The organism is Streptomyces sp. NPDC005483, assembly GCF_040606035.1.
GTDB lineage: Bacteria > Actinomycetota > Actinomycetes > Streptomycetales > Streptomycetaceae > Streptomyces.
Genome location: NZ_JBEXEA010000010.1, coordinates 113664 through 331563, shown reverse-complemented (window position 1 = coordinate 331563; position 217900 = coordinate 113664). Strand labels below are relative to the sequence as shown.

183 protein-coding genes, 1 other RNA gene and 14 pseudogenes (1 of these 198 running past the window's edge) are annotated in these 217900 nt (G+C 69.1%); 83 read left to right on the top strand and 115 right to left on the bottom strand.

Features of this window, described 5'->3' with window-relative positions:
- Nucleotides 1–467: 467 nt before the first annotated feature.
- On the bottom strand, nt 468–1400 hold the full coding sequence (locus ABZT06_RS21730) for an AraC family transcriptional regulator (RefSeq protein ID WP_355743050.1): 933 nt from the start codon (nt 1398–1400) through the stop codon (nt 468–470).
- A 97-nt stretch (nt 1401–1497) separates the two neighbouring features.
- On the opposite strand from ABZT06_RS21730, the gene ABZT06_RS21725 reads away from it, so the two are divergent.
- The 6 genes from ABZT06_RS21725 (at nt 1498) to ABZT06_RS21700 (ending at nt 7050) form a co-directional block, all read left to right on the top strand.
- Nucleotides 1498–2277 carry an MBL fold metallo-hydrolase gene (locus ABZT06_RS21725; protein ID WP_355743047.1) on the top strand — a complete coding sequence of 260 codons (780 nt, stop codon included), beginning with the start codon at nt 1498–1500 and terminating at the stop codon, nt 2275–2277.
- A gap of 133 nt (nt 2278–2410) precedes the next feature.
- The gene (locus ABZT06_RS21720; RefSeq protein WP_355743044.1) at nt 2411–3418 is read left to right on the top strand and encodes a superoxide dismutase; all 1008 of its coding nucleotides are present in this window, start codon (nt 2411–2413) and stop codon (nt 3416–3418) included.
- 54 nt (nt 3419–3472) lie between these two features.
- Nucleotides 3473–4123: an NAD(P)-binding domain-containing protein gene (locus ABZT06_RS21715; protein ID WP_355743041.1), complete on the top strand. Its 651-nt coding sequence runs from the start codon at nt 3473–3475 to the stop codon at nt 4121–4123.
- A gap of 476 nt (nt 4124–4599) precedes the next feature.
- Nucleotides 4600–5163, top strand: coding sequence for a hypothetical protein (locus tag ABZT06_RS21710; protein WP_355743038.1), 564 nt, complete (start codon nt 4600–4602; stop codon nt 5161–5163).
- 102 nt (nt 5164–5265) lie between these two features.
- The gene (locus tag ABZT06_RS21705; RefSeq protein WP_355743035.1) at nt 5266–6540 is read left to right on the top strand and encodes a multidrug effflux MFS transporter; all 1275 of its coding nucleotides are present in this window, start codon (nt 5266–5268) and stop codon (nt 6538–6540) included.
- Between the two features lie 93 nt (nt 6541–6633).
- Entirely contained in the window at nt 6634–7050 is a 417-nt protein-coding gene (locus ABZT06_RS21700; RefSeq protein WP_355743032.1) for an LAETG motif-containing sortase-dependent surface protein, read from the top strand.
- A gap of 323 nt (nt 7051–7373) precedes the next feature.
- Here ABZT06_RS21700 and ABZT06_RS21695 read toward each other — a convergent pair whose 3' ends face one another.
- From ABZT06_RS21695 to ABZT06_RS21635, 13 genes and pseudogenes are all read right to left on the bottom strand, one after another.
- Nucleotides 7374–10205: a SpoIIE family protein phosphatase gene (locus ABZT06_RS21695; protein ID WP_355743029.1), complete on the bottom strand. Its 2832-nt coding sequence runs from the start codon at nt 10203–10205 to the stop codon at nt 7374–7376.
- Nucleotides 10206–10386: 181 nt separating this feature from the next.
- Nucleotides 10387–10509, bottom strand: coding sequence for a hypothetical protein (locus tag ABZT06_RS21690; protein ID WP_355743107.1), 123 nt, complete (start codon nt 10507–10509; stop codon nt 10387–10389).
- Nucleotides 10483–10726 (bottom strand): annotated as a pseudogene (locus tag ABZT06_RS21685) (IS256 family transposase); the annotation flags it as partial. The gene ABZT06_RS21690 and the pseudogene ABZT06_RS21685, both read right to left, overlap by 27 nt.
- Before the next feature lie 572 nt (nt 10727–11298).
- Nucleotides 11299–12024: an L-ribulose-5-phosphate 4-epimerase AraD gene (araD, locus tag ABZT06_RS21680; RefSeq protein WP_355743025.1), complete on the bottom strand. Its 726-nt coding sequence runs from the start codon at nt 12022–12024 to the stop codon at nt 11299–11301.
- 31 nt (nt 12025–12055) lie between these two features.
- The gene (gene araA / locus ABZT06_RS21675; protein ID WP_355743022.1) at nt 12056–13573 is read right to left on the bottom strand and encodes an L-arabinose isomerase; all 1518 of its coding nucleotides are present in this window, start codon (nt 13571–13573) and stop codon (nt 12056–12058) included.
- Nucleotides 13574–13601: 28 nt separating this feature from the next.
- Nucleotides 13602–15293 (bottom strand): ribulokinase, encoded by a 1692-nt coding sequence (gene araB / locus ABZT06_RS21670; RefSeq protein ID WP_355743019.1) that lies wholly within the window; start codon nt 15291–15293, stop codon nt 13602–13604.
- Between the two features lie 122 nt (nt 15294–15415).
- Nucleotides 15416–17152, bottom strand: a complete 1737-nt coding sequence (locus tag ABZT06_RS21665; protein WP_355743105.1) for an RICIN domain-containing protein — start codon at nt 17150–17152, stop codon at nt 15416–15418.
- 88 nt (nt 17153–17240) lie between these two features.
- Nucleotides 17241–19367, bottom strand: coding sequence for a beta-galactosidase (locus tag ABZT06_RS21660; RefSeq protein ID WP_355743016.1), 2127 nt, complete (start codon nt 19365–19367; stop codon nt 17241–17243).
- A gap of 66 nt (nt 19368–19433) precedes the next feature.
- Complete coding sequence (locus ABZT06_RS21655) at nt 19434–20381, bottom strand: carbohydrate ABC transporter permease (protein ID WP_355743013.1); 948 nt, start codon at nt 20379–20381, stop codon at nt 19434–19436.
- Nucleotides 20378–21316, bottom strand: a complete 939-nt coding sequence (locus ABZT06_RS21650; RefSeq protein WP_355743102.1) for a sugar ABC transporter permease — start codon at nt 21314–21316, stop codon at nt 20378–20380. Before ABZT06_RS21650 ends, ABZT06_RS21655 begins: the two co-directional genes overlap by 4 nt.
- Nucleotides 21317–21398: 82 nt before the next feature.
- Complete coding sequence (locus ABZT06_RS21645) at nt 21399–22793, bottom strand: extracellular solute-binding protein (RefSeq protein WP_355743010.1); 1395 nt, start codon at nt 22791–22793, stop codon at nt 21399–21401.
- A gap of 379 nt (nt 22794–23172) precedes the next feature.
- A complete protein-coding gene (locus ABZT06_RS21640) occupies nt 23173–24309 on the bottom strand; it encodes a LacI family DNA-binding transcriptional regulator (RefSeq protein ID WP_355743007.1) in 1137 nt (378 codons plus the stop codon).
- Between the two features lie 393 nt (nt 24310–24702).
- A pseudogene (locus ABZT06_RS21635) lies at nt 24703–25000 on the bottom strand (IS21 family transposase); the annotation flags it as partial.
- A 615-nt stretch (nt 25001–25615) separates the two neighbouring features.
- Between ABZT06_RS21635 and ABZT06_RS21630 the strand changes: the two are divergent.
- Both ABZT06_RS21630 and ABZT06_RS21625 read left to right on the top strand, forming a co-directional pair.
- Nucleotides 25616–26524, top strand: coding sequence for a dihydrodipicolinate synthase family protein (locus ABZT06_RS21630; RefSeq protein WP_355743004.1), 909 nt, complete (start codon nt 25616–25618; stop codon nt 26522–26524).
- A 42-nt stretch (nt 26525–26566) separates the two neighbouring features.
- A complete protein-coding gene (locus ABZT06_RS21625; protein WP_355743001.1) occupies nt 26567–27643 on the top strand; it encodes a Glu/Leu/Phe/Val dehydrogenase dimerization domain-containing protein in 1077 nt (358 codons plus the stop codon).
- A gap of 677 nt (nt 27644–28320) precedes the next feature.
- Here the strand turns inward: ABZT06_RS21625 and ABZT06_RS21620 are convergent.
- Together ABZT06_RS21620 and ABZT06_RS21615 are read right to left on the bottom strand one after the other, a co-directional pair.
- On the bottom strand, nt 28321–28833 hold the full coding sequence (locus ABZT06_RS21620) for a helix-turn-helix domain-containing protein (protein ID WP_355742998.1): 513 nt from the start codon (nt 28831–28833) through the stop codon (nt 28321–28323).
- A 421-nt stretch (nt 28834–29254) separates the two neighbouring features.
- Nucleotides 29255–29355, bottom strand: a pseudogene (locus ABZT06_RS21615) (3-oxoadipate enol-lactone hydrolase); the annotation flags it as partial.
- A gap of 425 nt (nt 29356–29780) precedes the next feature.
- Here ABZT06_RS21615 and ABZT06_RS21610 point away from each other — a divergent pair.
- Nucleotides 29781–30371, top strand: a pseudogene (locus ABZT06_RS21610) (AraC family transcriptional regulator); the annotation flags it as partial.
- A 188-nt stretch (nt 30372–30559) separates the two neighbouring features.
- Here the strand turns inward: ABZT06_RS21610 and ABZT06_RS21605 are convergent.
- Genes ABZT06_RS21605 through ABZT06_RS21595 form a run of 3 tightly spaced genes read right to left on the bottom strand, consistent with a single transcriptional unit; the run spans nt 30560 to nt 33693 of the window.
- Complete coding sequence (locus ABZT06_RS21605) at nt 30560–31597, bottom strand: LacI family DNA-binding transcriptional regulator (RefSeq protein ID WP_355743099.1); 1038 nt, start codon at nt 31595–31597, stop codon at nt 30560–30562.
- 2 nt (nt 31598–31599) lie between these two features.
- Nucleotides 31600–32640, bottom strand: coding sequence for a LacI family DNA-binding transcriptional regulator (locus tag ABZT06_RS21600; protein ID WP_355742995.1), 1041 nt, complete (start codon nt 32638–32640; stop codon nt 31600–31602).
- 9 nt (nt 32641–32649) lie between these two features.
- Nucleotides 32650–33693 carry a glycoside hydrolase family 43 protein gene (locus ABZT06_RS21595; RefSeq protein ID WP_355742992.1) on the bottom strand — a complete coding sequence of 348 codons (1044 nt, stop codon included), beginning with the start codon at nt 33691–33693 and terminating at the stop codon, nt 32650–32652.
- A gap of 366 nt (nt 33694–34059) precedes the next feature.
- Between ABZT06_RS21595 and ABZT06_RS21590 the strand changes: the two genes are divergently transcribed.
- From ABZT06_RS21590 to ABZT06_RS21565, 6 genes are all read left to right on the top strand, one after another.
- A complete protein-coding gene (locus ABZT06_RS21590) occupies nt 34060–34998 on the top strand; it encodes a family 43 glycosylhydrolase (RefSeq protein WP_355742989.1) in 939 nt (312 codons plus the stop codon).
- A 92-nt stretch (nt 34999–35090) separates the two neighbouring features.
- Nucleotides 35091–36386, top strand: coding sequence for an extracellular solute-binding protein (locus tag ABZT06_RS21585; RefSeq protein ID WP_355742986.1), 1296 nt, complete (start codon nt 35091–35093; stop codon nt 36384–36386).
- Between the two features lie 19 nt (nt 36387–36405).
- The gene (locus tag ABZT06_RS21580) at nt 36406–37371 is read left to right on the top strand and encodes a sugar ABC transporter permease (RefSeq protein WP_355742983.1); all 966 of its coding nucleotides are present in this window, start codon (nt 36406–36408) and stop codon (nt 37369–37371) included.
- Entirely contained in the window at nt 37368–38204 is an 837-nt protein-coding gene (locus tag ABZT06_RS21575) for a carbohydrate ABC transporter permease (protein ID WP_355742980.1), read from the top strand. The genes ABZT06_RS21580 and ABZT06_RS21575 overlap by 4 nt, the downstream gene beginning before the upstream one ends.
- A 117-nt stretch (nt 38205–38321) precedes the next feature.
- A complete protein-coding gene (locus ABZT06_RS21570; protein ID WP_355742977.1) occupies nt 38322–41123 on the top strand; it encodes a LamG-like jellyroll fold domain-containing protein in 2802 nt (933 codons plus the stop codon).
- Between the two features lie 107 nt (nt 41124–41230).
- Nucleotides 41231–42040, top strand: a complete 810-nt coding sequence (locus tag ABZT06_RS21565; RefSeq protein ID WP_355742974.1) for a hypothetical protein — start codon at nt 41231–41233, stop codon at nt 42038–42040.
- Between the two features lie 163 nt (nt 42041–42203).
- Here ABZT06_RS21565 and ABZT06_RS21560 read toward each other — a convergent pair.
- The 13 genes and pseudogenes from ABZT06_RS21560 to ABZT06_RS21500 form a co-directional block, all read right to left on the bottom strand.
- Nucleotides 42204–42335, bottom strand: a pseudogene (locus ABZT06_RS21560) (NADPH:quinone reductase); the annotation flags it as partial.
- Nucleotides 42336–42703: 368 nt separating this feature from the next.
- Nucleotides 42704–42976 (bottom strand): hypothetical protein, encoded by a 273-nt coding sequence (locus tag ABZT06_RS21555; RefSeq protein WP_355742971.1) that lies wholly within the window; start codon nt 42974–42976, stop codon nt 42704–42706.
- Between the two features lie 142 nt (nt 42977–43118).
- Complete coding sequence (locus tag ABZT06_RS21550; protein WP_355742968.1) at nt 43119–46616, bottom strand: SpoIIE family protein phosphatase; 3498 nt, start codon at nt 46614–46616, stop codon at nt 43119–43121.
- 659 nt (nt 46617–47275) lie between these two features.
- A pseudogene (locus tag ABZT06_RS21545) lies at nt 47276–47581 on the bottom strand (IS110 family transposase); the annotation flags it as partial.
- A gap of 209 nt (nt 47582–47790) precedes the next feature.
- Nucleotides 47791–48474 carry a response regulator gene (locus ABZT06_RS21540; RefSeq protein WP_355742965.1) on the bottom strand — a complete coding sequence of 228 codons (684 nt, stop codon included), beginning with the start codon at nt 48472–48474 and terminating at the stop codon, nt 47791–47793.
- Nucleotides 48475–48586: 112 nt separating this feature from the next.
- Nucleotides 48587–49219 carry a potassium-transporting ATPase subunit C gene (locus ABZT06_RS21535; protein WP_355742962.1) on the bottom strand — a complete coding sequence of 211 codons (633 nt, stop codon included), beginning with the start codon at nt 49217–49219 and terminating at the stop codon, nt 48587–48589.
- Between the two features lie 5 nt (nt 49220–49224).
- Nucleotides 49225–51327 carry a potassium-transporting ATPase subunit KdpB gene (gene kdpB, locus ABZT06_RS21530; protein WP_355742959.1) on the bottom strand — a complete coding sequence of 701 codons (2103 nt, stop codon included), beginning with the start codon at nt 51325–51327 and terminating at the stop codon, nt 49225–49227.
- A 38-nt stretch (nt 51328–51365) separates the two neighbouring features.
- Nucleotides 51366–53030 (bottom strand): potassium-transporting ATPase subunit KdpA, encoded by a 1665-nt coding sequence (gene kdpA, locus ABZT06_RS21525; RefSeq protein ID WP_355742956.1) that lies wholly within the window; start codon nt 53028–53030, stop codon nt 51366–51368.
- Nucleotides 53031–53037: 7 nt separating this feature from the next.
- Entirely contained in the window at nt 53038–53127 is a 90-nt protein-coding gene (gene kdpF, locus ABZT06_RS21520) for a K(+)-transporting ATPase subunit F (protein ID WP_016434100.1), read from the bottom strand.
- A gap of 370 nt (nt 53128–53497) precedes the next feature.
- Nucleotides 53498–54159: pseudogene (locus ABZT06_RS21515) on the bottom strand (response regulator transcription factor).
- Complete coding sequence (locus ABZT06_RS21510) at nt 54156–55097, bottom strand: sensor histidine kinase (RefSeq protein ID WP_355742953.1); 942 nt, start codon at nt 55095–55097, stop codon at nt 54156–54158. Before ABZT06_RS21510 ends, ABZT06_RS21515 begins: the two are co-directional and overlap by 4 nt.
- 195 nt (nt 55098–55292) lie before the next feature.
- Nucleotides 55293–55715 carry a nuclear transport factor 2 family protein gene (locus tag ABZT06_RS21505; RefSeq protein ID WP_059212227.1) on the bottom strand — a complete coding sequence of 141 codons (423 nt, stop codon included), beginning with the start codon at nt 55713–55715 and terminating at the stop codon, nt 55293–55295.
- Between the two features lie 218 nt (nt 55716–55933).
- Nucleotides 55934–56671: a Ku protein gene (locus ABZT06_RS21500; RefSeq protein ID WP_355742949.1), complete on the bottom strand. Its 738-nt coding sequence runs from the start codon at nt 56669–56671 to the stop codon at nt 55934–55936.
- 96 nt (nt 56672–56767) lie between these two features.
- Between ABZT06_RS21500 and ABZT06_RS21495 the strand changes: the two genes are divergently transcribed.
- A complete protein-coding gene (locus tag ABZT06_RS21495; protein WP_355742946.1) occupies nt 56768–57337 on the top strand; it encodes a TIGR03086 family metal-binding protein in 570 nt (189 codons plus the stop codon).
- 97 nt (nt 57338–57434) lie between these two features.
- On the opposite strand, the gene ABZT06_RS21490 is transcribed toward ABZT06_RS21495, so the two are convergent.
- Nucleotides 57435–58565: a hypothetical protein gene (locus ABZT06_RS21490; RefSeq protein WP_355742943.1), complete on the bottom strand. Its 1131-nt coding sequence runs from the start codon at nt 58563–58565 to the stop codon at nt 57435–57437.
- A gap of 935 nt (nt 58566–59500) precedes the next feature.
- Here ABZT06_RS21490 and ABZT06_RS21485 point away from each other — a divergent pair.
- Together ABZT06_RS21485 and ABZT06_RS21480 are read left to right on the top strand one after the other, a co-directional pair.
- Nucleotides 59501–60154: a hypothetical protein gene (locus tag ABZT06_RS21485; RefSeq protein WP_355742940.1), complete on the top strand. Its 654-nt coding sequence runs from the start codon at nt 59501–59503 to the stop codon at nt 60152–60154.
- Between the two features lie 22 nt (nt 60155–60176).
- On the top strand, nt 60177–60320 hold the full coding sequence (locus ABZT06_RS21480) for a hypothetical protein (protein ID WP_355742937.1): 144 nt from the start codon (nt 60177–60179) through the stop codon (nt 60318–60320).
- Between the two features lie 395 nt (nt 60321–60715).
- Here ABZT06_RS21480 and ABZT06_RS21475 read toward each other — a convergent pair whose 3' ends face one another.
- From ABZT06_RS21475 to ABZT06_RS21450, 6 genes are all read right to left on the bottom strand, one after another.
- On the bottom strand, nt 60716–61060 hold the full coding sequence (locus ABZT06_RS21475; RefSeq protein ID WP_355742934.1) for a metalloregulator ArsR/SmtB family transcription factor: 345 nt from the start codon (nt 61058–61060) through the stop codon (nt 60716–60718).
- Complete coding sequence (locus tag ABZT06_RS21470; RefSeq protein WP_355742931.1) at nt 61057–61515, bottom strand: SRPBCC domain-containing protein; 459 nt, start codon at nt 61513–61515, stop codon at nt 61057–61059. The genes ABZT06_RS21475 and ABZT06_RS21470 overlap by 4 nt, the downstream gene beginning before the upstream one ends.
- Before the next feature lie 151 nt (nt 61516–61666).
- Nucleotides 61667–62392 (bottom strand): TIGR03943 family protein, encoded by a 726-nt coding sequence (locus ABZT06_RS21465; RefSeq protein ID WP_355742927.1) that lies wholly within the window; start codon nt 62390–62392, stop codon nt 61667–61669.
- On the bottom strand, nt 62389–63405 hold the full coding sequence (locus ABZT06_RS21460; RefSeq protein ID WP_355742924.1) for a permease: 1017 nt from the start codon (nt 63403–63405) through the stop codon (nt 62389–62391). The genes ABZT06_RS21465 and ABZT06_RS21460 overlap by 4 nt, the downstream gene beginning before the upstream one ends.
- Nucleotides 63406–64149: 744 nt before the next feature.
- Nucleotides 64150–65157: a M56 family metallopeptidase gene (locus ABZT06_RS21455; RefSeq protein WP_355742921.1), complete on the bottom strand. Its 1008-nt coding sequence runs from the start codon at nt 65155–65157 to the stop codon at nt 64150–64152.
- Nucleotides 65158–65161: 4 nt separating this feature from the next.
- Entirely contained in the window at nt 65162–65587 is a 426-nt protein-coding gene (locus tag ABZT06_RS21450; RefSeq protein WP_355742918.1) for a BlaI/MecI/CopY family transcriptional regulator, read from the bottom strand.
- 141 nt (nt 65588–65728) lie between these two features.
- Between ABZT06_RS21450 and ABZT06_RS21445 the strand changes: the two genes are divergently transcribed.
- Together ABZT06_RS21445 and ABZT06_RS21440 are read left to right on the top strand one after the other, a co-directional pair.
- Nucleotides 65729–67117 carry a glycosyltransferase gene (locus ABZT06_RS21445; RefSeq protein ID WP_355742915.1) on the top strand — a complete coding sequence of 463 codons (1389 nt, stop codon included), beginning with the start codon at nt 65729–65731 and terminating at the stop codon, nt 67115–67117.
- A complete protein-coding gene (locus tag ABZT06_RS21440; protein WP_355742913.1) occupies nt 67114–67836 on the top strand; it encodes a polysaccharide deacetylase family protein in 723 nt (240 codons plus the stop codon). The genes ABZT06_RS21445 and ABZT06_RS21440 overlap by 4 nt, the downstream gene beginning before the upstream one ends.
- A gap of 110 nt (nt 67837–67946) precedes the next feature.
- Here ABZT06_RS21440 and ABZT06_RS21435 read toward each other — a convergent pair whose 3' ends face one another.
- Complete coding sequence (locus ABZT06_RS21435; protein WP_355743096.1) at nt 67947–69587, bottom strand: hypothetical protein; 1641 nt, start codon at nt 69585–69587, stop codon at nt 67947–67949.
- Between the two features lie 314 nt (nt 69588–69901).
- Between ABZT06_RS21435 and ABZT06_RS21430 the strand changes: the two are divergent.
- The 5 genes and pseudogenes from ABZT06_RS21430 (at nt 69902) to ABZT06_RS21410 (ending at nt 73871) form a co-directional block, all read left to right on the top strand.
- Nucleotides 69902–70558, top strand: a pseudogene (locus ABZT06_RS21430) (DedA family protein).
- Complete coding sequence (locus ABZT06_RS21425; protein WP_355742910.1) at nt 70555–71157, top strand: phosphatase PAP2 family protein; 603 nt, start codon at nt 70555–70557, stop codon at nt 71155–71157. Before ABZT06_RS21430 ends, ABZT06_RS21425 begins: the two are co-directional and overlap by 4 nt.
- Complete coding sequence (locus ABZT06_RS21420) at nt 71154–71885, top strand: phosphatase PAP2 family protein (RefSeq protein WP_355742907.1); 732 nt, start codon at nt 71154–71156, stop codon at nt 71883–71885. Before ABZT06_RS21425 ends, ABZT06_RS21420 begins: the two co-directional genes overlap by 4 nt.
- The gene (locus ABZT06_RS21415; RefSeq protein WP_355742904.1) at nt 71839–72501 is read left to right on the top strand and encodes a response regulator transcription factor; all 663 of its coding nucleotides are present in this window, start codon (nt 71839–71841) and stop codon (nt 72499–72501) included. The genes ABZT06_RS21420 and ABZT06_RS21415 overlap by 47 nt, the downstream gene beginning before the upstream one ends.
- Nucleotides 72498–73871, top strand: a complete 1374-nt coding sequence (locus ABZT06_RS21410) for a HAMP domain-containing sensor histidine kinase (protein ID WP_355742901.1) — start codon at nt 72498–72500, stop codon at nt 73869–73871. Before ABZT06_RS21415 ends, ABZT06_RS21410 begins: the two co-directional genes overlap by 4 nt.
- A 21-nt stretch (nt 73872–73892) precedes the next feature.
- On the opposite strand, the gene ABZT06_RS21405 is transcribed toward ABZT06_RS21410, so the two are convergent.
- Together ABZT06_RS21405 and ABZT06_RS21400 are read right to left on the bottom strand one after the other, a co-directional pair.
- Nucleotides 73893–74783 carry a hypothetical protein gene (locus ABZT06_RS21405; protein ID WP_355742898.1) on the bottom strand — a complete coding sequence of 297 codons (891 nt, stop codon included), beginning with the start codon at nt 74781–74783 and terminating at the stop codon, nt 73893–73895.
- 156 nt (nt 74784–74939) lie between these two features.
- A complete protein-coding gene (locus tag ABZT06_RS21400) occupies nt 74940–75779 on the bottom strand; it encodes a hypothetical protein (RefSeq protein ID WP_355742895.1) in 840 nt (279 codons plus the stop codon).
- A gap of 169 nt (nt 75780–75948) precedes the next feature.
- On the opposite strand from ABZT06_RS21400, the gene ABZT06_RS21395 reads away from it, so the two are divergent.
- Nucleotides 75949–77025 carry a sodium-dependent transporter gene (locus tag ABZT06_RS21395; protein WP_355742892.1) on the top strand — a complete coding sequence of 359 codons (1077 nt, stop codon included), beginning with the start codon at nt 75949–75951 and terminating at the stop codon, nt 77023–77025.
- Between the two features lie 7 nt (nt 77026–77032).
- On the opposite strand, the gene ABZT06_RS21390 is transcribed toward ABZT06_RS21395, so the two are convergent.
- Both ABZT06_RS21390 and ABZT06_RS21385 read right to left on the bottom strand, forming a co-directional pair.
- Nucleotides 77033–77722: a response regulator gene (locus ABZT06_RS21390; RefSeq protein ID WP_355742889.1), complete on the bottom strand. Its 690-nt coding sequence runs from the start codon at nt 77720–77722 to the stop codon at nt 77033–77035.
- Nucleotides 77719–79401, bottom strand: coding sequence for a sensor histidine kinase (locus ABZT06_RS21385; protein ID WP_355742886.1), 1683 nt, complete (start codon nt 79399–79401; stop codon nt 77719–77721). The genes ABZT06_RS21390 and ABZT06_RS21385 overlap by 4 nt, the downstream gene beginning before the upstream one ends.
- A gap of 234 nt (nt 79402–79635) precedes the next feature.
- Here ABZT06_RS21385 and ABZT06_RS21380 point away from each other — a divergent pair, with 234 nt between their 5' ends.
- The 3 genes from ABZT06_RS21380 to ABZT06_RS21370 are packed head-to-tail and all read left to right on the top strand — an operon-like array spanning nt 79636 to nt 82521.
- Entirely contained in the window at nt 79636–80496 is an 861-nt protein-coding gene (locus ABZT06_RS21380; RefSeq protein ID WP_355742883.1) for an ABC transporter ATP-binding protein, read from the top strand.
- Nucleotides 80493–81374 (top strand): ABC transporter permease, encoded by an 882-nt coding sequence (locus ABZT06_RS21375; RefSeq protein WP_355742879.1) that lies wholly within the window; start codon nt 80493–80495, stop codon nt 81372–81374. Before ABZT06_RS21380 ends, ABZT06_RS21375 begins: the two co-directional genes overlap by 4 nt.
- Before the next feature lie 58 nt (nt 81375–81432).
- Nucleotides 81433–82521: an ABC transporter substrate-binding protein gene (locus tag ABZT06_RS21370; protein WP_355742876.1), complete on the top strand. Its 1089-nt coding sequence runs from the start codon at nt 81433–81435 to the stop codon at nt 82519–82521.
- Nucleotides 82522–82727: 206 nt separating this feature from the next.
- Here ABZT06_RS21370 and ABZT06_RS21365 read toward each other — a convergent pair whose 3' ends face one another.
- The gene (locus ABZT06_RS21365) at nt 82728–84248 is read right to left on the bottom strand and encodes an ATP-binding protein (protein ID WP_355742868.1); all 1521 of its coding nucleotides are present in this window, start codon (nt 84246–84248) and stop codon (nt 82728–82730) included.
- Complete coding sequence (locus tag ABZT06_RS21360) at nt 84229–84936, bottom strand: response regulator transcription factor (protein WP_355742865.1); 708 nt, start codon at nt 84934–84936, stop codon at nt 84229–84231. The genes ABZT06_RS21365 and ABZT06_RS21360 overlap by 20 nt, the downstream gene beginning before the upstream one ends.
- A 165-nt stretch (nt 84937–85101) precedes the next feature.
- On the opposite strand from ABZT06_RS21360, the gene ABZT06_RS21355 reads away from it, so the two are divergent.
- On the top strand, nt 85102–85857 hold the full coding sequence (locus tag ABZT06_RS21355; protein ID WP_355742862.1) for a hypothetical protein: 756 nt from the start codon (nt 85102–85104) through the stop codon (nt 85855–85857).
- Between the two features lie 355 nt (nt 85858–86212).
- Here the strand turns inward: ABZT06_RS21355 and ABZT06_RS21350 are convergent, their stop codons facing one another.
- On the bottom strand, nt 86213–87004 hold the full coding sequence (locus ABZT06_RS21350) for a HAMP domain-containing sensor histidine kinase (protein ID WP_355743093.1): 792 nt from the start codon (nt 87002–87004) through the stop codon (nt 86213–86215).
- A 195-nt stretch (nt 87005–87199) separates the two neighbouring features.
- On the opposite strand from ABZT06_RS21350, the gene ABZT06_RS21345 reads away from it, so the two are divergent.
- Nucleotides 87200–88666 (top strand): amidase, encoded by a 1467-nt coding sequence (locus ABZT06_RS21345; RefSeq protein WP_355742859.1) that lies wholly within the window; start codon nt 87200–87202, stop codon nt 88664–88666.
- Between the two features lie 146 nt (nt 88667–88812).
- Here the strand turns inward: ABZT06_RS21345 and lpdA are convergent, their stop codons facing one another.
- On the bottom strand, nt 88813–90225 hold the full coding sequence (gene lpdA, locus ABZT06_RS21340) for a dihydrolipoyl dehydrogenase (protein ID WP_355742856.1): 1413 nt from the start codon (nt 90223–90225) through the stop codon (nt 88813–88815).
- Nucleotides 90226–90353: 128 nt separating this feature from the next.
- Entirely contained in the window at nt 90354–91532 is a 1179-nt protein-coding gene (locus tag ABZT06_RS21335) for a saccharopine dehydrogenase NADP-binding domain-containing protein (protein ID WP_355742853.1), read from the bottom strand.
- A 91-nt stretch (nt 91533–91623) separates the two neighbouring features.
- On the opposite strand from ABZT06_RS21335, the gene ABZT06_RS21330 reads away from it, so the two are divergent.
- Nucleotides 91624–92256, top strand: coding sequence for a helix-turn-helix domain-containing protein (locus ABZT06_RS21330; RefSeq protein WP_355742850.1), 633 nt, complete (start codon nt 91624–91626; stop codon nt 92254–92256).
- A 66-nt stretch (nt 92257–92322) separates the two neighbouring features.
- Here the strand turns inward: ABZT06_RS21330 and ABZT06_RS21325 are convergent, their stop codons facing one another.
- From ABZT06_RS21325 to ABZT06_RS21315, 3 genes are all read right to left on the bottom strand, one after another.
- Complete coding sequence (locus ABZT06_RS21325) at nt 92323–93384, bottom strand: LLM class flavin-dependent oxidoreductase (RefSeq protein ID WP_355742847.1); 1062 nt, start codon at nt 93382–93384, stop codon at nt 92323–92325.
- Nucleotides 93384–93917 carry an SRPBCC family protein gene (locus ABZT06_RS21320; RefSeq protein ID WP_355742844.1) on the bottom strand — a complete coding sequence of 178 codons (534 nt, stop codon included), beginning with the start codon at nt 93915–93917 and terminating at the stop codon, nt 93384–93386. The genes ABZT06_RS21325 and ABZT06_RS21320 overlap by 1 nt, the downstream gene beginning before the upstream one ends.
- Before the next feature lie 112 nt (nt 93918–94029).
- On the bottom strand, nt 94030–94527 hold the full coding sequence (locus ABZT06_RS21315) for a helix-turn-helix domain-containing protein (protein WP_355742841.1): 498 nt from the start codon (nt 94525–94527) through the stop codon (nt 94030–94032).
- A gap of 106 nt (nt 94528–94633) precedes the next feature.
- On the opposite strand from ABZT06_RS21315, the gene ABZT06_RS21310 reads away from it, so the two are divergent.
- Entirely contained in the window at nt 94634–95533 is a 900-nt protein-coding gene (locus ABZT06_RS21310; RefSeq protein WP_355742838.1) for a short-chain dehydrogenase/reductase, read from the top strand.
- Between the two features lie 34 nt (nt 95534–95567).
- On the opposite strand, the gene ABZT06_RS21305 is transcribed toward ABZT06_RS21310, so the two are convergent.
- Nucleotides 95568–96251, bottom strand: a complete 684-nt coding sequence (locus tag ABZT06_RS21305; RefSeq protein WP_355743090.1) for a TetR/AcrR family transcriptional regulator — start codon at nt 96249–96251, stop codon at nt 95568–95570.
- Nucleotides 96252–96527: 276 nt separating this feature from the next.
- On the opposite strand from ABZT06_RS21305, the gene ABZT06_RS21300 reads away from it, so the two are divergent.
- From ABZT06_RS21300 to ABZT06_RS21290, 3 genes are read left to right on the top strand one after another with little or no spacing between them, the layout of a single operon-like run.
- Nucleotides 96528–97496 (top strand): enoyl-CoA hydratase/isomerase family protein, encoded by a 969-nt coding sequence (locus tag ABZT06_RS21300; protein ID WP_355742835.1) that lies wholly within the window; start codon nt 96528–96530, stop codon nt 97494–97496.
- 7 nt (nt 97497–97503) lie between these two features.
- Nucleotides 97504–98427: an alpha/beta fold hydrolase gene (locus tag ABZT06_RS21295; RefSeq protein WP_355742832.1), complete on the top strand. Its 924-nt coding sequence runs from the start codon at nt 97504–97506 to the stop codon at nt 98425–98427.
- A gap of 37 nt (nt 98428–98464) precedes the next feature.
- Nucleotides 98465–99949 carry an AMP-binding protein gene (locus tag ABZT06_RS21290; RefSeq protein ID WP_355742829.1) on the top strand — a complete coding sequence of 495 codons (1485 nt, stop codon included), beginning with the start codon at nt 98465–98467 and terminating at the stop codon, nt 99947–99949.
- A 534-nt stretch (nt 99950–100483) separates the two neighbouring features.
- Here the strand turns inward: ABZT06_RS21290 and ABZT06_RS21285 are convergent.
- Complete coding sequence (locus tag ABZT06_RS21285; RefSeq protein ID WP_355742826.1) at nt 100484–101356, bottom strand: alpha/beta hydrolase; 873 nt, start codon at nt 101354–101356, stop codon at nt 100484–100486.
- A 62-nt stretch (nt 101357–101418) separates the two neighbouring features.
- Between ABZT06_RS21285 and ABZT06_RS21280 the strand changes: the two genes are divergently transcribed.
- On the top strand, nt 101419–102024 hold the full coding sequence (locus ABZT06_RS21280; RefSeq protein ID WP_355742823.1) for an ABATE domain-containing protein: 606 nt from the start codon (nt 101419–101421) through the stop codon (nt 102022–102024).
- 29 nt (nt 102025–102053) lie between these two features.
- Here the strand turns inward: ABZT06_RS21280 and ABZT06_RS21275 are convergent, their stop codons facing one another.
- Nucleotides 102054–102527 (bottom strand): helix-turn-helix domain-containing protein, encoded by a 474-nt coding sequence (locus ABZT06_RS21275; RefSeq protein WP_355743087.1) that lies wholly within the window; start codon nt 102525–102527, stop codon nt 102054–102056.
- A gap of 197 nt (nt 102528–102724) precedes the next feature.
- Here ABZT06_RS21275 and ABZT06_RS21270 point away from each other — a divergent pair, with 197 nt between their 5' ends.
- Nucleotides 102725–103738, top strand: a complete 1014-nt coding sequence (locus ABZT06_RS21270; RefSeq protein ID WP_355742820.1) for an NADP-dependent oxidoreductase — start codon at nt 102725–102727, stop codon at nt 103736–103738.
- Here ABZT06_RS21270 and ABZT06_RS21265 read toward each other — a convergent pair.
- Nucleotides 103626–104163: pseudogene (locus tag ABZT06_RS21265) on the bottom strand (enoyl-CoA hydratase/isomerase family protein). The gene ABZT06_RS21270 and the pseudogene ABZT06_RS21265 sit on opposite strands and share 113 nt — an antisense overlap.
- A 35-nt stretch (nt 104164–104198) precedes the next feature.
- Between ABZT06_RS21265 and ABZT06_RS21260 the strand changes: the two are divergent.
- The 3 genes from ABZT06_RS21260 (at nt 104199) to ABZT06_RS21250 (ending at nt 108147) form a co-directional block, all read left to right on the top strand.
- Nucleotides 104199–104969 carry a hypothetical protein gene (locus ABZT06_RS21260; protein ID WP_355743084.1) on the top strand — a complete coding sequence of 257 codons (771 nt, stop codon included), beginning with the start codon at nt 104199–104201 and terminating at the stop codon, nt 104967–104969.
- Nucleotides 104970–105170: 201 nt separating this feature from the next.
- A complete protein-coding gene (locus tag ABZT06_RS21255) occupies nt 105171–106082 on the top strand; it encodes an alpha/beta hydrolase (RefSeq protein ID WP_355742817.1) in 912 nt (303 codons plus the stop codon).
- Nucleotides 106083–106257: 175 nt separating this feature from the next.
- The gene (locus tag ABZT06_RS21250; RefSeq protein WP_355742814.1) at nt 106258–108147 is read left to right on the top strand and encodes a propionyl-CoA synthetase; all 1890 of its coding nucleotides are present in this window, start codon (nt 106258–106260) and stop codon (nt 108145–108147) included.
- A gap of 55 nt (nt 108148–108202) precedes the next feature.
- Here the strand turns inward: ABZT06_RS21250 and ABZT06_RS21245 are convergent.
- Both ABZT06_RS21245 and ABZT06_RS21240 read right to left on the bottom strand, forming a co-directional pair.
- A pseudogene (locus ABZT06_RS21245) lies at nt 108203–108510 on the bottom strand (transposase family protein); the annotation flags it as partial.
- Nucleotides 108511–108690: 180 nt separating this feature from the next.
- Nucleotides 108691–109191, bottom strand: coding sequence for a PaaI family thioesterase (locus ABZT06_RS21240; protein WP_355742811.1), 501 nt, complete (start codon nt 109189–109191; stop codon nt 108691–108693).
- 93 nt (nt 109192–109284) lie between these two features.
- Here ABZT06_RS21240 and ABZT06_RS21235 point away from each other — a divergent pair, with 93 nt between their 5' ends.
- The 3 genes from ABZT06_RS21235 (at nt 109285) to ABZT06_RS21225 (ending at nt 112784) form a co-directional block, all read left to right on the top strand.
- Nucleotides 109285–109752, top strand: a complete 468-nt coding sequence (locus tag ABZT06_RS21235) for a helix-turn-helix domain-containing protein (RefSeq protein ID WP_355742808.1) — start codon at nt 109285–109287, stop codon at nt 109750–109752.
- A gap of 708 nt (nt 109753–110460) precedes the next feature.
- Nucleotides 110461–110805, top strand: coding sequence for a hypothetical protein (locus tag ABZT06_RS21230; protein WP_355742805.1), 345 nt, complete (start codon nt 110461–110463; stop codon nt 110803–110805).
- A 1109-nt stretch (nt 110806–111914) separates the two neighbouring features.
- Nucleotides 111915–112784 (top strand): alpha/beta hydrolase, encoded by an 870-nt coding sequence (locus ABZT06_RS21225; RefSeq protein ID WP_355742802.1) that lies wholly within the window; start codon nt 111915–111917, stop codon nt 112782–112784.
- Between the two features lie 452 nt (nt 112785–113236).
- Here ABZT06_RS21225 and ABZT06_RS21220 read toward each other — a convergent pair whose 3' ends face one another.
- A complete protein-coding gene (locus ABZT06_RS21220; RefSeq protein WP_355742799.1) occupies nt 113237–113611 on the bottom strand; it encodes a hypothetical protein in 375 nt (124 codons plus the stop codon).
- A 694-nt stretch (nt 113612–114305) separates the two neighbouring features.
- On the opposite strand from ABZT06_RS21220, the gene ABZT06_RS21215 reads away from it, so the two are divergent.
- On the top strand, nt 114306–115136 hold the full coding sequence (locus ABZT06_RS21215; protein ID WP_355742796.1) for an enoyl-CoA hydratase/isomerase family protein: 831 nt from the start codon (nt 114306–114308) through the stop codon (nt 115134–115136).
- Nucleotides 115137–115481: 345 nt separating this feature from the next.
- On the opposite strand, the gene ABZT06_RS21210 is transcribed toward ABZT06_RS21215, so the two are convergent.
- A complete protein-coding gene (locus ABZT06_RS21210) occupies nt 115482–117032 on the bottom strand; it encodes a hypothetical protein (protein ID WP_355742793.1) in 1551 nt (516 codons plus the stop codon).
- A gap of 303 nt (nt 117033–117335) precedes the next feature.
- Nucleotides 117336–118901, bottom strand: a complete 1566-nt coding sequence (locus tag ABZT06_RS21205) for a long-chain fatty acid--CoA ligase (protein ID WP_355742790.1) — start codon at nt 118899–118901, stop codon at nt 117336–117338.
- A gap of 321 nt (nt 118902–119222) precedes the next feature.
- Between ABZT06_RS21205 and ABZT06_RS21200 the strand changes: the two genes are divergently transcribed.
- On the top strand, nt 119223–119807 hold the full coding sequence (locus ABZT06_RS21200; protein WP_355742787.1) for a TetR/AcrR family transcriptional regulator: 585 nt from the start codon (nt 119223–119225) through the stop codon (nt 119805–119807).
- A 51-nt stretch (nt 119808–119858) separates the two neighbouring features.
- Here ABZT06_RS21200 and ABZT06_RS21195 read toward each other — a convergent pair whose 3' ends face one another.
- Nucleotides 119859–120002 (bottom strand): hypothetical protein, encoded by a 144-nt coding sequence (locus ABZT06_RS21195; protein WP_355742784.1) that lies wholly within the window; start codon nt 120000–120002, stop codon nt 119859–119861.
- A 213-nt stretch (nt 120003–120215) separates the two neighbouring features.
- Between ABZT06_RS21195 and ABZT06_RS21190 the strand changes: the two genes are divergently transcribed.
- Nucleotides 120216–120338 (top strand): hypothetical protein, encoded by a 123-nt coding sequence (locus ABZT06_RS21190; RefSeq protein WP_355742781.1) that lies wholly within the window; start codon nt 120216–120218, stop codon nt 120336–120338.
- Nucleotides 120339–120443: 105 nt separating this feature from the next.
- Nucleotides 120444–120944 carry a GNAT family N-acetyltransferase gene (locus ABZT06_RS21185; RefSeq protein WP_355742778.1) on the top strand — a complete coding sequence of 167 codons (501 nt, stop codon included), beginning with the start codon at nt 120444–120446 and terminating at the stop codon, nt 120942–120944.
- 3 nt (nt 120945–120947) lie between these two features.
- Here ABZT06_RS21185 and ABZT06_RS21180 read toward each other — a convergent pair whose 3' ends face one another.
- Nucleotides 120948–121274: a hypothetical protein gene (locus ABZT06_RS21180; protein WP_355742775.1), complete on the bottom strand. Its 327-nt coding sequence runs from the start codon at nt 121272–121274 to the stop codon at nt 120948–120950.
- A 250-nt stretch (nt 121275–121524) separates the two neighbouring features.
- The gene (locus ABZT06_RS21175; RefSeq protein WP_355742772.1) at nt 121525–122376 is read right to left on the bottom strand and encodes an alpha/beta hydrolase; all 852 of its coding nucleotides are present in this window, start codon (nt 122374–122376) and stop codon (nt 121525–121527) included.
- Nucleotides 122377–122918: 542 nt separating this feature from the next.
- Here ABZT06_RS21175 and ABZT06_RS21170 point away from each other — a divergent pair.
- Complete coding sequence (locus tag ABZT06_RS21170) at nt 122919–123521, top strand: TetR/AcrR family transcriptional regulator (protein WP_355742769.1); 603 nt, start codon at nt 122919–122921, stop codon at nt 123519–123521.
- Nucleotides 123522–123968: 447 nt separating this feature from the next.
- Nucleotides 123969–124225 (top strand): annotated as a pseudogene (locus tag ABZT06_RS21165) (Rrf2 family transcriptional regulator); the annotation flags it as partial.
- Nucleotides 124226–124239: 14 nt separating this feature from the next.
- Here ABZT06_RS21165 and ABZT06_RS21160 read toward each other — a convergent pair.
- The gene (locus tag ABZT06_RS21160) at nt 124240–124647 is read right to left on the bottom strand and encodes a RidA family protein (RefSeq protein ID WP_355742766.1); all 408 of its coding nucleotides are present in this window, start codon (nt 124645–124647) and stop codon (nt 124240–124242) included.
- A 137-nt stretch (nt 124648–124784) separates the two neighbouring features.
- On the opposite strand from ABZT06_RS21160, the gene ABZT06_RS21155 reads away from it, so the two are divergent.
- On the top strand, nt 124785–125165 hold the full coding sequence (locus tag ABZT06_RS21155) for a helix-turn-helix domain-containing protein (RefSeq protein ID WP_355742763.1): 381 nt from the start codon (nt 124785–124787) through the stop codon (nt 125163–125165).
- A gap of 19 nt (nt 125166–125184) precedes the next feature.
- On the opposite strand, the gene ABZT06_RS21150 is transcribed toward ABZT06_RS21155, so the two are convergent.
- The 4 genes from ABZT06_RS21150 to ABZT06_RS21135 are packed head-to-tail and all read right to left on the bottom strand — an operon-like array spanning nt 125185 to nt 130102.
- A complete protein-coding gene (locus ABZT06_RS21150; protein ID WP_355742760.1) occupies nt 125185–126339 on the bottom strand; it encodes an XdhC/CoxI family protein in 1155 nt (384 codons plus the stop codon).
- A gap of 42 nt (nt 126340–126381) precedes the next feature.
- The gene (locus tag ABZT06_RS21145) at nt 126382–128625 is read right to left on the bottom strand and encodes a xanthine dehydrogenase family protein molybdopterin-binding subunit (protein WP_355742757.1); all 2244 of its coding nucleotides are present in this window, start codon (nt 128623–128625) and stop codon (nt 126382–126384) included.
- A complete protein-coding gene (locus tag ABZT06_RS21140) occupies nt 128622–129620 on the bottom strand; it encodes a xanthine dehydrogenase family protein subunit M (protein WP_355742755.1) in 999 nt (332 codons plus the stop codon). The genes ABZT06_RS21145 and ABZT06_RS21140 overlap by 4 nt, the downstream gene beginning before the upstream one ends.
- On the bottom strand, nt 129617–130102 hold the full coding sequence (locus tag ABZT06_RS21135; RefSeq protein ID WP_355742752.1) for a 2Fe-2S iron-sulfur cluster-binding protein: 486 nt from the start codon (nt 130100–130102) through the stop codon (nt 129617–129619). The genes ABZT06_RS21140 and ABZT06_RS21135 overlap by 4 nt, the downstream gene beginning before the upstream one ends.
- Nucleotides 130103–130287: 185 nt before the next feature.
- Here ABZT06_RS21135 and ABZT06_RS21130 point away from each other — a divergent pair, with 185 nt between their 5' ends.
- The 3 genes from ABZT06_RS21130 (at nt 130288) to ABZT06_RS21120 (ending at nt 133569) form a co-directional block, all read left to right on the top strand.
- Nucleotides 130288–130872: a TetR/AcrR family transcriptional regulator gene (locus ABZT06_RS21130; protein ID WP_355742749.1), complete on the top strand. Its 585-nt coding sequence runs from the start codon at nt 130288–130290 to the stop codon at nt 130870–130872.
- Between the two features lie 166 nt (nt 130873–131038).
- The gene (locus ABZT06_RS21125) at nt 131039–133051 is read left to right on the top strand and encodes a SpoIIE family protein phosphatase (protein WP_355742746.1); all 2013 of its coding nucleotides are present in this window, start codon (nt 131039–131041) and stop codon (nt 133049–133051) included.
- Nucleotides 132976–133569, top strand: coding sequence for a CGNR zinc finger domain-containing protein (locus tag ABZT06_RS21120; protein WP_355742743.1), 594 nt, complete (start codon nt 132976–132978; stop codon nt 133567–133569). The genes ABZT06_RS21125 and ABZT06_RS21120 overlap by 76 nt, the downstream gene beginning before the upstream one ends.
- Before the next feature lie 35 nt (nt 133570–133604).
- On the opposite strand, the gene ABZT06_RS21115 is transcribed toward ABZT06_RS21120, so the two are convergent.
- A complete protein-coding gene (locus ABZT06_RS21115) occupies nt 133605–134453 on the bottom strand; it encodes an MBL fold metallo-hydrolase (RefSeq protein ID WP_355742740.1) in 849 nt (282 codons plus the stop codon).
- A 222-nt stretch (nt 134454–134675) separates the two neighbouring features.
- Between ABZT06_RS21115 and ABZT06_RS21110 the strand changes: the two genes are divergently transcribed.
- Both ABZT06_RS21110 and ABZT06_RS21105 read left to right on the top strand, forming a co-directional pair.
- Nucleotides 134676–135845, top strand: a complete 1170-nt coding sequence (locus tag ABZT06_RS21110; protein ID WP_355742737.1) for an alpha/beta hydrolase — start codon at nt 134676–134678, stop codon at nt 135843–135845.
- Between the two features lie 2 nt (nt 135846–135847).
- Complete coding sequence (locus tag ABZT06_RS21105; RefSeq protein ID WP_355742734.1) at nt 135848–136765, top strand: alpha/beta fold hydrolase; 918 nt, start codon at nt 135848–135850, stop codon at nt 136763–136765.
- A gap of 227 nt (nt 136766–136992) precedes the next feature.
- On the opposite strand, the gene ABZT06_RS21100 is transcribed toward ABZT06_RS21105, so the two are convergent.
- The 8 genes from ABZT06_RS21100 to ABZT06_RS21065 form a co-directional block, all read right to left on the bottom strand.
- Complete coding sequence (locus ABZT06_RS21100; RefSeq protein ID WP_355742731.1) at nt 136993–138264, bottom strand: aldehyde dehydrogenase family protein; 1272 nt, start codon at nt 138262–138264, stop codon at nt 136993–136995.
- A gap of 1116 nt (nt 138265–139380) precedes the next feature.
- Nucleotides 139381–140112 (bottom strand): alpha/beta hydrolase, encoded by a 732-nt coding sequence (locus ABZT06_RS21095; protein ID WP_355743081.1) that lies wholly within the window; start codon nt 140110–140112, stop codon nt 139381–139383.
- A 59-nt stretch (nt 140113–140171) separates the two neighbouring features.
- Nucleotides 140172–141770, bottom strand: a complete 1599-nt coding sequence (locus tag ABZT06_RS21090) for a glycoside hydrolase family 43 protein (protein WP_355743078.1) — start codon at nt 141768–141770, stop codon at nt 140172–140174.
- 22 nt (nt 141771–141792) lie between these two features.
- Nucleotides 141793–142941: an alginate lyase family protein gene (locus ABZT06_RS21085; RefSeq protein ID WP_355742728.1), complete on the bottom strand. Its 1149-nt coding sequence runs from the start codon at nt 142939–142941 to the stop codon at nt 141793–141795.
- Between the two features lie 104 nt (nt 142942–143045).
- On the bottom strand, nt 143046–145973 hold the full coding sequence (locus ABZT06_RS21080) for a Tat pathway signal sequence domain protein (protein ID WP_355742725.1): 2928 nt from the start codon (nt 145971–145973) through the stop codon (nt 143046–143048).
- 12 nt (nt 145974–145985) lie between these two features.
- Nucleotides 145986–146885: a carbohydrate ABC transporter permease gene (locus tag ABZT06_RS21075; RefSeq protein WP_355742722.1), complete on the bottom strand. Its 900-nt coding sequence runs from the start codon at nt 146883–146885 to the stop codon at nt 145986–145988.
- The gene (locus tag ABZT06_RS21070) at nt 146882–147835 is read right to left on the bottom strand and encodes a sugar ABC transporter permease (protein WP_355742720.1); all 954 of its coding nucleotides are present in this window, start codon (nt 147833–147835) and stop codon (nt 146882–146884) included. Before ABZT06_RS21070 ends, ABZT06_RS21075 begins: the two co-directional genes overlap by 4 nt.
- A gap of 91 nt (nt 147836–147926) precedes the next feature.
- Complete coding sequence (locus tag ABZT06_RS21065; RefSeq protein WP_355742718.1) at nt 147927–149252, bottom strand: extracellular solute-binding protein; 1326 nt, start codon at nt 149250–149252, stop codon at nt 147927–147929.
- 343 nt (nt 149253–149595) lie between these two features.
- Here ABZT06_RS21065 and ABZT06_RS21060 point away from each other — a divergent pair, with 343 nt between their 5' ends.
- Complete coding sequence (locus tag ABZT06_RS21060) at nt 149596–150609, top strand: hydroxyacid dehydrogenase (protein WP_355742715.1); 1014 nt, start codon at nt 149596–149598, stop codon at nt 150607–150609.
- A 303-nt stretch (nt 150610–150912) separates the two neighbouring features.
- Nucleotides 150913–153759 carry a Tat pathway signal protein gene (locus ABZT06_RS21055; RefSeq protein ID WP_355742712.1) on the top strand — a complete coding sequence of 949 codons (2847 nt, stop codon included), beginning with the start codon at nt 150913–150915 and terminating at the stop codon, nt 153757–153759.
- 138 nt (nt 153760–153897) lie between these two features.
- On the opposite strand, the gene ABZT06_RS21050 is transcribed toward ABZT06_RS21055, so the two are convergent.
- Nucleotides 153898–156102, bottom strand: coding sequence for an alpha-galactosidase (locus ABZT06_RS21050; RefSeq protein ID WP_355742709.1), 2205 nt, complete (start codon nt 156100–156102; stop codon nt 153898–153900).
- Between the two features lie 125 nt (nt 156103–156227).
- Between ABZT06_RS21050 and ABZT06_RS21045 the strand changes: the two genes are divergently transcribed.
- Together ABZT06_RS21045 and ABZT06_RS21040 are read left to right on the top strand one after the other, a co-directional pair.
- Complete coding sequence (locus ABZT06_RS21045) at nt 156228–157328, top strand: LacI family DNA-binding transcriptional regulator (RefSeq protein WP_355742706.1); 1101 nt, start codon at nt 156228–156230, stop codon at nt 157326–157328.
- Between the two features lie 116 nt (nt 157329–157444).
- Nucleotides 157445–157987, top strand: a complete 543-nt coding sequence (locus tag ABZT06_RS21040; RefSeq protein WP_355742703.1) for a sigma-70 family RNA polymerase sigma factor — start codon at nt 157445–157447, stop codon at nt 157985–157987.
- A gap of 89 nt (nt 157988–158076) precedes the next feature.
- Here ABZT06_RS21040 and ABZT06_RS21035 read toward each other — a convergent pair whose 3' ends face one another.
- Complete coding sequence (locus ABZT06_RS21035) at nt 158077–159123, bottom strand: nuclear transport factor 2 family protein (RefSeq protein ID WP_355742700.1); 1047 nt, start codon at nt 159121–159123, stop codon at nt 158077–158079.
- 745 nt (nt 159124–159868) lie between these two features.
- On the opposite strand from ABZT06_RS21035, the gene ABZT06_RS21030 reads away from it, so the two are divergent.
- Nucleotides 159869–161236: an RICIN domain-containing protein gene (locus ABZT06_RS21030; protein WP_355742697.1), complete on the top strand. Its 1368-nt coding sequence runs from the start codon at nt 159869–159871 to the stop codon at nt 161234–161236.
- A 177-nt stretch (nt 161237–161413) separates the two neighbouring features.
- On the opposite strand, the pseudogene ABZT06_RS21025 reads toward ABZT06_RS21030, so the two are convergent.
- From ABZT06_RS21025 to ABZT06_RS21015, 3 genes and pseudogenes are all read right to left on the bottom strand, one after another.
- Nucleotides 161414–161694 (bottom strand): annotated as a pseudogene (locus ABZT06_RS21025) (transposase); the annotation flags it as partial.
- A gap of 296 nt (nt 161695–161990) precedes the next feature.
- Nucleotides 161991–163913 (bottom strand): pectinesterase family protein, encoded by a 1923-nt coding sequence (locus ABZT06_RS21020; RefSeq protein WP_355742694.1) that lies wholly within the window; start codon nt 163911–163913, stop codon nt 161991–161993.
- 395 nt (nt 163914–164308) lie between these two features.
- Nucleotides 164309–166552 (bottom strand): LuxR C-terminal-related transcriptional regulator, encoded by a 2244-nt coding sequence (locus tag ABZT06_RS21015; RefSeq protein WP_355742691.1) that lies wholly within the window; start codon nt 166550–166552, stop codon nt 164309–164311.
- A 314-nt stretch (nt 166553–166866) separates the two neighbouring features.
- On the opposite strand from ABZT06_RS21015, the gene ABZT06_RS21010 reads away from it, so the two are divergent.
- Nucleotides 166867–166989 carry a hypothetical protein gene (locus ABZT06_RS21010; RefSeq protein ID WP_355742689.1) on the top strand — a complete coding sequence of 41 codons (123 nt, stop codon included), beginning with the start codon at nt 166867–166869 and terminating at the stop codon, nt 166987–166989.
- A gap of 238 nt (nt 166990–167227) precedes the next feature.
- Here ABZT06_RS21010 and rnpB read toward each other — a convergent pair.
- From rnpB to ABZT06_RS20985, 5 genes are all read right to left on the bottom strand, one after another.
- Nucleotides 167228–167630: RNase P RNA component class A (gene rnpB, locus ABZT06_RS21005), an RNA gene on the bottom strand.
- Between the two features lie 61 nt (nt 167631–167691).
- The gene (locus ABZT06_RS21000) at nt 167692–167913 is read right to left on the bottom strand and encodes a hypothetical protein (protein WP_355742686.1); all 222 of its coding nucleotides are present in this window, start codon (nt 167911–167913) and stop codon (nt 167692–167694) included.
- Nucleotides 167906–168799: an NAD-dependent protein deacetylase of SIR2 family gene (locus ABZT06_RS20995; RefSeq protein WP_355742683.1), complete on the bottom strand. Its 894-nt coding sequence runs from the start codon at nt 168797–168799 to the stop codon at nt 167906–167908. The genes ABZT06_RS21000 and ABZT06_RS20995 overlap by 8 nt, the downstream gene beginning before the upstream one ends.
- Before the next feature lie 7 nt (nt 168800–168806).
- On the bottom strand, nt 168807–169733 hold the full coding sequence (locus ABZT06_RS20990) for a protein-ADP-ribose hydrolase (RefSeq protein ID WP_355742680.1): 927 nt from the start codon (nt 169731–169733) through the stop codon (nt 168807–168809).
- A gap of 83 nt (nt 169734–169816) precedes the next feature.
- A complete protein-coding gene (locus tag ABZT06_RS20985) occupies nt 169817–170581 on the bottom strand; it encodes a nuclear transport factor 2 family protein (RefSeq protein ID WP_355742677.1) in 765 nt (254 codons plus the stop codon).
- A gap of 133 nt (nt 170582–170714) precedes the next feature.
- Here ABZT06_RS20985 and ABZT06_RS20980 point away from each other — a divergent pair, with 133 nt between their 5' ends.
- The 5 genes from ABZT06_RS20980 to folD all read left to right on the top strand — a co-directional run bounded on the left by ABZT06_RS20980 (nt 170715) and on the right by folD (nt 176031).
- Nucleotides 170715–171611: a helix-turn-helix transcriptional regulator gene (locus tag ABZT06_RS20980; protein WP_355742674.1), complete on the top strand. Its 897-nt coding sequence runs from the start codon at nt 170715–170717 to the stop codon at nt 171609–171611.
- 264 nt (nt 171612–171875) lie between these two features.
- Nucleotides 171876–172739, top strand: coding sequence for a methylenetetrahydrofolate reductase (locus ABZT06_RS20975; RefSeq protein ID WP_355742671.1), 864 nt, complete (start codon nt 171876–171878; stop codon nt 172737–172739).
- A gap of 12 nt (nt 172740–172751) precedes the next feature.
- Nucleotides 172752–173627 (top strand): formyltetrahydrofolate deformylase, encoded by an 876-nt coding sequence (purU, locus tag ABZT06_RS20970; RefSeq protein ID WP_355742668.1) that lies wholly within the window; start codon nt 172752–172754, stop codon nt 173625–173627.
- Nucleotides 173628–173713: 86 nt separating this feature from the next.
- The gene (locus ABZT06_RS20965) at nt 173714–175138 is read left to right on the top strand and encodes an aminomethyl transferase family protein (protein ID WP_355742665.1); all 1425 of its coding nucleotides are present in this window, start codon (nt 173714–173716) and stop codon (nt 175136–175138) included.
- A 23-nt stretch (nt 175139–175161) separates the two neighbouring features.
- Nucleotides 175162–176031, top strand: coding sequence for a bifunctional methylenetetrahydrofolate dehydrogenase/methenyltetrahydrofolate cyclohydrolase FolD (gene folD / locus ABZT06_RS20960; RefSeq protein ID WP_355742662.1), 870 nt, complete (start codon nt 175162–175164; stop codon nt 176029–176031).
- 118 nt (nt 176032–176149) lie between these two features.
- Here the strand turns inward: folD and ABZT06_RS20955 are convergent, their stop codons facing one another.
- From ABZT06_RS20955 to ABZT06_RS20945, 3 genes are all read right to left on the bottom strand, one after another.
- On the bottom strand, nt 176150–176677 hold the full coding sequence (locus ABZT06_RS20955) for a DoxX family protein (RefSeq protein ID WP_355743075.1): 528 nt from the start codon (nt 176675–176677) through the stop codon (nt 176150–176152).
- A 173-nt stretch (nt 176678–176850) separates the two neighbouring features.
- Nucleotides 176851–177834: an NADPH:quinone reductase gene (locus ABZT06_RS20950; protein WP_355742659.1), complete on the bottom strand. Its 984-nt coding sequence runs from the start codon at nt 177832–177834 to the stop codon at nt 176851–176853.
- A gap of 32 nt (nt 177835–177866) precedes the next feature.
- On the bottom strand, nt 177867–178898 hold the full coding sequence (locus tag ABZT06_RS20945; protein ID WP_355742656.1) for a zinc-binding dehydrogenase: 1032 nt from the start codon (nt 178896–178898) through the stop codon (nt 177867–177869).
- A 215-nt stretch (nt 178899–179113) separates the two neighbouring features.
- Between ABZT06_RS20945 and ABZT06_RS20940 the strand changes: the two genes are divergently transcribed.
- Nucleotides 179114–180139, top strand: a complete 1026-nt coding sequence (locus tag ABZT06_RS20940; protein WP_355742653.1) for an AraC family transcriptional regulator — start codon at nt 179114–179116, stop codon at nt 180137–180139.
- Between the two features lie 216 nt (nt 180140–180355).
- Here the strand turns inward: ABZT06_RS20940 and ABZT06_RS20935 are convergent, their stop codons facing one another.
- Together ABZT06_RS20935 and ABZT06_RS20930 are read right to left on the bottom strand one after the other, a co-directional pair.
- Entirely contained in the window at nt 180356–180727 is a 372-nt protein-coding gene (locus ABZT06_RS20935; RefSeq protein ID WP_355742650.1) for a DoxX family protein, read from the bottom strand.
- Between the two features lie 136 nt (nt 180728–180863).
- Entirely contained in the window at nt 180864–181454 is a 591-nt protein-coding gene (locus ABZT06_RS20930) for a malonic semialdehyde reductase (RefSeq protein WP_355742647.1), read from the bottom strand.
- Nucleotides 181455–181626: 172 nt separating this feature from the next.
- Between ABZT06_RS20930 and ABZT06_RS20925 the strand changes: the two genes are divergently transcribed.
- Nucleotides 181627–182130 (top strand): MarR family transcriptional regulator, encoded by a 504-nt coding sequence (locus tag ABZT06_RS20925; RefSeq protein ID WP_355742644.1) that lies wholly within the window; start codon nt 181627–181629, stop codon nt 182128–182130.
- A 128-nt stretch (nt 182131–182258) separates the two neighbouring features.
- On the opposite strand, the gene ABZT06_RS20920 is transcribed toward ABZT06_RS20925, so the two are convergent.
- The 6 genes from ABZT06_RS20920 to ABZT06_RS20895 are packed head-to-tail and all read right to left on the bottom strand — an operon-like array spanning nt 182259 to nt 187284.
- Entirely contained in the window at nt 182259–183206 is a 948-nt protein-coding gene (locus tag ABZT06_RS20920) for an amidohydrolase family protein (protein WP_355742641.1), read from the bottom strand.
- Nucleotides 183203–184267, bottom strand: a complete 1065-nt coding sequence (locus ABZT06_RS20915) for a maleylacetate reductase (RefSeq protein WP_355742638.1) — start codon at nt 184265–184267, stop codon at nt 183203–183205. The genes ABZT06_RS20920 and ABZT06_RS20915 overlap by 4 nt, the downstream gene beginning before the upstream one ends.
- A complete protein-coding gene (locus tag ABZT06_RS20910) occupies nt 184257–185201 on the bottom strand; it encodes a dioxygenase (protein WP_355742635.1) in 945 nt (314 codons plus the stop codon). The genes ABZT06_RS20915 and ABZT06_RS20910 overlap by 11 nt, the downstream gene beginning before the upstream one ends.
- Before the next feature lie 3 nt (nt 185202–185204).
- Nucleotides 185205–185498 carry an antibiotic biosynthesis monooxygenase family protein gene (locus tag ABZT06_RS20905; RefSeq protein ID WP_355742632.1) on the bottom strand — a complete coding sequence of 98 codons (294 nt, stop codon included), beginning with the start codon at nt 185496–185498 and terminating at the stop codon, nt 185205–185207.
- A complete protein-coding gene (locus ABZT06_RS20900; protein ID WP_355742629.1) occupies nt 185495–186055 on the bottom strand; it encodes a flavin reductase family protein in 561 nt (186 codons plus the stop codon). The genes ABZT06_RS20905 and ABZT06_RS20900 overlap by 4 nt, the downstream gene beginning before the upstream one ends.
- Nucleotides 186056–186057: 2 nt before the next feature.
- Entirely contained in the window at nt 186058–187284 is a 1227-nt protein-coding gene (locus tag ABZT06_RS20895; protein ID WP_355742626.1) for an acyl-CoA dehydrogenase family protein, read from the bottom strand.
- Nucleotides 187285–187363: 79 nt separating this feature from the next.
- On the opposite strand from ABZT06_RS20895, the gene ABZT06_RS20890 reads away from it, so the two are divergent.
- Entirely contained in the window at nt 187364–188560 is a 1197-nt protein-coding gene (locus ABZT06_RS20890) for an AraC family transcriptional regulator (RefSeq protein WP_355742623.1), read from the top strand.
- On the opposite strand, the gene ABZT06_RS20885 is transcribed toward ABZT06_RS20890, so the two are convergent.
- Entirely contained in the window at nt 188542–188985 is a 444-nt protein-coding gene (locus ABZT06_RS20885) for a universal stress protein (RefSeq protein WP_355742620.1), read from the bottom strand. The two genes, ABZT06_RS20890 and ABZT06_RS20885, sit on opposite strands and share 19 nt — an antisense overlap.
- A 62-nt stretch (nt 188986–189047) precedes the next feature.
- Nucleotides 189048–190166 carry an MFS transporter gene (locus tag ABZT06_RS20880; protein ID WP_355742618.1) on the bottom strand — a complete coding sequence of 373 codons (1119 nt, stop codon included), beginning with the start codon at nt 190164–190166 and terminating at the stop codon, nt 189048–189050.
- 320 nt (nt 190167–190486) lie between these two features.
- On the opposite strand from ABZT06_RS20880, the gene ABZT06_RS20875 reads away from it, so the two are divergent.
- Together ABZT06_RS20875 and ABZT06_RS20870 are read left to right on the top strand one after the other, a co-directional pair.
- Nucleotides 190487–191128, top strand: a complete 642-nt coding sequence (locus ABZT06_RS20875; protein ID WP_355742616.1) for a TetR/AcrR family transcriptional regulator — start codon at nt 190487–190489, stop codon at nt 191126–191128.
- Nucleotides 191129–191265: 137 nt separating this feature from the next.
- Entirely contained in the window at nt 191266–192621 is a 1356-nt protein-coding gene (locus ABZT06_RS20870; protein WP_355742613.1) for an MFS transporter, read from the top strand.
- A 73-nt stretch (nt 192622–192694) separates the two neighbouring features.
- Here ABZT06_RS20870 and ABZT06_RS20865 read toward each other — a convergent pair whose 3' ends face one another.
- From ABZT06_RS20865 to ABZT06_RS20850, 4 genes are read right to left on the bottom strand one after another with little or no spacing between them, the layout of a single operon-like run.
- Complete coding sequence (locus ABZT06_RS20865; RefSeq protein ID WP_355742611.1) at nt 192695–193801, bottom strand: NAD(P)-dependent alcohol dehydrogenase; 1107 nt, start codon at nt 193799–193801, stop codon at nt 192695–192697.
- A 29-nt stretch (nt 193802–193830) separates the two neighbouring features.
- Nucleotides 193831–194541: a maleylpyruvate isomerase family mycothiol-dependent enzyme gene (locus ABZT06_RS20860; protein ID WP_355742608.1), complete on the bottom strand. Its 711-nt coding sequence runs from the start codon at nt 194539–194541 to the stop codon at nt 193831–193833.
- Nucleotides 194538–195368 carry a fumarylacetoacetate hydrolase family protein gene (locus ABZT06_RS20855; RefSeq protein WP_355742605.1) on the bottom strand — a complete coding sequence of 277 codons (831 nt, stop codon included), beginning with the start codon at nt 195366–195368 and terminating at the stop codon, nt 194538–194540. The genes ABZT06_RS20860 and ABZT06_RS20855 overlap by 4 nt, the downstream gene beginning before the upstream one ends.
- The gene (locus ABZT06_RS20850) at nt 195365–196489 is read right to left on the bottom strand and encodes a cupin domain-containing protein (RefSeq protein WP_355742602.1); all 1125 of its coding nucleotides are present in this window, start codon (nt 196487–196489) and stop codon (nt 195365–195367) included. The genes ABZT06_RS20855 and ABZT06_RS20850 overlap by 4 nt, the downstream gene beginning before the upstream one ends.
- A 97-nt stretch (nt 196490–196586) precedes the next feature.
- On the opposite strand from ABZT06_RS20850, the gene ABZT06_RS20845 reads away from it, so the two are divergent.
- Nucleotides 196587–197330, top strand: coding sequence for an IclR family transcriptional regulator (locus ABZT06_RS20845; RefSeq protein WP_355742599.1), 744 nt, complete (start codon nt 196587–196589; stop codon nt 197328–197330).
- 20 nt (nt 197331–197350) lie between these two features.
- Here the strand turns inward: ABZT06_RS20845 and ABZT06_RS20840 are convergent, their stop codons facing one another.
- The 8 genes from ABZT06_RS20840 to ABZT06_RS20805 form a co-directional block, all read right to left on the bottom strand.
- On the bottom strand, nt 197351–198793 hold the full coding sequence (locus tag ABZT06_RS20840) for a glucose/sorbosone family PQQ-dependent dehydrogenase (RefSeq protein WP_355742596.1): 1443 nt from the start codon (nt 198791–198793) through the stop codon (nt 197351–197353).
- Between the two features lie 11 nt (nt 198794–198804).
- Nucleotides 198805–199434: an antibiotic biosynthesis monooxygenase gene (locus ABZT06_RS20835; RefSeq protein WP_355742593.1), complete on the bottom strand. Its 630-nt coding sequence runs from the start codon at nt 199432–199434 to the stop codon at nt 198805–198807.
- An 80-nt stretch (nt 199435–199514) separates the two neighbouring features.
- Nucleotides 199515–200960: an aldehyde dehydrogenase family protein gene (locus ABZT06_RS20830; RefSeq protein ID WP_355742590.1), complete on the bottom strand. Its 1446-nt coding sequence runs from the start codon at nt 200958–200960 to the stop codon at nt 199515–199517.
- A 139-nt stretch (nt 200961–201099) separates the two neighbouring features.
- Entirely contained in the window at nt 201100–201939 is an 840-nt protein-coding gene (locus ABZT06_RS20825; protein WP_355742587.1) for an alpha/beta hydrolase, read from the bottom strand.
- Nucleotides 201940–202009: 70 nt separating this feature from the next.
- On the bottom strand, nt 202010–202846 hold the full coding sequence (locus ABZT06_RS20820) for an alpha/beta hydrolase (RefSeq protein WP_355742585.1): 837 nt from the start codon (nt 202844–202846) through the stop codon (nt 202010–202012).
- A 51-nt stretch (nt 202847–202897) separates the two neighbouring features.
- Nucleotides 202898–203737, bottom strand: coding sequence for an alpha/beta hydrolase (locus tag ABZT06_RS20815; protein ID WP_355742582.1), 840 nt, complete (start codon nt 203735–203737; stop codon nt 202898–202900).
- Between the two features lie 113 nt (nt 203738–203850).
- Nucleotides 203851–205359 carry a GMC family oxidoreductase N-terminal domain-containing protein gene (locus ABZT06_RS20810; protein WP_355742579.1) on the bottom strand — a complete coding sequence of 503 codons (1509 nt, stop codon included), beginning with the start codon at nt 205357–205359 and terminating at the stop codon, nt 203851–203853.
- A gap of 182 nt (nt 205360–205541) precedes the next feature.
- The gene (locus tag ABZT06_RS20805; protein WP_355742576.1) at nt 205542–208313 is read right to left on the bottom strand and encodes an AAA family ATPase; all 2772 of its coding nucleotides are present in this window, start codon (nt 208311–208313) and stop codon (nt 205542–205544) included.
- Nucleotides 208314–208480: 167 nt separating this feature from the next.
- Between ABZT06_RS20805 and ABZT06_RS20800 the strand changes: the two genes are divergently transcribed.
- The 7 genes from ABZT06_RS20800 to ABZT06_RS20770 all read left to right on the top strand — a co-directional run bounded on the left by ABZT06_RS20800 (nt 208481) and on the right by ABZT06_RS20770 (nt 213972).
- Complete coding sequence (locus ABZT06_RS20800) at nt 208481–209125, top strand: NAD(P)-binding domain-containing protein (RefSeq protein ID WP_355742573.1); 645 nt, start codon at nt 208481–208483, stop codon at nt 209123–209125.
- An 86-nt stretch (nt 209126–209211) separates the two neighbouring features.
- Complete coding sequence (locus tag ABZT06_RS20795; protein WP_355742570.1) at nt 209212–210177, top strand: helix-turn-helix transcriptional regulator; 966 nt, start codon at nt 209212–209214, stop codon at nt 210175–210177.
- Nucleotides 210178–210617: 440 nt separating this feature from the next.
- Nucleotides 210618–211130, top strand: a complete 513-nt coding sequence (locus ABZT06_RS20790; protein ID WP_355742567.1) for an ester cyclase — start codon at nt 210618–210620, stop codon at nt 211128–211130.
- A 301-nt stretch (nt 211131–211431) separates the two neighbouring features.
- Entirely contained in the window at nt 211432–212022 is a 591-nt protein-coding gene (locus ABZT06_RS20785) for a hypothetical protein (protein WP_355742564.1), read from the top strand.
- Between the two features lie 4 nt (nt 212023–212026).
- Nucleotides 212027–212416 (top strand): SgcJ/EcaC family oxidoreductase, encoded by a 390-nt coding sequence (locus ABZT06_RS20780; RefSeq protein WP_355742561.1) that lies wholly within the window; start codon nt 212027–212029, stop codon nt 212414–212416.
- Nucleotides 212417–212469: 53 nt separating this feature from the next.
- Nucleotides 212470–212868 carry a VOC family protein gene (locus tag ABZT06_RS20775; protein WP_355742558.1) on the top strand — a complete coding sequence of 133 codons (399 nt, stop codon included), beginning with the start codon at nt 212470–212472 and terminating at the stop codon, nt 212866–212868.
- Between the two features lie 183 nt (nt 212869–213051).
- On the top strand, nt 213052–213972 hold the full coding sequence (locus ABZT06_RS20770; protein WP_355742555.1) for a ketopantoate reductase family protein: 921 nt from the start codon (nt 213052–213054) through the stop codon (nt 213970–213972).
- Between the two features lie 131 nt (nt 213973–214103).
- Here ABZT06_RS20770 and ABZT06_RS20765 read toward each other — a convergent pair.
- Nucleotides 214104–214286 (bottom strand): annotated as a pseudogene (locus ABZT06_RS20765) (alcohol dehydrogenase catalytic domain-containing protein); the annotation flags it as partial.
- A 755-nt stretch (nt 214287–215041) separates the two neighbouring features.
- Nucleotides 215042–215653, bottom strand: a complete 612-nt coding sequence (locus ABZT06_RS20760; RefSeq protein ID WP_355742552.1) for a CGNR zinc finger domain-containing protein — start codon at nt 215651–215653, stop codon at nt 215042–215044.
- A 523-nt stretch (nt 215654–216176) separates the two neighbouring features.
- On the opposite strand from ABZT06_RS20760, the gene ABZT06_RS20755 reads away from it, so the two are divergent.
- The 3 genes and pseudogenes from ABZT06_RS20755 to ABZT06_RS20745 all read left to right on the top strand — a co-directional run.
- Nucleotides 216177–216965, top strand: coding sequence for an enoyl-CoA hydratase/isomerase family protein (locus ABZT06_RS20755; RefSeq protein ID WP_355742549.1), 789 nt, complete (start codon nt 216177–216179; stop codon nt 216963–216965).
- Nucleotides 216966–217010: 45 nt separating this feature from the next.
- On the top strand, nt 217011–217727 hold the full coding sequence (locus tag ABZT06_RS20750; RefSeq protein WP_355742547.1) for a flavin reductase family protein: 717 nt from the start codon (nt 217011–217013) through the stop codon (nt 217725–217727).
- 94 nt (nt 217728–217821) lie between these two features.
- Nucleotides 217822–217900 (top strand): annotated as a pseudogene (locus tag ABZT06_RS20745) (cholesterol oxidase) (its annotated part continues 119 nt past the right edge of the window); the annotation flags it as partial.

The window sequence follows — 217900 nt, the reverse complement described above, 5'->3', positions numbered from 1 at the left end:
AGCCTGTAATGGTGCAAGTCGGGCGCGATTTCAAGATCTTCAGTGTGCTCCTAGGCCTCCAGTCCCCTCCACGAACTTGCGCGGGGCAGCACTAGTGCGTTTCGTACACCACCAGCATCCCTCGATCATTGGCCGCGCTGAAACGCTCAGTGATCCCTCATGCGATCGGGGACGGGATGGAACCGATACCGCACCAACTCGAGACGAACCTCGCCGCCGTCCCGGCGGCGGCGGACGCCGACCTCGACCTCGACCGAACGGAACCGGTGGACTCCACGGTCGTCCGGCCCACCAGCACGCTGCCGGAGCGCTCAAAAAGGGCGGCCCACTCCGGCGAACTCACTGATCACGCGCTCGGACGCTCCCGCGGCGTGCGTCTCCTCAGGCGCCGTCCGCACCCGGGGCCCCCTCCGCAGTCATGCCACCCCTCGATGGCGCGCCTTCACCCCCGGGCGCCGCACTTACCGTTACCCCTGATGCGTCTGCCTGAAGGCACCTGGAGTCTCGCCGACGTGCCGGGCGAAGAACTTGCCGAAGTTGGTGGGTTCGGGAAAGCCCAGGCGGCGGGCGATGGTCGCCACCGGTTCGTCGGTGTGGGCGAGCAGCCGCTGCCCCTCGAGGGCGACGCGGCCGTCGATGACGTGTTTGACGGGCTGCCCAGTGGCTGCCATGCACGCGCGGGTGAGGGTCTTGACGGTGTAGCCGAGGCGGTGGGCGTAGTCGGCGGCGCGGCGGGTGGTGGCGTAGGAGCGTTCCAGCTCGGCGCGGAAGCGCGCGTAGACCTCGCCGCCGGCGCGCGGGTCGCTCCCGCCGTCGGGGTGGGGCAGCCGGTCGACCTGCAACAGCACGGTGGCCAGCAGGAGTTGGAGGATCTCCGCCGAGACGGTCGGCTCCGGGCGGTCGTACTCGGCCCGCAGCTGGCCCAGCAGAGTCGACAGCACCGCGTACGCAGGGCTCGCGCCGAGCTGCCAGCACGCTGACCCGTACCACTCGTTCACCAGTCGGTCGGCGCTGCTGGAGTGCGGGGGAAAAGCCGGCGTGAACAGTAGATGCGTGCCGTTCGCGGTACCGGGCCGGACGAAGCGCTGGACCTGGCCCGGCCGCACCCACAACAGGGTGCCGGGACGAACGGGGTAGGTCACGAAGTCGATCGCGTGCTCCCCGCTGCCCTCCGTGATCAGTGTGAGCGTGTGGAAGTCCACCCGGTGCACCAGGTCCGGGCGCCGCCCCCCGCGCCGACGGCGCTCGTGCAGGGTGGCCAGATCGATGATCTCGAAACCCGGGACCCGTTCCTCGGGCGGGTTGAAATCGAGCCGAAGAATGGCCCCGTTCGGAGCAGGGTCGGCGCCGCCAGGATCCCCGTAAAGCACCACGATCTCCAGATGTCCTCGATTTACCATGCCACGTCTTCAGCGTATCTCGCCTGCCTGCGCTTTCGCGACGAAAGTAGAGGTCGTCAAGGCGGCGCAGGGCCGCCTCCACCCCCAGGAGCCCCTCATGAACGGCACGGTCACGGTCCTCGACAAGGGCGCGGTCCGCATCCACAGCTACATGTCCCCGGCGGACACCTTCCACACCACCACCCAGCTGATCGAGACCACGGCCCGCGTCATCGCGATCGACGCCCAGCTACTGCCCGCCTACGCCGACGAGGCCGTCGCCTACGCGAAGGGGCTCGGCAAGCCCATCGACCGTCTCATCGTCACGCATGCCCACCCGGACCACTACAACGGTGCCGCCCGCTTCGGTGTCCCCGTCCACGCGCTGGCCCAGGTGCGAGAGCAGATCATCGCTCGCGGCGACAGCCACCTGCCCACCGGCCAGGTCATCCCCCTCGGCGACTTCACCCCGTCCGTCGCCCTCATCCCCGGCACCGAGATCATCGACGGCATCCCCTTCGTCTTCGAGGCCGTCTCCGGCGGCGAGGCCGCCGACGAACTGCTCATCAAGCTGCCCGAGCAGGGCGTCCTCATCGCCCAGGACCTCGTCTACAACGACGTCCACCTCTACCTGGGCAACAACGACATCACCGGCTGGCAGCAGGCCGTCGACGCCCTGGCCGCCGAGTCCGGCTACGACACGATCCTCGCCGGCCACGGCCTGCCCACCGGCCCGGAGGTCTACGCGGACGTCCGCCGCTACCTCACCGACGCCGGCGAGCTGCTCGGCGACGACGGCGACGCGTACAAGAAGGCGATCGTCGACAAGTACCCGGCCCACGTCGGCCCGTTCATCATCGACATCGCCAACCGGTCCCTCTTCCCTGCCGGCAACTGAGCGCCTTCGACGTGTGCCGTCCGCACCGCGCGGATCAGGGGCAGTCCGCGCGGCCCGCGTCCTCTCCGCTCACCGCCCCACATCGTTGATCACCCCCTTGCTCTGCTCACTTACTCACGCCCGGAGATCCGTCATGCCTCACAACCGCCTCCCCCGTCCCCGCGCCGCCGCCGTAGCCGTGGCCTCCCTCCTCGTCCTCGGTGGTGCCGCCCCGGCTCTGGCCGCCTCCGGCGGCGATGCGCCTCACACCGCCGCCTGGCATCACCGGGAACCGCTGCCCGCCAGCTACTCCATCCCCGGCGACAAGACGTACCCCGAGGGCATCGCCCGCCAGAGCGGCACGCCTTTCTTCTACGTCGGCAGCACCAGCGACGGCACCATCTACCGCGGCAACGTCCACCGCACTGCGACCGAGGTGTTCCTGCCGGGCGGCCAGGACGGACGGACCTCTGTCGCGGGCATGAAGACCGACCGCGCGGGACGGCTCATCGTCGCCGGCGGCGCCTCCGGCAAGGTCTTCGTCTACGACACTCGCACCCGCGCCCTGCTGCACGTGTTCGACACCGGCCGCACGGACACCTTCCTCAACGACGTGGCCCTCGCTCCCAACGGCGACGCCTACATCTCCGATTCGATCCATCCGGCGCTGTGGCACATCACCGCCGCCGAGCTGAAGAGCGAGAACGTCCAGCAGCCGCTGCACGTGGGCGTGGACCTGAGCCACTCCCCGATGGTCTACGACGACGGTTTCAACGGCAACGGACTGGTGGTCAGCCACGACGGCCGCTACGTCCTGCTCGCCGACTACAACGACTACGCCTTCTACCGCGTCGACGTCCGCACCCACCAGGTCGTCCCGATCGGCCTCGGCGACGCCAAGGGCGTCTCCGGCGACGGTCTGCTGCTGCGGGGCAACACCCTGACCGCCGTCACCGAACTCGACCACCCCGAGGGCCAGATCAGCGTCCTGAAGCTGAGCCACGACTACACCAAGGCCGAGCTCGTGCGGACGATCCACGGTCACGGCATGCACAGCCCCTCCACGGCCGCCGTCGACGGCCACGACCTGTTGGTCGTCAACTTCCAGTTCCAGATCGCCGACCCGAAGCTCCCGTTCAACGTGGTGCGGGTCCACGTCTGACAGGCCCTCAGGCACGGCGCAGTACAGCGCCGGACAAGAAAGGACACCACTCTCATGAAGATCACCATCGTCGGTGCCGGCAACATGGCCCGGGGCATCGCCACCCGCGCCCTGGCGGGCGGGCACACGGTCACCGTCACCGCCAAGGACCCCGACAAGGCCGTACGACTCGTCGACGAACTGCGCGGGCAGGCAACGGGCGAAGGCCGGATCGCCGCCGCCGACGCATCGGCCGTGGACACCGCGGACATCGTGGTCCTCGCGGTCCCCTTCGACGCCGCGAAGCAGCTCGCCGCCGCCTACGGAGAGCGGCTGAGCGGCAAGGTGCTGATCGACATCAGCAACCCCGTCGACGCCTCCCTGGACACCCTCGTCGTCGCCCCAGGCACCTCCGCCGCCGAAGAGGTCGCCATGGCCGCCGCGCCGGGCACACGTGTCGTGAAGGCGTTCAACACCACGTTCGCCACGACCCTGGTCGCCGGAGAGGTGAACGGCACTCCGCTCGACGTCTTCATCGCCGGTGACGACGAGGCCGCGCGTAAACAGGTCGCCGACCTGGTCACGTCCGGCGGGCTGAACCCGGTCGACGTCGGCGCGCTCAAGCACGCCCGCGAGCTGGAGGGCTTCCAACTGCTGCACATGGCCCTGGAGATACGAGAGGCGGGCCACGGCTGGGCCAGCACGATCAAGATCGTCGCCCCCTGAGTCGCCCGAGCACGACTGCCCTGAACCCCGCTGCCGGCCCGATACCCCCACGGGCCGGCAGCGGACCGTCAGCAGACCCCACCAGGAGAACCACCTCATGCGCGTCCGTACCTCCCTGACCACCTTCGCGGTCGCCGCGGCCCTGCTGGCCTCCGCTGCCACCGCCACCGCCGCGACCGAGCCCCTCTCGTCGCCGCAGATCACCCACCACTTCCAGCTGGCGGCCTCGCAGCAGCCCGAGAACCATCACCGTCGACCGCACCGGGGCGGCGTATCTGACCTTCTCCTTCGCCCGGCAGATCGTCCGCGTCGCTCCGGGCGGCCGGCCGCACGTCCTGGCCACCCTGCCCGCCCCGGCCAAGGCGAGCACCCCCAACCTGGGCCAGGCGTTCGTCGGGGGCATCGCCCGCGCCGACGACGGCACCCTGTACGTCACCTACGCCACCGGTACCGCCGACCTCACCGGCGTCTGGGCCGTGCGCCCCGGTGGTCGCCCGCACCGCATCGCTGCCCTGCCCGCCGACGGACTGCCCAACGGCCTCGCCCTCGATCAGCAGGCCAAGATGCTCTACGTCACGGACTCCGTGCACGGCGTCATCTACCGCCTCCCCGCACACGGCGGCAAGGCCACCGTCTGGGCCAACGGCACGCAACTCGAACCCACCACGTTCGCCGGCGCCAACGGCCTGAAGCTGCACAACCGTTCCGTCTGGGCCACCAACCTCGACCGCGGCACCGTCCTGCGCATCCCGGTCACCGCCACGGGCACCGCCGGAAGGATCCAGGTACGGGCCACCGGCATGCCGTCCATCGACGACTTCGCCTTCACCGGCCACGGCGACACCCTCCTCGCAGCCCGCGACGACAACCAGGTCGACCTCGTCCGCCCCGACGGCACCCACACCACCGTCCTCACCCCGGCCGACGGCCTCCAGACCCCCACGTCCGTCGCGGTCCGCGGCAGCAAGGTGTACGTCCCCAGCGCCGCCTACCTGACCGGCAAGGACCCCAACCTGCTCATCGCCCACCTCGACCGCTGACACGGTCGGGAGGACCACCCCCATCGGTGCCGGTGCCGGGCCGACCGCGCAGCACCGGCCCCTCCACGTGCTCCGTTCTCCCCAACCGCCTTGGAACCCGACATGTCCGAACCCCTCCCGCCCAGCTCCGTCGGGACAGCAGGCGCCATCCACGATCCGTCTGCTGCCCCCCGCCCTCGCCGGCTGCCCCTCGTCCTGGTCCTGGGCTCCCTGACCGCGCTCGGCCCGCTCACCATCGACCTCTACCTGCCGGCCCTCCCCCAGGTCAGCCGAGATCTGCACGTCTCACAGGCCGTCACCCAGCTCACCCTGACCGCCTTCATGATCGGAATCGCCCTCGGCCAGCTGGTCATCGGCCCCCTCAGCGACACCCTCGGCAGGCGCCGCCCCCTCCTGACCGGCCTGACCGTGTACGTCGCGGCAAGCCTCCTGTGCGCCGTCGCCCCCAATCCCACGGTCCTCATCGGCATGCGCCTGGTCCAGGGCCTGGCGGGGGCCGCCGGGATCGTCATCGCCCGAGCCGTCGTCCGTGACCTGTACGACGGACTCGGCGCTGCCCGTCTGCTGTCCTCGCTGATGCTCGTCTCCGGCACCGCGCCGATCCTCGCCCCCGTGCTCGGCGCGCAACTGCTGCGCCTGACCTCCTGGCGGGGCGTGTTCGTCACCCTCGTGCTGCTGGGCCTGGCCATCCTCGCCGCCACCGCGGCCCTGCTGACCGAGACCCTGCCCACCGACCAGCGGCGTCACGGCGGGCTCCCCGACACTCTGCGCACCATGCGCGACCTCGTCAAAGACGGCCGCTTTTCGGGATATCTGCTCACCGGCAGCCTCGGCTTCGCCGCCCTGTTCGCCTACATCGCCGGCTCGTCCTTCACGCTGCAAGAGGTCTACGGCGCCTCCCCGCAGACCTACAGCCTGCTCTTCGCCCTCAACTCCGTCGGCATGGTCGCCACCGGACAGCTCAACGGCAAACTGCTCCTGGGCCGCTTCCCCTCACACCGCATCCTGGGGACCGGCCTAACCGTACTCGGCACGGCAGGCACCGCGTTGGTCGTCCTGGCCACTACCCCACACGCGGGCCTGCCCTGGATCGCCACCGCGCTCTTCCTCACCGCCTGCCCGGTCGGCATGATCCTGCCCACCACCACGGCCCTGTCCCTCCAACGTGCCCCACACGCGGCGGGCAGCGCCTCAGCGCTGCTGGGCACCACCCAGTTCCTCATGGGAGCCATCGCGCCGGCCCTCGCCGGTCTCGGCGACCAGAGCACCGCCCTGCCCATGGCCCTGTCGGTACTCGGTCTCGCACTCGCGGCGGCGGTCTGCTACCTCGTCCTCTGCCGCCCATGGCGACCCGCTCCGGACCCGCTGGCCCAGTGAGCCCGCGATCCAGGCCACGCCGTCGCAGCCTCTCACGCACACAATGCGGGAATCGTCCAGGTCTACAAGGCTGTCGGCTTCAAGGTCGCGGATGTGGCTGGGGCTTACCACTCGGACGACTTCGGCCACCCGGTCACCCTGCCCGGTGCGGGCAAGGTGCCCGCGAATGTTACCGAAATCTGCAAACTCACGTGGGCGTGCACCCCGAAGCGGGACCCGCACCCCAACGCCGTGGGCCACAAGGTGATCGCTGCCGCGTTCGCAGCACAGTTCTCGAAGGTCTCGGAGCCCGAGCAGCAGCCCGCACCCGGCCCCAGCACTTCCTCCACCACCGGAGCAGCCAAGGACGCGGCAGCGAACCAGAACGAGCCGACGGCCGATGGGGAACTCGCCGAGACGGGCACTCCGAGCAGCGCTCCCATCGCCGCTGGTTCCGGTCTCGCCGCCGTGCTGGTCGGCACCGGCGCGGTCTACTTCGCCCGCAGGCGCCGTACCTCTACTCAGAACTGACGGTCAGGCAGCGCGGTCCCTGCTCATGGCGCGGACCCGCTCGGGGTAGGTCGCGGGCGGCTCGTTCGGCAGGGGACTCATGCGGTCGGTCCCGCCGCCGCAAGGCGCCCCCCAAGCGTGGCACAGTCGGCATCTGCGCCAAGACAGTGCCCACAGAAGCTGGGCCCATGCAATCGCCGACGTGCTCGCCCCGAGCTTCCTTCACGCCCTGCGCCTGTCTCGGCCGTGATCCGGACAGACCCCTCACGGAATGGCGCGTCGAACTTTCGCCCCTTGCCGAACTTCCCCTGCAGTCACGATCTCTACGCTACGGGGGGGGAACCTCACTGAGCCGTGCTGTGGCCTGGCAGGGAGTTCGGCAGCGGCTGTTCGGTCCATATGATCTTTCCGTCGGGCGTGTAGCGCACGCCCCAGCGTTGGCTGAGCATCGCGACCAGCTGCAGTCCGCGCCCGCCTTCGTCGGTGTCTCGTGCGCGGCGGATGCGAGGGGTGGTGAGGCTTCCGTCGGAGACTTCACAGATGAGACTGCGGCTGCGGACCAGGCGCAGTTGCAGGGGGCCGCTGGCGTGGCGCACGACGTTGCCCACCAGCTCGCTGGCGAGCAGTTCCGTCGTCATCTCCAGCTCGTCGAGCTGCCATTTGGCGAGTTGGCGACGGACGTGGGAGCGGGCCTGACCGGCCGCGATCGGATCTTCCGGGAGCGTCCAGACCGCCACGTCTTCGGGGCGCAGAGCGTGGGCCCGGGCAACGAGCACGGCCGCGTCGTCGCCGGTCTGCTCGCCCTCTGGCAGCAGGGCCGCGGTGAGCGAGGCGCACAGCCGGTCCAGGCGGCGGGCCTCCTCCGTCTGCTCCTGCCCGCCCGGCCGCGCCCCCGGTCCGGTCGCTTGGGCCGGGGGCGGCGTGGCGTCCGCGGTGCTGGCGAGAACGGTGGTCAGTTGCATGATGCCGGTGTCGATGTCGCGGCGGGCGGACTCGACGAACCCGTCGGTGTAGAGCACCAGGAGGCTTCCCTCGGGCAGCCTCAGCTCGGTGGTCTCGAAGGGGGGCGTGGCCGCGCCGAGGGGCGGGTCGGCCGCAAGAGCGAGGAGGCGGACCGTGCCGTCGGGGCTGACCACGGCCGGCGGCGGATGTCCCGCGCTGGAGACGGCACAACTACCGGTGGCCGGGTCGTACAAGGCGTACAGACAGGTGGCGTAGAAGTCGTCGCCGAGGTCGCTGACCAGGTCGTTTAGGTGCGAAAGCAGCTCGTCGGGAGGCAACTCGAGGCCGGCAAGGGTGTGCACCGCCGTACGCAGCCGCCCCATGGTGGCGGCCTCGGACAGGCCGTGCCCCATGACGTCTCCGATCACCAGCGCTACGCGGTCGCCGGACAGCGGGATGACGTCGTACCAGTCACCGCCGAGCATGCCCTCGCTGGCCGGGAGGTAACGGGCAGCGACCGTGACGGCGGGCAGCAGCGGCAGTACTCGCGGCAGCAGACCGCGCTGCAGTTCCTGGGCGCGGTGATGTTCGGCGTCGTACAGCCGGGCGCGCTCCAGGGTCTGCGCGATCAGTCCGCTCAGCGCGATGAGCAGTCCACGCTCGGTGTCCGCGAGGCGGCGCGGCTGTTCGAAGGAGATGACGCAGCCGCCCACGACACGCCCGGAGACCGTCAGCGGGAGAAAGGCCCAGGCGTGCTTTCCGCCGAGGGCAGCGAAGGAGGCGAGCCCGGGATAGCGGGCCTCCAGTTCCTGCGGTGAGTCGATGAACCGCGGCCCGCCGTCGCGAAGCGCCTGGTCGAGAGGGTTGTTCTCGGGCCGGTCGTGTAGCCGGTCGATGTACGAGCGGGGGTATCCGACCGATTGGAGGGTCCGGCCGCCGCCGGGGCCAGAAGCGTGCACGATCAGCCCCGTGGCCCCGACGAGCGGCAGCAACCGCTCAGCCACGGCGTCGATCACGTCCTGCACGGTGAGCGCCTCGGCCAGTGCCCTCGTCAGGTCTCCGATACGGGCGGTGCGCTCGACCGCCGCCCGCTCGTCGGCGGCTCGTCTGGCCTGCATCTCGCGGTTCTCGGTGACATCGGCCAAGTAGACCGTCAGCCCGTCGGGCACCGGGATGATCCGCAGGTGGTACACGCGCCGGTCGGTCGGCGACCGCACGTCGAGACCGGTGGCGACGCGGTCGGTCATCGCGCTGCGGCACCGTGATTCGAGGGCCGGCACGGCGACCGCCGGCAGCGCCCACAGCGTGCGGCCGACGAGGTCGTCCGAGGGACCGAGGAGCTTCTGGGCCCGCTCGTTGACGTACATGATCCGCCCGCCGGAGTCGACGGCGAGGAAGCCGTCGCTCATGTGCTGCAGAGCCCGGCCGACCGACTCCATGGCGGCCCGCGTCTCGGTGGTCTCCCACAGCCGGCCGACCATACGGGCCGGACGGCCGTCGTCCCCGTCGATGACCCGGCCCCTGGCCTCCACCCATCCGACCGTGCCGTCGGGCCGGAGCACTCGGTGCCTCACGCTGTACTCCCCGCCCTTACGGAGGGACTGCTCCGCATTGGCCACCACAGCCGGCAGATCCTCGGGGTGGATCAGCCCGCGCCAGGTCTCGATCCGTCCGTCGAAGTAGTCCGGGGGAATGCCTAGCACGAGCGGCATCTCCTCGTCCCAGACGATGTCGCCGGTGCGGATGTTCCAGTCCCACGCACCGATACGCACGGCCTGCCGTGCCGCCTGGAGAGGTGCCGCCAGGTGCCGGTCCGCGGCGCTGGAACCCAGCAGGTCGGCAATCCACCGCGCGGCCACTTCGAGAAGGCCGCGCTGCTCGGCGGTGGGTGGCCCTGGCCAACCGGTCGCGAAGGATAGGGCCCCGAGGGCGCCGCCGTTGTGGCACAGCGGAACAGCCGCCACGCCGGTGTGCGAAGCGGACGTCCGGCCGAGGGGTGTCGGCAGCCACACCACCCTGCGCTCGAGGATCGCCGTCGCCGCCGCCGTGTCGGCTTCGACCTCCTCGTCGCCGAGGCGGAGGCCCTCTGGCGTTCCACTGGTCAGCGCGGTTTGCAGGCGCAGGCTGCCGCCAGGCCCGTCGACGAGATACACCATGCCGACCAGGGCGTCGAGGGAGGTCACCGTCTGCTGCAGCGCCAACCGCAGCGCAACGTTGTCCGGTGTTTCGTGCACTTTTATATCTTCGCACCGACCGGTGAACGCGGCGGCGTGGCTCACCCCTCGCCGAACATCACAAGGTCGGCTCCACCTGGTACGGCTTCGGTGCGGGCAAGACCGGCGAGACGTTGGCGGACACGTCGTTCCAGGACACCCCCTGTTACACCGACCGGCAGGCCTGTTCCAGGAGCATGTCTCACAACAGGGGCTCGGCGCGTTTGATCAGCTGGCCGTTCTCGAACCTGGCGCCCGTGCGGCCCAGCGCCACCATGTGGGCCCCGGTGATCGCCCGCCAGCGGGCCTGGGCCGACTCGACCATCTGGAACACCATGGCGAGGGCGGCGGGGCTGCCGGCGCCGCGGGTGACCCTGATGCCTTGGAGAACGTCGATTCGATTGGGTTCGTACCAGGTATGAAAGTCGTGGGTGCCGCAGGTGAACCCAGTGCTCGGCCGGAAAGTCGTAGAACGCCAACAGTTCCTCGGCGTCGTCAGTGATCTTCGCGAATGCCTTGGGTCACCTGGTGCCGTAGGTCTTCGCGAGCGCGGAGTTGGCGCAGGTGTCCCGGTTCCCCGCCCCGGAACCCGTCGCCCTGGGCAAGCCCGGAGCCGCGGCCGACGGCGAGCTGTGAACACGGTGGCGGCCGAAGTCGGGGCCGGGGCGGCGCCGGGCGCGAGTCGTGCCTGGTCCGGGGCGTTGGCGGTGACGTCATGGGGTGCGAGGTCCGGTGCGGCCGCCCGCCCTGCCAAGGGGGTCAGGTCGTGCCACGGACCTTCAAGCTCGGCCCGACAACTCCCGCGCTTCGATCCCCAGTTCACCGGCGATCCGCGGCCCGGGCAGGCGGGCAGGCGGTCAGGCGGTCAGGCGGTCAGGCGGTCAGGCGGTCAGGCGGTCAACAGATTGTCGCGGCGGTGGAAGGAGGCGGCGTCGAAACGAGCGTGGCCGGAGCCCGAGCCGGAAGCCGTGTCCTGAAGCACCACATCCTCGCAACCCGGCGAAGCCAAGGAGCCCGCGGCCGCGCTGACGACATTTCGGCTCCCTCTGCCCCCTCTGATGCGAAGGTGCTCCGGTCAACCGGAGCACCTTCCGTGCGATGGCGGACGGGGGTGTCACCCGGCGGGTGCCGACATCGGGTTGCCGTAGTAGGCGTCGGGGCCGTGTTTGCGGGTGTAGTGGCGGGCGAGGAGGTGCGGGGGCGGCGGAGCCGTCGGGCCGAGGCTGAGCGTGTGCAGGGCGATGTCGGCGACGGCCTCGCAGATGATCGCGTGCTCCAGGGACTTGCGGGCGGTGGCCCCCCAGGTGAACGGGCCGTGGTTCGCGACCAGGGCGGCCGGCACCTCCACCGCCCTCTGGTCGTCCTCCTCCAGCAGGTCCACGATGATGCGCCCGGTGTTGTACTCGTAGTTCTTCGCGCACTGCTCCGCGGTCAGGTCCGGGGTGACGGGGATCGGCCCGTTGAAGGTGTCGGCGTGGGTGGTGCCGAGCACCGGTATCTCCCGGCGGGCCTGCGCGAACGCGACGGCGTGGGTCGAGTGGGTGTGGGTCACCCCGCCGATCGAGGGGAACGCCAGATATAGGCAGCGGTGTGTCTCGGTGTCGGTCGAGGGACGCAGATCGCCGTCGACGACCTCGCCGTCGGACAGCCGCACCGTCACCAGGTGCTCCAGCGCCAGGTCGTCGTACGGCACCCCCGAGGGCTTGATGACGAAGACCCCCGCCTCGCGGTCGACCCCGCTCACATTGCCCCAGGTCAAGGTGGCCAGGCCGACCTTCGGGATGGTCAGGTTGGCGTCCAGGACCTCCTGCCGGAGGCCGTCGCGGACTTGTACGGTCATCGGTTCTCTCCTGGAGTCCGGTTCGCGGCCGTCACAGGGCCTGGGCGAGACGGTGGTACGCGGCGTTCCACCTGATCTCCTTGGCGAACTGCTCGGTGGTGGTGTTCTGGTCGATGGTGAGCAGTTCGACGCCGGTCATGGCCGCGTAGTCGGTGAGCGTCTCCAGGTCGACGGCGGAGCTGAGGACGGTGTGGTGCGGGGCGCCGGCCAGCAGCCAGCTCTCCGCCGACTCGGCCAGCGAGGGCTGCGGCTTCCACACGGCCCGGGCCACGGGCAGGCGGCGCAGCGGTTCGCTGGGCGAGATGACATCGACGGCATTGGCGGTGAGCCGGAAGCGGTCCCCGAGGTCGGAGAGGCCTACCACCACGGCGGGGCCCTCGGCCGCGTTGAAGACCAGCCGGACCGGGTCCTCGCGGCCGCCGATGGACAGCGGGTGGATCTCGCAGCTGGGGCGGTCCGCGGCGATCGAGGGGCAGACCTCCAGCATGTGCGCGCCCAGGATGCGCGGTTCGCCGGGGCCCAGGTGGTAGGTGTAGTCCTCCATGAAGGAGGTGCCGCCGGGCTGTCCCTGGCCCATGACCTTCATCGTGCGCAGCAGCGCCGAGGTCTTCCAGTCGCCCTCGCCGCCGAAGCCGAAGCCGTCGGCCATCAGGCGCTGCACGGCCAGGCCGGGCAGCTGGCGCAGGCCGCCCAGGTCCTCGAAGTTGGTGGTGAAGGCGGTGAAGCCGCCCTCGGTGAGGAAGGTGCGCAGGCCGATCTCCTGGCGGGCCGCGTAGAGCAGGGAGTCGTGGCGGATGCCGCCGGGGCGCAGGGACGGCACGACGTCGTACAACTCGACGTACTCGGCGGCGAGTTGGGCCGCCGCCTTGTCCTCGACCTCGTCGACCACCGCCACCAGGTCATTGACGCCGTAGGTGTTGACGGAGAAGCCGAAGCGTATCTGGGCCTCGACCTTGTCGCCCTCGGTGACCGCGACGTCGCGCATGTTGTCGCCGAAGCGGGCCAGGCGCAGGCCGCGCGAGGCGTGGCGGCCCGCTGCAGCCCGGGCCCAGGCAGCGATCCGCCGGATCACCCGCGGATCGGTGGCGTGGCCGGCGACGATCTTGCGGTCGACGCCGACCCGGGACTCGATGTGCCCGAACTCCCGGTCGCCGTGGGCGGCCTGGTTGAGGTTCATGAAGTCCATGTCGATGCTCGGCCAGGGCAGCGACAGGTTGTACTGGGTGTGCAGGTGCAGCAGCGGCACGTCCAGCACGGAAAGGCCCGCGATCCACATCTTCGCCGGGGAGAAGGTGTGCATCCACGCGATCACGCCCACGCAGGTGTCGGAGGCGGAGGCCTCCTGGCAGATCCGGCGGATCGCCTCGGCGTCGGTCAGGACCGGCTTCCACACGATCTTGACGGGGACCTTGCCGGGGCCGCCGAGGATCTCGGCGATGTTCCTGGACTGCTTGGCGACCTGGTGCAGGACGTCGTCGCCGTACAGGCCCTGGCTGCCGGTGAGAAACCAGATCTCGTGATCGGGGTAGGCGGGGGCGTTGGTGTCCATGAGGGGTGGTTCCTTTCAGGCTTTCAGGTCAGGAGGACGCGGAGACTTCGGCGCGGATGCGGCGCAGGCGGTGCATGACCTCGTTGGTGCCACGGCCGAAGTAGTCGTGCAGCAGCTGGTATTCGGCGTACAGGCGGTCGTACGCCGCCGCGCGCTCCGGGTCGGGGAGGTAGACGGCCGGGCGGGCCTTGCCCATGGCCTGGGCGGCGGCCCGGATGTCCGGGTAGGCGCCCGCGGCGACCGCGGCGTGCATCGCCGAGCCCAGGGCGGGCCCCTGCGTCGAGTCGATGACGCCCAGGGGCAGCCGCGTGACGTCGGCGTAGATCTGCATCAGCAGGGCGTTCTTCATCAGACCGCCCGCGATGATCAGCTCCTGGACGGGGACCCCGGACGCCGTGAACGCCTCGATGATGGTGCGGGTGCCGAAGGCGGTGGCCTCCAACAGGGCCCGGTACACATCCTCGGGGCGGGTCGAGAGGGTCAGGCCCACCAGGACGCCGCTGAGGTCGTGGTCCACCAGGACACTGCGGTTGCCGCTCTGCCAGTCCAGCGCGATCAGCCCGTGCTCGCCGACCGCCTGTTCGGCCGCCAGCGCGGTGAGGTGCTCGTGCGGATCGCGGCCCAGGGCGGCGGCCTGTTCGGCGTACGCGGCGGGGAAACCGTTGCGCACGAACCAGCCGAAGATGTCACCGACGCCGCTCTGTCCGGCCTCGTAGCCCCACAGACCCGGCAGGATGCCGCCGTCGACGACCCCGCACATGCCGGGTACCTCGGCCCATTGGTCGGAGCTCATCACATGGCAGGTCGAGGTGCCCATGATGGCGACCATTCGGCCCGGCTCCACCGCAGTCGCCGCGGGCGCCGTGACATGGGCGTCGACGTTGCCGACGCAGACCGCGATGCCCTCGGGCAGCCCGGTCCAGGCCGCCGCCTCGGCCGTCAGCCCACCGGCGCGATCGCCGAGCTGACCGATCGGATGCTCCAGCTTCTCGGCCACGAAGTCGGCGAAGTCGGGGTTGAGCGCGGCAAGGTACTCGCGCGAGGGGTAACTGCCGTCCTGGTACTGGCCCTTGTAGCCCGCCGTGCAGGCATTGCGGACGTACGTCCCGGACAGGCGCCACACGATCCAGTCGGCGGCCTCCACCCACCGCTCCACGCGGGCGTAGACCTCCGGGTCCTCCTCCAGCAGCTGCAGCGCCTTGGCGAACTCCCACTCCGAGGAGATCTTCCCGCCGTACCGCTTCAGCCACGGCTCCTTGCGCTGCTCCGCCAGCTCCGTGATCCGGTCGGCCTGGGCCTGCGCCGCGTGGTGACGCCACAGCTTGACGTAGGCGTGCGGACGCGAGACGTACTCCGGCAGGTCGCACAACGGAGTCCCGTCCGCCAGCACCGGCACCATCGTGCACGCCGTGAAGTCCGTGCCGATACCGATGACCTGCTCCGGGCGCACCCCGGCACTCGCCAGCGCCTCGGGCACAGCGATCCGCAGCACGTCGATGTAGTCGGACGTCACCTGCAGCGCCCAGTCAGGCGGCAGCGCGGTCCCGTCGGGCAGCTGCCGGTCCAGGACGGCGTGCGTGTAGGGGTGCTCGGCGGCGGCCACCTCGGCGCCGTCGGACACCCGGACCACCACGGCCCGCCCCGAGAGAGTTCCGTAATCGACCCCGACGACGTACGTATCGGGATGGGGCTGTTGTTCCTGGTTCTCGGCGTGCACCATCACACCACCCTTTGTTCGATATTTCGAATGACGTTCGATATCCCGCGTGGGAGTATGACACGGTCCTCCCACGCCAGGTAGATGGTGGTGGCCCGGAATGTGCACCAAACCACCACCACCGCCTAGCGGACGAGCTTCCAGTCCTGCGAACCGTCGTCGGCCGCGTTCTGGAGGGTCAGGGGCGCCGAGGTGGAGGCGCCGGTCAGGTAGAGGTTGGTGTTCTTGACGGCCTGGAGCCGGTACGAGCCGTCGGGGTTGTTGATGAGGTTCCAGCTGCCGGTCGAGCTGTTGTCGACCCACTGGGCGATGCGCTGGCCGACCGTGGCGTTGCCCGTCCAGATGGCCGCCGCGCGGCCGCCCGACTTGTTCAGCAGGGTCGTACCGCCGCCCGGCTCGGTCACCACGTGCCAGTACTGGGTGTCCCGGTTCGCCGCCGCTCCGGAGTCCTCCAGGACCACGTCCGGTGTGTCCGCGTTGCCGAGGTTGGCGTCGTTGGTCTTGTTGCCGGTGCCGATCACCTGGCCCGTTTTCCGGTTGACCAGCCGGTAGTAGGTGCCGGCCGAGTCACCGAGGTCCACCTCGGCGTACGCGATCGTGGACGTGCCCTGGTTGTTGAGGATCGCGATGCGGCCGGTGCCGTCGACGTACTGGAGGTTGCGGCTGTAGCCCGCCGGCGAGGTGGTCTGGTACTCCGTCCACACACCGTCGCTGCGTCCGCTGTCGTTGATCCACACATCACCGCTGTTCGCCGCGTTGTAGACGAGACGCCCGTCGGGGAGCCGGATCAGCACCGGGCTGCCCCCGCCGCTGAGCGGACGGGAACCGGCGAGGACCGGCAGCGAGCCCACCGACATGCCCGTCTGGCTGCCCTTGAAGAACTTCAGCGGGTCGTCGGCGATCACGTACCTGGTGTTGGCGCCGCCGCCCCAGTACTCGAAGGTGAGCATCCACCTGCCGTCGGTCGTGGGCACGACGTTGGTCATGCCGGGCCGGCCGCCGCCGATCTCGGTCTTGCCGCCGCCCATGTCCTGGACGGATCCGGAGACGTCGACGACGGGGTCGCTCCAGCCGGCGCTCTTCCCGTCCCAGGTCCGGTGCACGAGGATCTGGCCGTGCGAGTCGGCGGCCGTGTCGTTGGCGGGGTCCTTCTTCGGGACGCCGGTGACGGGGTCGAAGCCGGTGTAGTCGTTCTCGTCGGAGTAGAAGCAGACCAGCTGGCTCTTGTAGACCATCAGGTACGGCTCCCAGAGCGGGTCCACCTGCCGGTACTTGTTGGCGGCCGCGACGTTCTGCCCGACCGCGCCCGCGCTGCCGCCCTGCCAGCCGCCCGTCGCCACGACGTTGACGACCTTCCAGCTCCTGCCCTGGTCGGTGCTGGAGTACAGGGCGATGGCCAGATCGCTGCGGTCCCCGTCGTTGTTCGGGGTCCAGTTCGGGTCGGCCGCCTTGTGCTCCGTGTAGTAGGAGTCGTCACCGGAGACGACACTCGCCAGGAGCAGGGTGCCGGCCTTCATCCCGCCGACGCTCTGCGGGAGGACGTACAGGTACGGGTTGGTCCAGTTGCTCGTGTACTTGGCGTACTTGGGGTCCTTGGAAAGATACGCCGGCGCCTTGACCTCCGACAGGGGCTGCCAGCTCGTTCCGTCGTCGTCACTCTTGTAGACCGGGAGCGTCTGGCCGGCCGCGCTGCCCGAGGACGTCACGACCGTCGACTTCTCGAAGGACGCGACCAGCCGTCCGCCGGGGAGCTGGGCCGACTTCGGGTAGACCGCGCAGTTGCCCCGCCCCTTCAGGCACGGCTCACTGCCCAGCTGGTACATGGTCCCGCCGGTCGGGTTGTACGCCTGTGCACCGGCCATCGAGCCGGCCAGCAGTGCCGCCGCCGCAATAGAACTGCCCAGCGCCTTTGCTGTGGTTCTTCTCTTCACTGCCCCTCCTTCGGGGATGTCACGGTGTTGCGGTGATGAGCACACGGACGTCCCAGGGACCCAGAGCCAGCGTGGTGCCGGCGGGAACGGACGTGCCGTCCAGAACGTCGGAGAGATCGGCCGGCACGCTCACGCCTGCGGCCTCCCAGCTCCAGTTGTGAACGATGTGGACCCGACGGCCGTCGGGAGCGGTGCCGGTCGTCGCGGTGACCGACTCGGGAAGGTCCTGCCACCCGCCGGTCGCGGTGGGCGCCAGCCATTCGGCGAGCGCGCGGGCGAGGTCGCGGCCCGGCGCCATGCCGACGGTCGTGACCCGGCCCGTGCCGTGGACCCGGGTGGTGATCGCCGGCCACCGGCCGAAGTGCGGGTGGTCGTAGCCCGCGAGCACCTCGGCGTCGGTGGCGTTCAGGCACTCGATCCAGTGGGTCGCGGTGGCGGACTCGGTGAGCCGCAGCGGGCTGTCGGGCGTCCCGTGCACAGGAACGTCCCGGTGAAGGTTGCTGAATTCGTCGTACGTCGCCCCCGCGGCCTCGGCGAGACGGCCGGGGGCCGGGGTGAGCCGGGCCCTCGCCTCGTGGTCGGCGTAGCCGGTGCGGGGCCCGAGGACCAGGTGGCCGCCCGCGTGGGCGTAGGCCGCCAGCCAGTCGAGGGTGACGTCGTCGACGACGTACAGGGCCGGGGCGACAAGGACGGGGTGGCGCCGTACGGCTTCTTCCGGGGTCAGCTCCCCCAGCTGCCGGGCGTGCACGATCCGCACCTGGCGGCGGGCGTCGAAGGCACCGCGGTAGAAGGGGTCGAAGAGGCGGTGGTAGGCGGCGGCGTCCGGTTCGCCGTCGGGGGTCGCGAGCGGCGGGTACTTCTGCATGAGCCACTTGCTCGGCGTCGAGTAGACCATCGTGATGTCGGCGTCCGGTTCGAGTCCGGCGACCAGCGGGCCCGCGGCCTCGAACTCCGCGCCCAGCCGGGCTATTTCGGCGTAGGTGCGGCCGGGCCGGCCGGTGTGCGGGAGAACTCCGCCCCAGTAGGTCTCGGCGCCGAAGCGCAGGGTCTGCCACTGCCAGTACTCGATCATCCGGGCGCCGCGCGCCACGTGCGCCCAGGCGGCCTGGCGCCACTGGCCGTCGTAGCCGGGCCGGTTGTCCCACGCGAAGCCGATGGAGTTCGCGTTGGTCTCGGTGACGAGGAAGGGTTCCTGGCGGGAGGAGAACATCCAGTCGGCGGTCTGGTACATCGACCAGACGCCGGTGGTCTTCCACGCCTGCTCGTGCGTGTCGGGGGTGGGGTCGGGCAGCAGGAGACCGTCCTGCATGTCGTAGTACGGGTTGCCGGAGGCGATGTCGAGCCGGGCCGACAGCTCGTCGTCCGCGACGCCCTGGCGGGTGTAGGAGATGCAGGTGGTGACGAACTGCCCGTCCCGCGCGTACTCGCGGACGATGTCCGCCTGCCAGCCGATGAACTCGGTGACCTGGCGGGCCTGGAACTCCCGCCAGGCGACGTCGTACTGGGGCTGTTCGTTGCCGTCGGGCGTCCACAGATCGGACCAGTCGGACAGGCGGTGCGACCAGTACACCAGCCCCCACTCGCGGTTGAGGGTCTCGACGTCGCCGTACTTGTCGCGCAGGTGGTCCACGAACCGCTGGAAGACCCCGCCGTTGTGGAAGAGGTGCAGGCCGGGTTCGTTGTCGACCTGCCAGCCGATGACCGCCGGGTGGTCAGCGTAGCGTGCCGCGATCCTGCGGATCACCCGCTCGGCGTGAAACCGGAACGCGGGGTGGGTGAAGTCGATCTCCTGCCGGGCGCCCCAGCCCATCCGCTGCCCGGTGGCGCGCTCGGCGGTGATCTCCGGGTACTGCCGGGCCAGCCACTGCGGAGCGGCGTAGGTCGGGGTTCCGAGGATGACGGAGATGCCGCGCTCGTGGGCGCCGTCGAGGACGGGCTGGAGCCAGTCGAGGTCGAAGCGGCCGTTCTCGGGCTCCCAGGTCGACCAGACCGACTCACCCACGCGGATGACGTTGAAGTGCGCCTCGACCATCAGGTCCAGGTCGGTCTTGAGCCGTTCGTCGGGCCGCAGTTCGGGGTCGTAGGCGGGCGTGTACTCGTGGTAGTACGCGGCACCGAACAGGACGCGGGCGGGCAGAACCGCCATGGGGGAACCTCCGAGGTGTCAATGGGGGGATGCGCCGGGGCGTCGGCGCTGACGTCGACGCGGGTGTCACTGCTTGACGCCGCCGGCGGCCAGACCGCTCTGCCAGTACCGCTGCAGGAGCAGGAAGGCGACGACGAGCGGGATGACGGAGATGAGGGAACCGGTCACCACGAGCGCGAGCATGTTGCTGTTCGCGCCGCTGCCGCCGCCGAAGGCCTGGGACGCCCAGGACGAGAGGCCGACCGTGACGGGGTACAGGTTCGGGTCGTTCAACATGATCAGCGGCAGGAAGTAGTTGTTCCAGGTCGCCACGAGCGTGAAGAGCACGACGGTCACCAGGCCCGGGGCCAGCAGCCGCAGCGCGATCGTGCAGAAGATGCGCAACTCCCCCGCCCCGTCGATGCGCGCGGCCTCCAGCAGGCTGTCCGGGACGGCGTCCGCGGCGTAGATACGCATGAGGTACAGGCCGAACGGGCTGACCAGGGAGGGCAGGACGATGGCCCAGGGGGTGTTGACCAGGTCCACCTTCGCGAAGAGCAGGTAGGTGGGAATGGCCAGGGCGGTGGTCGGGATCATGATGGCGCCGAGTACCAGGGCGAAGGCCGCGTTGTTGCCCCGGAACCGGTACTTGGCGAAGCCGTAGCCGGCGGCGGCGGCCAAAAAGGCGGCGCCGAGTGCGCTGCCGACGGAGTACAGGACCGTGTTGAGCAGCCAGTGCAGGAACACCCCGTCGTCGTGGGTGAGCGTCTCCCGGACGTTCGTGAGCAGTTGCGGTGTGTGCGAGAACCACAGACCGAAGGTGGTGAACAGGTCCTGGGTGCTCTTGGTCGAGGAGACGGCGAGCCAGAACAGCGGCAGCAGGAAGTACGCCAGAACCGCCAGCATGACGATGGTCAGCGGTGTGCTGCGGCGGCCGACCTGCCCTCGGCGCCGTCCACGAGCACTCCGCGGTGTGCCGGGTGTGGTGGTGTGCGGGGCCGGCCGGGACGTGGAAGGGGAAGTCGTGGTCGTCACGAGGTCCTCCTGCGGTTCGCGATGAACAGGACGGCGTAGGAGAAGATCACGATGACCAGGCCGAGGAAGAAGGACACCGCGGCCGAGTAGTTGACCTGCTGACCGGTGAACGCCAGGGAGTAGGCGTAGAGGTTGGCGGTGAACGCGTTGTCGATGACGTCGGGAGCGATGGGCTGCAGCAGCTTCGGCTCGTTGAACAGCTGGAAGCTGCCGATCACGGAGAACAGCAGGGTGAGGAGCAACGCGGGGCGCAGGGCCGGGAGTTTGATGGACCAGGCGGTCCGCCAGGCACCGGCACCGTCCATGGCCGCCGCCTCGTAGAGCTCCTGGGGGATGGTCCGCAGAGCCGCGTACAGGATGATCATGTTGTAGCCGACGAACTCCCAGGTGACAATGTTCGCCAGGCTGCCCAGCATCCAACCGTCGCTGAGAAAGCGCGGGATGGGGAGACCGAGCTTCTCGCTCAGCTGGGCGAAAGGCCCGAAGTCCGGCCCGTAGAGGTAGCCCCACATGAGGGTGGCGACCACGCTCGGGACGGCGTACGGGACGAAGATGCCCAGGCGGATCACACGGGCGAGGCGCAGCAGACCGCTGTCGAGCGCGAGCGCGAAGACCAGGGCCAGCAGGAGCATCAGCGGGACCTGGATCACGAAGAACGTCGCGACCCGCAGGACTCCCCTGTGCAGGAGCGGGTCCTTCAGGGCTGTCACGTAGTTGTCCAGCCCGACGAACGTGTTCCCGCCGATTAGCTTTTCCTGGAACAGGCTGAGGTAGGCGGCGTAGCCCAGCGGGGCGAGGAACATCAGCAGGAACAGCACCATGAACGGTGCGACGAACAGGGGACCTGCCGCACCTTGGCGCAGGCCACCGAGTGGGCGGCGCTTGGGCCCAGCTCGGCGCGGCTCCTCGGTGGAGGCCACGGTCGTGGCAGTCATCATCGGGCCTTTCTTGGGGGAAGGGCTGGCCGGGGGCGGGTTCCGTGCCGGCGCGTCAGGTCACCGCCACGGAACCCGCGGCTCACGGGGCCTTGACCGTGAAGCCCTGGGCCTTGGCGTAGGTGGTGAGCCGCGACTGCCATGCGTCGAGCGCGGCGACGGCGTCCTTCTTCCTGGTGAGAGCCGTGCCCACGGTCTCGGTCCAGTCGGTGACGGCCTGGTCGAGGAACGGCGGCCACTGGAAGTCGGGGCTCACCGTCCTGCCGATCTCAGCGAACTCCTGGTTGACCTTCTGCCCGCCGTAGAAGGAGGCCGCGGCGCCCGTGAAGGACGGGTCCTCCAGCAGCGGCTTCGTCGCCGGGAAGAACGACTGCTTGGTGTTGAACAGCTTCGCGCTGTCCGGGTCGCTGTTGAGGAACTGCGCGAACACCGCGGCCGCGATCGGGTTCTTGGTCTGCTTGATGACCGCGCTGGTCGAACCGCCCCAGTTGCCCGAACTCGGCTTCGACGCGTCCCACTGCGGCAGCGGGGCGGCGCGCCACTTGCCCGCGGTGGACTTGGCCGAGCCGGCGAGGAAGACCGGCCCCCAGGCGGCGGTGATCCAGGTGGCGTACTTGCCCTTGTTGAGCGCGGAGAACCAGGCGTCGGTGAAGTCCGGCTCGACGCCGATGACACCCTCTTGAGCCAGGCCGCCCCAGTAGGCGGCGAGCTTCTTGGAGATCGCGTCGTCGACATCGATGGTGACATTGCCCTTGCCGGAGGAGGCGTAGGGCTTGGCGCCCGCCTGCCAGAGCAGGCCGTGCCAGGCGGCCGCCTCGTTCCCGGCCAGGTTGGTCAGATAGACCTCCGGGTCGGCCTTGTGCAGCTTGCGGGCCGCAGCGGCGAAGTCGTCCCAGGTCTTCGGCGGCTCGATGCCGTGCTTCTCGAAGATGTCCGCCCGGTACAGCATGCCCATCGGACCGGTGTCCTGCGGGATCGCCCAGATCTCGCCCTTGGGGCCGCTGACCTGCCCCCAGGTCCAGTCGACGAAGGTGTCCTTCAGCTTGGCCGCGCCGAACGGGTTCAGGTCCAGGAGGCTGTCCGTGATCGTGAACGTGGGAATGGCCTGGTACTCCATCTGCGCCACGTCCGGGGCGCCGCTGCCGGCCTTGATCGCTGTGCGCAGCTTCGTGTAATGCTGCACGCCCTGCCCCGCGTTGACGACCTTGACCTTGATCGCCGGGTACTTCTTCTCGAAGAGCGCCACCTCCTGGTCGATGTCCGGAACCCACGTCCAGAACGTCAACTGGGTCGGCTTCTTCATCGCCTTGTCGATGTCGGCCTGGCTGACCGCCTTCGAGGACGAGGAGGCGGACCCACCGCCGTCACCGCCGCCACAGGCGGACAGGGCGGCACCCAACGACACCGCTCCCGCGGTGGTGAGCAGGAGCCGGCGGCTCAACTGGGACTGGCTGGGGGTGGAGTGGGATCTGCGCATGACGAACTCCCGCCGATGGCTGAGGAATGGCACGCCGAGCACGGGCGTGCGAGTTGAGGGTGGTGAGGAAGACAGGAAGCTCGGACGCGACGGCCAGGACACAGAGGTCGGCATGGCACGGGTGCACGTCTTCGCGGACGCCGCCCGGCGGGAGCCCCCGGATGCAGCGGGGAGCCCCGTGGACGGGGAGGTTGCGGGTGGCGCGGAGAGTCGGGGCAGCCGGGATGCTCGGTGACTACCCGACCAAAGGCAAGGGCGCAGCGTTGATACGACGAGCTGTCCGAGGGTGTGAGGCCACTGCCGGGGAAACGGCCGGTACGGCGGCTCGCCTCACGATTGCCTGACCGGCGAGGAAGACTGCTCCTCGTATCGGTGCTGATCAGTTGTACGTGGCCGCACCTCCGTCCCCGGGTGGGCCGGATCGGCCCCCGCTGGGAGAAGAGGCCAGGGCCCGATCTCGGCCCGGGGTCATCCAGGTCGACGGCGGGGGCCCGGTCGAGGCGCGGACCACGAGCTCGACCGGTGGTTCCCCGGCCGACAGGGGTGGCGCGTCCGGGTTCTCGATGGAGTGCACGAGGCGTTCGAGCCCCTCCCGCGCCACGGTGTCGAAGGGCTGACGCATCGTGGTGAGAGGGGGAGTCACATAGGCGGCGACGGGAATGTCGTCGAAACCCACGACGCTCACGTCCTCCGGCACCCGTCGGCCGGCCTCCGCCAAGGCGCGGATGAGACCGATCGCCATGTCGTCGTTGGCCGCGAACACAGCGGTCATGTCGTCGTCGCGGGCCAGCTCGCGACCCGCCCTGTAGCCGCTCGCGGCCGACCAGTCGCCCTCGACGACACGCGGTGTAGTCCTGCCGTGCGCGACGAGCGTGGACCGCCAGCCCTCCAGCCGGTCACGGGCGGCGTACCAACGCTGCGGACCGGCGAGGTGGTGGACCGTGTCGTGCCCCAGCTCCAGCAGATGCTCGGTCGCCGTACGCGCCATCAGATCGGCGCCCACGCCCGCGGCCAGCGTCCTGGGCGTGGACAGAGGCGGCGCCCCGAGGACGAGGACCGGTACGTCGACACGTGCGGAGAGGTCGTCGCCGTGCCCGTCGTCGATCGGCTCGGAGATGATGATGCCGTCGACACCCTGCTCCAGGAGCGAGTCGACCGCACCGGCGACGCCCGTCGGGTCGCCTTCCAGTGTGTTGACCACACGCAGGGCGTATCCCGTGTCCCGTACCGCCCGTTCGACCCCCATGATCAGGGAGGCGGGTCCGTACAGGGCAGTACCCAGCGTCACCACGCCGATGGAACGCGTACGCCCTGAGGCCAGTGCCCGGGCGGCGTTGTTCAACCGGTAACCGAGTTCCTCACCGGCTTCCAGGACGCGTCGGCGCACTTCGACGGAGACATAGGGCTCGTCGTTGTAGACCCTGGACACGGTCTTCTGGGACACACCCGCCAGCCGGGCCACATCCACACTGCGCGGCGCACCGGAACTGCCGCCCCGCCCTGCGCCTCGCCTCATGGAGTCTCCAGATGATCGTGACCGGTGACGGCCGGTGTTCGTCATGACTGCGGTGTCTGACTGCGCTGACATGTCTACGCAGTCACAGAGCGCCCGTCAAGCGTCCGAAACAGATTCGTAACGTCGCAAGGTGTCGGCCCGACCCTTGACCGAGCGAGATCCCCGAGCCCGCTACAAGCCTTGACGGGGCAGCTCTGACTGCGCAGACATAGGGTAGGTGCCGAACGTCTGTTCCGTTCGGGTACCGCGGCACGCCGACGTGACCTGCAACTGCTACCTGTCGGGCCTCGGGTCGGGACACCAGTCGTCCGACCTCCCTGGCAGCCTCGCCGGGCTCCCCCACGACCGACCAAGAACCTGGCCTCCTGCAGATAAAACTTTGACCCGCTGCTAATTGATCGTCGAGCCGTACTCCTGCACCAGGCGCTCATGCACCACCGCACCCTTGATGAGGATCTCCGCCCGCAGCATCGCGTCGATCAAAGGAGAGACCTCGTCCACCACCCGCCTGCGCGGCCGGCCATTCGAGATCCGCTTGCGGCGCGGACGGCGCCGTGCCGGACAGGTACGTACGGACCGTCTTGCGGTCCAGCCCCGTCTCCTTGGCCACCTCCGCCAGGCTCACCGCCCCGGACTTCAACAGGGCACGGAACCGCCGCAGTTCCAACCATCGTTGCGGATCCAAGACCACCGCACGACCGCTCTTCGCCACCCTCACCGGACGAACGGCAGACTGCCGGGCACCATCCCTCACCACATCAACAAGCGTCCCTTTTCACTCGTACGCGACCAGGGACGTTCGTGTGTACGCCGACACCCCTCGCGTCCAGACCGGCCGCGCCGGCGAGGACGACCAAGCCGACTGACCCAAGGCAGAGGTGCGCGGTCCCGGCCCGGCTCGCTCGGGCCTTTGCGTATGGCTGTTGGTTCGGGCGGCACCCTGACGGGCCGTGGTGCCTGTGTCGCGTCCAGTCCGCACCGCTGGCCAGCCGGCACTGCCGATGAAGACGACCGGCGCAATGCAGGCCCCCGCCTTGCCGAACCGGAACGTGAGCGACGGCACCCCCAGTTCGGGCCCCGCCCATGTACCTGCATCCGACGGACTGTTACTACCTGGTCTGATGTCCGGCGGAGCGTAACCGCGCGCACATAGGCAAGCACAAGTGAGATGGCAGAAAAGCCTCACCTCTTTGGAAAATCCCGACGTCAAACAGCACCCCTCTGCCTTGTGTCTCCTTACGTCAGCCTCTAAGCTGCGCTACGTCGACCCCTCACCGACCGGGTTGATCATCCGAATGGAGCAGGAATGGCTAAGACGCGAGCCGGCCGCCCCGGTGGCCTGGTGTGCCCAGTGATCACGCCGGTGACGCCGCACAACGGGTTGAACGCCGACGCCCTGTCCCGCCACATCGACGCACTGGTTCCGCACGTCGACGGCGTCTTCGTGTTGGGCTCCTCCGGTGAGCACCCGTGGCTTCTCGCGGATGTCGAGCGAGAAGTGGTCGCGGTCGCTGGGAAGCAGCTGGCCGGGCGAGCCGCGCTCTACGTCGGCGCCGGGCAGTCAAGCGTCGATGCGACCTTGCGTACCTTCGACGAGTACGCCGACTCGGCGGCCGACTACCTCGTGGTCACTCCGCCGACCTTCTTCCCGCTCTCCGACGCCGAGACCATCGATGCGTTCGTGACCCTCGCCGATCATGCACCCCGGCCCGTCGTCCTCTACAACATTCCCCAGTTCGCCGGGAACGGCATCTCCACCGAAGTCCTGCGTGAGGTCGCACAGCACCCGAGGTTTGTGGGCGTGAAGGACAGCAGCGGGGACCTGTCCTTGGTCGCCGCCTTCCTCAAGGCCCGCCCGTCCGACTTCGCCGTACTGCAGGGCCGCGACCATCTGATCGCGGCCACCCTCCGGCTCGGCGGGGACGGCGCCGTTGCCGCACTGTCCAACATCGCCGCACCGCTCCTGGCCGAGCTGGTCCACGCCGGGCAGGACACCGCCGGACACCACCGCCTCGACGCTCTGCAGGACGAGGTGGACCACCTCGGCAAGCTGCTCGCTTACGGCCTCGTGGGTGCGCTGAAGGCGAGTCTCGAACTGCTCGGGTTGCCGGTCGGCGCACCCCAGCGCCCCGCGCGCACGGTGTCTGCCGCCGAGCGGGACCAGATCGCGAAGATCCTCCACACCTTCGACGGACGCCTGCTCGCAGCGTTCTGACACACCCACCCCACCAGCGGACCCAGCCGAGAGGAACCCCAGATGAGCGCCCACACCGAACTCGACGCCACCATCGATCACGAGGAGGTGGTCATCCGCCGCGGCGAGCGCACCGGCCAGCCCGTCATCGTCGCTATCCACAACACCAAGCTCGGACCGGCTCTGGGCGGCGTCCGGCTGACGAGGTACGACTCCCCCGTCTCCGCAGTCGTCGACGTCCTGCGGCTGAGCCGCGCCATGACGTTCAAGGCCGCAGCCTCGAACAACGGCACCGGCGGCGGGAAGTCGGTCGTCCCGCTGCTGCCTGGCGGCCCGCCGCGCGTCGACGGCCAGTTCCGCACCAGCTTGCTGCTTGACGTCGCCGACGTCGTCCACTCGCTGGGTGGCCGCTACATCGTCGCCCCCGACGTGGGCACGGGACCGACCGAGATGCGCACCATGCGCATGCGTACGCCCTACGTCGGCGGCTACACGATCACCGCCGAGGGCATCCCGGCCACCACCCACGGCACCGCCGGTGGTGTGGAGCGGGCCCTGCTGGCCACCGCCCAGCACCTGTGGGGCACCACCAACCTCGACGGACGCACCATCGCCGTGATCGGGTTCGGTGCCGTCGGCCGCTCCCTCACCGAGAAGCTCATCAAGCGGGGCGCCACGGTCTCGACCACTGACATCGACGAATCCCTGCGTGAGCAGGCCGAGGCAGTCGGCGCCACCTGGATCCCCCTCGACACCGCCCATGAAGCCGAGGTCGACATCCTCGCCCCCTGTGCGCTCGGCGGCACCCTCACCCCCACGCTCGTCCCGCGGCTGCGCTGCAAGGCCTTCGTGGGCTCGGCCAACAACCAGCTCAGCACCGACTCCGTCGCCGGCTCACTGCGCGAGCGCAACATCATCTGGACCCCGGACTTCATCGCCAACGCCGGCGGCATCCTCTACGCCAGCGGCATCGAGCTCCAGCACCTCACCCCCGAGCAGGCCGACCACCGCCTCGACGAGATCGCGGAGACGACCACTCGGGCCCTGGAGCGCAGCGACCGAGACGGCGTCACCACGCTCGCCGCCGCCTACGACCTCGCACGCGAGCGGCTCGCCGCCGCCGAGACCATCAGGCCGTAACAAGCAGGCCCCGCTCACAGGGCTCCTGCCTGCCCATGCCGGCGGGCTGGCTGGCTGGCGTACCCATGCAGGACCATGGACGCCACGCCGGTCCCCCGGCGTAGTGACTATTGATGCGGTTGCTGCCCTTTGGGCCATCAGAGAGCACCGCGATTGCGACCGGCGCCCTTGCGCCCGCTGCTGAGCAGGCGTTGGCTCTCGGGATCGCCAGGTCCTGCGGCACGTCTGGCCGTTGGGGGCGCATTTCAGACGGCATCATGTCCGTCGAACGTCGACGCACACGCGTTGGACCAGGGCACGACGATCCGAAGACGCTACAGCGCAGCCGACGCCAGACCTCAGTCAGATAGTGATCGCTGCTCACCGACCGAGCACTCTTCGCGTGAAAGCGGCTGATAGCCCGCTGTCGGCAGAAAGATTGATCGCCCTCGGTTCCTGCGCCGGCCAAAAAGAAGCTCAAGCACCTACACCAGGAGCTGTCCTGCAAAGCCACGGGATCGAAGAAAAGCGCTCAGTGCGGGCCAGGAATCCGTCCATCAGAACCTGCCCCTCGCCTGCGGCTGCTTTCATCGGTCCAGCTCCGTCAAGGGCACCTGTCTGCGCTGACCCGAGCGATCGCCGACGCCGACTCAAAGCACTCCAGGCAGTCTCCAGTACATCCAGGAAGTCGCAGGCGCTCAGACGACTCCGGGCTCCTGGGGCGGTGTGGTGCTGACGACGGCTGGGCCAGGCACCAGTTCGAGGTCGTCCGGCGTGACGGTGTGTCCGACATTGCAGTGCAGTTCCGCTCGCACGCCCGCGCCGCAATCTGCGTGGCGCAGGCGTACGGCACCCCCGCCGGGGGCCAGGTGCCGGTCACCCCACTGCATCAGGGCGAAGAACACTGTCATGAGCTGGTTGCCGCGGTCGGTGAGCACATAGCGTTCACGGGTGCGCTGGCCGTGCTCTTGGTAGGAGACCTTGTTGAGAAGGCCCGCGTCGACCATTTCCGCCAGACGCGCGGATGCCGTGGGCTGACTTACCTTCGCCTGACGTGCCAGATCCGTGAAATGCGTCGTGCCGTAGTAGACCTCCCGCAGGAGAATCCACGTGGACTGGTTGGAGACGAGCTCCAGGGCGAGGCGTCCTGAGCAGGGAACGTCGTACCAGCTGTCGCGGTCGGTGAGGGAGTCGCGAAGTGGAGTCGGCATGGTGTCACTATACGCTTATGCGCCGCGATCGAGAATCCGGGTGGACCTCTGACTTAAGGCAGCGTACCGCAGGTGACTGCTCCGATCGCGCCGAGCGTATCGATGGCCAGAGTGAGAACGTCTGACGAACTCATGCTCGTGGAAGGCTGCTGACGGAGGGGCCGTCGTCCTGCCTGTCGTGAGAGGACGCGAGGGGTCAGCGACGCTGACGCACCATGTGGCCCCGACTTCCCAGAAGTACGTGATCCGCCACGACAATCGCATCATCAGCTGGCCGGAACGGGTTACCCATCCCGCATCAACGCCCCGTAACACCTGCCAGTGATCATCCGCTGCCGGGTACGTGGCGGTGTTCGCGGTGCGGCGCTTGGGCGAGGAAGTCCTCGCCCAGGCAGGACACACCGTCCTCACCTGCACACGACATGTGCCATGTGGTACCCAAGGAGGACCCAAGATCAGGACAGGTGCCTCTTCTGGCCCGTCAAAGCGGTATTGCAGGGTGTTCGGTGGTGTCTCGCTCACCCGTCTGAGCCTCTCATCTGTCACCTGCAGAGCTACCGCCAAGGCCAGAAAGTCACGCCGTCCCTGCTTCGGGTGCTCGACAGCGGCGAGCCCGAGTACAACGGAGCCCATGAAGGAGCCCTCCGACCATCCTGACCGGCCACACGACGAGGCCCCGCCGGAGCAAACGACGCTGTTGGTTAGTCCGGGCCTCGCGTGACGTCGGCCTTGAAGGCCCTCAACTCGGACCACCTGGACGTCAGAAGACGGTTCCGACTTCCTGTCGATCGTGGTCTTGACCGACCGGTGGGCCAGCCAGCACGAGACCTCGTAGATCGGGACACCGCTGGCAGGGCAGTCGAGGTGAAGTGATGCAGGCTGAAAGGCGTGCAGTTCGTCTCACCGTCCGCATCGACGATGCCGGCCACGGCCAACCGGCACGCCTTGACGTGCTGCGGCCCGACCTCGCCCGTCTCCTGGCCCCGCTCACCGCGCACGCGGCCCCTGCCGTGCTCACCCCGCACCCCGACGACGCCGCCTGGCTCCAACAGACGGCACTCCAATTCCTGGACGAACACCGCGCACTGGGGTGCCCCCTCGACATCCACCACGCCCTGCGCCGCAGCCTGCTCGAATCACTGCTGCTGCGCCTGGCGAACTCCCCGGGCATCGCCCCCATCAGCACGGCCCCGGCCGATACCGGCCGCGCCAACAGTTACGGGCGCTTCCTGGACGCCTTGGAGCTGCACTTTTGCGAACTGCACCAGGCCGCGGACTACGCCGAGTTGCTCGGCTGCTCGGTCCGCACCCTCAGCCGTGCCGCACGGGACGCCACCGGCAAGGGAGTACGCGAACCCATCGACGCGCTGCGCCTCCTGGAAGCCCGGCGCCTACTGGGAGCCGCCCGGTGCGACGCCCGGGCCGTGGCCGCCCACCTCAGCTTCACCGATCCCGCGGACTTCGGCCGTTTCTTCCGCGACCGCACCGGTCTCACCCCGGCCGCCTTCGCGGCCGACGCAGCCAGGACCGACGCGTGACGGTGCCCCGGCGGAGGCCCCCAACGGCGGCCGACACGTCGCCGTGCAGCCGGGCCGGCACCACCACAGGGTGGTGGCCACTCGCGGGCTCCGGGAGCTCACGCGAGTGCGGTGAGGAAGCGGGCGCCCGGGCCACGGGCCCGGCGGCGCTCGCCGGGAACCCGAGCGGTGGTGATGGTGACGCGGTGTCACATCGACGGTTCGACAGGCGTGCCCTGAGCGACCGAGGAGGATTTGCGCACCCTCAGGACGAAGCCGACGCTTTCGCAGCGGCCGGGGAGTTCCCGGAAGTCCTCCGCATCGATGCGGGAGCGCAGGAGTGACACGGCATTGCGGGCGATTGACTCACGCTGCGGGTCGACGGTGGTCAGGGGCGGTGAGGCGAAGCGGGCCGCCTCGATGTCGTCGAAGCCTGCCAGAGCCACGTCGTTGGGGACCGCGACGCCACTTCGGGCCAGCACCGACAGGGCACCGATGGCGACCATGTCGTTGTAGCCGAAGAGGGCGTCGAAGCGGACGCGGGTGCGCAGCAGACGGGTCACTGCACCGGCGCCGGAGGACCACAGGTCGGCGTTGTCCACGCCGATCACCAGCGAGTCGTCGTAGGCGACCCCAGCGTCTTCAAGAGCTCTGCGGTAGCCGTGCAGACGTCGACCGCCGGCTCGCGGCTGGGCCTGTTCGCAGATGACGGCAATACGGCGTCGGCCCTGGGCGAGCAGGTGGGTGACAGCCGCGTATGTTCCCTGCTCGTCCGCGATCTCGACGTAGTCCAGAGGCATCCCGGCCGCCTGGGCAGGGCGCTCGCCGAGGACGACCGTGGGCTGGGTGAGCGGCAGGGGCAGGTACTCCTCGGGAGTGAGGGCCTGCGGCACGTAGATGACCCCGTCCACGAGTTCCTTGTGTGACGTGGACAGGACGGCGCGTTCACGCTCGGCGTCTCCGCGGGTGGTCTCGACCACCACTTTGAGTCCCTGGGTCTCCGGAGCCCGGATGACCTGTTCGGCCAGTTCCGCGTTGAACGGCTGGTAGACGTTCGGGAGGACAAGCGCGATGGTGCCGGTGCGCTGCGAGCGCAGGCCGCGGGCGAAGGGGTTGAGCCGGTAGCCGAGCTCCTCGACAGCCGCGCGGACGCGGTGTTCCGTCTCCGGGCTGTAGGAACCGGTGCCGTTGACGACGTTGGAGACCGTCTTCGTGGACACGCCCGCCTTCTCGGCCACGGTACGCATGGTCACGCTCCGCCCCATGCGGGCATCCCTCCCAAAGTCGATTCACGGACGGTCAGTTGGTGGTCGGCGACGACCAGCCGGCCCGAATCCGGCTCGACCGTACCGTTCATGCGGTCGTTCAGCAGGGCCAAGGCCTCCCGTGCGATCTGGGCCCTGCCGGGGGCAATGGAGGTGAGCGCCGGGTGCGCGTACCGTGCGTCGTCCGTGTCGTCGAACCCGGCTACGGCCACTTCTGCCGGGACCCTCACCCCCGCTTCCTGCAGGGCGTGCAGGGCACCCAGCGCCAGCGCGTCCGCGAAGGCGACCACGGCGTCGAACGGGATGTCCGCTTCGAGCAGCCGGCGCATGCCCGTGGCTCCCTCCTGGCGGTTCCAGTGAGGGGTGCCCACTTCGAGAACCAGGTCGGGGACGTAGGGCAGACCGGCCTCGCGCAGCCCCTCCCGGTAGCCCTCCAGGCGCAGTTGGGCGGCGGCCCGCTCGGGCCGGTCGCTGTGGTCGGCACCGAGGGCCGCGATCCGGGTGTATCCCAGCGACACCATGTGCCCGACGAGGGCGCGGACGCCTTCCTGGTTGGCCATGGCGACCCGGTCCACGGGCGCGTCGTAGGCACGTTCGGAGATGAACACCGTCGGCACCGTCCGTGCCACGGTCTGGGCCTGTGCGTCCGACAGGCCCACCGGGTACATCAGCAGCCCGCCGAGGTGCGGACCGTGCTCGCGGACCAGTGCGAGTTCGGCCTCGGCGTCCCCCTCGGTGAGTTCGATCAGCACCGTGAGCCCATGGCGTTCCGCCTCCCGCATGATCTCCTCAGCGAGCGAGGAGAAAAAGGGCTGGGAGAGGTGGGGCAGGGCGAGTCCGACGAGGTCGATCCGGCCGGTGCGCAGGTTGCGAGCGACCGAGTTGGGCCGGAAGTCCAGCTCGGCTATGGCGGCGTCCACCTTTCGCCGGGTCTGTTCGCTGACGTTGGGCTCGCCGTTGACCACACGGGAGACCGTCTTCAGTGACACCCCGGCCCGCTGGGCCACGTCATGCATCGTGGACATGACCGAACCTTAGGCTCTGGCCGAGGCGGAGCCGCGCAGCCCCGCGCACTCCGCGTCGGTGAGCGCCAGCACCGACCCGTGGCGGAGCCCCGGCGGCAGCGCGCAGAACTCCGGCTCGACCGCGGGAAGCCATACGGGACTGTCCAGGCGGTCGGCCCGGAAAGGTACGTAGCCGCGGCCGAGGAACTCGTCCAGCAGGAGCAGCCAGCCCCGCCCGTCGGGTGCCGGAAGCACGATCGGCCCTTCGGCGTGCGCCAGGCCCGGCCGTTTTTCGGAGCCGCGGCCTACGCCCTGCGCGACGGGCTCGTAGTCCGTGGCGTGCAGGTCTCGGGAGCGCTCGACGAAGACGAACTTGGCGTCGGGAGCCTCCGGCGTCCCGGGCAGTCGCTCGTCCTTGGTGAACCGGTAGAACCATCCGTCGTGCTCCACGACGGTGGAGTCGATGACGGGGTACCCGTTGTCCACCCACACCCGGGGCTCGCCGAAGGTGCGGAAGTCCTTGGTGGTCGCGCAGTACATGCGCTGGTACGACGGGCTCTCGTGCCGTGGGTCGTCGTCCGGGTAAACGGTGGAGGCCCAGAACACCAGGTACTCCTCCCGGCCCGGGTCGTAGACGGCCTCGGGCGCCCAGACGCACCCGGCCCACTCCGGCATGACCTCGACCCGGTGCGGCCCGTCCCACTCGCGCAGGTCGGCCGAGTGCCACACCAGCAGGTCGCGACTGCCGTGAGCGATCGCCTGTTCCCAGCCCTCACTGCCATGGATACGCAGGTCGGTGGCGAGCAGATGGAACCCGCTGCCGTCCGCCGTCCGCACCAGGAACGGATCACGCGCACCACCGCCCTCGGGGGCGAGCGGGGGAATGCCGGTCAGTTCCGTCCAGCGGTCCATGCGGGGGCTGTCGCAGAGCACGAAGCGGATCCGCTCGCCGTCGGCGCGGTGCTCGCCGGCGAAGTAGGCGAAGAGGTGGCCGGCGGGCCGGTCGGGCCCCGAACCGCCGGTCGGCTGTGCCGTACCTGCGGCTTGGTGGTCGCGGTGGGGGCTCTGGGGCACGGGGACCTGTCTCCTCGTCGGCGGGGTGGGGTGAGGTGAGCTTCGCACTGCAGATTCATCGTTGTCAAAGGGTGAGAACTCCGATGACACACAACGCTTCCCTTGCCGGCATGCCTCAGGACTGGAGGATCCGACGAAGGAGATGGCTGTGACCTGCGCAGGTCGCGAACGTGACGGGGAGGCACATGGGCGCCGTTCGATGTCGGTCTGGAAAAAGAACAGCCAAGGAGGGTTGACGACGATGTACCTGACGGACATCCTGATCCCGCTTCACCCAGCCGTAACACCCGGTTCACCCGGTTCGTTCGGTTCGCTCGGCCTATTTCTCCCGACAAAGCCGGCTCTCGCCGGCAGAAGAAGGTCGTCATGGCCTCCCTTGCCCCCGCCCCGGCGCCCCTGTACGAGGACCCCGTCCACGCGGGCCCGACCGATCCCGTCGTCCAGTACGACGGCCGGCAGTGGTGGATGTTCTACACACAGCGCCGCTCCGACGTGGCCGCGCCAGGCGTCGCCTGGGTACACGGCACCGCGATCGGCGTCGCGACCAGCACGGACGGTCGCGACTGGCTCTACCGCGGCGTGCTGGACAGCCTCCCGTTCGAGCCCGGCACCAACACCTTCTGGGCCCCGGAGACGTTGCGGGCCCCCGACGGGGTGTTCCACATGTACGTCAGCTACATCCGCGGTGTGCCGAACCGCTGGGAGGGCCACGACCGGCGGATCCTGCACTACACCAGCGTCGACCTGTGGCACTGGGTGCACGCCGGCCCGGTGCCGCTCAGCTCACGCCAGGTCATCGACGCCTGCGTCCACCCGCTGCCCGACGGCTCGGGCTGGCGCATGTGGTACAAGGACGAAGCCCACGGCTCGCACACCTGGGCCGCCGACTCGGCCGACCTGTACGACTGGCGGGTACGGGGCCCGGTGCTGGAACACCGACCGCACGAGGGACCCAACGTCTTCGCGCTGGACGGCCGGTACTGGATGGTCGTCGACTGCTGGGACGGCCAGGACGTGTTCCGCTCCGCCGACCTCGACGAGTGGACCCCGGCAGGCCGCATCCTCGACGGCTCCGGCACCCGGGAGGACGACCAGGGCGTCGGACACCACGCCGACGTCGTCGCGGGCCCCGACGCGGCCTGGATCTTCTACTTCACCCACCCCGACCGGGACACGGCATCGCCGGACAGCGACGGGCCGGCGCAGCGCCGCTCCGTCGTGCAGCTGGCCCGGCTCACCACCCAGGGCGAACAGCTGCTGCTCGACCGTCACACCGTTCCGTTCCACGCCCTGCCCCGACCCTGAAGCCCCGCGCCGGGGCCATGACACCCCGGGGCGCCGCCTCCGAGCACACCGAGACCTTCACCGCGCCCCGCGCGCTCCCGAGAGGAACCACCATGTCCATCGACAACGCCGGCAACGGCGCCCCTCAGCTCAGCAGACGACGCTTCGTGCAGGGCAGCCTCATGGCCGCCGTCCTCGGTGGCACCGCACTGGGTGCCAGTGCCTGCTCCACCAGCACCGCGGCGAGCGGTGGCGGCGGCAAGGGCTCAGTGTCCTTCTTCTCCTGGGACACCCAGACCGTCATGAAGCCGGTGCTGGACCTGTTCACCAAGCAGACCGGCACCTCCGTCTCCTTCTCCTACGCCCCGCCGGTGCCGCAGTACGTCTCCACCCTGCAGACCCGCCTCCAGGCCCACACCGGCGCCGACGTCTTCATCCTCACGGCCGAGGACAAGCAACTGGTCGGCGGCGGCTTCCTGAAGGACCTGACCGGCCAGAAGTTCCTTGACCCCATGAACTCCGCCAACAAGGACTTCATGACGGTCGACGGCAAGGTGTACGGACTGTCGATCTCCTCCTGGGCCGGCGGGATCATGTACAACAAGGAGCTGCTCGCCAAGGTCGGCGCGGACGCGCTGCCGGACAGCTGGGACGGGTTCCTGAAGCTGTGCGGCAAGCTCAAGGACAAGGGGATAGCCCCGTACTACGACTCCGCGCACGACGGCAACTTCATGGCACTGTGGGGCCTGCTCGGCGGGTACTTCGACGGTCACGGCGGCTTCCCGGACGCCGACATCTTCGCGGGCAAGGCCACGTTCGCCGACACCTGGACCGAACCGCTGGTCGCCTACTGCAAGCTGTACACCGAGAAGCTGACGCCCAAGTCGGTGGTGGGCCTGACCAGCGACCAGGTGGTCAGCGAGTTCGCCAACGGACGGGTGGCCATGTTCGGCGCCGGCACCTGGAACGTTCCCACGGTCCAGAAGAGCGCCCCCCACCTCTCCTTCCAGACCGAGGCCATCCCCGGCATCGACAAGGGCACCAGCTACTGGACCGGTGCCGCCAGCCCGGGTTACGCCATCAACGCCAAGGCCAAGAACCCCGAGGCCGCCCTGAAGTTCCTCGAGTTCCTGGCAAGCCCCGCCGCCGTCGGGGCGTACGGCAAGTCCAGCGGGGCGATCACCACCACCAGCACCTACACGCCGAGCTTCGCCGCGGACATCACCAACCAGGCCCTCGGTGCCCGCTCCGGCAAGATCTACCTCCCCGTCGTCGCCTGGCCGCGCCACTCCAACGAGCTCATCCAGGAGTTCAACACCCAGATGCAGCAAATGGTCCAGGGATCGGTCAAGCCCAAGGACATCCCCGCCGCACTGGACAAGAAGCTCAAGCAGCTCGACGCGAAGTAGGCGGGAAGCGACAGCCCTCATGGCCATACAGACCCCCGACCTGTCCACCCGGGCCCGCGCCGTCACCACGCCCGGCGGCGCGTCCGGCGGAACCCGCGCCCGCCGCCGGCTGCGCGAGCAGCTGACCACGCAGGCGTTCCTGGTGCCGATCGCCCTCGTGCTGGTGGTGCTGTTCCTGGTGCCGCTCGCCGAGTCGGTGTACTACAGCTTCACCGACTACAGCGGCTCCTCACCGACCAGGCACCTGGTGGGGCTGCGGAACTACCGGCAGATCTTCACCGACCCCTCGGTGCTGACCGGCCTGGGCTTCACCCTGCTGTACGCGGTGGCGACCACGCTGATCGTGACCGTCCTGGCCATCCCGCTCGCGGTGATCCTCAACCGCCGCTTCCCCGGCCGGAGTCTGGTCCGCGCGGCGTTCTTCTTCCCCGCCGTGCCCAGCATGGCGATCCTCGGCCTGGTGTGGACGTTCGTCCTGTCGCCGCTGTCCTCCGGGGTGATCAACTCCGTCCTGGGCAGCCTCTTCGGAGTCGGTCCGGTGCCGTGGCTGTCGGACAACACCCTGGCGAAGGTCTCGGTGATCGTGGTCGGGGTCTGGGCGCAGACCGGCTGGCACGCCGTCCTCTACCTCGCCTACCTGCAGTCCGTCCCCCGGGACTACTACGAGGCCGCCACCATCGACGGGGCCACGCCGCGACAGCAGTTCTTCCGCATCACCCTGCCGCTGCTCGCGCCGGCCATGACGGTCAGCCAGTTCCTGTTGCTCATCAACGGCCTCAGGGTGTACGACCTGCCGTTCACCCTCACCGCCGGCGGCCCCGGCTACGACACCTACACCATCACCCAAATCCTCGTACAACGCGGTATCGCCGAGGGCGACTACGGGCTCGGCGCCGCACTGGGCGTGATCTTCCTGATCGCGGTCGCCGCCGTGCTGTCGCTCCAGCTCTCGGTGACCCGCAGGCTGGAAAGGAGGTTCCGGTGACGGCGATCCTCTCCCGGCTGCGTACCCGGGGCTGGCTCACCAGCGCCTACATGCTGCCCGTCTCGGCGGTGATGGCGCTGCCCTTCTACTACGTCCTCGTCAACACCCTCAAGTCGCAGGCGCAGACCACCGGTTCACCGCTGGCACTGCCCACCTCGCCGGACTTCTCCACCTACCGCCGGGTCCTCGACCAGGTCCCCATCGCGGCGGCGTTCGCGAACACCCTCTACGTCACGGTGGTCTCGGTCGCCGTCATGGTGCTGATCGGCGCCATGGCGGCCTACGCCCTGACGATCCGCCCCACCAGGTTCAACAAGCGCTTCGGCAAGCTTCTGCTGCTCGCGTTCATCGTGCCCACCCAGTCGACCCTGATCCCCGTCTACCAGATCTTCGTCAAACTGGGCCTGGTCAACAGCCTGAACGGCCTGGTCCTGGTCTACAGCGCCGGCTCGATCTTCTGCTGGTTCGTCATCCAGGGCTACATGGCCACCCTGCCGTTCGAGGTCATCGAGGCCGCCCGGCTGGACGGCTGCGGTCCCTGGCAGGTCTTCTGGCGGATCGTGCTGCCGTTGATCAGGCCCATCCTGGCCACCGTCGCGGTGTTCCAGACGATGTGGATCTGGAACGACTTCTTCACCCCCAACGTGTACCTCAGCGACCCGGGCAAGAGCACGATCGTGCTGGAGGTCTACACCTCGGTCGGGCAGTTCCAGGTCGACTGGCCGGCCTTCCTGACCCTGAGTGTCATGGCCCTGGTCCCCATGGTGGTCTTCTTCGTCGCGGTCCAGCGGCACATCGTGTCCGGTCTGCTCAGCGGCGCCGTCAAGGGCTGAACCACACCTCCCTGATCGACCGGTGCGTTCGGCGCGCCCTCCTCCCCGTATCACCCGGCACGCGCGCGCACCGGTCTGCTCCACCCCACTCATCCGCTCCGTTCGAAGAGGAACGCAATGCGAAGATGGCCACGCCGCCTCCTGGCGGCCCTGGGCAGCGCGGCAGCCACGCTGGGACTCGTGCTCGTCCCCAGCACGGCCGCCCACGCGGCGACCTGCACCACGTACTACATCTCGTCGTCGTCCGGCAGCGACAGCAACGACGGATGCAGCACCAGCACCCCGTGGAAGACGCTCACGAACGTCAACTCGACGACGTTCACGGCCGGGAATCAGATCCTGTTCCAGGCCGGCGGTTCCTGGACCGGCGAACTCCAGCCCCAGGGATCCGGCGCCTCCGGCAACCCGATCGTGATCGGCGGCTACGGATCCGGCGCCGCTCCCATCCTCAACGGAGGCGGTGCCGCGGCCACCATCTACCTGCACAACCAGCAGTACTGGACGGTCCAGAACCTGGAGATCACCAACCCGGCCTCCAGCGCGGCGGTGCGCAGCGGCATCCAGCTGGAGAACGACACCACCGGGATCCTCGCCGGAATCCACATCCTGAACAACAACATCCATGACGTGAAGGGTTACTGGGCGAACGTCCAGAACCCAGTCCAGCCGAGCCAGTCCTCCGGCATCGCCTTCGACGTCACCGACAACAACACCACCAGCGGCTGGGACGACGTCCAGATCAGCAACAACACGCTGACACGCGACGACGCCGGCGGCATCTACATCGGCTCCCTCGTGGGCCTGAACCACAACATCAACACCACCAACGTCGTCATCGACGGCAACACACTCACCGACATGGGCGGCAACGACATCGTCTGCGTCTTCTGCGCCTCACCGGTCATCCAGAACAACGTCGCCACGGACAACGGCTACCGCTACTCCGGCGCCGGCCTGTGGAACGGCTGGACCACCAACGCGGTCTTCCAGAACAACGAGGTCTCCCGCCAGTACCGCAACTTCGTCGACGGCCAGGCCTTCGACATCGACAACAACAACACCGGCACCGTCATCCAGTACAACTGGAGCCACGACAACCCGTTCGGCTTCACGGAGTGGTGCTGCCGCAGCGGCTTCGGCGCCAAGTCCTCGGTGATCCGCTACAACATCAGCCAGAACGACGGCGCTTCCAACGCGGTCTTCCCCGGCATGGGCGGCGTCGACAGCAACACCACCGCCCAGGTGTACAACAACACCATCTACATGGGCGAGGGCGACAACGGCGGCGTGACCGGGGGCACCCCGAACAGCACGGTCGCCTTCTCGAACAACATCGTCTACAAGCTGGGCACCGGCGGCTACGCCACCAACAAGACGACGTGGACCCACAACCTGTTCTACGGCCAGCATCCCGCGAGCGAACCGGCCGACTCCGCGAAGATCACCGCGGACCCGCTGTTCGTGAACCCGGGTGCGGGCGGAACGGGGCGGGCCTCGGCCGCCGTATACAAACTGCGCAGCGGCTCCCCCGCCCTCGGCGCGGGCGCGGTCATCTCGTCCAACGGCGGCCAGGACTACTTCGGCAACACCGTCTCCGCCACCGCCGCGCCCAACATCGGCGCCTACAACGGCCCGGCCGTCTCCGGACCCACCGCCCACACGGGCGCGTACTGGCCGCTGGAGGAAGGTTCCGGCACCGCCACCGCCGACCTGACCGGCGGCGCCAACAACGGCACCCTGCAAGCAGGGGCCTCCTGGACGACCGGCAAGGTCGGCGCGGGCGCCGTCAACCTGACCGGCGCGAGCAACTCCTGGGTGGACGTCCCCACCACCGCCCTCGACACCAGCGGCAGTTACACGGTCTCCGCGTGGGTGAAGCCGAACAGCGTCACCGGCAACCAGACCTACGCGAGCATCGACGGCTCGGCCATCAGCCCCTTCTACCTCCAGCTGACGGGCGGCACCTTCGCCTTCACCGTCCGCAGCGCCGACTCGACCAGCGCCACGTTCAAGCAGGTCACCGGCGGCAGCCCCGCCACCGGCACCTGGTACCACCTGACCGGCGTGTACGACAACAGCGCGCACACCATCGCGCTGTACGTGAACGGCCAGCTCCAGGGCACCACCGCGTTCTCGTCACCGTGGAAGGCCACCGGCCACACCACGATCGGCCGGGCCAAGTGGAACGGCGGGAACGTCGACTTCGCCAACGGCGCCATCGACGACGTACACATGATCCCCCGGGCCCTCACCGCCCGCGAGGCGTACGCCCTCGGAACCGGCGCCGTCGGCTACTACCAGCTCGACGAGGGCAGCGGCCACACCGTCACCAACCTGCTCGGCAACACCGACGACGGCTACACCGAGGGCAACGCCACCTGGGCGGGCAGCGGGAAGGTCGGCAACGACTCGCTCAGCCTTGACGGCACGGCCGTGACCATGGCGGTCGTCCCGTCCTCGGTGATCGACACGAGCCAGAGCTACACGGTCGGTGCCTGGGTGAAGCTGAACTCCGTCAGCGGCAACAACCAGACCTTCGCCAGCCTCGTCGGCGGCAAGGTCAGCCCCTTCTATCTGCAACTGTCAGGAGGCAAGTTCACCTTCGTCACCCGGGCCTCCGACGCGAACGCGTCCGCGGCCACGACGGTGACGGCCGGATCTGCGGCGACGACGGGCACCTGGTACCACGTCCTCGGCGTGTACGACAGCGGCGCCCAGACGATCTCCCTGTACGTCAACGGCACCCTCCAGGGCAGCACGTCGTTCGCCTCCCCCTGGAAGGCGATCGGCGCCACGCTCATCGGCGCCGGCACCTACAACCAGGGACCGGTGGACTTCACCAACGGCCAGATCGACGACGTCCACTTCTACAACCGGGTTCTCAGCACCGCTGAGATCCAGACGCTCGCCGCCGGCTGACCCAGCGGCGGGACGGGACGGGTGCCCACCCGGGGCATGAGGGTGCTCCGGGCCGGGCGCCCGTCCCCCTTCGGACGGCCCCACAAGAGACAAGAGAGGAGTCGACGATGAGCACGTCGACGCGGCACCGGCCCCGGACACCGGCGAAGAACCGGGCGCGCGGCCACGTGCCGCTCTGGGCGATAGCCATCACCGCGCTGGTGGCCGCGGCCGCCATCGCCGTGGCGGCCCTGCTGCCCGGCCCGCGGCACAGCCGGCCACCGGCCGCCGCACCGGCTCCCCCGGTCACAGCCGTGGCGGCGACGATCGACGGCCAGGACGTCCCGGTACGCGAACTCGCGCTCTACCTCACCCAGGAGCGATCGGCGGCCTTCACCCACTTCCGCCAGAAGTTCGGCGCCGAGGACGGCCCCGACTTCTGGACCACCGAGCACGACGGCCAGACACCCGCCGCTTATCTCCGCGAGCGGGCCCTCGCCGACGTCACCCGGGTCACCGTCGAGCTCAACCTGGCCCACCGCCAGGGTCTCCTGGCGGACTCCGGATACGACGCCTTCCTGCACAACTGGCAGGCGGAGAACGCCCGTCGCCGCACCGCCGTCGCCACCCACCAGGTCATCTACGGCCCGGTGCAGTACACCGAGTCGAACTACTTCACCTACGTCCTGAACAACCTCGCCGCCGCCCTGCGCGACAGGCTCACGGACACGCGGGCCATCACCACGCCGGACAGCGCCCTTGGCTCTTACTTCTCCGCCCACCGCGGCGACTTCCCGCACCGGTCGTTCGCCGCGGCGCACGAAGAGGTCCGCCAGGCGTACGTGTTGGACCGTTACCAGGCGGCGATCGACCGCCTCACAGGAGCGGCCCACGTCCGCGTACACCACACGGTGTTCGACGCCGTCCCGGTCAACTGACACATTGCCGGCCGGCGCCCGAGCGGATGCCATGGCCGTCCGTTGTCGGCCGACGCGCATCAAGCGTAGTTCGTTGTCGTTTCTCAGTAGCCCGGGGCTCAGTCTGAGCAGCCCACCAGTTCCAGTACGGCGTCGACGCCGTCCGGCATCCGCTCGCGCACCCGGTCGGCGATCCGTAGGCGGTCTGGAACATCTCCGGCAGCGCACCGACGAGCTCCCACGGCAGGCCGGAGTCGAACGGGATGACCTATGCCGCGGAGACGGTCAAGTACTGGGCGTACGCGCCGTCGGAGGCCGCCGGGCCGGGTGACGACGTCGGCCCACCTCGTCGCCGGTGCGGCGTCGCGGGCCACCATCGGTCGGCCCACGTCGAGTTCCTTACTCTGTTCGCCCCCTGGTGCGCTGTTCCGGGTCGCCCGGTGACCGTCAGGGGCGAGCGCTGTTCCGAGATCCGCCAACTCGCAGTACGACCAGTCGGTCACAAGACCATCGCCGCTCGCTCAGGCGGTCTGTCCGGGAGACCGTCCACCAACGCCTGCGCACGATCGAGCGGATACTCGGCTGCGACCTCGAATCCAGGCGTGCCCCAGCCGGACAGCCCGACAACGGTCGGCCGCTCAACACGACCACAACCGGGCCCCGTCAACCGCGCGGGTCCCCTCCTCACGGCCTGGGACGGTTGCGGGGCAGGCAGGAACCGAGCAGCCCGTCAGAGCCAGCCCACCGGCATCCCGAGGAAGGCTCGACTTGGCTGACCCCGCGCAGCGCGGCGAAGGACGCCTGACTGTCCAACCACTCCGGGTTCCCCCACCGCACCGTGATCAGCAAAGTGACGGCCATGTCCGGACCGATCCCCACCTCGTCGAGCAGTTGCGAGGCATTACCTTCCACAAGCCGGGCCATGTGAGCGTCCACCTCCCGGATCTGCTCGTTCACACCGCGCGGGGCTGGCTTCCAGGTGGCGCGGTCTGCCCAGTCGAAGCGCACGTTGCCGGAACGGGACGCCGCGCGCGCCGGACCCCCCATAACCGTCTTCGTAGCCCCGCAACGGGGTTACCGGCCTTCGGAGTTGGTATGACTACGATGGTTCGGCGGTGGCGGCGAGCAGGGCGGTGTCATCGTCGACCCGGTCGGGGGTGTTCAGCAGCTCCAGGGCCCGTTCGGTGATCTGCTGGGGGTCGGTGCGGGCGGCGGCGGGCAGCGCGCCGCAGGTCTGGCACAGGGCCGCCAGGCAGTCGTCCAGGGACAGTGCCCGGTTTTCCACCAGGCCGTCGGTGTACAGCAGCAGGCTGGTGCCGGGCGGGAACGCCACCTCGCGGTCGACCGGGGTGCTGCCCAGTCCCAGCGGCAGCGCTGGGGGTAGCTCCAGGTAGGCGGTCTCGGCGGCTACCAGCAGGGGCGGCAGGTGCCCGCTGGCGGCGTAGCGCAGGCGGTGGCGGTGCGGGTTGTAGACCGCGTACAGGCAGGTGGCGAAACGTTCGGTGGCGAGCGACTGCAGGTAGGCGTCCAGTCTGGCCAGCACCTGGGCCGGGCCGGCGCCCTCCATCGCGAGGCTGTGCAGGGCGGAGCGGAGTTGGCCCATCACGGTGGCGGCTGCCACGTCGTGGCCCATGACGTCCCCGATGGCCAGCCCCACGGCACCGTCGGGCAGCGCGAACACGTCGTACCAGTCGCCTCCGACCTCGGCACCACGGTTGCTGGCCCGGTAGTGGGTGGCCAGGCGCACCCCGGGCACCTGAGGCAGGCGGTGGGGCAGCAGGGCGCGCTGCAGGGTCAGGGCGAGGCGGCGCTCGTTGTGGTACCGGGTGGCGTTGTCGTAGGCCGTGGCCAGGCGGTGTGCGAGGTTCTCCAGATACTTGCGTTCGACCGCCGAGTAGTCGGTGTGCCGGACCAGTACCAAGGCGCCCAGTGTCTGATCGTGGGCGTGCAGCGGCAGGGCCAGCACGGCGGCGGGTGCCGGGTACGTGCCGTCCAGGGCTGGGGTGGTGCCGTTGATCGCATGCGTGGCGGCCGTGGCCAGGGCCTCGCGAGCAAGAAGGCGGCCGCCGGCGATGTATGCCGGGGGCGCCTGCGCCGGGGCGGGTGCCGTCGCGGTGAGGTGGATGCTGATCTGGTCGGCGAAGTCGGGCAGCAGGATCTGGCCGACAGTCCGCAGAATCTGATCCGGGTCGAGGGTGGCGGACAGCCGCAGGCCCGCGTCGGCCAGGGAGGCCAGCATGGCCAGCTGGTTGCGGGTCTCGGTCAGGACCTGTTCGCGCAGCCGGGACAGTTCCAACCCGGTGCGGACGCGCGCCAGCAGCTGGCGCGCGGAGAAGGGTTTGGCGAGGTAGTCGTCGGCGCCGGCACGCCGACCCTGCACGGATTCCTCCTCGCCGGCGCGGGCGGTGAGCAAGACGATGTGCAGGCGGGCGGTGCGCGGGTCGGCGCGCAGCGCCCGAACCAGCTCGAAGCCGTCCATGCCGGGCATCATCACGTCGCTGAGCACCATCTCCACCGGCTGCGCCAGGGCCATCTCCAGGGCGGCCCGGCCGTCGGCGGCGAGCAGCACGTCGTGGTCGGGCTGCAGGAGCTGGGTGAGGTAGGCGCGCATGTCGGCGTTGTCGTCGACGACCAGCAGGCGGGCTCGTTGGGGGCGGTGGGTTTCCTGCTGGCCGGGGCCGTCGGGGGCACCGTGGGTCGTGGGGGCGTGCGGGGTGCCTGCCGCAGGGGTAGCCGCAGCGGGGACGGGGTCGGCCGCCAGCCAGCCCAGCGCCTCGTCCACATAGGCCGTGGCGCGGCCGGGCCGGCCGCCTCCGCCTTCCCTGGGGGTTTCCCCGGGGGATCCGGCGCCGGCCGCGGGCGGGTCCGGGCGGGGCCGGTGGGCGGCGAAGGGGAGGTCCACGTCGACGGTGGTGCCCTGGCCGAGCAGGCTGTCCACGCCGACGGTGCCGCCGTGTGCTTCCACCAGGTCCTTGACCAGCACCAGGCCGAGGCCGCTGCCCTCGTGGGAGCGGGAGCGTGCGCCGCGGACCCGGTGGAAGCGTTCGAACAGGCGCGGCAGCTCGTCCGCGGGAATGCCGGTGCCGGTGTCGGTCACGGTCAGCCGGGCCCGGCTGCCGGCCGCGGCCACCTGTATCCGCGCGCCGCCGGTGAAGGTGAACTTCAGAGCGTTGCTGAGCAGGTTGAGGATGATCTTCTCCCACATCTCCCGGTCCAGGGCCACCGGCCGGGGCAGCGGCGGGCAGTCCACCTCCAGCGTCAGCCCGGCAGCCTCGAAGGCGGAGCGGAACACCCCGGCCAGCTCGGCCGTGGCACCGGCGAGGTCGACCGGCTCGAGGGCCGGGCGTATCTGCCCGGCATCGGCCCTGGCGACCTCCAGGAGGGTGTTGACCTGCTTCAGCAGGCGCAGGGCGCCGCGCTCGGCCAGCTCCAGCCGCTCGCGGCGCTCGGGCCGGTCCTCGTCGGCCAGGACCTGCTGGAGTGGACCCAGGAGCAGGGTGAGCGGGGTGCGCAGTTCATGGCTGACGTTGGCGAAGAAGGTGGTCTTGGCCCGGTCCAGCTCGGCCAGCGCCTCCGCCCGCCGACGCTGCTCGTCGTGGGCGAGCGCCGCCGTCAGCGCCCCGGCCACAGCGGCGGCGAGCACCTCCAAGAAGTCCCGGTAGGCCCCGGCCGGCGGGAAGCAGGGGTTGACCCCCACCACCAGGACACCTCCCACCTGCCCCGCACAGTCCAGCGGCAGAGCCAACGCCTCCACGACCGGGAGCCGGGAGGCCGCGGCGTGCTGCCCGGCCGTGTTGCCGCCGGTGAGCGCGACGGCCGGCAGATTGGCCGGAGCATCGTCGGCGACCACCTGCGCCAGCCGGGCCGCGATCTCCTGCCCGTCGGCCGCACTCGGCAGGACGGCCTCGGGCGCCGGCCGCAGTCCGGCGGAGGCCGCCGGCCGCAGCATCCCCGACTCGGAGGCCAGGTACAGGCCCAGGAACGGGATCTCTTCGGGATAGGAACCCAGCACCTCCGCGACGACGCGGGCCACCTCGCCCGGGGTGGGCAGCCCGGCGGTGCGGGCGCCGGTCTCGCTCAGCAGGCGCAGCCGGCGCTCGCCCAGTACCCGGCCGGTGGTCTCGGTGATGATCTGCAACACGCCGCCGGCGGTGCCGTCGTCCAGCAGCACGGGCTGGAAGGAGGAGTCGAAGTAGCACTGTTCCAAAAAACCGTGGCGCTCCATGACGAGCGGCTCATCCGGGATCAGCAGAGACTTGCGGCTGCCGGTCACATAGTGGAAGTGGGAGCTCACGGGGGCCCAGACCTCGGGGAACACCTCCTTGTAGGGCTTGCCGAGTGCCCAGGGGTGTTTGGCGCCGGGAATGGGTGCGGCGCCCAGGTTGTACAGCGTGGCGAATTCGGCGCCCCAGTACAGAGCCATTCCGTGCCCAGAGGTGAGCATGAGGCGCAGGGTGTCCACCAGGGGCCCTGGCCAGGACTCGGGGGGCCCGAGCGGTGTCGCCGCCCACTCGATGCCGGCCAGAAGCTCGCCGAACGCACCGGCCTCGGCGAACATCCGGGCCGCCGCGGTGCGAGGGTCATCGGGCCGGGTCATCGAGAAATCTTCCTCCTGGCGCCTATGTGATCCGCCCGCGCCTTCCCAAGGCTGCCGACGGCCACTCGCTGCGGACCTTCGGTCAGAACGGACGCCGGATCCGACGCTTCTGGCCACACTCCTGCCAGGGGTGCAAGGTTAAATCAGACTAAACTCCGATTTGCTCAGAAGTATAAGCTTTCGAGCGTCCGCCGACGGTGTCGGCCAGGACGAGGGGAAGAAGGTGGCGGGCCGCAACGGTCAGCTCGTGGAGTGCCTGGGATTGGTGCCGGTGGTGCTGGCCACCGCCGCGAGCGTCCAGGACCGGGCCGCTGATGCAGCAACTGCGTGAACGCCACCGCAGGATCACTCTGGTGACCAGCATGGACGCCCTGACGTCGGCTGGCCGGACCCGCCTGGGTCGCCCTCCGGGACCGTGAACAGGTACGTCTCGAACCCGGCGGCGTCGCCGTGCTCAGCGGCAGCACCCGTCGGCTGTCGCCGATCACCCGTCCGCCGACCCGGACGTGATCATCCGCTCCGGCGGACGCTGCACCGCACCCGACGGCACCGAACACAGCGCCTACGCCTCTGGCCCTGCGAACCCCCGGCTTGACGCGCGCGAGCGGGGGTTCTGCATCGCCTGTTCCGTCACACAGCCCCTAGGAGCGGGGGTCTGGCTATGGCTGTTTGACCAGGTGGAAGACCTCCCGGGCCGCGTAGCGTTTGAGGCAACGGACGATTTCCCGCCGGGTCTTGCCCTCTTTGATCCGGCGCTGGTAGTAGTCCTGCGTGCGCGGGTCGACCCGCAGACGGGTGAAGACGATGCGGTGGAGCGCGGCGTTGGCCTGCCGGTCGCCGCCACGGTTGAGACGACGGAACTGCCGACGTCCAGAGGAGCGCTCGACGGGGCTGACCCCGCACAGCGCGGCGAAGGCCGCCTCGCTGACCAGCCGTTCCGGGTTGTCCCCCACCGTGATCAGCAAGGTGACGGCTGTGCACCGGGGCGACGGCGAGCCAGCCGTTGTGGCCGAACTAGGTGCCGAACCATACAGGCCCATTCCCAACGCGATCCGGGGGACCGCCAGGGATTGAGGACCACCAGGGCAACCTGCGCGGCTACGGCTCGCTCACCCCCGGTTCGCCCGCCGGCGCGCGCGGCGTACATGGATGCGGGGTTCACCGCGTGCCATGTTCACCCTTCGAAGCGGTAGCCCATGCCGGGCTCGGTGATGAGATAGCGGGGGTGGGCGGGATCCGCCTCCAGCTTGCGCCGCAGCTGGGCCATGTAGACCCGCAGGTAGTTGGACTTGTTGCTGTGGGAGACGCCCCAGACCTCCTGGAGCAGGTGCCTCTGTGTGATCAGCCGTCCCGGGCTGGTGACCAGGATCTCCAGCAGATGCCACTCGGTCGGGGTGAGGCGTACTTCGTGGCCACCCCGTACGGCCCTCTTGGCCAGCAGCTCGATGGTGAAGTCCGCCGTCTCGACGAGCGTCGTCCCGGTGGCGAGCGGCGTCTCCTCGGTGCGTCGTACGGCGGCCCGCAGCCGGGCGAGCAGTTCGTCCATGCTGAACGGCTTGGTGACGTAGTCGTCGGCACCGGCGTCCAGCGCGGCGACCTTCTCGTCGGAGCCCTGGCGGGCGGACAACACCAGGATCGGCACCCGGGTCCAGCCGCGCAGACCCTTGATGACCTCCACGCCGTCCATGTCGGGCAGACCCAGGTCGAGCATCACGACATCCGGTTGCCGGGCGGCAGCGAGCCGCAGCGCGGTGACGCCGTCGGCGGCCGCGTCGACCCCGTAGTGGCGTGCCTGGAGATTGATGATGAGGGCCCGTACGAGCTGCGGGTCGTCCTCCACCACCAGCACCCGTGTCATCGGCGTGCGCCTTCCTGTCGTACGTCGCGGAGACGTACCCGCTGGGTGACTGCGGGAGTCGGCGCACCCGGTCGTCCGGGCCGCCGACTCCGCTGTGGGTCGGGTAACGCCGTCAGCTCTTGGCCAGGAGTTCCTTGAGCGCGATGTTGAGCTCCAGGACGTTCACCCGGGGTTCCCCGATGAAGCCGAGGGTGCGGCCCGTGGTGTGCTCGTCGACCAACTTCTGCACCTGGGCGGCGGTCAGGCCGTTCTTCTCGGCGACCCGGTGGACCTGGAGGTCCGCGTAGGCCGGGGAGATGTCCGGGTCCAGGCCGGAGCCGGAGGAGGTGACCGCGTCGGCGGGGACCTGGGAGGGCGCGACCTTGTAGTCGGCGGTCGTGTTGTCCTTGACGACCTTGGCCTTGGCCTCCTTGACCCACTTGACGAGCTCGGGGTTGTCCGCGGAGCGGTTGGTCGCCCCGGAAAGGATCAGCTTGTACTGGGTGTTGACGGAGTTCTCACCGAGCCCGTTGGCCGGCCGGGGCTGGAAGTAGTCCAGGCTGTAGCCCTGTTGGCCGATCAGGGAAGACCCGACGCCCTTGCCGTCCGCCCTGACCTCCGAGCCGTTCGCCTTGTCGTGGAAGAGGGCCTGGGCGACACCGGTGACGGCCAGCGGGTAGATGACGCCGGTCACCAGGGTCAGCACCAGCAGGGCCCGCAGCCCCGCCCACAGCAACCGGCCCGTGTTCGATACGGAGTTGTTCATGGCTTTCAGCCGATCCCGGGGATGAGGGAGATGAGCAGGTCGATGAGTTTGATGCCGACGAAGGGAGCGATCAGGCCGCCGATGCCGTAGATGGTGAGGTTCCTGCGCAGCATCTTGTCGGCGCTGACCGGCCGGTACCGCACGCCCCGCAGCGAGAGCGGCACCAACGCGATGATGATCAGCGCGTTGAAGATGACCGCGGACAGGATCGCCGAGTCGGGCGAGGACAGGCCCATGATGTTGAGCTTGTCCAGACCCGGGTAGACGGCGGCGAACAGCGCCGGGATGATCGCGAAGTACTTCGCCACGTCGTTGGCTATGGAGAACGTGGTCAACGCGCCCCGGGTGATGAGGAGTTGCTTGCCGATCTCGACGATCTCGATCAGCTTGGTCGGGTTGGAGTCGAGGTCGACCATATTGCCGGCCTCCTTGGCGGCCGACGTGCCGGTGTTCATCGCCACGCCGACATCGGCCTGGGCCAGCGCGGGCGCGTCGTTGGTGCCGTCTCCGGTCATCGCGACGAGCTTGCCGCCTGCCTGCTCCCGCTTGATCAGGGCCATCTTGTCCTCGGGGGTGGCCTCCGCGAGGAAGTCGTCGACGCCCGCCTCCTCGGCGATCGCCCTGGCCGTCAGCGGGTTGTCGCCCGTGATCATGACGGTCTTGATGCCCATGCGCCGCAGCTCGTCGAACCGCTCCCGCATACCCTCCTTGACGACGTCCTTGAGGTGGATGACCCCCAGCACCCGGGCACCGTCGGCGTCCTCGACCGCGACCAGCAGCGGAGTGCCACCCGCCTCGGAGATCCGGCTCGTGGCCGCGCCCGCGTCCTCGGCGACCGTGCCCCCGCGCTCCTCGACCCACTTGATGACCGAACCGGCCGCGCCCTTGCGGATCCTGCGCCCGTCGACGTCCACACCCGACATCCGGGTCTGCGCGGTGAACTCGATCCACTCGGCCCCCATGAGCTCGCCCTGGTGACGCTCGCGCAGGCCGTACTTCTCCTTCGCCAGTACGACGATGGAGCGGCCCTCGGGCGTCTCGTCGGCCAGCGAGGAGAGCTGCGCGGCGTCGGCGAGTTCGGCGTCCGTCACACCGCTCACCGGCACGAACTCGGCGGCCTGGCGGTTGCCCAGGGTGATGGTGCCGGTCTTGTCGAGCAGCAGGGTCGACACATCACCGGCGGCTTCCACTGCCCTGCCGGACATGGCCAGTACGTTGCGCTGGACCAGCCGGTCCATGCCGGCGATGCCGATCGCGGAGAGCAGGGCGCCGATGGTGGTCGGGATCAGACAGACCAGCAGGGCGACGAGCACGACCATCGTCAGGTGCGTGCCGGCGTAGTCCGCGAAGGGCGGCAGGGTCGCGACCGCCAGCAGGAAGACGATGGTCAGCGAGGCCAGCAGGATGTTCAGGGCGATCTCGTTGGGAGTCTTCTGCCGGGCCGCGCCCTCGACCAGGCTGATCATCCGGTCGATGAAGGTCTCACCGGGCTTCGTCGTGATCCTGATGACGATCCGGTCGGAGAGCACCTTCGTGCCGCCGGTGACAGCGCTTCGGTCGCCGCCGGACTCCCGGATGACCGGGGCGGACTCGCCGGTGATGGCCGACTCGTCGACGGAAGCGACACCCTCGACGACGTCACCGTCGCCGGGAATGATGTCGCCTGCCTCGCAGACGACCAGGTCGCCGATCCTCAACTCGGTGCCCGGCACCTGCTCTTCGGAGCGGTCCTTGAGCAGGCGGCGCGCGACGGTGTCGGTCTTGGCCTTGCGCAACGTGTCGGCCTGGGCCTTGCCGCGGCCCTCGGCGACCGCCTCCGCCAGGTTGGCGAAGACGACGGTCAGCCACAGCCACGCGCTGATGGTCCAGCCGAACCAGTCGCCGGGGTCCTTGAAGGAGAAGACGGTGGTCAGGACGGAGCCGATCCACACCACGAACATCACGGGCGACTTGACCATCACCCGCGGGTCGAGCTTGCGAAAGGCGTCCGGCAGCGACTTCAGCAGCTGCCTGGGGTCGAAGAGGCCCGCGCCGACACGGCCCTCGGGAGACTGGTGCCCGGTGGGTGTGTCGCTGTGCGGCGCCCGGGTGGGAGTGGCTGTGGACATCTCATCGCTTTCGTCACGAGCGGCCCTCGTACGCGTGGTCATGACGCCAGCCCCTCGGCCAGCGGGCCCAGCGCGAGTGCCGGGAAGTACGTCAGACCGGTGATGATGAGGATCGCGCCCACCAACAACCCGGTGAACAGCGGCTTTTCGGTACGCAGGGTGCCCGCCGTCTCCGGCACCGGCCGCTGCTCGGCGAGCGAACCGGCCAGCGCCAGCACGAACACCATGGGCAGGAACCGGCCGAGGACCATGGCCAGGCCCAGGGTGGTGTTGAACCACTGGGTGTCCGCGTTCAGTCCGGCGAAGGCCGAGCCGTTGTTGTTGGCGGCGGACGTGTAGGCGTACAGGATCTCGGAGAACCCGTGCGCGCCGGAGTTGGTCATCGAGTGACCGGGCGTCGGCAGCGCCATCGCCGCGGCGGTGAAGACGAGCACCAGCGCCGGGGTGATCAGGATGTAGCAGGCTGCGAGCTTGATCTCGCGGGTGCCGATCTTCCTTCCCAGGTACTCGGGCGTACGGCCGACCATGAGACCGGCGACGAACACCGCGATGATCGCCATGACCAGCATGCCGTAGAGCCCTGATCCGGTGCCACCGGGCGCGATCTCGCCCAGCATCATGCCGAGCATGGTGATCCCGCCGCCGATTCCGGTGAAGGACGAGTGGAAGGAATCCACGGCACCGGTCGACGTGAGGGTCGTGGACACCGCGAAGATCGACGAGGATCCGACGCCGAACCGGACCTCCTTGCCCTCCATCGCCCCGCCCGCGATCTGCAACGCCGGCCCGTGGTGGGCGAACTCGGTCCACATCGTCAGGGCGACGAACCCGACCCAGATGGTCGCCATGGTCGCGAGGATCGCGTACCCCTGCTTGACCGAGCCGACCATCACACCGAAGGTGCGGGTCAGCGAGAACGGGATCACCAGGAGCAGAAAGATCTCGAACAGGTTGGTGAACGGCGTCGGGTTCTCAAACGGGTGCGCGGAGTTGGCGTTGAAGTAGCCGCCGCCGTTGGTGCCGAATTCCTTGATGGCCTCCTGCGAGGCGATCGCGCCGCCGTTCCACTGCTGAGAGCCGCCCATGAACTGGCCGACCTCGTGGATCCCGGAGAAGTTCTGGATGACACCGCAGGCCACCAGCACCACTGCTGCGACGAACGCGCCCGGCAGCAGGATGCGGGTCACCCCGCGCACCATGTCCGACCAGAAGTTGCCCAGTTCACCGGTGCGGGATCGGGCGAACCCGCGCACCAGGGCCACGGCGACAGCGATGCCGACGGCGGCCGACACGAAGTTCTGCACGGCGAGCCCGGCGGTCTGCACGACATGGCCCATGGCCTGTTCGCCGTAGTACGACTGCCAGTTGGTGTTGGTCGCGAAGGACACGGCGGTGTTGAACGCCTGGTCCGGGTCGATCGCCTTGAAGCCCAGCGAGCCCGGCAGTACGCCCTGGAGCCGCTGCAGCAGGTAGAGGAACAGGACCCCGACCGCGGAGAAGGCGAGGACCCCGCGCAGGTAGGCGGGCCAGCGCATCTCGGTGTCGGGGTCGGCACCGATGCCCTTGTAAATCCACCGCTCGACGCGCCAGTGCTTGTCGGTGGTGTAGACCCCGGCCATGTAGGTGCCGAGGGGGAGGTAGGCGAGCGCCAGCGCCCCTATGAGGGCGAGCAGCTGGAGAAAGCCGGCGAGTACGGGACCCATGCTGTTCTCAGAACCTCTCGGGGAAGATCAGCGCGAGGACGAGATAGCCCAGCAGGGCGACGGCCACGACGAGGCCGACGATGTTCTCGGCGGTCACAGCTTCGTCACCCCCTTGGCGACGAGGGCCACCAGCGCGAACACCGCGATCGTGGTGACGACGAAGGCCAGATCGGCCATCGCGAACTCCTAGAAGAGGTTCGGAAGAGATACGGACAGATAGAGGAAACCCCGCCCCTGACCGGAATCGACCGTCCGTTGACGAGTCCCTTACGGCGGCCCCCACACCTTTGACGGGCCCCTTACGGCCCCGCCTCAGACCGCCCTCACCACAGGCGGAACGGCGCGCGTGACGACCGCGCCCCGCTGGTTCTGCAGCAGCCGCTGCCGCAGCTACTCCGGCTCCGGGATCAGTACCGTCACCCGGGTGGCGGGCTCGGCCGTGTCGACATCGCGGCGCCCGCGAGCGGTCAGCCCGCGTCGAGTTCGAGCAGCCCCAGCCGGACGGCTTCGCTGACCGTGCCGGCCCGGTTCTCGGTGCCGAGCTTGCGGTAGATGCGGACCAGGTGGGTCTTGACCGTGGCCTCGGTGAGGAACAGGGCGGAGGCGATGGCCCGGTTGCTGTGCCCCCGGGCGAGCAGCCGTACGACCTCGGTCTCCCGTTCGCTGAGCACCGGTCCCGGGTCGGCTGACCGGTGGACGAGGCTGGCCGCCGCTTCGGGGGCCAGGCCCATGCCACCGGCTGCCGCCGCGCGCACCGCGCGGAACAGCTCCTCGGGCGGACCTGCCTTGAGGATGTAGCCCGGGCGCCCGCCTCCAAGGCGCGGACGACATCGCCGCGGCCGCCGGAGCTGGTCAGCACGACGACATTGACGCCCGATGCGGCGGCGGTGATGCGGCGAGTGGCCTCGATACCGCCGAAGCCGTCGGCCGGAGTGGCGGCGTCCGACAGACGCAGGTCCATGAGCACCACGTCGGGGCGCAGGCGTTGGGCAAGGCGTACGGCCTCCTCGCCGTCCCCGGTCTCGGCGATGACGTCGAGACCAGGCTCGCCCTGCAACAGGGCGCGCAGACAGGCCCGTACGACGGTGTGGTCGTCGACGATCAGGATCCGCAGGGCGTCCGCGGTCACGGTGTCCTGGCCAGTACGCGCTCGGCGGCGGGCAGTTGGGCCCGGACCCGGGTGCCGTGCCTGGGGGCGCTGTCGACGGTGAGTGTGCCGCCGAGGGCGCTCAAACGATCACGGGCGGCGACCAGTCCGAACCCGCGGTCGCGGCTGCGGGGTCGCGTGGTCAGCGGGTCGCAGCCCCGGCCGTCGTCGCGGACTTCGACGGCCGCCCAGTCGTCGCCGTAGGCGAGCGTGACGTGGACCTGGGTGGCCCGGGCGTGTTCACGGGCGTTGGCGAGGAGGCCCTGATCCACGCGCAGCAGGGACACGGCCCGTTCACCGGCCACCAGCCGCGGTTCTCCCTGCGTGCGGAACGTGACGCGCGGGGTACCGGCAGCGGGGTGCGGGCGGGTGCACAGGCTGCGCAGGGCGGTTTCCAGGTCGTCCTGCTCGAGGGCGGGCGGGGTGAGGTCGCTGATGATGGTGCGGGTCTCCTCCAGGTGTGCGCCGAGGGCCTGGGAGACGGCGCGGACCTGGCGCAGGGCGGCGTCCGGGTCGCGTTGCCAGTCCCGTTCCACGGCCTGCAGGAGCATACGGCTGCCCGCGAGTTCCTGGGCGAGGGTGTCGTGCAGGTCCCGGGCGATCCTGGTCCGCTCGGCGAGCCGTCCCGCCTCGCGCTGACGCTGCGCCAACTCACTTAGCGTGGCGGCCAGTTGGTCGATCAGCAGCTGCTGGGAGCGGTAGAGGACGACCGTGGCGCCGAGGGCGGCGAGCGGGGGCGCCAGCACGTCGAGGTCGACGCCGCCGCCGATCCGTACCAGCAAGGCCGGCAGCCCGGCCGTGATCGCGCCGATCGCCGACACCGTCACCCGGCGCCCGGGAATCCGCAGCGCCACGACCGCCAGTGGAATGGCGATCCACGTGTAGGCGAAGGCGAGCGGCACCGGGATCTTCCAGGACACCCAGCCCCCACAGCAGCAGCATGGTCCACAGCCAGACCGGCCGTCCCGCGGCGCCGAACCGGTCCCAGCGAGCCGGCCCGGCGACGTAGAGCCGGCCGAGGGCCGCGATGGGCGGTGCGACCATCCAGCACAGCGCGTTGTTCAGCTCGACGAGCCGCACGAGGGTGCCCCCGACCCACCTCGGAAAGCGCGAGGTTAGGAAACGCCCTTGCGCAACGACGCGAGGAGGCGGTCGAGGTCCCCGCGTGCCGTGTACGTACGGATCGGGTCGATGTAGTCGCGGGACTCGATGATCTGACCGTCCCGCACACGCATGACGAAGACGCAGGGCACCTTGGACCTGGAGTCGTCCGGCAACGTGAACTCGTAGGCGAACTCGGCGACGATCACTTCAGGATCGGCGGTCTCGTGGACGACGACATCGACGACACTCCTCTTCGGCAAGGACTCCCGCATTTCCGGCGGCACCGTGAAGTGCTCCCGGAGCGCACGCCGACTCGTCAACGGCTCGGACTCCGGCGTCGCCATCGGATGCCGGACATCGGTAACCTCGCCGTACAGGTCAGGCAACTCGCTTGAGTTCCCGTCAGCGACCCCATGAACAAGGCGGAGAAACACCTCACGCGGACTCAGACTCACAAGACCCCCCAAGTGATACGCACAGGCAGCTGATCATTATCGCCTGATGCGAGCCGATGTTGCGGACTGTCTCGACCAACAGCACCTCACCCGTCTGATCCCAAGGGCCGACGCGCTGGACGCGACATGCAGATACAGGTCAGCACTCTTCATCCGAGAAGTGCGCTTCCGCAGCAACGTCCAGGACCCTCCAGGTCTCATCTGTGCAGGTCAGGAGCGCTCCTCGCCTCTCTGATCAAGCGGTAGACGGCACTGCTCGTGAAAGCCCGAGAAGCGTCCTCGCCACGGGAGGCCCTAGCCTTCTCCACCGACTGGTTGAGCGCGGCCATGAGGTCCAGGACTTGGGCCGGCTGCTCAGGCTCCGGCGCCTCGGGGAGCTCGCGGTCCTCCCGCTTGGCCTCGATGATCTTCGCGAGAGCGTCGGTGTAGGTGTCCTCGAACTCAGGGCCCTCGAGGTCGTCGCGAGTCATCGACTCCATCAGGGCGAGCGCCCCCTCGATCTCCTCCTCCGAGACAGTCTCGTTCGGCGGGTCGACGGCGGCCGGGTCGCGGACCTCGTCAGGCCAGCGCATCGCATGCAGCACGATCACGTCATCGCGGATCCGCAGCAGCCCGAGCTGTTCGCGCCCGCTCCACTCATACTTCGCGACCGCCACCTTCGATGACCGTCCAAGCGCCTGCACCAACAGCTTGTACGGCTTCGCCGCCACCGCCCCGTCCGGGGCGAGGTAATAGCCCTCGCCGATCCGGATCGGGTCGATGGACTCCAGCGGCACGAACGCCTCGATCTCGATGGCCTTCGCCATGGGCAGCGGCAGCTCCCGGAGGTCCGCGTCCGAGATGGTCACAACCTGGTCTTTGGCGTACTCGTAGCCCTTGCCGATCTCCGACTGGGGGATCTCGCGAGGCAGGTACCTGCGACAGCTGCCACCCATCCTCAGCGATCGCGCAGTCGCCGGATTCGACAGGGCTTCTCCGCACCGACGCAAATCCCTTGGGCAGCCTGGCAGTTGACGCCGTAGTCTCCCCGGATGACTACCGTTTCCGTCGAAGATCTCGCACGTGCATGCAAATCTGTCGGCGACCTGCTCGCCGAGGTCCGCCCCGAGCAGTGGAAGGCGCCGACGCCATGCACGGAATGGAACGTGCGCGAGGTGGTGGCCCACCTGGTCGGCATGGACCTGGTGTTCGTAGCCATGATCGAGGGCGGCCCGATGCCCGAACGCGGAATAGACCGCCTCGGTGACGACCCGGCCGGAGCCTACCGGTCCTCCAGTGCTGCGCTGCTGGCAGCTTTCTCCGGCCCTGGGGTGCTGGAGCGGACTTATCGCGGACCTTTGGGGAGTGCCACGGGCGCCGAGCGCTTGCAGATCCGCCTGTACGATCTACTCGCTCACGGATGGGACCTCGCCCAGGCCACCCAAGTCCCTGCCCGGCTGCCCGAAGACGTTGCCGAGCGTGCCCTGGCGTTCGCTCAGGCCCAACTCTCCACCCAGTCCCGAACGGGACGATTCGCCGAGCCGCGCCCCGTAGAGGAGACCGCTCCGGCCATCGATCGCCTCGCTGGGTTTCTCGGCCGCCCGGTGCCGCCACAGCTGTGAGACCGATCGAGTGCAATGACCGCCCCGAAGCCACGCCCGCTGATGATCTCCGGGCGTTGGTGAAAGGCAGGCCGCGAGCGCCTGATCGGCGGGGGACTCATTCGTTCCCGGCGGTCTGCTCGATCTGGCCGTCGAGCAGTTTCTGGGCGATGGCCGCGTAGCGGCTCGCCGTGGTGTGGGACAGGCTGAAGACCAGGGCGAGACGCAGCGGGTCGGCCCCGGCGGTCAGTGCCTCGTAAAGTACCCGGTCGCCGCGGATGCGTTCGAGGTAGACGCCGTGGTGCAGCAGGTGCCGCTTGAGGTATTCGGGGCTGACGGGCCCGGTTCCCAGGGCTGTCTTCGCGTTGATCAGGACGTGCCGGTTGGGGGCCTTCGGCCAGGTGGCCCGGCGCTGGTCGAGCCAGGCCAGCAGGGTCTGGTGAGGCAGTTCGCCGAGCCGTTGGCCGTGTCCGGCGATGGTGATCCTACGGTTGGGCAGGTCGAGGTCGTCCAAGGTGAGGCGTCGGTTGGCTGTGGCGCGGGCGGCGTGGACGGCGGCCAGGGCGACGATCAGCCGTTGCGCCGGGGTGACGGCGATCCGTTGGACGGCGAGCACTTCGGCGTCGCTCATCGGCAGCAGGCTGCGTGGGATGTCTTCTGCCTTGAGTCGGACGGTGGGATTGGCGAAGATCAGGCCGCGCTTCTTGGCCAAGCGGAACAGTGAGCGCCGTGCCGCGATGGCGTTGCGACGCTGCCATCCACGCAGGGGTGACAGCCCGGTCGTGACGTCGGCGACGGTGATCTCGCGCAGGTGCCCGCGGGTCGTCGCCCAGTTCTCCAGCAGGGGCCGGACGCAGCCAAAGTAGACGTAGAGGCAGGTGCGGGACCGTGGCTTGGCACGGCTGTCGCCGTCGAGGAGGACCAGCCGCCAGGCGCGGACGTCACCGGCGAAACCGGCGGGCAGTTCGCCGGTGCGGTCGTCGATCCAGGAGCGGATCGACGACGCGCTGTCGTCCTCCAGGAGTTCCAGGGCAGCGAGGATTTCGGCGACCCGGAAACTGGAAGCGTGTCGCGGAATTCGCGTACGGACTTCGGTGAACTTCACGGGCTTGCCGGGCGGGCGATGCTCCAGCACCGCCGTCGGGCCGTCCAACGCGCACCGCACGAGCGACGGTGACCATCCGTTGGCCTCGCCGAGCTGTTTGGCGAGGGCCGCGGCCGCCCGGAGCGCGAGGTTGTCCGAGGTCAAGGCGGGGTGCTGCCAGCGTGACGGGGGTGAGACGCTCCATCGGCAGCCTCTCCCAGAAGTGCGCGTGCTGAGCTTGAGTTTTAACCTCGCGCGTCATGTGAGGGCGTTCTGCTTGTGCAGGTCTGCCGCGCTGTCCACCGCTTCGGGAACAACCCCGCGCCAGGTCGTCTCTCCGGTGTTCCCTAACCTCCTCCCATGAGCACCGGCGTACACATCCCTGAGTACCTGCAGGACTGCGAGCTGATTGCGAGTGAGGACCTCGCGCGAGAGCCCGCTTTCTGGCTTGCTCATGTCCTGTTGACGATGGGCGATCCCGGCGAACCAGCCGAGCCTTACGGAGTGGCCGCGTCGGCTTACGACGCAATGGTGGACCGCCTCGGTGACCCCGGGCAGCCCTGGCCCGTCTTGCGGGTCTGCTTCGACGGTGGGCATACGGCCTATGCCGTCTACGCCAACTGGGAGGACCAGAACAGCGTCGACTTCTTCATCCGCCATCCCAACTGGGGGCGCCTCGGCCATCTCGGCCAGTGCGGCACCGACGAGGCCGGCCCTGGCCTGTCCTGGACGGAGCTCCTCGCTCTCGCCACGAGCACGCACGAAGGCAGCGAGGGCTTGACCGATCCATCCGAGCGCCTCCTGCTCCTACTGCCCATGCTTGGCGACGCCGACATACCCGGCGAGGCGCGTGACACCGTGGCGGGCGCGCTGTCCCGCTGTGGGATACGCGCGGATGCTGCCAGCGATCTGGCCGCGACTCTGCTGGGGGAGCAGGACTCGGCCGGCGGATTCCGGTGGACCCCGACCGGCGACAACCCGATCGCCGTGTGCTCGTCCCCGTACAGCCCCCGCCAGGTACCGCTCGCCCTCGGTATCACACAGGACCAAGCTACAGCGAGAAGCCCGGGGCGACCACGCCGGAGACCATTGCGAGCGAAGTGTGCGACAAGGTCGCTGCGACGCACGGGATCGTGGTCTACCTCGCCCGATCCGGTGTGCTTCCCAGCCTCCTCAACGCGATGCAGAGCGCGGGCGGTCAATGCCAGCCCCCTCAAGGCACGACCATCCCGATGATCACCGAAAGCGCCCCCATCGACTTCCAGCTCCATCCAGAACAAACGGCGCGCGCCTACCCGTACATGACGCTCTTCTACGAGACGACGAACGCCCCCACCCCGGACTCCCGGGATCCCTACGCCCAGTTCGCCCAGGGCTTCGCCACGGTCTTCGGCGGACGCAGCGCGGATGCGGACGCCGCCGGCGGCTTCGACACCGTGGGTGTCGTCAGCAAGGTCATCGAGGACCTGCTGCCGGCTTCCGACGATGTTCGGCCCAATGACATTTACCTGTGGCTCACCGCCCACGGCGTGTCCCAGTACCCCGGCGCTTCCGGCGTGCTGCAACTGGACGGCCAGAACAAATTCCCGCCCGACAAGGCGGTGTTTATCCGCGAGATCGCCCCACCGAGCGGAACCACGACCACATTGCTCAGCTGCGGAGTCCTGCCCGACCGGCAGAATCCCGCGAAGTGGGGTACTCCTCCCGACATCTTCCCCTGTCCCAGGGACGACACCGGGGCGGCTTTCCCATGAGAAGCCCCGGCGGGCGTCGCCCTTGACCGACACGCCCCTCGCCCGCAATCGCCTCAAGCGGCTGCAGCGCCGCCCCGAAGTCCTCGACTGCTTCGCCACCGCATCCGGACTCTCTCTCGCCCTGCCACCCCGAAACGCCGAAGTCACCGAGACGGTCGCCGCCTGAGAACACGGGGACGCCAAGACGCCGGGCCGGACACGTCAGCTGTCGGGCACGTCCGTGCCGCCCGCGCGGGGAAAGCGCGGCCGGCCCCGGCGCCGCCCAGATGTGATGCTGGGTGACCGCGGCTATGACTACGACAAGTATGGCCGTCTGGTCCGGGACCTCGGCGTGAAGCCGCTGATCGCCCGCCGAGACACCGAGCACGGATCCGGCCTGGGCACCCAACGCTGGGGCGTGGACCGGGCGTTCGCCCACCTGCACTCGCTCCGCCGCCTGCGGATCCGCTGGGAGATACGCGACGGCACCCACCGAGTCTGCCTTCCTCCCTCGGATGCGCACTGGTCTGCTGGAGAAAGACTCCGCACTGCGACGAGCCTTTGAGGCGGCACCGCGGGGGTTCAGGGCCCAGTGGCCCCCTCTGCCAGATCCTTGATCGCGTTGAGGCGGTCTTCCCACTGGGTGGCGAGGGTGTCCATCCACCGTGTTGTCCGCCTCAAGGGTTGCAGGTCGGCTTCGTAGCGGACCTCGCGTCCGGCCCGGTGGGCGCGTACCAGTCCGGCGCGGTCAAGCACTGCCAGGTGCTTGGCCACCGCCTGGCGGGTGACTGGGAGGCCCCCTGCAAGGGACGTGGAGGTCGCGCCGCCTTCGCGGGCGAGGACGGCCAGGATCTCTCGGCGGATCGGGTCGGCCAGGGCCACCAGGACGTCTTCGGGGGCCTGTTCGCCCTCGGTGGTGCGGGTCATGCCGTGGTCAGTTCGCAGTCCGCACGCAACCGGTCGAGCTTGTCGGGCCAGTTCTGGCTGTTGGCGCGGTGCCGGCCAGCGGCCTGGCCGGTCGGCAGCCCGAGGTGCGCGAAGCCGCTCTCGACCATGGTGAGCCGGGTGCCTCCCGTGCAGTCGTCCTCGGTCAGGGTGAACGCGACGAGAGTGGCGTTGGAGTCGTCCGGCTCCTCGCCCGCAGCGCCTTGGGACCACCGCCAGGACAGGACATGCGGCGGCTCGACTGTCTGAATACGGGCGGGAATGACGCCGTGGATACCATGGTCGAAGACCAGGAGACCGCCGGGGCGCAGGTCGAGCTTGACCGGCTCTCCGTTACCGAACCAGCGGCCGAGGAAAGCGGGCTCACTCAGCACGGACCAGACCCGTTCCCTGGGGGCATTGATCAGGATGGCGCGTTCAATCGCGTTAGGGATCATTGCAACCTCATCTCATCCGGGCACGCTACCCAAAGGTTGCACATCTGGAAGTCCATGTGCAACCGACCTGTTGCGCATGGAGTGGGTGGCCACTTGGTGCACGCCAAGCTTCGAGGATCCGCTACTCATTCCGATAGGAGTTCTCAGAGGGTCATGACGGGGTGAGCGGCAGGTCGTCGGTGTAGGCGTTGACGGGTGGCGAGATGCGCTTCGTGCTGCGGACGTCGAGGGCGGCTTCGGCCGTGGGCGTGCCAAGGGTGCCCTTGGGGTGCCAGGCGCCGGTCACCGCCAGCCATGTGTTGGCAGGTGGTGCCTCGGTGCCGTGCATCCGGACCTTGACGGACTGGGAGTCCGCGGCGCAGCAGGTGAAGATGATGCGGGTCAGGTACCAGCCGCCTTGTCCGGCCGGGGTGGCGAAGCCGGTCATCTGGACGGTGCGGCCCTTGATGGCCAGCCCACGGTCCCGCTGGACTCGGCTGGTGAAGTCCGTGAGCGTCATGGGCAGCGGCGAGGTGGCGGGCAGTGGATCGAACTCTTTCCGCTCCCTGGCCGGTTTGTTGTTCGAGCGCGCCGCGGTGTAGGCGCCCAAGGCTGGTGGGGCGTAGCAGAGCAGGCTCAGCGCGGGGATGAACAGCAGCCAGGCGGTGCGGGGTGCGGTGGAGTGGTCGTGTCCGTGCGCATGGTCGGGCTCCCCCATATGCGCGTTGTCCAGGGCCGCCCCCGCCAGAGCCAGCAGCAACAGCAGCACCCCGGAGGCGATCAGCAGAGGACGCAGCCCCTCCTTGACGTAGCGCAGGTAGAGGTCGGTGAACAGGGCGGCGTGCAGCAGGCCGATGCCGCTGAGGGCCAGGAGCAGGATCTGTACGGGGCGCTTCACAGCAGCGCCCTTCCGATCACGACGCTCGCGGCGATCGCCACGACGACGGTCGCCGTGGAGAAGCGCCAGGCGAAGGCCCGCCCGAATGTGCCCGCCTGAAGGGCGATCAGTTTCAGGTCCACCATCGGACCGACCACCATGAACACGAGCCGGGCTGTCGCCGAGAAGCCGGTGAGCGAGGCGGCGACGAAGGCGTCGGCCTCGGAGCAGACCGCCAGGAGAACGGCGAGGGCGGCGAGGAAGAGCACCGACAGCCACGGCGTGCCGGAGAAGGCGTCGAGGACCGAGCGCGGCATCGCCACGTTGAAGGTGGCCGCGGCCATCGCCCCCAGCACCAGAAACCCGCCGGCGTGCAGGAAGTCATGCTGGAAGCCGAGGCGGAACTCGCTCCAGCGACTGTGACCGTGCCGGTGACCGCCGTGCCCGACAGCCGGGTGCAGCCACTCCTCCCTGCCCCTCCAGAGCCACAGCCAGCCCATCACCGCGGCGGTGGCCAGCGAGGCGAACAGCCGGGCGGCGACCATCACGGGGTTGCCCGGGAAGGCAACTGCGGTCGCGGCGAGCACGATCGGGTTGATGGCGGGGGCCGAGAGCAGGAACGTGAAAGCGGCCGCCGGGGTGACGCCCCGGCCGATCAGGCTGTTCGCGACCGGGACGGATGCGCACTCGCAGCCCGGCAGGAGCGCACCGGCCGCGCCGGCCACCGGTACGGCGAGGGCCGGCCGCTTCGGCAGCGCCCTGGTGAGCAGGTCGGCGGGCACGAAGGCATTGATCGCACCGGACAGGACCGTGCCCAGGAGGAGGAAAGGGAACGCCTGGACGGTGACGGCCAGGCAGACGGTGCGCCAGGCTTGGACCGCCGGATGGTCGAGCCATGACGTGCCCGCGAGGAGGAGCACGGCCGCCGCCGCGGCCGCCGCGATCGAGATCGTGGCGGCGAACGGCCACGAGCCGGTGCGGCACGCGGGCGGCCCGGGGACCACGGCCGCCGGCCTCTCCGCCAGATCAACCATTTCATCCGCTCTTTGCGCTTTTACTCCGGATGTCGGCATCTGGCCGAAGATAAGCGAGGAGCGCGACTACGGCCGCGCGTACACGCCGCCACCGAGACCAAATTCCGGACGAGCCGTTTCTCCAGCAGAGGGCAAAGGCCGAAAAGCGGCATCCGAGAGAGCACCCGCCGTACGCCGCGTGCGGCAGCCCGTCGCGACGCCGCCCCTTCACGGGAAGCACCCACCACGATCCCCATCAGCGAGTGACGCCGAGCGCGGCGCCTGCCCGTGGTCACCGCGCCGTCGGAAGTCCGGGCCCTGTGCAGCGCACGTCCGCCGTCGGCACCGTCGCGTCGAGGAGGTACGCGGCCGCTGTGTCGTCACGCAGGCGTTGCCGCAGCTGGCGAAGACGCCTTCCGCCGTGGGACAAGCACAGTCCGGTCATGCCGGGCGGTCTCGCCGGCCCGGAATGCGGTCTCGAACCCGCCCCCAGCGGATTCCCTTCCATCGCGCACAGGCTCCGGCAGGTCGCCTCGGGGGCCGCCTCAGTAGGAGACCGCCGCCGAGCGGACTGCTGCCCGGTGCCGCCAAGACGTGCAACGGCAGTACGAGGCCACCCAGACCTGCCTGATCAAGGAACCTCTCGTCGAGTCTCCCCCACCGGCGGCGGCTACTTCTTCGCCCTGCCCGAGCCGGCAAGGACTGGTTCGGACGCGGACTGCTCGCGACCTGAATACGCGTAGCCGACATGTCCTAGCCGCCTCGTTACGGGCGGTGCTCCTGAAGTTCCCGGCGATCGTGTTCGCCGAGGCAGAAGTCGGGCCCGTGCCGGTGGTATCCGGCCGACGGTGCGCTCGCCGTGGCGGCGTACACCGCGCACTGCGCACTGTCCACCATCCGATCGCTGTCGGATGCTGCGTTGGCGAGGCTCGCACAGCAGACGGCCAGCACGAAGGCGCCCGTCACCAGGGGCAGGCTCCTGCGTCGGGGTGGCGGGGCCAGCAGGGCGCGCACCCGCTGCGGCACCACCCCGCCGGTAGCGGCCAGGGCCGCGGGGCGGGGCGCACCGGCGGATGCCAGGGCGGCACGGCCGACGGCGTGGGCGACGACCGTGCGGTCGCCGACCCGGGCCGCGGCCTCCTCGTCGGCCCAGCGTTCCAGGACGAAGTCGCCCGCCACGGCCAACGGCCGCAGCAGTGGGTTCAGGGCCGCCGCGAGCCGCCACAGGCCCTGGAAAAGGTGATGGCGCCCTCGCAGATGGGCTCGTTCGTGCGCGAGCAGGGCCGCGCGCTCCCGGTCGCCGAGGCAGCGCAGCATCCCTCGGGAGACGACGACGCGTCCGGGCTTTCCGGGCAGCGCGAAGGCGATCGGGGCGTCGTCGTCCAGGATGGCCAGCTCCGTCTCCTGTGGCAGCCGGGCGCACTCCCGCCGCGTCCGGACAAGGTGACGGGTCTGCCGTACGGCGGCCACGCCCAGCGACACCATGCCCGCGGTCAGCAGCAGCGCGCCGGCGGCCGCGACGACCAGGTACACCGGGTCCTCGGCGCGCAGCGCGGCCACCGACCAGCGGCCCTGCTCCGCGACCTCCGGGATCTGCGCCACACCGGTGAACGCCAGCAGGGCCAGTGCCCCCGCCCAGCCGACCGAGGTGACGAGCGCGGCGCAGGCCAGCGCCCAGGCGGTGGGACGCGGGGGCAGAAGGGGGGCCAGCCGGGGCGCCAGCACAGCGAGGACGGCCGTGACCGCGAAGGGGACGTAGACGGTGAACAGCACGGCTTTACGCCCTCCCGCCGGAATGATCACCCTCGGCACGCGCATCGTGTCCGGACAGGAGCTGATGCAACACGTGCTCGTCCTGCTCGGACAGTTCCGAGACGAATCGGGCCAGGACCGCCTCGCGGTCGGAACCCCCCTCAAGCAGCGACCGCATGCGCTGGGCGGTGTGCGACGCCTCGTCCCGCACCGGCTCGTATGCGTAGCCGCGGCCCTCGCGGTGCCGGACGAGCATCTGCTTGTCGTGCAGCCGGGACAGGATGGTCAGGACGGTCGTGTAGGCCAGGTCGCCCGGCAGCGCCTCCCGGACCTGGCCGGCGGTCAGGGGGCCGTCGGCGGCCCAGAGCGCGGCGAGGACATCGCTCTCCAGTTCGCCGCGGGCTCGCCTGCCGGACGCCCCGCGGGCGCCGCCGTCCTCTCGCTCCTCCACCGGATGCCTCCGTTCGCCGACCGTCCGCACAGACTACCCGGCCACCTCCTACTAGTTGTAGGAGGTATGCTCCGGGCTTCGAACCGCGGACTACTACAACTCGTAGAGTTCTGCTGCTCCCGTCCCCTGCGGAGGAAACCCATGCCCCACCGCGCGAGCACGGCGCCCAGACACACACTCACGGGCGCCCCTCCTCCGCAGTCAGCCGCGACACCCGGCGCGGGACGGGTCACGGTCGTCTCCGCGAGCGTCGGAGCCGGTCACGACGGTGCCGCCGCCGAGCTCGCCCGCCGTTTCACCGCGCAGGGCTACACCGTGGACCGCCTCGACCTGCTGGACCTGCTCCCCGCCCACCTGGGCCGCACCGTTCAGGAGGGCTACCACCGGATGCTGGTGCGAGCACCCTGGGCCTACCAGCGGATCTACTCCAGCACCGAGCGCGCCGGGGGCGGCGGGCCGGTGGCGCGGGCGCTGCTGCACACGGCACAGGACCGGGTACTGGGCGCCCTACCTCCGGGCACCGACGCCGTCGTCTCGACCTACCCCGGGGCCAGCCGAGTCCTGGGCAACCTGCGCCTGGACGGTCGGCTGACCGTGCCCGTCCTCACCTATCTGACCGACTTCTCGGTACATCCGCTGTGGGTCGCGCCGGGTGTGGACGTCCACCTCGCCGCTCACGACGTGCCCGCCACCCAGGCGCGCGCGGCCGGGGCCCGGGACGTGCGAGTGCGCGGGCCGGTCACGGACCCCCGTTTCCGGCCCTGCGACGCACGGGCGCGTGCCCGCGCCCGGGAGAGGTTCGGGCTGCCGCCCCACGCCCCGCTGGCTCTGCTGGTCGCCGGGTCCTGGGGAGTGGGCCCGGTCCGTACGGTGGCCCGGGAGCTGCGTGACTGCGGCGCCGCCGTCCCGGTCGTCGTCTGCGGCCGCAACAAGGTCCTGGCCGAGCAGCTGCGCGCCGACGGCATCGACCATGCCTTCGGCTGGGTCGACGACATGCCGTCCCTGATGCACGCCGCCGACGTCCTCGTCCAGAACGCCGGCGGGCTCACCTCGCTGGAGGCATTCGCCTGCGGCCTGCCCGTCGCCAGTTACCGCTGCATACCCGGGCACGGGCTGACCAACGCCGCCGCCCTGGACGAGGCCGGCGTGGCCGTGTGGATACGCGACCCGGCCGACCTCAAGGCGGTGCTGTGCGACCTGATCGACGGCCCGCTCGGACTCCGGCAACGGGCAACCGGATTCGCCCTGTTCGCTCAGTCCCCCGACGGCTGCCCTACGGCCGAGATCGCGCGCGTGCACCGGTCAGGAGTCCCCGACCGGGGGTTTCGGCCGGCTGCCCACCGGCACCGCACAACGCGCCAGCTCGCGGCCACGGCCGTCCTCGCGTCCGTCGTATGCGCTGGCGCGGTCGCGACCGGGGTGGCGACGACGTACGACGGTCCCGACCTCATCCACGCCATCAGCCACCGCCTCGACCCGGATGGCTTCCCACCGGAGCAAACCTCCCCGTCGGAGGACGGCCACTCGTGAACATCGCCCCGACGCTGCGCACGGCCGTCCTCGCCGCCATACCCGTCCTCGCCGCCGCCCACGCCGCACCCGTCGTCTCCACCTTCGGACCGCTGCGCAACCGCCTCATGCCCCGCCTCTCGGGCCGCGGTCGCACGAACCACATCGCCCTGACTTTCGACGACGGCCCCGACCCCCGCTCCACCCCGCACTTTCTACGGCTGCTCGCCGGGCGCGGAGTGCACGCCACGTTCTTCCTGCTCGGCAGCGAGGCACACCGCTCCCCCGGCCTGGTCCGCGAGATCGCGGCGGCCGGTCATGAGGTCGCCGTCCACGGCTGGCTGCACCGCCCCCTGGTGCTGCGTGGCCCGCGCGCCACCTATGACGACTTCCGCCGGACCCGCGACACCGTCACCGCGATCACCGGACGGCAGCCCACGCTCTTCCGGCCCCCGTACGGCGTCATGTCCACCGCGGCCCACCTCGCGGCCCGGCGCCTCGACCTGACCCCGGTGCTGTGGACGTGTTGGGGGGAGGACTGGACGGCACGCGCCACCCCGCTCTCCGTCCACCGCACCGTCACCGCCGACCTGGACGGCGGCGGCACGATCCTGCTCCACGACTCCGACTGCACCTCCGCCCCCGGCGCCTGGCGCTCGGCACTGGGCGCACTGCCCCGGATCCTCGACACCTGCCAGGAGCGGGGTTACGGCATCGGCCCGCTGCGTGACCACGGCTGACCAGCACGAACGCCGAACAGTCGGGGTACGGCCTCGGTAACACGCCTCGCCAGCAGCTGCCGCGGCTTCGCCAGGTGCGCCCGTGCGGGTACGCCGGCCTGGTGCCCTGGCTACTGGATCGCGGAAGGAGCAGCCGGGATGTGGGCGGTGGTGATGGTCATCGGGGTGCCGGTGACGGCGATGAGGTAGGTACCCGGGCCGTGGCCGCCCGGCATCGCGCGGAACCCTCCCGCGGGTTTCACGTGGTACTCGGCGGAGGCGTGCGGGCCGAGCACCGCGGGGCCGGAGGCGATGGTCCACCAGTTGGAGGCGCCCTGGCCGGTGCGGCTCGCGAAGTGCGGGGTGAGCGCCGTACTGGTGGTGTTGACGGCCCGCACGTCGATGGCGGTGACACCCACGCGCGCGCGGTGCGTGGCGAAGCGCGGCGAGAGGCTCATGCGCAGGGGCGGCGGGCTCGCCGCGGCGATCGCGACACACACCAGGGCCGGGACGAGCAACCCGCCCGCGACGACGGTCTTCGCGCGGTGGCCGGTGAGCCGGGGAAGACGTGGCTGCCAGGCGGTGGCGAAGGCGGCGACCGGGACGGTGGCGGCGGCCGCGAGCCACAGCGGGGTCATCATCAGGAAGTAGCCGTCCTGGGAGCGCGTGGCGAGGTAGAACGCAATCCATGGCAGGACGGTGAGGGCGGGGCCGAGTCGCCGGACGAACAGCAGGGTGGCGACGAGCAGGCCGAGCAGGAGCAGCTGGCTGCCGTAGGAGTAGTAGTCGAGGCGGCCGCTGCCGTCGGTGAAGTAGTAGGAGATGCCCATCAGGCCCTGGCCGTGCAGGATCGCCTTCTGTTCGAGCGGCAGGAGTACGCCCTGCAGCCAGGAGGAGAAGTCCTCGACAGCGAAGTAGGCGTTGGCCGCAGCGCAGTTGAGAGCGGCGGTGGCCGCGTAGCGGGCCGTCACCGCCAGAGCCCGCCTCGGACCGAGTTCCCCGCGCCTGACGGCGTACAGGCCGATCAGCAGGAACGGGGCAAGGAACCAGGCCAGCTGCTGGGCCGCGCAGGCAGCGCCCAGGCACGCCGCCCGCAGCACTCCACTCGAGCCGAGACGGCCGCCCTCACCGATTGCAGGCCAGCGGACCACCCCGGGGACGAGCAGCGCGAGAGCCGTGATCGCCGGGTAGCCGGCGTAGGCGTAGTGGGGCAGGAGGCCGAAGCCGAGACAGACCGCGGTGGCGGCCGACCTCCAGGGTGCCGGCAGCAGGAACCACAGCAGGACCGAGGAGACGAGCAGCGCGGCCGTGGTGACCAGGGTGGCGGCCGCCGTCGAGTGGACGACGGCGTGCACCGGGGCCGCCAGCAGTGCCGTCAGCGGCGGGTAGCCGTAGGTGTAGTCGGCACCGCCGGACATGGTCTTGGTGATGCCGACGCGCGGTGTGCCGAACAGCCAGGGCCACGGCTGACCGTAGACCGGACGGCCGTGCAGGATTTCGTTCGCCGCCTGCGCGGTCAGCACCCCCTCGTCGGTGCCCGCGTGATCGAGCAGATATCCGCAGATCACCAGCGCAACGGCGGTCACCAGTACGACGGCGTCGACCCTGATCAGCGCGCGACGGCTCCGTACGAGGAGGCTGAGAGCGGCGCAGACGAGGATCGAGGCGTAGCAGACGGAGATGACACCGGCGACGGCCGGGCGTGAGGCCATCGCGGTGGTCCAGGCGGCCCGTGTCCCGATGAACAGGCTGATCGTGGCCACGAGGGTCATCCCCCGGTGCAACTGCTGGGGCCCGGCGCCCGTGACACGGAACGGCCGGGCCGGGGCCGGGGGTGGCGCAGTCGGGTTCGTGGCCGCACGCCGCAGAGTCCAGGTGCCGGTTCCTGTGCGACAGGGGTCAGCCATGGCGCCCGTCTCCTCCGCCTCGTGTTCCGTTTGAGCGACCGTTTTCATCCGGCCACCCGCAGAACATCTACTACATCTTGTAGATGTAGGCTCGGCGAGTGCGGTTCCCTCCCGGCCACGTCCACGCGATCGGGCGAATCGCGGACGCCGAATCACCTGCCGGAAAGGGCCGCCTTGCCATGACCACACCGATCCATCCGGCGTCACAGCTGGCCGTGAACGTGTTGGACGCTCATTCGCTGCTGGCGGCGTTCGGCGTGCTGGGCGTGGCGTCGGGGTGGTGATGTTCGCCGAGACAGGGCTGCTGGTCGGCTTCTTCCTGCCGGGCGACTCGCTGCTCTTCACGGCCGGTCTGCTGTGCACGGGCTCGGCGGAGTCGAGTGCGCATCTGTCGCTGGGACCGCTCCTGGTCGCGGCGGCGGTCGGCGCCCTGGCCGGGGCGCAGTGCGGCTATGTGCTCGGCCGGAAGGCGGGTGGGGCACTGCTGGCCCGAAGCCGCTCGCAGCGTCTGCGTGAGGGTGCGAAACGCGCCGAGGAACTGCTGGAGCGATACGGACACGCGAAGGCGATCACGCTGGCCCGTTTCGGGCCCGTGGTGCGGACCGTACTCAATCCGATGGCCGGCGCGCACGTTCACGTTGTGGCAGATCGTCGGCGGCCTCGTGTGGAGCCTCGGACTCACCCTCGCGGGCTACGCGCTCGGCTCGTCGATCCCGAACGTCGACCGTTACCTGCTCCCGCTCGTGGCGTTGATCATTCTCGTGTCGCTGATCCCCCTGGCCGCCGAGGTCTACAGGGCGCGGCGGAACAGCCGGCCCGAGGGGGGAAGCAAGTGATCATGGCTTTCGACGGGTCGTCCGTCGACGGCACCGAGTATCTGGACGTGGTGCGTCTGGCCCGGCATGCGCCGGCCTGGCTGGACGGAGCGGTGTCGTTCTGGTCGACGTACGGGCTCGCGGTGTTCGCCGTGCTCGCGGTCGTGGGCTGGTGGTTCGCTCGACGGGGTGGAGATGCGGCTGCGGTGACGGCGCTGGCCGTGCCGGTGGTCGTGGTCCTCGCGTACGGCGTGGATGCCCTGGTGAAGCTGGCGGTGCGCGAGGACCGGCCGTGCCAGAGTCTTCGGGTGACGACCCTGGAGACGTGTCCGGCGCCCGGCGACTGGTCCTTCCCCAGCAACCACGCGGCGATCGCGGCCGCCGCCGTGGCCCTGCTCTTCGTCTCGCGTCGGCTGGGGGCGGTCGCGGCAGTGGCGGCCCTGGCGATGGCGGTCTCGCGGGTGTGGGTCGGCGCGCACTATCCGCACGACGTAGTGGCAGGCGTGCTGGTCGGTGGCCTCGTCGCACTGATGGCGATGCTCGTGCTGCGACGGTGGTCGCCATCGGTGGCCGGGTGGATCGGTTCCGGCCACCTGAGCCGGCTGCTGAGCGCCTCGTGAATCGGCGCGACGCCGCCGACCTGGCCGGGACGGTCGGTCTCAGCGCCTGGTTGGCGTTCGGCGTCCTCACGACGGTGGTGATCGGCCAGAACGGTGCACAGCTGTGGCCGGACGACGGTTTTTTGCGATGGTCGCTCGGCCATCGGCCGGACGTCGCCGAGGCTCTGGCCCGAGGGGTGACCGACACCGGCAGCGGTGCCGTCCCTTACGTCCTCACCGTGTTGGCCGGCGTGGTCGCGGGACGAACCGCGCGGCAACGGATGGGGGCCGCCGCACTGGGCCTTGCTTTTCTGGGAACCGGTCAGGCGCTGCGCCACGGGGTGATGGCGCTCGTCCAGCGGCCGCGTCCCGCCCGTGCCGACTGGGCGACATCTGCAGGCGGTTGGGCGTTCCCCTCGGGACACACCACCACCGCGGCCCTCACTGCCGGGTTGCTGATCGTCGCCGTCTCACTGCGCGCCCCGCGCGGCGCGACCCCGCTCCGGGTCGTCATCGGGTGCTGGGGTGTACTGGTGGGCCTGTCCCGGGTCTACCTCGGCGTCCACTGGTTCACCGACGTCATCGGCGGCTGGCTGTTCGCCACCGGATGGCTCGGAGTGTGCCTGTACGCGATGACCCGTTGGCTGCCCGCATCGTTCGTCTCCGGTACGCCCCGTGCGCCGGACAGTCCAACGGAGGGCCATGCGCCACAAGATCCTGGTCGTCGAGGACGATCACGCCCTGCGTGACGTGCTGCGCCGTGGCCTGCTCGACGAGGACTTCGACCCCGTGCCCGCCGCCGACGGCGCCACCGCCCTGCGGCTGGCCACCGGCGACATCGGCGCCGTCGTCCTGGACGTCGGGCTGCCCGACGCGGACGGCCGGGACGTCTGCCAGGCGCTGCGCGCGGGCGGGTTCGCCACCCCGATCATCTTCCTGACGGCCCGCCACCACCTCACCGACCGGCTGTCCGGGTTCTCCGCCGGAGCCGACGACTACCTGCCCAAGCCGTTCCACCTCGCCGAACTCGTCGCCCGGCTGCGGGCCGCACTCAAACGGGCGGCACCCGCGGCCGTGACCACCGCCGGAGACCTGGTCCTGGACGCGACCCGGCACAGCGCGCAGGTCGGCGACGTCCACATCGACCTGTCCCCCACGGAGTTCCGTCTGCTGGCCACGCTCATGGCCGCAGGCGGGACCCTCGTGTCCCGCCGCGACCTGTTCAGGGCCGCCTGGCCGGACGGCGCCCAGGTCAGTGACAACACCCTCGACCAGTATCTGAGCCGACTGCGCCGCAAGCTGCGCGAAGCGGGCAGCGGCCTCGGCCTCACCACGACACGCGGGATCGGGCACCGGCTGTCATGAACCAGCTCGCCCGCCGTCTGGCGCCCCGCACCCTGCGCGGTCGGCTCTCGCTCGTGGCACTGACCACGGCCGCGCTCCTGATGACCGTGCTGACCGTCGTGTTCAACACCGCGATGGACCGGCACCTCCAGCACCAGACCGACGACGAACTACGCAACCGCGCCGCCGCCGTCGCCACCACCGTCGACACCAGCGGGCCCCGAGTGCGGGTACTGGAGACCGTCAACGACAGCCTCCTCGACGCGAACGTGTGGATCTACACCGGGACACGGCTACTGGAGAAACCACCGTCCGCCACGGCCGACAGTGCGGCCCAAGCCGCCGACCGGCTCGCCGCGCGGGGCAGGCCGGTCTGCACGACCGTGCACACCGACAACCCCCGTTTCGTCCGCCTGTGCTCCCGCCCCGTTTCCGGCCTTCGCAGCACCGCCACCATCGTCACGGCCGCGGATCTCGCTCCTTACCGCAACTCCGCCGGCACCCTGCTGTCGGGTTCGCTGATCCTGGACGCCTTCATGCTCGCGTGCACCTACGCGCTGACCCGCCTGGCCGTCGGACGGGCGCTGCGGCCCGTACGCACCATGACCGACCAGGCCACCCAGTGGAGCGCCGTCGCCTCCGACGAACGCTTCGGCGCCGAGGACCATCCGGCCGAACTCGCCCGCCTGGGCTCCTCGTTGGACACTCTGCTGGACCGTATCCGCACCGTGCTGCGCCACGAGCAGCAGCTGACCGGCGAGCTGTCCCACGAACTGCGCACCCCGCTCACCCGGATCGTCGTCGAGCTCGACTGGTGGCAGGCGCGCCCGCGCACCGCCGCCGAGACCCGCGCAACCCATCGGGTGATCGCCGAGGCCGCTCAGTCCATGCGCACCATGTGCGACACGCTGCTCGACGACGCCCGAGACAGAGCGCAGAACGCCTCGACGGCCCCCGGCACCACCTCCGTCGTGCCGGTCCTGCGCCGACTGGCCGAGAGCCTCGACGCACCGGAGCATGTGAAGATCTTGGTCGACGTGGGGGATCCAGGACTGCAGGCAGGAGTCGCGCCCGCCCTGCTCGAACGCATCGTCAGCCCGCTGCTGACCAACGCGGTGCGCTACGCACACTCCGCGGTGACCGTGTCCGCGCGGCAGTTGCCCGGCAGCGTGCGTATCGACGTCACCGACGACGGCCCCGGTGTGCCGACGGCGTTCGCCGACGACCTTTTCCAGCCCGGCCGCCGCGCCGACCCCGGCGACGGGCACGACGGCGCGGGTCTCGGGCTGCCGCTCGCACGGCGCCTGGCCCGCGCCGTCGGCGGCGAGGTGTCCCACGATGGCGGTCGCACCTGCGGGGCATGCTTCCGCGTCGACCTGCCCGTCGGGTGACCGGACTCGGTCGGCCCGCTGTCAGTCGGCCCGCTGAGTGACTGGCTCCCGTCCCGCAGGCCGCGGTGCGGCGGTCCGGCGTTCCTGGACCTTCGCGTAGGCCACCAGAGCGAGCAGGACGCCCAGGAGCACGGCCGAGGACCCTGCGGTGCCGAGGTCCAGGCCGCCCTTGGCGACCGGCTTGGTCAGGAAGTCACCCGCGGTGGCGCCCAGGGGGCGGGTAAGCACGAAGGCGATCCAGAACAGCAGCACGTTCGGCACCACCGGCACCTTCATCAGGGCAACGAGCACGGCGAGCGCCCCGCTCACGAGCAGAGCGCCGCCGGCGTAACCGAGGCCGGAGCTGTCGGAGAGGAAGTCACCCATGGAGGTGCCGAGGGTGTTGGAGACGAGGATCGCCGACCAGAACAGAGCCTCGCCGCGGAAGGTGACGATGTCACGGATCTGGAAGGTCATCCCGGACATCTTCCAGACGGCGAAGATGACCAGCAGGATCGAGATGAGGATCGCCGCCCCGGTGGGGTAGCCGAGGCCGAGACCCTGCGGTCCCCAGCCGAGCGAAGTGGCGCCGCCGGAAAGGTACTTGGTGCTCGCGTCACGGTTCATGAAGTCGGACATCGTGGTACCGGCCATGCTGGTCGACAGGATCACGGTCCAGTAGAAGAACGGGTTGTAGCGGCTGGACCTCAGCTGGATGACCAAGGTCACCACGAACAGAAGGAACAGGGCGATCGTGGTGAGGAAGTAGCCGAGCTTCAGGGTCTGGGCGAAGAGGTCGCCCGCTGTCTCACCGAGGGTGGTCGCGGCGACCTTCATGATCCAGAACGCCAGAGTGACCTCGGGCAGCTTCTTCATCACCGACTTGGTCGCGCTCGCGACGTCGAGATCAGTGAACACTTCCGGTTGCTGCATGGTGGGGGGGCTCCGATTCGGTCGTACGGCAGAAGGCCCGCCCCGAGACTGGGGGGCAAGCGCCCTGTGCAACTGGGCGACCTCGAAGAGTGATCGCCGGAACCGATCTTGGCAGCGGCAGCCTGAACGCATCCTGAACGCAGGCCGCGCCCCTGCTCAGGCCGCATGCCTGGCGGCGCACCGCGACTGCGCCTCGTCCTTGCGGGTCACCGCCAGATGCACGACCAGACCGAGGATGACGGTGAGGAACAGCGCACTGGTGACGACGGGTCCCATGCCCAGGCCGCCGTCGCCGGTGGGCTGGGAGAGGTAGTCGCCGATGGACACGCCGAGCGGACGGGTGAGGAGGTAGACGATCCAGAAACTCCACACCGCGTCCAGCCCAAGGGAGAAGTGCGCGAGGGCGACCGCGGCGATGACCAGGGCGAACAGCAGCGCGGAGAGCCAGTGGCCGAGGACCATGCGCGCGGAGACCAGGTCGCCGGCCGCGGTGCCGAGTGCGAAGGTCATCAGGACGGCGAGCCAGTAGAAGGACTCCCGTCCGGTGGTGTCGATGTGGTGGATGGACAGCGTCCGCTCATGCCGGTACCAGACCACGAAGACGATCGCGAGGACGACCGCGGAGACCGTCGTGCCGGTCTCCAGTGGTATGCCCAGGTTGTCGGTGAGGTTGTCGCTGATCAGCGTGCCGACGACGCTGATCAGGGCAACGGCGGGCCAGTACACCCCGGCGCGGTAGGCGGTGGTACGGAACTGCGCCACCAGGACGACCGCCAGCAGCGCGCTCATCAGCACCGACACACCGGTCAGGCCGAGACCGGCCTTTTCGTCGAGCAGGTCGGCCGCGGTCTCCCCGACCGTCGTGCACAGCACCTTGACGACCCAGAAGTGGACGGTGACTTCGGGCACCTTGTTCCAGCCCGGCCGGCGACCGGAGGGCGAGACCTGGGTGTCGGCCGCCGAGGGCGTGGATGTCTGGGAGGTCTCGTATGTCATGAGGCCCGACCGTGCCACGGGAGACCTGAACGCATCCTGACCGCCGTGCGTCATCGGCTGCCCCATCCGCCTCACCGGAGCACTATGAGGGACATGACGACTCGTGATCACGGCTCCTGCATAGCGGCGTTCCGCCCCGTCCCCTCCGCCGCCAACGAAGAAGGCCGCCTTGAACCGTCCGACCGCCTCCCCACCGCCTGCTGACCCGGTGACGGCCTGGCTGCGCCGTCGGCTCGGCCGGGCTGTCGTACTGTCCTACGTCGCCGCCCTCGTCCTGCCCGACCCCGGCCTGTGGCTGCGTCGCGACCACACCGTGCCGATCGGCACCGTGACCGGCCTGCCTGTGAGCACCGCCCCGCTTCTGCTGTCCCTGGTGCTCTTCTCCGCCGGACTCCAGGTACCCGTCCGCGAACTGGGCCGCCTGCTCCGCAAGCCGACCACCCTGCTGGCCGGAATGGTCCTCCACCTCGTGATCCCGCTCCTGGTCATCCCCGTCATCGCGTTCGGACTGCACCGCACCCCGGACAGCGACGGCGGCAGCGGACTGATCACCGCGATGATCCTGATCGTGGCGATGCCGGTGGCCGCCGGAGCCACCGTCTGGACCGGCAAGGGTGACGGCGACCAACCCGCCATGGTGGGGCTCGTCCTCGCCTCCACCCTCCTCAGCCCGCTCACCATCCCGCTGATCATCACCACCCTGGTGCCCCTCCTCGACGGCGGCTACGCGGACACACTGGCAACGACCGGCCATACGGCCCAGGGCGGCTTCGCTCTCGTCACCGTGGTCCTCCCCTGTGCGTTCGGCATCCTGTTCCGACTCGCGCTGCCGACGGCGTGGCTCAGCCGGACCCTGCGCGTGATCGTGCCCGTCGCGCTGCTCGGATCGCTCGTCCTGACCTATGTCAACGCCAGTGGCGCCCTGGGCTCCTTCCTCGCGCATCCGCGCCCGCTGCTGTTCGGCGCGGCACTGGTCGTGGCTGCGCTCGTCTGCCTGCTGTCCTTCGTGCTGGGCCGGACCGCCGCTCGGCTCCTGCGCCTGGACGCCCCCGCCTCCTCCTCGCTGACCCTCGCCTGCGGGATGAACAACAGCAGCGCGAGCGCGGTCCTGATCACCGCCACGCTGCCCGACAAACCACACCTGCTCCTGCCCGTGCTCGCCTACGGGCTGCTGCAGAAGACCGCCGCGAGCCGGGTCGTGCGGACAGCGGCTCGTCGGCACCCGCCCTGCCCTGCGTCACCGTGAACTCCGCTCAGTGCGTGATGCGGTAGAGGTGCTCGGGGCGGCCGGTGGCCCCGTAGCGAAGTTCGAGCCGGACCATGCCCTCCTTGACCAGGTAGGAGAGATAACGCTGAGCCGTGGCGCGGGAGACTCCGGTGCGTTCGGCGGCCTCCGCGGCCGACAGGGCGTCGTGCGCGCCGCGCAGGGTCTGGTGCAGCAGGGCGAGCGTCGGCGCGGAGTGTCCCTTCGCGGGGACGCGGGGCACGGCCGGCGGCCGGGCGGCGCTGAACAGGGCGTCAACGTCGGCCTGGTCGGTCTCGGGGGCCGTGCCCAGGGCGTCCATACGGTGCTGGAGCTCCCGGTAGGCGGTGAGCCGCTCGGTGAGGTCGGGCGCGCCGAAGGGCTTGACGAGGTATCCGACGGCGCCGAGCTTCATCGCGATCCGTACCGAGGTGATGTCCCGGTCGGCGGTGATCATGATGGCGTCGGGGCGGTCGCCGCCCTCGTCGCCGCTGAGCCGGCGCAGCACGTCCAGTCCGCTGCCGTCCGGCAGGAAGATGTCGAGCAGCAGCAGGTCGGGGTGCAGGTCGCGCACCGCGGTCAGCGCCTCGGCCACGCTCGCCGCCTGGCCGACCACCTCGAAGCCCCGGACGCGGGACACGTAGTCGCAGTGGATGCGGCTCACCCGGAAGTCGTCCTCCACCACCAGGGTCCGGATCACCAGCGATCACCTCCTGCCACACCGTCCAGTACCGGTGAAGCCGTCGTGAACAGGGCGCCCCGTGGGCCCGGCGCGGTATCGGGCACCGGCAGCATCACGGTGAAGACGGCGCCGGGCCCTTCACTCACGGCGATCGTGCCGCCGTGCCGCTGCACCAGCCGGTGGACGAGCGCGAGGCCGAGGCCGCGCCGGGCGGTGCCGCGGTCCGGACGGGTCGACCAGCCGTCCTCGAAGATGGACTCGGCGGTGCCCGGCGGGATACCGGGGCCGGTGTCGGCCACCTCCACCCGCACCGCGTCGACGGCCTCGATCAGCGACAGACAGACCTCGGCACCGTCCGACGGCGCCGGTCCGGTCGCGGACGCGTCAATCGCGTTGTCCAGCAGGTTGCCGACGATGGTCAGCAGCCTGGGCAGATGCGGCGGGTCGTCGCCGAGGGCGGAGTCCTCGCTGAGAACGATCCGCACCCCGCGTTCCGCGGCCACCGTGGTCTTGGCAACGATCAGTCCCACGAGCAGCGGGTTGCCGATCCGTTCCCGTACGGACTCGGTCAGCGCCTGCTCGACACCGGCCGTGTCGACGGCGAACTCGTAGGCGGCGTCGTGGTCGCCGATGTCCAGCAGCCCGGCCACCGTGTGCATACGGTTGGTGAACTCGTGCTGCTGGGCGCGCAGCGCGTCCGTCAGCCCGCGCACCGAGTCCAGCTCGCGCAGCAGACCGATCATCTCGGTGCGGTCGCGCACGGTGACCACGGCGCCCAGTTCCCGTCCGTGCAGGGCGACCGGCATCCGGTTGACGACCAGGCAGTGGTTGTCCGTGAGCACGCTGATGTCGCCGCCCGCCAGGGTGCCGTCCAGGGCGCGGCGCAGCCGCCCGTCGGGGAGGACTTCCGCCAGCGTGCTGCCGAGCGCGGTGCCGAGTCCGAGCAGGTCGCGGGCCTCGTCGTTGACCAGCGTGATCCGTCCGTCCGGGTCGAAGGCGACGACTCCCTCGCGGATGCCGTGCAGCATCGCCTCCCGGTCCTGCAGCAGCCCGGCGATCTCCTCCAGCTCCAGCCCGAACGTCGTCCGCTTGAGCCGGCCGGCCAGCAGGAACGCGGCCGTCGAGCCGAGCGCGACGGCGATGGCGCTGTACAGGCCGAAGGTGGGCAGCTCACGCCACAGCTCACCCAGCACATAGTGCTCGGGGATCCCTGCGGACACCTCGCCGACCAGCTTGCCGGTGGGCCCGTACAGCGGGGCCTTGCCGTTGGCGGACCGCCCTGTCGCGCCCTGGTCGGTGCCGACGTGCGTCCTGCCGTCCAGCACCGCGATCCGGTCCCCCGTCGGGGCACCGACCAGCGCCGGGTCGGGGTGCGAGTGGCGGATGCCGCGCAGGTCGAGGACGACCACGTACGACGCGCCCGACGCCTTGCGGATCCGCTCGGCCACCGTCTGCACCACGTCGCCGCCGCCCCCGTACTGCATGGCGTGGCGGATCTGCGGTTCGGCGGCCGTGGTCTCGGCGATGGCCAGGGCCCGCTTCTCGTAGGCACGGTCGATCTCGCCTCGCTGCGCGAAGGCGAACAGCACGAAACCGATCACCCCGGTCAGCCCCAGGATGATCAGCTGGTTGGCCAGAATCCGCGCGGAGAGCCGCCCCTTCCCACCGCGGCCGATCGGGATACGGATGCGTGTCACGGGTGTCGCTGCCTGTCGTACGGGGCCCGGGCGCGGCCCCTGCGCCGTACCCGTGGTGGCGTGATTGTGCCCCCGTCACCGGCCTTCTGCCCAGCCCCGGCCGGCTGAGCAGAACGAGCAAAAGCATGGCTAACACGGCTAACGCGAGATACGGATGAAACAGCGACGTAACACCCGCGGGCCTCTAGCGTCTGCCTTCCTCGACCTCCGAGGTCAGGAAGGAGACAGCCTCAGATGGCTTCACGAAACGATGTGGCTACGAGCCCCGGTGCCGGGACGACCGGCCGGGACAGCGCGCGAGTCGAGATTTCAGGACTCACCAAACGGTTTCTGACCCCCGCTGGTGAGGTGTTCACGGCGCTGCAGGACGTGTCGTTCACCGTGGAGCCTGGCCAGTTCTGCGCGGTGGTGGGCCCGACCGGCTGCGGCAAGTCGACGACGCTCGGCATGGTGTCCGGGCTCGACCGGCCCAGCGAGGGCTCGGTCAAGGTCGGCGGCCGCGAGGTGAACGGCGTCACCGACGGCGTCAGCTTCATGTTCCAGAGCGACGCGCTGCTGCCCTGGAAGACGGTCCTCGGCAACGTCCTGATGGGCCCGGTCTTCCGCAAGGTGCCCAAGCAGCAGGCCCAGGCATCGGCACGCGACTGGTTGCGCCGGGTGGGCCTGACGGGGTTCGAGGACCGCTACCCGCACCAGCTCTCCGGCGGTATGCGCAAGCGCGTGGCGATGGCCGCTGCGCTGATCAACGAACCCAAGATCCTGATCATGGACGAGCCGTTCGGCGCCCTGGACGTGCAGACCAAGGCGATCATGTCGACCGAACTGCTCGGCCTGTGGGAGCAGATCCGCCCGTCGGTCATCTTCATCACCCACGACCTCGACGAGGCCGTGGCGCTCGCCGACCGGGTCGTCGTCATGACCTCCAGCCCCGGTTCGGTCAAGGCGGTCTTCGACATCGACCTGCCGCGCCCGCGCGGCGCGGTCCAGGAGATCCGCTTCCAGCCCCGCTTCATCGAACTTCAGCACCAGATCTGGGACTCGCTGCGCGAGGAGGTGGAGCGCGCCTACGCACGCACCGCAGGAGGTACGGCATGAGTACGACATCCACCGTCTCCACCGCCCCGGTCAAGGACGGCTCACCCCTCTCGGCCGCGGCCGCCGCCAGGAGCGCCGTCCGCCGGCGCACCGCGCTGGTGTGGGCGGGTCGCATCGGTCTCGCGGCCTTCGTCCTCGGTGGCTGGCAGGCGTTCACCGCCTGGGGGATCGTCGACAAGTTCTTCTTCGGGCAGCCCTCCGGCATCGCCCAACGGCTGGTCGACCTCTTCCGGCAGGGCACCGAGTTCGGGTCCTTCTACGCCAACATCTGGACCACGATCCAGGAGGCGCTCGCCGGCTTCGCCCTCGGAGCCGTCACCGGAGTGGTCGTCGGCGTCGCACTCGGCCAGAGCCGCTTCCTCGCCGACGTGCTCGGCCCCTACATCAAGATGGTCAACGCGATCCCTCGTATCGTCCTCGGCTCGATCTTCATCGTCGCGTTCGGCATCGGCGTGCTGCCCAAGATCCTGCTCGCCGCGGTGCTGGTGTTCTTCATCGTCTTCTTCAACGCCTTCCAGGGCGTCCGCGAGGTCGACCGCAACATCCTCGCCAACACCAAGGTCCTCGGCGCCTCGCAGCTGCAGATCATCCGGCACGTCACCGTGCCCTCCGCGCTCACGTGGATCATCGCCAGCCTGCACAGCGCCTTCGGTTTCGCCATCGTCGGCGCGCTGGTCGGCGAGGTGCTCGGCGCGCAGAGCGGTCTCGGCCTGGTCATCAAGACCGCGCAGAACAACTTCGACCCCAACGGCGTGTTCGCCACGATGCTCGTCATCTCGGTCATCGTGCTCGGCGCCGAGTGGCTGATCGGCAAGCTCGAACACCGGCTGCTGTCCTGGCGCCCGCCGGCCCCGACCGAGGCCGCCAACACCATCTGACATCCCCGCCCTTACCCCTTCCTCGCCCCACGCCCTCAGCAAAGGAATGTGATCAGCCATGTCCAGACGACCCGCCGCCGTCGCCGCGTCCGTCCTCACCCTTCTCGCCCTCGGCGGAGTCAGCGCCTGCTCCGGCAACTCCTCTGCCTCCACCGGCGGTTCGGGCTCCACGCCGACCGTCAAGCTCATGGCCGGCGGGCTCGACAAGCAGATCTACCTCCCGTACCAGCTCGCCCAGCAGCTGGGCTTCTACAAGAAGTACGGCGTCAACGTCGAGCTCAGCACCGAGCAGGACGGTGGCGTCGGCGCTGAGGAGGCCATGGCCTCGGGGCAGGTGGACATGGCGGGCGCCTGGTACAACCACACCATCGAGTTCCAGGCCAAGGGCAAGGCGGTCGAGGACGTCGTCCAGCTCTCCGGTGCACCGGGCGAGCGGGAGATGTGCACCAAGAAGTCGGGCGTCACCTCGGGCGCCGACTTCAAGGGCAAGACCCTCGGTGTCACCGACCTGGGGTCGGGCACCGACACCCTCACGCAGTTCCTGGCCGCGAAGAAGGGCGTCAAGACCGGCGAGTTCCACCGGATCGGGGTCGGCGCGGGCTCCACCGCCATCGCCGCGCTGCAGAACGGCAAGGTCGACTGCGTGATGACGACGCAGCCGACGGTCGCCGCGATCCAGAAGAAGGGCGTCGGTACCTCCGCGATCGACCTGGCCACCACGCAGGGTGCCACGGCAGCGATGGGCGGCGCCTTTCCCGCGGCCAGTGTGCTCGCACGCACCGACTGGGTGAACTCGCACAAGGACACGGTGCAGAAGGTCGTCGACGCGCTCGTCGCCACCATGCACTGGATCAACACCCACAGCGCGACCGACATCGCGAACAAGCTGCCGACATCGTTCGTGTCGAACCAACTGGTGACCAAGGCCGACTACATCCAGGCCCTGACCGAGGACAAGGGTCAGTTCCTCCCGGACGGCCTCATGCCGGCAGGCGGTCCGAAGACCTCCCTGGCAACGGAGAAACTGGTCGGCAACGTGAAGGGGTCGGTGGACCTCAGCAAGACGTTCACCAACGACTTCGCCCTCCAGGCCAACAAGACCGAGGGCTTCAAGACCACCACGACCCCGGCAGGACCGACCGGCTGAACTCCCACCCAGCAAGATGCCGCCCAGGTGACATCTACCTGGGCGGCCCCATACACCCCCTGCGAGTCGTGGCCGCGACCTCGCCGTCATGAAAAGGGCCCATCGCACTGCCAGGCGGATCAGCCGTTGTGGAACGTCCTGGGGAAGGCCACGCAGTCGCCCTGCCCAACTCCGGCCAGAAGTCTGCGCGGAGGCCTGACCGGCTTCTACATCGGCCTCGGATGCGTGGACTCCGTGCCGCTGCTCGGCGAGGAGTGCGCTCCAGGTTCGCTGGCTGCCTCTGCCGGGCCCGCGCACGAGCCGACCGCAGCACTCGAGCCCTCGGCACCGCTTCCCTGCACCGGCACGGCGATCAGGCTCACGCTGATGAGAGCCCCGCCCGATGGACGGTTGGCCAGGCTCACCCGGCCGCCGTGTGCCGCGGCGATCATCACGACGATTTCGAGGCCGAGCCCACCAGCACTCTCGTCGGCCGACAGGCCCGGCGGTGGCCCGGCGAGCAGGGCGGGCGGGAAGCCCTGGCCCTCGTCACCTACGCACAACTTCACGGCGCTGTCCGCTCGTTCGGTGCTCAGGACGATGTGGCCAGGCCCCGACGGGCCGGAGTGGCGCAGGGCGTTGTCGAGGAGGTTGTGCAGGACTTGGCGCAGCCGTACGGGATCGGCGTCGGCGGTTGCTTCGGGGGCTCCGAACGTCTCCACGGTGATCGTCGCACCGTCGGCGGTCGCGCGGGCGCGGAACGCCTCGGCCGCGTCGGTGAGCAGCCGTGGCAGGTACACCGGTTCGCGGCGCAGCGGGAGCCGACCCTGTCGGGTGCGGGCCAGGACGAGGAGGTCCTCGGCGAGGCCGACGAGCCGGTCGGTCTCGGCGGCTGCGGAACGTAGGGCGGCTTCGAGTTCGGCGCGGTCGCGCGGGCGTGCCGTGGCCAGTTCGAGCTCGGCCCGCAGCAGGGCCAGCGGGGTGCGCAGCTCGTGTCCGGCGGTGTCGACAAAACGGTGCTCGCGTTCCAGTGCTTCCTGGAGGCGCGCGAGCATGGCATTGAGGGTGTGCGCGAGACGGGCCAGTTCGTCCCCGGTCGGCGGAACGGTCAGGCGCCGTTCCGGCTCGGACTCGGAGATCGCGGCGGCCTCCCGACGGATCCGCTCGACCGGTCGCAGGGCCGCGCCCGCCAGCAGCCAGCCCGCGTACGAGGACGCCGCAAGGGCGAGCGGCCCGCCGATGAGCAGCAGGAGCAGCAGCCGGTCCAGCGCCTCCGCACGGTCGCCGAGCGGTGCGCCGACGACGAGGACGGCGGGCTGTTCGACCGTCCCCGACAGGCGAACGGGCAGGGCGAGCAGCCGAGCGGGGTCGTCGATGCCCACGACATGGCGGCTGAGGAAGACTGGCTTGCTGACGGTTCGTGCGGTGCCCGGCGGCAGCATGGGCGCGGCTGCGACGGCAGGAGTGGTCTCGACGACGTCACCCTGCAATGTGAGGATCTGGCCGAACGACTCGTCGGGGTCGATGAGTCCACTGCCCGCGTCCAGCGGAGCCCGTTCACGCTGGGCCAGCGAGCCGACGGTGGCCGCGGCCCGTGCCCTCAGGTCGAGGTCGACCGCGCGGGTCAGTTCGGAGCCCATCCGGGTGTAGAGGAAGGCGCCCAGCGCGGTAAGCACCATCGCCATCGCCAGACAGAAGGCGAGGGTCAGGCGGAGCCGGACGGGGAGCCTAGCCAACGGGGTGCACATGATCCGCATGGTCCTTGCGGTCGTCTCTCAGCCAGTAGCCGGCGCCGCGGGCGGTGCGCAGCGACTGCCGCCCGAAGGGACGGTCGATCTTCTGCCGCAGGTAGCCCACGTACACCTCCACGACGTTCGAGTCCGCATCGAAGGTGAAGTCCCAGACGTGTCCGATGAGTTCGACCTTGGACAGCACCTGGCCGGGCCGCCGCATCAGGCACTCCAGCAGCGCGAACTCCTTGGCCGTCAAGGTGATCGGAGTACCGTCGCGGGCCACGGAGCGGGTCGCCGGATCAAGGCTGAGGTCGCCCACGGTGAGAACGGCGGGCCGCTCACGGGCGCCCCGGCGCATCAGCGCGCGCAGCCGGGACAACAGTTCGGCCAGTGCGAACGGCTTGACGAGATAGTCGTCCGCACCCAGATCCAGACCGCGCACCCGGTCCTCGACGGCGTCCCGGGCGGTCAACAGCAGGACCGGCGCCCACCGGCCGCCGGCGCGGATCTCACGCAGCACACCGAACCCGTCGGTGCCCGGCAGCATCACGTCCAGGACGATCACGTCGTAGTCGGTCTCCCCCACGTACCAGAGGCCGTCCTCGCCGGTGGTGGCCACGTCGACCGCGAAACCGTTCTCCGTCAGGCAGCGCCGCAGCAGCTCCGCCATGGGCGCTTCGTCCTCGACCACGAGAATCCGCATGGCGCCTCCTCCCGCAGGCCCTGCTGGCGTCCAGCGTAGTGGGGTGTGGCTAAGGAGACGCTGAGTCGATGGGAGGGACCTCTCAGGGGCTCGTGGGGACCGTTTCAGGGTCCCCTTAGCCACTCGCGAGCAGGCTCGAAGCCACAGTTCGACGAGGGAGTCCCGATGATCAGCAAAGGCATGAAACGCAGCGCACTGGTCCTCACCGTCGCCGCCGGCTGCACGGCCACGGTCGTGCTGACGGCCTGTTCCTCGGGTTCGGGAAGCTCGAGCCACCAGTCCGCGGCACCGACGACGACCAGCCCCGCTCCCCGCAGCTTCTCGGCGACCGTCGACAACCCGTGGTTCCCGCTCCCGCCCGGCCGGACGCTGGTCTACAGCGGCACCAAGGACGGTGCCAAGTCCACGGAGTACCTCACCGCCACCCGCGAGACCGAGAAGATCACCGGCATCCCCTGCCGTGTCGTCTCGGACCGTCTCTACACCGGCCGCACCCTGCGCGAGGCCACCCGCGACTACTACGCCCAGGACGCCGCCGGAAACGTCTGGTACTTCGGCGAGGACACCGCCGAACTCGACGCCCACGGCAACATGCTCTCCACGGAGGGCACCTGGCGCGCCGGCCGTGACGGCGCCCGCCCGGGCATCTTCCAGCCCGCCCACCCCGTACCCGGCGCCGCCGGACAGCAGGAGTACTACCCCGGCCAGGCCGAGGACCGCTTCCAGGTTCTGGACCTGACGTCCCGCGTGTCCGTCCCGTACAAGACCTTCACCGGGGCCCTGCGCACGAAGGAATGGACGCCGCTGGAGCCCGGCGTCGTGGACAACAAGTACTACGTCAAGGGCATCGGCACCGTGAAGGAGGTCACCATCAAGGGCGGCCCCTTCGAGGAGAACGCGTTGACGGCGCTCAGGGGCTAGGAGGAGCTGGACCGGGCCGGGCACGGGTGGTCGTCACGGTCTACGGCTGGTTCTGGCGGCACGACGTGCGCGGATCTGCGTGACCACTCCGGCCACGACCACCAGCGGAGCAGCCACGCAGGCGACGTAGAGAAGGAGCAGCGGCTGACCGCCGCGCGGCCGGACGCCCGTCCCTGGACCGTGCCCGAGTTGAACGCCAACGACGGCCTCACGTGGTGCCAGCGCGTGACCTCCACGTACTTCAGGTACCAGGAACCGATCCACACCGTACCCCCGAGCCACTTCACGATGCGCATCCCCCGATTCGCATCCCCCGAGACTGCCGCGACCGAGCACGCGACGTAAGAAGGCCATCTCACTCAGGCGCCCCTTGTGCTTCGTCCTCATCGACAGGAATGAGCAACGTGAAAGTGGCCGGATGAGCACTGCTCAGGGAGATCCTGCCGCCGAGCGAGACGGCCAGGTCCCGGGCGAGAGCCAGGCCGATGTCCGCTCCCGGTCCGCCCCCGGTGTGCCCCTGGTCGAACAGCCGGGCAGGCTCGCCCGCCACGGCGCCCTCGTCATTCACGTCGAAGGCGAGGGCGTCCTCCAGGTCCCGCACGGCGACCCGGACGGTGCCGCGCCCATGCACGCGGGCGTTGTCCAGCGGGATGCCGAGCACCTCCGACACGGGCGCGCCTGGGACCAGGACATCGGTCGGTGTGTCCCGTGCGGCGCACTCCAGGCGTCTGCCGTCCCGAGCGAACAGGCCGTGCCAGTCTTCCTCGGCCTCCCGCAGCAGTTGCCCTGTCGCGTTCTTCCCGGCGGCGGAGCGGGACACCTCCCTGGCACGCGACGGGCGCAGCACCTCCTGCATGGTGTGGTGCAGGCGGTGGGTCGTGGCCAGTCCTTCGGTCAGGAGGGGTCGCAGCCCGGCGTCGTCGTCCTGGGCGAGCCCGCCCTCCAGGGCGAGTTGCAGACCGGTGAGCGGGGTGCGCAGCTGGTGGGAGGCGTTGGCGGTGAAGTCGCTTTCGTGGCGGAGGAGTTCGAAGAGGCTGTGCAGCATCTCGTTGTGGGTGCGGGCGACCTGGTCGATCTCCGCGATGCTGCTGGGGGCGGCGCGGGCGTTCAGGTCGCCCTCGGTCACGGCCCGGGAGTGGCGGGACAGTGCGCAGTTCCTCCCGCGACGAGGCCTGGCCGGGCCTCTCTATGGTGCGCGCCGAATCCTCTGCTCGTGCCGCGCCACAGGCACCTCCCCCACAAGGCCATTGCCTTCCACCCGTCCCCGACCTATGGTCTGCCGAATGTAATATTACGACCGCCATTCCACTCGGCGCCGTCAGAGTCAGAGATGAGGCATGCCGTGAGTGACGTCCCCTTCCAGTCCGCCGTGCAGCAGTCCCGCGCACTGGCCGCGGGAGAGATCTCAAGCCGGGAACTCGTCGAGATCTATCTCGAGCGGATCGCCGTTCACAACACCGCACTGAACGCGGTGGTGACCCTTGACCCCGAGCGTGCCCGCCGCGAGGCGGGGAAAGCCGACGCCGCACGGGCGGCGGGGCAGGAGCTCGGTCCGCTGCACGGCGTGCCGATCACGGTCAAGGACAGCTACGAGACCGCAGGCATGCGCACCGTCTGCGGGCGCGTGGACCTGAAGGACCACGTGCCCGACCAGGATGCCGAAGCGGTCAAGCGGCTGCGTGCGGCCGGTGCGGTGATCATGGGCAAGAGCAACATGCCTCCGGGCAACCAGGACGTCCAGGCCGACAACCCGGTGTTCGGCCCCTCATCAAACCCGTGGAACACCACCCGCACCTCGGGCGGATCCGCCGGAGGCGGCGCCGTCGCCACCACCGCAGGCCTCACCACGTTCGACTTCGGCTCGGAGATCGGCGGATCGACCCGGATCCCGTCCCACTTCAACGGCCTGTACGGCCACAAGGCGACCTGGCGGTCGATCCCGCTCATCGGACATGTTCCCTACGGCCCGGGCGCAGGCCGCTGGACGGAAGCCGACATGGCCTGCGGCGGCGCACAGGTCCGAGACGCCCGCGATCTCGTCCCGATCCTGCGGGCGACGGTCGGGCCGGCCGACTACGACGGTGGTTTCAGCTACACGCTCGCGCCGCCGCGCGCGACCAGGCTCGCCGACTTCCGGGTCGCCGTCTGGAGTGAGGACCCCTCGTGTCCGGTCGACAGCGACATCGTGGAAGCCATGGACGATGCGGTCGCCGTGCTGCGTACGGCCGGTGCGAAGATCACCGTCCAGCCCGCGAGCCTCCCCGTCGACATCGAGACGAATCATCGGAAGGCCTTTTCGCCTCTGCTCTTCGGCGCGGGCGACCGCACCGGCCTCGCTCCTGCCTCCAGCGCGGCGACGTTGGCCCGGTTCGTCCAGCACCCGCGGGGCGACGCCGGACCTGCCCTCCGCGGCACCTTCCAGTCCCACTTCCACTGGTTGCAGGCCAATATGGTGCGCAACGAACTCCGGCAGCGGTGGTTCGAGTTCTTCCAGGACTTCGACATCGTGCTCATGCCGGTCACCCCGACCGCCGCCCCCGCCCACCACGGCAAACCCGTCGACTGGTTCGGGCGGCACTTCGAGGTCGACGGCCTACGACGCCCTTACTGGGACCAGGTCAAGTGGAGCGCCGTCGCCAACGTCTCCGGAGGACCGGCGACGACCATCCCGGTACGCAAGGGCAGGAGCGGACTGCCCATCGGTCTGCAGGCCATGGGCCCGAGCGGGGGCGATCTCACCACCATCGAATTCGCCGCGCTGCTCGGCCGGGAGGTAGACGGCTTCGTGCCGCCTCCGGCCCTCTTCTAGATCGCATCGCACACCCTGCTTGTGATCACGCTGGGGGGCGCAACGGCCGGCCCGCGTTCTTGTAGACATCAGGGCCCTCGGAGCTCGATGGCGCGAAGCCGATCCGAGCTCCAGAGGGCCCTGTTGCCGCTGCGACGCGCATCCCCTTACATGTTGATCATGTGGCCGGCAAGGCCGTGCACGGCCTCCTTGACCGCTTCGCCGAGTGTGGGGTGGGCGTGGACGTTGCGGGCGACCTCGTGGACCGTGAGGTCCCACTGCTGGGCCAGGGTCAGCTCGGGCAGGAGTTCGGTGACGTCGGGGCCGATGAGATGGCCGCCGAGGAGTTCGCCGTACTTGGCGTCGCTGATCAGCTTCACGAAGCCGCTCGCGTCACCCAGGCCATGGGCCTTGGCGTTCGCCGTGAACGGGAACTTGGCGACCTGGACGTCGTACCCCTTCTCCCTCGCCTGCGCCTCGGTGTAGCCGAAGCTGGCGATCTGCGGCTGGCAGAAGGTGGATCGCGGGATCATCACGTAGTCCAGCTCCATGGTCTCCGCGTCCGCGATCGTCTCGGCGGCGACCACGCCCATCGCCTCGGCGGCGTGCGCGAGCATCAGCTTCGCGGTGACGTCGCCGATGGCGTAGATGTGCGGGACGGAGGTGCGGCACCGGCCGTCGACGTCGATGGCACCGCGCTCGGTGACCCGCACGCCGGTGTTCTCCAGGCCGTAACCGGTGACGTTCGGCGCGAAGCCGATCGCCTGCAGGACCTTGTCGGCCTCCAGGACCTGCTGGGCGCCGTCCTTGCCGGTGACCGTGACCCGCACCTGCGGGCCGGACTCGTCGATCGACTCGACGCGGGTCGAGGTGAGGACGTCGATGCCCAACTTCCGGTACTGCTTGGCCAGTTCGGCGGAGACCTCGGCGTCCTCCAGCGGGGCGATCCGGTCCAGGAACTCGACGACGGTGACCTTGACGCCGTAGTTGTGCAGCACGTAGGCGAACTCGACGCCGATGGCCCCGGCGCCGGCGATCACGATCGACTGGGGCAGGTCCTCGGCGAGAATCTGCTCCTCGTACGTCACGACGCGCGAGGTGCGGCGGGTGCCGGGCAGCAGCTTGGGGGTCGCTCCGGCGGCGATGACGCAGTGGTCGAAGCCGATGGTGCGGGTGTTGCCATCGTAGTCGGCCACCTGGAGCGTGTGCGGGTCGACGAACGTGCCGCGACCGCTGATCTCCGTGATCTTGTTCTTCTTCATCAGGTAGTGGACGCCCTTGACCCGGCCGTCCGCGACCTTCCGGCTGCGGCGGAAGGCCTCCCCGTAGTCGAAGGAGACCTCCCCGTCGACCTTGATGCCGAAGGTCTTCGCCTCACGGGTGAAGATGTGCGCGAGCTCGGCGTTGCGCAACAGGGCCTTGGTGGGGATACAGCCCACGTTCAGACAGACGCCGCCCCAGTACTTCTCCTCGACGACCGCGACGCGCTTGCCCAGTTGGGCGGCCCGGATGGCGGCTACGTACCCGCCGGGACCCGCGCCGAGTACGACGACGTCGAAGTGGTCACCCTGCTCGTCCATGGACGGCTTCCTTTCCGCTGGGGCGGCCGACTCCCGCGAGGGCCGACTCGCTCCCGATCGAACAACCTGTTCTTCAGCCGGACGCCTGCTTCAGCGCCCCGGCGCCGTGATCTATGCCCGCCCCGTCATCATCGACGGCGGGCCGACGCCCCGTCGACTTCGTGTACTCCGGCCTCGGCGGCACCGAACCTGAGGGTGTCGAGGCCGAATGCGGCCACCGGGCCGTGCGCACCGGGCTTCAGGACGGCATCCGGCTGTGCCGCGTGGACGGCGCCCCACGCCAGGAGGGCTCCCGTCATCTCGTACGGATCAGGGCCGGTGAGGGCCGCCGTGGCCAGGGGCCGGCCGTGGCCGTCGCGGGCGACGGCGATCACCAGGGAACGGCCGTCGGGGTCCGGCTCGCGCTGGGATCCCGGAAGCCGCTCGGACCACCGCTCCAGGGCGGCCCGCACCTTCGCCGAGCGCAACAAGGGCGCCTGGATCGTGGCCGCGATCTGCACCGGGCGCGTCCACCGCCCGAACCAGCCGAGGCCCACCTCGACGCTCTCCAACTGGGGGAAGACCTCCGGCAGTCCGAGATGCTCCGTGCCCGGCACGGTCATGACCGTACGTTTCACGCCGCCGTAGTGGAAGGCACGCACCCGCTTGCCCACGCGCTCGTCGACCACACGGGCGGTGGCCCAGAGCCGCGGGCTGCGGTAGGCGAACCCGTCCTCGGCCGCCGAGGCGACCAGCGTCTGACGTGTCCCTCCCGTGGTCAGGGTGTACGAGTCGCGCAGGGTGCTCCGGTAGAGCAGTTCGTCCCCGTGTCCGGAACGGGTGATGAAGTATCCGGTCTCCACATGGCGTGCCCGCTCGCCCGCCCTCGTCAGGGCGAGCGCGCCGGCCAGGTTGCCCGGCACGTAGTCGTAGCCGAACGCGGGCACGAGGGTCGCTCCCCGGACGGCCGCGACGGCGTCCAGCTCAAGCAGGACGCGACGGGCGAAGGTCCCCTCCCCCGTCGAGTCGAGGTAGTGGGCCCCCGCCCGGGCGGCAGCCGTGACCGCGGCCATACCGAGCCGCATGAACGGTCCGATCGTGGAGACGACGACATCGCCGGGCTCCACGAGGCGCGTGAGGTCGGCCGTCGAGGTGACGTCGACCTCGGCCACCGGCAGGTCCACCTCGAAGCGGTCCGCCAGGGTCAGCATCCTGGCGCGGCTCCGCCCGACCAAGGTCGGCTTCTCTCCTCGTGCGAGCAGTTCCCGGAGCACGCGCTGCCCGGTGTACCCCGTCGCACCCAGCAACACGATCCTGCGCTTTTCCACGGCTCCGCCTGCCTTCCGAAGGGCACTGTCACGATTCGACTGACCCTTGGTCATTCACTGACCTCAGGTCATTGAATATACGATGGTGCGCATGCGAGGGCCAAACCGACGACAGATGTATGCGGAGCAGACCCGGGCGGACCTGGTGTCGGCCGCACGGAAACTGTTTGTGGACAACGGGTTCGCCACCACGTCGGTCGAGGCCATCACCGGGGCGGCGCGGGTGAGCAAGGGCACCTTCTACAGCCACTTCCCGGACAAGAAGGCGATGTTCGCCGAGCTCTACACCGAACTGCTTCAGCAGGTCGGCGCCCTGTGCGACGCGACCTGCGAGGCACTTGGTGCGACAGGGCCGAACCACCCCGCCATGACCGCGGTCGCCGATCTCACGCACGCCTTCCTGCGGCGGACCATCGACGACCCCCTGCACCGGGAGCTGATGGCCCAGGCACCCTCGGTCCTGGGAGGGCAGTACCGGCACATCAACGACAGCGTCGCCCAGCCGCCCATCGAGCGGCTGCTGACCGTTCTGGCCGAACGCGGTGAACTGCAACCGGACGTTCCCGTCGCCACTGTCGCCCGGCTGCTGCTGGCCGGCCTGTGCGAGGGCAACCAGATCATCGCCGCCGCGGACGACCGGGAGGAAGCCCTGACCGGGACGTTCCATGCCATCACCCTGTTGATGTCGGGCCTGGCGGCCGACGGCATCAGCGCCCGCGGTTGATCTGAACCCGGGCCTTGCGGACGGCGTCGGCGCATGGAGACCCGCCGCGCCACCCCTGGCCTGTCGCTACCGGGCCGCCTCGTCCTCGATGCCGCGGACCAGCTCGATGGCCCGGCCCAGGGTGGCCAGGCGCGCGTCGAGGCTGTCACCGGCGGGATAGAAGCGGACGGTGTCGACACCGGCGTCGCGCCACACGCGCAGCCGCTCGCGCACCATGTCCTCGGTGCCGATCAGTGTGGTCGCCAGGACCATCTCGTCGGTGATCAGCCCTGCCGCCCCGTCCCGGTCCCCGGCCTGCCAGCGGGCCCGCACCTCGGCCGCGACCTCGGCCCAACCCTGGCGGCTGTAGGCGTTGTTGTAGTAGTTCGTGGTCGCGGATCCCATACCGCCGAGGCTGAAGGCCAGCTCCTTCTTGCGTCCCGCCACCATCGCGCGCAGCGCTTCCTCGTCATCCGCGAGCGCGACCTCGGCGCCCTGGCAGATGTCGAGGTCGGCGCGGGTACGACCGGCGCCGGCCAGGCCGCGGTCCAGGTGGTCGAAGTACGCCTCCTTGGCGCCCTCGGGTACGAAACTGGTGCCCAGCCAGCCGTCGGCGATCTCACCGGTCAGGTGCAGCATCTTGGGCGAGAGGGTGGCCAGGTAGACGGGGATGTCGTACTCGGCGCGCATGGACAGACGCATGGGCTTGCCCTCGCCGCCCGGCAGCGGGATCTGGAATTCACGGCCGGAGTGGGAGACCTTCTCCCCCGAGGCGGCCTGTCGCACGATCTCGACGGTCTCGCGCATCCGGGACAGCGGCCGGTGGAACGGCACGCCGTGCAGCCCTTCGATCACCTGGGGTCCTGAGGGGCCCAGTCCGAGGAGGAAACGTCCCTGGGAGATCTGCGAGAGCGTGATCGCGGCGCGGGCGATGGCCATGGGTGTGCGGGTGCCGAGCTGGATGATGCCCGATCCGAGAAGCATGCGCTCCGTCTTCGCGGCGAGATAGCCCAAGGGCGAGGGCGCTTCGGAGCCCCATGCCTCCGCGACCCAGCAGATGTCCAGGCCGAGTTTCTCCGCCTCGGTGACGTAGTCGACGATGTCCCGCCAGTCGCCACCGGAGGCTTCGATCGTGGTGGAGGTACGCATCAGGCACCCGCCTCGTCCGCGGGCTGAGCGCTCTCGGCCAGCTTCCTGATTTCTTCGAGGGTGAAGGCCATGTTGGCCTCGAACTCCCGCATACGAACGAAGACGATCTTCTGCTCCTTGTCCGGCATGCGGTCGATGGCGAAGGAGAGACCCGAGCGGGCCGGCCCCATCTGCATCCACTCCCGCAGCAGGGTGCCGCCGTTCTCCGGCTTCAACGTGAACCGCCAGATCGCCGTCGGATGCTGCGGATCCTCGACCGCCCAGGCGAGCCTTCTCGGCGGTTCGTACTCGACGATGTGGGACGTGGTGGCCCACTCCCCCAACGCTGCGTGCTTGCTCCGGCCGACGAAGCGGGCCCCCAGCGCGGGGCCGCTCCTGCCGTCCAGCCATTCCACCGACTGCAGCTCGGAACTCATGCGCGGCATCAGCTCGATGTCGGACACCAGCGTCCACACCTGAGGGGGAGTTGCGGCGATCCAGGTGTGGACCTCGACCGTCGGCTTGTCCGCATAGCACGCGCCCGTCCACTCCATGACCCCGCAGCCTCCCTGCCCGCCGAGAACTCCCACTTGAGCTTCTGGCCAGTAACGTTGCGTAGATAGACTCACCTGTCAAGGGTGACGTGACAACCACAGCGCTGCCGAATCAGCGTGCGAATCGCTCCCGCACATCCGGCCGTTCGGCCAGATGCGGTGGGTAGCCGGGGCCCATCCGGGGATGGGTGTTGTCCGCGGTCATGGACTCGCCGCAGGCGGCGCACACCACCTCGGCATGCGTGTCCTGCCCGCACGCCTCGTGGCGCATCGTCACCGGCGGGCCCGCCTCACCGGCCAGCCAGCGGTCGCCCCACCGGTTCATCGCGAGCAGCACGCCGTAGAAGTCACGCCCCTTCTCGGTGAGCACGTAGTCATGGCGAACCGGCTCCGTCTGGTACGGCCGCTTCTCCAGCAGCCCTTCGTCCACCAGCCGGCGCAGCCGGTCCGTCAGTGTGTTGCGGGCGATGCCGAGCGACTCCTGGAACGCGTCGAACCGCCGGATGCCATAGAACGCCTCTCGCAGCACCAACGGTGTCCACCAGTCCCCGAGCAGGTCCATGGTCCGCGCGATCGAGCAGGGCCACTGCGCAAAGGATGTCCGCCTCATGAGGGCCAGCATAGGTTCGTCCCGTCGTGAGACCCAGCAGATGGGCCGGGCAGCGAGCGGTGCGCGGACTCTTGTGTTCCAACAATAACGAAGTTATGTTGCCGCCATGAAACGTGACTTGCAGGGCAAGAAGCTGATTGTCACCGGAGCGGCACGCGGCATCGGCGAGAAGGTGGCCCGCCTGGCCGCCGCCCGAGGGGCCCGGGTGACCGTGATCGGCCTCGAAGCCGACCGGTTGCGCGCCCTCACCGACGAACTGGGCCCCTCCACTGCCTGGCGTGAGGCCGATGTGCGCGACGGGGCCGCTCTACGGTCGGCGATCGACGAGGCCGCTGACGTCATGGGCGGCGTCGACCTCGCCGTCGCCAACGCCGGCGTCGTGGCGTACGGGACGGTGCGGCAGACGGACGAGGCGTCGTTCGAGAGGGTCCTGGACATCAATCTGAACGGCGTCTTCCGCACCCTCAAGTACGCGACGCCCCATCTGGAACGCAGCCGGGGCCATGTGCTGGTCGTGGCGTCCGCACTGTCGTTCATGCCGCTGCCCGCGATGGCCTCCTACGGCGCGAGCAAGGCGGGGGCCGAATTGCTGGCCCTGACCTACCGCCGGGAGGTGGCACACCTGGGGATCACGGTCGGCGTGGTGCACCCCTCCTGGATCAACACTGACCTCGTCCAGGGCGCCGAGGCGGACCTCCCTTCGTTCCAGGGCATGCGCGCGCGGCTGCCCTATCCGGGCAACGTCACGACGAGCCCCGACCGGGCGGCCGCCGCGATCGTCGACGGGCTCGTGCGCCGACGCAGCCGGGTGTACGTCCCGCGCGCGGTCGTCGTGGCCAACTGGGCCAAGGCGGCGCTGAACTCACCGCTGGCCTGGCCGTGGGCGAGGCGCTTCTCCGCCCGGGCGGTTCCCTCTCTCGAACGCGAGGTCGCAGCGCTGGGCAGGCAAGACCAGCTCACGCCGGGCACCGATACCACTGCCGCCGCGCAGACCAGGTCGTCCTAGTCCCGCCCGGGGCAGCTCCCACCCGCCCGGCTTCTCAGCGGCCTTGGACGATCGAGTCGTACAGGCGCACGCCGGCCTCATGGGAGGCCTCGGCACGTTCCCGCTTGTCACCCAGCCCGACGGAGAAGTTCACGCCCATCGGCAGGAGCACCTGCGTCACGGCGTCGTCGAACTCGACGAAGTGCTCGGCCAGTTCGAGGGTGATGTAGCCGTGCACGAAGCTCCACAGCTGGGCGGCGATGACCTCGGGTTCCTGCCGCTCGACCCTGCCGGAGTCCACGAGCCGTGCGCATGCCGCGGTGACATGAGCGTGGGCCTCACGAAAGGCCGGGGAATGCCCGCTCAGGCGAAGGTCCGTGTCCGGCAGAGGCCGGTACGTCGCCCGGGTGGACAGCCCGAACATCAGGTCATAGAGGTGCGGGTTCTCGCGGGCCAGCCGACGGCAGCTCAAGTTCATGGCCAGGAGTTCGGCGATCGGGTCCTCCGTCACCGGCACCTGGGCGAACGCTCTGCCGAGTTCCCTGAACCCGTGGTCGGCGACAGCGCTCATCAGCTCGGGGATCCCACCGAAATGGCTGTAGACCACCATCGTCGACAGTCCGCTCGCGGACGCCACCGCGCGCACCTTCAGAGCCGACGGACCCTGCTCGGCCAGCAGACCGATGGCCGCCCGCACAAGCCGCTCCGGTGCGTCATCGACTCTTGCCCGCCCCGCCATGTTCCGCACGCCTCCACCGTTGACACACCTGAAATAACTTGGTTATGTAATTCTTCACGGCAATAGTACACATCGCACGTGACGTGCTGTCCCGGGTACGACGTTCGTCCTCGAACACGTCTGCACACGCTGGCCCAGTCTCCCGCCCCCGGTGCGGCACAGCCTGTCGGGGTGGACTCGACCTCGTCGCCGCGCCGCGCATCCGCGGCTGTCCCCAAGGCGCCTTCCACCCCCATGCGCCTTCCGTCCCATGAACTCAGCAAGGGAGCAGAACTCATGCCATACAAAGACAAGGGCCACCTCGCGATCGAGGACCGCGGGTCCGTCCTGGTCGTCCGCGTCGACGGCGGCCGGCACCAGGAGTTCGGCCTCGACATCGCCCAGCAGCTGGAAAAGCTGGTAACGCGAGCCGACCGTGATCCGAACATCCGTGCCGTCGTCTTCACCGGGGCACATCCCGAGCGATTCGTCAGCCATGCCGCGGTCCGGTGGCTGCAGGAAGGGGGCGCCAGCAGCCCCACGGTCGGCCGGCGCGGTGCCGCCGCCGTCGTACGCATGGCGAAGCACGTGGACCGGTCCCGTCTCCTCGGACCCGTGCTGCGCAGGACCCCGATGCGGGGCGCCCTCCAACTGGAGCGTCTGCACTCGACCTTCCTCCGGATGAACCGCAGTGGCGTCCTCTACGTGGCCGCCCTCAACGGTTCGGCTCTCGGCCTCGGCGCGGAGTTCGCCTGGGCGTGCGATCTGCGGGTCATGGCCGACGGGGACTACTTCATCGGCCAGCCGGAGATCCTCCTGGGCATCATCCCGGGGGGAGGCGGCACCCAGCGGCTGACCCGCCTGATCGGCACCCACCGGTCCCTGGCCGCGATTCTCGAAGGCAAGCCGTTCACGCCCGCGGAGGCCCTCGCCAACGGGGCGGTCGACACGGTCGTTGCGCAGGACAAGGTGGTCGCGGAGGCGGTCGAACTCGCCGAGCACTTCGGAAAGCGGTCGAAGGGCACGGTCGAGGCCGCCAAGAGGGCGGTGTACTTCGGCGGCTCCCTGTCGCTGGAGGACGGCCTGCATGCCGAACGCACCGAGTTCTTCGCCAGGGTCATGTCGAAGGAAAGTCAGGAACTCATGCTGGACTACATGGAGACGACGGACGCCACCGGCGAACTCCCGCTCTACACACCCGGCACCTACGCTCGGTCCCTCGCGGCGGGCAGCGTGCCGGGCCGTCGCCCGACAGACGGGCGGTGAACCGACGATGACCACTTCGCAGTCCTTCACCCGTCACGACATCACCTTCCCGTCCGGCGACAGCACCTGTGCCGGTTGGCTCTACCTCCCCACAGGCGTCACGTCTCCGCCGGTCGTCATCCTCGGACACGGCCTCGGCGCCATCCGCGAGATGCGCCTGGACGCCTTCGCCGAGCGCTTCGCACAGGCCGGCATCGCCGCGGTGGCCTTCACCTACCGGCACTTCGGCGACAGCGGCGGCCACCCCCGCCAGCTCCTGTCGATCAAGCGCCAGCTCACCGACTGGGACGCCGCCCTCGCCTATGTCAAGGGACGCACGGACGTCGACCGCACACGCATCGCCGTATGGGGCAGCTCGTTCGGCGGCGGCCATGCCATCACCGTCGCCTCACGCCACCCCGAACTGCGCGCGGCCGTGGCGCAGTGCCCCTTCACCGACGGTCTCGCCTCGGCGCTCGCGCTGGGCCCTGCCGCCTCGCTCAAGGTCGTCCCCGTGGTGACCCGCGATCTGGCGGCCAGAGGTCGCGGAAAGCCGCCCGTAATGGTGCCGATCGCCGCCGCGCCCGGCTCGTCTGCCCTCATGAACGCCCCGGACGCCCTGCCCGGATACCAGGCGCTGCAGCCCGCGGGAACGACGTTCCGCAACGAGGTGGCGGCGAGGGTCATCCCGACCATCCTCGCCTACCGGCCCGGGCGCGCGGCCAAGAAGATCACCATCCCGATCCTCTTCTGCGTCAGCGACACCGACTCCGTCACGCCGCCTGCCCAGACCCTCCGCTACGCGCGCACCGCACCCAAGGGAGAGATCAAGAGGTACGACGCCGGCCACTTCGACTTCTACACCGGCGAGACCTTCGACGAACTGGTGCGCGACCAGATCGAGTTCCTCACCCGCCAGCTGGCCCCGGCAACCGCCGCGTCGGCTCCGTGACCGGATCGCACCACACCGAGACAGGTACGCCTTCGCCATGAACTTCGCTTCTCTGCTCGACCGCCGCGCGTCCCTCGACCCTGAGGGGGCCGCGGTCTCGGACGGCCGCCAGGCCCTCACCAACGTCCAGTTGCTGCGTCGCGTCCAGGCGGCCGCACGTCACCTCCAGGACCTCGGGATCGGCCCCGGCGACGTCGTGGCCCTCAAGCTGACCAATCGCGTCGAGTTCGTGCTCCTGCTGTTCGCCGCCTGGCGGCTCGGCGCCACCATCACACCGGTCAACCCGGGCATGACCGACGTCGAAGTGGCCCGACAGCTCAAGGACTCCGGTGCCCGCCTCCTGGTGGTCGAGGACGGTGCGGCCGTCGCGCCGGACGGTCTTGCTCTGCTCGCCGTCGGCGACCTGCACGAAGACGCGGAGGGGTCGGATCAGGCACCGTACGCGGACTCGTCCGCGCTGGCCCTGCTCATCTACACGAGCGGCACCACCGGGGTACCGAAGGGCGTGATGCTCGACCACGCCAACATCGACGCCATGGCGGAGATGGGGCGCCAATCGCTGAGCGTCGGACCGACCGACCGATGCCTGCTGATCCTGCCGCTCTTCCACGTCAACGGCATCGTGGTCAGCATCCTCGTGCCGCTGCTGGCCGGCGCGAGCGTCGCCATCGCCGACCGGTTCAGCCCCGAGACGTTCTTCGATGTCGTCGAGCGCGAACGCCCCACCTTCTTCAGCGCCGTGCCGACGATCTACAGCATGCTCGCGGCCCTCCCGGACGATGTCCGCCCCGACACCTCGTCCCTGCGCTTCGGAGTCTGCGGCGCGGCGCCCGCCTCCGCCGAACTGCTGACCCGGTTCGAGACCCGGTACGGGTTCCCGCTCGTCGAGGGGTACGGGCTGTCCGAAGGGACCTGCGGCTCCACCATCAACCCCGTCGACGGCCCCCGACGCGCCGGAACTGTGGGGCTTCCCTTCCCCGGCCAGGAGATCCGGATCGTCGGCGCCGACGGTGTCGAGATGGCGCCGGGCGTCGACGGTGAGGTCGTCGTACGGGGAGCCAATGTCATGCGTGGCTATCTGGGCCGTCCGGACGAGACAGCCAAGGTCATCGTCGACGGCTGGTTGCACACGGGCGACGTGGGCCATCTCGACGCCGACGGCTATCTGACCCTGGTCGGGCGCTCGAAGGACATGATCATCCGGGGTGGGGAGAACATCTACCCCAAGGAGATCGAGGACGTGCTCGCAGGCGACCCGTCGGTGCTCGAAGCCGCGGTGATCGGCGTGCCCGACGAGAAGTGGGGGGAGGTGGTGGTCGCCTACGTCCAGCCTCGGCCGGGTTCGGCTGTCGACTCCGAGGCGCTGAAGGCCCTCTGCGCGCGCAGCCTCACCGGCTACAAGCGCCCGACCGCGTACTTCGTGGTCGAAGCCATCCCGAAGAACGCGGTCGGCAAGATCGACAAAACCTCGTTGCGTGCCGGCCACGCCGAGCCGTCGGCACGCTCGCTTCCGTCTCGCTGATCTTCACCGGGTGCGGCGGCCGGACAGCGGGTTGGGCGTCCGACCGCCAGGCACGCGTCGGGGTCCTGCAGGAAACGATCGTCCACTTCACCACCACCTGCGAGTGGGCGGCCGGAGCCGTACCGGTGAGCGGATACACGGACCCACGACCGCGGCCGTGCGCTGGGCACCGTACGGAGCGGGGCGGGCGCCGGGCCGGGGTTTCGCCCTGGCGACGCACACCGTCCTGTTCAGCCTGCTCCCGGGGGAATGGGCTGCTCTGACGGCCGCTGCGAATCACACTGCTCGGCGCCCTGCTGGACTTGGACAGCCACGGCCTGTCGGTCCTCAAGACCCCGGCTGTCTGGCGGTCTTGGTCGCCGCGGTGTTTGTCGGGTACCTCACGTCGGGAACCCCTGTACGACCTCACACACGGAACTCGGCACCCGGCGCTCGCTGCGGACGATGCGCCCATGCCATCCGTTCGCCGCGCTGATCGTCGGCATCGGTGACCTGTCCGAGGCGGGCGGCAACCCCGGGCTCCCGATGCCCGCGCTAGGCAGCACTCCCGCCGGCCAGGGACGGCCGCAGATGCGCCAGCATCGCTGTCGGCTGCTCCTCCGGGATGAAATGGCCGCACTCCGGGATCTCGGCACCGGTGACGTCGTCCGCGTACTCGCGCCAGATCTCCAGCGTCGGCAGGCGGGAGGGCAGCCCCACGGAACCCCACAGTGCCAGTACCGGCATGGTGAGGCGCCGGCCCGCGGCGGCGTCGATGTCGTCGAGGGCGACGTCCTGCTCCATGGCGCGGTAGTCGTCGAAACTCGCGCGCAGGGCACCCGGACGGGAGAACGCCCGGACGTAGGCGTCGACTGCTTCGCGTGTCAGGCCGTGGCGGTTGTAGGTCCACCGCTCGAAGAAGTACTCGAGATACCCGCGGATGTCGCGTCCCACGAGGCGCTCCGGCAGGTCGGGTTGCATCTGGAACAGCCAGTGCCAGTACCCGGAGGCGAGGGAGGCGTCCAGGCGACGGAACATCTCCCGGGTGGGCACGATGTCGAGTACGGCCAACCGCTCCACCTGATCCGGGCGATCCAGCGCCCACCGGTGCGCGACACGGGCGCCGCGGTCGTGCCCCACCACGGCGGCCCTCTCGAAGCCGAGCGCCTCGACGAGACCTGCGATGTCGGCAGCCATCCGCCGCTTGTCGTAACCCGCCGTGGGCTTGTCGCTCAGGCCGTAGCCGCGCAGGTCGGGCGCCACGACTGTGTGGTCGGCCGCGAGGTCCGCCAGTACGGGCCGCCAGCAGTCGGAGGTCTGCGGCCAGCCGTGCAGCAGCACGAGCAGAGGGCCGGATCCGGCTCGGACGTAGTGCAGGCGGACCCCGTCCACCTGCGTCACCCCGGTCGTCGCTGTCGGCTGTCCCATGATCCGCCTCTTCCGCATGACTAACCGTCTTAGACGGTTAAGCTAACGTGCAGAATGGAGGCGTGGCAACGGACGACACCTGGATCTGGGACGGCGGGCGGGTCTGCCTGGACTTCGCCAACACCCTCCGCCACCGGTGGCGGACCGCACCGGAGGAAACTCTCCGAAATCCGGGCGAGCTGGCTCTCTGGCTTCAGCGGGCCGGCCTGCTCGCACCGGACATCCAGGACCCCGGCGCTGCCGCCGTCCTGGCGTCGGGCCGACGACTGCGCGAGACGGTCGACCGAGCCGTACTCGCGGTCGCTGACGGCCGAGTGCCGTTGTCCGGCGACGTCACCGTGCTCAACCGATCAGCGGCGCAGGCCCCCCGACCCGCCCTGCAGATGACCATCACGGACGGGCGCCTGGAGCCCGCCGCAGGCACGAGCATCGCCGCCGATGCCGCTGCCGCGCTGGCACTGATCGCCCAGGACGCCGTCGAGCTGCTGCTGTCCGCCGAGATCCGGCGGGTACGCGTCTGCGGTGCGGACGAATGCGCCCTGCGCTTCGTGGACCGCTCCCCCACCCGCAACCGCCGCTGGTGCTCCATGTCCCGCTGCGGCAACCGCACGAAGGTCCGCCTCCACCAGGCCCGGGCCAGACGGAGTGAGCACACCGCGGCGGAGTGAGATCCAAGATCTGCGCGAGCGCGCTCAGTTCACTCGGCCGGCCTCAAGCGGAATGCCGGGCCGGGGACGCTCTCGATCTCCTCCGGCCGTACGGCATGGCCCCGGTCGCAGCGGATCTGGGCGTCGACGTGCGCGCCGCATCCACGGTGCCGCGCCAGCATGGCCGGGCCCTCCGGGTCGGCGCGGTAGCGGTCACCCCACTGCAGGAGCCCCATCACGGCCGGGACCAGATCAGCGCCCTTGGGTGTGATCACGTACTTCGGCCGGCTCCGCGAGCCCGGCTCCTTATAGGTCTCGGTGGCCAGGATCCCTTCCTCCACGAGCATCCGAAGTCGCGCCGCGAGGAGGTTGCGAGGACAGCCGAGGACGCGTTCGAACTCGCCGAAACGGGACGAGCCGTACCAGACCTCACGCAGGATCAGGATCGTCCACTTCTCCCCCACGACCTCAAGGGTCCGGGCGATCGAGCAGTTCGACGTGTCCCGGTCGAGACGGGGGTCCATGCCGGCGTCCTGCAGAGCTTCGGTCGTTGCATCCATGCGGGTGATTCTAACCTCCTCTGAGTTTACTTTTCCATACTCAGCCAGTAGCGTCGTCAGCAGCACATCAACCCGGCCGCACGCAAGAAACGGGCGCGCAGGGGGACCTGCCCGAAGAATCGCATCAACCACCCGGACACCCACACAGAAAGGCGGCCGACATGAAGGCGTTCGTCGTAGAGAAGTACGGCAAGGACGGCGTACGCGCCGCAGAAGTACCCGAGCCCACCGTCGGAGACCGCGACGTCCTGGTCAAAGTGAGCGCCGCCAGCATCAACCCGCTGGACAAGATGGTCCGCAACGGGGAGTTCAAGCAGCTCCTGAAGTACAAGCTGCCGTTCGTGCTCGGCCACGACGTGGCGGGCGTGGTGACGCGGGTCGGTTCCGCCGTACGCGGCTTCGAGGTCGGCGACGAGGTCTACGCCCGTCCGCGCGACCTGCGGGTGGGGGGCTTCGCGGAGTTCATCGCGATCGACGTGGACGATGTCGCGCCCAAGCCGGCCTCACTCTCCCTGGAGGAGGCAGCCGCGGTGCCGCTGGTGGCCCTGGCCGCCTGGCAGGTCCTCGTCGACCGTGCCCACGTCAAGCCGGGGCAGAAGGTACTCATCCACGCCGGAGCCGGCGGCCTCGGATCGACGGTCATCCAGCTAGCCAAGCACCTCGGCGCCACGGTGGCGACGACCACGAACACCGCGACCGCGGAGTTGGTCAAGAGCCTCGGCGCCGACATCATCGTCGACTACACCAAGGAGGACTTCTCGAAGGTGCTCTCCGGCTACGACCTGGTGCTGGACGCCGTGGGCGGGGCGAACCTCGAGAAGTCGCTGACGGTGCTGAAGCCCGGCGGCCTGGCCATCAGCGTCGTCGGCCCGCCCGACGCCGGTTTCGCCAAGCAGGTCGGCGCCCCCTCCGTCATTGGCCTGGTCATGAACACCCTCAGCCGCAAGATCCGCAAGCGGGCCAAGGCGCTGGGCGTGCGCTACGAGTTCTTCTTCATGGAGGCCAACGGCTCCCAGCTGCGCAAACTCGGTGCCCTCTACGACAGCGGGAAGCTCCGCCCGGTCATCGACAGCACCTTCCCCTTCGACCAGACCCTCGAGGCGATGGCGCACGTCGAGCAGGGCCGCACCAAGGCCGGCAAGGTCGTGATCTCGATGGTGCCCGGCAACGACTGAGCCGGTTCGGGACGACGTCCACGGGGTCGTCGGGATGGCCGGCCAGGGCGTCCGCGACCGCGCCGAGCCCGTGCGCGGGGACGAAGTGCGTGGCCAGCCCCGTGTACAGGCAGCGTCGGTCGGCCCCAGGTACCTGCCGATCGCACCGGGCAGCGGCAGGAAGTAGCTGGGCCCCGATGTCCGGGAAGAACCCGATCCCGGTCTCGGGCATCGCCAGCACCGCGCGCTCCGTGACGGGCGTTGAGCCGGTACTCGGTGGCGAAGAACCGTTCCCCGGCCTCGGCACCGCCCGCGAGGCTGTACTCGCGGATCGTACGGATGTCCCCACCGGCGCAGAACGCCTTCGTGCTGGTACTGGCGATCACGACAGCGGACAGCGGTGCGCGCTCCCATGAGGCGAGCACACGGTCGATTGCGGCGACCATGTCTGTGGTCAGGGCGTTGAGCGCCCTGCTCCGTCATCACCACGACACGGCAGCTCGCCCTGAGCCCCTTCATCCTCCTCCTGATCACCACGGGCTTCGCAGCGGCGGCCGTGGTGGGCGCCGCCGATATCGGTGCGGTGGATGCCAGCGGGCAGTCGTCCCCGATCCTGCTGGCCTCGGGCGTACTCCGTGACGGTTCGCCAGGACGCGTCGTGCTCATCACCCTCATGGCGTGTGTCATCTTCCTCGCCGTGCTCACGACCGTGACCAGTGTGACGTTCGCCGCCGCCGTCTCGTTCGCCCACGACGTGTTCGCGCAAGGCAGGCGTCGCCGTACCGAAACCGGGGAGGTACGAGTACTGCGCGCGGCCGCCGTCATCGTGTGCGCGGTGGGCCTTTCACTGGCCGCTGCCATCCACCGGTATCCGACTGATTTTCTGGTCACTTTCTCGATCAGTGTTGCGGCGTCATGCATCTTCCCCGCATTGCTCTACTCGTTCTTCTGGCGCCGGTTCAACCGCAGAGGCCTGTTGTGGTCCGTCTACGGCGGTCTACTGTTCTGCACCGTCCTCACGGCCTTCTCACCCGTCGTCTCGGGAACCGTGTTCGCACTGTGGCCGGAAGCACACTTCGACTGGTATCCGTTCCAGACCCCGGGCCTGGTTTCCGTACCCGCGGCGTTCCTTCTCGGGTGGCTCGGCAGCGTCAGCTCACCCCAGAATTCCGAACTCGAGTTTCGCGACATGCAATACAGGGTCCTGACAGGAAAAGAACTCGGATCCCAGACCGCCGATCTGCAGCGGTAGGGGTTCTGCGGGCGTTGACCAACCAGCGGGCGCCCCAACCGGCAACCACGTCTCGTCCGCCCACCCTCGCCTCCATGAGGGTGATCCCAACCGCATCTGAGTTTACTTTTCTATACTCAGCAAGTAGCGTCATGACCAGCACATCGACCCGGCTGCCGCAGGGGACCCCGGCGCGGCACCCGCCTGAGAAGGAGCACCATCATGGGAGTGAGCCAAGAGGCACAAGAGTTCGCGGAGTTCCTCGCGGGTGTGAGCGCGAAGTCGTCGACACCGGGCCTCGACCTGGCCGTCATCCGTGACATCGTCGACTCGAACCACAAGGCGTCGACCGAGCCGGAAGGCGTCACCTACGCCGAAGTGGACGCGGGCGGTGTCCCCGCCCTGTGGGCCATCCCCGAGGGGGCCGATCCCGACCGCGCGCTGCTTCACTTCCACTTCGGCGGGTCCGTCGCCGCCTCCATGCACTCCGACCGCAAGGCCGCGGGCCACATCGCGAAGGCGGCCGGCGCCCGCTCGCTCGTCGTGGACTTCCGCCTGGCGCCCGAACACCCCTATCCGGCGCAGCTCGACGACGCCGAGACCGCCTACCGGTGGCTGCTCGCGCAGGGCTACGAGCCGCAGAACATCGGCAGTACGGGCCACTCGATCGGCGGCACCCTCGCGGTGATGCTGCCGCTGCGCCTGCTCGCCAAGGGCGAGGCCACCCCCGGCGCGATCGTCAGCGTCTCCCCCTGGACCGACCTCACGCTCCAGAACCCGGCAGTGGACGCCAACGAGACCAACGACAAGATGCTCAGCCGGGCTACGCTGGAGCTCTTCCGGGGCGCCTGGCTGCAGGACCCCGCCGTGGACTTCACCGACCCGCGGATCAGCCTCGTGAACGCCGACCTGACCGGCCTGCCCCCCACGCTCGTCCACTACGGTGAGTACGAGACCCTCGCCGACGACGGTGCCCAGCTCGGCCGCCGCCTCGCGGACTTCAAGGTCACCACCGAGACCCACGCGATGCCCGAAGGGCAGCATTCCTTCATCCTGGGCGCCGGACGCGTACCCGAGGTGGACCAGGCCATCGGGCAGATGGGCCAGTGGCTCCGCAAGCACCTCGGCGCGTGAGCGAAAGCCGAGCCTGACGTCAGGTCTGCCCGCCAGGCCGCCGCACCACCGCGATGCCGGTGACCGGTCCACCGGCATTTCGCTCGACCATGCCCGTCGGCATGCGGTACTTGTGTCCGGCACCGTTCCGCACACCACAACACCACCATCCCTCGATGCCACAAAGGAGTGCGCGATGGGAACGTACGAGGATGTCTTCCGCGCCAGTACCGAGGACCCGGAGCGCTTCTGGCTGACGGCGGCGGAGGGCATCGACTGGGACGTCGCTCCGCACCGCGCCCTGGACTCCTCGGGTGCGCCCTTCTACCGCTGGTTTCCCGACGGACGGCTCAACGTCTGTTTCAACGCACTCGACCGGCATGTCGAGGCCGGCCGGGGTGAACAGCCCGCGCTCGTCTACGACTCACCCGTGACCGACACCCAACGTACCTACACCTACGCGCAGTTGAGGGACGAGGTGGCGGCCTTCGCCGGAGCACTGGCGGGGCTCGGCGTGGGACACGGCGACCGGGTGGTGATCTACATGCCGATGGTCCCAGAAGCCGCCGTCGCGATGCTCGCCTGCGCACGGATCGGCGCGGTCCATTCAGTCGTCTTCGGCGGGTTCGCCCCACGCGAACTCGCCCTGCGCATCGACGACGCGGCCCCCAAGGTCGTGGTCTCCGCCTCGTGCGGCATCGAAGGCAAGCGTGTGATCGCGTACAAGCCCTTGCTCGACCAGGCGATCGAGCTCGCGGCCCACAAGCCGGAAAAGAGCGTGATCCTGCAACGCCCGCAAGAAACCGCCGAGTTGGGGCCCGACGATCTCGACTGGAAGGACCTGGTCGCCACCGCGTCCCCGGCCGACTGCGTTCCCGTCCCCGCCACCGATCCCCTCTACATCCTCTACACGTCCGGAACGACCGGAAAGCCCAAGGGAGTCGTCCGGGACTGCGGCGGCTACGCCGTCGCCCTGCACTGGTCGATGGGCGCCGTCTACGACGTGGGCCCGGGCGAGACGATGTTCACCGGCTCCGACGTCGGCTGGGTCGTCGGGCACTCGTACATCGTCTACGGGCCCCTGCTGGCCGGCGCCACGACGGTCCTGTACGAGGGCAAGCCGGTCGGCACACCGGACGCGGGCCAGTTCTGGCGCGTGGCCGCCGAGCACCGGGCCAAGACCATGTTCACCGCGCCCACGGCCTTCCGGGCCATCCGCAAGGAGGACCCGAAGGGAACGCTGACCGCCGACCACGACCTGACCGGCCTGCGCCACCTCTTCCTCGCCGGCGAGCGCCTCGACCCCGAGACCTACCACTGGGCGAGCGCACTCCTGGGCATCCCGGTGATCGACCACTGGTGGCAGACCGAGACCGGCTGGCCCATCGTCGCCAACCCCGTCGGCATCGAGGCCGCCCCCGTCAAACCCGGCTCCCCCACCCGTCCGCTCCCGGGCTGGGACGTCCGCGTCCTCGACCCTTCGGGAGAGCCCGTACCCGCGGGCGTCGACGGTGCGATCGTCGTAAAGCTGCCACTGCCGCCCGGAGCACTGCCCACTCTCTGGAACGACGACGACCGCTACGTCGCCTCCTACCTCTCCGCCTACGACGGCTACTACCTCACAGGCGACAGCGGCCACATCGACGACGACGGCTACGTCTTCGTCATGGGCCGCACCGACGACGTCATCAACGTCGCCGGACACCGGCTGTCCACCGGCAGCATGGAGGAAGCGCTGGCCGCCCACCCCGACGTCGCCGAATGCGCCGTCATCGGCGTAGCCGACGAACTCAAGGGCCAGATCCCGCGCGGCTTCGTCGTCCTGAAAGCCGGCATCAGCCGCGACGCTTCCGAGGTCGAGGCAGAACTCGTCCAGCTCGTACGCGAGCGCATCGGCGCCGTCGCCGCCCTCAAGGACGTCGCAGTCGTGGCCGCCCTGCCCAAGACCCGCTCGGGAAAGATCCTGCGCAAGACGATGCGCGGCATCGCCGACGGCCACGACGAACCCATCCCCTCCACGGTGGACGACCCCGGCGTCATCGAAACCCTGCGCCCTGTACTACGCCGCGCTGGTCACACGCCGTGAACGGCTGCCCCAGAGCCTGAACCACGATGAGCACGTTTCACACGGCTGTTCGCGGGCGGTCGCCGGGATCGGTGACCGCCTGGACGTTCACGCCGACTCAGGCGGCATTTGTGGGAAGAGTCCGAGCGTCCGTCGCCGACCCGGCCGCACCAGGCCAGGAGGCCATCAAGGGCGAAGTCGGGGTCGGCCAAGCAGAGGGATGACCGCGCTCGTGCAGGCATGAGCAGTGGACTCGCTGATCCCGAAACCGGCAGCGATCTTCGCGAGGGTGATGTGTTCGCGCGGGTACACCAGTGCCACCATCGCCCGCTGCGGCAGGCGGACCTCGCAGCGCCGGTCACCTTCGCAGGTGATGGCGAGCATGGTCGCCCATCCCACGGGCGCATGGGGTAGGTCGGGTTCGGCAGGTCAGCTGACCAACGAGGCCCCGGCGGAGCGTGGTTGAGACATCAGATGGAAGCACGGTGAGGGGGAGGAGGCGGAAGGAGGGCGAGACGTCGGTGCGTGCGGGGCAAGGCCCGATTCACCGGTCGCGGTCGGGGGTCACCCTTGAGAGGAAGGCACCGGGAAGAGCATGCAGCTACTGGTGGCATGGGCGAGCAGACGGTCCGCCCCGTCGACCAACTGCGCCTGGGCGAGGGCGGTTTGACGCCCCTTGCTGATCACCGTGCCGATCGCGCGCACCGTACCCGTGTCCACGGTGATCCGCCGGAGGAACTTCACCGTCAGGTCCAGCGAGGTGTACGCCACGCCTTGCGGCAGGGTGGACTGAACGGCGCAACCCGCAGCGGAATCGAGCAGGGTGGCGAAGATGCCGCCGTGCACGCTGCCGATCGGGTTGTAGTGCTCCTCCCCTGGCGTCAGCGAGAAGACCGCCCTGCCGGGCTCCACCTCGTCCAGGGTGAAGTCGATGGAGTAGTTGATGGGCGGCGCCGGCAGTCGCCCCGCCTTCAGCTCGCGCAGGAAGTCGATGCCGGACATGCGCCCGGCGGCTTCCGCCAGGATCGCGGGATCTTCCCATTCATACGTTCGCGTTCGTCCCACGTCCGAGCACCTTCCCATCTGGCTTTGATAAATGAAGCTATCTGTGAGCCCACCTGACTGTCAATGACGAAGCCAGGGCCTTACGATGGCGGGATGGAGTGGCTTGAGGCGAGCACGGAGAACTGCCCCGTCCAGCGCACGCTCGACGTGGTCGGAGAGAAATGGACGCTGCTGATCCTGCGTGACGCTGTCAACGGAGTCCGCCGCTTCGACGACTTCCACCGCCACATCGGCCTGTCGGAGGCCGTACTCAGTGACCGCCTCCGCAAACTGATCTCGTCCGGCGTCCTGAAGACCGTCCCCTACCAGGAAGCGGGCAGCCGCTCCCGCAACGAATACCGGCTGACCCGCAAGGGCTGGGACCTGTGGCCCGTCCTGATGGCGCTGAGCCAGTGGGGCGAGGCGTATGCCCTCGGCTCCGAGGGCCCGGTGCTGGACGTTCGCCACACCGACTGCGACGCTCCGCTCCGCGTCGTCGTCGAGTGCTCCGCGGACCACTCCGCCCTCACCCCTGGAGACGTCACCGCCCGGCTCGGCCCCGGTGCCCGCCGCCGGTCGTGAGACATTGAGCCTCTTCCGACCTGGCGAAGCTCCTGGTTTTCGCCGGGAGCTTCGCGTGCTTTTCTACCCGTCCGGGTTGGGTCTGTCCGCTTCCGCGCCGCGGCTGCTGCGACGGGAGAGGTGTTGACGACTCTGGCGCACCTGCGTTGCGGTCAAACGTTCGCGCACCTCGCGGGCCTGGCCACTGCGCCCCGCTACGTCAGCGAGGCCGTGGATGTCCTGGCCGTTCCCGGCCCCCACGCTCCAGCAGGCCATGGCTGTCGCCAACGGACGCGTTCATGATCCTGGACGGCCCCTGCTTCCCGTCGACCGCTCGCAGCCGGCCGCCCGTTCCACTCCGGCAAGCACTGCAGGCACGGCATGAACGTCCAGTCCCTCTCCGATACCCCTTCGGAAAGCTCGTCCGGGCATCGCCGACCCTGCCAGGCCCGTCTACGACAGCAAGGCGGCAGCTACCGCATCCCGTGCTGGGCCGACAAGGCGTACCAAGGTCCGGTCCCCCCGTTCGCGTCCCCCTCTGCGGCCGCTGGTATCCGCTCTTGGCCGGGAAGAGGGCAGTCAACCGCGCCCATGCGAAGATCCGCGCGCTCGGCGAGCAGCGATGGGCACCCTCAAGCCTTGGCGGCTGCTGCAGAAACTCCGCTGCAGCGCCACCCGTGTCCGCCTCGGCCTGAGGATGGGAGCCACGCGGCCTCCTATACTCCTGTCGTGTCTGATGCCTCGAACCTGTTCCACGTCTCGTCCGTCCTCAATCGGCGGTCGATCGCACAGCATGGCCTGGACTGGACCCGCATGGGCGCCGCACGGGGAATCGCCGGGAGCCGCCGCCCCGAGGTGGAGGGGATCTTCATCTGCCGGGACGAGGAAGAAGCAGGGTTCTTCCTTCAGATCATCAACAACACCGGTGGGCCGGCCGACCTCTGGTCCGTGGACGGCATCGATGAGGCGTTGCTCCTCGACAACGGCAATGGCTTCGTCTATCTACCCTCCCGCATACCAGCCGCGCGAGTCCGCCTAGTGCGATCAGACGTACCGCCTCAGCGTGATTTCTGAGTTCGCCCGGTAAGGCGCACAGATCGATGACTCAGGAACCCAGGTAGAGAAGCGCGCTCTGCTGGTCGGCTGCCCAGCTACCCATCTCACACCCAGGTTGAAAAAGGCTCATTGGTCGGGACTCGCAGACCGGCGAAATCTGAGAGCTCTTGGCACGCGGATCGTCGAGGGGCCGGGCCGGCGATTCAAGCAGCGCGATATGGACGGCTCGGGCATCTCCCCGCTGATGTCAGATGCCGGACTCGCCAATGGAGCCTTCTACGCCCACTTCGCCTCCGAGGGCGACCTCGTCACCCGCCTCATGGCCGAGAGACTGCATACGCAGAATCACCGCGTAGGGCACTCTGCGGCCCGGCCGCCCTGGACTTGAGGACCTCGCCCGCTAGCACCTGGTGCCTGCACAGCGGGACCAGCCCGGCACCGGATGCGCCTCCGCCTGCTCACCGAACGAGGGGGCCCATACCGCCGGAATCGCGAATCGGTTCCACTGACGACCTCGCCCGCCATGCCGCCGAGCAGTAAACAGGTCGACTCTCGACGCCATGAGCCACCGTCTGCCGGGGTCGCGGCGGACGTACCGACCCCGCCGGACAGGTAAGCAGACGGGTAGGTAGGCAGGGGTGCGCATGGGCTCCGGCATCGGTCGGCCGATCCGCTCGAGCCGCTGTCGAGGTCGGTGAAGCATCGGAATCCATGGCGTACACATCGCCAGAACGGCCTCACCGGCCGACGCCTGGATCTTCGAGATGCCTGCACGGTCGGCGCACGACGACTTCTCCCCCGCCCGCACCTCAGCACTCAACACGCAGCACCCGAGCCCCTGCCGACAGGCAGCTCACCGATGAACCACTCGAACAGGGCATCCGCAATGCCTTCACCTGCCGAGCCTCGAACATGAGCACACCAGTTCCGCGACCTGACCCGTCCGCAGAGCGCGCATCCGCACTGAAGATCACGCACCCAGACCACAGCGGCCCTGATGACGAAGGTCTCGCTTGCAGCCTGTCGAGTGACCACGTTAAGATTATGAACATACTTCTATACGCTGCCCAGCCCGCGCCCATCAGCGAGGGCGCCCCCTCTCCCCCGACGCCCAGAAGGATCCGGACATGAGCACACCGCGGAACTCCCCCTCCCCTTCGACGGCGTCGTCCAAGAACGCGGCGACCCGCTCCCTGTCCGTTCGCGGCGAGGACTTCGTCTACCGGGAACTCGGCCCCAAGGACGGCGTACCGCTCATCCTCCTGGTTCACCTGGCCGGAGTGCTGGACAACTGGGATCCGCGCGTCGTCGACGGACTCGCCGCACGGCGTCGGGTCATCACCTTCGACAACCGCGGGGTGGGCGGATCGAGCGGCTCCACGCCCGACACGATCGAGGCGATGGCCCGCGACGCCGTGCTGTTCATCCGAGCTCTCGGGTTCGACCAGGTCGATCTGTTCGGCCTGTCGATGGGCGGCTTCGTGGCGCAGGTCATCGCGGCGGAAGAACCGCACCTCGTCCGCAAGGTCATTCTGGCCGGCACCGGCCCTGCCGGGGGCCCCGGCATCGACAAGGTCCCGGCACTCACCATCCAGGCCACGCTGAAGGGCGCCCTGACCCGCCAGGACCCCAAACTCTCCCTCTTCTTCACCGACACCGCAGGCGGCCGACAGGCCGGACGTGACTTCCTGGAACGGCTGAAGGAGCGCACGCACGACCGCGACAAGGACATCTCACTGGCGTCCTTGCGCGCCCAGTTGAAGGCCGTCAAGCAGTGGGGCCGCCAGGCGCCGTCGGACCTGTCGGCCGTTCGCCAACCGGTCCTGGTGGCAAACGGCGAGAACGACCGGATGGTGCCCAGCCCGAACACACTCGACCTGGCCGCCCGCCTGCCCCACAGCGAACTCGTCCCCCTCTACCCGGATGCCGGGCACGGAGGCGTCTTCCAGTGCCACGATGACTTCGTGCCCAGGGCGCTTGGATTCCTCGAGTCCTGAACCTGAGCGGCCGTCGCAGGAGTGGGGCCTCACGGTCATCGGGTTGACGTCCGCCGACCAGCGGGGCGCCGGCCGGCCTGCGGGGCCCACAACGACGGCCCACGAGCGCGCACGACTGCCCGGCGATCGAGGAAAACCCTCGGAGGCCCTGTCGGCCGCGCGCTCCGAGATCTGGGCCACGACCGAGGATGCATTCCCACCGCCATCCGTCAACGCGCTGGCTGACCAACAACCGCCGACGGGCCAGGAGTTGAGCAAGTTCACCTGCCGACAGGCGAGTACAGCCCGTACCCCCCTGCGCCCCCCGCGGTCGGGACGTGGGGCCCGACCGTGACCGGGCCCCACGTCCTGAGCTGTACTTGCGAAGAGTCAAGCGCCACCGCATCCAGGCAGCGGCCCCGGCCCCTCCCCTTCTTCACCGTCCAGCGAGTCGGCGCTCGACCCCCACAACATCATGTGCGTTCTTGCGGCACGTTCTGAAGCGCCGCCCGACGCTCCCGCCCGTCGGACGCCAGCGGCTCCGCCGGGTGCCCCTCCAGTTCCCACTGCCTGGCGGCCAGCGCCCTCGCCAGCATCTTCGCCCGGTACGGATTCGACGTACCAAGGGCCGTCGCCACCTTCACGGCCTCGTCCAGCAAGGCCAACCGTCGCTCAGGCAACTCCCGCACCAGGGGCGACGCGCTCGCCTCCACCAGAACGTACGCCAGCTTCGACCCGTACACCTCCGGCTCGACCTGTCCGAGAAGACGGTAGATCCACAGTCCCTCGGCACCACGCACCACCCGCTGGTTGGCACCGAGCAGTCTGACCCTCGCCAGCACAACCATGTCCTGATCCATCGATCCCCTTCGTCCCTCCACCCCCGGGCCGGTGCACGTCACACGGCGAGACAGCACGGCGAATGCGCCGACAGCCGGGAAGGGCTGCCGACACGATGGCCGGAGTGTGGATGACGACGAGTCTGGCGCGCGGCACCCGTTGCCACAAGGCCGATCGGACGTGCGCTGCGTCCTACCGAAACCGCCTCCGAACAGGCATGATGGACCTGACACTCACTCAAACCCCCTTCCCCACAACAAGTCCTGCCTGGGGGAGCCGGCCTTCGAGTGCGAGTCTCATCAGCGCCATGTGGATGCGCCTGAAGTGGGCGCCTCGTGCCGCTGTCCGACCTCCAGCAGGGTGAGGTAGGAGATAGCCCCAGACCGGATGATTCCGGGGTCGCCGCGATCCTCCCCGGCGACCGCTTCCCGACCTCTGTCCGGCACCCCGACCGCGTGACCTTGCCCGCTCGTTCGTCCGGTGGATCAGATCTCTTGCCTGCCCAACCTCTTGCGCTTATAGTATTACGATCGTAAGTTAAATGGCGGGAACCGAAGGCCGGCTCACCAACGGCGGGAACGAAGCCCACACCGTGCCGCACGGGTACAAGCAGGCCCGGTGCAGCCGATGCCGCTCCGCCTCTCCGACAGTCAGGACGGCGGAACCCGCACCCCACCCGACAGAACGAAACGGAACCACGCCATGAGCCAGCCCAGCACTGTCCGCCTGGAGCGGACGACCCCGCGGACCGCCAGGATCACGTTCTCGAATCCTCCCGTGAACCTGGTGGTTCCCGAGTCCGTCGTGACGCTGCACAAGATCGTCCAGGAACTGGAGAACGACCCGGACATCCAGGTCGTCGTCTTCGCCAGCGAACTCCCCGACTTCTTCATCAACCACTTCGACGCCGCCGCGGCCGCCGACCTCCCCTTGCCCGAGCACGAGGACGACAACCCGGTCTGGACCGACATGGTCCTGCGGCTGAGCAAGGCCCCGTTCGTCAGCATCGCGGCCATCCGCGGCCGTACCCGCGGCGCCGGCAACGAGCTGGCCCTCGCCTGCGACCTGCGCTACGCCAGCCGCGAGAAGGCGTTCTTCGGCCAGCCCGAGGTCGGCCTCGGCCTCGTCCCCGGCGGAGGCGGCGGCGAGCGGCTCCCCCGCTCCATCGGCCGCGACCACGCCCTGGAAGCGATCCTGACCAGCGCCGACTACGACGCCGACCTGGCCGAACGCTGGGGATGGGTCACCCGAACCCTGCCCGACGCCGAACTCGACGCCTTCGTCGACGCGACTGCCGCCCGCCTCGCCTCCTTCGACCGGCCGGCAATCGCGACCGCCAAGTCCCAGGTCAACCGGGCGACACTGCCGCCGGACGCCCACCTGGTCGCCGCCTTCAACGAGTTCGCGGGCACCCTCACGCAGCCAGGATTCGCCGCGCGTGCGGTCAGGCTCGGCGCACTGGTCGCCGAGAAGGGCCTCGACGTCGAGTACCAGCTGGGCGAGTACATCGGCCGGGTCAACGAGACCCTCTGATCACCTCCCGCCGCGGCACGAGCGCCCCGAGGCAATCACCTTCCCCGGGCGCTTCGGCGTACGCACGGCGCAGACGGCGGAGGGCACTCGAGTCCACGGGGCGGCCCCTCACACGCGCCGACAGCCGGGACGGGACACGGACTCACCTCCCAGCGCTGACCACTCATTCCGCAGAGTGCCTGGACGAGGAGGGAGAGACGGAGCGGCGCCGAGGCCCAGCTGCGCGGCCTGCCGACAAGGGGGCAAGCCGCGCCAGACGGAAGCGGCCTGGGGCGCTCGATCTCGCGGCGATCACCGAACTGCATTGCGCCGACGTTCACGCCTGCCACGCCGGGGCGGGCAGCGTCAGCGGCCGCTCTGCGTCCGGGACCTTCGCGCCGCCAGGAACACCAGCGCGCCGCCCGCCACCAGCAGAACGGCGGTGCCCGCCCGCAGCAGGACTCCGTCCGCGCCCGTGGCGGCGAGCCCGCCGCCCGTCGTCGTCCCGCCCGTGGTTCCCGCCCCGGAGCCGGACGAGCTCGCGGTGGCCGTGGGCGACGGGGACGCGGAGGCGCTGGGCGACGGGCTGGACGTAGCCGAGCCGGTTGACTTCACCGCGATCGCCGCGGTGTCGTTCGCCGCGTCGTCGTCACGGTTGGGGTACTCGGGGTTCTCCACCGCCCGCACGCTGCCCTGCGCGCCGGGGACCACCCGGTCGATCCGCACCGTGAACTCCTGGGTCACAGAGTCGCCCGGCCGGAAGTCCGTGCTGCCGATGGCGCAGGTGTAGCTCTTCGCGCTGGCCTTGCCCGGTGTGCAGTTCCACAGCGGCCCGGGGTCGCCCTGCTCGCCGGGGCCGGGGGCGCCGGTGATGGTGGTACCGGCGGGCGGGGTCACCACGAACGTGCCGGAGTTGTCGGCGTCCATCCACTGGAAGCCCATCCGGCCCGGCCCGTTGTTCCGCACGCCCACGGTGATGCTCACCGTCTCGCCCACCTTGCCCTCGACCGTGTCGCCAAGCGCCTCATAGTCGGCGTACTGGGTGGTGGCGAAGGTGCCGTACCCGGAGCCGGTGAATCCGGAGCCGGCGGCGACGGACTTCAGGCCGAGCGGCGCGCCCGTGCCGGTCTCGGGGAAGCCGGACGGGTCGAAGGAGTCCGGCGCGGTGCCGCCGACCGGCCACACGACGTACGTGTTGTAGCCGTACATCGTGTCCTTGGAGGCGGTGTAGCGCAGCGGCGCGTCCGTCTCGTAGGCCGCGCCGGGCGTGACCGGGGTGTCGAACCGGCACCAGGCACCGGCCTCGGGCCGGTTCGAGCAGTGGCAGTTGGAGTGGTCACGGGCGAGAGAGACGCCTTCCGAGTCCTGCACCAGCAGCATGACGCCCTTGTCGGCGGGGGCTTTCCCGTTGTTGGCGAAGGCCGGGGTGCGCTCGAAGACGGCGCCGGGCGCGATGCCCTTCAGCGCCGGGTAGGGCCGGCTGACGAGCTTCGGCCCGCCGACCAGGACGTCCGTCTTCCCCGTCACGGTGGCCGTGTCGGAGGCGGTGGCGGTGTAGGTGATGGCACCGGTGTCGCCCGCCTTGGCGGCTGCGGTGGGTTTCAGGAGGAACGGGTCGATCGATTCCTTGCCCGACAGCGGGCCCACGTCGCACCTCACCTTCAGGGTGCCGGTGCTCACGCAGTCCCCCGTGACCACCATCGTCGCCTTCCCGGCGAGGGACGACGCGTCGACCGCGACCGAGACGTCGTGGGCATCCCCGCCCGAGGCCGTGATGCCGAGGTTGAGATTGGGGCCCTCGCCCTCGGTGGGAAGGTAGTAGTTCTCCTGGGCGTCCAGGACGAGCGTCGCTCCGGCAGCGTGCGCGGCCGGGGTCGCGACCGCCAGAGCCGCGGTCGCGAAAGCGGCGGCCGCCACTGTCCGCCATGATTTAAATATCGTCAGCACACTACGTGGACACGACAGAACACCGGAAGGTTGCGCCCGAGCGTCCGTCAGTTGACGGACGCGTTCGGCCTCGGGGATCAGGCGGGTGGACAACTCCGCGCCGGGGGGATAGTCCTGCCTGCCTTCCGGGGATCCTCACGCACGCGGCCCGCGGCGTTGAACACGAGTCGGGCGCGCCCGAACGCCCTCGCCAACGCCCCATGACCGCGCGCCGCGGTGGCGCAGCGGCTCGGCAAAAACTAGCCACCGGCACTTCGCGCCGGCGGTCGCCGCTCAGGAGAGTTGACGCTTGAGGATCTTGCCGGTGGAGGTCAGGGGCAGTTCGTCGGCGAACTGGACGATGCGCGGATACTTGTACGCGGCGAGCCGCGCCTTCGCCCAGGCCACGAGCTCGTCCTCGGTCGTGCCGCTGCCTGCCTCCTTCACCACGACGGCCTTGATCTCCTCGCCGTGGGACTCGTGCGGTACGCCGATCACGGCGACCAGCGAGACCGCCGGGTGCTCCATGAGCACTTCCTCGATCTCGCGCGGGTAGACGTTGAAGCCACCCCGGATGATCATGTCCTTGGACCGGTCGACGATGTAGTAGAAGCCGTCCTCGTCCCTGCGGGCGAGGTCGCCGGAGCGGAACCAGCCCTCCCTGATCGCCTCGGCCGTCGCGTCGGGCCGCTTGTAGTAGCCCTTCATGACGTTGTGTCCCCTGATCGCGATCTCCCCGATCTCCTCGGGGCCACCCTCGACATCCGACCAGTCGTCGCGGATCAGCCTCATCTCCACGCCTGGAATGGGCACTCCGATCGAGCCGACGCGTGGCTCCTCCCCGAACCGGGAGAAGGACGCGATCGGCGAGGTCTCGGACAGCCCGTAGCCCTCGAGGATCGTGACGCCGAAGCGGTCCTTGAACTGCTTGTGGATCTCGGCGGGCAGCGCGGCGCCGCCCGCCGCGGCCACGCGGAGCTTCGCGGCCAGGCGGGCGACGTCGACCGTCTCGTCGAGTGCCGCGAGCAGGCCCCAGTACATCGTCGGGACTCCGGCGAAGAACGTCACGTCGTGGGCGAGCATGAGGCGCAGGGCCGTCTGCGCCTCGAACCTCGGCTGCATCACGATCGTGCCGCCGAACGCGAAGGCTCCGTTCTGGACGACGGTCTGGCCGAAGGCGTGGAACAGCGGCAGCACACACAGGTAGGTGTCGGGGTGCCCGGGATCGGCGGCGAACAGGTCGCGGCCGATGAGCGCGTTGTCGTACACGTTGCGGTGCCGCAGCTCCGCGCCCTTGGGATGGCCGGTCGTGCCGGAGGTGTAGAGGACCACCGCGGTGTCGTCCTCGTCGCGCTCGATCGTCCGGAACGTCCCGGGCTGCCCGGCGACGGCCGCCTGGTAGGACTCCGGTGCCGCTCCCCCGGCCGGAGCCCCGGCACCGCTTTCGATCAGGAAGAACTCGGTGCAGCTCTCGGTCGCCCGGAACCCCTCCCACGCGGCCTGCCCGATCGGCAGTTCCGGCGTGCCCTCGAACACGAAGTACGCCTTCGCGTCCGAATCGGCGAGGTGATAGGCGATCTCCCGAGCCCTCAGCAGCACGTTCAGCGGCACGACCACGGCGCCCGCTTTGAGGATGCCGAAGTAGACGCTGGAGAACTCGGGCAGGTTGGGGCAGGACAGCGCGACCTTGTCGCCCGGCCGGATCCCGCGCGTGACGAGAAGGTTCGCGACGCGGCTGGCGGCGGCGTCGAGAGCGGCGTACGTGATGTGGTCGTCGCCGAAGACGATCGCGGTGCGCTCGGGGTGTCGGGACACCGTGTCCGTCAGCAGTCGTGACACGTTGCGGCTCGGGCTGAGCATCATTGCTCTCCTGGTTCTGCGGGCGCGGGCGAGCGGGCGGTCCGGACAACGGCCGAATCGGCGCGAGCCCGCCGCCCCAGGGCTGGAGAAGGCGATGGACTCGATGGCGGTGAGATCGCCTCCACTCGGGCCCATGGCTCATTTTGATGGACAGTCCGCTCTGTGCCTCGCGAGAACGTCGTGCCGGCGGACCGGGCCGGGGGGCGGCGGCTTCCGGTGGCAGAGCGGCAATTACCTGTCGACCGTAATATTACATACGTCAGACCATAGATTAGAATGAGATACGAGGCAATGACCCGGCGGAGTTGATGGAGGAACCCTGTGGCGCGCTACACCAAAGAGCACAAGCAGGTGACGCGGCAACGGATCATCGAGCGGGCCGGCCACCGGTTCAAGAAGGACGGCATCGACGGCTCCGGCATCTCCACGCTGATGTCGGACGCCGGGCTCACCAACGGAGCGTTCTATGCCCACTTCGAGTCCAAGGACGACCTGGTCGCCAACGTGGTCGCCGAGCAGCTGCGCGCGCAGGTTGAGCAGTACGGCACGCTGCGGCCCGGTCGCGAGGGGCTCGAGGACTTCCTTCGCGCGTATCTGTCGCCCGAGCATCGGGACAACCCCGGCGACGGTTGCCCGTCCGCGGCCCTGCTCGATGAGATCGGCCGCTGTGGTGACGCGACGAAGGGCGCCTATACCGAAGGCGCCAGGGCCATCGTGGAAGAGCTCGCCGCCCGCCTGGCCCCCGAGGATCCGCAGTCGGCCCGCGGTCAGGCCATCGGGCTCTACACGATGGCGGTGGGAACGTTGCAGCTGTCCCGCGCGCTGTCCGACCGGAAGTTCTCCGACGAGGTCCTCGAGCGGGGAATCGAGAACGCCCTCTCCTTCGTCCGGCCAGAGGCACGGTGAGGGCGGGTAGCCCACAGCCGCTTGCCCGCCCGCCCATGCCGGGGGGACGGGTCAGACCTTCGCCTTCTCCCTGACCCACACGCAGATCCGCGCGATGGCGGCGTCCGCCTCCGGAGCCCGGCCGGCGCCGGAGACGTACAAGTGCGGGCCTCCCCATCCACGCCCGCCCGAGTGCTCGCGGCAGGAGTCGGTCATCGGCTCAGCGGATCACACCGTCCTCGCCCTCGAACTGTGACGGCGTCCACTCGTCCTCCTGCGCAACACCGGAACGCTGCCGATGGACGGGGGGACAGTCCCGAAGGAACCGTGACCGCATCGTCGGCAAGATGACGCACGGTCGTCGTCCTCGGCCCGCTCGACAACGCCCCTCATGCCCAACTGCGCGACTGGGCGGGCGCCTTCGGACAGATGGACTGGCTGCCCGGCGGGCACCCCCGCGAGTTGACCACGACCGTGCTCGACGGGTTCGACGACCTCGTACCGATGGCTGGACCGCCGTCCACCGTCGCGGTGCGCAGGTCGGCCGGCTGATGCCCGGCCCGGCCAGCCCTGTACTGGCGGACTGCTGTGGGCTGTTGCGAAAGTGGATCAAGGGTCTTGTTTGGCGTCCGGTATGGGTCGTGTGATGCTGGCGTCGTGACTGATCAACGCGAGGTTGTCATCGTCCGCTGGCCAGGTCAGGGGCGTTCTGTGGACGCCGGGCCGGCTGAGCTGTTGGCGAGCTACCATCTGCGGACGGAGGCCGAGAAGGGCGAGGCCGTCGCCGATGTGGACGGGCTGCCGGACCGCTACCGGGCAGAAGTCCTGGACCCGCGGACTGCGTTCGCGGACGCTGTCGTGCTGGTGGCACTCAGCGCGGACACCGCTGTGGGCTGCGTGGTGGTGACCGCCCCCGTCGGGGGGCGGGCAGAGGTCAAGAGGCTCTGGACCGACCCGGCATGCAGGAACCAGGGCATCGCGTCTGGACTGGTCAGCGCCGCACTTGCGCATTCCGCGGAAAGCGGTGTCAGCACCGTACGGCTGTCGGTGTGGAAGTGGCGGGCAGCCGCCATCGCCCTCTACGAGCGACTCGGCTTCACCGTCGCCGAGTCATGGGACGAGCGGGATCAACTGGTGTGCATGGAGCGTGCCGTGTGAGTGTCACAGCCACTCGTTGATCACTGCTTCCAGCACGGCTGCTTCGTAGCCGACAGCGAGCATTGATGCCCCTCCGGTGGCTACAGCCCGGTGGGGTTGGAGACGACTGATCCCGCACTCCACCGCGTGGCGCTCCTTGCAGTCGGCCTTGTCGAACTTCGGCGGCCGACCGCAGCGGGAAACGTGCTTCTTGCGGTTGCAGACCTGTTCGGCCTTCTCTGGAATAGTGCAGCGGATGCGGCATCTGCGCAGGTACTCGCGGTGCGCGCGGGATCCGTACGCCTGGTCAGCGCGGCCTTGCCCGGTGGCTTGGCCATCGCGCACCCGCACGGAGCGAGCACTGCGGCAACGCCTGGGCGGGATCGAGAGGCACTTGGCCGACCCCATCCATGACCGGGACCGGACCCGCCGGACCATGTCCGCCCCCGCAGGGCCGGCTCCGCCCCGCAAGGCCGCGCTGTCAGCAGGCGGACACCGGAGAGCAATCGTGCAAGCGCCGCCGTACAGCGGCGAGTCGGCGCTTGCCCGATGGTCGACCGATCGCCGCCCGGGTCCGGTATCGGTGGCGCGGTCGGCGTGCTCAGGCGGCGAGGAAGTCGGTCACCTGCTTGGTGAAGGCCTTGGCGTGCTGGAAGAGGAAGGCGTGGCCGGCGTCGCCGTAGAGGAGGAGGGTGGCGTCGGACAGGTGCTGGACGGCGACGTAGGACGCGTGGGCGGGGACCATCACGTCGTGCAGGCCGTTGGCGTACAGGACCGGGTGCTTGATGGACTCCAGTTCGGCCTGGACGTCGTCGAAGGGGGCTGCCAGGAGCTGGCCGATCGCGGCGAGCATCGCCTGCGCCGCCGTCTCGGAGACCGCGGGGCCACCGGCGGCGAGTCGGGTCGAGACGTGGGCGAAGTGCTCGTGTCCCGAGGCACGGGCCGCTTCCGTCTCCGGGTAGAACAGGAACAGCGTGTCCTCGAGGTCGGCGTCGGGCTTGGCCATGATGCCCAGGACCTTCTCACTCGCCTCCGGCGCACCGGGCACCCAGCCGTTCGGGCCACTGCCCGCCACGATGATCTTGCGCACCAGCTCTGGACGCCGCGCGGCCAGGCGCTGGGCCACGAAGCCGCCCAGTGACCAGCCGAGCACGTCGGCCTGCGTGAGGCCGAGTGCCTCGATGAACTCGGCGGCGCCCTCGGCGAATCCGTCGATGGAGTCGCGCGGCTCGCCGGTGGTGTAGCCGACGCCGACGTTGTCGAAGACGATCACGTCGTGGTCGGCGGCCAGGTAGTCCAGGAACTCCGGGTCCCACCAGTCGATGGTCGCGCGGAAACGGTGCAGAAGGACCAGCGGGACACCGCCCTGCGGACCCATCCGCCGGTAGGTGAAAGTCGCCGAGGGGCCCTCCACGGTGAGGTCCTCGGCCTTGTCTGCCAGATATGTGCTCATGACGTCCTTCCCTTGTTGGCGGGTGCCTGTCAGATCTCGCGGGTCCACTCACGCAGCACACCGGAGACATGGTGGGTCTGCGGGCGACTGCCCTTGCCGGCGCTAGATGCGGCGAGCCGGGATTGTGGATCAGGTTGACGATCCGCTCGGATCGCTCGAGCACGTGGGTGACCTGCATGTCACTCATGGCATCGAGCCGAAGGAGTGCCGACTGCAGGGGTGACCAGGTGGCTTCCGGCTCGCTCCGATCACTTCGGAACCCACCTCGCCGAGTCGCGAGGCGATTAAATTATGTTCGTAATACTATGCACGGGCACGCCGGGCTCGCAAGGGGCTCCCCCTGAGGAGCGGAGGCCCGCGCCCGTGACGCGCAACCGCATACAGACCGCGCAGGGAGTCCAGCCTGCGCGGACCGAGGGCGACAGCCCGACCCTGACCGCGAGAGCGGCGGAATCCAGGATTATTGAATTACGTTCACAATACAATACATTGAAGGAGTCGCTGGAGGGCGAGTGGCCCACCCGGCACGTAGAGGAGTTGCGGTGCGATACAGGAAAGAGCACAAGCAGGCCACCAGGCAGAGGATCATCGAGACGGCCGGCCGCCGCTTCAAGGAGGACGGCATCGACGGCTCGGGTATCGCGGCGCTCATGAGGGACGCCGGGCTGACCAACGGCGCCTTCTATACCCACTTCACGTCCAAGGACGACCTGGTGGCCACCACGATCGCCGACCAGCTGCAGGCCCAGAACGCGACCATCGTCGCGCACGCGGAACCTGGCCGCGCGGGCCTCGAACAGATCGTGCGCTGGTACCTGTCCCCCTGGCACCGTGACAGCCGCGACATCGGCTGCCCCTCCGCCGCCCTGCTCGACGAGATAGGGCGCTGCACGCACCCGACCAAGCAGGCGTACACCGACGGCGTACTCGTGGTCGCCGACGGCATCGCCGCCCGCCTGGCGCCGGATGACCCGCTCTCGGTCCGCACCAGGGCCCTCAGCGCGTACGCCATGATGGCCGGAACGCTCCAACTCGCGCGGGCCCTCGCCGACCAGCAGCTCGCCGATGACGTCCTCGATCAGGGCATCGACAACGTCCTTGCACTGCTCGGCGTCGAGCAGGCGCGCACCAGGACGGCGCACTGACCGGCGTGCACGCGGACACCGCGGAGCGCACACCGATCAGCCCGGCGTCGCCCACACTCCGCGCCAACACCTCGCGGCGACCATATGCGGGCTCCGGGTGCCGAGTGCATCGCCCCCTCCTGTGCGGGTGGTACCTCGGCCAGGCCACAGGCGCGGTACGGCCGTTGACGTGTGAGCCCGGAGATCGCGTGGCGGTGCGGGCCGGTTCGCCCACACCAATGCCGAACAAGGCCGCCGCCGAGACCGACCGGCCAGGCGGCCCCTGGGCGTTCGCCAGTCCGCGGACGGCTTCACGTGCCCTCGAGCGCTCAAGCGCTCGCAGGCCGCGCGTCGCGTGACAGGCTCGGCCAGAGCATGGACCGTGCCCTGGGCAGCGACGCCGGCTTGGCTCCTGCCCTGGGTCACCGCCAGGCCGGCCACGCGGTCGGCTGACGTAGGAGAGCAGGTCGCGACGGGCTCGTAAAGTCCCGACGGGGTGTGGGTTCGGGCTGGTCGCTAGCACGTGGGCTGGAGTCGATGACCCTGCTCGCCGTGTGCGGGTCAGTGGAAACCCGGTCCGCTGTTCGCGGGCACCGCACCACCCCGGACCAGGGATGCGTGGTGAGTTACCGCATCCACCCGGCGATGGCCTCGAGGAGAACCTGAGGCACGAGCTGGCCCGCGTCCCGCTCGAGAACGTCCTCCGGGACATACGCGCGGCACCTCACCGGCCTCCCCTTCAGTCGAGGACCGCGGTGGCTTCGATCTCGACCAGATGGTCCGGGATGTCCAGTGCCGCAACGCCTATCAGCGTGGCCGGCGGGGCCGGGGTGACTCCCAGCTTCGCGGCGGCCCGGGAGATGCCTTCCAGGAGCAGGGGCATCTTGTCGGGGGTCCAGTCGACCACGTAGAAGGTCAGCTTCGCCACGTCGTCGAAGGAGCCACCGACCTCGGCCAGGGCGGTGCCGACGTTGAGATAGCTCTGCTCGACCTGGGCGGCCAGGTCGCCTTCGCCGATCGTGTTTCCCTCGGTGTCCCAGGCGACCTGCCCGGCGATGAAGACCAGCCTTGACCCGGATGCGATCGACACCTGCCGATAGACATCGATCTCGGGCAATCCGCCGGGGTTCACAAAGGTGATGGCCATGGTGCCTGTCTCCTCGTCCTGAGCGCCTGTGGGCCGTCCGTGCCGGCCAAGACGCAACTCTCTTGTGGTTACTCAGTAACCGTAGGAGAGTGGACGCTGACGTGGAAGAACGCACTTTTCAGTGACTGGAGAACCCTATGGTTACCACGCAGCTCACGGGCTCGCCCGAGGATGCGGATCTGGCGCGTGCGGGCTCCCTGGCGCGGGAGATCTTCTCCGACGTCGCCAACAAGTGGGCGTTCCTCATCATCGAAGGTCTCGGTGATCGCACCCTGCGCTTCAGCGAGTTGCGGAACGAGGTCGAGGGCATCAGTCACAAGATGCTCACCCAGAATCTGCGCATGCTGGAGCGCAACGGCCTGGTCGACCGCACCGTGCACCCCACCGTCCCACCGCGGGTCGAATACACCCTCACCGAGCCGGGTCAAGCCCTGCGGGCAACGGTCGACGCAATGTGCGGCTGGACCCACCAGTACTTCGGTCACATCGAGGCCGCCCGTCGCCGCTTCGGCGCCTGACCGCCGGCTCGCAGTCGCGTCACGCGGCCACTCGCGTCGACCGCCCTGACCGGCGCCCATCGGTGTCGTGGTGGATCGGTGTCTGCGAACTGCTCAGGGGCAGGCCTGTTCCGCCTTGGCGGGCGGCGACGATCTCGGCCGCGATGGACAGGGCCGTCTCCTCGGGTGTGCGGGCGCCGAGATCGAGGCCGATGGGTGAGTGCAGCCGGGTCAGTTCGGCTTCGGTGAGGCCGGTTTCGCGGAGTCTGCGGTCGCGGTCCTCGTGGGTGCGGCGGGAGCCCATCGCGCCGATGTAGGCGGCCGGCAGCCGCAGGGCCGTTTCGAGGAGGGGTACGTCGAACTTGGCGTCGTGGGTGAGGACGCAGACCACGGTGCGGTCGTCGGTCGGGGTGCGCTGCAGGTATCGGTGCGGCCAGTCGACCTCGATGTCATCGGCCTCGGGAAAGCGCGTCCGGGTGGCGAAGACGGGCCGGGCGTCGCACACGGTGACGTGGTAGCCGAGGAACTTGCCCATGCGCACCAGGGCGGCGGCGAAGTCGATGGCGCCGAAGACGAGCATGTGCGGTGGCGGCACGCTCGACTCGACGAGCACGGTCAACTCCGCCTCGCAGTGGGAGCCGTCCTGCGCGATGTCCAAGGTGCCGGTGCGGCCGGCGTTCAGCAGGGAGCGGGATTCGTCGGCGACGGTGCGGTCCAGGTCGGGACGTCCGCCCAGTCCACCTTCGTACGAGCCGTCCTGGCGGACTGCCAGCGCCCGCCCGAGGAACTCTGCCGGGCCGCGGACCACGCGGGCGAGCGCCGCCGCCTCCCCTCGGACGGCGGCCGACAGCGCCACCTGGAACGCCTTCCTGCCCGGTCCGTCGGCGGCCACGGGGGTGACCAGGATGTCGAGCACCCCGCCGCAGGTCAGCCCTACGGCGAAGGCGTCCTCGTCGCTGTAGCCGAACCGCTCGCGCACCGCCTGGCCGTCGGCGAGCGCCTGGGCGCACAGGTCGTAGACCGCGCCTTCGACACAGCCGCCGGAGACCGAGCCGATGGCCGTGCCGTCAGCGTCGACGGCGAGCGCGGCACCCGGCCCTCGCGGCGCGCTGCCGCTGACGGCCACGACGGTGGCCACGGCGAAGTCCCGCCCCTCCTCGAGCCACCGGTTCAGCTCATCCGCGATGTCCAACACGGGAGTTTCTTTCTTGTCGTCGTCCGCAGATGGACCGTCGTCTCAGAGCAGCTTGTCCAGCGTGATCGGCAGGTCCCGGATCCGCTTGCCGGTCGCGTGGTAGACGGCGTTCGCGATCGCGGCCGCCACGCCGGTCGTGCCGACCTCGCCCAGCCCGATGATTCCAAGGGGCATGGTCTTGTCCGGTTCGTCGAGCCAGGCGACATCGATCGGGGGGATGTCGGCGTGCACCGGCACGTAGTAGGAGTCGAGCCCGGCGCTCATGGTGCGCCCGTTGCGCGGGTCGACCAGGCTCTGCTCCGACAGCGCCATGCCGATGCCCATGATCACGGCCCCGCGGAGCTGGCTGGCCGTGGTCTTGGGGTTGATGATGCGGCCGACGTCGAACATGCCGAGCCAGCGCGAGATCCGCAGTTCGCCGGTGTCGGCGTTCACCCGCACCTCGCAGAACTGCGCGCCGCGGGCGGCCTTGGACCAGCGCTGGTCCTTCAGGAAGTTGGTGAGGAAGCGGCCCTGAGCGCCCAGCAGACCCCGCCGGGTGTCCGACCCGACCGAGGCCTCGAGGAACGGTCGCCCCGCTGCGCGCAGGGCGGCCGCCGGTTCCTGGCCGGTCGTGCCCGTTCGCTGGGCCAGAGCGGTCACCTTGCGGGTCAGCTCGGCGCAGGCGGCGAGGAGGCTGGTGGCCACCGTCGCCGTCTGGTTGGAGTTGCCGGCCATCGGGCCGGACGGCAGGGCCGAATCGCCGTACTCCACCCGGACCTTCTCGTAGGCGATGCCGAGGGCGTCGGCGGCGATCTGTGCCTGTACGGTCGCGGCGCCCATGCCCATCTCGTGGAAACCGCATTGCACGAGCGCGCTGCCGTCGTCGCTCAGCCGTACCTTGACGTCGGCGACCAGGCGCAGGGTCGGGTGGAAAGCGGTGGCCATGCCCATCCCGACGAGCCACTCGCCGTCCCGCATCGAGCGGGGTTCGGGGTCGCGGTCCGCCCAGCCGAAGCGTTCCGCGCCCCTCTCGAAGGCTTCACGCTGCATGCGCTGGGAGAACTTCTTGCCGCGCGTCGGATCCGTCGCGGGCTCGTTGCGCAGCCGCAGGGCGATCGGGTCCATGGACAGCTCGTAGGCGAGTTCGTCCATCGCTGATTCCAGCACGAAGCTGCCGATCGCCTCGCCGGGGGCGCGCAGCCAGGTGTTGGGCATCAGGTCCATGGAGACGAGGTTCTGCCGGGTCAGCATGTTCTGGGCGCCGTAGAGGTGCCGGGCGGGCGAGCTGGTCGCCTCGAGCAGGCCGCCGGCCGAGCCGGTGCGGGTGATGCTGTCCTGGATCAGTGAGGTGAGCCGGCCGTCGCGGGTCGCACCGAGCGCGATCCGGTTGGTCGATGCGGTGCGCCCGCCGGTGGCGCGGTTGACGGCCGTGCGGCTCAGTGCCAGGCGCACAGGCCGTCCGACAGCCTTGGCCGCCATGGCCGCGATGACCGTGCCGGGCCAGACGGCGAACTTGCCTCCGAAGCCGCCCCCCAGGAACTCGGCACGGACGCGGACGTGGGACACCGGCACACCGAACCGCCCGGCCAGGTAGCGGCGGCTCTGGTCCGTCGCCTGCGTGGTGTCGTGCACGGTGAGATGGTCACCGTCCCAGACGGCGACCGTCGCGTGCGGCTCAATCGCGTTGTGCTGCAGGCCGGGCGTGGTGTAGCGCAGATCGACCGACACCTCCGCGGTGGCCAGCGCCGCCTCGGCGTCGCCCTTCTTTGTGTGGCCGGCGAAGGTGAGGTCGCCCTTCGCCGGGGTGGCGTTGTGCTGCTCGGCGGCGAAGTCCACCCGCGCGGGCAGCGGGTCGTAGGTCACTTCGACGAGCGGGGCGGCCTCGTTCGCCGCGGCAGAGGTCTCGGCAACCACGACGGCGATCGGCTGGCCGTCCCAGAAGACCTGATCGGTGTTGAGGTAGTCGAGGCTGGTGCCCGACACGTCCGGTCCGAGGTTCAGCACGATGTTGGCTTTGCGTTCGGGGCGGATCCTCGGCGCGTTGAGGTGGGTGATGACCGCGACCACGCCGGGCACCGCGGCCGCCGCGGCCGTGTCGATGCCGGTGATCGTGCCCCGGGCGACGGTGGCATGCACCAGCGTCGCGTACGTGAGGTTCGGGTAGTGGTGCTCGGCGGAGAACCGCACCGCCCCGGTCACCTTCGCGTGGCCGTCCCGGCGGTCCACCGGCCGTCCGACCGCTCCCCCGACGGGCACAGAAGCGCCTGTGCCGGGCTCGGAGCCTGTCCAAGTGCGTGTGGTCACGATGCGCTCCGCTCGGCGTTGAGTTTCCGCAGCACGGCAACGACCGTCCGCTGGGCCAGGTCGATCTTGAAGGCGTTGTCGGGCAGGGGCAGGGCGGGGGCGAGTTCGGCGGCGGCAGCCATGGCGAAACTTTCGTCAGTGGCTTCGGCGCCGAGCAGCAGCTCTTCCGCGATGCGTGCCCGCCACGGCTTGGTCGCGACGCCGCCGAGTGCGAGGCGGACCTCGGCAATGCGGCCGTCGGCGCCGACCTTGAGCGCGGCAGCGACGGAGACGAGGGCGAAGGCGTAGGACGCACGGTCGCGGACCTTGCGGTAGAGCGAGTGCGCCGCGACCGGCACCGGGGGCAGCTCGATCGCCGTGATCAGCTCGTCGGCGGCGAGCACCGTCTCGATGTGGGGGGTGTCGCCGGGCAACGTGTGGAAGTCGGCGACCGGGATACGGCGCACGCCGCGCACGCTTTCGACCTCGACGACCGCGTCGAGCAGCACCAGCGCCACCGCCATGTCCGAGGGATGCGTCGCCACGCAGTGCTCGCTGGCCCCCAGCACCGCGCTGCCGCGGGAGAACCCGCCGATCGCGTCACAGCCGCTGCCGGGCACACGCTTGTTGCAGGCGGAGGCCTCGTCATAGAAATACATGCAGCGGGTGCGCTGCAGAAGATTGCCGCCCACCGTCGCCATGTTCCGCAACTGCGCGGACGCCCCCAGCAGGATCGCCTTGGCCAGCACCGGATAGCGAGTCCTGACCAGGGGGTCCGCGGCGAGGCGGCTGTTGGTCACCAGGGCGCCGACGCGGAGGGTGCCGTCGGGCAGTTCCTCGATCCCGGTCAGCGGCAGGCGGGTGATGTCCACGACCGTCGCCGGCTCTTCGATGCCCTCACGCATGAGGTCGACCAAGTTCGTCCCGCCCGCGAGGAACTTCACGCCCTCGCCGTCGGCGATCGTACGCAGCGCCGTGACCGTGTCCGGTGCGCTGAGGTAGGAGAACGACTTCACTTCGCGACCTCCTTGATCGCCGAGACGATGCCGTTGTAGGCGCCGCAGCGGCACAGGTTGCCGCTCATCCGCTCCCGGATCTCCGCCTCGTCCAACTCCCCGCCGGTAGCGGCGAGATGCTCGGTCGCCGCACTGGGCGCGCCCTCCTTGTGTTCGGCCAGCATGCCGATCGCCGAGCAGATCTGGCCCGGCGTGCAGTAGCCGCACTGGAATCCGTCGGTGCGGACGAACGCCTCCTGCAGCGGGTGGTCGACCCCTTCGATGGTCGTGATCTCCCGGCCCTGGTACTGCACCGCCAGCGCGAGGCAGGAGTTGATCCGCCGGCCGTCCACCAGCACCGTGCAGGCGCCGCACGCGCCCTGGTCGCAGCCCTTTTTGGTGCCGGTCAGGCCCAGGTACTCGCGCAGCGCGTCGAGCAGGCTCACCTGCGGCGCGACGTCCAGCCTCTGGGCGGAACCGTTGATCCGCAGCTCTATCTCCACTGTGCCGTTCCTCCGGTTCACCCGTGATCTAAAACAGGAACGTAGCAGTTCATTTGATTAACAGCATCACTGATGTCGCGATTTTGCATTTCCCTGCAACACCAGTGATGCGAATCAACGTAAATCCGCAGGTCGGGCATAGGGTCTTCGGTGCATCACGAATCAACAACGGGAGTGGAGAAGTCATGGGTCGACCCCTACGGGCCGATGCCGCACGCAGCGTGCGCGCGATTCTGGAGGCGGCCGAGCAGGTGCTCGCCGAAGACCCCGGCGCGTCCATGGAGCAGATCGCCGAGCAGGCGGGAGTGGCCAGAACGACGGTGCACCGGCGGTTCGCCAACCGCCAGGCCCTCATCGAAGCACTCGCCGCCTCGGCGAAGCGTCAGCTCATGGAGGCTGTGGAAGACGCCCACATGGACACCGCCCCACCGCTCGTGGCACTGCACCGCGGCACGGCGAACGTACTGCGGACCAAGAGCGTCTGGCGGTTCACCCTCGGCCACCCCCTCGCCGACACCCCCCTCACCGAGGTGATCTGGTCCGAGATCAACGCCGGCGTCCTGGAGTTCTTCGCCCGGGCCCAGCGCGAAGGGCTCCTCGCCCCGGACACGGACCTCATGTGGGCGCGACGGGTCTACTACGCCCTCGTCGACGAGGCCCAGCACGGAGGCGGCGCGGATCTCGACCCGGACCAGGTCCGGCAGAACGCGGACGCATTGGCCACGCTCGTCGTCGACACGTTTCTGCGGGGCACGGGACCGCACGGCTGAACCGCCCGGCCGACGCCCCCGTCTCGTCTTGCCGTCCGCCGCTCCCCGTACGATCGTGGACAGTGCCTCCGCACAAGGCAGAAGGGCCAGGTGCGCCATGCATCGCACCGGCGGGCCGCCCAGCCGACGCGCACGGCAACCGGACAAGGCCCACCCTGTCGAATCCGTGACCATAGCGGTGACGGACGGGGCCTCGCGTGTGGCCTATTGGAGTCGTGAAGCCCAGGAGCTCCTCGGATACCCCCCTGCGGAGATCATCGGCCGGCCGTTGGACGATCTGCTCTCCGCAGACGGTGCCACGCTGCGGCATCGCGATGGCAGCCTGTTGGACACCAGGGCCCACCTGAGCCCGTTGGTCGGCGCCACACAGCAGCAGTACTTCCTCGTGACGACCGTTCCGTCGCCAGGGACGGGGAGGCTGCAAGACCTCATGTGGTGGATGCTGGAACAGCAATCCCCGTCCCTTACGATCCACGACCGTGACGGGCGGCTGCTGTGGGCCAACGAGGCCACACGGTGGGCGGTGGGCTACGTCCAGAGCGAAGTCCGCGGCCGACGTCTGACCGAATACCTCCCGGGATCCGCGTTCGAGGAGGCGGAGCGCAGGATCCTCAGGGTCGGCGATACCGGCGAGCCGGAATACACCGAGCTGTTCGTTGCACTCCCACGTGAACCCAGGGCACACGCCTGGGCCGTGGACGTCTTCCCTCTCAAGGACGCGCACGGCCGGGTGCACGCGGTGGGCATGGTGGCCAACGACTACTCCGAGCAGCACCACAGCCGCGAACGCATGGCCCTGCTCAGCGAGGCCAGGACCCGCATCGGCGCCAGCCTGGACGTGGCGGGAACCGCCCAGGAACTCGTCGACGTGACCGTGGCTGTGTCCCACTTCGCCGACTTCGTCAGCGTCGACCTGCTGGAGGACGTCTTCCGTGGTGCGCTGCCCGGCCCCGGTGCCCCGGCACCCGTCTCGTTGCGACGAGCGGCGCAGGGCGGCACCCGCCCTCTCCCGCCCGACACCGCCCCTGGCGTCGGCGCGATCCACACCCCTCCACAGTCGTCTCCCATCGTCCGCTGCCAGATCACCGGCCGTACGGTGCTGGGCCACATGCAGGACCCCGACATCATGCGCTGGCTTGCCGAGGACCCCGCCCAGGAGGCGTACGCCCGCGCCTTCGGAACGCACTCCCTGCTCGCGGTACCCGTCCGGGCCCACGGCGTGATCCTCGGAGCCGCCCTCTTCCTCCGGCACGCGGCCTCTCCCGACCCTTTCGGCCCCGACGACCGGACCGTCATCGAGGACCTGGTGGCCAAGGTCGCCGTCTGCCTGGACAACGCCCGTCGCTTCACCCACGAACGCGGCATCGCACTGGCGCTCCAGCGCTCTCTTCTGCCCGGGAGGCCCACCCTCCACCCTGCTGTGGAGACGGCATCCCGTTATGTGCCCGCAGGCGGCAACGCCGGGGTGGGCGGCGACTGGTTCGACGTGATCCCGCTCCCGGGCGCGCGCGTCGGACTCGTCGTCGGAGACGTCGTGGGGCACGGCATCAACGCCTCGGCCACCATGGGCCGCCTGCGCACAGCGGTGCGCACCCTCGCCGACATCGACCTGGCGCCCGACGAGCTCCTCACCCACCTCGACGACATCGTGACCCACTCCGGGCTCCCCCAAGACGTCGATGACGCCGACGACACCTCGGCATCACAGATCCCGGGAGACATCGGCGCCACCTGCCTGTACGCCGTCTACGACCCCGTCTCCCGCACCTGCTCGCTGGCCCGCGCCGGCCACCCGCCCCCGATCCTGGTCGGCCCGGACGCAACGGCGCAGGTCGTGGACCTGCCGGCCGGCCCGCCCCTCGGCCTGGGAAGCCTGCCCTTCGAGGCGGCGGAGTTCACGGTGCCCGAAAACAGCGTGCTGGCCCTGTTCACCGACGGTCTCATCGAAAGCCGCCATCACGACCTCGACGAAGGCAACCGCAGCCTGTGCCGGGCACTCGCCCGGCCAGAGCCCTCGCTCGAAGCCCTGTGCGACACGGTCCTGGACACCCAGCACCCCGCGGCCTCCTCGCCAAGGAAGACTGGAGCTAATAAGCTATGCCTATGTCTGAACTCGCGAGCGAACGCTACACCGACCGCATCGCCACCGGACCGCTCGTCCTCGTCCAGGAGGTCTTGAACACCCGCGCCGCCGGCAAGCCCGCGCTCGAGGACCTGCTCTCGACGCCGGAATCCGCCACGTCGTGGCTCTCCGGCGCGCTGGCCGAGTGGAGTCGGCGTACCGGGGCGCAGGCGCCGATGATCGAGGTCGACGAACCGGGGCTGGTGCGGCTTCAGCAGCTACGCGCGTCGCTGCAGATGACGGTGTCGGGTGCGGTGCGCGACGCTCCTGTCCGGTCCGCGCCGAAGGGGGTGAGCGGCGCGCTCGAGGTGCGGATCGACGCCGACGGCGTCTTCTCGGTGGCGCCGCGCGGCAAGGACGTCGGGTGGGTCGTCGCGGCCGTGCTCAACGAGATCACGAACGCCCAACTGACGGGTACGTGGCGTCGTTTGAAGATGTGCCGTAACCGGGTCTGCTCGGTTGCCTTCTATGACGGCACGAACCCCAACAACGGCGCCTGGCATGACGTGCGCATCTGCGGTAACGCCGTGAACCTTCGGGCCTCGCGGCAGCGTCGGGCGGCCGCGCGCGCGTAGCGCGCCGCGGGCCGCCCGGCCGATGCGCCGACTGCTCAGCCTTTCGCCGCCCGGCAGGAGCCCCACAGCGCACCGGGATTGATGCGCGACGGGTGACGCTCCAGCATGTACTCGTAGAGCTCGAGGGTGCTGCCGGTGCGACGTACCCCGGTGTTGAAATCGAGGATGTAGCGGCGGGTCTCCTCGATGTGACGGGGATCGTCGTCGGCGGTCTGATCCTTGTGCCCCGCGACGATCGCGGTCGGCGCCAGCGCCTCGACCGTGTCGAGAGCCCTCAGCCACTCGTCCCGCCCGTCCGCGTCCGACGCCGCGAGCATGAGGTGCACGTTGTTGTAGATCACGTCGCCGGCGACGATCAGCCCCAGGTCCGGAACGTGCAGGCAGGTGGTGTTGTCGCTGTCGGTGTGTCCCAGGCGGACCGGGCGGACCTCCGCCCCGCCCACCGTCAGGACCTCGTCCTCCAGCGGTTCGGCGAGCACGAGTCGCTCAGGGATCTGCTCGGGGAACCAGGCGTGCCAGACGGCCTTGAGGACCTCGGGCGAGGACTGGTAGGCCATGTCCTCGACGACCTCGGGCAGCGCGAAGGCGCGCGCTGCGGGGTACTGCTGCAGAACGGCTCCGAGGCCGAACCAGTGGTCCCCGTGGCCGTGGGTGACGTACACGCTCGTCACCGCAGCGTCCCGCTCGCTGAGCCACCGCAGCAGGCCCTTTGACTGGGCGATCGTGAAGAGCGGATCCACCAGCAGCGCCTCTCCCCCGTTCGAGATGAGGATGCTCGACGTCGGTGACCAGGAGCGCTCGCTCTGATCGGGCGGCACGTCCGCGTTGGTGGTCGGCATGCCGTCCGCGATGTGAACGGCGTAGGTCAAGGCGTTCGACGTCATTGGTGGACTCCTCGGATTCTCTGGTGGTCGCTCCCACTCCGGCCGGAACGCGGGGGGAGCCGGAGGGAGGGCCGGCCCTCGTTCCGTCGATCACAGAGCGATGACATTGACGCAAGCATAGACCCTATGCTTACGTCATAGAGCTCGCGTCGGCCGAGAATCTCGAGAGCCACCGGCTCCGATTCGTCGCCGCAACAGAGCGATCGTCAAAGGAGACACGAGATGAACAGCCCAGCGACGAAGGCGCCGACCGCGGTGCTCGTCCACGGATATCTGGACGACGGCGCCATCTGGAACAGCGTCCGCACCGTCCTCGACGAGCGGTCGATTCCCTCGATCGCGTTCGAGCTCGCCGGTATGGGTACGCGCGCCTCGGATCAAGGGCCGTTCACGCTCGCCCGCTGGGCCGACGACCTCGAAACCGTCGTGCGCACGACGGAGGGCCCCGTCGTACTCGTCGGCCACAGCATGGGCAGCCAGATCGCCGAACTCGTCGCCGCCCGCCTGGACGACCAGGTGCGCTCGCTCGTCCTGGTCAATCCGATCCCGCTCGCGGGCACTCACCTGCCCCCGGAGCAGATCGCCCCCTTCCAGGCACCGGACCTCGGACTCGAAGCGCAGCGCGCCTTCCGCGGCTCGCTCGCCACCGCGTTCCCGGCCGAGGAGAACGACCGGCTCGCCCAAGTGGCGCTGCACGTCGACCCGTCGACGATCGCCGACACGGCGACGGCGTGGAACAACGGCCACCCGGACGGGCAGCAGCCCAGCAAGTTCCACGGCAGCGTCACTGTCCTGCGCGGCGAGAACGACCCCTTCGTCACGGAAGAGATCGTCGCCGCGTACGTCGCGCCCCGCTTCCCCGGCGCCACCACCCAGACGATCGCGGACGCGGGCCACTGGGCGCACGCCGAGAACCCGGCGGCGGTCGCCGATCTCATCGGCGCGCTCGTCGAGGCGTCGGCCTCCGCCGACGACCGCCCGGCCAAAGCCTGGACGAGTGCCTTCGAGCAGCGCACCCAGGACTCCTTCGCGGCGGCGCTCTCGCCGAACGTGCGGATGGAGGCGAGCGCGCTCGCCAAGCCGGTCGAGCGCAAGGAACACGTCGAAGCCCTCATGACCGCGGTGAGCTCCGTGTACGAGCGGCTCGAGTTCGTCCGGAAGGCGCAGGACGGCCCGCGGACGTATCTGGAGTGGGAGGCCGCCGCGTTCGGCGGTTTCCAGATGAAGGGGATCACGATCCTCACGCGTGATGACGAAGGGCTCATCACGGAGATCGCCATCCACCACCGCCCCTTCGGCGCCGTGGTGCAGATCAACGCGAAGGTCGGGGGTCCCCTCATCGAGGCCGGCCTCATCCCCGCCGAGTACTTCAACTTCACGGAAGGCGAATGACCATGACAGAACGCATCGACGTGGAGTTCACGGCGGACGGGGATGTGACCCTGCGCGGCTGGCTCTACCTGCCGGACGCCGAGGGCCCGCGCCCCGCGATCACGATGGCGCACGGATTCGGCGCCAACCGGGAGATGGGTCTCGACCCGTACGCGCGCAAGTTCGCGGACGCCGGTTTCGTGGTCCTCGTCCACGATCACCGCACGTTCGGCGCGAGCGACGGCGAGCCCCGCAACGACGTCGAGCCGTGGCGTCAGATCGCGGACTGGCGCCGCGCGATCAGCTTCCTGGAGGCCCGGCCGGAGGTCGACGCGGACCGCATCGGGGTGTGGGGCTCGAGCTTCGCGGGCGGTCATGCGATCGTGCTCGGCGCGACCGACGTGCGGATCAAGGCCGTCGTGTCGCAGGTGCCCACCATCAGCGGATTCGAGCAGTGGCAGCGCAAGGTCCCGCCGGAGCGCATCGCCGCCTTCGAACTCGCCCAGGCCGAGGACGAACGCGCCCTGGCCGCCGGCGGTGAGCTGCGGTACCAGACCTCCATCGGCGACGATCCCACCGACCCGGCCCTGTACAGCAGCCCGGACGCAGTGCGCTTCTACCGTGACGTGGTTCCGCCTGGTCGCTGGAACAACACGGTGACGAGGCGCTCCAGCCGGGCCGCGCGGCTGTACGAGCCGGGCGGGTGGATCGCCCGGGTCTCGCCCAAGCCGCTCATGATGATCGTCGAGACCGGCGAGACGGTGGTCCCGGCCGACATCCAGCTGACCGCCTTCGAGCGGGCACTCGCCCCGAAGGAGCTGGTGCTGCTGCCCGGTGGGCACTTCGACGCCTACAAGGTGCACTTCGAGGAATCCAGCGGTGCCGCGCTGTCGTGGTTCCGCGCTCACCTCGACCCGGCAGCGGTCTCAGCCCGGTCGTGAACGTGGGGGCGGTCCCGGCTGTTGCTGGGACCGCCCCCACGTTCACGCGCCGCGTCGACCAATCATGCGCGACCCCGAGTGCCGTTCCACCCGGTCACCGGCCGCCGTGTGTGCCGGCACGAACATGCAGAGGACGCGTCGCGGGCATCGGCAATAGCACTTGGGGGGCAGGTTGCCGGTGCGGCGTCCCACGTCTCGCGGGACCCGCACCTGGATGCGGTTTCGGCTCAACGATGCATGGACGCCGCGGGTCGCACGACGTACTGGCGCAGATACAGGTCGCGGTAGGTGACAGGGCCGCGGGGGCCGGGGACGCGGTCGAGGTTGATGCCGGTTTCTGGCAGGCGCAGGAGCTTGAAGCCGTCGAGGAGGCGTGTGGTGGAGTTCCAGAAGACGCCTGAGCCACCGTAGGCGTCCATGAACCGGGCGGCGGTGTCCGAGTCGTGGGTGGCGATGGCAGCGGCCAGTCCGGAGGTCTCCTCGTTGGCGATCCGTGCGGCTTGGATCGGACCGTCCGCCTCGTCGATCGTCACCGTGGCCGCACGCTCGGAGTCCAGGGACCACTCGTAACCGCGCGCGTGGGTGTGCGGCGGCAGTGATGCCGCGATGCCCAGGTCTTCGAGGGTCTTCACGATGCCCGGCAGCAGCGTGTCGTGGACGGCCCGGTCGATGAGGAGCAGATTGAGCCGGTTGCAGACGCCCAGCCGGTCCAGGCTGCTGGTCACCAGCTCGTGCACCAGCTTCTCGTCGGCGTCCGGGGCCACATACAGCACTCCGCCGCCGTCCGCGTGGGCCAGCGTGCGCACGCCGTGACGGGCGGCTTCGAGGCCGAGTTCCCGGGTGCTGTCTCCGCTGCCGCGCAGGATGACCAGGGGGACCGTCTCCGGCAGCGACACCAGCGCGTATGCCGCCGCTCGGTCCTCGCTCGGCACCAGCTGGATGGCGTCCGGGTTCAGGCCCGCGTCGGTGAGCGCGGGCGTGATCACGTGAGTGACCAGGGCCTGGGAGGAGCGCAGGGCAGCCGAACCGGTGCGCAGCACACCGGCGTTGCGGGACTTGAGGAACTGGGAGGCGACGTCGAGTGTCACATTCGGACGCGCCTCGAAGTTCGCGCCGATGACCCCCACCGGGCGGCGGCGCTCCAGCAGGACCAGGCCGTCGGGACGCTCTTCGAGGACGGTGTCCCGCGGCTCGTGCGGCACATCCGCCAGCGTACGCAGCGCCGCGGCCATGTCCTCGAGCCGTGGGCCGGTCAGCCGCAGGCGATCCTGCAGTGCCGCCGACATCCCGCTCGAGGCGGCCGACCGCAGGTCGTCCTGGTTCGCCGCTGTCAGCAGGTCGCGTGCCGTGTCCAGCCGCTCCGCCATGGCCCGCAGCGCGGTGTCGATCTCCACGTCCGAAGCGCGGGCCAAGGCCGCCGAGCCCTGCGTCGCCCGGACTGCGCAGGCGTGCACCGCCTCTTGGACGGCGCGGGGCACGCTCATCTCGTTCCTGCTCACATCGGTCCTTTCACAGTCCAAGCGAAATACGCGACACATGGGTGCACCATGGGTGACGCATGGTCGACCGGAGGATCGTTCAACAATCCTCGCACACGGTCACTGTAAACCGCTCGGTTTCCTCTTGCAAGACGTACGACACCGCCCCTCCCGTCCGCCCTCCTGCACGCGCGGGGGCGATCAGCTGCGGAATCAGTACGTGCGGCACGGCATCGCCCTCGAGAACGAAGGGCACACTGGCGCCGACACTCTTGGCGACCCCGAGGCGACTGTCGACGGCGATCACGGTCGTGGCACCCGCGGCCACTGCCGCGAGCTGTCCTCGGCGCGGAAGGCCGTGCTGCCGTCGGCGCGAGCGCCACCGAAGTCACGCATGGCGAAGTCGGCGCAGAAACCCCGCTCTTGCACCCAAGAATCCACGGCACGTCACCGCAGGTCACGCTGATTTACGAGGTCATTCCCGAGGCTCAGGACTTCTCGGCGGACACAGGCTCGGCGATTCTCCCCCGCCATCGGCGGCAGTCAGCAGCCGTACTCCTGCAAAAATCGTGCGCGTGGTGCGGTCAAGAGGGCGCAACGGGTCGGTACAGGTTTCATGGGTCGGACCCAGGCGAAGCCGAGGTCTTCCCTGATTGGACGCACCACCAGCCGACGCCGTTCCAGGAGGCGGCCACCACCCGCAGACGGACCTCCGCGCCTTCCCACCCGCCTGCCGCGGCGAGAACCGACCCGCTCCGCCAAAGCACGGCGCGCAGCCTGCGGGCCACCTGGCCGCTCACCGGCCCCAGCGCCCAACCAGCACAACCGGGACCACTTCGAGCGTGATCGGCGACGCCGATCTCGGCGCGCAGGGCGTCGGAGCCGATGGACAGCAGGGCTGGACCATCTTCGCGGCGAGCCGCCGAAAGGGGACTGCGGACCTCCGCGGCCGACGCGACTGACAGCAGGAAGGCACCTGCGCGCGGCCAGGTGATGGGGCGCGGACTGGGCGCCTCGGCGGGTTCACGCGCTCCGTCTGCGCGGATCTTCCGGAGGATTCGCGAGGGACCCGCTGTTCGGAACGTGCAGCGGACCGGTCGCCTGCGGCGCGTGACCGTATTCTCTGGCCGGACAGGTTCAGTGTCCCGCCACGCTCGCCACGCAGTCCTCGATCAGTCGGACCGTGCGCCGCGGGTGTTCCTCGTGCAGATAGTGTCCGCTGTCGGGCCAGTGGTCGACACGGGACCCGGGCGTGTGCAAGGTGCTGCGTTCCCATCTCGCGGCCTCCGCCGACGTCCAGACCGCCAGCGCGGGTTGCAGACGCCGGCGCAGGTAGGCCTCGCTCTGCGGGCGGACACCGACCGCGTCCGTATCGGTGTACATGCCGGCGTAGGACTGGGCGATCACGTGGTCGGGCGTGCCGAGCATCGTGCGCACGTGCGCCGTCCGCAGGCCGGGCGGCGCCTGGAGGGAGAAGGCCCCGGCGACGAAGGAGGCCGCCGCGCGGGCGCCGCGCTCGCGATACTCGGCCAGCCGTGTCGGGATCTGCTTCACCTCGGCGCCGTGGGCGCCGTGGGCAGGGTCGAGGGCGACCACCGATCTCACGGTGTGCGGATGGTGGACGGCGAGCAGATTCGCCACCTGTCCGCCCATGGAGTGGCCGACGACGGTCACAGGACCGGTGCCCAGTTCTTCGATCATCGTGGCCAGGTCCGAGGCCATCTCTGTCGGGGTGTTGCCTTCGTCGGGCACCTCGGACCGTCCGTGGCCGCGCAGGTCCGGCACGACGATCCGGAACCGGTCGGCCAGTGTCTCGGCGTGCGGTGACCACTCGCGTCCGTCACCGCCCCAGCCGTGCACCAGCAGCACAACGGGGGCGTCGGCGGGGCCGAGGACCGTATGGAAGAGGTGGGCGCGGTCAGGACGTGTCACTGGCCCTCCACGCGATAGGTGGCATACCTGAAGTCGGCGTGCACGCCCGCCCCGTCGAGGTCCTGGACCCACAGGCCGAGCACGGCCCCGGTGAAGCCGAGAACCCTCAGCTGTCCGTCGTGGAACTCGTCGGCGTGCTCGTCCGACAGCACGGTCGCGTCGAGCTCGAGAGGCAGCTCCAGCATGCCTCCGCCGTCGATGTCGTACGAGTACCGCAGGATCGGTCCGTGGAGTTCGGCACGCAGCCTCACGCTGCGGCCCGCGGTGAGCGGGATCTCGACGGGGTGTGCGGTGAGGTTCCCGGACACGCAGCTCAAGGCGGTCAGCAGGGGGCTGCCGTCGTCGTCAGCGGTCACGTACAGATAGTGCCAGTTGCGGGTGTTGTAGTACGCGGCGAGCCCCGCCAGGTGATCGGGGCTGCGGGGACTGAACGTCAGTTCGGTCTCGAAGGAACAGCGTCGCGCGGTGACGCGGCGGGCGACCAGGCTGGGGGTACGGCGGCCCACGGGGGACTGGCCACCCAGGATGCGCAGGCGCCCCGAGGCCGGCTGGACCCAGGCAGGTGCGGCGGGGCGGCGGAGAGTCGACCAGTCGGGGCCCAGCGTCGGCGCGTCGAAGTGGTCGGTGGATTGTTCCTCGGGTGTCGGGGCCGAGGGGAGTGCGGGCGCGGGCACGGTGACTGCGGGCACGCCGCCGGCGATGCGCGGCCAGCCGTCCTCGGACCAGGCGACCGGTTGCAGCGCTGTCTCCCGGCCAAGGACACACCGCCCGCGCTCGGTGTAGGGGCGGGCGACGATGTGCGCGGCGTACCACTCCCCCGCCGATGTCGCCACGAGCGAGCAGTGCCCGGCCTTCTGGAGTCCCAGGGACGGGTCGTGGCGGGACGTCAGCAGGGGGCCGGACGGGTCGGGTTCGTAGGGACCGAACAGGTCCCGGGAGCGGGCGACGGCCGCGCCGTGCTCGTAGCCGGTGCCTCCCTCGGCGTGCACGAGGTAGTACCAGCCGTTCCTCCGGTACAGGTGCGGGCCCTCGGCCACTCCGGCCACGGTGCCCACGGAGATCGTCCGGGGTTCGCCGAGGAGCTTCTGGGTGGCGCGGTCGTACTCCTGGATCTCGATCCCGGCGAAGGACTCCTTTCGCGGACGCCAGTCGAACCGCATGTTCAACAGCCAGCTGCGGCCGACACCGTCATCGTCGTCGTCATGGAAGAGGGAGACATCGAAGCCGCGGCCGTGCAGCGGCACCGGGTCGGACCACGGGCCCTCGATGAAGGGCGCCGTGGTCACGTAGTTGGGCAGGTCCTTCCAGCCCTCCGTGTAGGTGTCCACGACGGTGAACACGAGGTGGAACTGCCCGTCCGCGTACGACAGTCCGGGTGCCCAGATGCCTCCCGAGTCGGGGACGCCAGTCAGGTCGAGGAGCCGTGTGCTGTCCAGGATTCCGCCCAACGGGCGCCAGTTGACCATGTCCCTGGAGTGGTGGATGCGCACACCCGGGTACCACTCGAAGGTCGACGTGGCGATGTAGAAGTCGTCACCGACCCGCAGGATTACCGGGTCGGGTTCGAAGCCGCGCAGGACGGGGTTGTGGATCACAGGGCTCACCGGGAGTTTCCGATCAGAGGGTGAACAGCAGGGTGCCGAATCCGGGGTGGTCGCACTGGAAGGCGGCGCCTTCCGGCCGGATCTGTTCGACGGCCGAGTAGGTCCAGGGCGCGGGCAGGCTGCGGCGCTTGACGTAGTGGTTGAAGACCATCTCGTAGATCGGGCGCAGGGTGCCACGTCCGGTGGTGGAGATGGAGGTGTAGGTGGCCTGGCAGGAGCCCCAGGTCGTGTACGGCACGTCGTTGCCGAGGTTGTACTTGGCGGTGTACTCGAATCCGGCCAGGAGCCGGTTGGAGGAGGCGCTGTACAGGTCCTGGGTCTGGATCCAGGCGATCTCGCAGGCCTCGGCCATGCTACCGAGGATGAGTTGGGTGTGTGCCTGGTCGCGGCCGCTGTCCACGCACTGGCCGGTGTCCATGAGAACCCGGCTGATCTTGCAGCAGTCGTGCTGGTAGAAAGCGTCCACGGCGGCGTTGTAGAGCGAGGTGTCGTTGCAGAAGACGCCGAACGCCATCATCGCCTTGATGCAGTTGGTGCCCCAGCCCGCGTCGCCGAAGGTGCGGACCAGCGGCACGAGGACATTCTTGATCAGGTTCTCCGTCTGGGTGATCTCGGTCGTCGACCAGCTGCCTGAGGGGGCCGTGTACCGCATCAGCTCGGCCGCCGCGGCGAGCTTGAACCCGTAGATGGACGCGGCGAGTTGGGCATCCTTGCCGGTGATGGACGTCAGTGTGGACGACCATCCCTTGATGATCTGCAGGGCCTTCGTCGCGTGCGCGGTGGTTCCGGTGAGGTTCCACATGAGGGCGTTCTGGTAGGCCGCGTTGCAGTCGTTCCAGAAGTCGGCGTTGTGCACCTCGGTGGTGCCACGGTCGACCGTGGCGTACGGGCCCCTCATCGTGTACGTCGACTGCGAGTACGAGTCCGCCTTGAAGGCGTTCCAGCCGCTGAGCCAGGGCTCGGTGCCGGCGGCTATCCGGGTCTTCATGCGCTGGATGTCGGAGAGTTTGTGCAGGACGCCGGGGTGGACGAAGGACGTGATGGCGTCGGCCTGAGGGGTGAGGACCAGGCCCGTGGCGGCTGCCGCCGCGCCGACGGCGGTGATCCGGAGGAAGCGGCGGCGCGTGGGGGTGGTACTGGGGACGGGTTGCGGCTCGTTCATGCGGTTTTCTCTTTCACTCGGCGTTGAGTGCTGAAGAAAAGGACTGAAGACGCGGGGAGAGCGGGCCGGTGCAGTCCCCCGCACCGCACCGGCCCGTCGGAGTCTCAGCCTCGGAACAGCACGAGCGTGCTGAGCGGGCCAAGCTTCGGGCGCACGCCGGCGCCGATGATCCTGCCGGTGGCCAGGTCCCGGGCGGGGCCGAAGTCCTGGCGCGCGGGGACGGTGAAGGTCTTGTCGGTGCTGGTGTTCATGGCGATGAGGTAGTCGCCGTACTCGCAGAGGTAGAAGGGTGCGCGGCCGACGAGCATGGTCTCAACGCCGTCGAAGTGAACGCCGAGGGTGGGGTCGGGGACGTCGTCGGGGACGGGGGCGAGGTGGTAGACGTCGCCTTCAAGGGCCTGGTGGAGGGTGTCGCCGGGCGGGGGGAAGCCGCCGGGCGGGATGTGGGAGGCGCCGGGGTCGTTGATGGCGTAGTCCCACAGGACCCAGTCGCGGGCGGTGAAGGTGTCGTCCGTCAGACCGCCGGAGCGCTCGCGGATCGTAGCCGATCGCTGGTCGGTCCTGGTGACGTGGTGGATGCGGGCGTAGTTGTTGACGCCCTGGCGTGCGCGGAAGTAGAGGGAGGCGAAGAGGAGTTCCTCGCCGTTCTTGACGGCGACGCAGCCGTTGTCCTCGTCGGTGAGAACGAAGTCGGGCTGGTCCCAGCCGGCCGGGATCCGAGCGGGGCGGGAGGCCAGAGACTGGAACTCAGGCCAGTCGCGGGAGAGGAACCGCAGGGCGTTCAGACCCACTCGGGTCCAGGTGTGCGTGGCTTGGAGGCCCAGCTGGGGGTAGAGCTGACCGTCGGCGACCATCTCCTGCGTCCAGCCGACGATCTCGGGGTCCTTGAACACGGCGGCCGACATGACGGGGTTGGAGTCCCAGGCGGTGCGCGAGGCATAGGCGATCTCACCGGGGTACACCTCGTTGCGCCAGCCGATGACGGTCTCCAGGCGGGAGATCCGGTGGTGATCCTTGTCCACGTCCGGGATGCGGAACTTCCCGCGCGCCTTCGTCATCGCGACCATCTGCTTGAGCAGTTCGGGCGCGTCCTGCCCCTGGTACCCGCGCGTGACCGACTCGTACATCATGACCAGCCAGTCGATGACCTCGCCGTAGCTGCCGACGTAACCGAGCTCGCGGGTCAGTCCCGCCCCGGTGACCTGGTAGTAGCTCTCGCCGAGCGGCTTGGTCGGGTTGCCGTCGGCGTCCTCCGGGCCGAGGTAGGGCACCATCCCGATCGACTGGTACATGTAGTCGCGGGCCCTGTCCTCCGACAGCGCCAGTTCCGGCGCGAGGAGCCTCAGGCCGCGGTTGGTCTGGTAGAGGCCGATGGCGCAGATCTGCGCCTGGTTGCTGTAGTGCGGGAAGTGCTGTCGCCAGTAGTCACGGCTGGACTTGAGCATGTCGACGTACGCGTCCTTGCGCACCGGCGGCACGGGGGTCGTCGTGTCAGCGGGGGCGACGAGGGTGACGTCGTCGAACCAAGCTGTGCCGGGGCCGGACAGGCGCAGGTGCATCTCCATCTGCGTGGCGCCGGCCGGGGTGTCGAAGACGAACTTGACGTACTCCCAGTCGTGGGTGCCCTTGCTCGCGTACACCTTGTGGTCGCTGCCGACGAGCTTGCCGTTCGCGTCGTAGAACAGCGGGTCGATGTGGGCGCCGAGACCGGTGACACCGTCGGTTTTGATCCAGGCGCCGTAGGTGTAGGTGCCGGAGCCGATCTTCACCCGGACGGTGGAGGCGACGTAGCTGTATCCGGTCGGGGTGCCGACCTGGAGCTTGAGGGAGGCGGAGCCGGAGCGGGAGACGGTGGTGTCGCGGGCCCAGATGCCGCCACCGGCAGAAGCCCAGCCGGGCATCTGCCAGGCGGTGGGCGTGGCCGCGCCTGACTCGAAGCCGGGGTTGGTGAGGGCGTACGGGGACCCGGTGACCGGCGCGTTCAGGCGGTCGCCGAGGTGCCCCCAGAGCAGGGCCAGCACCAGACCGACCCGGCCGAAGCCCTGCCACTGCTGGTCGGAGCCGGTGAGCACAGTGCTGTCCGACTTCCATGCCATGTACCGGCCGTCGATGGCCTGCAGTACCCGGTCCAGTGCCTGCGGGTTCTGGTAGGCGGGGCTGCCGGACCAGAGGTAGCCCTCGGCCAGCGACTGCATGGCCCAGCCGTCCAAGGTGGCCGGGTTGGCGGTGGTGAGGAGATTGTTCTGGTCTTTCTGCACCCTCGCCTTGATGGCGTCCAGTACCTCCTCACCGCCGGTGCGGGGAGTGGGCTCGGGCGCGGTGCCCTGGACCTCGCCCTTGGGCGGTACGAAGTACGGGTCTACGTGCGTGTACAGGCGGTAGATGCCGCGCGAGGGCGTGGTCATCTTGTAGTAGAGCTGGTCCGCGTTCTGGCCGTAGGACCAGATGCGGCCCATGGCGCGGATCTCCAGCGTCACCTTGTCCTTGCCCGCGGTCATCTTCTCCGGCAGCGGCAGAGTGTGGAAGAAGAAGCGGCCCGGGGTGCGTGGGGCGGTGTCGAGGATGTCGAGGCTGTCGACGGCACCTTGGTCCTGGTAACCCACTTGCTTGCCCTCGCAGAACAGCTGCAGGCGCCACATGTTGGTGCCGGAGGCGGCCTCCTCGGAGGTGTCGTCGTAGTCGTCGCCCCACAGCCGGACAGTGACGTACGTGGTGCCGGTCGGGCAGACGGCTACCTCGAACTTCAGCGTGCCGCCCCAATAGGAGGCCGGACTCGTCGGGTTGAGGACCCGGGCGCCCTGGCCGAGGCCTCCGGTGACCGTGTCGGAGAGAGTGGCCGTGAGATCGTGCACGGCCTCGGAGTCGGAGTCACCGAAGACAACGATGTCGAGCACACTGTTTCGAACGTGCTCCGACGGAACATCGGTGGCGGCAGCAGCCGGCATGGCCGTGGGCAGGCTGAGGGCGGCGGCTGCGACACCGGTTGCTCCGGCGTATCTGAGCACGTCACGGCGTGCGGGAGCGTGTGACACGTGCGAAGTCCTTTACTTGAGGCTGCCCATGAGGATTCCGCTGCGCCAGTACTTCTGGAGCGCGAACATGAAGACGGCGAGCGGGATGATCGACAGCAGGGATCCGGTGAGGACGAGCGTGTTCATGTCCCGGGAGTTCTGCGCCTGTTGCACCCAGGAGAAGAGGCCCAGGGTGACGGGGAAGGTGCGCTCGCCGTTGAGCATGAACAGGGGCAGGAAGAAGTTGTTCCAGATGTTGATGAAGTCGAGCATGAAGATGGTGATGCCGCCGGTCCTCATCAGGCGCAGTGCCACCGCCCAGAAGATGCGCAGTTCGCCGGCGCCGTCGATGCGGGCCGCCTCCATCAGCTCGGTGGGCACGGAGCTGTCGGCGTACACCTTGCCGAGGTAGACCCCGAAGGGGTTGATGAAGTACGGGATCAGCACCGCCCAGATCGTGTTGGTGAGCCCGACCTTCGCGAAGACCAGATAGAGCGGGAACGCCAGCAACGTGCTCGGCAGCAGCGAGGCGCCGACGATGACACCGAACAGCGCACCCCGGCCCCGGAACTCGAACTTCGACAGCCCATAGCCGGCGGCGAGCGAGATGAAGGTGGCGCCGCCGGCACCGACCGTGGAGTACAGCACCGAGTTCCAGATCCAACGCCCGAAGACGCCGTCGTGGTAGCTCCAGATCGCGCTCAGGTTGTCGCCCAGGTGGTTGGCGGAGAACCACAGGCCGAACGTGGAGTACAGGTCGGTCTGGTTCTTCGTGGCGGACACCAGCAGGAACCAGGTGGGCGCGATCGAGTAGAGCAGGAAGACGATCAGCAGCCCGGTGGTGAGGGCGATGGCACCCCGGGTGGGGCGCACTCCGCCGCCCGAATCCCCCCGCGCCTTCGTGGCGCGCACGGCTTGAGTGGCACTGCTCATGACGTCTTCCTGTTCGTGACGCGGTAGAAAACGAAGGCGAGGATGCCGGTGACAACGGCGAGGACCAGTGACTCGGCGGCGGCGTACTGGTAGTCGCCGGTCTTGAACGCGCGGTCGAAGATCTCCATCATCGGCGTGAAGTCGGTACTGATGGACTCCGGCGCCACGTACCTCAGCAGCAGTGGCTCGGCGAACAGCTGGAGTCGGCCGATCAGCGAGAACATGCCGGTCAGCACCAGGATCCCGGTGATGTTCGGCACCTTGACCGACCAGGCGATCCGCCACTCCCTCGCCCCGTCCAGGCGGGCCGCCTCGTAGAGCTCACGGGGCAGCGCCTGCAGGGAGGCGGAGATCAGGATCATGTTGAAGCCGATGCCCTGCCAGGTGAGCACGTTGCCCAGCGAGAGATAGGTGTTGAGCCCGCCGAACAGCGTGAGCTGCGTGCCCGCGCGGTCGGCCATGTCGAGGATCGGGCTGGCGGTCGGGCTGTAGAGGAAGAGCCACATCAGCGCGGAGACGACGGTGGGGACGACATACGGGATGAGCAGTCCGGCACGGAAGAAGCGCACCGCCCGCGCCGCGACGCCGTCCAGGAGCAGGGCGAGCAACAGGGAGATCCCGAGCATGACGGCGATCTGCGCGGCCCCGAAGATCAGGGTGCGCAGCATGCTCGACCAGAAGGTGCCGTCGGTGAGGATGGCGGCGAAGTTGGCGAGACCGACAAAGACGACCTTGGTCGGGCCGAAGCCCAGACCCGTGCTCCTCTTCTGCTGCAGGCTCTGACTGAAGGCGTAGCCGATCGGCACGACGTAGGTGAACAGGAAACCCACGAGGAAGGGCAGCGTGAACAGCAGGCCCTTGTAGGCTCCCCGCCTCCCGGCCCGGCGGGGGGAGGTCCGCCGGACCGGGGAGTCGGTGGCGACCCGCGGCGGTCGCGTCAGTGTGGACACGGAGGTCTCCAGGTGAGGTGGTACAGCTGCTTGACGGGCGGGAGAACGGTCGTCTTCGTGCCGGGGGCGACCGCCCGCCGGACCGCGGGGATCAGTTGCTCGCGACGGCCTTGACGCCCTTGGCCTTCAGGTCGGCCAGGGTCCAGTCCTGAAGGTGCGTCAGCATGTCCTTCACGGTCGTCTCCTTCTTCATGACCTTGCCCCACTGCTTCTGCATCTCGGAGTACATGGCCGCGTAGTCGGGGCCGTACTGCCACTGCTCGCCCACCCGGGACGCGGCCGTGGTGATCACCTGCGCGCTGTCGGACTTCCCGTTGAACATCTCCGTCGGAATGATCTTGTCGACGTACGGGGACACGTCCTTGACCGCGGGGAAGAGCCCAGACTTGGACGCGGGGTCGGTCAGCGTGGTCAGGGACTCCTTGCTGCTGGACAGCCAGGCTGCGAACTCGGCCGCGCGGTCCGGGTACTTGCAGCCCTTGAGCACGGCCGTCACGTCGAAGTTGCTGGAGGTCTGCGGCTTTGCCGGATCGAAGACCGGCGCGTCGGCGAGCTGCCACTTGCCCTTCGACTTGGGGAAGTTGGTGTCGTAGATCGGCAGCTGCCAGGTGGAGGTGGTCATCAGGATCGTCTTGCCGAGGTCCCAGGTCTTGAAGACGCCGGGGTCGGCGTACGAGGCATTGGAGGCCAGGTTGTTGTCCACGAGCTGCTGGACGATGTCACCGGCCTTCAAGGCGTCCGGCGAGGTGAAGCCGATCTCCCAGTGGTCGCCGGCCACCTTGTACCACTGGGCGCCGGCCTGCCAGGACAGGTCCACGAGGGTGCTGGGGTCCTCGCCCGCCATGTTGAAGATCTTGACGTTCCTGTCCTTCTTCTGCACGGCCTTGCCTGCCGCGATGACGTCATCCCAGGTGGTGGGCGCCTTGACGCCGTACTTCTGGAACAGGTCCGCGCGGTAGGCGGTGAACAGGGGCGAGGATCCGGTGGGGATGCCGTAGGTGGCACCGCCGGGGCTGACCGCGTTCCAGGCCGGGGTGGTGTAGCGGGACTTGTACGGGGCGGCGATCTTGGTGATGTCGGTGAGAAGCCCGTCGGCAGCGAAGTTCGCCAGGTTCATCCCGTCCATCTTGGACAGACAGGGCGCCGTGCCGGCGTTCACCGCGGCACGCAGCTTCTGATAGACGGTGTCGCCGGCCGCGTTGACGTACTTGACCTGCGTGTCAGGGTGCTCCTTGTTCCAGACCTCGACCTGGGTCTCGATACCCTCGGACCAGCTCCAGAACTCCAGCCTGACCTTTCCCTTGGTGGTCTTCGCCGACGAGTCCGTGCCGTCACCTCCCCCGCAGGCGGTCACGAGCAGGGAGATCGACAGCGCCGTCGCGGCGCCCGCGAGGACTCTTGAGCGGAAGGTGTGCATGGAGGTCCTCCACGGAAGGACGGGACTGCGCCTACGACGTGGGGAACGGGCGCGGTCGAAGAAGTAACCGTTTGCTGTGGACCGTAGAGTGCGATCGAGTCAGCACACAAGAGGTCGGAGTCGATTTGTTTCGCCGACCTTTCCTTCACGTAACTTCATGCGCGCTCTGAGCTGGGATTTTCCCTCAGAATGGGATCAGAAGGGTCCATCCAACCCTCCTCAGCGAGGCTGCAGTTCCGCCACGCATGGGCATTGACCAGCCAAGCGAACGGCGCCTAGCGTGGAATACGTTTTCTACACGTACTCCTCGTTCTCTCCTCTTCCATGCCTCAGCAGGAGAACCATGCCCACCTCGCAGAAGCCCGTGGCCGTGTTCGCCATGGACCCGGTACACCTGTCCGAGCTCTTCCCGCCGCGGCTCATGGCCCGGCTACGGGAGCTGGCGCGGATCGACCCCGCACTGGTCGTCCAGGACTTCACCGATCCGGCGCTGGCACCGGTGCTGGCAGAAGCCGATGTGCTCATCACCGGCTGGGGCGCTCCGCACATCGGAGAGGACGCGCTGGCCGCCGCGCCGAAACTGCGCGCCGTCCTGCACACCGGCGGCAGCGTGCGCAGCCTGATCGGTGAGGCGTGCTGGGAGCGCGGACTTGCGGTATCCAGCGCGGTGGCGGCCAACGCCCTCCCGGTGGCCGAGTACACCCTCGCCGCGATCCTGCTGGCCGGGAAGGACGCCTTCGGCCTGCGGGAGCGCTTCCGAGCGGAACACACTTTCCCCGCGACGGACGAGTACGCGGCGGTCGGCAACCTCGGCCGACGGGTCGGTGTCATCGGCGCCTCCCGCGTAGGGCGCCGGCTGGTGCACTTGCTGCGGCCCTTCGACCTCGCGGTCTCGCTCTACGACCCCTATGTGGATGAGGGGAGCGCCGTCACGCTGGGCGCCACCCCCCAACCCCTCGACGAGCTGCTGCGCACCAGCGACATCGTCAGCCTCCACGCCCCGGACACCCCCGAGACGTACCGGATGCTCGACCGCGAACGCCTCGCCCTCATCCCCGACGGAGGTGTGCTGATCAACACCTCCCGCGGTGCCCTCGTCGACCCGAACGCCCTCACCGACGAACTGGTCAGCGGACGCATCAGCGCCATCCTTGATGTCACCGAACCCGAGCCGCTCCCCGCCGACTCCCCTCTCTACCGCTTGCCCAACGTGTTTCTCACCCCGCACATCGCGGGTTCCCTGGGAAATGAGTTGGAACGCCTCGGTCGCACGGTCGTGGACGAGCTGGAACTCCTGGTCGCCGGTGCGCCACTCACTCACGGCGTCCGGCCGGCCGATCTGGTCAACAGCGCCTGATCCGGCCGGGCAACACCCGATCCGCTCCGCAACGCACCTGCAGAGCCGTCACGCCGGACCCGACCGGCCTGTCCGCGGCGCCTGCCCGGAGTTCGTCGCACGCGGTCCGGCGGAAACGCCAGGCCCCAGCCGCAGCGACACCCGGGCCGCGCCGTGGCAACAGCCCTGTCCGCACCCGAGCCCCGGGCCCCTCTCACCAAGTCGCGCGGCCACGGGAGACCGAGGCCCAGGCTGCCCGCGCTCCGAGCCTTTTCCGGCGTATCGCCTCGCCGGCGCATCACAGAGCCGAAAGGATTCCCCGTCATGTCCGAGAACCTCCAGCGCAGATCCCTGCTCAAACTCGCCGCGGGCACTTTGGCCACCGGTTGGCTGTGGCAGGCAGGCTCCGCCCAGGCGCAGGCCGTCGACGCGGTCGAGACCGACACGCTCGGCCCGCTCGACACGGTCGTCTTCGGGGACATGGCCTCGGAGAGCACACACCGCATGAACGCCACACTCTCCGATGTCGTCACTGGAGGTCTCGACCAGGCCGCTCGGGTGCTCAACCCTCCCGAGGAGCCCGGCTTCTGGGGCGGCCGGCTGGCAGTGACCATGGCCTGCCGGTCCAAGGGACCGACGTACGTCACGATCAAGCTGTGGGGTTCGGAGCACGGCGAGGAACTGGGCCGCCTCCAACTGTTCGCCGAGGGCAAGCAGGTGGGCCACTACCATCTCGGCGCGGTCGACCCTCTGGACATCCCGGCTGCGGATCCGCGCACACCGGAGCGGTTCTACTTCCACACGCTGCCGCTGCCCGTCGAACTGACCGCGGGAAGGTCCTCGGTCGATCTGGAGATCCGCGCCATGGGGCGGATCGCGGGCTACGCCCAGTCGGCCGACGACTACTACAAGGACATGACCGGCCCGAGCCGCACCGTCTACCGTCTCTACACCCACGACATGCCGTACTTCGAGCCCGTCGCGGACGACATCACCGGGACCCTTCCCACGCTCGAACCCCGTACCTCACCCGGCAGCGAGGTCATCGACAAGATCAATGCGCGGGTGGTGGCCCAGGCCGGCGCCGAGGCTCGCCGGACCGCGCCCCAACTGGATCTGATGTACCTGGAGTTCCTCGCCCGCGCGTACGCCATGCCCTCGACGGACGCCTACCGCAATCCGGCCGTCCCCGCGCAGATCGCCTCCAGTCTCGACGCGATCTACTGGAACCACCTCACCGACGGTAAGCTGATCACGGACTCCAGCCAGCAGTGGATGGGCCTGGGCCGGGCGGGCCTTGTCATGCTGGCCCTCGCGGACGACCTCGCACCGCTGCTGGACGAGCCGGTCATCGGCTCACCCGGCACGATCTCCAACCCCGGCTTCGAGTACGGCACGGCGGGCTGGCGCACGGTCACCTGGTCGGGAGGCGGCACCGCCTCCCGGGACACCGGCGTGCACCGCTCCGGCACCGCCTCGGTGACGGTCAGCATCCCCAGCTCCGGAACGGTCGGCTGGGCCACCTCGACCAGGATCCCGGTCGGCCAGGGGACGTACTCCTACGGGACCTGGATCAGAACCGCGGGCGTGGGCAGCAACAAGGCCTACCTGGACGTGCTGTTCTTCGACGCGGCCGGCAAGCTGGTCGGCGGCGACAACAAGTTCTATGCCTCGGCCGGAACCCACGACTGGGAACACGTCACCGCTTCCCTCGCCACTCCGGCCACCGCCACCCAGATCGAGATCCACCTCCGGCTCCAGGACGCAGGCACCGCCTGGTTCGACGATGTGACACTCACCCCACCCGCCGGTTCCGCGTACTCCCCTGTAGTGCGCCGGGACGCCTGGAGCACGATGCTCCGGGCCACCCGCGAGTACTGGCGGCAGCACATCCCGCAGTACACCAACCAGGCCATCATCTGCGCCCTCGGCCTCTACCTCGCCGACCGGGGCCTGTCGTGGCTCGGCTCTGCGGACGCCTGGGGTGAGGAGAAGGCTCGCAACTACGTCTACCAGTCCATCGGTCTGGTCCCCTGGCTCGGTCCGGAGGAGAAGGACGGCAGGCCCACCAAGCCCCTGGGCAGCTCCTACTACCAGGTCACCAAGAAGGGCATCTCCAGGGAACTCGGCTACGCAGGCAACTACGGAGAGCTCCAGGACTGGCTGTCACTGGTGTACGACGCTGTGATCGGCATCGGCGGTGTCCGGGACGACGTACTCCGCGACCATCTGATCAAGATGGTGAAGGCCCGTGCGGTCTTCCACCACCCCTCCCTGGACGCCGACGGCTACAGGACGATGCGCATCGAGGCGATCGTCGGCTGGCGCGACGCCGAATATCCGGGCAAGACCGCCTACGACGAGGGCAACAAGTGGGACGGCCATCCGATGCGGCTCGCCGCCCTGCTCAAGGACCCCGATCTGACCGCGTACGCGCGCCAGTCCATCGCCGATCACCAGGTCTTCCAGATGCTGGAGGAGTCATCCGAACTCGACGTCTCCTCCCGCACCAACCTGAACCTGCTGTCCACCGCGGGCGACTACGCGTACATCAACGGCGCCGCCGACAGTGGCAAGGTACTGCCCATGACACCGGGGCAGCCGGACTTCGTCTTCACCGACGAGGAGAATGGCCTGGTCGCGCTCAAGCACGGCGACGAGATCCTCTACGCCTCGCTCTACTGGCGGGCCCGCTGGGGCATCAACAGGCTCGCCCGCATCCACCACATCACCCCCGACGGCATCGAACGATCGGCAACGGTGTGGCAGGACGTCAGGTACGTCGCGGACGGCCGGACCTTCGCCGAACCGGACTGGGTGAACTTCGAGTTCGCCGTGGGTGACCTCGTCATCCCGGACGGAGGCTTCCCACCGCCGGGCGACACCGTCCACCAGGCGTTTGCCGGGCAGGTGCTCCCGCTGGCCAAGGCGCCCTCCGACATGCCGGAGGTCCCCGCGGGCAAGGAGAGCCCGTTCGCCGGACGAGCCTCTTTCTACCGGTGCGAATACGGCCCGTACCTGATCGCGATGAACACTTCCGCCGACCGCGCCTACACCTTCGACACCAGGAGCTTCGGCGCCTCGCGCGACCTGCTCACCGGGGCAAAGGTGGGAGGCAATGCCGAACTGTGCGTCAAGCCGGGCACCACGGTCGTCCTGCTCAAGCGCTGACCCCAACTCGAGCGTGTGTCTGTCCGTCGGCCGGGGGACAGACACACGCTCGTCACCGAGATCGCGGTCCGTTCCTATGGGAAGCGACACGCAAACCTGGCAGTCGGCCAGTACATCCGGAACGCCCGCCTCGCACGTTCATTCCTTCTCGTTCCGTGCGAAGGCGACCAGCACGGCTGAACGCTCAGCCGGAAGAACCACACGCAGCGCACGCCCGCTGCGGTCCCAATCGAGCGTCGGCTGCGGACCGGATTGGAACAGCGCCCGTGGCCGCTGCTGCTCGGGGATCCAGGGCAGTGGGACCGTCGCCGCCGACGGCGCACCGTCGCGGCGCCAAAGGGCAAGCAGCGTCGTCCCGTCGGCCGCGGTGAGCCCCAGCGCGAGCCAGCCGTCGCGCCAGCCCGGCAGCCCCAGCGGCCAGCGGGGCGTCGCGCCGGGCAGCAGGTGCCGGTAGGTCTTGTACGTGTCCAGCGCCCGCCGTACGACGGTCAGCTGGTCCTGGGTCAGCAGATCGGGACGGCCGCTGAGGTGGACCCGCCCGAGCAGTGCCGACACCATCACCATGCCCAGCTCGGCGTGGGTGTGCGCGGGCAGTGGGTAAGCCCAGATCGCGCCCTGCTCCGGAGTGACCGCGGTGGGTGCAGCGGCAGCGACGGCGGGCAGCAGGCGGAAGTCCTGCTGGTCGGTGACGGAATGGATGGGCAGCCGGGAAAGGACCGCGTGGTCGGTACGACTGCCACCGGCAGCGCAGCTCTCCACGACCAGGGTGGGATGCCGATCCAACAGACCGTCGAGCCAGTCGAGGTAGGCGCGGTTGTGGCCGAGCAGGCCGTTGCCGGGGCTGTCGGTGCCTTCCGGGCCGTCGGTCCCCGGACCGATGTCGATGTTGTAGTCGAGCTTGAGGTAGCCCACGCCGTAGTCGTGCACCAGCCGGTCGACGACCGCGTCGAGGTGGGCGCGGGCCGCCGGGTGCCGCAGATCGAGTTGGTGGCGACCCCATTCGACGAGACGCACGCCATCTCTGCGGAAGAAGGCCTCGTCCGGGAGCGTGGCCGCAACCGGGCTGCGAACACCCACGACCTCCGGCTCCAGCCACAGCCCCGGAACCATCCCGGCCGCGCGGATGCGGTCGACCACTTCCTTGAGCCCGCCCGGGAAGCGGGTGTGCGACTCCGTCCATTCCCCGACCGCATCCCACCAGCCGGGCACGCCCCCGGGGCCGACGCTGCCGGGCGGCTCTGTGTCGTACCAGCCGGCGTCGATGCAGAAATACTCGGCGCCGACCGCGGCCGCCGCGTCGATCAGGGGGAGCAGCGCCTGGGTGCTGGGTTCGCCCATCAGGGAGTTCATGAAGTCGTTGAAGACGACTGGAAGGTGTGCCTGGTCGGGATGCGGGCGACGAGTCGCCCGTCGGTGATCGGTCATCGCTGCGATCGCCGCCTCGAAGCCACCGTTGGGGACCAGGGCCACCGAAACCGGGACTGTGCGGAACGCCTCCCCGGGGCCGAGCGGTCTGCGCCACTGGTGTTCTCGGTCCGTAGGTCCTGACAGCGCAAGGTAGACGTCCCCGAAACGGTCGCCGAGTTCGGCGTGCCAGGAGCCGTTGTGCTCGATCTGCCACACCAGTGCCCGGCCGGTAGCCGGGTTCTCCAGGCAGCCCATCGGCAGGTGCTCGGAGGAGGACCAGGAGCCTGTACTGGTCACGGCGATCCGGTTCTTCGAGCCGGTCTGGCCGAACGGGACCATTCCGACGTCGTGCAGTCCGCGTTCGGCGAGGGTGGCTCGGGACCAGCGGAACTCGCCGCTCCACGGGTTGGCCGCCAGCCAGAGGGACAGTCCGTCCTCCCAGCGTTCGGAGTCGGGCAGTTGCCAGGCCAGGTTGGACAGGACGAAGGAGGAGACGTACTCCAGGGTGACCGGGAGGGCGCCGCGGTTCTCGACGTGAGCCTCGGCACGCAGGACCGCCGACTCGCCCCGAAGGGAGTAGGCAGCCGTGACGTGCAGTCCGGTGGCTTCATCGGCCATCCGCACGCGCAGAGTTCGCACGCCCATACCGTCGAGTCGGCCGCGCTCCTCCTCGTGGCCGGTGTACCGCAGCCCGCGTGCGACCGCGCCGTCCACATGGCGCTTCCCCGAGGTTCCCAAACGGCCGCTGCCCGCGGTCTGCACCTCGACCAATGGCAGTGCCTGCTGCGTGAGGCCCGCGCAGTGCTCAGGCTCGTGCTCCGGATCGGGCAGCGAAGCGACTTCACCCGCGGCCAGGAGTCTCGCCGGGCCCGTCGGGTCCAGCAGGAGCAGCAGGGACAACGCGTCGTTTCCCCAGCGCAGATGGGTTACGGGCATGAGGGCGGCTCCGACCGACAGCTAAGAAAACGTTTACTAGCGGCTCACAGTAGTTCTTGCTCCCGGAGGGCCGCAAGGCGGGTTTCGTGCAGTAACGTCGAGCCGTGACGGACAACGGCGAAGCCATGCGAACGAGCCCAGGCTCCCCCGGGCCAGCGAAGCGGAAGCGGAAAGCTGCACAGGGCGAGCGGCCGAGCACGATCCGGGAAGTCGCCGCAAAGGCAGGCGTTTCCGTAGCAACCGTTTCCCGTGCCCTGGCCGGCAATTACCCGGTGTCCGCGGAGACCAAGGCGCGTGTCATGGCCGCGGTCGAATCGCTGCACTACGTGGTGAACGTTCACGCCAAGGCGTTGTCCGGCGGTGTGGCAGGTCCCGTCGCTCTGGTCATCAAGGACATCACCGGGCCGTCACTCGCCCACGTGGCCGCCGGCGTGGAACAGGAAGCCACGGCCCGGGGCCGCCTGAGCCTGGTCTGCGCGACACACGACGACGTGGACCGGGAGGACGACCTGGTGCAACTCATGCGCGAGCAGCACGCGGCAGCGGTCGTTCTGGTCGGCGGTGCCGTTCAGGACGAGGAGTATCACCGTCGCATGACCGGCTACGCCACGGCACTCGACGCGGCCGGCTCCCGACTGGTGCTGGTCGGCCGTCCGCCGCTGCGGGCCGGGGTTCCGGCCACTGTCGTGGACTACGACAACTCCGGCGGCGCCTTCCAGGCCACCTCACACCTGCTCACCGCCGGTCATCGACGCATCCTGCACCTGAGTGGCGAGCCGGGCCTCAGCAGCGCCGAGGAACGCCGGGCCGGCTATCAGAACGCGCTGCGCGCCCATGCGGTGCCGTACGAAGAGGAGTTGGACATCGCGGGGCCGTACACCCGCACCTCCGGCTACGTCCGGACCCGCGCCGCCCTGCACGCGGGCCTGGAGTTCACGGCCGTCTTCGCCGGCTCCGACATGGTCGCCCTCGGAGCCCTGGCGGCCCTGCGCGAGGCCGGCCTCGACGTACCCCGCGACGTGTCGGTGGTGGGCTTCGACGACGTGCCCTTCGCCACAGATCTCACGCCGACCCTCACCACGGTCAGGGTGCCCTACGAGGAACTGGGCCGCACCGCCGTACGCCTGGCGCTGGACCACGAGGAACGACTCATTGGCGACGACCATGTCGTCCTCAGCACCCAACTCGTGGTGCGGCAGTCCGTACAGGCACCGCGCGTCTCCTAACGGTCTCCTCGGTCCAATGCGGCCTCTTTCCCGAGAAGGAGTTGTTGAACTCTAAATAACAAGGAGTAGGGTTGACCGCAGTCAGCCGAGACGGCCGGGACGACGGAGGTTGCCACGTGATCACAGACGCCAATCCCTCGGAGGCCGCAAGCGCTGACGATCTCGCTCGGCAGGCGATGAGCTACTCGGGTTCGCTTCTTGCCGCGGCGATGCAGATGACACACAACACGGCAGACGCCGAAGACCTCGTCCAGGAAACTTTCCTGAGGGCGCACCGCAGTTGCGGCAGTTTCCGCGGCGTCCACATGCGTGCGTGGCTGCGGCGGATCCTTTCCAACGCCTTCATCGACCTCTACCAGGCGCGACGTCGCCGTCAGGAGTTCCTCGGGCTGGATCTGCTGGATGTCACTCGGCAGGCCGGGCAGGAGCGCGCCTCCGGCATGGAGCGGGATCCGGCGCAGCTCGTCGTGGACTCCATGCTCGACGAGAACCTGCGCTTGGCCGTCCTCAGCCTGGCGCCTCACCAGCGTGAGGTGGTCGTCCTGGCCGACGTCGAGGGTTACTCCTACAAGGAGATCGCTCTTCGGACCGGCGTTCCCATCGGCACCGTGATGAGCCGACTCCACCGCGGCCGGCAGGCGTTGCGCTCGGCCCGCTGAGGCACCCCCATCCGCCCTCCACGTGCGGGGGGCGGGGTCGTCTCGGGCCTGCCTGTGGCAGGCGGGCCCGGGACAGACCATTACTGCGGTCAGCGCTCGACTGCGGCCCGCGCCAGTGCGAGGAGGGTGTCCTCGTCGACGCGCGCCCCGTCCCACATGGCGTCGAGGCGGGCGATCCGGCCCCACGGGTCGAGCTCCAGGGTGGTCACTCCGCGCGGCACCACGCCCGAGCCGGTCCATTCATAGGCACCGCCCAGGTCGCCGCCGACCACGTGCCGGACGGCGAGGTCTGCACCGGCCATGGGAAGTCGGCGGCCCGCACCCTCGATGAAGGATCCGATGCTCCGACGTCCCGTGATGTGCAGATGCGAGGGATGGTCGACGAGCGTGGCGTCCGGTGAGAACAGTGCGGTGGCTGCGGCCAGGTCCCTGTCGGACAAGGCCTTCACGAGTGAGGCAACGACACGCTTGAGGGGCTGGGAGGCGTTCTCCCCGACCGTGGACTCCCGGAAGTCCGGGGGGAACTGGCTGTCCGGGAGCTTCAGGGCATCGAGGTTGGCGATCCCGAAGTGCCGACCGTCCCAGTAGTCCACCCACCGGACGATCTTCCCGGCCCGGTCGAAGTCCACCACGCCCACGAGCCGCAGTTCCGACGGCCCGAACATGCCTGGGGTGTTGGTGAAGAACACCACGGCGCCCGTCGGCCCGCCAATGATTCGGGTGGGGTAAGACCGCGCGTCACTCGGCCACTGCGGCATGTACTGGACGAACAGGTCGTGCAGGCTCTGCCAGGTGTAGAACGGCCAGCCCAAGATGGCGTCGATGTATGTGAACGGTGAGGTTGCGAAGTGCGCCATCGTGCGATCCGGGTTAGCGCTGCTCTTGTCCCGGAAGTACGACGAGAACAACTCCACGGGCCGGGAGGTGGTGTGCGAGTCGTCGACCGAGCTCTGGACGCCCGGCACCTGGACCCTGTCGACGGGACCCGACCGGGCCGGGGTCGCCGCGGAGGCCGGTCCGGGCACGAGGACGGTGCCCGCGATCGCGCCGCCGGCGAGCAGCGAGCCGGTGAGCATCCCGCGCCGTGAAAGGCCGCTGGACGACCCGATCGTCGACTTGTTGGTCGCATTGCGCATGAAGATCTCCAAGGATGGACGGTGTGAACGGCTGGCTGGAGAAACCGCGCGTGGGATACCTGTGCGGCACCCCCACCAGCCAGGGCACGCCCTTGACCCGTCCCGGCACGTCTTTATTCCGTTGCTCGTCGCCCTGCACCAGCGTCCAGGGCATAGGCGCGAGCTTGGCGGCACGGAAAAGCGGACCCCCGCTCCGGCCATATGGCAGGCAGCCCCGGACGTCGCGCCGTCCCTCCTGCCAACACCAGATCTCCCGGCCTCGGGCACTTTCGTCCTGGAGGCAGCCCGAACAAACCCAACCAGCAAGTAACAGATTCTGGCTGCTGCAGTCCATCCGGGCTCCGCTCGACGGGAGGATAACCACTCCGAACTCCTAGTCCATAACCGGAATTACACGCAATGTGCACTTCTTTCCACCCTCCTCAGCTGAGTTTGCCCCTGCACCAATCAGTCAAGAATCAACAAAGCCCATCGCGGTTCTTGACGGCTTGAACCCGCCGCGCATCTGATTGGTCCCCGCCGGGCACAAGAGATCGCCTGCGGCGAAGAGCCACGAACGGGGCGGACGGTTCCCCCCACACGACGTGCCCCGGAAACCTGAACCTCGAAGGAGAGGGACGAGCATGTCCAAGGGAGCACCCCGCCCGCGCGCCGCCCAGTGGCGGCACAGAACCACCGCCTTCCTGACACTCCTGGCGGCCTCGTCGCGCTATTGCTTCCGGCAACGGCGGCACACGCGGCCACGGTGTCGTTCACGACGGGCGCCTCACGCACCGACCAGAACGGGAATGCGCTCCAACTGCACGGGCTCGGCATCATCAAGGTGGGCAGCACCTGGTACGGCTTCGGTGAGGACAAGACCGGCGAGACGTCGTCGGACACGTCGTTCCAGGACATCCCGTGCTACACCTCGACCGACCTTTCCACCTGGACCTACCAGCGAGTCGCGCTGGCCAAGCAGGCCAGCGGCGACCTGGGCCCGAGCCGCGTCGTGGAACGGCCCAAGGTCATATACAACGCGTCGACCAGCACGTACGTGATGTACATGCACATCGACAGCACGGACTACTCCGAAGCCAAGGTCGGTGTGGCGACCAGCAGCACGCCGTGCGGCCCCTACACCTACCAGGGCAGCTTCCGCCCGCTGGGCAACCTCAGCCGTGACCTCGGCCTGTTCCAGGACACCGACGGCACCGCCTACCTGCTGAGCGAGGACCGCAACAACGGCCTGCGCATCGACAAGCTGTCCGCCGACTACCTGACCGTCGACAGCTCGGTGGCCGTACTGGGCGGCAGCGGCAGTAACAGCGTCGAAGCGCCCGCCATGATCAAGAAGGACGGCACCTACTACGTGTTCGGCTCCCACCTGACGGGCTGGAGCCTCAACGACAACATCTACGCCACCGCCACCTCACTGAGCGGCCCCTGGTCGGCCTTCCGGAACTTCGCCGCCCCCGGAACCCACACCTACGGCAGCCAGACGGCGAACGTCATCACCGTCCAGGGCTCTGCCGGCACCACGTACATCTACGCGGGCGACCGCTGGGACACCTCCAACCTGGGTGCGTCGAAGCTGATCTGGCTGCCCACCACCATCAGGGGCACGACGGTGAACGTCGGCCAGTACCCCACCTGGTCCCTGGACACCGCCGCCGGCACGTGGACGCCTGGCAGCGGCATTCCCTCTGACGGGGTCCACACCCTGACCAACGGGAACAGCTCCATGCTCATGGACGTGGAGAACCAATCCACCTCCACCGGCGCGAAGATCATCCAATGGCCGGCCAACGGCGGCACCAACCAGCAGTGGACCCTTACCAAGGTGGCCGACAACATCTACACGCTGAAGAGCGTGAACAGCGGCCTGTGCCTGGACGTACCGAACCAGTCGACCGCCACTGGCCTGCAACTGCAGCAGTGGACATGCAACGGCGGGACCAATCAGCAATGGTTCCTCGACCTGGTCGGCAGTTACAGCGGCAGCACCTACACGCTCGCTGGCGTGGGCAGCGACCTGGACATCGGCGTCGTGAGCGGCTCAACCACTCAGAAAGCGGCCGTGGACCAGGAGACGGGCACCGGCGCGACCAGTCAACAGTGGGCCGTTTCCTGACCGCGGGCACACCAACGGGGTCGATTCCGCACGGGATCGACCCCCTGCGACCCGCGCGTGCCCTGCCGCACCTCACCGGCGAAAAGCCTCGACTCCCCGCGTCGTTGCATCCCGACAGACTTCAACTGAGCCGGCGAGAGCGACCGCCTCAGGGACCGGAACGGGCGGTCCAGGGTCGCGGCGCATGACGCGGTCCCTGCGTAGACGCCCGAGCAGCACGAGCGGCAAATCCGCCAGCGCATGGGCAAGGTAATAGCCAGAGTCCATGACGATCAGGATTTCGGGATCTCCTGGCTTCCACTACCTGGCCTGCATCAACCGCTCGAAAATGTCGCGGAGTTGGGCTGCCGTGACGGCGGTCGCGTCGTCGGCGGGCCCAAGACATACGGCGTCTCCAGTAGTGCGACCCACGCGGTGCGGCCCGTTTCCAGGGCGGCGACGAAGGAGTACGGCCAGCCCCGGTCCAACGCCGCGTACATAAGGCGTCCAACGCGTCGCCTGAGGGTCCTGGGACGGGAAGACTCGTACGCAGCGGCCTTTCTCTCGCGCTTCGTTACTCGACGCCTCGAGGCGTGGAGAACGGCCGCTACCGCTGTCATCGAGTACGTCCTCGGCGGGCGCCCGCGAGGAGGCTTGCGAAGTATGGAGTGGCGAGGCCGGGGCGGTCCTTGCGCCTGCGGCCTCGCCGTGGTTCATCGCGCTGCGAGGGTGAGGACGCCCCCGGCAGGCAGTGTGCCTGCCGCCTCGGCCGCGGTCACCCGACCGGGTTCCATCCGTCGGTGCCAGCCAGATACTTCTGCGCGGTGTAGTCGGCCGCCTCTGCGTCGGTCAGCTTCGGTGCGTTCGCGCCGACGCCGGCTCCGGGGCCGAAGTTGTTGTACTCCTTGAAGCGGGCATACTGCCAGGGGTACTCGGGGAGCATGTTGGTCCAGGGCTGCGCGTCCTTGATGCCCGCTTGGATGTCGCAGTTGCGCACCACCGCCTGGGGCCATGCATCCGCCGTGTTGTTCCACGGTCGGCCGAGGTGCATCGTGTCGTTCGGCACACCGGTGGTGGTGATCGTGCTGCTGATGATCAGGATCCCGTACTTCTTGCTCTTGTCGGTGTTCGGCGCCACCACCGTGCCGCCGGGCCACGGGAGCACCTGGATCGTGGACCGGTCGATCACCGCGGTGGCGTTGCCGAAGATGAAGTCCACGTCGCCCCGGATGAGGCAGTTGACGAAGTGCTGCCGGGCCTGGGTCGTGGGCGTGTCGCCTTTGACGAGCAGGGTGTCCTGATGGCTCATGATCGAGACGTTGTCGTACGTCTGGCGGTCACCCATGGCGGCGATCGCGACGGCCTGGGTCTCGTACGGGCTGATCTCCGGGTGGGCATTGCTGTCGAACGTGTTGCTGATCGTGAGGTCCTGGACGGTCAGGTTGGGCGGCCTGAAGGTGGCCACGGCGCTGCCCTGGGTGCCGTACTTCGTGCCGGTCGCAGGGTTGATCATCCCGTTGCACCTGGTGTTGTAGATGACGACATCTCCGCGGTTGCCGGTGACGCCCTGGATCGTCAGCCAGGACTTGTCTTTCGGGACGCTGATGACCTCGTGGTAGACACCCTTGTCGATGAAGATGGTGTTCACGCCGTACGTGGGAGCGGCGTTGATCGCGGCCTGCACGGTCCAGTAGTCGCCGGTGCCGTCGGGCGCGACGAGCTTCGTGCTGCCCTCAAGCTTCTTCCCGCCGCTGTTCTTGCCCGAGTGGTGGGCCAACATCATCACGGCCGCGAGGGCCACCGCGGTCTCGTATTCGATGCCGGCGATCACGATGGGAGCCGCAAGGACGGCGGCACCCGCGATGACTGCGGCCAGGAGCGCTTCGCTCATCAGGCCCCAGTTGTTGTGCTGCTCCCTGTGTTCCGGGGTGACGGTGTACGGCTGACCGTTGCCGAATGCCGTCACGGTTGCAGCCGCCTGATTCCGGAACCGAGTGGCTTCGGCGAGCCCCACGATGATCTGGAGGAGCGACTGCGCGATGTACCTGGTCTCGGGCTGGGGAGCGGCCTGGAGTTGCAGCACGGCGTTGTGGAGGCTGGAGGGGGTGATCTGCATGCCGTCGCGGGTGGCGCCCTGCTGTTGCAGATCGTTGTAGTTCGCGAGCCTGTCGTAGCGCGTGTCCGTGTTCGCGTTCGTGGAACCCGGCAGCAGAGCAGGGTTGGCGGTCCCGTTCAGGGTTGGCGCCACCGCGGCGTCCAGCGTGAAGAATGTGCCCCAGTTAATCGTTCCGGCACCGTCCTCGGTGCCCTGCCGCCATCCCATGACGTAGGCGTCCGACCGGCGCATGAACACCCGGATGAAGTCGGGCAATCCCTCGGCATGCAGGTCGACACTGATGTACTGGGTTGTCCCGCCCGCGTCGGTGACGTCGACGGGGCGGCCGTCCTCCGGTCTGACCTGGTGGGACCTCACCGCCTGTCTGATGGCGTTGAGCATGGCGGCGTAGGTCCTCTTAGCACCGTCGGATTCGTCGCCGGGCTCAGTGGTGATGCGCCAGGTGATGTCCGCGCCGGTCGCGGCGCTCGCTGCGGGGGCGCCGGCAACCACCACGCCGCCGCCCAGAACGCCGGCGGCCGCCACGGCCGTCGCCGCGGACAGGAATGATCTACGGGGAAGACCCCGCTTCGAGTTCGTCACTTGAGTTCCTTTTTGTTGTCAGCGACCTATTGACTGGATTGCGGCGTGCGGGGATTGCCGATCTTGATGGTGGCCTTTAGGCCGGCACGGGCCGCTCACGCACTGCTGGCGGGACTGACCGGCCGTCCCTTCCGGGTGCTGTGTGCGATGGAGAACGGAAGCGTTGACTGACATCGGTCGGGCGTGTTCCTGTCACGGATCCGGCTGCCGACCGCCCTCGACGTATCGCGGGAGTGGGGCGCACCCCCGCGCCGCAGATCCGAGACCCGCCGCGGAGGAGGAAACGCTTGTTGTGAGTCATGCCGGAAGGATCGGCGCGGGGTCTGCCCCGAGGCCATGGGTACTTCTACGGGCCTGGGCCCTGCCCGGGACCCGGGTGTTTCTACGGGGTTGTCCTACGGGGTGGGCACCTGGTTCGCTGTCCACCAGGACGCGATCTCGGCACGGGAACCGAAGCCGAGCTTGGCCAGAATGTTCTCGACGTGGCCGTCGACCGTGCGCGGGGAGCGTCCGAGCGCGGAGGCGATCTGCCGGTTGCTCATGCCCTTGGCCACCAGCGCGGCCACTTCCTGCTCCCGGCGCGTCAGCGGGCTCGGGGCAGGGGCCACGGCGGTCGGCTCGAACTCGTTGCGCAGGGCGTAGACGATGGCCTCGTCGGGGCCGCGGTGGTTGCCGCCTTGCTCGAGGGCCGTCTTGTACGCTGCCGGGCCCAGGGCCTGTACGACTTCCTCCTCGCACTGGGCGTGCTGCTCGACCATGTGCGGGCCGAACGTCGAGATGGAGGTGCCGGTGTCCCGCCACAGGGCACGCGCGGCACCCAACAGCCGTCCCGCCTGCATGTGGTCACCGCCCGCGGCGGTGACCCAGGCGAGCTGCTCCAGCATCAGCGCGACCCTGAGGAAGTCGTTGAAACCATGCTCGTTCTCCAGTGAGGCCCGGATCATGACCACGGCCTCTGCCAGGTCGCCGCGCCTCCAGGCGTCGTAGCCGAGCGTCCACTGCGCATACGCGAGGACCAACTGCCCGTCATGCGCCTCGGCGAGGGCGACCGCCTGCCGGCAGGTCTGCGTGGTGCGCGGATCGTCGAGGTGGGACTGGGCAGCAGCCATCTGGATCATCGCGTAGATCGCCCCGATCTCCTCGCCTGTTTCCGTGTGAGCGGTCACAGCTGCCTCGAACGAGCATACGGCCTCCTCCAGACGGCCGCTGAACAACGCCAACGTGCCGCGCAGGCTCTGGACGTAGGCGCACACCACCGGGTCCTCCAGCTGCTCGCCCAGCGCTCCAGCCTCGTCCAGCCACCGGTACGCCGTAGCGTGATCGTGCTGCAGCACCGCCACCCAGGCGGCCGCCCACAGCGCCCTGGCACGGGCAGGGCTGGGTTCCGGTGCGGCGGCCAGCGCCCGGTCGAGCCAGTGGCGTCCCTCACCGAGAAATCCGCCCTCGCACCAGTGGAAACGCAGCGCGGCGGCCAGCACCAGGGTGGCCTGCGGGTCACCGCCGAACTCCAGGGCCGCGTGCAGATTGGCATGCGCGGCACGCAGCTGGGTCAGGCTTTCCTGCTGGCCGGAGCCGTACCAGCCATCGGCGGTGCGCTCGGCGAGGGCCAAGTAGAAATCACGGTGCCGCCGCTGTATCCACTGCTCCTGACCGGACTCGGCGAGCCGCTCCCTCCCGTATTGGCGGAGGGTCTCCAGCAGCCGGTAGCGCGGAAGACCCTCGCGCTCGGTGGGCAGGACGACAGACTGGGCGACCAGCCGGTCGAGGAGATCGAGCACCTCGTCCTGGGCGATGCCGTCGCCCGAGCAGACGCCCTCGGCCGCCTCCAGGCCGAACTCGCCGGCGAAGACCGACAGCCGGTTCCACAGCAGCCGCTCGGCAGGGGTGCACAGCTCGTGACTCCAGTCGACCAGCGCGCGGAGCGTCCGCTGGTGCGGCCGGGCGACCCGGCTGCCGCTTGTGAGCAGTCCGAAGCGGTCCTTCAGCCGGTTGACCACCTCGTTGATGGTGAGGGTCCGCAGCCGGGACGCGGCCAGTTCCATGGCCAGCGGCAGCCCGTCCAGGCCGTCGCACAGCCTGCGGACCTGGGCGCGGTTGCCGTCGGTGATCCGGAACTCAGGGCGCACTGCGGTGGTCCGGTCCCGCAGCAGTTCCACCGCGTCGTCCGGCGCCAGCGGAGGGACAGCGAAGAGGTGCTCGCCGAAGATCCCCAGCGCCCGGCGGCTGGTTGCCAGAATGCGCAGCCCGGGGGAGGCCGACAGCAGCGCATGTGCCAGCTCGGCGCAGGCATCGATGAGGTGCTCGCAGTTGTCCAGCACGATCAGCGGACTGCGGTGGGCCAGAAAGACGGAGAGCTGGTCGACGATCGGCCTGGCGCCCAGGTCCGGCACGCCCAGCGCGTTCGCCGTGGCGTTCGCCGTCAACGACTGATCCCGCACCGGCGCCAGGTCCACCAGCCAGACGCCGTCCGCGAAATCCACCGCCGACGCGGCGGCAACCTCCAGTGCCAGCCGTGTCTTGCCCACCCCGCCCACACCGGTGAGCGTCAGCAGCCGCGTCGTCCCCAGACGGTGGCGCACTTCGGCGAGGTCCCGATCCCTGCCCACAAACGTGGTCAGGGCCGAGGGTAGATTCCCCACGTCTGATGTCTGGATGGTCACATTCGTTCTCGCCTTCCAACGCCTCTCAAAATCGTCCTGGAACATCCAGGACACGGGTGGCAGCACGCTTCATTGCGGGCGGTTGGGGCCCGCGGTCCCATCGCCGCACCTCAGCTACCGTGCGTCATCGTCCCGATCGGCACCGCGGCCATGCGCAGGACAGGCCGGGACTATCCGGCACTTCGCCGATCGCCGCGATGGGGATTTCATGGTCGTGCCTCTCTCACGCTCGGGCACATCGTTCGCGTGTTGATGATTGTAGTAACAATCATCGCACTGCGTACCATTCCACTGTGCCGGAAAAAGATTTCCTCGACGTCGACCAGGAGCGCGCCCGGCGCTCCCTACCCAAGGGACAGGCGCAGCTGGTGAGCCGCCGGACGCGGATCTGCGGGAGCATGCCGGCATGTCTCTGATCGACTACGACACCCTGATCCAGCCGTTGGAGCCACCGGAGCGTCGGCTGCCGATGGCGAAGCTGGCCCGAGCCATGGTCTACAGCCGCAGCGGCCTGATCCGCCTACTCGACTCGCTGGAGCGCCGGGGCACGGTGGCCCGGGAGTGCAGCAGCAGCGACCACCGCTCGTGGTATGCCGTACTGGCCGATGACGGGCTCACAGCCCATGAGAGAAGACCAGGTCAGAGCCCTGAAGACAGACGAGTCGGGCTGTACGCCGGATTTTGTCGCCCGGTCGCCTCGCGGCGGCCGGGGAGACGGCCATCCATCTAGGGCCGACGTTGCCGCCGGCCTCGTGCGCTCTACCCGCGGACTCGGGCGGGCAGCCCTCGAACGTCCGCGCAGAAAAACACCGGGGTGTTTCCTTTTGACCTTGCTCCAGGTGGAATTTACCTAGCTGCCCAGGTCACCCTGGGCACTGGTGGTCTCTTACACCACCGTTTCACCCTTACCGAGGACCGAGATCCCCGGCGGCCTGTTTTCTGTGGCACTGTCCCGCGGGTCACCCCGGGTGGCCGTTAGCCACCACCATGCCCTGTGGAGCCGGACGTTCCTCGGGAAGCCCCCTCAGGGACTTCACGCGGCCGTCCGCCCGGCTCGTCTGCCGTGTCGACCAGCCAGAAGCCCATCTCCACCCTCAGCTGCAGCACTCGTTGGTCCGCTACCTGCGCAGAACCGTCAAGGCGCGCCCCGAGCTACAGGATTCCGCGGCCATACGGACGATGTAGTCGACGAACGCCTGCTTGCCGTCGGCGACGTGCGGGTTGTGCTGGATGTAGGTGTCACCGGCATATCTGTCGATGGCCTCGGCCGGGCGGCACTGATTGAACATCAGGTCGTAGAACGCCTGGGCTGTGGCTGTGTTCTGTTCGAGATCACTCACAGTAGTCACCGTAGGTCGAGATGGCGGATGAGGGGCGGGTGAGCGTGCTGATCAGGTGATCGGCACGGGCGGCGACCGGCAGGGCTCGGCCGGTGAGGTCGTTGGGGAGATCGGCATGTTCGGGGTTGACGCGGACCAGACGGGCTCCTGGGAGGTGGCGGGTGATGTGTTCGCCGGGCCGTCGGATGACGCCGGGGGTGTTGAAACCCGCGCCGAATTCCAGGACGAGGAGCCGGTCCTCGGCGGGAATGGCGTTCAGCCAGTCCTGGAGGCGGTCGGCTGCCGGGAGGTAGGAGTCGTCGACGAATTCGGGGCCTATGCGGACGTTGATCTCGACGTCCGCGCCGCAGTTCGGGCAGCGAGGCAGCGTCTCCGGATCGGTGATCATGCCGGTCTCGGGGTCGTAGGCCTTCAGCAGTTGCTCGACTCGCGGCTTGGTGCTCCACGTCTGGCGGGTGCACGGGGTGGCGCACTGATAGCGGCCGTAGTCTCCCTGTGGGGTGAAGATCCGCTCCGGGTCGAAGGCGTTGCGGGCGAACAGGGCGTCGACGTTGGACGTCATCACCCACGTGTCCTTGTCCTTCACCAGCGCGTGCAGGTCCTGGTAGAGGCGATTGGGGCGGGGGTCGAAGCGGATGTCGGAGATGTGCACGGCCCAGTAGCCCCACAGCAGTTCGGGCGGCAGCGGGACGCCGACCATGTAACGCGAGCGCAGGCCGAGTCGGTACAGGGCCGGGAAGAGTTCCTTGAAGCGGCCGGTGTCGCCGTAGTCGTATCCGGCCGCTGCAGTCAGGCCTGCCCCGGCAGTGACCAGGACGTGGTCAGCCTCGTCCAGCCAGGCACGCACGGTAGCCGTGATGTCCGCTGCCGACTGCTTGTCTCTCACGGTCGGATCACCTTTCCTCGGTCAGGGCTTGTACGTAGACCGCCAGGTCGGCCTCGGACCAGACATTGAAGACGACACGTTCGAGCCGGTCCGGGTGCGCTGCCATCCAGTCCGAGACCGTCGCCAGGGCAATGCGGGCCGCCGGGAGCTTGGGAAAGCCGAAGACACCGGTCGAGATGGAGCAGAACGCCACGCTGCGCACGTCCCCCCTCTCGGCGGCGACCTCCAGGCACGACCGGTACGCCTGCGCCAGCAGGCGTTCGTGTCCAGCGGTCAGCGCCCCGCTGACAACGGGGCCGATGGTGTGCAGAACGTTGCGAGCCGGGAGTTGGTAGCCGCGGGTGATCTTCGCGTCGCCGGTCCGCTCTGCTTGCCCCTGCAACGCCATGATCGTGGCGCAGTCGTCCCGCAGACGCGGTCCGGCTGCGCTGTGGACGGCGTTGTCGATACAGGTGTGCAGGGGTAGGAAGCATCCCAGCATCTGACTGTTGGCGGCGTTCACCACGGCGTCGGCGGCGAGGGTGATGATGTCGCCCTGCCACAGCACGGTCGACTCCGCCGCCGCGTAGCCGGTGGACGGGTACGTCTCGGCGATCGTGGCGAGGCCTGCCGCGTCCACGATGTCGCGTCTCTCGCGCTCCCCGCCCAACAGGGCGTCCAGCGCTTCGTCCACGCCCTCCGGCCGCGGACCGGGCCCCCGCACGTTGAGCACGGCCCGCAGCGCTCGTCGTGTCTGTTCCTCCGTCAGCGAGGCCGCACTGTCGGGTGTCATGCCGAGGTCGCCGGTGGCACGCTCTCGCAGGAGCCCGGCCAAAGCCATGCGCGCCGCCTTTTCCTGCTGCTGCGGCCCCGCCGGTTGTGCCGACGGCTGGAACGGCTGGTCAAGGGCGATGGTGGTGCGATAGCTGTCTAGGTCCAGATGGGTTGCGGCCATGGTTCCCTCTGTTGGCGTGCGGCGGGCAGTGGCCCTTCGCTTCCCTCCCAGCAACGGGCGGTGCGAAGGGAACAGGGGCACGGTCAGAACAGGCCGTTGCCGTGCGGCAGCTCGGCGGGGATGGGGGCGATGACATCCCAGTGCTCGACGATCCTGCCGCCGACGACGCGGAACAGGTCGTAGTACGCCACAGCGACGCCGAATTCGCCCTCGGACTGCAGGAGCACGAACTCGCCCTCGGCGATCGTCTTGTGGACCTTCTTGTACATCAGGTTCTTGCCCTGCTCGGCCCACTTCGCCGCGGCGGCGCCGAACCCGTCGAGGCCGTCGGCCGCTTCCGGGTTGTGCTGGTGATACGTCTCGGTGGAGATGTAGTCGGTCAGCACCGAGTAGTCCGCGCCGACGAGGACCTTCTCGGCGAACGCGGTCACCAGGGCGCGGTTGGCCTCGGTCTGGTGCGGCTCGGTGACCTCGGTGGCGCCGTCGGTCTGCGAGCGACCGGAGACCGTCTCGGTGACCTGCGGGGTCAGGGCGTCCCAGTGCTCCGCCAGCTTGCCGTCGGCGTCGACGCGGAAGATGTCGAAGCCGACCAGCGGTGCGGGACCGAAGCCGTGATAGGTGCCGTGGAGCGCGACGAGGTCGCCGTCGGCGATCACTCGGGCGCCCTCGTAGCGGAAGTCCTCCCCCAGTGAGGTGACCAGCTGACGCAGGGCCTCGGGGCCGTCCGCGGCGAGCGCGCTGTGCTGGGTGTAGCCGGGGGCCGTCCAGCGGTCCACGGCCGAGGGGTCCTTTGCGCCGAACAGTTCGGCCGCGGCCTGCACAACGGTGTCCTTCGCGGTGGTGCTCATGGCTCTCCTCCTTGGGTGCGGTGAAGTGACGGTGTCGATGTCCTCTTTCGGACTTCCAGCACCGTCCTGCTGAGTTCCTTCTCCAAGTCTCGGAGGCTCAAGGGAGGGTGGGTGGGTAAGCTACGGACTGGATATGGTCAGAAACCGACAAACAGACGTGGCAGGGATCCCGGAGGTCCCCTTCGCCGCCCCCGCCGGAACGCCCGCAGGCATCGAAGTGACGACTCTGGCCGGCCTGCGAGACCGGGTCCCGGCCGCCCGTCTTGCCACCCCGCAGCGTCCCGACTTCCACCACCTGCTCACGCTCACCCATGGCTCGCTGCAGCACACGGTGGACTTCACCGACCATCGGCTGGAGGTGGGCTCCTGGCTGTGGGTGCGCCCAGGGCAGGTGCAGCAGTGGGGCGATCTCACTCGAGCCGATGGCACCCTCGTGCTGTTCCAGCCCAGCGTCCTTGATTCAGACACCGCCACCGCAGCCCGCCTGGACGATCCGCACGCGCCCGTCCTGCACCGCCCCCTCGCTGACGACACTGCCGCCCTCAGCCTGGCCCTCGTTCATCTGACCCGAGAGTTCCAGGCCCTGGGACAGCTCCCCCTGGACATCCACACGGCGACACTCCGCCACCTGCTCGCCGTCCTCGTGCTCCGCCTGGCCCACCCCACCACGGTCTGGGAGAGCCCCGCTCCCTCGCCGGACTCGGCCTTCCTTCGCTTCAGGGACGCCGTCGAGAAGGACTTCACCCGCACCCGCCGGGTCGAGGACTACGCCCACACCCTGGGCTACTCCGCACGCACCCTTGCACGCGCCTGCCAGGCCACTGCCGGCGTAGGCGCGAAAGAGTTCATCGACCGCCGCGTCGTACTCGAAGCCAAACGCCTCCTCGCCCACAGCGACCAGAGCTCGACCCGGATCGCCGCGCAGCTCGGCTTCGCCGGCGCCACCCACTTCACCAAGTACTTCCATCAGCGCACGGGCCAGACTCCGATCGCCTTCCGGGACACCGTCCGTGATCGCGCGCCTCGGTGAACATCGGGACTCTGGGTGACCTGACGGTGCGCTCGCACGAGTAGGCGGACTGCTCGACAACTCCTTCGCCTTGCGGCTGAAGCGCGTCGCGATGTGGATGAGGCCCGAGTCGAGGCTCTCTTAACGTCATGAATCGGCACTGTCGTGGCGAGAGGCCCAGGTTTCCGGACCGACTGCCTGATCGACAGCGATTTCCCAGGACGCAGGGCCGATGTCATGACGGTTGCCGGGTGCAAGCGGTGCCCGCCTTTCGTGAGGAGTGAGATGCACAGCTCGACCGATCAGACGGGGCGTCAGGCACCGGGCCTGCTGGACACAGTCTCGTTGGAAATCACAGGCAAGGACGTGAAGGAACTTCAGGCCGCCGCGGCACAGATTCCGCCGGGTACTCGGGTGAATATCACCTTCCTGGGCAACGAGAACATGGCGTTGCGCGTGGAGGCCGCGCGCCTGGTCCGCGAACTGGGATTCCGACCTGTACCGCACGTGTCCGCCCGGCGACTTCGATCACAAGAGGACCTCAAGGACTACCTGGCTGCACTCGCCGAGGCCGACGCGGCCGAGGAGATCGTGGTCATAGGGGGTGACCCGCCCGAGCCCGAAGGGCCCTTCCCCGACGCTCTCTCGGTCATCTCCACTGGTCTACTCGGTGCTCACGGAGTTCGCCACGTGAATGTCGCGGGCTATCCCGAGGGGCATCCGAAGATCGACGACGACGTTTTGTGGCAAGCGGTCGAGCAGAAGTGGGCGGCCCTTCGTGAACAGGACCTTGCATGCTCGGTGACCACGCAGTTCGGATTTGACACGGGTCCCGTGGTGGCCTGGATCGAGAAACTCAGGGCGCGCGAGATCGATTCGCCTATACGCGTCGGAGTGCCTGGACCAGCCGGTGTGCAGCGGCTGCTGCGTTATGCGCGCCGCTTCGGAGTTCAGTCCTCCGCGAGTGTCGTGCAGAAGTACGGCCTTTCACTGACCGGACTGCTGGGCACAGCAGGGCCCAACCGATTTGTCGAGAGCCTCGAAACAGAGCTCGACACGGATCGCCACGGTGACGTTTCCCTGCACTTCTATACGTTCGGTGGCGTTCGCGCGACCGCCGAATGGATCCAGAACGCCCGGCACGAGTGAGGCGATAGAGACATGGCACACAACAACCTGCCGAAGAATCACGCGAGTCTCGTCGTGCACGGCGAGGACAGGAGCGGGATCGTAGCCGCCATCGCGAGTGTCCTGGCCAAGCACGGAGCGAACATCGTCTCCCTCGACCAGCACAGCGAGGACCCGGAGGGCGGAGCCTTCTTCCAGCGCACGGTCATGCACGTGCCCGACCTCGCCGCGGCGATGCCTGCCCTCACGGCGGATCTGGAGGCCGTTGTCGGCGGCGAGTTGGGGCTGGAGTGGCGGCTTCGGGATCTGTCGACGCCTCTTCGAGTGGCCATCCTCGCGTCGAAGTCGGATCACTGCCTGCTGGATCTCCTGTGGCGTCAGCGGCGTGGAGAGCTCCCGATCTCGGTTCCCATGGTGATCTCCAACCACACCGACGTGGCGGAGGACGTGAGGTTCTTCGGAATTCCCTTCTTCCATGTCCCCACCCCGGCGGGGGGAGACAAGACAGAGGCAGAAGCGGAGATCGTCAAACTCCTTGCCGACAACACCGACCTGGTCGTACTGGCCCGCTACATGCAGATCCTGTCGGGTTCCTTCCTCAAGGAGGTCGGCGTACCGGTCATCAACATCCACCACTCATTCCTCCCGGCCTTCATCGGTGCCGGCCCGTACAAGCGGGCCAAGGAACGCGGGGTGAAGCTGATCGGTTCCACGGCGCACTACGTCACCGAGGACCTGGACGAGGGGCCGATCATCGAGCAGGACGTGGTGCGGGTGTCGCACGAGGAGAGCTTGGCCGAACTGGTCAGGAGGGGTGCGGACGTCGAGCGTCAGGTGCTCGCACGGGCAGTGCTCTGGCACTGCGAGGACCGAGTCATCCGCAACGGCAACCGGACGATCATTTTCTGAGCTGTGCCACGGCCGGTCACGAATCCGGTCCGTCGGCGAAGAGCCCCGAACAGACGCCAATCGCAAAGCCCTTGGAAGGACAGAACGTGACCCGAGAATCGACAGAGCGGTCGCTTCAGGACCTCATGGACGGTCAGCCGAAGCTGGTCGACCACTTCTACAACGACACGGCGGCACCACATTTCAGCCGGGCCGGTACGGCTGCGGCCGCGCACATACCACCGGCCTACACGAACTGGCGCGACGAGCAGCGGGCCTGGGGTGAAACCGCCGTCCTCTTCCAGCAGACCCACCACATGCCCGAGCTGTTCCTGACCGGTCCCGATGCGTTCCGGCTGCTCGAGCACCTTGGGATCAACACGTTCTCGAACTTCACCACCGATCGTGCGAAGCAGTTCGTCGCCTGCTCCCCCCGCGGGCACGTCATCGGTGACTGCATCGCCTACCGGCTCGGCGACGAGAGCTTCGAGCTGGTGAGCGGCATGCCGGTGCTGAACTGGGTGCACTTCCACGCAGAGACCGGCGGCTACGACGTCAAGGTGCTGCGCGACAACCACTCGACGGCCAACCCGACGGGCAGGCGGGTCAATTACCGCTTCCAGCTCGACGGCCCAGCAGCCGGAAAGATCTTCGCTGAGGCAGTCGAGGGCGACGTTCCCGAGATCGCGTTCTTCCGCACCGCCCGGGTCAAGATACGCGGCCGCGAGGTGCTCGTGCTGCGCCACGGGATGGCGGGCCACCAGGGAGTGGAGCTGTCCGGGCCGTTCGACGATCACGACCTCGTTCGCGACGCGCTGACCGAGGCGGGTGAACCGTACGGACTCGTCCTCGCCGGTACGCAGGCCTACTTCAGCACGCCGATGGTGAGCGCGTGGATGGCCTACCCCGTGCCGGGGATCTACACCGGCGAGGAGCTGCGGGACTACCGGCAGTGGCTGTCCGCGGAATCGTGGGAGGCAAACACACAGCTGGGCGGAAGCTTCCGTTCGCCCGACATCGAGGACTACTACGCGACGCCGTACGACCTCGGTTACGAGCGCATCGTCAAGTTCGACCACGACTTCATCGGGCGCGAAGCCCTGGAGGACCTGCCCGCCGAAGCGCGGCGGACCCGAAGGACGCTGGTGTGGAACCGCGACGACGTCCTGAGGGTGCTCGGCTCCCAATTCGGTGAGGGGCCACGGTACAAGGCGCTGGACTTCCCCGTCGCGTACTACAGCTTCAATCACTTCGACGAGGTGCGCGCCGCGACCGGTGGCATGGCGGGGGTCTCCTGTCACACCGGCTACATCAACAACCAAGGGGATGTGCTGTCCCTGGCGATGCTCGATCAGGAACACGCCCAGCTGGGAGCCGAGTTGGTGCTGACCTGGGGCGAGCCGGACGGCGGATCGAGGAAGCCGCAGGTCGAGCGACACGAGCAGACCCAGATCCGGGCGACGGTCGCTCCCGCGCCGTATGCCGGCTCCGTTCAGCGCATGAAGCGGGCCGCTGTCGGAGGCAAGGCCTAGCAGCGGCCGGAAAGGAGACGAGCATGAGCGCGAGGCTCATCGACGGCACCGCGGTCGCACGCCGTGTCCGCGACGAGGTGGCGAAGGGGGTCGCGGAGCTTGTCGCTCAGGGCGGCCGCACACCTGGGCTCGCCACCATCCTGGTCGGGGACGACCCGGCGTCGGAGGTGTACGTCCACAACAAGCGTCGTGCCTGCGCCGCGGCCGGCATGCGGGACTTCCACCGCCACCTGCCGGCGACTGCCACACAGGAAGAGATCCGTGAGGTGATCGCCGAACTCGCGGCGGATGAGCAGGTCAGCGGGATCCTGCTGCAGCTTCCCGTCCCCGCCCACCTGGACTCGGAGGCCCTGCTCGCCCACATCCCCTACGACAAGGATGTGGACGGGCTGACGGTGGAGAACGCCGGCCGACTCGCTCAGGGGTGCCCGGGACTGCGCCCCTGTACGCCGGCGGGGATTGTGCGGTTGCTCGATGAGTACGAGGTGCCGCTGGCCGGTGCCGAGGTGACCGTCGTCGGTCGCTCCGTCCTGGTCGGTCGTCCCATGGCTCAGCTCGTTCTGGCGCGAAACGCGACGGTCACGGTGTGCCATTCCCGTACCAAGGACCTCGCCGAGGCGTGCCGACGCGCAGACGTGCTGATCGTGGCGGCGGGTGTGCCCCAACTGATCGGCAGGGACGAGGTCCGTCGCGGCGCGGTGGTGGTGGACGTCGGCATCCACCGTGGAGACGAGGGCCTGCACGGTGACATCCGGTTCGAGGAAGTGGCGGAGGTGGCGAGCCTCGTGACACCGGTGCCTGGCGGTGTCGGGCCGATGACGATCGCGATGCTCCTGCACAACACGCTTGAGGCAGCCCGGTGGCAACAAGGCTCGGCCGCTCCCACGGCATGAGAGCTTCATCGGTCCCCATCGGGCGGTGTCCAGGCTCCGGGCCGACACCGCCCGAACTCGGTGACACTCATTGGCGCAACTGCTGTATGCGGGTGCGATGCCGCGGCCCCGCGGGCCCCTACTTGCGCAGGAGGAGCACCACGCCGGCACTGACGAAGCCCACCACAACCGCGGCCGTGCCGTAGGCCAACCGGTGAGCCTTGAGGACGGGGAGGAAACGGTCGAGGGCGTAGCGGCCGGGCCCGGTGAGGGCGATGCCGGCCCCCGCCGCGGTGAGGAGCAGTTCGTACTCCACGCCCTGAGGAGCGAAGAAGCCTCCGCCCCATTTGACGGCTATCGCGTTGACGAGGGTTCCCACCAGGGCGGCGCCTGCCAGCGGGGTGAGCAGACCGACGGCGACGCCCAGGCCGCCGAGGAGTTCGGTGGTCCCGGCGACGACGGCCATGGCCCTGCCCGAGGGATAGCCACTCGCGGCGAAGATCTGGCCGAACGTGTCGATGCCGCCACCGCCGAACCAGCCGAAGAGCTTCTGGGCGCCGTGTGCCGCCATGGTCAGGCCGAGAGCCAGACGGATCAGGAGCAGACCCGCGTCGTAGGCGTGGACGGTGGCCGCGTGGCCGGTGGTAGCGGGTTCCCGGGTGGACACTTGGGGCTCCGAGGTCGTGAGAGGGCTGGTCACTGTGGGGGCTTCCTTCGTGTGGAGGAGAGTGGAACGACGAGTGGGGGGTGGACCTGCGCACTGCGTATGGCAGTCGGCGCGCAGGGAGAACTTGGTCTGCACCGGCTCTGCGATGCCTCTTCACGGCAGCGCACGAGCGGTCAGATGTGGAGGAGCACGCGCCCTGCGGTGCCGCGTTCGATGTGCTCGTGGGCGGTGGCAATGCGGTCGAGCGGAAGTCGCTCGGCGATGGAGATGCGCAAACTCTCGTCCAACAGAGCGCTGGTGAGTTCGGCGGCGGCGTGTGCCTTCACCTGGGGAGTGAAGTCGTCGCTGCCCAGCAGTCGCAGTGTGGTGTCGGCGAACCCGAGGGGCCAGTAGGGGATGGATGGCCGAGGCTCTGCCGAGTAGTAGGAACTGATCGTGGCGCCCACGGCGATGATCTGGGCATTGAGATCGATGTGCCCGGCGAAGTCGATCTCGGCGATGCGGTGCACACCTTCGGGCGCCGCCTTCCGGATACGGTCTGCGAGGTGCGGGTCGTCGGCAAGGAACACCTCGTGTGCCCCGAGCCCACGCACGAAGTCCCGCTGCGCCACGGTGCGGACGACGCCGAGCACCTGGGCTCCGTCGCGTACGGCCATTTGCGCGGCGATGGATCCGACTCCGCCGGCGGCGCCGTAGACCAGCGCGGTCAATCCGGTGACCGGGCCGTCAGCAAAGAGAGCCCGGTAGCCGGTGATGCCTGCGATGCCCAGGCAGGCGGCCTGGTCGAGCAGGTGCGTGTCAGCGTTGTCCGGGAGCTGTACGGCGAGCCCTTCCGGAACGACGCAGCACTCCGCGGCGGTGCCGAACGGCCTGTAGGACTGAGCTCCGTAGCACCACACCTTCTGTCCCACCCGCTGCTGATCAACACCGGGGCCGACGGCGTCGATGACTCCGGCACCGTCGCTGTGCGGGATCACGCGAGGAAACGGCATGGGCGCCCCAGGCGGGCCCCAGCGTTTTCCCACGTCACCCGGATTGATGCCGGACGCCCCGACTCTGATCCGGACCTCGCCGGGGCCGGGTTGGGGATCGGGCAGGTCACCAACGACGAGGACGTCACGGGCGGGCCCCTTGCGGTCGTACCACGCTGCGCGCATCACGGCTCCTTTCGTTCGAGTGGGCGAGGAGGTCAGGACGTGCTGCGGTCGGGCCGGGCAGCAGGCAAGACGTGCGCCTCGGGCTCGGTGAGGACGACGAGCTTGCCGCTGACGGCGTTGGTTTCCACATCCCGATGGGCGTCGCGGATCTCGTCGAACTGGTAGATGTGGGACGGGCCGAGGCTGATGGTGCCGTCGGCGATACCGTCGAGGTAGTGCTGCAGTACCTGCGCCGGCAGGTCGGCGGCACCGCCACCGTAGGCGGTCAGCCGGACGCCTCGCGGAATGTAGGCGATGGGGTAGAAGTCGGGGACCGTCCACTGGTCGGAGAGCATTCCGGCGAAGCAGACCGTTCCATGGATCCGTGTCGAGACCAGCGTGTCGGGCAGAGTGGGGGTGCCGACCAGTTCCAGCGCGGCGTCGACCCCGCCGGGAACGAGCTTGTGGACCTGGCGGGCCACGGAACCGTCGTCGAGGACCGGGTGGTCGACGCCGTATGCGGCGAGGGTGTCGAGGCGCTCTGGCCGACGGGTCGTGGCCAGGACCCTGGCGCCCCGTTCTCGGGCGAGGGCCGCGGTGGCATAGCCGAGGGCGGAGGTACCGCCTCGGATCAGCAACGTCTGCCCGGGCTGCAGGTCCAGCCCGGTGGTGAGTGATCCGTGAGCGGTCTGCAGGGTCTCCGGGACGGCGCCGAGAACGGCCCACGGCAGGTCGGAGCGGAACGGGACCACGGAGCTTCGGGGGACCACGGTGTATTGGGCGTATCCGCCGTTGTACGCGCGGCCCATTCCCCCCATGAGGGCGGCGACCTGCTGGCCGGGCCGCAGATCGCTGCCCGGCGCGACGTCCACGACGCCGACGGCCTCAAGCCCGGGCACGATGGGGAACCGCACGCCCTCCGCCACGCCGATCCGCATGTGGTGGTCGGAGCGGTTGAGTCCGAATGCCTTCACCGCGATGCGCACCCAGCCCGGTGGGGGATCCGGGAGGGGCAGCTCGCGGATGTGCAGGTTCTCCACCGGGCCGGGCTCGGTGAGCACGACGGCCCGCATCGTCCTGGACATGTTCGGCCCTTCCTAGGCGTCGTATCACTCGATGCATATCGTTCCCATGCGAACAGTTGCGACGCAAACTATATTCCGCGAGGCGCGCCCCTCCTCGTCCACGCCGTTGACATGCCCCTTTGGCCCGCTTATTTTTCAGACGGGACAGACTAGAAAATGAAGGCGTGGCCGCGAACGGCAGTGCTGACGCGGCGGCGCCCCAAGGAGCGTCCAGCATGGAACGGTCAACGACGATCGAGCCGCTTGCGCAGGCGATGAGCGGTGAACCCGATGTCCTTCGGTCCTACACGCTCTGTCGTGCGGCTCGGTTCGACGCCTTTCGGGAAAGCCTCAACGGTGTGTTCTATCCAGCTCGGGTGGAGCCGACATGCCGCAACGACACCCTTGAGGGCGCGCTGCTCAGCGCGGTGAGCCTCAAGCACCTGACCCTCGGATTCGTCCGTTTCGGGACTGAGACGCGTCTCGACCCTGGGGCGCTTGGGGCCTACCACGTGAACGTGGCCCTGTCGGGGGCGGTCGAATCGCACTGCGGCAAGCAATCAGTCACCACCAGGCCGGGACAGGCGGCGGTTTTCACACCTCGCGAGCACACCCTCCTACCTCGCTGGACCGCGGACGCCGGACAACTCTGCATCAAGATCAACCGCCGATCCCTGGAAGGCGAGCTGGAGGCGATGATCGGTCGGCCGGTCGCCTCCTGGGTGAGGTTCTCCCTGGGATTGGACCTGCGCGCGCCGGCTGGACGCAGCTGGCTTGCGGCCGTGCAGCTGTTGCTCACCGGGCTCGATACCGAGCACAGCCTGGTACGCGACTCCGCGTCCTACCGGGAGCAACTCGAACTGCTGGTCATCGACTCGCTTCTGCGAGCGCAGTGGCATGACCACTCTGACGAGCTGCACGAGGAGCGTCCGCCGGTCAGGCCCCGCACGGTCAAGCGAGTCGTCGACGCGCTTGAGCGAGCACCGGAGGAACCGTGGTCGCTGCCACAGATGGCGCAGGTCGCCGCAGTGAGCACCAGGCGGCTCCAGCAGGGATTCCGCGAGCATCTGGGCATGTCGCCGAGCGTGTACCTCCGCACGCTCCGACTCGATCGGGTACACCGCGATCTCCTGGCGGGTGCGGACTCTGTGACCGACGTGGCGTATCGGTGGGGCTTCACCCACCTGGGGCGCTTCGCCGTGGCGTATCGCGAGCGCTTCGGTCAGGCGCCTTCGGAGACACTGCGGCATGGAGGCGGGTGACTCCGGGCCCGCCTCGGCGCCTGTCACTCGTCACCGCGCTCTCGTTTCCGGGCCGTGCGAACGTCGTACGAACAGGCGGGTACCAGGCTCTGCTCACATCCGCCCGGGAGCCAAGCGCTCTCTGCGGCTGGTCGCTTACCGCGGCCCCGGAAGGCGTCCGACCGGGCGTGACACCCCTCAGACGCCTTCCGAAAGAGGCTGCAATGCGAACTGCACTCACATTGCGAGAACGAGCGTGACGGCCGTGGCGATGGACAGCACCGTGAGGATGATGGGGGCCATGGCGTTGCCTCGTGTCTTGGCGTCGGCGTAGTCGCCGGCCTTGGCGTGGAAGCCCACGGCGCCGACCATCACAACGGCGAAGCCGATGGCCGCGGCTATACCGAGAGGCTGCCAGAAGAGCCCGACGACCAGACCGACGGCCGCGGCGATCTCGGCAAGCCCGATGAAGCGGACCAGTCCGGAGCTGAGCCCCATGTGCGACTGCAGCATGGCGGGCACGTCGCCCTTGAGGAGTGCCTTGGGCGCTCCCGAGCCGAGGGTGACGAGGGCAAGGAGGACGCTGAGGATGGCGGCGGTGATGTACATGAGCGGGATCCTTTTCGGTGGTTCGACTCCCCCTGGGGAGGGGTGAGTTGGGGGTTGCCTTTTGGGGACGTGGAGGGGATGGGAACGAGCGGGGGGTACCCCGGACGACCGCCCGGGGCACCGCCCGCCAGGCGGGTCAGACGGTCGCACTGACCTCGGCGTAGTCCAGACGCGGGGACCGCGGGAAGTAGCCGTTGGCAGCGGGCTTGCCGATGTTGACGACCATCAGCGGGATGTGGTCCTCGTCGAGGAACTCCTTCTGGATGCCCGCGTGGTCGATGCCGTTCATCGGGCCTGCGGCGAGGCCGAGTGCGCGGATGCCGAGGATGAAGTACGCCGCCTGCATCGCCGCGTTGAGCACGGCCGACTGCTCACGTACCGAGCGCTCGGAGAAGAACGCGTCCTTGGCGGCGGGGAAGGCCGGGAACAGGCGCGGCAGTTCCTCCTGGAACTCCGCGTCTGCGGACAGGATCACGGCCAGAGGGGCGACCACGGTCTTGTCCTGGTTGCCCTCGGCCATGTGCTGCACCAGGCGCTGACGTGCCTCGGGCGTGCGGACGACCGTGATGCGCAGCGGGGACTGGTTGAAGGCGGTCGGCGCGATCTTGATCAGGTCGTAGATCGTCTGAACCTGCTCGTCGGTCACCGGCTCGTCAGTGAAGGCGTGTGCCGTGTGAGCCTCACGGAACAGCAGGTCGAGGGCGGTGGAGTCAACGGCGAAGGTCATGGGTTTCCTTGATCATGTCGGTGAAGTGGCAGGGAGTCGGCGCACGCATGAGCGGTGAGTGCCTGGCCTCGCTCTTCCGCTCCGTTTGTGGTCGCGTCTCCTGCAGGGCCAGGCACCTCGTTCGCGTGCCGATGATTGTAGTAACAACTATCGCGCCGCGTACCATTCCCCTGTGGCAGAAAAAGATTTCCTCGACGCCGATCAGGAGCGCGCCTGGCGCTCTGTACTCAAGGGACACGCGCTGCTGGTCGGGCGCCTGGACGCGGATCTACGGGAACACGCCGACATGTCGCTCATCGACTACGACGTCCTCGTCCAGCTGTCCGAGGCGCCGGAGCGGCGGCTACCGATGGCGGATCTGGCCCGAGCCGTGGTCTACAGCCGCAGCGGTCTGACCCGCCTGGTCGACTCCCTGGAACGCCGGAGCCTGGTGACGCGGGAACGCAGCCGCAGCGATCGACGCTCTTGGTACGCAGTCCTTACCGACGACGGGCTCGCAGCGCTTGAGGCCGCTTGGCCGGTACACGTGGCCGGGGTGAGGACCTACTTCGCAACACACACGGATCCCGAACAGGCCCGGACACTCGCCGCGGTGTTCGGGGCCGTCATCGCCGAGCTGGCTCCTGACCACGAAGAACTTCGCCAGTACCACCCCGACCAGCGAGCCACTCCATGAGCCGCGCCATGTGGAGGCGCTGACAGACCTGCGGCCGCGGACCGGATGCTCAATGATCCGATCCGCGGCCGCGGCGCACTCCGAGGGCTCCAACGCTGTGCAGAGCGCTGGTCTCCATCCCTGCCTCACTACACCGCCTTGAAGCGGGGGAACAGGTCCAAGGCAGTCCCCCGCTCCATCGCGAAGCGCGCGTCGTCCGACAGTTCCAAGTCGTCCAGGCGGGAGGTGAAGTAGCAGACTCCCGCCTCGCTGACGTGCGGGTAGTCGCTGCCGAAGAGCACGTGATCCGGGCGCGTGAAGGAAAGGAGGGTGGGAAACGAGATGTCGGTCGAGGACTGGGCGGTGTCGAAGTAGAACTTCCCGAACTCGTCGAGCACCTCCGGGGGTGTCCACGCCGAGCCGTCGAGGCCGAAGGTGAAGGCGATGCGATGAGCCGCGTAGGGCAGGAACCCTCCGGCGTGGGCCAGGATGAAGCGGATATCGGGGTGGCGCCGGGTCGTGCCGGTCCTCACCAGGTTCACAGCCGCCCGGGTCGTGTCCAGGAGGAAGTCCGCGATGTACGGGGGTATGCCTGGCACCGGGGCCACCAGAAGGCTCGACGGGTGGACGAAAACCACGGCCTTGCGCCGGTTCAACTCCTCCATGAGCGGCTCGAACTGGGGGTCGCCCAGGTAGGTGCCCCTCGCGTTGGCCAGCAGGATGACACCGTCGGCGTCGAGAGTGTCGAAGGCGTACTCGGCCTCGGCCAAGGCGCCGTCCACATCGGGCAGCGTGAGGGTCGCGAAGAGGCCGAAGGACTGCGGGTCGTCCCTGACGATCTCGGCCACGTATTCGTTGACGCGTCTGGCCATGGCCCGGGCCTCTTTGTCGTCACCGAGGTGCACGCCCGGGGTGGAGATGCTGAGGATCGAGGTGGCCACCTCGTGCCGCTCCATGATCTTTCTTGCGCTCTCGACGGACCAGTCCGGCAGGGCCAGCCCGCCGGCGGTGATGCCCCGGTCGACGAGCCAGTCGTTGTAGAAGTCCGGGCTCGCGTGGTGGTGCACGTCGATGCGGTGGGTGGTGGGGCTGTTCATTGGGGTGCACCTCGCCAGGCTCGGTCGAGCAGATCGTGCAACGCCTCGGCGTTCACGTCGCGTGGGTTGTCGTACGGTGCGGCGCAGGCCTGTTCGACGGCCGGGCCAACGCCGGTGCGGGGCATATGAAGTTCGCGGAGACTTGTGGGTGCTCCCGCTTTCATGGTGAGGTCACGCAGCGCTTGGGCCGGGTCCTCGGCGCCGGTGGCCCGTCGAAGCGCGGCAGACATGCCGCCTGCCGCGGGGGCGTTGAACGCCAGGACGTACGGCAGGAGCACCGCGTGAGTGGCGGCGTGCGGCAGGCCGAACGTACCGCCCAGCACGTGGCACAGCTTGTGGTGCAGGGACATGGTGGTCGCCCCGAGCACCGACCCACAGAACCACGCGCCGATCAGTGCGTCTGCCCTGGCTTCGGCGTGGCGGCTTTCATCGCTGGTCACGAGAGTCGTCACGGCGCGGTATACCCGCCGTACGCCTTCCTCGGCCTGCACGTCGGTCAGCGGCGTGGAGTCCTGCGCGTACAACGCCTCCATCGCGTGGGCGATGGCGTTGTAGCCGCTGGTGAGCGTGAGCGTGAGGGGCATGTCGGCGGTGAGCTCGACGTCGTACACAACGGTGCTCGGTCGCACCCTCTCGTCGCGTCCTGTGCGTTTGACGCCCTCGCGCGTGATGCCCCAGATGGCGGTCATCTCCGAGCCGGCGTAGGTCGTGGGGACCGCGGCGATCGGAACGTGCCGCTCCAGCGCGATGGCCTTCGCGAGACCGATGGGCGACCCTCCGCCGATCGCGAGGACCGAATCCGCACCGCTCTCGTCGAAGCGTTCCAAAGCCGCGGACACGGACGCGGCCGGTACATGCATCTCGGCGCCCGATTGCCTGTCCACGCACCGGGTGTTGAGGGCCTGCGAGGCGCCTTCTGCCACGCGTTCCAGGCGAGGAGACGCGATGACGTACACCCTGCGGTACCGGTAGTTGTCCAGCAACTCGGCGACGCGTGCGGTCAGGTCGTGCCCGAAGTGCACCGTGCGAGACGGGCTGCGGTGGACGAATTCAGCCCGCACGGTCGCTCTCCTCGGCATGCCGGGACACTTCAGGGATCGCCGGGGCGAGCACGAGATCGATCGTGCCGTGGTGGAACGGCACGATGAGGCCATGCCGCGTGGCCAGTTCGGGGTCCTGGCTCTCGACGAGTTCGGTGACGAGGGACTCCTTGACCGCGAACACCGCGTCGGAGTCGAGGTAGGGGCTGCCCTGGATGAAGATGTGCGTGGTCAGGTCGCGGTGTCCGGGGGCGGCGGCGATGAAGTGGATGTGCGCCGGGCGGTAGGGGTGCCGGTCGGCGGTCTTGAGCAGCTCGCCGACCGGGCCGTCGGTCGGAATGGGGTAGTGGCTGGGCACGATGGTGCGGAAGGCGAATCGGCCGTCCGCGTCTGTCCGGAACAGGCCGCGGCCATGGCCCGCCGGGATTCGGTCGGGTGCCTGGACGTCGTAGAGCCCGTTCTCGTCGCACTGCCAGACGTCCACGGAGGCGTGGGCGAGTGGTCGGCCGGCGGCCGAGGTCACGGTGCCGGTGATGAGGCACGGGGTGCCCGTTCCCATCATGTCGATACTGTCGCCGAGCGCGCGCGCCGGCGACTTCGTCATGTGGAAGGGGCCGAGTACGGTCGAGTCGGTGACCGCCTCGATGTCCGAGTCGTTGATGGACTCGGTCAGCATCGACAGGCCGAGCACGTCCGAGAGCAGCACGAACTCCTGGCGGGTGTCGCTGCACTGCTGGCCGGTGCGGGTCAGGAAGTCCACGGCGTACGCCCACTCGCTCAGGCTGGGTCGTACTTCGCGCAGGAAGGCGTGGGCGTGCCGTACGAGCGCCTGGAGCACCTGGCGGGCTCGCGGATCGGGGGTGTGCTCGAAGGAGGCGAGGACCTCGTCGAGCAGGCGGTCGTAGGCCGCGGCGGAGACTTCCGAGGCGGCGGGTGTGGTGGTCCGGGCGGTCACGTCTCAGACCTCCTCACCGTCGAAGTGGATCACTTCCGGGGCCTGGGTCCAGAAGGACGCTATGGCCTCCGCGAGCCTGACTGCCTGCGGTGTCGTGGGAAAGACCTCAAGGTGGTCGGTGATGCTGTCCCAACCGACCTTCAGGAGGTAGACACCCGGCTGGTCGACGCTGCGCAGGAAGGACACCTCACGGCATCCCGGTGCGCTCAGGAGCGCCTCGCGACCCGCCGGGACGGCCTGCTCGAACTTCTCGGCGTCCTCGGGGTCGATGGTGAGCCGTGCGTGTTCGTAGATCATGCCTCTCCCGCCTGCCGGCTGCTGTCCGGACCGGACCCGAGCCGCAGGAAGTCGCCGCGGTAGAAGACGAGGGGCAGGCCGGCGTTCTGGAGTTGCATGGATTCGACCCGTCCCACCACCTGGATGTGGTCGCCGATGATGTCGACCTTGTAGCGGCTGCAGTCGAGGGCGGCTATGGCCTCACTGAGCACGGGGTTTCCGGAGGGGGACGGTTCCCAGGCGACGCCCTCGAAGCGGTCCGCGCCGCGGCGGGAGAAGGACCGGCACAGGTGGGCGTGGTCCATGCCGAGGACGTTCACGGTGAAGGTGCTCGACTCGTTCAGCCGGGGCCAGGTCGTCGAGGACCGGTCGATGAAGAAGTTCACCAGGGGCGGATCGAGCGAGACGGAGCCGAACGAGCCCACGGTGACTCCGATGGGCAGCCCCCGGCTCAGCGCGGTGACGATCGTGACGCTGGTGGGGACGTGGCCGAGTACGTGGCGCAGCTGGGTGGCGTCGCCGGGGTTCGGCAGCGTGTCCCCGGTCGTCGTGCCCGAGTTCGTGGTGTTCGCGTTCATGGTCACAGGTCCATCGTGAGTGCGTCGTCGCCGAGCAGGAGCTTGCCGTAGGCCTCCTTGCCGACTTCCGGGCTGACGTAGGCGTGGCGTCCGGCGATCTCGGCGTCCTGCCAGATGCGGCTGAGTACGTTGGCGTCGGCGAAGGAGCCGGCACCGTTGGCGGTCATCAGCAGGTCGATGCCGTCCTTGACGAGTTCGGCGATGATGCCGGTGTCGTTGCGGACACGGCCGCGTATCTCCATGCTCGGCAGGGTGTGTGCGGCAGCGCCGGCGTCGATGTCCAGGCATGCCTGGCGCATCAGCAGCTCGGCCTGGTGGAACTTGGTGGCCGCGGTGGCGACACCGAGCTGGTGGGTCGGTGAGGTGCGGGCGGCGCTGTACGCGGTGTAGGCGACCGGCTTCTCGGGGAGTTTGGCTCGGGTTCGTTCCAGGGCGTGGCGGGCGAGGCCGAGCTGCGGGGCGACCAGGATGAGGGCGGCGACGGCGATGAACGCCATGTGGGAGTTCTGGTCGTCCGTGTGGGGGGTGAGGTAGCGGGCCTCGCGCATGTCGAGGAAACGCTGGATGCGGTGATCGGGGACGAAGTGGTCCTCCACCACGATGGTGTCGCTGCCGGATCCCTTCATCCCGGCCACGAACCATGTCGGCTCGATCCTCCACGCCTCGGCCGGGATCAGCGCCAGCGCCCGCGGGTCCTCGCCCTCGGGCACGTCGAGGGCGATGCCGAGGGTGCCCCAGTCGGCCGCGAAGGATCCCGAGGCGAACGGCCAGCGGCCGCTCACCAGGTAGCCGCCGTCGACGCGCTCGGCCTTGGTGCCGGGGGTGAAGATTCCGCAGACTTTCGCCTCGGGATTGGCCCCGAACACGTCGTCCTGCGCAGCCTGCGAGAACGTCGTGGCGAACCACGTGCACACGTTCAGCAGGGCCACGGCCCAGGCGGTGGAGCCGTCACCGCGGGCCACCTCGGCGATCGTCTGGACGGCCGTGTTCATGTTCGCCTGGTGGCCGCCGTAGCGCTTGGGCACGAACAGCTTGAAGAGGCCGGCGTCCTCCAGAGCTTTGACCACGTCCGGCACGACGCGTCGTGCCTGCGAGGTCTGCTCGGCCCGTTCCCTGATGAGCGGCACCAGCTCGGACGCCCGTCGCACCAGATCCGTGTCGATCTCGACAGCGGGGTTGTGCGGGACGACTGCGGATCCCACGCTGGGGTGATTCAAGACATCGGTCACAGCGGCTCCTTGTTCGATGCGGTTCAAGGTGGCTCGAACGTTAGGAGCCGACCGCCGGTGCCAGGAGCCGATTCACGCAGTGGCCAGTACGTTTGGCGCAGTCAACACGCATGATCTTCGTGCGCGTGGTGAAGCTGGTGGTGCGGCAAGCCATGCCAGGCCCGAGCGAGGACGAGAGGAGTCCGCGATGGACTGGGATTCCGAATTCACTTTCCAGACGCCGCTGGGCTCGGTCCACCGACCGGTGTCCGCTCTCGCCGACGACGCTCTCGGTCACATGCCGAACGAGATTACCGACACGGATTTCGGGCACTTCCGTGACGTCCTCAACAGCCACTACTATCCCGCCCGCGTCGAGCCTCTCGACCGTACTCCAGACCCGCGGGCTCCGCGGCTGGCCGCGGTACACCTCTCGTACGTCACCATCGGGTACGTGCGTTTCGGCGCGTCGGCCAGCGTCGATCCAGGGGACCTGACCGGCTATCACGTCAACGTCCCGCTGCAAGGTCGCGTTGCCTCGCAGTGCGGGACGCAGAGCACGACCGCCAGCCCGTCGACGGCCGCCGTCTTCTCGCCCCACCGGCACACCTACCTGCCGCACTGGGAGGCGGACGCCGCCCAGTTGTGCATCAAGTTCGACCGCCTGCAGGTGGAGAAGGAACTCGCGACTCTGCTCGGGCACCCGGTGACACGACCCATCGAATTCCGTCTGGACTTTCCCCTGGACCACGACGACGGCAAGCGATGGCTCGCGCTTCTGTCCGGCCTGCTGTCCTTCCTGGACGGCCACGCCCGCACACCGGCGGCGGTCAGGCACATCGAGACCCTTGAACGCAGCCTCATTTCGGGGCTTCTGCTGTCACAGACGCACTCCTACAGCGAAGCGCTCCGGACTGAGCCTACGCAGGGACCATTTCCGCGAGCGCTGAACGATGTCATCGACATCATCGAGACCTCACCGGAGAGGGAGTACGTGCTCTCCGACCTCGCCGACCAGGCGGACCTCAGCGTCCGCGGGCTCCAGTACGCCTTCCAAAGGCACCTGGGGATGAGCCCGATGCAGTACCTGCGCGGTGTGCGCCTCGACCGCGCACGCGAGGATCTGCGGGCCGGAGCCGGCACCGTGTCCGACATCGCCTATCAGTGGGGTTTCACGAATCTCGGCAGGTTCGCCCGCGCCTACCGCGACCGGTTCGGTGAGCTGCCCTCCGAAACGCTGGGCCCCGGCTTCACCCCGCCTGCGCGCCGGGCCGGCCCTCACTCCTGGTCCGCCTGAATCGCGTGGACGAGCAGCACGGATACCGGTGTACGGGCGACGACCTGCCGCGTGACGCTGTCGTGCAGCGCGGCACCGAGCCCGGCGTGGTGACTCGGGCCCAGGACGATCAGATCGCAGCCGCGCTGGTGGGCGTACTGGAGCACCGCCTCAGCGCGCAGTCTCTTCTGCTCTGCGAGTACCTGACCGTCAGCGGCTACTCCGGCCGTTCGCAGTTGCTCCACCGCGCTGTTGACGATGTCGCGCGCCTCGGTGTCGTCCTCCAGGTCGATCGTGCCGGCGACGGGGCCGTAGAGGAGGTCGGCGGACTTGATGTGAAGCACGTGCACCGATGCCGAGGTGAGCTCGGCGAGAGAAGTGACAGCGTGCAGAGCGACGTTGTGGCTGGGTGATCCGTCGACGGCCACCAGAATGTTTTTGTACACAGTTGATCTCCGCTTGCTTCGCTTGGCTGCCGGACGTGCGTTTCGATTCCGCTTCTGCGCCGTCAGTTCGCCGTCCGGCGGTGGGTGACCGCGAAAGTGGCTCCGACGAGCGCGGCGATCACAATCGTCGCGCCGAACACAGTGGTGGCCGTGGAGAGGCCGACGGCATCGCTCAGGTAACCGAGCGCGACCGACAGCAGGCCCGCGGGAAGATAGACGCCGATGTTCAGGGCCGCGTTGGCCTCCGCGAGGCGGTCGCCGGAAATGCTGGAGGTGATCAGCGTGACGCCTCCCAGTTGGCCCAGGCCATGTCCGGTCCCGGCCAGAATGGCCGCGACGACGAGCAGCATCGCCGAAGAGGCGTACACGGCTGCCACCAGGACAGCCATCGCCGCGACGACGGAGATCGCGCTCATGAGCAGGATCGCGCGTATGCGCAACCGCTGCACGGAGAACTGGACCGCGGTGGCCGCGGCGAAGGTCACGAACGTGGTGGCACCGGACACGATCCGACTCGTCGTACCCAGCACGTCGGCCAGCAGGGACGGGCCCAGGGACAGCACGTAGGAAGTGGAAGCCAGACCGGGCAGGAACACGGCAATACCCAGCAGGAGTTCACGACGATGCCGTCGCGGCACTGACGGGATGCGGATCCAGGCCCCTGTGCGTGGACCGGTCGGTCCGGGCAGCGGCATGCGCCACACGACGAGGACGGCGAGGACGAGCAGGGCGACCTCGATCAGGAAGACAGTGACCGTCGGTCCCGGCACGGACTCGGAGAGGATGCCGGCCAGTAGCGGGCCCACCCCGGCGCCCACGACGATCGCCGCTGAGGCGAGCAGGGCAGCAAGCCGCCTGCGCTGGGATCCGGCGACGTCGGTCACGGCTGCCATGCCTGCGGAGATGACGGACCCGACCGCGACACCGGCGAGCAGTCGGGCCACGACGAGGACGAGCACGGAGGCGGCGGTCGCGAAGAGCACGCTCGCCACGATGGCGAGTCCCAGCGCGGGCAGCAGGACCGGCTTGCGGCCGATGCGGTCGGAGGCCACGCCCGCCACCGCCAGCGCGGCGACCAGACCGACGATGTAGCAGGCGAAGATCACCGTCAGCATTCCGGCCGAGAAGCCGAGTTCGCGCCGCCACAGGACATACAACGGGGTGGCCGCGTTGGACAGCATGAACACCGCTGTCAGCGGCCAAGCGGCCAGCAATACCTCGCGTCGATGTGGGGTGTCAGCCGGGGCGACGGAAACGGCTGACGCGGCGGGTTGGGTGGACTGCTGGGTTTCCATAGGCACTCCTCGGCGAGATCGGTCACCCCAGGGGAAAGCTGGTCGATCGTCGTTGACCGTTCCATGCGACACGTTCCTCGGGTCGCGGTGGCTGCGAGTGAGCACTCGGGACCGGCATCTCATTTTCTAGTCACTACTGTCTAGAAAATACCAGACGGGCGCCCCAGGCGTCGAACGGTGCTGATCGGGCGGCTTAAGGTGTGGTCGTGACGGAGGACAACAAGACCGGTAAGCCCGGGAGGGGCAGGCCCAAAAAAGAGGGGATCGACACCAAGATCCTGGAGGCGGCGATCCGTGTCCTGGCGGCTGAAGGACTCGAAGGCTTCTCGGTGGCCAAGGTGGCCGCCGAGGTGAGCACGGCCAAGGCAACCGTCTATTCACGGTTCCCGACGCGCATGGCTCTCATCGGAGCCGCCCTGACTCACCTACGGATCGACAACGTTCCCGAGCCGACGGACGATGTGCGCTCGGACCTCGTCGAACTGCTTGAGCACATGACGGCCGACTACGAGCGGATCGGTGGACTCAGTCTCACGGGGTCATGTCTGGCAACCGAGAAGCGGACGCCCGAACTCCTTGAGACGATCAGGATGTCGACGTTCCTGCCCCGGCGTGAGTCCTTTCTCCGGGTGCTGCGAGCAGGGCAGGCCAACGGGCAGATCCGCGAGGACGCGGACCTTGAGCAAGCGGTGAGTGCCGCCGTGGGCGCGTACTACGCCGATCACCTCGCCGGGCGGCCCACGAACGGCGGCTGGGCTGCTCGGGTCGCTGACTCGGTCCTCCGCGGCATCGCGGTCCCGGACTCTTCGGGCACGCGTCCTTCCGGGGCCAGCCGTAGCACGCGCTGAGCGAATCCACCGCTGCGCGAATCGGCCCAGCGTCTGCGCGAGGCGTCTTAGGCGTCCGAATCCGCGCTCTTACCGTCAGCGGGCAGTGCAGAAGCCTCCCCGGCCTGCCTCCCCTGCGACGAGAGAGCGAGACCTCCATGTCCGTTTCGGAACCGGCTGACCTGTCCCTGGCCGCCGCGTCACCGGGTACCGGCGCCGCGGCGTCGATGTCGGCGGCGCGCAGGCGTCGCAACCTGGCCAGCGTCGCTCTCGGCAACGCTCTGGAGTGGTACGACTGGACCGCGTACGCGGTCTTCGCCAGCTTCTTCAGCGCCCAGATCTTCGCCCCGCACGACCCGAAAGCCGCCATCCTGGCGACCTTCGCCATTTTCGCGGTCGGTTTCGCGATCCGGCCCGTCGGCGGAGTCTTCTTCGGCTGGCTGGCCGACCGGAAGGGTCGCAAGACCTCCCTGCTGGTGGCGATAGCCTGCGCATCCGGCGGGATGATCCTCATCGCCGTCACACCTACGTACGACCAGGCCGGCCTTCTGGGCGCCGTCGTCATGCTGATTGCCAGGCTTCTGCAGGGCGCGGCACACACCGGCGAGGTCGCAGCCGCCTACACCTACATCGGTGAGGAGGCGCCGGCTCGCCGCCGCGGGCTCTGGGCGAGTTCGATCTTCGCCTCCGGCACCGCCGCCGTGATGGTCGCGACCATCCTCGGAGCGGTCCTCACCTCGGTGCTGTCGAAGGCCGCCATGGCCTCATGGGGCTGGCGGCTCCCCTTCGTCCTCGGCGCGGTGATCGCGCTGTACACGCTCTATCTGCGCCGCAAGCTCGACGAGACCGAGGCTTTCGTCGCGAGGAGCCAGCGGGAGGGAACGGGTCCCGTGAGCAGGCGGACAAGTCTCGTCGTCGGCCTGTGGGCCAACCGGGCAGCCGCCGCCCGCGTCTTCTTCATGGGGGCCGCACTCGGGGTCTACTACTACACCTGGGCCATCGGCGCTCCGGCCTGGGCAGTGACCGCACTCGGCATTCCCGCGACCTCCGCGTTGTGGGCCAGCGTCGCGGCGCAGGCCGTGGGGCTCGTGGCGCTGCCCCTTGCCGGTGCCCTGTCCGATCGCATCGGCCGACGACCGACGATGATCACCTTCGGTATCGCCGCGGCGGTCCTGGCCTGGCCGCTCGACCTGCTGGCGCGCGGCGGAACGGCATGGCAGTTCGGGCTGGCGATGGCCGCCGCGCTGGTGGTCTTCGCGTTTCTCGGCGCCGTCTATCCCGCCGTTCTCGCCGAGTTCTTCCCCACGGGCGTGCGTGCCTCCGGCATAGCGGTGCCCTACGCGCTGGCCGCGACTCTGTTCGCCGGAACGGCACCGTACCTGCGCCAGTGGCTCGGCCAGCTCGACATGGACGCAGCGTTCGTGGCCTACGTAGCGGCCACGTCATTGCTGACGGCATGGGTCATGTTCCGCGCACCCGAGACACGTGGAATGACTCTGACCGAGAAGCAGTAGCGCGCCGCCGTCGTCGGGTCAACCGGTGCGGTTCAGGCCCCGGGGCCGGGAGACCGCACCGGTTGCCCGTCGGCTAGGACATGACGAGGACGGGTTTGATCACAGAGCCCTCCAGCGCCTGCGCGGCGGCATCATTGATCTTCTCGAAGGGGAACCGCTGGATCAGCCGGTCGAAGGGCAGGCGGCCTTCCCGGTACAGGTCGATCAGCCGGGGCAGGAAGAGCTGGGGGTCGCTGTCGCCCTGGTTGGTCCCCAGCAGCCGGATACCGCGGCCGAGCAGGTCCGGCACGTCGACGGAGACGGTCGAGCCCAGCGGCGGCGCGCCGACCACGACGCAGGTGCCGGCCGAGGCCAGCGAGGCGATCGCGCCTTCCAGCACGGCCAGTCGGCCACTGGTCTCGACGGCGTAGTTCGCGCCGGTACCTCCGGTCAGCTCTCGTACGGCTTCGGGTACGTCGACCTCGGCCGCGTTGATGGTGTGGGTGGCGCCGAGTTCGCGGGCCAGTTCCAGGCGGGCGGGGTTGACGTCGACGGCCACAACGCGCGACGCGGAGGTCAGGCGTGCGCCCATCAGCGCGGCCAGGCCCACACCGCCGGCACCGAACACGACCAGCGTGCTGCCCGACGTCGGCCGGGCGACGTTGAGGACGGCCCCCACCCCGGTCTGCACACTGCAGCCGAGCGGGGCGAGAACGTCGAGATCGATGTCGTCGGGCGCCTTGACCGCGGACCGGGCATGGACCAGGGCGTGGTGGGCGAAGGACGACTGCCCGAAGAAGTGGCCGTGCACCGGTCCAGAGGCTCGGCTGATCGGCGCGGATCCGTCGAGGCGTGAGCCGCCGAGCAGGTTCAGCGCGGTCCAGTGGTCGCAGTACACGGGCCGCCCCGCGCGGCAACCGGCGCACGTGCCACAGGAGTTGAAGCTGATGATCACGCGGTCGCCGGGCGTGAAGTCGCCGACCTGGGAGCCGATGGCCTCGACGACTCCGGCACCCTCGTGGCCCAGCACGGCGGGTAGGGGGAAGGGGGTGGCACCCGTGCGTGCACTCAGGTCCGTGTGGCACAGCCCGACGGCCGCGATGCGCACGACCATCTCGTCGGGTCGGGGATCGTCGAGAGTGACCTCGGTGAGCTCGAAAGCTGCTCCCTTGGCTTCGACAACGGCAGCGGTGGTCTTCATGGGAATCCTTCTGGGTCGGTGCCGGGCGGTCACAGCCACGGCGGCAGTTGCGGAAGCGGTGCACCCGTGGTCGTCCTGAGGTGCGGTGAGGTTCCACGGCCGGTGAGCCAGCGGGCGAGATCGACTGAAGGGCCCTCCACGATGACGTCGCCGCGTGGGAATGCGTCCGTCTCGCGGTCGGTGGCCCGCACGCCCACCTCGACCGACTGTGCTGTGCGGCGGCGGGTGAGGGCGTCGGCGATCAGCGCGTCGGTGAAGTCGTGGGGAAATTCCGCGAAGTCGCCGCCGGAGGGCAGGTCGCAGGCGTGGATCCACTGCTCGCGGCTGCGCAGCCAGGGGATGGTGGTCGCCGGGACGGTGCGGCCCTGCGCGGTGACGACCTGTGCTTGCCACCGTGCCCTTGTCAGCCGGTCGAGCGCGACGGACAGCCGCACCTGCTCGTCCTCGACGAAGTCACGCAGCCGCGCCGCCGGCCAGAGGGCTCCCGCCTCTATTTCCTCGGCCCGTGCGGACGGGTTCGGATACATGGCGGTCGGTTCTCCGGTCGCCGCCCAGTGCGCCAGGCGGACCAGGGCCCGGGCGTTGTGGCCGACGTGGGACAGCAGATGTCTGCCGGTCCATCCCGGCAGGGCGCTCGGTCCTTCGAGCTGCTCGTCGCCGGTCCGCTTGAGGACGGACATGAAGTACTCGTGGCCCTCGGTCATCCAGGGGAGGTAGGAGGACGTCGGCGCGTCTGTCATGACGACTCGCTCCGCCGTACGGGGGTGACCAGCTCGCCGATGCCGTCGATGCGGGTGACGACGGTCTCGCCGCCCTGGAGGTAGCGCGGCGGCTTACGCGCGTGGCCGACTCCCCCGGTGGTACCGGTGGCGATCAGGTCCCCGGGGTTGAGGGTGAGGATGGTCGAGATGTAGCTGACCAGGTCTGCCGCGTCGAAGAGCAGGTCGCCGATGTTGGACTTCTGCACGACCTCGTCGTCGATGGTGCAGCTGATCTCGGCGTCCGGGGCCAGCTCGTCCGGAGTGACCAGGTAGGGGCCGAGGGGGGTGGTGGCCTCCCATGTCTTGCCCTGCAGCCACTCCCGGGTGCGGAACTGCCAGTCGCGCAGCGTCACGTCGTTGAGGATGGTGTACCCGGCGATGGCCGCCTCCGCGGCGGCCCGGTCCGCACGCCGGACGCGCTGCCCGACGACCACGACCAGTTCGGCCTCCCAGTCGACCGCGTCGGACTCCTCAGGCAGCGTCAGCGGGTCGTTCGGCCCGATGAGCGCCTCGGGGTACTTGGCGAACAGGGTGGGAAATTCGGGCAGGTCGCGGCCCATCTCCGTGATGTGGGTGCGGTAATTGAGACCCACGCAGACGATCTTTCCGGGATACGGGATCACGGGCGCGAGCTGTGACCGGGACACGACAGGGACGCGAGGGCCTTGGGCATTCGCGGCCCTGGCCCGCCAGTCTGCGTGGGAGAGGAAGCCGCCGAGGTCTCCGGGGCCGAGGTCGACGTACCCGCCGTCCTCGACGCGGACCGTGCGGAGCCCGGTGTCTGTACGTACGGTGGCGAGCTTCATGCTTCGGCCCTTTCCTGCGGGGACTGGTGGGAGCGGTGGAGATGGAGTCGTTCGAAGATCGGTGCGTCGGTGAACCTGAACAGGTCCAGGCCGTGCTCCGTGGCGAAGGTCAGTGGCTGCCAGGACGGCACGACGAACAGGTCGCCGCGTTCGACGCTCCAGCGGGAGTCGCCGACGGTGACCTCGCCGGTGCCGTCGAACGCCTGGAACACCGAGGAGCCGACCTCGCTGCGCGCCGCCGTTGCGGTGCCCGGCGCCAGGCGGTGGAACTCGGTGCGCAGGGTCGGCAGGATGTCGGCGCCCGTGGTCGGGTTGGTGTAGCGGACCGCGGCGTGGCCGGGCTCGACGGTCGCGGAGTACCCCTCCGCCTCCAGCGCCAGCTGCTCGGCCAGAGCCCGGTCGGTGTGCTCCCACCGGTAGGCGAGCAGGGGTGTTGCCGGGGTGGGCTGCAGGTGGGTCAGGGGCCGCAGCCCCGGGTGGGCCCACAGCCGCTCGGAGCGCGAACGCTGCGGTGCCTCACGGGTGTCCACCTCGTCGGGGCCGAACTCGAAGAAAGTCGCGTCGGTGTAGTGCTGGAAGGGGATGTCGAGTCCGTCGATCCAGGCCATCGCCCGGTCGCTGCGGTTGTGGTGACCATGCCAGTGCCAGCCGGCCTGAGGCAGGAAGTCACCGCGCCGCATGGCGACCGGGTCACCGTTCACGACGGTCCAGACGCCCTCGCCCTCGACCACGAAGCGGAAGGCGTTCTGCGTGTGCCGGTGGACGGGCGCGTCCTCCCGCGGGTTGAGGTACTGGATCGCCGCCCACAGCGTCGGGGTCGCGAAGGGCTGTCCGCCCAGGCCGGGGTTGGCCAGGGCGATGGCCCGGCGTTCGCCGCCCCGCCCGACCGGGACCAGCTGCCCTGCCTGCGCCGCCATCGGCAGCAGGTCCTTCCAGCGCCAGCGGTGTGGCAGCGCCTGCGACACCGGGTGGGCCGGCATCAGCTCACCGATCTCGGTCCACAGCGGAACCAGCAGCTGCTGCTCGAATCCGCGGTAGAGCGCCTCCAGTTGTGGGGTGCGTTCGGGCTGGCCGGCGGCGTCGGTGGCTTGCACGCGCACCGGTGAGGTCGTAGGTGTCATGGGTGTACTCCCGCATTCGGGTCGGCAACGCTGCCGCTACTCCGGATCACCTTCACAGCCTGGGTGAGTTCTTCAGCGTGGGATAGACTTTTCTGCTGTGAAGAACGAGCCCCCGTACCGGATCGCTTCCGTCGACCATGCGCTGCACCTGGCGACGCTTCTGCAGCAGGAGGGACCGCTGCGGGTCAGTGACGCGGCGGAACGGCTGGGCGTGTCCCCGTCCACCGCGCACCGGCTGCTCGCGATGCTCGTGTACCGCGGCTTCGCCGAGCAGCGGCCCGACCGGCTCTACGAGGCCGGTGACGTGCTGCGCCCCGCCGCCGTGTCCCGGGCGCCGGTGGCCCTCCTGCGTCAGGTGGCGCTTCCCCGTCTGCACGAACTCGTCGACCGTGTCGGGGAATCCGTCAACCTCGTGGTTGTGGCCGGCACCGAGGCCCGGTTCGTCGCCACCGCGGAGAGCCCGCAGATCCTGCGCGTGGGCAGCAGGGCCGGGCGTACCCTGCCCGCGCACCTCACCTCCGGAGGCAGAGCCGTCCTCGCCGCCCTTCCGTCCGACCAGGTCACCGCGTTGTATGACGGATCCGAGGACGTGGACCTCACGCGGCTGCGCCGCGACCTTGCGCTCGTACGCAAGCGGGGCTTCGCGATCAACGATCAGCGCACCGAGGCCGGTTTGACCGCCCTCGGGATCGTCGTCCGCGATCCCGAGGGGGCGCCCGTGGCAGCGGTGGCGATCGCCATGCCGACAGTGCGCTTCGACCGTGACCGCGTTCCGGCCTGGGTCGGTGCGCTGACGGCGACCGTGTCCGAGATCGAGCAGGAGTTGCACAGCCTCACCTGACCGTCCCCGGACTGTCATCGCTACTTCGCGTGGAACGCGAGGATCGATCCGGGATTGTCCAGCGTGGTGCCAGGTGCGCCGGTGCTGGGGTTGCGGACCAGGCCGGCGTTGTCGGTGGCGACGTAGACGGTCTTGCCGTCCGGGCTGAAGGCCGTGTCGCGGTAGCGGTTCTGCGAGGTCCACAGCCGCTCGCGCGAGACGACGTGCCGGCCGTCGGCGGACAGCTTCAGCCTGTAGACGCTGCCGTCCTTGAGCGTGGTGACGATCAGCGAGTTTCCCCAGCCGCGGATCCCGCCGGACCGCTGCGGATAGTAGCTGAGGCTGGAAGGCGCGATGGTGGGCCAGCAGACGAAGTACAGGCCGCCTTCGGCGCACTTGGGGTCCGCGAAGTTGTAGTCGTTGCCGACGCTCGTGCCGAGGGTGTCGATCGGCGGGACGAACGAGCCCTTCCAGTCCCTCTCCTTCTGCCGCGGGACGGAATCCGGGACTTCGAGGTCGCTGTAGGTCAGGTCCTTGCACGGGGCCGGCGTCGAGGCGGACCAGTTGTTGTACGTGTAGGCCTGGTCGTCGCGGTAGCCGGCGACGTACGGCCAGCCGTAGTTGTGGCCCGGGCGGACGATGTTGATCTCGTCGTCGGTCTTGGGACCCTGCTCGGACTGGTAGAGGGTGCCGTTCGATGCGAAGTCCAAGCCCTGTGAGTTGCGGTGGCCGTAGGTGATGATGTGGCTGCGCACCCCGTTGATGACGGGATTGTCGGCGGGTATGGATCCGTCGAGGTTGATCCGAAGGATCTTGCCCTGGTACGCGGCGAACCAGTCCTTGTGCTCGACCTCGTTCCGGGTGGGCAGGCGCTGTGCCCAGTTGGGGTTGCAGTAGTGCTCCAGCTGGTTGGCGCCCTGGTCACCGACCGTGTAGTACAGCTTGCCGTCGGGGCCAAGGCGCAGACGGGCCGACTGGTGGTCGGTGCCGGAGGGAAGGCCGGTGAGGATGTCCTTCGGACTGACCAGGGTGTGGGTCGTGCGGTCGAGCGTGTAGCGGGCGATCTTCAGTCGCCGAGTCTCCCCGGTGACGGGCGCGGGCGTCGTCGTCTGGTAGGTGTACGAGAGGTAGACGTACGTGCTGCCGCTGGTGCCCTGCCGCGGAGTCTGGAAGGCCAGGCCGAGCACGCCGTCCTGGCCGGCAGCGGTGTGGACGGCCGTCCCCGTGAGGTTGAGGGCGGTGGTCCTGGCGCCCGTGGTGGGATCTATGCGGGTGACCTTCAGACCGCTCTTCTCGGTGGCCCAGAGGTGGTTGTCCGGACCCCAGACGATCTCGTACGGGTCACCGAGACCGGTGGCCAGAACGGTTCGGGTGAATCCGGTTCCACCGGAGGGAGAGGTCGTCGAGTCGTCTGCGACCGCGGGGGCGGTGCATGTCAGAGCAAGCGCGGATACGGCGGCCAGTGCGGCCGGGATTCGTTTCATGCTCGGGCCTTTCAGGGGTGTGCAGACTTCCGGAGAGGCGAAGGGCTTGAGGCGGGCGCCGCAGGTGCGGGACGAAGCCAGCGGCGCAGCAGACGGCTGACGACGGGCATGGCCGCGTACGTCATGAGCACACTGAACAGCGCGGCGAACACGGCTGTACGGGCCACGAGCGGCAGTCCGACCAGATGAGGTCCGAGTACGCCGTTGCCCAGGAGGGAGATCGGGTAGATGCCGAGGCCGGCGCTCGCGGCCATCTTCCAGCGGGGCGGCGCCGCGCCGCCCTGGCCGAGGCCGGTGAACCAGGTCTCCATGCCCCGCAGTTCGCGTCGGGCGACCTCTGTGTGACGGTGTCCGGCGCTGTTGTCGAAGAAGGCGGCGCGGGCCGGCGAACGCAGCCATGCGTCGAGAGCCGCCTGGTCACGGAAACGGTGCACGACGATCCAGGGCCTGTCGCCCGTCGCGGGGCGGAACAGACCGCCGCCCAGATGGCCGGGAGAAGCGGCGGCAGCGTCCAGGATGCCCCGGGCCCACTTCTGGAAGGTCTCCTCGTGGCCGGGCTCTACGGTCCGTGCGGTAAGCAGGGTGACGTCCGTACCGTCCGTGCGGATGATCGACGGTTCACTCAGCTGCTTGTCGGTCACGGCGGTGCTCCTGCTCAGGTGGGCAGGTGGGCCCCACCGCCAAGTCAGCGGGGCCCACCTGGAGGGAGAGGCGGTTCGGGTCAGTCGCGGCGGGCCGGCGCCGCATGGACGAGGTGCTTGGTCTCCTGGAACTCCTCCAGACCGCGCATGCCGTTGAGTCGGCCCATGCCGGACTGTTTGAACCCGCCCTCCTCGAACTGGTCGTGGACCACGGCCCAGGTGTTGGTCCACACCGTGCCGGCCTTGATCTCACGGGCGACCCGCAGTGGCAGGTCCACGTCCCGCGTCCAGATCGACGCGGCCAGCCCGAACTCTGTGGCGTTCGCCCGGCCGATGGCCTCCGCCTCGGAGTCGAACACCTCGAACGTGGCAACCGGACCGAACACCTCCCGCTGCACGATCGGCGAGGAGACATCGTCGACCTCGACCAGCGACGGGTGGATGAACGCCCCCTTGCGCTCCCCCTGGAGCAGCACCTTCGCGTAAGCGGCGGCGTCGGCCACGACGCCTTCGACACGCTCCGCGTTGCGCTCGTCGATCATCGCTCCCATGTCACTGGACGGGTCGTCACCCGGGCCGACCTTGACCGCTTCCAGGGACGCGATCATCCGTCGGCGCAGTTCGTCCGCGATCCCGCTCTGCGCCAGGATGCGGCTGCCCGTCATGCAGAACTGGCCGGTGAAGGTGGTGATCGCCTTGGTGAGCACGGGCACGGTGACGTCAAGATCGGCGTCGTCGAAGACGATCATCGGGCTCTTGCCGCCGAGTTCCAGAGAGAGCGGCTTGAGGGTGGCCGACGCCTGCTCCATGATCTTCCGGCCGACCACCGTTGACCCGGTGTAGCTGACGACATCCACCTTCGGGGACGAGACCAACAGCGGGGCGCCCTCGTTGCCGGACTCGGTGAAGATGTTCAACACGCCCGCGGGCAGACTCGTCGTGGCCGCCACGAGCTCACTGAGCAGCCCGTTGACCAGACCCGTCTGAGCGGGCAGCTTCATCACGACGGTGCAGCCCGCGGCCAGCGCCGGGGCAAAGGACCGCACAGCCAGTACGACCGGGGAGTTCCACGGCGCGATGACCGCGGCCACACCGGCCGCCTCCCGCAGGGTCATCGAGTACAGGCCCGGCTTCACCTCGGCCGCGCCACCGTGATCGGACAGTGCCAGGGACCCGTAGTAACGCAGTTTCGGAATGGTCAGGTCGATCTCGAAGGCCGCCTCCCCGAGGATCTTGCCGTTCTCCCGCGCCAGCAGGGTGATGAACTCCTCCCGTCGCTCCTCCAGCAGGCCTGCCATCTCGAACAGTGCCTTCGCGCGCAGGTGCCGGTCGCGTGACCAGTCAGTGGTGTCGAAGGCCAGACGTGCGGCCGCGATGCCGGCCCGCGCCTCCTCCGCGCCACCGTCGGCGAAGGTACCCAGCGCCTCGCCGGTTGCGGGGTTGAGCGATTCGGTGCGCTGAGCGGAATCGGTCCATTGACCAGCAATGTAGTGACGGGCGTGCGGGAGGCCGGTGTTGTCGGTCATCGGGAGTACTTCCTTGTGCTCGTACGGATGCCGGGACGCCGGTCATCCGGTTCCAAGGAACCGAGAGCGAGGGACACATCCTTGTTCTCGGTCAGGGCAGCGACGGGGCAGTCACACAACCCCGTCGCGGAGGCGGGGATCATCCCTCGTACTTCCACTGGTCGGGGACGTCCGCGGTGCGGCTGTGCATCTCGGTGAGCAGGGTCCGCAGGCCGGCTCCGAAGAGCGCCGCGTCCCGGTTGAACTCCATGTGGATGCCGGGGAATTCGGCCCAGGGGACGCCGATCTTCTTGGCGATCTCGATCGACGGACGGGCGTAGTTCAGACCGCGATCCTCGGCGCCGGCCGCGAGGACGATGGGAAACTCCGCCTTCGACAGCGCGTCGTAGTCGGGCACGAAGCCGGTGAAGCCGGGCCACTCCGTGATGAAGAGGTGTTCCAGGTTGCCGAGGAAGCGCTTCTGCACTTCCTCGTCCCAGGCATAGGTGCCCTCGCCCCTGACGAACTGCGCGAACGCGGCGCCGGCGGCCTGCGGGCCTTCCTTGGCCACCAGCTCGCCCATCTTCTCGAAGAAGTCACGCTCGGGGTCGCCCTCGGGGAGGGCCTTCACGGCCGGCGGCTCGTGCGCGATCAGCCCGCGGACGACCTCCGGGTGCTGCGCGGCCAGCGTCAGGCCGATGATCGCGCCGCCGCTGTTGCCGAACACCAGGGCCTTGCCCCCGGCGAACTCGTCGATCAGCGCCTTGGCGTCCGACGCCTGCTGGGCAAGGGTCATCGTTGCGCCGCCCTGGCCGGTGCTGCGGGAGTTGCCGCGGCGGTCGTAGTTGATGACGGTGAAGGCGTTGGAGAGGTTCTCGGCAAGGCCCGCGATCAGCCCGCCATCTCCGCCCGCTCCGACAATGAGGAGCAACGCGGGGCCGCTGCCGCGGACTTCGTAGTACAGCTCGGCCCCGTCGACGGGGAGCATTCCACTGCGCATGAGTATGGATCCTTTTGTGTGGCCACTTACCAACATCGCTGCTGGAGAGGGAGGGTGAGGGGGTACGAGGTCAGGCTTCGCTGGTCCACTGCTCGGGGACACTAGAGATAGAGCTCTGCATGCTGGTCGCCAGCGCCCGCAGGGCTGCCCCGAAGATTGCCGGGCGCGGGATGAACTCCAGGTGGATGCCGGGGAATTCGGCCCAGGCCGTCCCGATACGCTCGGCGATGAGAAGCGAGGGGCGTGCGTAGTAGGTACCGCGGTCCGCGGAGCCCGCGCCCAGCACGATGGGGAACTCCGCCTTCGACAGCGCCTCGTAGTCGGGGACGAAGCCGCTCCACATGGGCCATTCCGTGCCGAAGAGCTGCTCCGCGCTGCCTGCGGCGCGCCTCGCCATGCTCTCGGGCCAGGCGTACGTGCCCTCGCCCCGTACCGACGCTCCGAACGCCGCGCCCGTGGCCGCGGGCCCCTTCGCCGAGTACAGCTCGCCCATCTTGTTGAACCACTCGCGCTCGGGGTCGCCCTCGGGGAGGGCGAGCACGGCGGGCGGCTCGTGGGCGATCAGTCCGCGTACGGCTTCCGGATGCTGGGCAGCCAGGGTGAGGCCGACGATGGCGCCGCCGCTGTTGCCGAACACCAGGACCTTGCCGCCGGCCAGTTCGTTGATCAGCGCCTTCGCGTCCGACGCCTGCTGCGCCAAGGTCGTCGCCACACCTCGGCCGGTGCTGCGAGCGTTTCCGCGCCGGTCATAGGTGATCACCGTGAAGGCGTCGGAGAGTACGGCGGCGAGGCCGTCGTACATCCCGCCGTCTCCGCCGGCGCCGACGATCATGAGCAACGCCGGACCGCTGCCGCGTACCTCGTAGTACAGCTTGGCTCCGTCAACGGGCAGCGTTCCGTTACGCATAGGTCTCTCGATCTTTCTGGGTCAGCATGGGGTCGAACGGGCAGGGCGGGATCAGTTCTCGCTCGTCCACTCCTCGGGGACGTCCGCGATGCGGCTCTGCATCTCGGTCGCGAGGGCCCGCAGAGCGGCCCCGAATCCCGCCGGGCGGTGCAGAAACTCCATGTGGATGCCGGGGAATTCGGCCCAGGGAGCTCCAATCCGCTTGGCGATCTCAAGGGACGGGCGCGCGTAATACGCGCCGCGGTCGGTGGAACCGGCGCCGAGCAGGATCGGGAACTTCGCGGCCTTGAGCGCGTCGAAGTCCGGCACGAACCCGCCGAAGTCCGCGAACTCCTTCGAGAACAGGAACTCGACGTTCCCGAAGAACCGCTGCTGCACGTCCTCGGGCCAGGGCTCGTCGCTCTCCCCGCGCATCGTCTGGACGAACTCTCCGGCCGCGACCTGCGCACCGGCTTCCTCGGCCCGGGCGATGACCTTCTCGAAGAAGTCGAACCACGGGTCGGTCTCGGGCAGCACCTTCACGGCCGGCGGTTCGTGGGCGATGAGCCCGCGGATGACCTCCGGGTGCTGTGCGGCCAGTGTCAGCGCGATGATCGCGCCGCCGCTGTTGCCGAAGACGAGGGACTTGCCCCCGGCCAGCTCGTCGATCAGGCCCTTCGCGTCCGACGCCTGCTGGGTGAGGGTCATCATCTCCTCGGTGCGGCCGGTGCTGCGGGAGTTGCCGCGCCGGTCGTAGGTGATCACCGTGAAGGCGTCGGAAAGGTCTTCGGCGAGGCCCTGGTAGAAGCCGCCGTCACCGCCGGCTCCCGGGATCAGCAGGAGCTCCGGTCCGCTGCCGCGGACTTCGTAGTACAGCTCGGCTCCGTCGACGGCGAGCATTCCACTGCGCATGGTTCTGGTCCTTTCATGGTGGTGCAAAAGCTGGGCGGGGAACGCGGGCTGTGGTGTGAAAGGCCGGCGCTCAGCTGTTCGTGGGGTGTTCGGCCGCCGCGGCGGCGGCCCGGTCAGATCTGGCGCGCGATGTGTTCCGCGGCGGCGATGACCGTGAGGTTGGTTGCCGCAGAGGGCACGTCGGGGAAGATCGAGGCGTCCACGACCCGCAGTCCCTCGACGCCGCGTACCGCGCCGAGGCGATCGGTCACCGCGGTCGGGTCGTCGTCGGCGCCCATCGGTGCCGTCGAGGTGGGGTGGTGGTAAGTGTCGAGGGTGGCGAGCATGGTCTGCTCGATGGCCGCGTCGCCGGTCGCGTCCGTTCCCGGGTTGAGCTCCTGAGTGATCAGGTCGGACAGCGGTGCGGTGGCGCCGAGGCGGCGGGCCAGCTTGACGCCCTCCAGCAGGCGTCGGCGGTCGTCGAGATCGGCCAGGAAGTTGAGGTCGATCCGCGGGGCGACCGAGGGGTCCCTGCTGACCAGGGTCAGCGTGCCCTGCGAGGCGGGGCGCACCAGGGCGACGGCCAGGACGAAACCGAGGCCGGTCGGACTGGCGGAGTGGTCGAAGAGGTGGGTGGCGGTGATGTGCAGGTCGAGTTCGTCGTCCTCGGCCTCGCTGCTGGCAGTCCAGACCTTGGCGCCGATGACGGGCACTCCTTCGCCGGTCTTGTCCGGGTCGGCGGCGTAGGCGTTGTAGTAGAAGGGGTGGTCCTGCAACCGCAGCCCGACCGGCAGGTCCGCGACGACCGGAATGCCGAGATCACCCAGGTCGACGGCAGGGCCGACACCCGACCGCAGCAGGATCGCCGCGCTGCCATACGTCCCGGCCGACAGGATCACGTCGCCCGCGGGGATCTCGGTGCCGTCGGCCAGCACCACGCCCACCGCCCTGTGGCCGTCGAACAGCACCCGGTCGACGAGGACCTCGGCCCGGATCTCCAGGTTGTCGCGTGACCGCACGTCATCGGTGAGGTAGGCCATGCCGGTGTTGACCCGCACCCCGTCACGCACGTTCATCGGGTAGGGGCCCACGCCCTCGGGGTCGGTGCCGTTGAAGTCGTCCACGGCCTTGATGCCGTGGGCCAGCGCCGCGTCGACGAAAGCGCGCTGCATGGTGCTGATGTCGTCCCGCACGAGCTGCGTGACCGGCAGCGGGCCGGTACGGCCGTGCAGGGCGTCGTCACCCACCGTGGTGGATTCCAGGGCCTTGAACGCAGGCAGGAGTTCGTCGTACGACCATCCCTTCAGGCCCCGCTGCGTCCAGCGCGCGAAGTCCGAGGGCAGCGCGCGCACGGCGACCGACCCGTTGACCGCCGAGCTGCCGCCGAGCACCTTGCCGCGGAAGGCCGCGATCCCGTGATCCACGTAGCCGGGCTCGGTCGTGTAGCCCCAGTCATGGCCGGTCCAGCCACCCAGCACGCTGCTGGAGGCCACCTCTGCCGGGTAGCCGTCCGGTTCGTAAGCCGGGCCTGCCTCCAGGAGAAGGACACGGCGCGAGGCGTTCTCGCTGAGGCGGGTGGCCAGCACGGCGCCCGCCGAGCCCCCACCGACGATGACGGTGTCGAAGCGGTTGTTGCTGGTCATGGCGAGAGGCCTCCGTGTGCGCGTGCTGTCGTCCTTCGGTCCGGCCGAGAGGTCGAACGACAATGACGCTACGAAGATCCGCGGCCTTTGAAATCGGTCACCGTATCGGTCAGCACGTGGTCTTCACATCACGGCCCGACGATGGCCCGCACAGCCCTCTCAGCGGGCGCCGAGGTCGCAGCTCAGCCGGCTAAGCGGAGCCCGTCCTCGAAATCGATGCGGCTGAGGTCGGCGCGCGAGACGATCCCGAGCTTGGGGAACACGTTGGACAGGTGATGCCCGACGGTCCGCGGACTGATCAGCAGCTGTGCGCCGATCTCCCGGTTGGTAAGCCCTTCCGCCGCCAGCCGGGCGACTCGCAGCTCCTGCGCGGTGAGGATCACGACGCTGTCCCGGGCCCCGGCCTCGCTGCCACGCAGTTGCTGCCCGGTGAGCTCCTGTTCGGCCTGGACCCGGGCGAGCAACGGAGCCGCGCCGAGCCTCCGGAAGATCTCGGCGGCTTCGGCCAGCTGGACCCGGGCGTCGGTGCGACGGCGGGCCCGCCGCAGCCACTCGCCGTACAGCAGTCGGGTACGGGCGTAAGCGAATGGCCGCGACACGGCTCCCGGGGCCTCCAATGCGAGCCGGAACTTCTTCTCCGCCTCCGTTCCCGAGGCAAGCAGGGCGTCGGCGACGTGCATAGCAGACACTGCCCACGCCGCGTGGGTCCGCTCGGCGCACCGTCTTAGCAAACGAGCCTGTTCCTCGGCCGTCTCCGGCTGGCCTGCCTGGACCGCGGCCTCGGCGGTGTCCAGCGCGGCGAGCACCGCGAAGGTGGGGTGCGCGGAGTGGTGGCCCTTCTCGGTGAGGCGGATGAGGCGGTCCAGCGCCTCCTCGGCCCGGCCCGCGAACAGCGCCGACATTCCGAGGTTCCACTCAGCGGCCGCGCTGAGCGCACGCACTCCACGCGGCACCGACTGCTCGAAGGTCAAGGCTGCGTAGTCCGCGACGGCCTGTTCGTCACCCCGCGCGGCCGCCAGCCATCCGAGGCAGTTGCGGCTCTGTGACGCCAGGTGCTCGGCGCCGATCTCCTCGGCAAGCTGGAGCCCTTCGGTGGCGTTCGCCGTTGCCGCCGTCCAGAGTCCCTGGGCGATGTCGAGTGTCACGGTCTGGGCCAGCGCGAGGGTCAGGGCGGTGACCTGGTCCGTGTGTCGCAGCTTGTCGATCTTGCGTCGGAGTGCCTCGTCCAGGACACACTCGATGCCCCAGGCCACTGCGAGCGGGGCCGGCGGCATCAGGCGCCAGGAGCTGCCGCTGAGCCGGTTGAGTACCTCCGTGCCGGGGATCACCACGGGGCTGTGGGCATGGGCACCGTGGCCGTTGTCTCCGGACCACCATTCGCGCCACAGCGGCAGCAGATCGGCGTTGGGAAAGCCGCCCTGGGGCAGCCGCTGCTCGAGCTGGTGAAGCGCCTCATCCTGGAGGCCGGTCTGGCCGGCCGACCAGGCGGCCCGCACGGCCATGCTGCCGAGCTTGAACGCCTGCCCGGGGTCTGCCACCACATCCATATCCCGGATCAGACAACGGTAGGCGCTCTCCATGTCACCGTGCGCGAACTCAATCAGTCCGCGCAACCCGTCGCTGAGGCCCGCGACGGTGGACTCGCTGGACATCCCTTCCGCCCGCTCCAGCATCCCCCGCGCCACGTCGACCTGCCCGGCCTCCCAGGCCGCCCTCGCTCCATGAGCCAGGCGTCTGGCAGCGTCGTCCAGGGACGGGGACAGCTTCGCAGCGCGCCGTAGGGCACGGGCGGCTGTGGCGCAGCCGCCACGCCCCCAGGTGCTGTGCGCCGACTCCTCCAGCAGTCGGGCCACCTCCTCGTCGGGCCCTCCGGCGGCTTCGACGGCTGCGGCGAGGTGCCAGGAGCGCAGTTCGTCGGCTTTCTCACCGGTCACTACTGAGGCCAGCGCGCGATGAACGGCATGCCGGTCCGCGAGCGGCGCCTCCTCGTAGACCACGGCCCTGATCAGCGGGTGCCGGAAGCAGATCCGCTCGCCCGGGCGCATGGTGATCAGCCCGGACTGCAGGGCTTCGTCCCACGCGGCCCCATCGAGGCCGAGCACACTGCCGGCCTGGCGCACGGTGTTGCGATCGCCACGGTCCTCGGCGGCAGTGAGCAGAAGAGCGGTACGGGCGGATGCTGACAGCCCGTCCATCCGGATGCTCAGGGCACGGCGCAGGCGTGGCCCGACGGCGATCTGTTCGCCGGCCAGGGGGTGCGTGTAGATGTCGCCGGCCGCCACGGAGGCCGGCAGCTCCTGGAGCGCGAGCGGGTTGCCGGCCGCCGCACTGACGATGCGGCGGATCACGGCCTCGTCGATGTCGGGAGCGGCGGCCCCGACGAGGAGCCGGGCGTCCTCGTCGGCGAGTCCGCGGATCTCCATCGCCGTCAGCTTCTCCCAGGGCCCGTCGACCGGAGCGTCATGCCCGGTGAGGAGCATGACCACGGGGTCGTTGCACAGTCGGCGAGCGATGAAGGCCAGGCATTGCGCGGACGGCTCATCCAGCCACTGGGCGTCGTCGGCCATGATCAGCACCGGCCGTTTCTCCGCGAGCTCGCCCAGGAGCGTCAGGACAGCCACTCCGATGAGGAACCGGTCCGCCACATCGCCGCTCTTTCCGAGCGCCCCGTTCAACGCCTTCGCCTGAGGCTCCGGAAGCGTGCTGATCCGGTCGATCACCGGCCAGAGCAGCTCGTGCAGTGCGGCGAACGCCAGCCTTGACTCCAGACGGGTGCCGCGACACCTCAGCACGGTGAAGTCCGCCTCGGCAGCACTGGCCGCGTATCCCAGCAGTGCGGTCTTGCCGATGCCCGGGTCGCCCCACAGCACGAGGGCCGCCCCCCTTCCCTGACGCGCATCGTCAAGGATCTGGTCAAGGGCTGCCTGCTCCTGGCGCCGTCCGTACAGGTCCATTTGATTGAAATCTTAAGGGGGTGCAGACCCCCAAGCCACTCGCACTACCTCGAGTTCAACCACAATTGGCAACCCCATGACCGATACGGTGACCGATCCGCTGCCTGCCGCGTATCCGTAACGTCGGACGCGATCACCACACTCGCGCCCCACCGCAGGAGGACGACATGGCAACGGCGGTCATCGGAGTCGGAAGCATCGGCAAGACAGTGGCACAGCTCCTGGTGAGCGGCGGGGAACCGGTCGTCCTCGCCTCCCGGGACCAGTCGCAGGCCACGGCACTGGCGAAGGAGCTCGGCGGATCGGCGAGCGCAACATCCGTAGGTGACGCCATAGCCCAGGCCGACGCCGTGGTGTTCGCCGTCTGGTTCGACACGATGAAGGAACTGATCACCGAACACGCTGATCTGCTCGCGGGCAAGGTCGTCATCGACCCCTCGAACCCGATCAGCCTCGAGGGCGGAACCGTCTCGCGCACCCTGCCCGACGGCCAGTCCGCCGGTGAGGTGATCGCCTCGCTCCTGCCCTCAGGCGCCCACTTCGCCAAGGCGTTCGGAACGCTGACCGCCGGGCAACTCGCTGAAGGCGCCCACCGCGTCCCGCAGCCCGCCGTCCTCTTCTACGCCACCGACGACGACCAGGCCGCCGCCACCACCGAACGCCTCATCACCACGGCCGGCTTCGCGCCCGTCAAGGCCGGCGGCGTCACCGCGTCCCTGCGCATCGAGGTCTTCGGAGACCTCCACACCATGGGCGGCCTCGACGGAAAGCTCGTGACGGCGGAGGAAGCCAACGCGGCCATCTCCGCGTAGCGGTGGCTGACGGCGCGCGAACGGCACGCGGTCACAGACGTAATAGTTACCGGCTCCGCTGTCGGTGGCAGTAACACACCGTCGACATGGTGGGTGCACTTCGATTGATGACGGTCAAAATGCGACACCATCACCCGCAGGGGATTCCGGAGGTCCCCTTCAAGCCTTCAGCAAGTGCTCCAGCCGGGCTGGATGTGCTGTCACTGGCGGAGTTTCGCGCCTGCGCCGGAATCGGGGACGGCAGTCACCCACGGAGGCCCGCATTCCATCACCTGCTCGCCGTCACCTCCGGAAGTCTGCGGCACACCGTTGACTTCACCGACTACACCCTTGGCCCCGGCACCTGGCTGTGGTCACGTCCCGGACAGGTGCAGCGTTGGGGGGACCTCACCCAGTCGGAAGGCACGCTGATCCTCTTTCGGCAGGACATATTCGACACTCCCACGGCCGCGGCCGCCCGCCTGGACGACTTTCAGGACCCTGTGGTCCGCGCCCCGGCCGCGCAGGACAGCCACGCCCTGCAGATGGCGCTCCAACACTTGGCCACGGAATTCCGGAACCCGGGGCAGTTGCCGCTGCACGTGCACACTGCCGTACTCCGCCAACTCCTCGCCGTTCTTGTCCTCCGCCTGGCTCACCTGAAGGGAGCCCCGGGCACCTCGTTACACCAACTCGACGGCGATCCCGACACGACGTACCTCCGATTCAGAGACGCCGTAGAGCAGCACTTCCGCCGCACTCGCCGCGTAGCCGACTACGCCCGCCTCCTGGGCTACTCGCCCCGCACTCTCTCCCGCGCAACCCTCGACGCCACCGGCATCGGGGCCAAGCAGTTCATCGATCGCAGGGTAATCGTCGAGGCCCAGCGAATGCTCATGCACAGCGACCAAACCGCCGTCCAGATCGCCGCCCAGCTTTGCTTCCCCAGCCCTACGCACTTCAGCAAGTACTTCCATCAACGCACGGGTCAGACACCCATCGCCTTCCGCGCCACCGCTCATGGTGGTGCCAGGGATTCCCTCCTGGCACAGACCGGTTCTGGCAACGGTTAAAGGGAGATTCCTGCCGCGGCCGAGCCACGCGTGGGCCCGGTCTCCACGCCCGCTACGCCGGGTAGAACTGCAGCACCGTCATGGTCATCTCTTCGGGCCCGTCAAGGCATGTGACCGCCTGCATTCGGAGACTGGAGTGCTCCGCAGGACCACGCCTGATGTTCCGGTGGCGTCGTACGGCATGAAGACCGCGAGCCCTGACGACCGTCAGCACGGTCTCTCGTCGGCTCAGCTGCCCGCAGACCCGCTGCTCCTGGTGTAGATGCGAGCCTGGCGATCCGGCAGGTCGAGCATGTCAGTTTCTGGCCATCATCCCTCCGTTATGCGTCTCCCCTCCCGGCATGGCGGGCCGGACGATTGGCCGTGATACCAACCGATCCGGCAGCAGACCCGCCGTGACACGGACCGTCATGCTGCCGGTCAGAGAAGGAAATTCCTCCATGAACCGCACACTCCGTCTTGCTCTCCCTGCCGTCGCCGCCGTGATCGCGGCCGGCGCCGTGGTTGCTCCGTCCGCCCTTGCCACGCCCGAACACCAGCACCCTCAGGCCTCGGGACACCTTTCCCACCAGGAACAGCACAACCGCATGGCAGCCATCGCCGTACTCGACATCGCCTTCAACAAGCACGAACCGCAGAAGGCGGCCGAGAAGTTCATCAGCCCGGACACCTACACCCAGCACAACCCCTACGTCGGCAACGGCCGCCCCGCGTTCATCGCCGCCGCCACCGGCTTCGTCAAGCAGAACCCCGACCTGAGCCTCGACATCAAGCGCACGGTCACCGAAGGCGATCTGGTCGTCGTCCAGGGCCTGCAGAAGCTCAACGCGAGTGACCGCGGCACCGTCGAGATCGACACCTTCCGATTCAACAGGAAGGGCCAGATCGTCGAGCACTGGGATGCCACGACGGCCGTTGCCGCGACCAGCGCCAACGGCAACCCTCAGGTCTGACATGCCGTATGCGGCCGTGCCATGGCAGAGCAGCCGCTCCCCGTCCACACGTGGACTGCCGCAGCACGCCCACCCGTTCCGCTGACTGAGGCAGACGGCTTCCGGGCCTTCGGAGTGTACCCAAAGGGGCGCCCCGAAAGCCGATTCCACGACACGGCTCGGGGGCGTCCCCTTCCAAAAGGGCGCCCCGGGCCGGTCACCTGCTGCGGCGACACGTCCTACTCACAACCATGAGCGAAAGGGCTGATCGTCTTTGAGTTCGCTCGACGACCCCCTCTGTCCGCCGGTCCGTTCAGTACTGATGGACCACCAGGCACTCACCCCCTTTCTGGCCTCCGCCCTGGCGGAATACAGCTTCATCACCCCGGAGCAGCCGCTGCCCTGCTTCGCTGTTCTCCTCGGCCGGTTGGAGGACGACACCGCCTATGTCGAACGCAGTGCCTTCGGCCGCAACTCACGGGCTACCGATCCGTCCGCCCAGCTGGAGTTTTCGGAGGCGATAGTGCCCCGCTTCGGCAGGGCCTACGAGAACGAGCACCGTGGCTGGTGGATCGACTCCCATGACGTTCTGCGGATCACCCGCGCCGCGGAGGAGGACGGACTCGACGTCCTGGGGTCCATTCACATGCACCCCGACTGGCACCGCATCGGGCCTCCGGAGGAGCGCGGCGCTCGGCTGAGCGAGCGTCCGACACCCATGGACACCCATGTCTTCGCGGGCACCGCCTGGCCGGTGAATGTCATTTGCTACCTCGAACAGCAGGGTGAAGCCATGTACCACGCCCTTGCGGCATGGGGCCCGCCACAGGCCGATGCGCCCGAAGTCGGCTGCACCGAGCTGGAGCTGCGCATACGGGCCGACGCCGGCGCAGCCGCGTCCGCGAAGAGGTGAACTGATGCACGACGACCAGCAGCAGATCCGCACCATCTGGGCGCGAATGGCGGAAGGCTGGGCGGCCGGTGACGCCACTGCATTCGCCGCCGACTTCGCGACGGACTGCGACTTCACCACCGTCCGCAGAGACCGCCACCACGGGCGCACGGAGGTCGCCGCCGGACACGATCGGCTGTTCCACAGCGTCTACCGGGGCACCACACTCAGGGCCGAGATTCACCGCATCCGTACGCTGCGCCCCGGGCTGTCCACCGTGGACGTCGACTCCTCAGTGGTCGCGCCCGACGGGACCGTGATCGCCTCGACCCACGCCCTGGCAGTCGTGGAACAGAGCAACGGGCAATGGCAGATCATCGCCTTCCACAACATGGTCCCGGTCCGGCCTACCTGAACGCACGTCCACACCATCTCGCACTTCGGTGCTGCGCCCAGGAGTTGATTTCCATGAGCACACCCAAACTACGCCACCTGGCCATGGTCGCCCGCGACCCGGAGAAACTCGCTGCCTTCTACGCCGAGAACTTCGGAATGGAGCTCTTCCACCGTGATCCGGACGGCAGTTGCTTCCTGTCGGACGGCTATCTCAGTCTCGCCCTGATCAAGCATCAGCTCGACGGTGAAGCCCCACTGGGCATGAACCACTTCGGCTTCCAGGTTGAGGATGTGGACGCTGTGTCCGAGCGGTTGGTGGCGTCCGGAGTGGAACGTCCGGCACAGCGGCCGACGACCCGCCCGTTCGCGGAGTTCCGAGCGATGGATCCCGAAGGCAATTGGTTCGATCTGTCCGCACACGGCTACGGCGGCCCGAAGTCCACTGCAGCCGGGGGCGTCGGCGAGAGCTGAACTCCCCTAGCTCAGACGGCGTCCGCCCCGCTGACGCGCCCTGCTCAACACGGCGCGCCGGGATCGATGCCGAAGCTCCATAAAACGGGATGCGACGGCCAATCCGTCGGTTCGCCCTGACGGCGAAGCCTCCGTCCCGAGCCAAGAGATCGAATGCAAAAGACTGTGGAAAAGGAAACAAGGATGCGCGTACTGGTCATAGGGGCTGGAGCGACCGGCGGGCTGTTCGGTGCACGGCTGATACAGGCGGGCTGGGACGTGACGCTCCTCGTACGGCCGAACAGGGCGAAGGCACTGCGTGAACGCGGGCTGCGCATCACCGGCTGCGGCGAGGACACCGTACTCGCGCCGAAGCTCCTGGTCACGGGCGAGGTCACGGAGCGGTTCGACATCGTGCTGGTGACGGTCAAGGCTACCGGGCTGGACCAGGCGATCGAGGACTTCGCTCCGGCGGTCGGTCCGACCACGCTGGTTCTGCCATTCCTCAACGGCATACGGCATCTGGACACTTTGGACAAGCGCTTCGGCGCGGACCGGGTGCTCGGCGGCGTGGCCCGCGTCCTGACCACGATCGACACCAACGGTGACATCCTGCGTGTGGGGGACATGGAAGGTATGGCGTACGGTGCCCGCGCCGGCACGGCGCCAGTCGCGCTGGACGAGCTGGACGAGACGCTCAGCACCGCGTTCCCGGAGGCGTTGTCCAAGGACATCGACGGCGCCATGTGGGCCAAGTGGATGTTCATCGCCAGTCTGGGTGCCATGACCTGCCTGATGCGCGCAACCGTCGGCGAGATCGTCGCCGTACCGGGCGGCGAGCAACTGGCAACCGCGCTGATCGACGAGTGCGCGTCGATCGCCGCGGCAGCCGGACATCCGCTGTCCGAGCAGGGCCTCGCGAACGCCCGCGCGATGGCCACACAGCAAGGCTCGCCGGGGGTGACGTCGATGCAGCGCGACCTGCTCGCCGGCCACCCGACCGAGGTCGAGCATCTCCTCGGCGATCTGACGGCCCGCGCCCGGCAGTCCGAAATCGCGGTGCCGCTACTGGACTTGGCGACGATGCACTTGCGGGTGCACGAGAACCGGGTGGCTTCTCTCTGACGCCGGGGAGGTTCCCCCACGTCCCGCGAGCCAGCGAAGTCGGTGGCGGCACTCAGGTCCGCAGACACTGCAGTCAGGGCGGTCTCGTCCCACACCGCCGCATGCACCTGCACCAGCAGGCACACGGTCATCGCGGTGCAGTGAGCGGGGTGGGCGGAGTTGCAACTGGCGCACGCAGCGCAGCTGGCGAAGCTGAACACGACGCGGTCGCCGGACGTGGCGCCGGTGACCGCGGAGCCGACCTTCTCCACGATGCCTGCGCCCTCGTGGTCGAGTACCGCCGGAAGGGGCGTGGGGTACCACTGGTCGCGCACGATCGCGTCGGGGCTCGTCAATCTCGACGCGCGTGATTCCCATGCGATGGCCTCGATGACGGGCACGTGGGCACCGTGTTCGCGAAAGCTGGTACTGGTGCGAATCTCGGTCACCAGCGCGGCATGCCGGGAAGGGGTCCGAAGAATGTCAGCGCCGACCATGCCGACTCGAGCGCCTCTGCCACTGGGACATTGCGCCGAAGGCCAGAACGTTGGCTCGGCGGGTTGCGCCGGTCCAGCGTGCGCAGTGCGGTGGTGACCACCTGGCTCGGGGTCTGCAGCCGGACACCGCGGGCCATGTCGTCGGAGCCGGCCGTGTCGAAGAACTCGGTGCGGGTGGGGCCCGGGAGAGGGCGAGCACGCGCAGGCCGGTCCCGCGCGATTCCTGCCACAGCGCCTCGGTGAAGTTCAGCACGAAGGCCTTGGTCGCCCCGTAGACGGCGGCGTTCGGCCACGGCTGATACCTGATCGGCACCGAGCCTGAGGGCGCGGTCGACGTGATCCGCCCCGCCACGCAAGGAGCGTATGGCTTTTAATTATGTCACTCAAGTGCATGTGGCCTTCGCCATGCCCTGAAGCTCTTCCGCGCTGGAGCAACTTCCGACGGGATCTTGAAGTGAGTAAATAGCTCACAGTCGTTTCAGAGATGACATCTCACATGTCACAGTCAGCAGGCAACACGGCCGCCGACGCCACCCAGGTGGACTGGACAACACGCCGGGCAGCAGCTCCTCGACGCCCTCGGACCCGACGGCTTACAACCCGGCGGGCCGCACACGCTGACGCGCCCGGTGGGCTCGCAGATTCTCCACATTGCCGCAGGTCTTTGTGGAGTGCCACACGCCGCTGTTGTTGCGGGAGCGGTCGAAGAAGGCCGTCGCGCAACGCGCGTTGCGGCAGATCTTGAGCCGACGCCAGGCGTCCGCCTGCTGGGCCTGGAACATCTCAAGGAGTACCAGCGCGGCCACGTACCGCCAGCCTTGTCCGCGCGCCTCCAGGACGACCCGCCCGTTGCGTTCCACCCGCAAGGCCGCCGCCGCGACATGAACGGCGGGCACCACGTCAGCGTCGTCGCCGCCTGGGCCGTCGCCGTCCGGTGCGGCGAGAAGCCGTCTCAACTCGGCACGCAGGCCGCGCAGTTCCTCGAGATCGTTCTCGGTGAGTCGCACCTGCGAGACGGCCTGCCCCGCCTCGTGGGCCCAGCAGTCCAGAGCCTGGTCGACCCACGCCTGCGCTTCGGCGAGGTCGTCCAGGAGATCGGCCGCCCGGGGGCGGCCGGCGGAGATCGTGTTGAGCAGGTCGTGCACCAGCGCCAGCCCGAGTGGAGCGGGGTCGACCTCGTACCGCGTGGATGCGGACCACGGCATGGCCCTGCCCCCTTCACTCGTCGCATCGTGCCGACATGACCGTGGCCATGTGGCCACTGCCTCAGGGTACGGCACGCACGCCTCCTTGAACTGAAATGAGCTATAGGCTTACAGTTCTTTCAGTCGGACCGGCAACGCAGCCGCACGAAGGGTGTCGCTCATGAGCTCGTCAGCCCCCATAGCCCCCGAGACACTCCGTGCGCTCCGGAACGGGAGAACGGTGGCGACACCGTCGCAGGGGTGCCGATGACCCACTTGTCACCGATGACCTTCCGGCGCCGGCGTACGACCACGCCTCCCCCACTCCCGCACTGCTTGTGACCTCGTATCGCTGACGGCCCGGACCTGACCCCCACGCACACCAACCGGTACTGGTGACCGTCGCTGACGACGACCACCTGACCCTCGCGCCGTACAGCGCGCAGTCTCCAGCCGCCGCGCAATCTGCCCAGGGCCGGTCTTACGACCGCCTCACCCGGTGGGCCGCGAGCCCGGCCGCATTGTCCCAAGTCAAGGAAATGCCATGCCCGTTCTCACCCATTCCATCGATGGCGACATCGCCACGATCGTCCTCGACAACCCCCCGCAGAACCGATTCGCGCCCGAGTTCGCCGAGGAGCTCAGCGAAGCCGTCGACGCCATCACGCGCAGTTCGGCCCGCGCCGTCGTACTGCGGGCCGAGGGACCCGACTTCAGTTACGGTGGCGACTTCCGGCCCTGGGTCGGCGCCGACCGCACCAGCCTGCGAGCCGACTTCGACCAGGTCATGGCCGTGATCAACCGATTCGAGCAGCTCCCCGTCCCGGTCGTGGCCGCGGTCCAGGGGCTGTGCTTCGGCGGCGGGTTCGAACTAGCCCTGCGCGCCGACATCATCTTCGCCGGCGAGAGCGCCCGCTTCGGCCATCCCGAGCAGTCACTCGGCATCGTCACCCTCCTCGGCGGAATCTACCGCGTGGCCGAACGGGCCGGCCGGGCCCGCGCCTTCGAATGGGCACTGACCTCCGAGCAAGTACCCGCGTCGGTCATGGCCGAGGCCGGGGTCATCAACCACGTCGTTCCCGACGACCAACTGCGCACCGAGGCCGAGGCCTTCGCCCAAAAGATCGCCGCAGGCCCCACTCGGGCACACGTCGTACACAAGGCGTTGCTGCGCGCCTGGGCCACCGGCGGCATCCCGTCCGCCGACCAGCAGCTGTTCGACCTCGCCGTCCCGCTCTACGAGACCGAGGACGTCAAGGACGGCCTGGCCTCGGCCGCCAAGGCCCTCGAAGAGGGCCGCCCCCGGCCCGTCCTCCCCTTCAAGGGCCGCTGATCGCCGCCCCTCTCCCCCACTCGCCGCTAGCCAGAGGACATCAATATGATCATCGATTCCGCGGACCTGGACGCGAAGTCCGCCTACAAGCTGCTCATCGGCAGTGTCATTCCCCGCCCCATCGCCTGGGTGAGCACCTTGTCCACCGAAGGTGTGGGCAACCTGGCCCCCATCTCCTTCTTCACGGTCGTCGGACGCAAGCCGCCTCGGATCTCGCTGTCGATTCAGCCGCGCTCGGACGGGGCCACGCTCAAGGACAGTTTCGTCAACATCCGTGACACCGGCGAGTTCGTCGCCAACATGGCCACCCTGCCGCAGATCAACGGGCTCAACCGCAGCGCCTTCGAGTTCGAGCCCGATGTCGACGAGTTCGACGCGGTCGGGCTGGAGAAGGTGGCGTCGGAAGCCGTTCGTCCGCCGCGCATCAAGGGGGCGCCCATCGCGTTCGAGTGCACCGTCGAGCACATCTTCTCGTCTCCCGACGGACTCAACAACGTCGTGTGGGGCAACGTGGTGCGCTTCTACGTCCGAGACGACCTCTATGTGGGCGGCCGGATCGACTTCGGTGCCATCGCTCCGGTGGGACGACTCGCCGCCGAGTACACCCTGGTGAACAACGCGTTCGAGGCCCCGCTCGACGCCGAGGTGCTCAAGGAGCACTCCGGACGCCGGATGGAGCGCCTGGACCAGAAGGACACGCACTACTCGCCGATCGACACACCGCATTGGTCGCCGTCCGGCTCCACCACCACCCTCGACTGACAGGGAGGGGGGTGGGACAGTGACCCTGCCTGCGGGGACCGGCGCGCCGATCGGCCGCCGTATCGTCCGGCTTCGCCGGCCCTCGCCCGCGCTCCGCGTCGGCGTGATGAACGTGATGAAGGCGGGTCGCCGTTTCACGCAGGACTCGTTGTCCTGGAACTCCTGGGACATCA

Coding starts and splice junctions, on each gene's coding strand:
- ABZT06_RS21315 (WP_355742841.1), bottom strand. CDS start 94,527: ATGAGGCGGACATCCTTTGCGCAGTGGCCCTGCTCGATCGCGCGGACC.
- ABZT06_RS21160 (WP_355742766.1), bottom strand. CDS start 124,647: ATGGCCATCACCTTTGTGAACCCCGGCGGATTGCCCGAGATCGATGTC.
- ABZT06_RS21665 (WP_355743105.1), bottom strand. CDS start 17,152: ATGGCCGGTGCACAGGCGTACAACCCGACCGGCGGGACCATGTACCAG.
- ABZT06_RS20945 (WP_355742656.1), bottom strand. CDS start 178,898: ATGTCCAGGACGATGCGGGCCGTCGTGCTCACCGAGCCCGGCCCGGTG.
- ABZT06_RS21330 (WP_355742850.1), top strand. CDS start 91,624: ATGCGAGGGCCAAACCGACGACAGATGTATGCGGAGCAGACCCGGGCG.
- ABZT06_RS21415 (WP_355742904.1), top strand. CDS start 71,839: ATGCGCCACAAGATCCTGGTCGTCGAGGACGATCACGCCCTGCGTGAC.
- ABZT06_RS21305 (WP_355743090.1), bottom strand. CDS start 96,251: ATGGCGGGGCGGGCAAGAGTCGATGACGCACCGGAGCGGCTTGTGCGG.
- ABZT06_RS20990 (WP_355742680.1), bottom strand. CDS start 169,733: ATGGCCGCAACCCATCTGGACCTAGACAGCTATCGCACCACCATCGCC.
- ABZT06_RS20810 (WP_355742579.1), bottom strand. CDS start 205,359: ATGACCAGCAACAACCGCTTCGACACCGTCATCGTCGGTGGGGGCTCG.
- ABZT06_RS21445 (WP_355742915.1), top strand. CDS start 65,729: ATGCCCCACCGCGCGAGCACGGCGCCCAGACACACACTCACGGGCGCC.
- ABZT06_RS21725 (WP_355743047.1), top strand. CDS start 1,498: ATGAACGGCACGGTCACGGTCCTCGACAAGGGCGCGGTCCGCATCCAC.
- ABZT06_RS20780 (WP_355742561.1), top strand. CDS start 212,027: ATGCACGACGACCAGCAGCAGATCCGCACCATCTGGGCGCGAATGGCG.
- ABZT06_RS20850 (WP_355742602.1), bottom strand. CDS start 196,489: ATGACACCTACGACCTCACCGGTGCGCGTGCAAGCCACCGACGCCGCC.
- ABZT06_RS21630 (WP_355743004.1), top strand. CDS start 25,616: ATGGCTAAGACGCGAGCCGGCCGCCCCGGTGGCCTGGTGTGCCCAGTG.
- ABZT06_RS21470 (WP_355742931.1), bottom strand. CDS start 61,515: ATGATCCCTAACGCGATTGAACGCGCCATCCTGATCAATGCCCCCAGG.
- ABZT06_RS20980 (WP_355742674.1), top strand. CDS start 170,715: ATGGTCAGAAACCGACAAACAGACGTGGCAGGGATCCCGGAGGTCCCC.
- folD (WP_355742662.1), top strand. CDS start 175,162: ATGAGCGCGAGGCTCATCGACGGCACCGCGGTCGCACGCCGTGTCCGC.
- ABZT06_RS20900 (WP_355742629.1), bottom strand. CDS start 186,055: ATGAACGCGAACACCACGAACTCGGGCACGACGACCGGGGACACGCTG.
- ABZT06_RS21730 (WP_355743050.1), bottom strand. CDS start 1,400: ATGGTAAATCGAGGACATCTGGAGATCGTGGTGCTTTACGGGGATCCT.
- ABZT06_RS20830 (WP_355742590.1), bottom strand. CDS start 200,960: ATGACCGACAACACCGGCCTCCCGCACGCCCGTCACTACATTGCTGGT.
- ABZT06_RS21405 (WP_355742898.1), bottom strand. CDS start 74,783: ATGCAGCAACCGGAAGTGTTCACTGATCTCGACGTCGCGAGCGCGACC.
- ABZT06_RS21190 (WP_355742781.1), top strand. CDS start 120,216: ATGGACTGGCTGCCCGGCGGGCACCCCCGCGAGTTGACCACGACCGTG.
- ABZT06_RS21650 (WP_355743102.1), bottom strand. CDS start 21,316: ATGACTGCCACGACCGTGGCCTCCACCGAGGAGCCGCGCCGAGCTGGG.
- ABZT06_RS21110 (WP_355742737.1), top strand. CDS start 134,676: ATGAACAGCCCAGCGACGAAGGCGCCGACCGCGGTGCTCGTCCACGGA.
- ABZT06_RS21580 (WP_355742983.1), top strand. CDS start 36,406: ATGGCCATACAGACCCCCGACCTGTCCACCCGGGCCCGCGCCGTCACC.
- ABZT06_RS21720 (WP_355743044.1), top strand. CDS start 2,411: ATGCCTCACAACCGCCTCCCCCGTCCCCGCGCCGCCGCCGTAGCCGTG.
- ABZT06_RS21660 (WP_355743016.1), bottom strand. CDS start 19,367: ATGGCGGTTCTGCCCGCCCGCGTCCTGTTCGGTGCCGCGTACTACCAC.
- ABZT06_RS21375 (WP_355742879.1), top strand. CDS start 80,493: ATGAGTACGACATCCACCGTCTCCACCGCCCCGGTCAAGGACGGCTCA.
- ABZT06_RS20840 (WP_355742596.1), bottom strand. CDS start 198,793: ATGAAACGAATCCCGGCCGCACTGGCCGCCGTATCCGCGCTTGCTCTG.
- ABZT06_RS20775 (WP_355742558.1), top strand. CDS start 212,470: ATGAGCACACCCAAACTACGCCACCTGGCCATGGTCGCCCGCGACCCG.
- ABZT06_RS20855 (WP_355742605.1), bottom strand. CDS start 195,368: ATGAAGCTCGCCACCGTACGTACAGACACCGGGCTCCGCACGGTCCGC.
- ABZT06_RS20790 (WP_355742567.1), top strand. CDS start 210,618: ATGAACCGCACACTCCGTCTTGCTCTCCCTGCCGTCGCCGCCGTGATC.
- ABZT06_RS20825 (WP_355742587.1), bottom strand. CDS start 201,939: ATGCGCAGTGGAATGCTCCCCGTCGACGGGGCCGAGCTGTACTACGAA.
- ABZT06_RS21460 (WP_355742924.1), bottom strand. CDS start 63,405: ATGGTTGATCTGGCGGAGAGGCCGGCGGCCGTGGTCCCCGGGCCGCCC.
- ABZT06_RS21620 (WP_355742998.1), bottom strand. CDS start 28,833: ATGCCGACTCCACTTCGCGACTCCCTCACCGACCGCGACAGCTGGTAC.
- ABZT06_RS20940 (WP_355742653.1), top strand. CDS start 179,114: ATGGAACGGTCAACGACGATCGAGCCGCTTGCGCAGGCGATGAGCGGT.
- ABZT06_RS20750 (WP_355742547.1), top strand. CDS start 217,011: ATGATCATCGATTCCGCGGACCTGGACGCGAAGTCCGCCTACAAGCTG.
- ABZT06_RS20860 (WP_355742608.1), bottom strand. CDS start 194,541: ATGACAGACGCGCCGACGTCCTCCTACCTCCCCTGGATGACCGAGGGC.
- ABZT06_RS21065 (WP_355742718.1), bottom strand. CDS start 149,252: ATGCACACCTTCCGCTCAAGAGTCCTCGCGGGCGCCGCGACGGCGCTG.
- ABZT06_RS21565 (WP_355742974.1), top strand. CDS start 41,231: ATGAGCACGTCGACGCGGCACCGGCCCCGGACACCGGCGAAGAACCGG.
- ABZT06_RS21130 (WP_355742749.1), top strand. CDS start 130,288: ATGGGTCGACCCCTACGGGCCGATGCCGCACGCAGCGTGCGCGCGATT.
- araB (WP_355743019.1), bottom strand. CDS start 15,293: ATGGTGCACGCCGAGAACCAGGAACAACAGCCCCATCCCGATACGTAC.
- ABZT06_RS20950 (WP_355742659.1), bottom strand. CDS start 177,834: ATGCGCGCAGCGTGGTACGACCGCAAGGGGCCCGCCCGTGACGTCCTC.
- ABZT06_RS21705 (WP_355743035.1), top strand. CDS start 5,266: ATGTCCGAACCCCTCCCGCCCAGCTCCGTCGGGACAGCAGGCGCCATC.
- ABZT06_RS20975 (WP_355742671.1), top strand. CDS start 171,876: ATGCACAGCTCGACCGATCAGACGGGGCGTCAGGCACCGGGCCTGCTG.
- ABZT06_RS20905 (WP_355742632.1), bottom strand. CDS start 185,498: ATGATCTACGAACACGCACGGCTCACCATCGACCCCGAGGACGCCGAG.
- lpdA (WP_355742856.1), bottom strand. CDS start 90,225: ATGGACGAGCAGGGTGACCACTTCGACGTCGTCGTACTCGGCGCGGGT.
- ABZT06_RS21645 (WP_355743010.1), bottom strand. CDS start 22,793: ATGCGCAGATCCCACTCCACCCCCAGCCAGTCCCAGTTGAGCCGCCGG.
- ABZT06_RS21550 (WP_355742968.1), bottom strand. CDS start 46,616: ATGACCCGGCCCGATGACCCTCGCACCGCGGCGGCCCGGATGTTCGCC.
- ABZT06_RS21255 (WP_355742817.1), top strand. CDS start 105,171: ATGGGAGTGAGCCAAGAGGCACAAGAGTTCGCGGAGTTCCTCGCGGGT.
- ABZT06_RS20930 (WP_355742647.1), bottom strand. CDS start 181,454: ATGACCTTCGCCGTTGACTCCACCGCCCTCGACCTGCTGTTCCGTGAG.
- ABZT06_RS21300 (WP_355742835.1), top strand. CDS start 96,528: ATGCCATACAAAGACAAGGGCCACCTCGCGATCGAGGACCGCGGGTCC.
- ABZT06_RS20820 (WP_355742585.1), bottom strand. CDS start 202,846: ATGCGTAACGGAACGCTGCCCGTTGACGGAGCCAAGCTGTACTACGAG.
- ABZT06_RS21035 (WP_355742700.1), bottom strand. CDS start 159,123: ATGCGCAATGCGACCAACAAGTCGACGATCGGGTCGTCCAGCGGCCTT.
- ABZT06_RS21175 (WP_355742772.1), bottom strand. CDS start 122,376: ATGAGCACATATCTGGCAGACAAGGCCGAGGACCTCACCGTGGAGGGC.
- ABZT06_RS20865 (WP_355742611.1), bottom strand. CDS start 193,801: ATGAAGACCACCGCTGCCGTTGTCGAAGCCAAGGGAGCAGCTTTCGAG.
- purU (WP_355742668.1), top strand. CDS start 172,752: ATGGCACACAACAACCTGCCGAAGAATCACGCGAGTCTCGTCGTGCAC.
- ABZT06_RS21535 (WP_355742962.1), bottom strand. CDS start 49,219: ATGAACAACTCCGTATCGAACACGGGCCGGTTGCTGTGGGCGGGGCTG.
- ABZT06_RS21370 (WP_355742876.1), top strand. CDS start 81,433: ATGTCCAGACGACCCGCCGCCGTCGCCGCGTCCGTCCTCACCCTTCTC.
- ABZT06_RS21400 (WP_355742895.1), bottom strand. CDS start 75,779: ATGACATACGAGACCTCCCAGACATCCACGCCCTCGGCGGCCGACACC.
- ABZT06_RS21295 (WP_355742832.1), top strand. CDS start 97,504: ATGACCACTTCGCAGTCCTTCACCCGTCACGACATCACCTTCCCGTCC.
- ABZT06_RS20805 (WP_355742576.1), bottom strand. CDS start 208,313: ATGGACCTGTACGGACGGCGCCAGGAGCAGGCAGCCCTTGACCAGATC.
- ABZT06_RS20935 (WP_355742650.1), bottom strand. CDS start 180,727: ATGTACATCACCGCCGCCATCCTCAGCGTCCTCCTTGCCCTCGTCACC.
- araD (WP_355743025.1), bottom strand. CDS start 12,024: ATGACCGTACAAGTCCGCGACGGCCTCCGGCAGGAGGTCCTGGACGCC.
- ABZT06_RS21355 (WP_355742862.1), top strand. CDS start 85,102: ATGATCAGCAAAGGCATGAAACGCAGCGCACTGGTCCTCACCGTCGCC.
- ABZT06_RS21310 (WP_355742838.1), top strand. CDS start 94,634: ATGAAACGTGACTTGCAGGGCAAGAAGCTGATTGTCACCGGAGCGGCA.
- ABZT06_RS21690 (WP_355743107.1), bottom strand. CDS start 10,509: ATGGTCGAGTCGGCCCAGGCCCGCTGGCGGGCGATCACCGGGGCCCAC.
- ABZT06_RS20985 (WP_355742677.1), bottom strand. CDS start 170,581: ATGAGCACCACCGCGAAGGACACCGTTGTGCAGGCCGCGGCCGAACTG.
- ABZT06_RS21500 (WP_355742949.1), bottom strand. CDS start 56,671: ATGGGTGGCAGCTGTCGCAGGTACCTGCCTCGCGAGATCCCCCAGTCG.
- ABZT06_RS21235 (WP_355742808.1), top strand. CDS start 109,285: ATGGAGTGGCTTGAGGCGAGCACGGAGAACTGCCCCGTCCAGCGCACG.
- ABZT06_RS20800 (WP_355742573.1), top strand. CDS start 208,481: ATGGCAACGGCGGTCATCGGAGTCGGAAGCATCGGCAAGACAGTGGCA.
- ABZT06_RS21600 (WP_355742995.1), bottom strand. CDS start 32,640: ATGTCCACGATGCATGACGTGGCCCAGCGGGCCGGGGTGTCACTGAAG.
- ABZT06_RS21220 (WP_355742799.1), bottom strand. CDS start 113,611: ATGGTTGTGCTGGCGAGGGTCAGACTGCTCGGTGCCAACCAGCGGGTG.
- ABZT06_RS21365 (WP_355742868.1), bottom strand. CDS start 84,248: ATGTGCACCCCGTTGGCTAGGCTCCCCGTCCGGCTCCGCCTGACCCTC.
- ABZT06_RS21205 (WP_355742790.1), bottom strand. CDS start 118,901: ATGCTCAGCCCGAGCCGCAACGTGTCACGACTGCTGACGGACACGGTG.
- ABZT06_RS21360 (WP_355742865.1), bottom strand. CDS start 84,936: ATGCGGATTCTCGTGGTCGAGGACGAAGCGCCCATGGCGGAGCTGCTG.
- ABZT06_RS21410 (WP_355742901.1), top strand. CDS start 72,498: ATGAACCAGCTCGCCCGCCGTCTGGCGCCCCGCACCCTGCGCGGTCGG.
- ABZT06_RS21585 (WP_355742986.1), top strand. CDS start 35,091: ATGTCCATCGACAACGCCGGCAACGGCGCCCCTCAGCTCAGCAGACGA.
- ABZT06_RS20755 (WP_355742549.1), top strand. CDS start 216,177: ATGCCCGTTCTCACCCATTCCATCGATGGCGACATCGCCACGATCGTC.
- ABZT06_RS21435 (WP_355743096.1), bottom strand. CDS start 69,587: ATGACCCTCGTGGCCACGATCAGCCTGTTCATCGGGACACGGGCCGCC.
- ABZT06_RS21590 (WP_355742989.1), top strand. CDS start 34,060: ATGGCCTCCCTTGCCCCCGCCCCGGCGCCCCTGTACGAGGACCCCGTC.
- kdpA (WP_355742956.1), bottom strand. CDS start 53,030: ATGGGTCCCGTACTCGCCGGCTTTCTCCAGCTGCTCGCCCTCATAGGG.
- ABZT06_RS21285 (WP_355742826.1), bottom strand. CDS start 101,356: ATGGGACAGCCGACAGCGACGACCGGGGTGACGCAGGTGGACGGGGTC.
- ABZT06_RS21105 (WP_355742734.1), top strand. CDS start 135,848: ATGACAGAACGCATCGACGTGGAGTTCACGGCGGACGGGGATGTGACC.
- ABZT06_RS21250 (WP_355742814.1), top strand. CDS start 106,258: ATGGGAACGTACGAGGATGTCTTCCGCGCCAGTACCGAGGACCCGGAG.
- ABZT06_RS21060 (WP_355742715.1), top strand. CDS start 149,596: ATGCCCACCTCGCAGAAGCCCGTGGCCGTGTTCGCCATGGACCCGGTA.
- araA (WP_355743022.1), bottom strand. CDS start 13,573: ATGGACACCAACGCCCCCGCCTACCCCGATCACGAGATCTGGTTTCTC.
- ABZT06_RS21275 (WP_355743087.1), bottom strand. CDS start 102,527: ATGGACCCCCGTCTCGACCGGGACACGTCGAACTGCTCGATCGCCCGG.
- ABZT06_RS21215 (WP_355742796.1), top strand. CDS start 114,306: ATGAGCCAGCCCAGCACTGTCCGCCTGGAGCGGACGACCCCGCGGACC.
- ABZT06_RS20920 (WP_355742641.1), bottom strand. CDS start 183,206: ATGAACAGCCCCACCACCCACCGCATCGACGTGCACCACCACGCGAGC.
- ABZT06_RS21640 (WP_355743007.1), bottom strand. CDS start 24,309: ATGAGGCGAGGCGCAGGGCGGGGCGGCAGTTCCGGTGCGCCGCGCAGT.
- ABZT06_RS20760 (WP_355742552.1), bottom strand. CDS start 215,653: ATGCCGTGGTCCGCATCCACGCGGTACGAGGTCGACCCCGCTCCACTC.
- ABZT06_RS21050 (WP_355742709.1), bottom strand. CDS start 156,102: ATGCCCGTAACCCATCTGCGCTGGGGAAACGACGCGTTGTCCCTGCTG.
- ABZT06_RS21155 (WP_355742763.1), top strand. CDS start 124,785: ATGGTTACCACGCAGCTCACGGGCTCGCCCGAGGATGCGGATCTGGCG.
- ABZT06_RS20770 (WP_355742555.1), top strand. CDS start 213,052: ATGCGCGTACTGGTCATAGGGGCTGGAGCGACCGGCGGGCTGTTCGGT.
- ABZT06_RS21045 (WP_355742706.1), top strand. CDS start 156,228: ATGCGAACGAGCCCAGGCTCCCCCGGGCCAGCGAAGCGGAAGCGGAAA.
- ABZT06_RS20870 (WP_355742613.1), top strand. CDS start 191,266: ATGTCCGTTTCGGAACCGGCTGACCTGTCCCTGGCCGCCGCGTCACCG.
- ABZT06_RS21605 (WP_355743099.1), bottom strand. CDS start 31,597: ATGCGTACCGTGGCCGAGAAGGCGGGCGTGTCCACGAAGACGGTCTCC.
- ABZT06_RS21085 (WP_355742728.1), bottom strand. CDS start 142,941: ATGAACGAGCCGCAACCCGTCCCCAGTACCACCCCCACGCGCCGCCGC.
- ABZT06_RS21320 (WP_355742844.1), bottom strand. CDS start 93,917: ATGGAGTGGACGGGCGCGTGCTATGCGGACAAGCCGACGGTCGAGGTC.
- kdpB (WP_355742959.1), bottom strand. CDS start 51,327: ATGTCCACAGCCACTCCCACCCGGGCGCCGCACAGCGACACACCCACC.
- ABZT06_RS21075 (WP_355742722.1), bottom strand. CDS start 146,885: ATGAGCAGTGCCACTCAAGCCGTGCGCGCCACGAAGGCGCGGGGGGAT.
- ABZT06_RS21055 (WP_355742712.1), top strand. CDS start 150,913: ATGTCCGAGAACCTCCAGCGCAGATCCCTGCTCAAACTCGCCGCGGGC.
- ABZT06_RS21290 (WP_355742829.1), top strand. CDS start 98,465: ATGAACTTCGCTTCTCTGCTCGACCGCCGCGCGTCCCTCGACCCTGAG.
- ABZT06_RS21540 (WP_355742965.1), bottom strand. CDS start 48,474: ATGACACGGGTGCTGGTGGTGGAGGACGACCCGCAGCTCGTACGGGCC.
- ABZT06_RS20785 (WP_355742564.1), top strand. CDS start 211,432: ATGGACCACCAGGCACTCACCCCCTTTCTGGCCTCCGCCCTGGCGGAA.
- ABZT06_RS21325 (WP_355742847.1), bottom strand. CDS start 93,384: ATGCGTACCTCCACCACGATCGAAGCCTCCGGTGGCGACTGGCGGGAC.
- ABZT06_RS20815 (WP_355742582.1), bottom strand. CDS start 203,737: ATGCGCAGTGGAATGCTCGCCGTCGACGGAGCCGAGCTGTACTACGAA.
- ABZT06_RS21115 (WP_355742740.1), bottom strand. CDS start 134,453: ATGACGTCGAACGCCTTGACCTACGCCGTTCACATCGCGGACGGCATG.
- ABZT06_RS21495 (WP_355742946.1), top strand. CDS start 56,768: ATGACTACCGTTTCCGTCGAAGATCTCGCACGTGCATGCAAATCTGTC.
- ABZT06_RS21270 (WP_355742820.1), top strand. CDS start 102,725: ATGAAGGCGTTCGTCGTAGAGAAGTACGGCAAGGACGGCGTACGCGCC.
- ABZT06_RS21475 (WP_355742934.1), bottom strand. CDS start 61,060: ATGACCCGCACCACCGAGGGCGAACAGGCCCCCGAAGACGTCCTGGTG.
- ABZT06_RS21625 (WP_355743001.1), top strand. CDS start 26,567: ATGAGCGCCCACACCGAACTCGACGCCACCATCGATCACGAGGAGGTG.
- ABZT06_RS21570 (WP_355742977.1), top strand. CDS start 38,322: ATGCGAAGATGGCCACGCCGCCTCCTGGCGGCCCTGGGCAGCGCGGCA.
- ABZT06_RS20795 (WP_355742570.1), top strand. CDS start 209,212: ATGGTGGGTGCACTTCGATTGATGACGGTCAAAATGCGACACCATCAC.
- ABZT06_RS21380 (WP_355742883.1), top strand. CDS start 79,636: ATGGCTTCACGAAACGATGTGGCTACGAGCCCCGGTGCCGGGACGACC.
- ABZT06_RS21120 (WP_355742743.1), top strand. CDS start 132,976: ATGTCTGAACTCGCGAGCGAACGCTACACCGACCGCATCGCCACCGGA.
- ABZT06_RS20880 (WP_355742618.1), bottom strand. CDS start 190,166: ATGCTGTCCAACGCGGCCACCCCGTTGTATGTCCTGTGGCGGCGCGAA.
- ABZT06_RS21195 (WP_355742784.1), bottom strand. CDS start 120,002: ATGACCGACTCCTGCCGCGAGCACTCGGGCGGGCGTGGATGGGGAGGC.
- ABZT06_RS21225 (WP_355742802.1), top strand. CDS start 111,915: ATGAGCACACCGCGGAACTCCCCCTCCCCTTCGACGGCGTCGTCCAAG.
- ABZT06_RS21715 (WP_355743041.1), top strand. CDS start 3,473: ATGAAGATCACCATCGTCGGTGCCGGCAACATGGCCCGGGGCATCGCC.